General features: G+C 43.8%; 163 protein-coding genes, 9 pseudogenes and 1 riboswitch (1 of these 173 cut by a window edge). Of the genes and pseudogenes, 65 read left to right on the top strand and 107 right to left on the bottom strand.

Translation table 11 applies throughout. From position 1 onward, the window contains the following. The first annotated feature begins 226 nt into the window (after positions 1-226). Both traD and traI read left to right on the top strand, forming a co-directional pair. Positions 227-2,266, top strand: coding sequence for a type IV conjugative transfer system coupling protein TraD (gene traD, locus AB6E85_RS06200; RefSeq protein ID WP_372141882.1), 2,040 nt, complete (start codon positions 227-229; stop codon positions 2,264-2,266). 183 nt (positions 2,267-2,449) lie between these two features. After that, a pseudogene (gene traI, locus AB6E85_RS06195) lies at positions 2,450-8,234 on the top strand (conjugative transfer relaxase/helicase TraI). A gap of 20 nt (positions 8,235-8,254) precedes the next feature. Here traI and AB6E85_RS06190 read toward each other — a convergent pair. From AB6E85_RS06190 to AB6E85_RS06170, 5 genes are all read right to left on the bottom strand, one after another. Next, entirely contained in the window at positions 8,255-8,614 is a 360-nt protein-coding gene (locus AB6E85_RS06190) for a hypothetical protein (RefSeq protein WP_166672906.1), read from the bottom strand. 555 nt (positions 8,615-9,169) lie between these two features. Then, positions 9,170-9,613 carry a lytic transglycosylase domain-containing protein gene (locus AB6E85_RS06185; RefSeq protein ID WP_372141880.1) on the bottom strand — a complete coding sequence of 148 codons (444 nt, stop codon included), beginning with the start codon at positions 9,611-9,613 and terminating at the stop codon, positions 9,170-9,172. Between the two features lie 54 nt (positions 9,614-9,667). Beyond that, positions 9,668-10,003, bottom strand: a complete 336-nt coding sequence (locus tag AB6E85_RS06180; protein WP_372141879.1) for a type I restriction endonuclease subunit M — start codon at positions 10,001-10,003, stop codon at positions 9,668-9,670. A 77-nt stretch (positions 10,004-10,080) separates the two neighbouring features. Then, a complete protein-coding gene (locus tag AB6E85_RS06175) occupies positions 10,081-10,467 on the bottom strand; it encodes a hypothetical protein (protein WP_372141878.1) in 387 nt (128 codons plus the stop codon). Between the two features lie 38 nt (positions 10,468-10,505). Beyond that, entirely contained in the window at positions 10,506-10,862 is a 357-nt protein-coding gene (locus AB6E85_RS06170) for a hypothetical protein (protein WP_372047800.1), read from the bottom strand. Positions 10,863-11,335: 473 nt separating this feature from the next. On the opposite strand from AB6E85_RS06170, the pseudogene AB6E85_RS06165 reads away from it, so the two are divergent. Next, a pseudogene (locus tag AB6E85_RS06165) lies at positions 11,336-11,454 on the top strand (IS5 family transposase); the annotation flags it as partial. A gap of 427 nt (positions 11,455-11,881) precedes the next feature. Here AB6E85_RS06165 and AB6E85_RS06160 read toward each other — a convergent pair. The 9 genes from AB6E85_RS06160 to AB6E85_RS06120 all read right to left on the bottom strand — a co-directional run bounded on the left by AB6E85_RS06160 (position 11,882) and on the right by AB6E85_RS06120 (position 24,521). Continuing rightward, on the bottom strand, positions 11,882-13,126 hold the full coding sequence (locus AB6E85_RS06160; RefSeq protein WP_372141876.1) for a carbohydrate porin: 1,245 nt from the start codon (positions 13,124-13,126) through the stop codon (positions 11,882-11,884). 154 nt (positions 13,127-13,280) lie between these two features. After that, the gene (locus AB6E85_RS06155) at positions 13,281-15,854 is read right to left on the bottom strand and encodes a glycoside hydrolase family 3 N-terminal domain-containing protein (RefSeq protein WP_372141875.1); all 2,574 of its coding nucleotides are present in this window, start codon (positions 15,852-15,854) and stop codon (positions 13,281-13,283) included. 57 nt (positions 15,855-15,911) lie between these two features. Further along, positions 15,912-16,937: an ABC transporter ATP-binding protein gene (locus tag AB6E85_RS06150; RefSeq protein WP_372141874.1), complete on the bottom strand. Its 1,026-nt coding sequence runs from the start codon at positions 16,935-16,937 to the stop codon at positions 15,912-15,914. Continuing rightward, entirely contained in the window at positions 16,938-17,936 is a 999-nt protein-coding gene (locus AB6E85_RS06145; protein WP_372141873.1) for an ABC transporter ATP-binding protein, read from the bottom strand. It lies immediately after the preceding gene. Then, on the bottom strand, positions 17,933-18,874 hold the full coding sequence (locus AB6E85_RS06140; RefSeq protein ID WP_372141872.1) for an ABC transporter permease: 942 nt from the start codon (positions 18,872-18,874) through the stop codon (positions 17,933-17,935). Before AB6E85_RS06140 ends, AB6E85_RS06145 begins: the two co-directional genes overlap by 4 nt. A gap of 14 nt (positions 18,875-18,888) precedes the next feature. Then, positions 18,889-19,878 (bottom strand): ABC transporter permease, encoded by a 990-nt coding sequence (locus tag AB6E85_RS06135; RefSeq protein ID WP_372141870.1) that lies wholly within the window; start codon positions 19,876-19,878, stop codon positions 18,889-18,891. Between the two features lie 64 nt (positions 19,879-19,942). Then, on the bottom strand, positions 19,943-21,592 hold the full coding sequence (locus tag AB6E85_RS06130) for an ABC transporter substrate-binding protein (RefSeq protein ID WP_372141869.1): 1,650 nt from the start codon (positions 21,590-21,592) through the stop codon (positions 19,943-19,945). Positions 21,593-21,638: 46 nt separating this feature from the next. Beyond that, positions 21,639-23,378, bottom strand: a complete 1,740-nt coding sequence (locus AB6E85_RS06125; protein WP_372141868.1) for a DUF2264 domain-containing protein — start codon at positions 23,376-23,378, stop codon at positions 21,639-21,641. Between the two features lie 9 nt (positions 23,379-23,387). Further along, complete coding sequence (locus AB6E85_RS06120; RefSeq protein ID WP_372141866.1) at positions 23,388-24,521, bottom strand: hypothetical protein; 1,134 nt, start codon at positions 24,519-24,521, stop codon at positions 23,388-23,390. A 246-nt stretch (positions 24,522-24,767) separates the two neighbouring features. Here AB6E85_RS06120 and AB6E85_RS06115 point away from each other — a divergent pair, with 246 nt between their 5' ends. After that, complete coding sequence (locus tag AB6E85_RS06115) at positions 24,768-25,826, top strand: LacI family DNA-binding transcriptional regulator (protein WP_372141864.1); 1,059 nt, start codon at positions 24,768-24,770, stop codon at positions 25,824-25,826. 183 nt (positions 25,827-26,009) lie between these two features. Here the strand turns inward: AB6E85_RS06115 and AB6E85_RS06110 are convergent, their stop codons facing one another. The 3 genes from AB6E85_RS06110 to AB6E85_RS06100 form a co-directional block, all read right to left on the bottom strand. Then, positions 26,010-26,228, bottom strand: a complete 219-nt coding sequence (locus AB6E85_RS06110) for a hypothetical protein (RefSeq protein ID WP_372141863.1) — start codon at positions 26,226-26,228, stop codon at positions 26,010-26,012. 27 nt (positions 26,229-26,255) lie between these two features. Further along, positions 26,256-27,518 carry a hypothetical protein gene (locus AB6E85_RS06105; protein ID WP_372141861.1) on the bottom strand — a complete coding sequence of 421 codons (1,263 nt, stop codon included), beginning with the start codon at positions 27,516-27,518 and terminating at the stop codon, positions 26,256-26,258. 93 nt (positions 27,519-27,611) lie between these two features. Further along, positions 27,612-28,277: a hypothetical protein gene (locus AB6E85_RS06100; RefSeq protein WP_372141860.1), complete on the bottom strand. Its 666-nt coding sequence runs from the start codon at positions 28,275-28,277 to the stop codon at positions 27,612-27,614. Positions 28,278-28,912: 635 nt separating this feature from the next. Here AB6E85_RS06100 and AB6E85_RS06095 point away from each other — a divergent pair. Beyond that, a complete protein-coding gene (locus AB6E85_RS06095; RefSeq protein WP_372141859.1) occupies positions 28,913-30,079 on the top strand; it encodes an oligogalacturonate lyase family protein in 1,167 nt (388 codons plus the stop codon). 218 nt (positions 30,080-30,297) lie between these two features. Here the strand turns inward: AB6E85_RS06095 and radC are convergent, their stop codons facing one another. Next, positions 30,298-30,783, bottom strand: a complete 486-nt coding sequence (gene radC, locus AB6E85_RS06090; protein WP_372141857.1) for a DNA repair protein RadC — start codon at positions 30,781-30,783, stop codon at positions 30,298-30,300. A 196-nt stretch (positions 30,784-30,979) separates the two neighbouring features. Between radC and AB6E85_RS06085 the strand changes: the two genes are divergently transcribed. Further along, a complete protein-coding gene (locus AB6E85_RS06085) occupies positions 30,980-31,165 on the top strand; it encodes a hypothetical protein (RefSeq protein WP_155413397.1) in 186 nt (61 codons plus the stop codon). A 21-nt stretch (positions 31,166-31,186) separates the two neighbouring features. Here the strand turns inward: AB6E85_RS06085 and AB6E85_RS06080 are convergent, their stop codons facing one another. The 4 genes from AB6E85_RS06080 to AB6E85_RS06065 all read right to left on the bottom strand — a co-directional run bounded on the left by AB6E85_RS06080 (position 31,187) and on the right by AB6E85_RS06065 (position 33,553). Continuing rightward, positions 31,187-31,453, bottom strand: coding sequence for a hypothetical protein (locus AB6E85_RS06080; protein ID WP_372141856.1), 267 nt, complete (start codon positions 31,451-31,453; stop codon positions 31,187-31,189). 8 nt (positions 31,454-31,461) lie between these two features. After that, positions 31,462-31,971: a hypothetical protein gene (locus AB6E85_RS06075; RefSeq protein WP_371987490.1), complete on the bottom strand. Its 510-nt coding sequence runs from the start codon at positions 31,969-31,971 to the stop codon at positions 31,462-31,464. 492 nt (positions 31,972-32,463) lie between these two features. Continuing rightward, positions 32,464-32,763, bottom strand: coding sequence for a hypothetical protein (locus AB6E85_RS06070; protein ID WP_048657768.1), 300 nt, complete (start codon positions 32,761-32,763; stop codon positions 32,464-32,466). A gap of 16 nt (positions 32,764-32,779) precedes the next feature. Then, positions 32,780-33,553 carry a ParA family protein gene (locus tag AB6E85_RS06065; RefSeq protein ID WP_048657767.1) on the bottom strand — a complete coding sequence of 258 codons (774 nt, stop codon included), beginning with the start codon at positions 33,551-33,553 and terminating at the stop codon, positions 32,780-32,782. Between the two features lie 224 nt (positions 33,554-33,777). On the opposite strand from AB6E85_RS06065, the gene AB6E85_RS06060 reads away from it, so the two are divergent. Together AB6E85_RS06060 and AB6E85_RS06055 are read left to right on the top strand one after the other, a co-directional pair. Further along, the gene (locus AB6E85_RS06060; RefSeq protein WP_372141854.1) at positions 33,778-34,041 is read left to right on the top strand and encodes a hypothetical protein; all 264 of its coding nucleotides are present in this window, start codon (positions 33,778-33,780) and stop codon (positions 34,039-34,041) included. After that, a complete protein-coding gene (locus tag AB6E85_RS06055; protein ID WP_048657766.1) occupies positions 33,966-34,538 on the top strand; it encodes a DUF2913 family protein in 573 nt (190 codons plus the stop codon). The genes AB6E85_RS06060 and AB6E85_RS06055 overlap by 76 nt, the downstream gene beginning before the upstream one ends. A gap of 11 nt (positions 34,539-34,549) precedes the next feature. On the opposite strand, the gene AB6E85_RS06050 is transcribed toward AB6E85_RS06055, so the two are convergent. The 5 genes from AB6E85_RS06050 to AB6E85_RS06030 form a co-directional block, all read right to left on the bottom strand. Beyond that, complete coding sequence (locus AB6E85_RS06050; protein WP_372141853.1) at positions 34,550-34,786, bottom strand: hypothetical protein; 237 nt, start codon at positions 34,784-34,786, stop codon at positions 34,550-34,552. Between the two features lie 173 nt (positions 34,787-34,959). After that, positions 34,960-36,126: a replication initiation protein gene (locus tag AB6E85_RS06045; RefSeq protein ID WP_372141851.1), complete on the bottom strand. Its 1,167-nt coding sequence runs from the start codon at positions 36,124-36,126 to the stop codon at positions 34,960-34,962. Continuing rightward, positions 36,123-36,440: a hypothetical protein gene (locus AB6E85_RS06040; RefSeq protein ID WP_048657763.1), complete on the bottom strand. Its 318-nt coding sequence runs from the start codon at positions 36,438-36,440 to the stop codon at positions 36,123-36,125. The genes AB6E85_RS06045 and AB6E85_RS06040 overlap by 4 nt, the downstream gene beginning before the upstream one ends. Before the next feature lie 335 nt (positions 36,441-36,775). Further along, complete coding sequence (locus AB6E85_RS06035; RefSeq protein ID WP_048657762.1) at positions 36,776-37,324, bottom strand: phage regulatory CII family protein; 549 nt, start codon at positions 37,322-37,324, stop codon at positions 36,776-36,778. Between the two features lie 115 nt (positions 37,325-37,439). Continuing rightward, positions 37,440-37,652, bottom strand: coding sequence for a hypothetical protein (locus AB6E85_RS06030; RefSeq protein WP_048657761.1), 213 nt, complete (start codon positions 37,650-37,652; stop codon positions 37,440-37,442). Between the two features lie 90 nt (positions 37,653-37,742). Between AB6E85_RS06030 and AB6E85_RS06025 the strand changes: the two genes are divergently transcribed. Beyond that, positions 37,743-38,369: a phage repressor protein CI gene (locus AB6E85_RS06025; protein WP_048657760.1), complete on the top strand. Its 627-nt coding sequence runs from the start codon at positions 37,743-37,745 to the stop codon at positions 38,367-38,369. Positions 38,370-38,603: 234 nt separating this feature from the next. Here AB6E85_RS06025 and AB6E85_RS06020 read toward each other — a convergent pair whose 3' ends face one another. Then, positions 38,604-38,984, bottom strand: a complete 381-nt coding sequence (locus tag AB6E85_RS06020) for a hypothetical protein (RefSeq protein ID WP_048657759.1) — start codon at positions 38,982-38,984, stop codon at positions 38,604-38,606. Positions 38,985-39,117: 133 nt separating this feature from the next. On the opposite strand from AB6E85_RS06020, the gene AB6E85_RS06015 reads away from it, so the two are divergent. After that, entirely contained in the window at positions 39,118-40,155 is a 1,038-nt protein-coding gene (locus tag AB6E85_RS06015; protein WP_048657773.1) for a tyrosine-type recombinase/integrase, read from the top strand. Positions 40,156-40,265: 110 nt separating this feature from the next. Here AB6E85_RS06015 and AB6E85_RS06010 read toward each other — a convergent pair. From AB6E85_RS06010 to AB6E85_RS06000, 3 genes and pseudogenes are all read right to left on the bottom strand, one after another. After that, a pseudogene (locus AB6E85_RS06010) lies at positions 40,266-40,406 on the bottom strand (L-threonine 3-dehydrogenase); the annotation flags it as partial. A 117-nt stretch (positions 40,407-40,523) separates the two neighbouring features. Further along, the gene (gene tdh, locus AB6E85_RS06005) at positions 40,524-41,555 is read right to left on the bottom strand and encodes an L-threonine 3-dehydrogenase (RefSeq protein ID WP_017059546.1); all 1,032 of its coding nucleotides are present in this window, start codon (positions 41,553-41,555) and stop codon (positions 40,524-40,526) included. Between the two features lie 110 nt (positions 41,556-41,665). Beyond that, a complete protein-coding gene (locus AB6E85_RS06000; protein ID WP_017064793.1) occupies positions 41,666-42,859 on the bottom strand; it encodes a glycine C-acetyltransferase in 1,194 nt (397 codons plus the stop codon). Between the two features lie 455 nt (positions 42,860-43,314). Here AB6E85_RS06000 and AB6E85_RS05995 point away from each other — a divergent pair, with 455 nt between their 5' ends. Together AB6E85_RS05995 and AB6E85_RS05990 are read left to right on the top strand one after the other, a co-directional pair. Beyond that, positions 43,315-44,247 carry a LysR substrate-binding domain-containing protein gene (locus tag AB6E85_RS05995; protein ID WP_372141850.1) on the top strand — a complete coding sequence of 311 codons (933 nt, stop codon included), beginning with the start codon at positions 43,315-43,317 and terminating at the stop codon, positions 44,245-44,247. Next, complete coding sequence (locus tag AB6E85_RS05990) at positions 44,247-44,630, top strand: VOC family protein (protein ID WP_372141849.1); 384 nt, start codon at positions 44,247-44,249, stop codon at positions 44,628-44,630. Before AB6E85_RS05995 ends, AB6E85_RS05990 begins: the two co-directional genes overlap by 1 nt. 74 nt (positions 44,631-44,704) lie before the next feature. On the opposite strand, the gene AB6E85_RS05985 is transcribed toward AB6E85_RS05990, so the two are convergent. From AB6E85_RS05985 to AB6E85_RS05970, 4 genes are all read right to left on the bottom strand, one after another. Further along, positions 44,705-46,240, bottom strand: a complete 1,536-nt coding sequence (locus tag AB6E85_RS05985; RefSeq protein WP_372141848.1) for a PepSY-associated TM helix domain-containing protein — start codon at positions 46,238-46,240, stop codon at positions 44,705-44,707. A gap of 111 nt (positions 46,241-46,351) precedes the next feature. Continuing rightward, the gene (locus tag AB6E85_RS05980) at positions 46,352-46,702 is read right to left on the bottom strand and encodes a hypothetical protein (protein WP_372141847.1); all 351 of its coding nucleotides are present in this window, start codon (positions 46,700-46,702) and stop codon (positions 46,352-46,354) included. A gap of 301 nt (positions 46,703-47,003) precedes the next feature. Beyond that, positions 47,004-47,399 (bottom strand): cytochrome b562, encoded by a 396-nt coding sequence (locus AB6E85_RS05975; protein ID WP_017059534.1) that lies wholly within the window; start codon positions 47,397-47,399, stop codon positions 47,004-47,006. Positions 47,400-47,543: 144 nt separating this feature from the next. Continuing rightward, positions 47,544-48,290, bottom strand: a complete 747-nt coding sequence (locus AB6E85_RS05970) for a phosphatase (protein ID WP_372141846.1) — start codon at positions 48,288-48,290, stop codon at positions 47,544-47,546. Between the two features lie 321 nt (positions 48,291-48,611). Between AB6E85_RS05970 and AB6E85_RS05965 the strand changes: the two genes are divergently transcribed. Then, the gene (locus AB6E85_RS05965; protein WP_372141845.1) at positions 48,612-51,623 is read left to right on the top strand and encodes an HD domain-containing phosphohydrolase; all 3,012 of its coding nucleotides are present in this window, start codon (positions 48,612-48,614) and stop codon (positions 51,621-51,623) included. A 42-nt stretch (positions 51,624-51,665) separates the two neighbouring features. Here the strand turns inward: AB6E85_RS05965 and AB6E85_RS05960 are convergent, their stop codons facing one another. Then, the gene (locus tag AB6E85_RS05960) at positions 51,666-52,691 is read right to left on the bottom strand and encodes a DMT family transporter (protein WP_372141844.1); all 1,026 of its coding nucleotides are present in this window, start codon (positions 52,689-52,691) and stop codon (positions 51,666-51,668) included. A 91-nt stretch (positions 52,692-52,782) separates the two neighbouring features. Here AB6E85_RS05960 and AB6E85_RS05955 point away from each other — a divergent pair, with 91 nt between their 5' ends. Together AB6E85_RS05955 and AB6E85_RS05950 are read left to right on the top strand one after the other, a co-directional pair. Then, entirely contained in the window at positions 52,783-53,730 is a 948-nt protein-coding gene (locus AB6E85_RS05955) for a LysR substrate-binding domain-containing protein (protein ID WP_372141842.1), read from the top strand. Between the two features lie 36 nt (positions 53,731-53,766). Beyond that, positions 53,767-54,087, top strand: coding sequence for a heavy metal-binding domain-containing protein (locus tag AB6E85_RS05950; RefSeq protein WP_004730185.1), 321 nt, complete (start codon positions 53,767-53,769; stop codon positions 54,085-54,087). A 106-nt stretch (positions 54,088-54,193) separates the two neighbouring features. Here the strand turns inward: AB6E85_RS05950 and AB6E85_RS05945 are convergent, their stop codons facing one another. Both AB6E85_RS05945 and AB6E85_RS05940 read right to left on the bottom strand, forming a co-directional pair. Next, positions 54,194-55,450, bottom strand: coding sequence for a peptidoglycan DD-metalloendopeptidase family protein (locus AB6E85_RS05945; RefSeq protein ID WP_372141841.1), 1,257 nt, complete (start codon positions 55,448-55,450; stop codon positions 54,194-54,196). Positions 55,451-55,611: 161 nt separating this feature from the next. Continuing rightward, positions 55,612-56,451, bottom strand: coding sequence for a tetratricopeptide repeat protein (locus AB6E85_RS05940; protein ID WP_048612948.1), 840 nt, complete (start codon positions 56,449-56,451; stop codon positions 55,612-55,614). 276 nt (positions 56,452-56,727) lie between these two features. On the opposite strand from AB6E85_RS05940, the gene AB6E85_RS05935 reads away from it, so the two are divergent. Next, positions 56,728-57,243 (top strand): cytochrome b, encoded by a 516-nt coding sequence (locus AB6E85_RS05935; RefSeq protein ID WP_082151303.1) that lies wholly within the window; start codon positions 56,728-56,730, stop codon positions 57,241-57,243. A gap of 77 nt (positions 57,244-57,320) precedes the next feature. On the opposite strand, the gene AB6E85_RS05930 is transcribed toward AB6E85_RS05935, so the two are convergent. The 5 genes from AB6E85_RS05930 to AB6E85_RS05910 form a co-directional block, all read right to left on the bottom strand. Further along, on the bottom strand, positions 57,321-57,755 hold the full coding sequence (locus tag AB6E85_RS05930) for a hypothetical protein (RefSeq protein WP_372141840.1): 435 nt from the start codon (positions 57,753-57,755) through the stop codon (positions 57,321-57,323). Positions 57,756-57,889: 134 nt separating this feature from the next. Continuing rightward, positions 57,890-58,156, bottom strand: a complete 267-nt coding sequence (locus AB6E85_RS05925) for a hypothetical protein (RefSeq protein ID WP_102500108.1) — start codon at positions 58,154-58,156, stop codon at positions 57,890-57,892. A gap of 233 nt (positions 58,157-58,389) precedes the next feature. Further along, on the bottom strand, positions 58,390-60,174 hold the full coding sequence (locus AB6E85_RS05920; RefSeq protein WP_372141838.1) for an ABC transporter ATP-binding protein: 1,785 nt from the start codon (positions 60,172-60,174) through the stop codon (positions 58,390-58,392). Continuing rightward, positions 60,168-61,931, bottom strand: a complete 1,764-nt coding sequence (locus AB6E85_RS05915) for an ABC transporter ATP-binding protein (protein WP_372141836.1) — start codon at positions 61,929-61,931, stop codon at positions 60,168-60,170. Before AB6E85_RS05915 ends, AB6E85_RS05920 begins: the two co-directional genes overlap by 7 nt. Positions 61,932-62,334: 403 nt before the next feature. Continuing rightward, positions 62,335-62,853 carry an NUDIX hydrolase gene (locus AB6E85_RS05910; RefSeq protein ID WP_017059522.1) on the bottom strand — a complete coding sequence of 173 codons (519 nt, stop codon included), beginning with the start codon at positions 62,851-62,853 and terminating at the stop codon, positions 62,335-62,337. 302 nt (positions 62,854-63,155) lie between these two features. Here AB6E85_RS05910 and AB6E85_RS05905 point away from each other — a divergent pair, with 302 nt between their 5' ends. Both AB6E85_RS05905 and AB6E85_RS05900 read left to right on the top strand, forming a co-directional pair. Further along, positions 63,156-63,410, top strand: coding sequence for a DUF333 domain-containing protein (locus AB6E85_RS05905; protein ID WP_017079683.1), 255 nt, complete (start codon positions 63,156-63,158; stop codon positions 63,408-63,410). 210 nt (positions 63,411-63,620) lie between these two features. Next, positions 63,621-64,298, top strand: a complete 678-nt coding sequence (locus AB6E85_RS05900; RefSeq protein ID WP_333009953.1) for a hypothetical protein — start codon at positions 63,621-63,623, stop codon at positions 64,296-64,298. A 4-nt stretch (positions 64,299-64,302) separates the two neighbouring features. Here AB6E85_RS05900 and AB6E85_RS05895 read toward each other — a convergent pair whose 3' ends face one another. Further along, positions 64,303-65,181, bottom strand: coding sequence for a YdcF family protein (locus AB6E85_RS05895; RefSeq protein ID WP_372141834.1), 879 nt, complete (start codon positions 65,179-65,181; stop codon positions 64,303-64,305). Between the two features lie 356 nt (positions 65,182-65,537). Between AB6E85_RS05895 and AB6E85_RS05890 the strand changes: the two genes are divergently transcribed. Beyond that, positions 65,538-66,908 carry an L-serine ammonia-lyase gene (locus tag AB6E85_RS05890; RefSeq protein WP_372141833.1) on the top strand — a complete coding sequence of 457 codons (1,371 nt, stop codon included), beginning with the start codon at positions 65,538-65,540 and terminating at the stop codon, positions 66,906-66,908. 144 nt (positions 66,909-67,052) lie between these two features. Here the strand turns inward: AB6E85_RS05890 and AB6E85_RS05885 are convergent. Continuing rightward, positions 67,053-68,615: pseudogene (locus AB6E85_RS05885) on the bottom strand (methyl-accepting chemotaxis protein). 166 nt (positions 68,616-68,781) lie between these two features. Next, positions 68,782-69,249, bottom strand: a complete 468-nt coding sequence (locus tag AB6E85_RS05880; RefSeq protein WP_050632988.1) for an Lrp/AsnC family transcriptional regulator — start codon at positions 69,247-69,249, stop codon at positions 68,782-68,784. Between the two features lie 153 nt (positions 69,250-69,402). Here AB6E85_RS05880 and AB6E85_RS05875 point away from each other — a divergent pair, with 153 nt between their 5' ends. From AB6E85_RS05875 to AB6E85_RS05865, 3 genes are all read left to right on the top strand, one after another. After that, entirely contained in the window at positions 69,403-70,368 is a 966-nt protein-coding gene (locus AB6E85_RS05875; protein WP_372141832.1) for a hypothetical protein, read from the top strand. A gap of 501 nt (positions 70,369-70,869) precedes the next feature. Then, the gene (locus AB6E85_RS05870) at positions 70,870-71,196 is read left to right on the top strand and encodes a hypothetical protein (protein WP_172378837.1); all 327 of its coding nucleotides are present in this window, start codon (positions 70,870-70,872) and stop codon (positions 71,194-71,196) included. 47 nt (positions 71,197-71,243) lie between these two features. Continuing rightward, positions 71,244-74,000: an immune inhibitor A domain-containing protein gene (locus tag AB6E85_RS05865; protein WP_372141830.1), complete on the top strand. Its 2,757-nt coding sequence runs from the start codon at positions 71,244-71,246 to the stop codon at positions 73,998-74,000. A gap of 213 nt (positions 74,001-74,213) precedes the next feature. Here the strand turns inward: AB6E85_RS05865 and AB6E85_RS05860 are convergent, their stop codons facing one another. Beyond that, positions 74,214-75,389, bottom strand: coding sequence for an MFS transporter (locus AB6E85_RS05860; protein ID WP_017064421.1), 1,176 nt, complete (start codon positions 75,387-75,389; stop codon positions 74,214-74,216). Positions 75,390-75,638: 249 nt separating this feature from the next. On the opposite strand from AB6E85_RS05860, the gene AB6E85_RS05855 reads away from it, so the two are divergent. Beyond that, a complete protein-coding gene (locus AB6E85_RS05855) occupies positions 75,639-76,529 on the top strand; it encodes a LysR family transcriptional regulator (RefSeq protein WP_050619689.1) in 891 nt (296 codons plus the stop codon). 92 nt (positions 76,530-76,621) lie between these two features. Here AB6E85_RS05855 and AB6E85_RS05850 read toward each other — a convergent pair whose 3' ends face one another. The 8 genes from AB6E85_RS05850 to AB6E85_RS05815 all read right to left on the bottom strand — a co-directional run bounded on the left by AB6E85_RS05850 (position 76,622) and on the right by AB6E85_RS05815 (position 89,063). Further along, the gene (locus AB6E85_RS05850; protein WP_372141828.1) at positions 76,622-81,601 is read right to left on the bottom strand and encodes an ATP-binding protein; all 4,980 of its coding nucleotides are present in this window, start codon (positions 81,599-81,601) and stop codon (positions 76,622-76,624) included. Next, positions 81,594-82,619: an HD-GYP domain-containing protein gene (locus AB6E85_RS05845; protein ID WP_048610920.1), complete on the bottom strand. Its 1,026-nt coding sequence runs from the start codon at positions 82,617-82,619 to the stop codon at positions 81,594-81,596. Before AB6E85_RS05845 ends, AB6E85_RS05850 begins: the two co-directional genes overlap by 8 nt. A 310-nt stretch (positions 82,620-82,929) precedes the next feature. Continuing rightward, positions 82,930-83,694 carry an ABC transporter ATP-binding protein gene (locus AB6E85_RS05840; RefSeq protein WP_017061894.1) on the bottom strand — a complete coding sequence of 255 codons (765 nt, stop codon included), beginning with the start codon at positions 83,692-83,694 and terminating at the stop codon, positions 82,930-82,932. Between the two features lie 12 nt (positions 83,695-83,706). Continuing rightward, complete coding sequence (locus tag AB6E85_RS05835) at positions 83,707-84,657, bottom strand: iron chelate uptake ABC transporter family permease subunit (protein WP_372141826.1); 951 nt, start codon at positions 84,655-84,657, stop codon at positions 83,707-83,709. Next, positions 84,650-85,603, bottom strand: coding sequence for an ABC transporter permease (locus AB6E85_RS05830; protein WP_048606150.1), 954 nt, complete (start codon positions 85,601-85,603; stop codon positions 84,650-84,652). The genes AB6E85_RS05835 and AB6E85_RS05830 overlap by 8 nt, the downstream gene beginning before the upstream one ends. 100 nt (positions 85,604-85,703) lie before the next feature. Next, complete coding sequence (locus AB6E85_RS05825; protein WP_372141824.1) at positions 85,704-86,636, bottom strand: siderophore ABC transporter substrate-binding protein; 933 nt, start codon at positions 86,634-86,636, stop codon at positions 85,704-85,706. A gap of 418 nt (positions 86,637-87,054) precedes the next feature. Continuing rightward, positions 87,055-87,687 carry a response regulator gene (locus tag AB6E85_RS05820; RefSeq protein ID WP_372141823.1) on the bottom strand — a complete coding sequence of 211 codons (633 nt, stop codon included), beginning with the start codon at positions 87,685-87,687 and terminating at the stop codon, positions 87,055-87,057. Further along, positions 87,684-89,063, bottom strand: a complete 1,380-nt coding sequence (locus tag AB6E85_RS05815; protein ID WP_372141822.1) for a sensor histidine kinase — start codon at positions 89,061-89,063, stop codon at positions 87,684-87,686. Before AB6E85_RS05815 ends, AB6E85_RS05820 begins: the two co-directional genes overlap by 4 nt. A gap of 622 nt (positions 89,064-89,685) precedes the next feature. Here AB6E85_RS05815 and AB6E85_RS05810 point away from each other — a divergent pair. After that, entirely contained in the window at positions 89,686-89,895 is a 210-nt protein-coding gene (locus tag AB6E85_RS05810) for a hypothetical protein (RefSeq protein WP_004731601.1), read from the top strand. 230 nt (positions 89,896-90,125) lie between these two features. Here AB6E85_RS05810 and AB6E85_RS05805 read toward each other — a convergent pair whose 3' ends face one another. Then, complete coding sequence (locus tag AB6E85_RS05805; RefSeq protein ID WP_050648160.1) at positions 90,126-90,719, bottom strand: hypothetical protein; 594 nt, start codon at positions 90,717-90,719, stop codon at positions 90,126-90,128. 265 nt (positions 90,720-90,984) lie between these two features. Here AB6E85_RS05805 and AB6E85_RS05800 point away from each other — a divergent pair, with 265 nt between their 5' ends. Both AB6E85_RS05800 and AB6E85_RS05795 read left to right on the top strand, forming a co-directional pair. Beyond that, the gene (locus AB6E85_RS05800) at positions 90,985-91,146 is read left to right on the top strand and encodes a hypothetical protein (RefSeq protein WP_019820087.1); all 162 of its coding nucleotides are present in this window, start codon (positions 90,985-90,987) and stop codon (positions 91,144-91,146) included. A 259-nt stretch (positions 91,147-91,405) separates the two neighbouring features. Further along, positions 91,406-91,945: a DUF3332 domain-containing protein gene (locus AB6E85_RS05795; protein ID WP_017061899.1), complete on the top strand. Its 540-nt coding sequence runs from the start codon at positions 91,406-91,408 to the stop codon at positions 91,943-91,945. 101 nt (positions 91,946-92,046) lie between these two features. Here the strand turns inward: AB6E85_RS05795 and AB6E85_RS05790 are convergent. The 4 genes and pseudogenes from AB6E85_RS05790 to AB6E85_RS05775 all read right to left on the bottom strand — a co-directional run. After that, positions 92,047-92,147, bottom strand: a pseudogene (locus tag AB6E85_RS05790) (IS3 family transposase); the annotation flags it as partial. Positions 92,148-92,151: 4 nt separating this feature from the next. Beyond that, positions 92,152-92,344: pseudogene (locus AB6E85_RS05785) on the bottom strand (IS3 family transposase); the annotation flags it as partial. 146 nt (positions 92,345-92,490) lie between these two features. Beyond that, positions 92,491-93,543: a 3-deoxy-7-phosphoheptulonate synthase AroG gene (gene aroG / locus AB6E85_RS05780; protein WP_048608856.1), complete on the bottom strand. Its 1,053-nt coding sequence runs from the start codon at positions 93,541-93,543 to the stop codon at positions 92,491-92,493. A gap of 328 nt (positions 93,544-93,871) precedes the next feature. Then, entirely contained in the window at positions 93,872-95,749 is a 1,878-nt protein-coding gene (locus AB6E85_RS05775; RefSeq protein WP_372141820.1) for a hypothetical protein, read from the bottom strand. 113 nt (positions 95,750-95,862) lie between these two features. On the opposite strand from AB6E85_RS05775, the gene AB6E85_RS05770 reads away from it, so the two are divergent. After that, entirely contained in the window at positions 95,863-96,444 is a 582-nt protein-coding gene (locus AB6E85_RS05770; RefSeq protein WP_372141818.1) for a TetR/AcrR family transcriptional regulator, read from the top strand. Positions 96,445-96,481: 37 nt separating this feature from the next. Here the strand turns inward: AB6E85_RS05770 and AB6E85_RS05765 are convergent. Beyond that, positions 96,482-96,615 (bottom strand): annotated as a pseudogene (locus AB6E85_RS05765) (putative quorum-sensing-regulated virulence factor); the annotation flags it as partial. A 196-nt stretch (positions 96,616-96,811) separates the two neighbouring features. Here AB6E85_RS05765 and AB6E85_RS05760 point away from each other — a divergent pair. Beyond that, the gene (locus AB6E85_RS05760; RefSeq protein WP_372141816.1) at positions 96,812-97,639 is read left to right on the top strand and encodes a hypothetical protein; all 828 of its coding nucleotides are present in this window, start codon (positions 96,812-96,814) and stop codon (positions 97,637-97,639) included. A gap of 111 nt (positions 97,640-97,750) precedes the next feature. Here the strand turns inward: AB6E85_RS05760 and AB6E85_RS05755 are convergent, their stop codons facing one another. The 3 genes from AB6E85_RS05755 to AB6E85_RS05745 all read right to left on the bottom strand — a co-directional run bounded on the left by AB6E85_RS05755 (position 97,751) and on the right by AB6E85_RS05745 (position 99,105). Further along, positions 97,751-97,966, bottom strand: coding sequence for a DUF3820 family protein (locus AB6E85_RS05755; RefSeq protein ID WP_372141815.1), 216 nt, complete (start codon positions 97,964-97,966; stop codon positions 97,751-97,753). Between the two features lie 13 nt (positions 97,967-97,979). Then, complete coding sequence (locus AB6E85_RS05750) at positions 97,980-98,651, bottom strand: DUF3313 domain-containing protein (RefSeq protein WP_372141813.1); 672 nt, start codon at positions 98,649-98,651, stop codon at positions 97,980-97,982. Positions 98,652-98,751: 100 nt separating this feature from the next. Next, positions 98,752-99,105, bottom strand: coding sequence for a hypothetical protein (locus AB6E85_RS05745; protein WP_017061749.1), 354 nt, complete (start codon positions 99,103-99,105; stop codon positions 98,752-98,754). A gap of 323 nt (positions 99,106-99,428) precedes the next feature. Beyond that, positions 99,429-99,518: riboswitch (cyclic di-GMP riboswitch) on the top strand. 72 nt (positions 99,519-99,590) lie between these two features. Between AB6E85_RS05745 and gbpA the strand changes: the two genes are divergently transcribed. Next, positions 99,591-101,057, top strand: a complete 1,467-nt coding sequence (gbpA, locus tag AB6E85_RS05740; RefSeq protein WP_372141812.1) for an N-acetylglucosamine-binding protein GbpA — start codon at positions 99,591-99,593, stop codon at positions 101,055-101,057. 111 nt (positions 101,058-101,168) lie between these two features. On the opposite strand, the gene cyoE is transcribed toward gbpA, so the two are convergent. The 4 genes from cyoE to AB6E85_RS05720 all read right to left on the bottom strand — a co-directional run bounded on the left by cyoE (position 101,169) and on the right by AB6E85_RS05720 (position 104,854). Then, the gene (cyoE, locus tag AB6E85_RS05735) at positions 101,169-102,143 is read right to left on the bottom strand and encodes a heme o synthase (RefSeq protein WP_372141810.1); all 975 of its coding nucleotides are present in this window, start codon (positions 102,141-102,143) and stop codon (positions 101,169-101,171) included. Continuing rightward, complete coding sequence (locus AB6E85_RS05730) at positions 102,133-103,188, bottom strand: heme A synthase (protein WP_372141808.1); 1,056 nt, start codon at positions 103,186-103,188, stop codon at positions 102,133-102,135. Before AB6E85_RS05730 ends, cyoE begins: the two co-directional genes overlap by 11 nt. Positions 103,189-103,249: 61 nt before the next feature. Then, positions 103,250-103,858, bottom strand: a complete 609-nt coding sequence (locus AB6E85_RS05725) for a hypothetical protein (protein WP_372141806.1) — start codon at positions 103,856-103,858, stop codon at positions 103,250-103,252. Positions 103,859-103,912: 54 nt separating this feature from the next. Then, positions 103,913-104,854: an SURF1 family protein gene (locus AB6E85_RS05720; RefSeq protein WP_372141804.1), complete on the bottom strand. Its 942-nt coding sequence runs from the start codon at positions 104,852-104,854 to the stop codon at positions 103,913-103,915. Here AB6E85_RS05720 and AB6E85_RS05715 point away from each other — a divergent pair. Continuing rightward, positions 104,742-104,972, top strand: a complete 231-nt coding sequence (locus AB6E85_RS05715) for a DUF2909 family protein (protein WP_017064837.1) — start codon at positions 104,742-104,744, stop codon at positions 104,970-104,972. The two genes, AB6E85_RS05720 and AB6E85_RS05715, sit on opposite strands and share 113 nt — an antisense overlap. 19 nt (positions 104,973-104,991) lie before the next feature. On the opposite strand, the gene AB6E85_RS05710 is transcribed toward AB6E85_RS05715, so the two are convergent. From AB6E85_RS05710 to coxB, 4 genes are read right to left on the bottom strand one after another with little or no spacing between them, the layout of a single operon-like run. Further along, positions 104,992-105,876 carry a cytochrome c oxidase subunit 3 gene (locus AB6E85_RS05710; protein WP_372141803.1) on the bottom strand — a complete coding sequence of 295 codons (885 nt, stop codon included), beginning with the start codon at positions 105,874-105,876 and terminating at the stop codon, positions 104,992-104,994. Between the two features lie 38 nt (positions 105,877-105,914). After that, on the bottom strand, positions 105,915-106,589 hold the full coding sequence (locus AB6E85_RS05705; protein ID WP_372141801.1) for a cytochrome c oxidase assembly protein: 675 nt from the start codon (positions 106,587-106,589) through the stop codon (positions 105,915-105,917). An 11-nt stretch (positions 106,590-106,600) separates the two neighbouring features. Continuing rightward, positions 106,601-108,262 carry a cytochrome c oxidase subunit I gene (ctaD, locus tag AB6E85_RS05700; RefSeq protein ID WP_017088645.1) on the bottom strand — a complete coding sequence of 554 codons (1,662 nt, stop codon included), beginning with the start codon at positions 108,260-108,262 and terminating at the stop codon, positions 106,601-106,603. Further along, positions 108,259-109,461 (bottom strand): cytochrome c oxidase subunit II, encoded by a 1,203-nt coding sequence (gene coxB / locus AB6E85_RS05695; RefSeq protein ID WP_372141799.1) that lies wholly within the window; start codon positions 109,459-109,461, stop codon positions 108,259-108,261. The genes ctaD and coxB overlap by 4 nt, the downstream gene beginning before the upstream one ends. A gap of 453 nt (positions 109,462-109,914) precedes the next feature. Here coxB and AB6E85_RS05690 point away from each other — a divergent pair, with 453 nt between their 5' ends. After that, the gene (locus AB6E85_RS05690; protein WP_372141798.1) at positions 109,915-111,621 is read left to right on the top strand and encodes a phospho-sugar mutase; all 1,707 of its coding nucleotides are present in this window, start codon (positions 109,915-109,917) and stop codon (positions 111,619-111,621) included. Positions 111,622-111,728: 107 nt separating this feature from the next. Here the strand turns inward: AB6E85_RS05690 and AB6E85_RS05685 are convergent, their stop codons facing one another. The 4 genes from AB6E85_RS05685 to yegD all read right to left on the bottom strand — a co-directional run bounded on the left by AB6E85_RS05685 (position 111,729) and on the right by yegD (position 116,424). Then, positions 111,729-112,361, bottom strand: coding sequence for a LysE family translocator (locus tag AB6E85_RS05685; RefSeq protein WP_372141797.1), 633 nt, complete (start codon positions 112,359-112,361; stop codon positions 111,729-111,731). Positions 112,362-112,511: 150 nt separating this feature from the next. Further along, the gene (locus tag AB6E85_RS05680) at positions 112,512-113,144 is read right to left on the bottom strand and encodes a fumarylacetoacetate hydrolase family protein (protein WP_372141796.1); all 633 of its coding nucleotides are present in this window, start codon (positions 113,142-113,144) and stop codon (positions 112,512-112,514) included. A 360-nt stretch (positions 113,145-113,504) separates the two neighbouring features. After that, positions 113,505-114,581: a porin gene (locus AB6E85_RS05675; protein WP_372141794.1), complete on the bottom strand. Its 1,077-nt coding sequence runs from the start codon at positions 114,579-114,581 to the stop codon at positions 113,505-113,507. 490 nt (positions 114,582-115,071) lie between these two features. Continuing rightward, positions 115,072-116,424, bottom strand: a complete 1,353-nt coding sequence (gene yegD, locus AB6E85_RS05670) for a molecular chaperone (protein WP_372141792.1) — start codon at positions 116,422-116,424, stop codon at positions 115,072-115,074. Positions 116,425-116,583: 159 nt separating this feature from the next. Here yegD and AB6E85_RS05665 point away from each other — a divergent pair, with 159 nt between their 5' ends. After that, on the top strand, positions 116,584-116,892 hold the full coding sequence (locus AB6E85_RS05665; protein WP_082242633.1) for a DUF1289 domain-containing protein: 309 nt from the start codon (positions 116,584-116,586) through the stop codon (positions 116,890-116,892). A gap of 133 nt (positions 116,893-117,025) precedes the next feature. On the opposite strand, the gene AB6E85_RS05660 is transcribed toward AB6E85_RS05665, so the two are convergent. Further along, positions 117,026-117,376: a HopJ type III effector protein gene (locus AB6E85_RS05660; RefSeq protein WP_372141790.1), complete on the bottom strand. Its 351-nt coding sequence runs from the start codon at positions 117,374-117,376 to the stop codon at positions 117,026-117,028. 193 nt (positions 117,377-117,569) lie between these two features. On the opposite strand from AB6E85_RS05660, the gene AB6E85_RS05655 reads away from it, so the two are divergent. Next, complete coding sequence (locus AB6E85_RS05655) at positions 117,570-118,229, top strand: PilZ domain-containing protein (protein ID WP_372132494.1); 660 nt, start codon at positions 117,570-117,572, stop codon at positions 118,227-118,229. 59 nt (positions 118,230-118,288) lie between these two features. On the opposite strand, the gene luxQ is transcribed toward AB6E85_RS05655, so the two are convergent. The 5 genes from luxQ to AB6E85_RS05630 form a co-directional block, all read right to left on the bottom strand. Next, positions 118,289-120,862 (bottom strand): quorum-sensing autoinducer 2 sensor kinase/phosphatase LuxQ, encoded by a 2,574-nt coding sequence (gene luxQ / locus AB6E85_RS05650; protein WP_372141788.1) that lies wholly within the window; start codon positions 120,860-120,862, stop codon positions 118,289-118,291. Then, positions 120,862-121,956, bottom strand: a complete 1,095-nt coding sequence (locus AB6E85_RS05645) for an autoinducer 2-binding periplasmic protein LuxP (RefSeq protein WP_372141786.1) — start codon at positions 121,954-121,956, stop codon at positions 120,862-120,864. The genes luxQ and AB6E85_RS05645 overlap by 1 nt, the downstream gene beginning before the upstream one ends. Before the next feature lie 308 nt (positions 121,957-122,264). After that, positions 122,265-122,579, bottom strand: coding sequence for a GIY-YIG nuclease family protein (locus AB6E85_RS05640; RefSeq protein WP_372141784.1), 315 nt, complete (start codon positions 122,577-122,579; stop codon positions 122,265-122,267). After that, positions 122,580-123,236, bottom strand: coding sequence for a YceH family protein (locus AB6E85_RS05635; protein ID WP_048612897.1), 657 nt, complete (start codon positions 123,234-123,236; stop codon positions 122,580-122,582). A gap of 56 nt (positions 123,237-123,292) precedes the next feature. Further along, entirely contained in the window at positions 123,293-123,493 is a 201-nt protein-coding gene (locus AB6E85_RS05630) for a hypothetical protein (RefSeq protein ID WP_017068647.1), read from the bottom strand. Positions 123,494-123,688: 195 nt separating this feature from the next. Between AB6E85_RS05630 and AB6E85_RS05625 the strand changes: the two genes are divergently transcribed. From AB6E85_RS05625 to AB6E85_RS05615, 3 genes are all read left to right on the top strand, one after another. Then, positions 123,689-124,003 carry a DUF496 family protein gene (locus tag AB6E85_RS05625; RefSeq protein WP_004742367.1) on the top strand — a complete coding sequence of 105 codons (315 nt, stop codon included), beginning with the start codon at positions 123,689-123,691 and terminating at the stop codon, positions 124,001-124,003. Positions 124,004-124,209: 206 nt separating this feature from the next. Beyond that, positions 124,210-124,836, top strand: a complete 627-nt coding sequence (locus AB6E85_RS05620; protein WP_048617000.1) for a D-Ala-D-Ala carboxypeptidase family metallohydrolase — start codon at positions 124,210-124,212, stop codon at positions 124,834-124,836. 166 nt (positions 124,837-125,002) lie between these two features. Then, the gene (locus tag AB6E85_RS05615) at positions 125,003-125,239 is read left to right on the top strand and encodes a hypothetical protein (protein WP_048608901.1); all 237 of its coding nucleotides are present in this window, start codon (positions 125,003-125,005) and stop codon (positions 125,237-125,239) included. 32 nt (positions 125,240-125,271) lie between these two features. Here the strand turns inward: AB6E85_RS05615 and AB6E85_RS05610 are convergent, their stop codons facing one another. Next, on the bottom strand, positions 125,272-127,836 hold the full coding sequence (locus AB6E85_RS05610) for an ATP-binding protein (protein WP_372141887.1): 2,565 nt from the start codon (positions 127,834-127,836) through the stop codon (positions 125,272-125,274). Positions 127,837-128,802: 966 nt separating this feature from the next. On the opposite strand from AB6E85_RS05610, the gene AB6E85_RS05605 reads away from it, so the two are divergent. Then, positions 128,803-130,239 (top strand): glyceraldehyde-3-phosphate dehydrogenase, encoded by a 1,437-nt coding sequence (locus AB6E85_RS05605; protein ID WP_048612894.1) that lies wholly within the window; start codon positions 128,803-128,805, stop codon positions 130,237-130,239. A 240-nt stretch (positions 130,240-130,479) separates the two neighbouring features. Here AB6E85_RS05605 and AB6E85_RS05600 read toward each other — a convergent pair whose 3' ends face one another. Then, positions 130,480-131,535: a 2Fe-2S iron-sulfur cluster-binding protein gene (locus tag AB6E85_RS05600; protein ID WP_372141781.1), complete on the bottom strand. Its 1,056-nt coding sequence runs from the start codon at positions 131,533-131,535 to the stop codon at positions 130,480-130,482. Positions 131,536-131,636: 101 nt separating this feature from the next. Continuing rightward, positions 131,637-133,298, bottom strand: a complete 1,662-nt coding sequence (hcp, locus tag AB6E85_RS05595; RefSeq protein ID WP_048612892.1) for a hydroxylamine reductase — start codon at positions 133,296-133,298, stop codon at positions 131,637-131,639. A gap of 273 nt (positions 133,299-133,571) precedes the next feature. Between hcp and AB6E85_RS05590 the strand changes: the two genes are divergently transcribed. Continuing rightward, positions 133,572-133,802, top strand: coding sequence for a hypothetical protein (locus tag AB6E85_RS05590; RefSeq protein ID WP_017061777.1), 231 nt, complete (start codon positions 133,572-133,574; stop codon positions 133,800-133,802). Positions 133,803-133,855: 53 nt separating this feature from the next. Then, positions 133,856-135,019: an alpha/beta hydrolase gene (locus AB6E85_RS05585; protein WP_372141779.1), complete on the top strand. Its 1,164-nt coding sequence runs from the start codon at positions 133,856-133,858 to the stop codon at positions 135,017-135,019. 307 nt (positions 135,020-135,326) lie between these two features. Here AB6E85_RS05585 and AB6E85_RS05580 read toward each other — a convergent pair whose 3' ends face one another. The 3 genes from AB6E85_RS05580 to AB6E85_RS05570 form a co-directional block, all read right to left on the bottom strand. After that, the gene (locus tag AB6E85_RS05580; RefSeq protein ID WP_017061779.1) at positions 135,327-135,941 is read right to left on the bottom strand and encodes a LysE family translocator; all 615 of its coding nucleotides are present in this window, start codon (positions 135,939-135,941) and stop codon (positions 135,327-135,329) included. Between the two features lie 127 nt (positions 135,942-136,068). Continuing rightward, positions 136,069-136,989 carry a LysR family transcriptional regulator gene (locus AB6E85_RS05575; RefSeq protein WP_372141777.1) on the bottom strand — a complete coding sequence of 307 codons (921 nt, stop codon included), beginning with the start codon at positions 136,987-136,989 and terminating at the stop codon, positions 136,069-136,071. Beyond that, complete coding sequence (locus AB6E85_RS05570) at positions 136,983-137,444, bottom strand: Lrp/AsnC family transcriptional regulator (RefSeq protein WP_017061781.1); 462 nt, start codon at positions 137,442-137,444, stop codon at positions 136,983-136,985. The genes AB6E85_RS05575 and AB6E85_RS05570 overlap by 7 nt, the downstream gene beginning before the upstream one ends. Before the next feature lie 253 nt (positions 137,445-137,697). Here AB6E85_RS05570 and yjeH point away from each other — a divergent pair, with 253 nt between their 5' ends. Further along, positions 137,698-138,963 (top strand): L-methionine/branched-chain amino acid transporter, encoded by a 1,266-nt coding sequence (gene yjeH / locus AB6E85_RS05565; protein WP_372141775.1) that lies wholly within the window; start codon positions 137,698-137,700, stop codon positions 138,961-138,963. A gap of 16 nt (positions 138,964-138,979) precedes the next feature. On the opposite strand, the gene AB6E85_RS05560 is transcribed toward yjeH, so the two are convergent. Next, the gene (locus AB6E85_RS05560; RefSeq protein WP_372141774.1) at positions 138,980-140,437 is read right to left on the bottom strand and encodes a PLP-dependent aminotransferase family protein; all 1,458 of its coding nucleotides are present in this window, start codon (positions 140,435-140,437) and stop codon (positions 138,980-138,982) included. Between the two features lie 90 nt (positions 140,438-140,527). Between AB6E85_RS05560 and AB6E85_RS05555 the strand changes: the two genes are divergently transcribed. Together AB6E85_RS05555 and AB6E85_RS05550 are read left to right on the top strand one after the other, a co-directional pair. Further along, on the top strand, positions 140,528-141,187 hold the full coding sequence (locus tag AB6E85_RS05555) for a pyridoxamine 5'-phosphate oxidase family protein (protein WP_372141773.1): 660 nt from the start codon (positions 140,528-140,530) through the stop codon (positions 141,185-141,187). A gap of 82 nt (positions 141,188-141,269) precedes the next feature. Further along, positions 141,270-142,208, top strand: a complete 939-nt coding sequence (locus AB6E85_RS05550) for an urea transporter (RefSeq protein ID WP_372141772.1) — start codon at positions 141,270-141,272, stop codon at positions 142,206-142,208. A 10-nt stretch (positions 142,209-142,218) separates the two neighbouring features. On the opposite strand, the gene AB6E85_RS05545 is transcribed toward AB6E85_RS05550, so the two are convergent. Continuing rightward, positions 142,219-143,226, bottom strand: coding sequence for a helix-turn-helix domain-containing protein (locus AB6E85_RS05545; RefSeq protein ID WP_372141770.1), 1,008 nt, complete (start codon positions 143,224-143,226; stop codon positions 142,219-142,221). 133 nt (positions 143,227-143,359) lie between these two features. On the opposite strand from AB6E85_RS05545, the gene AB6E85_RS05540 reads away from it, so the two are divergent. The 6 genes from AB6E85_RS05540 (at position 143,360) to AB6E85_RS05515 (ending at position 150,179) form a co-directional block, all read left to right on the top strand. Beyond that, positions 143,360-143,710 carry an MFS transporter gene (locus AB6E85_RS05540; RefSeq protein WP_017066493.1) on the top strand — a complete coding sequence of 117 codons (351 nt, stop codon included), beginning with the start codon at positions 143,360-143,362 and terminating at the stop codon, positions 143,708-143,710. Beyond that, positions 143,704-144,927, top strand: a complete 1,224-nt coding sequence (locus AB6E85_RS05535) for an HlyD family secretion protein (RefSeq protein ID WP_048608932.1) — start codon at positions 143,704-143,706, stop codon at positions 144,925-144,927. Before AB6E85_RS05540 ends, AB6E85_RS05535 begins: the two co-directional genes overlap by 7 nt. A gap of 679 nt (positions 144,928-145,606) precedes the next feature. Next, positions 145,607-146,845: a cytosine permease gene (gene codB, locus AB6E85_RS05530; RefSeq protein ID WP_032546874.1), complete on the top strand. Its 1,239-nt coding sequence runs from the start codon at positions 145,607-145,609 to the stop codon at positions 146,843-146,845. Positions 146,846-146,854: 9 nt separating this feature from the next. Beyond that, entirely contained in the window at positions 146,855-148,132 is a 1,278-nt protein-coding gene (locus tag AB6E85_RS05525) for a cytosine deaminase (protein ID WP_372141769.1), read from the top strand. 358 nt (positions 148,133-148,490) lie between these two features. Further along, entirely contained in the window at positions 148,491-148,703 is a 213-nt protein-coding gene (locus AB6E85_RS05520; protein ID WP_004740083.1) for a cold-shock protein, read from the top strand. A gap of 459 nt (positions 148,704-149,162) precedes the next feature. Then, entirely contained in the window at positions 149,163-150,179 is a 1,017-nt protein-coding gene (locus AB6E85_RS05515) for a GGDEF domain-containing protein (RefSeq protein WP_048612880.1), read from the top strand. A gap of 127 nt (positions 150,180-150,306) precedes the next feature. On the opposite strand, the gene AB6E85_RS05510 is transcribed toward AB6E85_RS05515, so the two are convergent. Further along, complete coding sequence (locus tag AB6E85_RS05510) at positions 150,307-150,903, bottom strand: malate synthase (RefSeq protein WP_048608941.1); 597 nt, start codon at positions 150,901-150,903, stop codon at positions 150,307-150,309. Between the two features lie 268 nt (positions 150,904-151,171). On the opposite strand from AB6E85_RS05510, the gene AB6E85_RS05505 reads away from it, so the two are divergent. After that, the gene (locus AB6E85_RS05505; protein ID WP_333912751.1) at positions 151,172-152,602 is read left to right on the top strand and encodes a DUF3612 domain-containing protein; all 1,431 of its coding nucleotides are present in this window, start codon (positions 151,172-151,174) and stop codon (positions 152,600-152,602) included. 540 nt (positions 152,603-153,142) lie between these two features. On the opposite strand, the gene AB6E85_RS05500 is transcribed toward AB6E85_RS05505, so the two are convergent. Then, positions 153,143-154,783: a DEAD/DEAH box helicase gene (locus AB6E85_RS05500; protein ID WP_372141768.1), complete on the bottom strand. Its 1,641-nt coding sequence runs from the start codon at positions 154,781-154,783 to the stop codon at positions 153,143-153,145. A gap of 163 nt (positions 154,784-154,946) precedes the next feature. Further along, a complete protein-coding gene (locus AB6E85_RS05495; RefSeq protein ID WP_372141767.1) occupies positions 154,947-156,302 on the bottom strand; it encodes a diguanylate cyclase in 1,356 nt (451 codons plus the stop codon). A 283-nt stretch (positions 156,303-156,585) separates the two neighbouring features. Between AB6E85_RS05495 and AB6E85_RS05490 the strand changes: the two genes are divergently transcribed. Then, a complete protein-coding gene (locus AB6E85_RS05490) occupies positions 156,586-157,734 on the top strand; it encodes a DUF3541 domain-containing protein (RefSeq protein ID WP_372141766.1) in 1,149 nt (382 codons plus the stop codon). 113 nt (positions 157,735-157,847) lie between these two features. Here the strand turns inward: AB6E85_RS05490 and AB6E85_RS05485 are convergent, their stop codons facing one another. The 9 genes from AB6E85_RS05485 to AB6E85_RS05445 form a co-directional block, all read right to left on the bottom strand. Further along, positions 157,848-158,459, bottom strand: a complete 612-nt coding sequence (locus tag AB6E85_RS05485) for a class I SAM-dependent methyltransferase (protein WP_050653881.1) — start codon at positions 158,457-158,459, stop codon at positions 157,848-157,850. Next, positions 158,459-159,712 carry a sensor histidine kinase gene (locus AB6E85_RS05480; protein WP_372141764.1) on the bottom strand — a complete coding sequence of 418 codons (1,254 nt, stop codon included), beginning with the start codon at positions 159,710-159,712 and terminating at the stop codon, positions 158,459-158,461. The genes AB6E85_RS05485 and AB6E85_RS05480 overlap by 1 nt, the downstream gene beginning before the upstream one ends. After that, on the bottom strand, positions 159,709-160,419 hold the full coding sequence (locus AB6E85_RS05475) for a response regulator transcription factor (protein WP_050621743.1): 711 nt from the start codon (positions 160,417-160,419) through the stop codon (positions 159,709-159,711). Before AB6E85_RS05475 ends, AB6E85_RS05480 begins: the two co-directional genes overlap by 4 nt. A gap of 138 nt (positions 160,420-160,557) precedes the next feature. After that, entirely contained in the window at positions 160,558-163,746 is a 3,189-nt protein-coding gene (locus AB6E85_RS05470) for an efflux RND transporter permease subunit (protein ID WP_372141763.1), read from the bottom strand. A gap of 2 nt (positions 163,747-163,748) precedes the next feature. After that, the gene (locus AB6E85_RS05465) at positions 163,749-164,978 is read right to left on the bottom strand and encodes an efflux RND transporter periplasmic adaptor subunit (protein ID WP_372141762.1); all 1,230 of its coding nucleotides are present in this window, start codon (positions 164,976-164,978) and stop codon (positions 163,749-163,751) included. Next, positions 164,975-166,408, bottom strand: a complete 1,434-nt coding sequence (locus AB6E85_RS05460; protein WP_372141761.1) for a TolC family protein — start codon at positions 166,406-166,408, stop codon at positions 164,975-164,977. Before AB6E85_RS05460 ends, AB6E85_RS05465 begins: the two co-directional genes overlap by 4 nt. A gap of 113 nt (positions 166,409-166,521) precedes the next feature. Further along, on the bottom strand, positions 166,522-166,791 hold the full coding sequence (locus AB6E85_RS05455) for a hypothetical protein (RefSeq protein WP_017060599.1): 270 nt from the start codon (positions 166,789-166,791) through the stop codon (positions 166,522-166,524). A gap of 321 nt (positions 166,792-167,112) precedes the next feature. Beyond that, a complete protein-coding gene (locus AB6E85_RS05450) occupies positions 167,113-168,321 on the bottom strand; it encodes a NupC/NupG family nucleoside CNT transporter (RefSeq protein ID WP_102432666.1) in 1,209 nt (402 codons plus the stop codon). A 445-nt stretch (positions 168,322-168,766) separates the two neighbouring features. After that, positions 168,767-169,387 carry a hypothetical protein gene (locus AB6E85_RS05445; RefSeq protein WP_372141760.1) on the bottom strand — a complete coding sequence of 207 codons (621 nt, stop codon included), beginning with the start codon at positions 169,385-169,387 and terminating at the stop codon, positions 168,767-168,769. Positions 169,388-169,810: 423 nt separating this feature from the next. Between AB6E85_RS05445 and AB6E85_RS05440 the strand changes: the two genes are divergently transcribed. The 4 genes from AB6E85_RS05440 to AB6E85_RS05425 all read left to right on the top strand — a co-directional run bounded on the left by AB6E85_RS05440 (position 169,811) and on the right by AB6E85_RS05425 (position 172,554). Beyond that, positions 169,811-170,287: a hypothetical protein gene (locus AB6E85_RS05440; protein WP_048609093.1), complete on the top strand. Its 477-nt coding sequence runs from the start codon at positions 169,811-169,813 to the stop codon at positions 170,285-170,287. Positions 170,288-170,571: 284 nt separating this feature from the next. Further along, positions 170,572-170,841 carry a PTS sugar transporter subunit IIB gene (locus AB6E85_RS05435; protein ID WP_017064872.1) on the top strand — a complete coding sequence of 90 codons (270 nt, stop codon included), beginning with the start codon at positions 170,572-170,574 and terminating at the stop codon, positions 170,839-170,841. A gap of 10 nt (positions 170,842-170,851) precedes the next feature. Further along, positions 170,852-172,108 carry a PTS ascorbate transporter subunit IIC gene (locus AB6E85_RS05430; protein WP_048608964.1) on the top strand — a complete coding sequence of 419 codons (1,257 nt, stop codon included), beginning with the start codon at positions 170,852-170,854 and terminating at the stop codon, positions 172,106-172,108. After that, a complete protein-coding gene (locus AB6E85_RS05425) occupies positions 172,105-172,554 on the top strand; it encodes a PTS sugar transporter subunit IIA (RefSeq protein WP_017070990.1) in 450 nt (149 codons plus the stop codon). Before AB6E85_RS05430 ends, AB6E85_RS05425 begins: the two co-directional genes overlap by 4 nt. 134 nt (positions 172,555-172,688) lie before the next feature. Here AB6E85_RS05425 and AB6E85_RS05420 read toward each other — a convergent pair whose 3' ends face one another. Beyond that, entirely contained in the window at positions 172,689-173,954 is a 1,266-nt protein-coding gene (locus AB6E85_RS05420; protein WP_050644072.1) for an HD-GYP domain-containing protein, read from the bottom strand. Between the two features lie 227 nt (positions 173,955-174,181). Between AB6E85_RS05420 and AB6E85_RS05415 the strand changes: the two genes are divergently transcribed. Beyond that, positions 174,182-174,718 carry a GNAT family N-acetyltransferase gene (locus AB6E85_RS05415; RefSeq protein ID WP_372141759.1) on the top strand — a complete coding sequence of 179 codons (537 nt, stop codon included), beginning with the start codon at positions 174,182-174,184 and terminating at the stop codon, positions 174,716-174,718. Between the two features lie 131 nt (positions 174,719-174,849). Here the strand turns inward: AB6E85_RS05415 and AB6E85_RS05410 are convergent, their stop codons facing one another. Further along, the gene (locus AB6E85_RS05410) at positions 174,850-176,199 is read right to left on the bottom strand and encodes a sensor histidine kinase (protein WP_372141758.1); all 1,350 of its coding nucleotides are present in this window, start codon (positions 176,197-176,199) and stop codon (positions 174,850-174,852) included. Further along, positions 176,192-176,881, bottom strand: a complete 690-nt coding sequence (locus tag AB6E85_RS05405) for a response regulator transcription factor (RefSeq protein ID WP_048612865.1) — start codon at positions 176,879-176,881, stop codon at positions 176,192-176,194. Before AB6E85_RS05405 ends, AB6E85_RS05410 begins: the two co-directional genes overlap by 8 nt. A 532-nt stretch (positions 176,882-177,413) precedes the next feature. Between AB6E85_RS05405 and AB6E85_RS05400 the strand changes: the two genes are divergently transcribed. From AB6E85_RS05400 to AB6E85_RS05385, 4 genes and pseudogenes are all read left to right on the top strand, one after another. Then, positions 177,414-177,971: a hypothetical protein gene (locus tag AB6E85_RS05400; protein ID WP_372141757.1), complete on the top strand. Its 558-nt coding sequence runs from the start codon at positions 177,414-177,416 to the stop codon at positions 177,969-177,971. A gap of 114 nt (positions 177,972-178,085) precedes the next feature. Further along, a complete protein-coding gene (locus AB6E85_RS05395) occupies positions 178,086-180,092 on the top strand; it encodes a putative bifunctional diguanylate cyclase/phosphodiesterase (protein WP_372141756.1) in 2,007 nt (668 codons plus the stop codon). Positions 180,093-180,342: 250 nt separating this feature from the next. Continuing rightward, on the top strand, positions 180,343-180,822 hold the full coding sequence (locus AB6E85_RS05390; protein WP_372141755.1) for a type II secretion system protein: 480 nt from the start codon (positions 180,343-180,345) through the stop codon (positions 180,820-180,822). An 834-nt stretch (positions 180,823-181,656) separates the two neighbouring features. Beyond that, positions 181,657-183,402, top strand: a pseudogene (locus tag AB6E85_RS05385) (EAL domain-containing protein). Positions 183,403-183,427: 25 nt separating this feature from the next. On the opposite strand, the gene AB6E85_RS05380 reads toward AB6E85_RS05385, so the two are convergent. Further along, entirely contained in the window at positions 183,428-184,786 is a 1,359-nt protein-coding gene (locus AB6E85_RS05380) for a putative bifunctional diguanylate cyclase/phosphodiesterase (protein WP_372141885.1), read from the bottom strand. A 207-nt stretch (positions 184,787-184,993) separates the two neighbouring features. Continuing rightward, positions 184,994-185,914 (bottom strand): annotated as a pseudogene (locus AB6E85_RS05375) (cache domain-containing protein); the annotation flags it as partial. 252 nt (positions 185,915-186,166) lie between these two features. Between AB6E85_RS05375 and AB6E85_RS05370 the strand changes: the two are divergent. The 6 genes from AB6E85_RS05370 to AB6E85_RS05345 form a co-directional block, all read left to right on the top strand. Further along, the gene (locus tag AB6E85_RS05370) at positions 186,167-186,538 is read left to right on the top strand and encodes a GntR family transcriptional regulator (RefSeq protein ID WP_048608983.1); all 372 of its coding nucleotides are present in this window, start codon (positions 186,167-186,169) and stop codon (positions 186,536-186,538) included. After that, complete coding sequence (locus tag AB6E85_RS05365) at positions 186,535-187,389, top strand: ABC transporter ATP-binding protein (RefSeq protein WP_017060586.1); 855 nt, start codon at positions 186,535-186,537, stop codon at positions 187,387-187,389. Before AB6E85_RS05370 ends, AB6E85_RS05365 begins: the two co-directional genes overlap by 4 nt. Beyond that, entirely contained in the window at positions 187,389-188,246 is an 858-nt protein-coding gene (locus tag AB6E85_RS05360) for a hypothetical protein (RefSeq protein ID WP_372141754.1), read from the top strand. Before AB6E85_RS05365 ends, AB6E85_RS05360 begins: the two co-directional genes overlap by 1 nt. A gap of 959 nt (positions 188,247-189,205) precedes the next feature. After that, positions 189,206-189,493 carry a putative quinol monooxygenase gene (locus AB6E85_RS05355; protein WP_050633197.1) on the top strand — a complete coding sequence of 96 codons (288 nt, stop codon included), beginning with the start codon at positions 189,206-189,208 and terminating at the stop codon, positions 189,491-189,493. Continuing rightward, a complete protein-coding gene (locus AB6E85_RS05350; RefSeq protein WP_372141753.1) occupies positions 189,493-190,047 on the top strand; it encodes a nucleotidyltransferase family protein in 555 nt (184 codons plus the stop codon). Before AB6E85_RS05355 ends, AB6E85_RS05350 begins: the two co-directional genes overlap by 1 nt. Before the next feature lie 125 nt (positions 190,048-190,172). Then, positions 190,173-190,344, top strand: partial view of a bifunctional diaminohydroxyphosphoribosylaminopyrimidine deaminase/5-amino-6-(5-phosphoribosylamino)uracil reductase RibD gene (locus tag AB6E85_RS05345; RefSeq protein ID WP_372141752.1) — the start only. Its footprint extends 266 nt past the window's final position; the window shows 172 of its 438 coding nt (coding positions 1-172); the start codon lies at positions 190,173-190,175; its stop codon lies off the right edge, out of view.

Genomic DNA, 190,344 nt, shown 5'->3' with positions numbered 1-190,344 from the left:
AAGGCATGACAGAATCGGTTGGTACTTATCCCGTCATGTTCCCTCAGTAATGACAACTGGTCAATCTTAATTGTGATCACCAAACGATTCTGTCGTACCTTAGCCTTGGCACTCGTAATACACCTCCTTTGTAACCTGTCACCTTATTCCTGATTTCATTCTACCGAACAAAAGCGCCTCACTCAGTGTGGGCGCTTTTTTGTTTTCCTTCACAAGGAGTTTTTCTATGTCTACGACTCGTGGTGGTCAAATCACTTTTCACAACATTCGTATGTGGTGGCAAGTGAACGTGACCACAATAAAGTACATCAATATCTTCGCGGCCTTACTGGGAATCCTCACCACCTACTTCATCACCTCGACTAACACATTCACGGGTGCCTACTACTACAGTCTATTTTGGCTTTTCAACAAGTTAGGTTTTAGCTTAGAGCGCAACGTGGTGGTCGAGTGGGAAGAGCAACGCTACAGCAGCACCCTTGGACAACAACTGCAAAACCCCATCTTGGCACAGTGCTACCAAGAATTGCTGCAAGCCCTGTTTGTTGGCCTACTGGTCTATGTGGCCGCTTCCACCATGCTGTTTGTGATGATTAACCACTGGTTTAAGAGAAAAGGGCAGAAGCAGAGCGAAGATAATCACATTCGAGGCTTTCAATTGGCCGAGCCTAAAGCCGTCACCGCAGAGTTAAAAAAGAAGAAAAAACTCTCCCCTTTTGCGCTCGATGGTCACAAGCTTTTTATTGATAGGTTTGAGGTCAAACACCTGCTGATTGATGGCACCACAGGTGCAGGTAAATCCGTTGCGATTCGCAAACTCTTGCGCTGGATACGCGCGCGAGGCGATAAAACCATCATTTACGATAAAGGCTGCGATTTTGTCAGTAAATTCTATGACCCGCATAAAGACGTGATTTTGAATCCCTTCGATGAGCGTTGCGCTGCGTGGGATATTTGGAGTGATGCCAAAGAGGCTCCAGACTTTGAATCCCTCGCGGCCGCGCTTATCCCGCAACACGGCGAAGGCGACCCGTTTTGGGTAGACTCCGCACGAACCATTTTCTCGGCAACCTGTTATCAAATGATGCTCGATGAAAAACATGAATGTACGATTGAAAATTTGCTGCACATTATCTTAACGTCTGAGCTTTCTACTCTCGGTGAACACTTAAAAGACACCGAAGCCAGCTCCCTGGTCTCGAAAAGTATCGAGAAGACGGCGATCTCCATCAAATCGGTTCTGGCGACTTACATTAAGTCCTTACGTTACTTACATGGTTTGGATGAAAAAGACGCACAAGGCCACCGTAAACGGGCGCCATTTTCGATCGCAGATTGGGTGCAAGATGAATCCCAGCAAGGATTTTTATTCCTATCCAGTAATGCAAGACAACACACCGCCCTCAGACCATTGATCTCGATGTGGCTTGCGATTGCCTCCAACGCCATTCTAGGGATGGAGCCCAATGAAGACCGCCGAATTTGGGTGATCATCGATGAAATGCCTACGTTACATAAACTGCCTGAGCTCACTCACATTATTTCTGAAGTGCGTAAGTTTGGGGGGTGTTATGTACTGGGTTTGCAATCTTACGCTCAATTAGAAACCACTTACGGTCGCAACGCGGCCAGAGTCATTTTTGATTTGCTCAACACACGCTTTTTCTTCCGCGCCCCTTCAAAAGCGATGGCCACCATTTCCTCGGATGATCTTGGTGAGCAAGAAATCGATATCTCACGAGAAAATATTTCTTACGGTGCTAACGCATTACGTGATGGTGTCTCACTCGGCCATCAAAACAAAACGCGTCCTGTGGTTTCTCCTGCCCAAATCCAAGGATTGGATGATTTAGAGTGCTACTTACGTACACCTAACTCTATGCTCATCACTAAGCTTCAACTGAAATACGATCGCATGAGCAATCTCCAACCCTCTTTCATCAAACGCATCATCCCTGGAGGGAAAGCAATGGAGAGCATCGACCAAGCCTTAATTTTTCATGAGTTAATTGCTTTGCATGAACTCGATGAAACCCAAAGAAATCGATTACTTGCCATCCAGCAAAGTACGTACGAAAACGAAGAAGAGCAACAACAAACCAGAGCCCTTCAAAAACAAACCCTTGCCAAAGCCTCGAAAAAGAAAAAACCGACCACCAACGCAACCCAAAACCAACAGCTCGCAGAAGACACACAAAATGCACTTCAGCGAGAAACCGAAGAGGCGTCCATGACACAAATAGAACCGGGCGAGATGTACGATTAACCACACAAAATACAACATCCATGCTCACTGAGAGCAAAAACAATTTTGCCCTCCCCTGTAACAAGCCCTAACCCCTTTCATTCACATCAACGCCGTCCACTAACCCATTCGTACCAAATCCAAATCACCGGCATTTCGCTGACGTGGCGGCTTTGCTGCGCCTCAACAAAAGTAGAACACCTTATGATGTCCATTAGCCCTCTTAAATCCGCCTCTGGCGCCGCCAAGTATTACTTAAACGAAGAAAACACCCAAAATACCCTTGATACGTCACTCGAAAAAGACAGTAACGACAACTACTACCTCAAAAAAAGCAGTACCGATGACAACACTTTTTGGCACGGTCAGTTAGCCGAAGAAGCAGGCCTAATCGGTAAACCGGTTGACCAAAAAACGTTAGAGTTCGTTTTATCTGGACACCTAGGCAATGAAACCATCAAGGGTAAACGGGGCGACCATAAATGTGGTTTTGACCTGACTTTTTCAGCACCAAAAAGATTAAGCACGCTCGCACTCGTTGGCGGGGATACTCGCCTTATTGATGCACATAATGACGCGGTCAAATTTGCTCTATCTCAATTAGAGACAGACGCAGCACAAGCCGTCTCGATTAACAAAGAAGGGGGACGTGAGTTTAACAATACCGAAAACATGGCCTTTGCGGTCGTGCGCCATAAAACCAGTCGTGAAAACGATCCACAACTCCATTCCCATGCCTTGACGGCAAACATGACACGCGACAAAGAAGGGCAACTGCGTACACTCGCCTCTTCTCTCAAACAAAAAGGCGGTGTCATCAATGGGACAGGCGAGCGCATTTACAACTTCCAAAAATACTACGGTATTTTATACCAGAGCCAATTGGCTAAAGAAGTTATAGAGTTAGGCTATACAACGCGAGCCCTCGGCAATGGTCAATTTGATGTTGAAGGCGTTCCTCAAGTATTAATCGACACCTTCTCCACTCGCTCACAACAAATAGAACAACAAACCTTAGATTTAGGCTTTGAATCCCGCGCGGCAAAAGACGTAGCCAACCTTGATACGCGCAAGTCCAAAACCTACGAAAGTGAGGCAACGCTCAATGCTCATTGGCAACAAACGGTGCGCAACGCAGGACATAAGCCCGAAGAACTGGTTAAAAACGCCCTAGGGCTCACTCCACAAGAACATAACCCTGAAGAAATCGCTAAAGACGCGTTTGGTCGCGCCATTGAACACTTAGGGGAATACAACACGGCATTAAAACTGGAAAAGGTCATAGAGTTAGCCGCGGCCGAGTTTACCAAAGGCGGCGTACAAGCCAATGCGATTGACCTTAAAGTGGTCGCTGACCAATGGGTGAAAGACGGGGCACTTATCCCTCTTGCAGAAAAAGGTCAATACACCACTCAAGCCATGCTGAAAACCGAACAAACACTCATGGAGGCCACTCAAGGGCGTGCGCGCCATATGCGCACACCAGTCAATGACGCCACGTTAGATAAACTGAACCTCACTCAAGGCAATCGCCAAAAGGTAGCGGACATTTACCAGTCCACCAAACAGTTTCATGTAGTCAATGTGTTTGGCAGCAGTGAGCAAATCGCGCAGAACCTATTGAACGTCGGCAACCATGTCGGTAAACGAGTCCACTTAGTGTCACAAAACGCCAAAGACAAACACCGTCATAACCAAAACATCCAACGTGAAAGTCATACGGTCGCCACTTGGGTAAAACACCGATTTCAAGAAGAGCATCGTCACTCTGTCCATAGTTTGTTGCACTCAGACGTCCCTATGACCAACAAAGACATCCTTCTCGTCGACAGCGCCCACAAAATGAGCGCCAATGAGTTGATGGCTTTAAACGCAAAAGCTAAAGGATCGGGTAGCAAAGTCATCTTGCTGAACAATACGTCCAGTCGCCAAGGTTTTAAATCTTATAACGCCATCGAGCTTTATCGCAGAGGCAACGTCGTCTCGCACTCTTGGGTAGACAGCAAACAGAAAGACAGTAAGGTTACCTTGCACAACAGCGATACACGCACCCTCGCTAGAGCGTATACCCACTTACCAAACAAAGAAGACACACAAGTGCTGGCGACTTCTCACCTTGAACAACGACGATTGACGGACGCGATCCGTACCTCTCTGCAGAACGAGGGTCAACTTGCCCGCAGCGGTATCACCTTGTTCACTCAGCATCCTCATTATTTGTCTAAGCCCCAACAGGAGTTAGCGCAACATTACAAGCCAGGTATGCTCCTTCGCCATTGGGAAGACGGACAACCTCAAGAGTTAGTGGTTTCAACCTCGGATAAGGCAAACAATCGACTCCATGTCCTGAGCAAAACCGATGGACAAGAATACTCCCTCGATCCCGCTTCCGCCGGATTCAAAGCCCTCAACATGCAGATCTTTAAACCTGACTCGCTGCAAGTTAACCAAGGTGAACGCCTTATGACCACCGGTAAGCACTTTCCATCTGAGTTGAACGCCAATGAGCGTTACGTAGTCACGGATATTTCTAAAGAAACCCTAACGTTAACGGACACGCAGGGCGAATCGAACACCATCCCCGTTGAAGCCCTGAAAGACGCACCACTACAATACGACTATGTCCATACCGCCACTCATATCGAACCAAAGGCGCACACCCTCCTTTCAGGCAAAGCCTTTACGCTCTCGAAAGCGCTCTTTCACGAGCTGACCGAGAAAAGCGCGCGCATCGATGTGTTTACCGACAACCCCGATAAAGCCCAGGCCGCGCTTGAGAAAAGCGAAGTGAAGCTTTCTGCCATCGAGCGAGTCATGCAGACTCAAAACGTCAACGACCGCTACCTCTCTGAAACCACCGCCGCCACAGTCAAAAGCGACATCGAGCAAGCCCTCACTCTCTTAAACAAAGAGCACAATTCACCACTGCAAGAGAAAGCGTTGAACTTTGCCCTGGGTCATCTTTCTGAAAAAGAAGCGGCGTTTACACAAAAAGAGTTAGTCGTCGAAGCCATCCGTTACGCTTTTGAAGAGGCCAATCAACCGATAATCAAAGAGCAAATTGAAACAGAGCTCGCCAAACGCAGTGACGTCCTCTCTGCCGAATACAGCGATGGTACACGCTGGACCACCCAAGCGGCACTCGATACCGAAAAACACATTTTACGAAACATTGATCAAGGGAAAAATCAACACAAGCCGTTTGCCACCCACCAACAAGTCAGACATTATCTCGATGCACAGCCTCGCCTTACCCAAGGACAAAAGGACGGCATCACCCTTATCTCAACGACCAAAGACAGTTTTGTGGCCGTGCAAGGTTTGGCGGGCACCGGTAAATCCACCCTGCTCGAATCCAACCTTGAATTGATTCAACACGCTAGCCAAGCCAGTAAACACTCACCTTCACAAATCATAGGTATTGCGCCAACGCACGCCGCCGTAGGCGAACTGGAAAGTAAAGGAATACAAGCGCAAACGCTGGAAAGCTTACTGACCGACCTAAGACGTGGCATCACCTTACCAAAGGAGTACAAAAACACCCTGTTCTTCCTTGATGAAAGCTCGATGGTCAGCAACCAACAAGCCAAAGAGCTCACCGACCTTGTATTGCAAAGCGGCTCCAAAGCCACCTTGCTCGGGGATAAAGAGCAGCTGCTGTCTCTTAATGCTGGTAAACCGTTTGAATTAAGTATGAGCCAAGGACTCATCGATACGGCTTTTATGACCGACATCCTTCGTCAGAAGAATGAAATACTGCTTGGCGCCGTACACAACATTGTAGATAAGCAGCCAGACAGCGCCCTCGATAAACTCTCTCAGCAAGGCCCTGATACACTCGGTAGCACGCAACATATCGTCTCCACCCTCGATGAGAATGCGAAAGACCAAAGCAAAGCGCAACTCATCGCCACCGAAAAGCTGCCTTACGCTGTCGCGCAGGACTACCTTGCCCGTACGCCCGAGACACGAGAAAACACGCTGATCATTGCTTACACGAATAATGAGCGTGACCACATCTCTGAGCACATTCGTGCCGGACTGATGAAAACACAGGAGATAGGCCAAGAAAACATCATCACCACCCGATTACGCTCTACAGGTGATAGCAAAGAAGAGTTAACCACCATGATGCCTTATCAGAAAGGGCTCATTTTAAGCACCAAGCCAGGAGAGTACGACATCATTACCCACGTTGATTCGGAGCACGGTGTGGTGACCCTTCAAGACGTGAATACAGGTAAGACAAAGCCGTTTTTACCACGTAACAAAGACCACAAATACACGTCACTCTTCGCTCAATCAGAAAAGCCGCTTTCAACCGGTGACAAAATCATGACCCGCTTTACCGACAAAGCGCGAGGCATTAAAGCCAATGTGGAATACACCATCAGCCGTGCCACCAATGAGGAAATCACCGCGCTGTCGAAAGAGGGGCAAACGTTAAACCTCAATCCAAACCAACTCAAAGACGGGCATTGGGATTACGCTTACACCAGAACCGCAGATATGGCGCAAGGTGCGACGTATCAGAACGTCATTACCACCCTCAAGGGCAAAGGCGCACTGACGAACTTAAGACGTGCTTACATCGATTTAAGCCGGGCGAGTACTCATGTGAAACTCTTTACTGACAACCCAAAACAGATGATGAAGAGCTGGTTATCGAAAGAGGTCAATAAACACAGTGCCATTGAAACCATCGAAAACATTTCACCACACAGTACTCCTTACTTTAATGACAAAGCCCTGCCTCATGAAGACGTGCGTTATCAAAATAAAAACGGAGATTTTGACTACAACCAATTTAAAGACCACATCAACCAAGCGCTCCCTAAATACACCGAAAGCTTAGCCATCAATCTATTGGGCCAACCGAACCCATCTAAATCAGACCGTGACTACCTCACTTTTGGCCTTGGAAAATCGGCGATAAAAGTCTCGTTAACGGGGGAATATCGAGGGTATTTTAAAGACTATACCATCGGTGAAAAAGGCTCACTCATCAATTTGATGATGAGTTGTAGGAAAATAAACTATAAGGAGGCAATGAAAGAAGCCCACAACATGCTCAATAAGCCGGATAAATACCAACTCACCGCCAACCCTAAACATGATCAATTACTGAATACGACGCCAAAACACATGGCCAGGTTTGAAGAGAGAGCGAAAGAATATATACAAACCAGTCAGCCACTCACAGGCACATTAGCCGAAACTTACCTCAATAAATTCGGGATTGAACACCCTAAGAATAACCATGTTCATTTTCATCAAGCGGTGTATTCCTCAGAGGATAAGACATTCCACCCGGCGATGATAACTAACATTCACGATAAAAAAGGAGAAACAAAAGCCATTGAAGTGACTTATTTAGACGGGCAAGGAAATAAAGATCTGGCACTCGATATCAATCCACGGATATTAGGCACGAAATCCAAAAAAAATAACGCGATTCCATCAAGGCAGTGATTTGCACACCACCATAATCAGTACCTCAATCGAGAATGCTTTTATTATTAATCAAGCGCATCAAGGCCAATACGACATTATCAATGTCAATCATAAGAATGACATTCAGAATATCTCCACCGATGAAATCAGACAGAACGTTGTGATTGTACTGAGTCAAGGCAATACGGATTTAAATCCCAACAACGTTGAAAAAATCATGGCCAACTTTTCAGGGAGACATATTCAGTTTGTTTCGCCTGACAATATGCTTGAGGAAATCAAACAGGCTATTGAACAATACCATCAACAAACGCATCAACAAAAAGAGGAATTCGACACACCCACTCAAGACCATGATTCATTAACCAACAAGACAGATACTGATATTAATCAACACACAAAAGCAATCAAAGATAAAGAGCTTGAACACTTCGACAGCAAAGAAGCCTCCCCTCAAAAAACGTTTGATTTTAATCAGGAGCGTGACAACAACAATGACCAATATAATAAACTAGATAGAGAGTTAGAGCGGTAGAAAAAGGGGTGTCCAATGGACTACCCTTTTTTTTTGCCTGCCAGAAACTCATCGACTTTATTATCGATATCAGATTTCACCTGTTGCCTAAAGGGTTTGGATTCTTTTTGTTCTCGGAATAATTTTTCACCATCAAAGGTTTGTCCATGAACCACATCAGTGATCGCAGATGAACCACGAACGACACGATAAATCTCTTCCATCAACTCACGATTCGATGGACTATCATCCTCACTGTCATTGAGTTTAATGCGCAGTGCCAACATCAAAAGTTGCCGTGTGGCCTCGGCATCACTTAAGGCTTCCTTATCCCTAAACGTCTTAAAATCTTGCGCTAACTTTCCACGTAATGAGCTTTGTAATGGATAAGAACGTGTCATATTGCCCTCCTCAATCCCAATTAAAAGCATTGTTATTCCAATGAAATTTCAATCAATTAATTTTATAAAACACCCATTAAGCCTTGTCAATAAAGGGCTAAATCAACATTCAATGATTTCCAATTAAAATGACATTGAAAATGCTCTCATCGCTTTGTATATAAGGGGTCAATCAATATTCATTGAAAATATATATTTATCCATTGAAATTTAAGCGGCTAATTAGTGTAATTTTTGAAAATTTTTCCACGTTACTTTAAACGACTATTATATCTTTAAATTCTTGTTTTTATTGTCTTTATGTTTTTAACAGACAACCATTTGCATTGATTTCAATGCGCCGTGGTGTGTGGTTGATTCTAAAGCGGTAACAATGACCTCCAATGAGTCTCCATCAAGTTTGTGTTTTTTGGACTTGTTTTAGAAACGTCGAGAGCAAAAGCCGAACCGTTGGCGATTGAACCGAGGGTGATTGACACCATTAGGGAAGGAATGTAAAACGGAAAAAGAAGATAGTGAGACAACTCTCATTGCACTATTACGGTGCAAGAAGGGTTATTTTAATGGTGACTGATAATAGACTTTTTGAACTTTTTTGATGTATATTTTCCTGGCACTCTCGGTACGTTTAAGAAATCCTGCATTATAAGCACCCACGCTATTCCAGTTATAACCATGACTGGCAAAGTTAGAGCTTAATACCCACGCACCTAATGAAACATTAAAACAAGGTTCGTAAACATTGGTTTCATTGACATTAAATTCAGCCAGTCGAGAAAACCAACTAGAGTTAATTTGCATGAGTCCAAAGTCGCGACTGGTTACTTGACCTTGTTTATTTTTGTTTTCGTTATAAGCATTAGGATCAAGACTGCTTTCGACCTGCGCTATCGCTCGCAATAACCCCGGGTCAACATTGTAATACTGCCCTGCTTCATCAAAACAAAACGAATACCCAACACTTGGAAATATCGACAATAATAATATTGATTTTTTCATAAGCTAAAAAATGGAGTCTAAAGAGACTCCATTATATCGCGTAAATTGACGTCATCAATATTCATTAGGGAGTAAAAACGTAGTGCAACTACGATCACGCTCGGTAATTATCCAGACTTGTTCATTACAAATGGTGTAACTAGATAAAACCCGCTCGCCTGTCTTGGTGGCTTCATCATTGGTAAGTTTATCGTCAACACAGACATTTCCCCAATCACCATTTTGGTGACGATGTAAGTAAATCGATAAATTAACACCAATATTATTATTTAGCAGTTCAGCAATGCCTTGTGTACAAACGACTTTGCCAAGATCAAACGGCACAGCCGTACAAACATAATTTTTTTCTTTTGTTTCTTCGTTACCTGGTGTAACATTTTTAATGTTCATTTTATTTACCCTGTATTTAAATTGAATTTGCCTTGATATTTGATACCGCAAATATCAAGGCGCTTTACTTTTAGCATTTAATAAACATCTTCCGTTTTACGAATGTGATTAAACACCTCATACACTTCATCGTAAGAAATGCCATACCCTTCGAGCTTTTCGACACAATCACAAATGTCATTGGTATAGAAACACTCGTGATTGAATAGCTCACGGCGAATGATCGCTTTTTTACCATTCTCTTCGATGTCTTCGGCGATCCCTTCTTGAGCAATAGAATCTAAACGGTTCATTAATTGCTTCGCATTATCAACAGGGCAAATTAAGCCCATACCTAACAACGCATATTTCACGCCCTCTTTTTTTGCTTCATCGAACTGTTTAGTGGAAAAGGCAAAAAATGCCCCAGCTTCATTAAATGCTTGCGTTTGTTTGGATTGAATATAGTGAGATAAATATTTCATGACTTATTCCTGACGTTAATACAAAAATATCCCAGTAATTAAAACGGGCAACGGTGAAACGAAAAGAGGGCTCTCGAAGGGGTTGATACATCCTTCACAATAAAATTGTCAGTTAAGTCCCCTATTTGAAAGTGGTGCAAGATATTCCTCTCAACCTCAGCCAGAGTGGATGGGTAGAACTTAGAATTACGGGAAGTAAATCCCGCGATTTTGAGTTCAGCAGAGGTAATGTCGCTACACGGCGTAAGAGAAAAGCCGTGCTCTTCTTCCTCTGTACGCTGAGGAATACGCAATAAAGAGATATCATTTTTTGGTGAGCTTTCGTGCCCAGCGGCGAAACGCTGGTCGCTGAAATTCAATTTAGAGAGAGTTGGGGTTGAGTGTCGTTGTGCCATAAGGAGTTTCCTTTCTGTTTGAGTATCACTTTTATGGAGCCGCTTGGCTGTCCATTCCTCAAACAGGGTTCTTCTTTGCAAGGGCGCGTAGCGTTCATTTACCCTTGCAAAGAGGGTTCTGGGTGAGGATGGTCTACAGCCTGCGAGCACCATCAAATGATGCGAGTCGAAAGGGAAATCAGCACATAAGACAGCAAGCCCTTACTCGAACTTAATTGAAATCAGTGAAAGGTAACGAGGAGGCACGACGAGGCGCAGCTACGCAGTAGCGGAGGCGTTGGGTGATTGTTCGCAGTAACTAAATGTCACATCGAGCTTGCTCGATAACAGTGACATAAGTTATCGCGAGAGGAGTGAAACGACGGAATGAGCCGACCGAAGGGAGAACGCCCAATATTTAAATTTAATACGTACTTTATAGGTTGATTGGCGTTGGAAACAGAACCGTCATAGTCAATATTCAGGGATATGCGTCGAATGCGGTTCAAGTCAAATATCGCAATGAATCTAAAGGGTTATTCACCATCTAGCCATTAACTCAACTGGCCTCCACCTTTTTGGTCAGGGAGAGTGGAAAGTGAAAATAACCGGAACTTAGGATATCTACGTTAATTTCCCAATCTTCAGACTCTCAACTAATATAGATATGAATCAACCACCAAATAGGAGAACAAGGAATGATTCTGAAAAGCTTAACATTATTGTCGTTAATCGTATCAGGTTACTGCTATGCCGACGTCGAAATAAAGGTAACGCCCTTTTATGATCAACTATCAGTAACAGTCTTTAACGATGGGGCGAGTATGGAGGGTTCTGTTGTTGAAACAAACTCGTCTAATGGGGCGAGTTCAATCACGAACAGTTATGGAAGAACGACTATCCCAATACAAATTCGAGATAGCCGCTTCGTTACGGTTAATATTATCGATAACGATAAGATTATTGGAACAACTAATGTGTGGATTCCAGATTATGAAAAATCAATGTCCGGTTCATCGTATTAGTATTAATTAAAGTGGTTACCACCAAGCTTCAAACTGCGCACCAAATGTCCAAGTGTCTAGTTCACTGCTATCCGCAATGTGGTAACCAAAACCGTCTTCTTTCCAATTTGTTTCTGAATCTGCATACGTTGCATAAATGCGAATATGCGGAACGCCACCAAAATGGAATTTTTGTGCAAGCGTTGCTTTGAAAGCGGTGTTTTTACCATAGTTGCTTTCGCTTTCTGCCTGCTGATAACCGACTTCTACTTCTGTTTGAGTGAAGCTACTCCAGTTGTATTTTGGTCGAACACCCACACTCAATGTCTCTTTGCCTGACAAATTGTTGTCATCCATAGAAACGTTTTCGTACATGATTGAGTATTGGCAAGACCACTGATCATTGATGGTACAGAAACCATTGTTCAAAACTCGGTAACTGTTGCCTGGCGCATCAAGGTGCACTTTTGCATCTTGTGTCCAACCGGCGACACCAATCCCACCATTCGCTTGTATCGTAAATATGTTATACGCAGGGCCTATGTTCGCTTTATGGTTAACGGTAAACATGTATCCCGCTTTTTCTGCATCACTGCCTTTATTTTCAACAAGCTGGGTATCATCGACGACATAGGCAAAGTTCAAACCTAAAGTTAAGTTACCGCCTAAGAAGTCGATACTATGTATTCTTGCTTCTGGTGAGATAACAGCAGATTTCAGCCTATCAGGATCAACACCAAGCTCTTCGTAATCGCCATTGTGGTAGGTTACGGCAAGGTCCACTAATGAGTTACCAAAAGACTCATTCAGCTCAATGTCTCTAACACCTACACCACGACCGGTGTTATCCCAGTGCTTAAAATCCAACATGTCGTCGGCTAAGTTTCGTGTGTATCGATGACCGGCCCACATGCTAGTGATATCGCTACCCATGACCCCATAAAGCTGACCCCAAGCCTGCATAATGGTAAACGAGTTCGATCGAGAGATTGGGTTATGCCATGTACCCATCATGAAACCGATTTCTGCTCTCTGATTGCCCTCTTGGTGTAAGTCATGTCGCACGCCAAGCTCGGCCCAATCGTCTTCATTACCCAAACGATAACGACCAGATGCACCTTCTGCTTTAATATAGTCAGGGTGACCATTCCCATTTGAGCTATCTGGTGACACGTGAAGCCCAGCACGCGCATAACCGAAGAAGTCGGTTGAGGCTGCTGCACCACCTGAAAATCCGATAAGAGAAAATAACACTGCGGTAGAGAGAGTATTCATCTTCATATTGTTTACCTTGTTTTCCGTTAAGTTATTATTTTTCTAATTATTTGTTTTATTAATTCCCAGATTTTGGGCGTAAAGTTCCCCTCTCCTTAAAATAAGGAGAGAGTTCTTATACTGTTAAATTAATTTACTAATTTAGTATTATAATTAATTACTATTCATTCCAACTGACATTAGCGAGTACAAAGTCTCCTTTCCCTTCCGCATATATAACAATTGGCGTATTCACATATATAATGTCCATCCCTATTTTTATCAGGTCTTGTACATCTATTATCACTTCGACAAAACGGTCTGAAACAACAAAATATTCCGTAATATCAATTTTGTTGATATCACTATACCCTGCCCTAGTCGCGCTTTTTTCAAGTGACAAGTACACGTTGTTCTCTGGATTGACTAACCCTTTAATTTCAAACCTCAGCGTGCCATTTCTATACCGGGTCAGGTTTTCAACGCTGCCATCTCTTGTTTCCAAGTAAACGGCGCAGAGTGTATTACCAACAGTCACCTGCATAGCATCCTGTTGTTGCTGGTAGTTATAAGGTTTCGTTACGACATCATTAAGCACCATTTGGTTATTTCTTGAAATATCGTGGCCAATCCAGTGAACCTCGTCAGCGACTTTTAACTGGTAGTCACCAATGGTTGATTGAACCCCATAAACGTGCGTTGTCGCTTCAGTCAAGCTATCTATCTGCGACTCAAGAGGCTCTACGTTATCTAAGGCTAAGGCATCCAAGTCGCCCTCTTGCAGAGCGGTTGTGTAATTTAACCCATAGCCAAATTCAAACAGAGGTTTATGCTCGCCTTTCGGAGATTGTTCATTCTGTGGCAGTTGATATTCTGGAATATGATTCGGAATCACATTGACTGTGGAACTGCGCTTCTTGTTCGGCCAGCTGTAAGACAATTTACCCGTAAAATCATGGCTGATCGCCCCGTTGACATCACGAAGTAATAAGTCGGTGACACCAACGCCTTCACTGCCCGGTAAGAAAGCTGCGACAAACGCGTCTGAGTTCGCGATCTCTTCATTAAGGTATAAAGGTCGACCACTAAAAAAGACACTAATGACGTGCACGCCCGCTTGTTGCAACTGAGCAATTTTGTTTGAATCAGAGCGGTATGTTTTTTTCAACGCGCGGTATTCAAGAGATTGCCACTCTTTGATGTCTCCCATCATTTCCGCGTAAGGATCCTCACCAAAGACGACGATGGCAATATCACCTTCATTAAGCTCTGACGTTAGCTCTGGATCGTAATTGACATGACTTTCACCTAACTCAGACTCGAGAGCCATTTTTAAGGTTGTTGCACGAGGGAAGTCCTCTAACGTGTTTTCATCACCTTGCCAAGTTAAACTCCAACCGCCCGCTTGTTTTTCTAAACTATCAGCGGCACTTCCGGTAAGGATGACCTTCTGGTTTCGGCTAAGCGGTAAGATCTGGTCTTTATTTTTCAGTAGAACCAACGACTCTCTCACTGCTCGGCGCGCAAGATCTCGGTGCGAATTGGCACCAAGTTGATCTTGTTTACCCGCGTATTTTCTTAGTGTCGGTCTTGGCTTCTCCCACAAGCCCGCGCGCATTTTTACTCTCAAGATACGCAGCACAGCATCGTCAATTCGGCTCATCGGGATTTCGCCGCTTTTAACGCCAGCCAATGCGGACTCAATCACACCTTTCCAGTTTTCTCTCACCGGAACCATGAGAACGTCATTCCCGGCATTTATCGCGTAGTTTGCATTGGTGTCTGTGCATTTGTTTACCTCAGAATGCCCATGCCAATCCGTAACGACGACCCCATCAAAGCCCATGGTCTGCTTTAGAACATCATTGATTAAGTACTTACTGCCGTGGATTTTATGGTTATACGCTTCTCCATCTTCCGGTGTTAAATCATAGTTCGCCGAGTTTTCCCAACTATTGAATGAAGACATCACAACCTGTGCGCCTGCCTCTAAGCCGCTAAAGTAACCACACGCATGAATGTTACGTAGCAAATCTTCACTGTACGTATTGACCCCTCGGTCTATGCCTGACACCGTTCCACCGTCTCCCACCCAGTGTTTCACGTTAGACAAAACCTTCTCATCACTCTTTAGTTGGTCTACGTTGCCTTGTAAGCCCTCAACCATTTTTCCTGCGTAAGCGTAGGTGATACTTGGGTCTTCTGAATAGCCTTCGTAAACCCGGCCCCATCTTAAATCTCTTGGAGTCGCAACGGTTGGAGCAAACGTCCAATCTAAGCCTGTTGCAACGATCTCTCTCGCCGTAACCTGACCAATCTCTAAAATGAGTTCAGGATTACGAGCACAACCTAATCCAATGTTATGAGGGAATACCGTTGCACCAAATACATTATTGTGACCATGAACGGCGTCCGTTGCCCAAATAAAAGGGATTCTGAACGGTCTGTCACTGAACATTTCTTCACTCACTAACCAGAACTCATCCGCTTTATCTGCCCAATCTTGGGCTGACGCATGCTTATTACTATTTGGCCATGCTCCACCACCATTAAGCATCGAACCTAACTTATAAGCCTTAAACTCTTCTGGCGTCACTTCCCTAATTTCGGGTTGAATCATTTGACCAATTTTTTCTTCTAACGTCATTTGGGATAAAATAGAAGTAATCTCTTTCTCTATTTTATTATTTTTAGGAATTTTAGACACAACTTCAGGCCATTCCTTAAAATAAGGAACGTTATTAATTTCGCTCATATACTTCACCAACGATTTTTTATTTAGCACCCAATATTAATTGAGTTATATTTTTATTTATTTGAACAAGTGGCAACGAACAAAATGATTCGGGTTTATTTCCACAGGCTCTGGTAAATATTCGCCACACTCTTCTTTTGCCTTAGGACACCTTGCCGCGTAAGGACACCCTTTCTTATCCGGTGACCATATCGGCGTTTCCATCGATCGATGTGTCGGCAGTGATTCATGAATACTTCGACTTGGATCTGGCACCGCAGCCAATAGCAGTTGCGTATATGGGTGTTGCGGAGTTTGGGTGATATTCTCGGTATCTCCCCATTCGACCATATGACCACAATAAAGAACGACAGTATCGTCGGCGAAATAGCGCGCAGTGGCAATATCATGCGTAATGTACATGAACGCTTTGCCCATCTCTTTCTTCATCTTATTCATAAGATTCAGAACGCCGATGCGTATCGAAACATCGAGCATTGAGGTGGGTTCATCAGCCAAAATGACATTCGCCCCAATAGCTAAGGTCTTAGCTAGGAATACACGTTGTCTTTGCCCACCCGATAATTGATGCGGGAACTTATCCAATACCTCTCGAGCGGGTGTTAAACCAACCTGGGTCAAAATATCAATTAGGCGCTTATCCATCTCTTCGCCTTTTTTTAACCCATGATAGATCTTCAGCGGGCGCGAAAGGTGGTATCGAATCGTATGAAGTGGATTCAGGGAGCTGAATGGGTCTTGGAATACCATCTGAACATCACTTCGATACGCTGCTAACTCTTCACTAGAGGTGATATCGTCAATGTTTTTACCTTGATAAAAAATCGCGCCATCGGTAGCTTCGTGGATCTTCGTCGCGATTTTAGCACTGGTACTCTTGCCACATCCTGACTCACCAACAACGGCTAAGCAGCGACCTTTGCGCAGTTGGAAGTCTAGGCCATTAACCGCTCTTAGATACTCTTTCTTTCCAAAAAATGAACTTCTCTTTTTCGGAAAATCGATGGTTAACCCTTTTGCTTCCATAACAACGGGGTGATTTTTTTCAAATAATTCGTGGCTAGCTTTTGTCATCGTATCCATCTAGATCACCTCTACTTCGCGTTCATTCTCTGTACTTTCTATCGATATTGGGTAGTGACAAGAAACCCAACGGTTCCCTTCACATGTCAATGTCGGCGCAACGGCTTTACATGTTTCCGTTGCTTTGAAACAACGAGGAGAAAAACGGCAGCCTTCTGGTACATTTTTTAGATCCAACGGCGTTCCTGGTATTCCCTTCATCTCTTGAAGTTCACCGTGAAGCGTTGGGAACGAGTCGCCCAAGCCATGCGCATACGGGTGTTTTGGTTTACTCAGGATCTCTTTTGATGGTGCTAGTTCAACCAACTGCCCGGAGTACATGATCCCAATTCGGTCACATAACTCGACCATCAGACTCAAGTCATGGGTAATGAACAGAATGGAAAAACCAAACTCTTGCTTCAATTGGTGTACTTTCTGCAAGATCTCTCGCTGCACAACCACATCAAGCGCCGTGGTCGGTTCATCCATGATCAAAAGTTTTGGTTTTAACGCCAGTGCCATTGCGATAACAACGCGCTGTCTCATACCACCAGAGAACTGATGTGGGTAATCAAACAGGCGCGCCACAGGAATATCAACAATGCGCAGTAATTCCTTGGCCTTTTCTATTGATTCTTCACGAGAGTTAACCAATCCATGGGCATCGAAAATGTCGTAAAACTGATATTCAATGGTTTTGACTGGATTCAGACAGTTCATTGCACTTTGAAACACCATGGATGTGTCTTTCCAGCGGAAACTTCTAAGTTCATCCTCATCCATTTTAAGCACGTCTTGGCCTTCAAACAACACTTGGCCTTCAGAGATCAACGCCGGCGGTCTGTGAAGTCGCATCAAAGAATACGCAATGGTGGATTTTCCGCAGCCTGATTCTCCTGCTAATCCTAGTATCTCACCCTGTTCAATATGAAAGCTAACGTCATTGACCGCGCGAACTCGGCCATCAAAAGTGATGTAGTCTACACATAGGTTTTTTACTTCAACGAGTTTCTTCATTGTACTTGCTCCACGAGTTTCGCTTCGTTCTTCTTAGCCTTCGCAGCTTTCTCCGCTTTTTTCTCTTCACGGCGATAGCGAGCCATGATGCGCTGTGCCTTTAGCTTAGGATTTGAGATTTCATCAATTGAGAAATTAAGAAGCGCTAAACCAATGGCAACCGATGCGAGAGCCACACTAGGGGCAGCAATTTCCCACCACGCACCTAAACGAATGGCTGACGTTTGGTCTGCGTTATAGAGCATTCCACCCCACGTGACACTGAGCGGGTCTCCAAGACCAATGAACTCAAGAGTCGCTTGCGTCATGATGGCGAATATCACGGTGCCGATGAAGTTTGAAGCTAGGATAGACATCATGTTCGGCATCACTTCAGCAAATAACATGCGCTTCTTAGACTCACCCATCACTTCTGCAGCATGAACAAAATCGCGGTTTCTAATTGCCAGAGTTTGAGAGCGAAGTACTCGCGCGCCCCACGGCCAAGACGTCGCACCAATAATGACGGCAATAACCAGCGGCGATACCTGATCGAGGAACGAAGCCAATACAAGCATCAGTGGTAAACTTGGGATAACCATCACTAGGTTAGTGAAGAAAGACAATACGTTATCTACTTTACCGCCGAAGTAACCAGAGCTAATTCCGACGATCATTGCCATGCAGATAACAAAGGTTCCTGCCACAAAACCCACCATCAGAGAGATTCGACCGCCGTACAAGAGCTGAGCCCAAACATCGCGCCCCATTCGAGTCGTCCCGAGTAGGTTTTCCATATTCGGCGCCATGTGTGGTCTACCGATTCGGGCAGCTGGGTCGTATTGCGTTAGCAACGGTGCAAAAAGGCACATTAAGCAGACAGTCATAACAATGGTTAAACCAATGGCTGCTTTAGGATTATCGACAAAGAACTGTTTCATCAATTTAATAAATTTCATTTTCTTCACCCAAATTAATCTAGTTCAGTACGTAGACGCGGATCGAGAACAAACAACAAACAATCTGCAATAAAGTTGGCACCCAGAACCATCACGGTCATCACAAGTAAATAGCCTTGGATAAGCGGGTAGTCACGAGCTAACATCGCTTGGAATATAATCTGACCAAGCCCTGGATAGTTAAAGATAATCTCAATGATTAACGACCCACCAAATATGGCCCCAACAGACATGGCAAAGGTTGTGATCATTGGTAGCACAGCGTTTCGTGCACCGTATTGAATCATGACTTTTTTATCTTTTACGCCTTTTGCCCAACCCATCACGATGAAGTCTTCGCCGAGCTGATTGATCATGTTTGAACGCATGCCCATCACACCGCCCATACCCAATGCCAACATACAAATCAAAGGCAGTGTTAAGTGGTAGGTGACACTAGAAATAAACTCGATGTTCCAACCGGGATCCAGCGCTGGGTCATAGGCATACCCAGTTGGAAACCAACCGAGATTCGAGGCAAATAGGAAGTACATGCCAAGTGCCATGACAACCGCAGGTACTGAAGAAACCACAACAGAGCTGATGGTGACAATCGAGTCAGTCAAGGTGCCTCGTCTCCAAGCAACGTATATTCCAAGTAACGTTGTAATGGTGTACGAAAGAATTAAGTAAGAGCCAACCAGTAACAGCGTCCACAACATCCCTCGGCCAAGAATCTCAAAGACCGGCTGGAAAAAACGCGTTGAGGTTCCCCATTCACCCATCAAGATAGAGTGCACATAATTTACAAACTGTTGAAATAATGGAGTATTACTGGAATAACCATATAACACTTCAAGAGATGCGATTGTTTCCGCGCTAATTTGACCACCATTTTGTGCCAATCGCGCTAAAAAAGATTGAATAGGATCACCAGGCATTAAGCGCGGTAAAAAGAAATTTATCGTTACTGCTGCAAAGAAAGCGAGTACGTAAAACCCTAAACGATTAAGTATATATTTCATATCTTCCCTTTATCGTCAATTTGAGGAGTTCTATTCGAACTCCTAAATTAATAATTTAAATAGACTAAGTTCTAGGTTTAATATGCATAACATGTAGTAGCTTATTATTTTCGAACGGTGCAGGGTGAGCCACTGGATTATCTTCACTAAAGAATCCGGTAAAGCGTGTATCGTTATAGGAATACCAAATAGCATTATAATAAAGTGGGATTTGAATTAAGTTGTCAGAGAAATGTTTCTCTATTTTGCTGCTTAATTCTTTTTGTTTGTCACTGTCTAATGTGACGCTCAATTCCTGGATCACTTCATCAATTTGATCATTTTGATAGTTTGTCATGGTTGTTGACCACCACTGACCACCTTTAGCGTAACTCGAGTGCATTGTGTACTCGTAAAACTTCCAACCCGAAGAGGCTATGCTGCCGCCACCAAATGTTGCGTCGAAGTTTCCACCTCGCCAGTTTTGGCTATAAGCCTGCACTTCCGGTGTAATGAGATGCGCATTGATACCCGCCGCTCTTAAACCATCAATGGCGATCATGGCGTTGTTCACCATCGCTGACCAACCACTAGGGACTTGCATCACGAAGCGAAGCTCGCTACCGTCTGGGTTTTCAACGTAACCGTTGCGATTCGTGTCTTTATAGCCAGCATCGGCTAGGTATTGCTTCGCCAATTTCAGGTTGTAATCTGAATACTGATTCCATGCCTCGTCTGCCTCTGCGTCTCGCCAGCTTTGCAGGGATGCTGGAAGGTTCGTCGCTGAATTACCTAGCTGCACATACCCATACGCACCAAAGTCACGCATTGCTTCACGGTCCATCGCTAAGTTGAACGCCTTGCGAAAGTTAATGTCGTTAAACGCTTTCTTCGCTCCTTCATTTTTGGTTTCAAAGTTCAAGGTAATACGAACGCCATCGCCAGAAGGGAACCAGTATTTATTTCCCTCAGAAGCGTTAACAAACAAGCGCTCGATATCTGGAACGAAAATGCCATTCCAATCGGTTTCCCCTTTGCCCATCATTTCAAGCGCCGCATCGTCTGAGGCATATTGAGGAAACTCTAAGCAGTTCAATGCAAGCTCGTTGTTCCAGTAGTGTTCATTTTTACACTGGATATAAACTTGCGGTGTAAAGCGAGCGATTTCAGTAAAAGGGCCGGTACCGACAGGGGACTGCACCAACTCTTGAGCAGGGTCTTTAATGTCCTTCCATATATGCTGAGGAATGATCTTTGTCGACAGAATATCTAAGTGCGAAAAAGCATTCTTTTTAGCAAGATTGATCACTATTTCATGGGCATTAATCTTTTCAACACTGGTGATAGAACTGCCTAACCCTGTAATGTCTATCGCTGGATTTTCATGTGTGTAATTAAAGGTAAAAATCACATCGTCGGCAGTAAAAGGAACCCCATCAGACCACTTCACTTCTTCCCTTAATTTCACGTTAAGTTGTGTTAGATCTTCATTCATTTCGTAACTTGTCGCGAGCCAAGAGTATTCTTTGGTATCGTCAAGCAGGTTAAATATAAATAGAGGTTCGTACGCAAACTCTGCAGAACTTAATCCCCCTAGCCAAGGGTTGAAGTTATGTGTCCACGCCGTTGTTTGTTCACTTAATATTTTTAGGTTTGGAATATCATTTTCACTTGCATTAGAAAATCCGCTTAATGACATTAAACCAATTGTTAAACTTAATATGTTCTTATTCATAGGGTAGCCTTTATATAATTATTTTGCATCTCTTCGACTTTTATATTTATTTTTTAGGGACAGCCTTAAACTTGCTGGATAACAAATGTTGTCCTGCGGGTAATTTTGTTAACAAATATGGCACATGGGTTCTTGGCGAAATAAGGTTACTGTGTAATCGACAACAGCATTTTGCTTGTTTCTTATGCGGGTCATTGCTAATTATTTCTGAGGTCCCATTATCCCCTGTTAGCGCAGATTTCGCACCAATACCGTCTTTTTGAGCATCGATTTTGTGCTCGCTATACCAGTTGCCTATCGAGAAACCAGACTCAACAACCCAAACCTCTTGTTCCGTTGTGAAGTGATGAGTTCGAATGCTTTCTCCAGACTCCAGTACTTCTATTTCTGTTAATACTGAAACGTTACCAGAGGTCCATTCAGCTATTAATGTATTGTTATCAACCGTGACTTTTTCGTTCTTAATTCTGTATTGCCAGTTAACACCAGAGTCGAAACTCAGAGCCAAGATATTGTCACCAAAACTTAACATATTGCTGTATTGAAGCGCCCCAATATCCGCCCCAAACGCCGTTGAGTAAGCAAACTTGTTGTATTTATCAAGCTGAAATTGAGGTTCAATCGGGCCAGCAAAGTGAACAATACTGTGACCATTCACACGCTGAGCAATGGAGCTCGCACTTGGCATTGGGTAAATCGTTTTATCAAGCTCTAATGGCAGTTCATTACAAGACCAAAACGGATGAGAATCTTCCAACATTAGTGGCAAGAAAGCCTTGAACGCCCAGTACGGTGACGTCGGCGAATTATAGCCTTCGCATACATTCAAACTCGGATAATCATAGCCTCGGCTCAAGATGCCATTTGACGTGAAAATTGGCTTTCCACGCCATTGACGAATTTGTCTTGCCCATAGACCTTTGATCACACCAAGTGGCATGGTTTCAAGGTTTGCTGTCGCAGCTGCCCCCCAAAAGCCAGCCGTTGCAAATCGATAAGTCAGCGAACGCCCTTGCGCTAGACATTCCCCGCTATTGGCAAACCAATACGCGAACGGTTCGCAGTATTCAGCCGCTCGTGATAGAAACACGTCACTGAGCTCTTTATCGCTGTTTTCAATCAATGTGGCATAGATTAAGCCGTAGTAATGAAGAGCAAAGCCGCCATAGTGGTCAATGTTGCCAACCTCTCCGTCGCCGTACCACCCGTCACCGAGATAGAACCCTTTAAGCTTTGTTAAGTATTCCGCCTCTAACTCGATATCAACAAGGTCAGAGCGCCCTACTTTACGCAGACCTGCTTGAACAAGGATGGTAAAGAATAGCCAGTTGTTTTGTGGCATTGGGCATGACTGAATCTTTGCCAACCAGGTAGCTAAGTTGTCTTTAGCCTTTTCAGAAAGAGGGTCCCAGCCGTGTTCAGGAAGTACAGCGAGCAAGAAGCCAAACGCCGCCATTTCAACACTTCGCTGATTAATTCCCTTAGGTTGACCCCAGTAGTTTGAGTGCTCAGGGTCAGTGCCTTGAGAAATCAAATCGTGATAAAGCGGCCAATACTCAAACTGTCCCCCGCCTTTCACTAGTGGAATGATTCCCCATAATGGACGAGCAACGCCTTCCAACGCACTCGCTTTCATGTCAAAAATCGCTCCGCCTTCTTTTAGATCAATGGCCGCACCTTGTTGCTGAAAGTACGGAACCAAAGGCTCGAAAAGGTCATTCAAAAGAACTTGATAGTTTCTTTTCGAATTCATCGGGTTTTTATCAAAACGTTCGTAGTTAGCCATGAGTTTTACCTAATTCCAAAAAAACTGTTTGTGGCCTAGAGAGCGCATTACTGCTTCAAAATAGTAATAATCACCATAAGGAAGCATGCCATCAGCAAAATGCTGGGTACTCTCATCTTTAGCGAGTTTCACAAATGAAGCCGCACCAGAAAGCAGACCTTGAGCATGAGGAATCTCAGTCAGATCATGCTGAGCTCTTAGTGCGTTCAACATTTTGTCAGCAAACTCGCGGTAATAAGATGCAGACTCTGTCACACTAAATTTGTCAAAGGCAGACGCCAAGATGTACAGACCTGAAATGGTCACTGATGCCGCCGAAGTATCTTTGTACTGCATGTCTTCTGAAGGAATGGAGTAATCCCAAACAGGAATATAATCTTCACCGATTTGATCGATCACATAATCCGCAAGCTTCGCGCTTGTTTCTGCATACTTAGGGTCATTTAAGGTTTCAGCGAGTTGTGCGAAGCCATGAATGGCCCAAGCTTGACCGCGACTCCAACACGACTCATCGCTGTATCCCTGTACGGTTTTGCCTTGTTTTGGCTGGTTGGTGCATGGGTCAAAATCAAAAGAGTGATAGGTGCTGTAGTCTTCACGGACTAAATACTTAAACGAGGTCTCGGCTTGCTGTATGGCCACCTCTTTAAATGATTCGATGTTTGTTTCACTGTGCGCCCAAAGCAGCAAGCCCAAGTTCTGCATGCAATCAATGATGATTTTACCTTGGACAAACTCGGCGTGCCCCGGGTTGTCAGGCTGTGCATTCCAGGCAGGAAGATATCGACCATTCCAGTTAAAGCGGTTACGTAAGGCTTCTGCTGCGCGAAGTGCCTGCTCTCTTGCGGGTTTTGAACCGGTCAATTTGTAGTCTGCGACCGCTGTCAGGCTATAAAGAAAGCCCATGTCGTGGTCAATCCAAAGGGGGGTCCCTAACACTTTTTCAAAATGAGCCGTTCTCATTCGCGCACTATTCTTGAACTTACTCTCACCGGTTAGGCTGTACGCCAACCAAAGTTGCCCAGCCCAAAAAGAATCCGTCCAGTAATACTCATCTGGGTAAACCCAGTCGTAGTCCGGTGCACCCTTGCCAATCATTGGGTTTCTATTCCCAATTCGAGATAAGTTTCTATCAACTGACATTAATATGTCTTTTTGTATTTGTTCAAATGCTGTTGTTTTTCTCATCGCTGACGTTGCTCACTTAATTGTCCAACTTGAGAGCGATTATGAAGTAATTATTACGCCTCTTCCGTGAACAGAATCACAATTGAGAAATATCCCTCAATTGTGAAATATTTCACAATTGAGGATTATTTGATTTAATCCCTTGAACACATAGAGGAATACTTTATATTAGGTGGAAGAAACTTTGATTTGAGGTTCAAAATGAAGAAGGTAACAATTACAGACCTAGCTGATCGAACAGGGATTTCTCGAAGTACAATCTCTCGCGTGTTGAATAACAACGCGAGGGTGAACCCAGAAATTAAAAATAAGGTCGACAAAGCGATAGATGAGTTGGGATACGATCGAAAGACTTCAGGTGTGAAATATTCTATGCCTATCAAGTCCGTAACGATCGCTACAACGGTCAGTCTTCAGGCACCAGACCAGTTCTACTCAGCAATGATAGGGGAGTTTCAAAATCACTTTGCGCACATGGGATTGAAAGCGCAACTCATCATACTGAGCTCAGAAATGTCAGATCAAGAGATCGTAGACAAGTTGTCGTCTGCTGAATGCGTACTGATGTTAGGGCCAGAACTGCCACATATTGCCAAAGAAATTTCAGCCAGAAAAATTCCTGTGGTATTGGTCAATGGTTTTGATGCCGAGATGAAAATCTCAAGCGTCTCATTAGACTATGAGTTAGGTGGAGAATTGGCGGCCCGTCACCTGCTATCAATGGGACACAAGAAAATTGCGATGCTGACGGCGTCGACTCGTCCATCAATACGAAAACGCACCTACGGCTTTGAGCGCATGCTCAAGGAAGAGAATTGTGAGCAGGTCACGATTATCGACATTCTTGAGTATTGCTCTCAAAACAACCGTGATGAGTTACGCAATCAGATCTTCAATGGAACGGCCGGCGCGGACTTTGGCGCAAGTAAAGTCATTGGCGACATTCTAGACCGAGACCTTTTTAATGGCTCAACCGCAATATTTTGTGTGTGTGATCATACGGCCATATCTTTAATCAATGAGTTAGAGAAAAGAAACATCTCAGTACCACAGGATATCTCTATTCTTGGTTTTGATAACCTTTCTATTGCTGACATGATTGCACCGAAACTCAGTTCAATCGGTTCTAACCATACAGATACCGCTCACGTCGCCATACAGCTGCTTATTCAAGATCTGAACGAATCAAATTTATTAGCTAAGCGATTAAACCTTGGTGTCGAGTTGTTTTCGAGAGAGTCGGTATCAGATATTTCTTAGCGGGTTCAACTGCAAATAACATGAGTTCGTTATTAGTGATATATGCCAATTTCCCAATAAAGAATACAAATGAGTTATTGTTCTAGCTTGAAAATCAAGTAAGCCTGTCAGTTCTGATAGCATCGTGCGTTAAGCGCTGACAGGTCAATTCCATACAAATCCAATGGCGGTTACCAAGGTCGATTAAAGTATTCCGTCGCTGTCGTAAAAGCGCATCATACCTGCAATAGGAGTATCGTCACGGTCTTCCAAGATCCCACTTATCAAGTACAGTAATGAGGCTGGATAAATGGCTTTGCAATCATCTTCCTTTTCAAGCTCGTCGGTCATAGTGAACATTCTGAACTTTTTGAAAACTACTTGGTTGTTGATCAAAGACATCACCGCTCGTTCTACTGTCACAGCCAGGGCAATAAAGGTAATAACGTATTAATTCATTGATAAACCAAGCTTATCGAAAAAGGCTTTATTGCGCTCTTTTGCAGTGTTAACTAAGCGGTCAAATGAAATAACTTCGATGTAAGCTTTAAAACCTTTATTGTAACCAAAGTAACCTAAATGGTCATGAGTGACTTGTAGGTCGAGCATTTTACATCTCTTAAGGAGTGATGGAGTCAGGTCTGCAATAACATAGCAGTAACCCGGGATATCACTTGCATTTGGAATAGGACGACCTTGAGGAGTTTTCGTTTCACCTTCTCGAACTCGCTCGAGATAACCAAGAGCTTGCTCTATTGGATCTTTATCTTCCCCTGCTTTGGCATCATTACGCATAGGACGTTTGATTTCGACCACAGTGATTGAAGCAAGTGGCATCGACTTCTTATCTGATACCAACATCGGATTATTGTAAATATTCATCGCCAGTAAATCAGGCTCTTTACCGCTAGCCGTTTCAACAATAGGCATCTTAGATAATGGCTTATCAGAGGATAAATAATTGTGGAACGCAAGACGCTCATCAACTAACCACAAGTTACAAGAATCTAAGAACACTTCACTAGAATCTTTCCTCATCGGCATGATTAGTTCATGGATGATCTCTTCTTTCGCATACTTCCCATCGGAAGTACGTTCGATAGACTTCTCTAGTAAATCAATGATGACTTTACGGTGAGAGACATAATTAGCTAAGTCAGATTTCTTCAAGTCTTCTACTTTTTGTAGGTAACTCTGAATACGCTCTTCATACTCTTCGGCTTGCTCGTTGCGTTTAGGCTTCATAATCTGCTGACCTTCACATAGCAACTGGCGCTCTACAGAGTACCATTGCTCATGAAGATGCAACTCAACATCTCTATCTGACTTCTCAGGATCTATAATTAGGTCTTTGTCTTCCATATAACTTGTTATCGGACGATAACGAGGGGCATAAGTTGCAATATACTCATCGACCCTACGCTTACCCGCAGAAATATTCTTTTCTAGAACCTCTCCAAGGTAAACCTGTGCTCGTTTTAAGACCTCTTCTCGAATCGTCTTTAGAGAAAGTTCTTGGTCAGCAAAGAGGCCATCAAAGCTTTCTGCGATCTCAAAAGACGTTCTTTCCGCACGAACGTTATCATCCAAAAACTTTGACGATACGTAACACGTATATACAAATTCTCCTGAATCATCAGAGATCTTTTGATAAAGCCCTGGAAGTTTCCCTTGAATCCCTTCTTCTTTTACTAAACGGTTAGCAGCACACAAAGACAGCTGGTGCTTCTTGTTTACCGAGGCTCTAAACCTAATATGTGTAAGTTCAAATGCTTCACCAAGAATATCAATCTGCTCATGCGCGGCTTAGGAGTGCATGTGAGCCTCAAATAATTGGTACAGACTTACCGTTTCTAAACCATCTTCTACATAAACCTGAGGGACACCACACTCACGAACAAAATACCACAGGCAGTGCTCTAGTAAGGCATTAGCAATTGCTTCAATACCAGAAGGAACCGCTTTTCTATAAGCTTTATCAAAGTCATTCAGTGTAATGACAGAGCCGGTACTTCCCTGCTCTGATAATGTGACGTTATCACCATGCACACCATGGCTGCTATTAAACGTAAAGTCCCGATGACTAAATTTTCCTTCGTTAGAGAAGACACTAGAGACAAGAACTTGGTCAAAAGCCTTAAGCCATAAGAGCCTCCCAACGCCACGGCATCCTTTGTCTATCTTATGGTCAGAGTCCAACGTTTGGAAAGAATCGAAATTTACGTCATTAAACCCACAGCCATTATCTGTAACTTTGAATCCAAGAATAGGTGCACAAGAAGCCCCACCGATATCCATTTCCCCTTGAGGTTCTCGGAGAATAGTTAGAACAATTCTCCCTTGGTCAGTGTTGCCTTTCTCTTCAATAGAGTGAATAGAGTTTACAACTGCTTCAAACACTGGCATCAAGCCATGATTTCTCGGCAAAGAAGTATTTCTAAGTCGACCTCTAAGATTGGTGTGTAAGCTCATCGCAAGCCTCCTAGACCTATAACTGGTTTTATTTATACTAGATTAATGGCGTATGATATTGCACAAATGGGAAAAGATTAAGTTAGAATATTATGTTTTGAGCCATGCTCCGATCCTTTCTGGCGTATGTTGCCGCCTGCCCAATATTAATGCTTATAGGCACTTCCCTGATAACCTCTTCAACAATAATTTTTTCTTATCTCAAATAGCTTAGTCACGTGGCCTGTCATCTTGTATGTGTATGTGAACCTGATCTCAACCAGACGCTCTATCCTAAACGAACGGTACCAGAAATTTTGTGGCGACAAATTGGCGACAGAATTTCCCTAAATACAAATTCATATGTTTTTATATACAGTTGTTTTTTTGTATAACCTATTGATATTCTTCTAACACCTTGAAATACAAGACCGTCGTTTAGTTCGGTTAAGTTCTTATCCCTAATCCATTGTGGGGACGTCTATTATTCCTTGCCTGTGCGGGTGCAGTATTTGCCGTTGGTTATGGTTTGAAGAAAAGTGCTCAATTAACCAATGAAGAGCAACAAGCCGAAATTTCTATTCGTTAGTTATCATTGTTAAGTTTGGCTGCTAGGGTAACTAGCAGCCTTTTATAAAAGTTCGTAGGAGAAAAATATGTCCAAAGGTAATGTTATTCAGCTAGGTTTTGAAACTTTTGTTGATAGCGATACCCAAGTAAAGGTAACGCGATTGACACCCAAAGAGATCACTTGTCATCGTAATTACTTTTATCAGAAATGCTTTACCAAGGATGGTACAAAGCTCCTATTCGCTGGTGATTTCGATGGAAACCGAAACTACTACTTACTTGATTTAGACACTAAAAAAGCTACACAGTTAACAGAAGGTTCTGGGGACAACACGTTCGGAGGCTTTATTTCGGAGGATGATCGCGCCTTCTTCTACGTTAAAAATGAACTTCACCTGATGAAGGTTGACTTGGAAACGCTCACTGAAACAGTTATTTATACGGTTGAAGAAGAGTGGAAAGGGTACGGTACTTGGGTTGCAAACTCTGACTGCACGAAACTGGTTGGTATTGAAATTCTCAAGGCTGATTGGAAGCCGTTGACTGATTGGAAAAAATTCCAAGATTTCTATCATACAGAGCCAACGTGTCGACTAATCAAAGTAGACATCGAAACAGGTGCTCTAGAGGTTGTGCACCAAGAAGATGCTTGGTTAGGTCACCCTATCTACCGTCCATTGGATGACTCAACAATTGGCTTCTGTCATGAAGGACCGCATGATCTGGTTGATGCACGTATGTGGCTAGTGAATGAAGATGGTTCTAATGTTCGTAAAATAAAAGAACATGAGGAAGGCGAGTCTTGTACTCACGAATTCTGGATTCCTGATGGTAGTGCGATGGCTTACGTTTCTTATTTCAAAGGCCAAACAGACAGAGTTATCTATAAAGCGAATCCTGAAACGCTTGAGAATGAAGAAGTGATGGTTATGCCCCCTTGCTCTCACTTAATGAGTAACTTTGATGGCTCTTTAATGGTAGGGGACGGCTGTGATGCACCAATAGATGTAGCCGATAGTGAGGGTTACAATATTGAAAATGATCCATTCTTATATGTTCTGAACACCAAGAAAAAGTCATTTGCCAAGTTAGTTAAGCATAACTCATCTTGGGAAGTTTTGGATGGAGATCGTCAGATTACCCATCCACATCCGTCGTTTACTCCAAATGATGATGGCGTGTTATTTACGAGTGATTTCGAAGGCGTGCCGGCTATCTATATTGCTGATGTTCCTAAAGAGTATAAGGTATAGTTCAGAACACTTATTAAGTTTCAAAATAGCTAACTGCTAAACGTAGTTATTTTTACTATTGTGGATAAGTTAATTTGGCTACTACGATAGAGGTTTTGCTATACCCCTAGTAATCCGTTAAACGCTAATTTAGTAACCTATATAGCTCACTTTTGTCCAAAAATGTGTTAAAGGGTAGTCTCCTACCCTGTTTCAATCAGCGGCCATAAGCCGCTTTTTTAAATCCAGCCTCGCTCAGAAAAAGACACCACACACTCAAATGAAACCACAAAGTGGTCCAGTACTCGGATATCAACCAATGCCAACGCATCCGTCAGTTGACGAGTAATGCGTCGGTCAGCTTGACTTGGGGTGGCGTCGCCACTTGGGTGGTTTTGATAGAGAATAACCGCACTCGCGTTCGCGGCCAGCGACGCTTTCACGACTTCACGCGGATAGACCGAAGCGGCATTAACGGTACCGTAGAACATCTCTTTGGTGCGCAACACTCGATGTTGATTATCGAGGAAGATAATCCCAAACACTTCAGACTCACAAGCGGCCAAGGACGCTTGGCAGAACGATTTCACCAATTCAGGCGAGGTTAATGGCGTTTGTTCTGAAATAAACAGTTTGGATTTGAGAATGCTTGCGGCCTGGTCAAGGATGCCCTTTTCTTCTGATGTGAATAACGAAACATTTGAGTATTGAACATGTGCTGACATGGTATTTCCTTTCGGTCTTGGTGAGCGTCTGACTGTCCGTACCCAGTTGCAGGTTCTGCAGCGCAAGGGCGAGCAGCGGCGAAGCCTCCCTTGCGTGAGGGTTCTCAAATGGGACGGTTTAAAGGAAGTCGCGACAACAAGCCAAAAGGACAGCCTAAGCCAATATCTCAACCCAAAGTACGTCGCCCAGGTAGAAATGTCCCTTCCCCACCAAGAGAGCGCCCTGCTGGTTACTCGACTTGCGCCACTCGATAACCTTGGCTATTTAGGACAAGACCGAACAGGGCGTTGCTCGTCTAAAAACACGAACCGCTTGAATACCGCAAACAGTTGGAATATCGAAACAAAATTCAGACAGCTTGATGATCTGATGAGTATTTGAGCCGTCACGCATCTGCCGACTTTAGTCGTCATACAGACAAGAGAGTAAAGCCTTAGCCGACTCGCGATGCTCGGAGGTGGTTTCTCTCGTCCTTTCCGTTTTCTTCGCGTAGGCGTAGTCTTCTCGCATCTGCTTAATGGTGGTAGTGTTATCACACACACTGATACTCACCCCCTTCCCTCGGTTGCCTTCCTCTAGTGTTAAAGAGTCGGTGGAGTCAAAGTCGGTCGAATTCACCCAAATCACGTGCAGGGATATGTCAGCGGATACTGTAGAACGCACTTTCATTTGACCCCCTAAGCGCCAAAACGCACATCAAAACAAAATCCTGAGCACTTAAACGTTCCCTCCCCCGTTGTCACAAAGCGCAACGCTGGAAACACAGACCCGTAAGTGGTGTACATAATGATGTGATCCACTCGCTCGTGAAGAAACCATTCACCAAAGCCAGCGCCATTTAATTCGATGAAAAAGTCACGAATTTCATGGAAAGCAAAACGACGCGACACCAATTGCGGAAACTGCTGCTTGATAGCGTCAACGAACCCTTGTTTTTTTAACGCTGTGATATCAGCCTGTTGCTCTGGCGACTGACGACGACTGAACATTTTCAAACGTTGGATTTTGGAAACAAAATCAGACTTTCTTTTCGCCTCATCACGACACTTTTTGACTTGATAGCGCAACTTCAATACCGCCAAAGGACTAGAGATATCATTTTTTGGTGAGCTTTCGTGCCCCAGCGGCGAAACGCTGGTCGATGAATTTGAGTTAGAGAGAGTTGGGGTTGGGTTTTGTTGCGCCATGAGAGTTTCCTTTCTGTTTGAGTATCACTTTTCGGAGCCGCTTGGCGGTCCGCTCTCTCAACATCGTTCTGCTTTGCAAGGGCGCGCAGCGGCGAAGCCTCCCTTGAAAAACAGGTTGTGGGGAGAGACGGTTAACAGCCTGCGAGCCCGAAAATGAGGCGAGTGAAAGAAATCGGCGCATAAGAAAACAAGCCCTTATTCGAACTTATTCAAAGACAGAGAGAACAACGAGGAGGAAACGACAAGACGCTAAGACTCTTAGGGCAGTAAAGCCTAGCCCGCAGGGTGACGCCCAAGGCAACGATAATAATCGTGATAAAGACACGTTTAAAGCGCTTGTCTTTACAAGGAGAGAAGGCTCAGAACAGGTAAAAAACTCCCAAAGTGTCATGTTCATCAGTGTGAGAAGTTGAGTCCGAAGTCGGCTCTATGGCCTCTCTTAAAATATTCAGAGCCTTTAAAATAAACGTGTATTACATGTGTAATACATATTTAGTTCATTTTGTTGATCAACTCGATGAGATCTTCATCATCAATCTTGTCTCGATATAAAGCCAACGCTCGAAACAGTTTCGCTGCAGACACATTTCTCTCTGTCTGCTCTTGCAGACTTGCTACCCAATCAGTGATCCGTTCTTTATCCTTCAATGACATTCTAAGAGTCAGAGGAGGCACTTTATAAGATGTCGTTACTTTCTTTTTAACAGTCGTAATTCCAGTCGGCTTACTTGAACCTTCGTTCTTCTCAGTAGAGAGAGCGGTTATCGCTCCTCGTTTCTTTAACTTGCTCATGTGTATTACCTATGTATTACATTAAATTTAAAAGAAACACAGCGAGTTTACGGTAATCGTTATTCACAAGTGAGCCCGATTTATAAAAGCGCACCGGAGAGGAAACGGCATTAGCTTGTCCGACATGCTCAGAGCGGCGGACAGATACTGGTAACAATTTATCTTGTACTACCTCCAATTCCTCATCAATGAACTCATTAATGATAGTGTTTCTTGAGTCGACCTCATTCCTCAGTATCAGGTAATTACCTTCGTCTTCTTTAATTTCAGATACAGCTTCGAGTAAAGAACTAATGCCGTCTAATGAGAAGGCACCAGAATCAACAGGGATCAAAATAAGGTCTGAGGCCTGGATTGCGTTAAGAGTCGTTAGGGATAGGTTTGGTGGCGTATCAAGAAGAATGAAATCGTAAGTATCACCTAACCTCACCAATTGCTTCTCTAAAATTCGTTCACGATTAATCTTTGTCAGTGATGTTTCGATGACACGTGACAACTGAACATCAGCGGGAACAACATAGAGGTTTTCAATGGAATTCCCATTAAGCTTTGCAGGTTGAATTAAATCGACAATGGACACAACTTTAGGTTTATCAAATAAAGCAGCTACCGTCTCTTCAAACTTAAAATCCCGTTGTCCTGTTAACGTTTTAGAGCAGTTACCCTGAGGATCGAGGTCAATCACTAACACTTTTCGTTTTCGTGCAAGCTCAGCCCCTAAATTGACAAGAGTCGTGGTTTTTCCAACGCCACCTTTTTGGTTCGCAACGCTGATGATTTTAGTCTTCATAACAAACACCTCATGTATTACATGTGTAGTACACAATAAAAAACAAAAGGCGCCCTGTCAATGTATTACATATGTAATACACTTCTTCTATCAACGCCTAAAGTTATCCCTCCGTTACCAATCGATGATATCGAGACAGTAAAAATCCTAAAGAAAGTGACACCAGCAGCGAAAGCACTATCCGCGGAATTCAAATTATTAGGCTCCTCAGCAACCAAAACTTCTTGGTTAAGTTAATCCCAATACTAGAATCAAAGTCGAGTTCTGAAATTGAAAATATTGTGACTACGATGGGTACACGGTTTAAGCATAACAACGAACAACTAGCAAGTTACGTCATTTTGCTTTCAGCCTTAGAGCCTTGCTATTTTCATGATAAGATACCCTCATCAATAAATAATCCATGTGAACAATGTCAGAACATTCATACCATCAACTTCTTAAGTCGACCTTCGAAAACACTCTTCTTCACCTTTACTTCAAAGTAAACATTGCCAGTCACTTTGTTAAAGAAGAGCAACGAAACAAGATCATCACTGACTTCTTGAAGCCAAAAATCAAACAAGCTCGATATAGCCTTATCAAGAAAAAGCTTAAAACGGTTTGTTTGATGAAGAATAAGTTTGGCTCAATCGAAAAACACTTAGAAAGCGTTCTATCTCAATATTCAGCGATAGAAAGTCAAAACGACGTTGATAAATTTTATGCCTTGTTAGAACGCTTTGAGAAGAGCGGATTAGAAACAAAACTTATTGAAGAGACCCCTAAACAGGAAATGGACGTTGTTTATATCGACAGAGCACATATTGATAACTGCTTCGATAATGAAAACCGTCAGATTGCACCTATTTCGCTGTTTATACATACGAATGAATTAGACAGGTTCACTCAGTGTTTAGTGACCCAGCCTTATTTCACATTTGAGTTGTGCCAAAGAAGTGAAGAGTTGAAGAACTATCACTATCAAGTTCATCCAATTAGCTAACACAACCAAATCTAAAAAGCAGGGCACTTCCAACCCATATCAAGATGTGTTTGACGCGATTTACCAAGTGGTACTACCACCCTTTTCCTTTTATCATCACAATCAAGGGAAATCTTTTGATCTTCGAGCAGTAAGCTGATCAGGTATAAACCTAACGCTGAATGATCTTGACCATTTGTCTTCACCGCCACGGCTTCAACAATGAATTCAATTCCTGTTGACAGTATCTCTGTATCTTTAAAAGACATAACTCCCCCTCTCACATTGCTGTATAAATATACAGCAACATAAAGTATGTAAATCCATATTTGCACGAATTGAGACATTAATCGCATTAAATGGGGTTATGTCGACTCAAACTCATTATTAAATTTACCAAGAGAGCTTATTTTGACCCGATAGTTACTCATTATTATTCAACTCAAGGAAAAGCTGACTCAAGCACCGCCTTCTTCTTACCTAATTCAGACTCCGCCCAGTATAACGTTATAGGGGCAGATATCTGATGAACAGCATAATTACCACGATGCTCTGGCCCATTTTGCCGACTTTCGGATAAAGCAGACTTGACCCATTCAAACAAATAGACGTAACGACTGACGGTCTGGCGACACAGGTCCGCATTACGCGCCACCAACCCAATTGTGAGCTCCTGATTTTTGCGTAACAGAACCTGACATGTGCGGATAATTCGACGAGTGGTCTTCGTCCGACGAAGGTTATGGGTTCTTCTGGCCGCTCTACGCTGCTTTTCCTGCAGACTTAATCCACTATCCAACCTCATCACACCTCGTTGGCAGTCTGACCGAGCACAATATTTATCCCAGGTCCAACGAGAAACACTTTTCACCACCGCCAACACCTCACTGCACTTCAGAGGCGGCTTATCCGCGGTGCCGGTATTTTTGTAATGAGCGAAACTCTCGACACGGCGTTTAAAGTTCGGATAACTGCCCTTTTCTCTTTCTTCGTCGACGATGTCATATGCGTATCGACGAGTGTGTTCGAATAAAGTACAGTTTCGAGAATAAGAGAAATCCATATCTTGACGAAGCCATGGCCGCGTTGTCTCCAGCTCAAGAGAATCCGCTAACTCATTGAGTTCATAGACACTGCGGTGGAGTTCAGTTGTCTGCCACCAAGGATGAAAGGGCGTTTTGGCAACAGGTCCTGAATAACTCAAGTCCGCCTCAAGTCGTAATGCTAAGGCGCGATAAATGGCTTTGAGGTACTGAATGGGTTTGGATCGTGCTTGATCGCTGGTGCAAACCGGCACAATAGCGTAAAAAAGGTGGGCTTTATTACTGGTGCGGTTTCGAACGATTAGATTAGGGGGTGGCAAGCCTTCATCTTGCCAAATATAGGGGTTGGGGACAGATCGATGGTCATGATCGATGTCAAACACCATCCACGCCTGCATATCTTCACGATTAACCTGCATATACGGCCATCTGACCGCATAGTTTCGAGGTCTTATGAGCATCGCGGTTTTATTGTCACTGCACCTCGACAAATAAGGCGCTTCCTCAAGTAGCCGACTCAAACACGAAATGGATGAAGACGCAGCGTATTCAGAATGAGCCGTCATCTCTTCATCCTCAGTGCACCTTGCCCATACTCACCTTTAGAAAAAACAAAGCAAGAGAGATTGTCTTGAGCGTTGAGCGCCGTTACTGAGTCAGTACTATTGACTCTCTCTGACAAGATTCGAGAGCCGGTCAAAGCCATTCCTTTCGAGCTTTCGTAGCCGCCACGGGTGTCAATTTTTATCGAACACCTTTTCGAAGGACAACTGACTGCATCACGCCACTCTTCTTTACCTTTTAAGACTAAATTGGAGACTGCTTTGATACTGGTTTGAATAACTTTACCCTGTACGACCGCAAACACATGATGATTCATAAAGTTGACCTCGGCTAAATAACGCTCACCTTCTGAGAAACCAATAACGCAACTCTGGAAAATTAAAATGCATCAAAGCCAACGTTGTCTGATTCTTTGTATTCGCTTCTCAAGGCCGAATAAACGAATTCGCAGTCGTACTTGTTCAAACACATGGTTCGAACGCCTTAATTGGGTCATTAACCTCGCCTGCTCAACCCATAATGAAGAAAGTTGACGAGCGCATAACTCGCGTCGAATGATCCTGATATACTTAAGGCCTCTACGCTTATCTTCCTCCGTCAATCCATGACCAGACGTTTCAGGACATGACTTATCGCACTGAGTAACAGACATCATTGCTCCGAATTGATGTTTGAAGCAAATAAACCATTAGCGTCTGCCGCCTCCTCTATGGCTTTAAGCAGACAACCACCTTGATTCAGTTTTTCCAGGCTCCTGATGAGTTTTACCTGAATGCTGATACTGGTGTGTGCGGTATGAATAATCTTATGTTTTTGAGTGCGAGTTAGGCGATGATTTCCTGCATACTCCAACGCCATTCGAGACAATTCACCCGAATAGAGCGAGTTCTCTAATGCGCTTTGAACAAAGGTGTCTTCCGTGCTATCAGATGCTATATGAGCGGTGACCACTCCCAACCCAAGAAGCAAGCTGTTTACGATGGTATGATTGCCACTCACTTTGGCGAGAGTGATGGCTTCAACACAACTCAGGACATGAGGCTGCTCAGGATTAAGTTTATTCCGCAGCATGGTCGGACTCATCCCTATGGCCTCTGCTAGCCTAGCCATATTCTCTGACCTAGCGAACACGCAACACGCCTCATTAAAGGCCCCTTGTTTTGTGCTAGAAAATTCGCCTATTGAGTCAATTTCGTTCATAACCAATACTCACTTGAAGACAAACGAGACGACAACGAAACTCAAACCAAGAATGTTTACCCCCAAACGGACAAAACTCTTTGGTCGAAATAAGGGAAGATAAACGCATGAGCGACTACCCCATTCTCTCCATCGTTTCACGCGTTGCCATTTCTAGCAGCATGACCATATTAATTAACGGGGTTTCTTTTCCTTTTGCTTTGGTTTTAATGGGTAAGCGACCATCTTTAACCCAATCTATGATTGTGCGCTTTGGCATACCGGAGAATTGAGAGTATTGATCGTACGTCATGAAAGGCGTATTTAGGACTACTTGATATGAGAGCATAATGATATCCTGTCTAGTCATTTATGTTTAATTTCGAAATGACGAGTTGCACCTCACCGTTTCGATCTCAATTGCGATTATTGATCACATATGAATAACAAGCAACTTAAAATAGACCAAATATCGTATTTGGGAGGGAAAGATATTATCAAGAAATTGATAGATATCACGAATTCAGACCGTCAACAGGATGTTGCAGACGTGTTTGGCATCCCAAAATCAACAATCGCGACTTGGCGACAACGAAATCTAACTCCATTCGAGATTGCAGTAAGAACTCATTTGAGCACAGGCGTCTCACTTGAATGGTTACTTCTCGATAAAGGCGACCCGTATCCTAAAACACCAACTCAAAAGCACATTAATAAGAAGAACGAATCGAAGACTCTCTTCGATATAGACTGCTTCTCTATTGATGACGGTAAATTGGTTGGGAAAGGGATACTTGCATTCGATAAAGCTCTCCTAGACGAGCTTGGCGTTATTAATGTGATGGCAATTAAAGATGGCACTACTACGTTCCTTATAAATAAAGAATCCCATCAAGCAGTAAGCGGTACGTACCTAGTAGATATGGATGGGCTGTTGTCTCTAAATGAAATTCAACGTTTACCAGGCAAAAAACTAGCTATCAGCTTTAACGGTTCGACTCTAACAGTCGAAGAAGATGAAGTAAGGGTTGTAGGTAGAGTTGCGTTAGTAATGGAAAAGCGTTAACTGTTGCACTCATCTGTTTAAGAGCACTCGCAACTAATTTGATTAATAGCGTCACCGATACTTAACAGCCTATTATCACCCAGGCCTCGGGGTGTAGCACTAACACTTTCGCATACAAACAAAAAAGGCTGCCTTATAGTAGCCTTCTTCTTTGGCTCAGTGTTGCTCGTTGTGCAACCTCTAAGTGGTCCTGAAACATTTTTGGGCAAGAATGCGCTGGTTGAACGTCTAACATTAAAACAACCCGAACACATTGTTCTTCCCGTCTTGTTCAAGGCCTCTAATCTGATGGTGCTTTGGTTCTCCACCAAACAATAAAATATACAACTTCCGGTCTTGGTACGTCCCCACTACATAGTGGTCTTTTTGTATGACGTACTCGACAGTTTCGGCTTCCTCATCGGTGCACAGATATTTAATATCAACCAGCTTCACCCATTTCAAACCGATCACATTCTCTGCTTCTATAAACCCACCAAATGGCGCAGTAAAACGATTACCTAACTTCAAAAGCGCATCAATCATCCCTTGGTTCTTCTTACTTATCCCAATTGGACCATCGCTGTTAATTTTGAAATGGCTGTATCCAGAAGTCACATGAATTGATTGGTACATAGCAAAAACCTATTAACTTTCTTAGCACTTTGAGATAGGTGCCCAGCCTGTGCTTTTTGTCCTAAATAAAACATTGTTCTACGTTCCAGCCCAACTTACACTGTTTTTATATACAGTTATATTAGGCTTTATTATGTCTGTCCGCAATTTAAAAGATGGTTCTACCAAACCTTGGATCTGCGAATGTTACCCAAACGGGCGAACGGGGAAGCGTGTTCGTAAGAAATTTGCGACTAAAGGCGAAGCCAAGGCTTTTGAGCTTCACACAATGAGAGAAATTGACGATAAGCCATGGATGGGTATTAAACCGGATCACCGTAGAATGAGCGAGCTGTTAGACACTTGGTGGAGCATACACGGTCATACGTTGAAATCAGGTAAACAAGCTCGGGAGCTAATAGCCAAAACAATTGAAGGATTAGGTAACCCGATTGCCTATCACCTTAAAGAACGAGACTACTTAGACTATCGTGCAGCACGAATACCTTACCGTGGCAAAAATAAATCTATTGAGATTTCACCAACAACACATAACATGGAATTGATTTACCTAAAGGGGATGTTCAAGAAACTGATTAAGTACAATCAATGGAAATACCCCAATCCGCTTGAAGCTATCGAGACAATCAAAACCAGTGAGAAGAATCTGGCATATCTAACCAAGCCACAAATTGAAGAGTTCTTGGTTAACCTGAAGAATTGCAACCGAGTTATTACAGTCTCGATCCCACAACTTATTGTAATCTCTAAGATTTGCTTGGCCACCGGAGCTCGTATAAGTGAAGCTCTGACTCTTACCCGCTCACAGGTATCTGAATTCAAACTGACTTACACCGAGACAAAAGGTAAGAGAAATCGAAGTGTGCCCATCTCACCTGCTTTATATCAAGAGATCTTAGATATCGCAGTGAGCAACCATGAAATTTTCAACACTACTTACAAGGATGCCTGGCGCTACATTAAAAGAGCTCTACCTGGCCACGTTCCGAGTGGACAAGCGACGCATGTTTTACGGCATACTTTTGCTTCGCATTTTATGATGAACAAAGGGGATATTTTGGTGTTACAGCGTATTCTTGGACACACTAAAATTGAGCAGACAATGGCGTATTCCCATTTTGCACCAGAACATTTGATACAAGCTGTACACCTCAATCCATTAGAGAATTAATGGCGACAAAGTGGCGGCAGACACTGTAATCGACCGTTATTTATCGGTTTTATTCGTAAAAAAGGCGACAGTTTTCACTGTCGCCTTTGCTATTTAGAGCCTAATTTTTTCTATTCCCAATCAAGGATAACCTTGCCAGAAAGCCCACTACGCATAGCATCGAAGCCAGCTTGGAAATCATCAATTTTAAAGTGATGAGTAATGATTGGTAATAGGTCTAACCCTGATTGAATCAAACTTGCCACTATATACAAAAACAAATATAACCACTAAATATCAATAGTTTAAATTATTTATCAATTATGAATGGCGATAAAAAAGGCAACAGTTTTACCTGTTGCCTTCTGATATTCAAAACCGGTAGTAACCTACTCCCAGTCTAAAATTACCTTACCAGACATACCAGATCGCATCATGTCGAAGCCTTTCTGGAAGTCGTCCACTTTGTAATGGTGAGTAATGATTGGCGTTAGGTCTAAACCTGACTGAATCAAAGAAGCCATCTTGTACCAAGTTTCGAACATCTCACGACCGTAGATACCTTTGATAACCAAGCCTTTAAAGATTACTTGGTTCCAGTCTACTGCCATATCTGATGGTGGAATACCTAGTAGAGAGATCTTACCGCCGTGGTTCATGTTAGTCAGCATGCTGTTGAACGCAGATGGGTTACCAGACATTTCTAGGCCTACATCGAAGCCTTCAGTCATGCCAAGATCAGACATTACGTCTTCAAGCTTCTCTTCCATCACGTTTACTGCGCGAGTCACACCCATTTTCTTAGCAAGATCTAGGCGGTATTCGTTTACATCAGTGATTACAACGTGACGAGCACCAACGTGCTTAGCAACAGCTGCAGCCATGATACCGATTGGACCAGCGCCAGTAATTAGCACGTCTTCGCCTACTAGGTCGAAAGAAAGTGCTGTGTGTACTGCGTTACCAAACGGGTCAAAGATTGAAGCTAGATCGTCAGAGATTTCTGCAGGGATCTTAAATGCGTTGAACGCAGGGATCACAAGGAACTCAGAGAACGCACCAGTGCGGTTAACACCAACACCTGTTGTGTTACGACAAAGGTGAGTACGGCCGCCACGACAGTTACGACAGTGACCACATGTGATGTGACCTTCGCCAGATACACGGTCGCCGATTTCAAAACCACGAACTTCTTGGCCGATGCCAACCACTTCACCCACGTATTCGTGACCTACTACCATAGGTACTGGGATTGTGTTTTGTGACCACTCATCCCAGTTGTAGATATGTACGTCAGTACCACAAATTGCGGTTTTCTTAATACGGATAAGAAGATCATTATGACCCATTTCAGGTTTTTCAACCTCGGTCATCCAAATGCCTTCTTCAGGCTTAAGCTTAGAAAGTGCTTTAATTTTCATAATGTTACCTAGTTCATCTCGCCTAACTGTAAGGCGAGAATCAAAAATCTATATATTCTACTGGGTGTTGCTCTATCTAATTAAAGGATGCTCGTGGCATCCCTTTAAAATTAGATGATACCCATGTCTTTACCAACTTGAATGAACGCATCGATTGCGCGGTCTAGTTGCTCACGAGAGTGTGCAGCAGACATTTGCGTACGGATACGAGCTTGACCTTTTGGTACTACAGGGAAAGAGAAACCTACAACGTAGATGCCTTTCTCTAGTGCGCGTTCTGCGAATTCAGCCGCTACTTTTGCATCACCAAGCATGATTGGGATGATTGCGTGATCTGCACCGCCCATTGTGAAGCCAGCTTCTTCCATGCGAGTACGGAAGTGAGCAGAGTTTTCCCATAGTTGAGTACGTAGGTCGCCAGATTCCGCAAGAAGATCTAGAACGCGGATAGACGCAGATACGATTGCAGGTGCAACAGAGTTAGAGAATAGGTATGGACGAGAACGCTGACGTAGCCAGTCGATCACTTCTTTCTTACCAGAAGTGTAACCGCCTGAAGCGCCACCCATTGCTTTACCTAACGTACCAGTGATGATATCGATACGGTCTACAACGTTGTGGAACTCGTGAGTACCCGCGCCGTTTTCGCCCATGAAGCCGACAGCGTGAGAGTCATCAACCATAACTAATGCGTCGTACTTGTCTGCAAGGTCACAGATAGCAGGAAGGTTAGCCACTACGCCGTCCATAGAGAACACGCCATCAGTTACGATTAGTGTGTGACGAGCGCCAGCTTCTTTAGCAGCGATAAGTTGCTGCTCTAGCTCTTCCATGTTGTTGTTCGAGTAACGGAAGCGCATTGCTTTACAAAGACGAACGCCATCGATGATAGATGCGTGGTTTAGTGCGTCAGAGATGATTGCGTCTTCTTTACCTAGAATCGTTTCGAATAAACCAGCGTTAGCATCAAAACAAGATGTGTAAAGGATAGTGTCTTCTTTACCTAGGAACGTAGACAGCTTTTGCTCTAGTTCTTTGTGAGAATCTTGAGTACCACAGATGAAACGTACTGAAGCCATACCAAAACCGTGCTGATCCATGCCATCTTTAGCCGCTTCGATAAGAGCTGGGTGGTTAGCAAGACCTAAGTAGTTGTTTGCACAGAAGTTTAGTACTTCTTCACCAGTCGAGATAGAAACCGCTGCTTTTTGTGCAGAAGTAATAATGCGCTCAGACTTGTAAAGACCTTCTTCTTTAACTTCTTCGATTTGAGTTTGAATCTGTTGGTAAAATGCAGAAGACATTGTCTCATTCCTTCCTAGTTATTATTTAGCAGCATCGCGCGCCGCTTTATGTAGGGATGCAAACGATCTCAACACGATCATTTACACTGTAAAACTTATGCCTATATTCTAGTTGAACATCCCCGTTCCGATTATCCCTTTAGTTGGAAAAACATTAATGAATCTCAGGCACGAATAATAGTTCATCCCAGTGACACAGGGCACATTAACGCCCTTCACTTGCTCTTTTAAACGCCAAATCAGCTTTAATTTCCGTCTAATTTCGCTTTCATATCAAATATCAATTTTTCATCTCAGAATGCGCAGCAGCAACGCCGCTATACAGATGAGCTTCAAACACAACAACCTATCAGAGCAATCACGCTAATCAATTAATGAAATTAATTCACAAATCAAAGTAAATCGCTCACAATTGCCATTAAGTTCATCGTTGAAACTAGCCCAACTGGATAATTATGATTAACCCAAAACTCATTGCCCTACTTCCGGACCTCGCCTCGTTCATTTTGGTGGTTAACGAAGGCAGCTTTACAGCTGCAGCAAAACAGTTAGGTGTGACACCGTCAGCCTTGAGTAAGCTCATCACTCGTTTGGAAAAAGCGCTGTCGGTGAAACTGTTTGAGCGTACCACTCGTACCCTTATCATCACGCAAGCGGGTCAATTGGTTTACGATCAGAGCGTGGTGATGATTAACGCAGCGCAACAAGCCGTTGAACTGTCTACCTCAGACCATACCGAACCTGCAGGCTCGATAACGGTAGCGGCGCCTGAAGCCTTCTTGAATTCGGTTTTGCAGCCTTTTATTGTGCCTTTCTTAAATCAGTATCCAGAAATCCAACTTAAGTTAAGAGCGGCTGACGGCGACATCGATATTTTGCGTCAAGGCATCGACATCGCTTTCCGCCTGACCGATAAGCCCGACGAAAGCTTAGTATTGAAAGAGTTAGGCAAAACTAACCTAGTGTTGTGTGCAAGCCCTGAATATTTAGATGCCAAAGGGATTCCTCACCACCCTACCGAACTGTCTGAACACGACTGTTTGTATCTTGCAGAGACAGACAAAGACCACATTTGGGACTTTCTTAAAGATGATGAATTTCATACGGTCCCCGTCAGTGGGCGTTACGCAGTTAACCATTCACAAATGCGACTGAAAGGCGTGAAAGAAGGTCTCGGCGTCGGTATTTTCCATGACTTCGTGATTCAAGATGCGTTGGCTGAAGGCTCCGTGGTACAGGTGTTGGAAGATTGGACCATCAAGAGTAATTACCACGGCGCGATTGCGATGCAGTTTGCTCAAACCAAGTACATGCCCGCTCGATTGCGTGTATTCATTGATTACGCCATGGAGCACTTAGGTGACAAGTTGGCAGGAGAAATAAACTGATGCTGAAAGGAATACACCACGCGGCCATAATCTGTTCAGACTACGACGCGTCGAAACACTTTTACACTGAGATTTTGAAACTTGAGATCATTGCCGAAAACTATCGTGAGGCTCGCCAGTCGTACAAACTTGATTTAGCGCTACCTAATGGTGCTCAGATAGAGCTATTCAGCTTCCCTAACACACCAGAAAGACCTAGCTTTCCAGAAGCCCAAGGGCTGAGACATTTAGCCTTTTGTGTTGATGACGTTCAACAGTTCAAAAGCTATTTGGAAGGACAAGGAATCGACGTCGAACCGATTCGAGTGGATGAGTTTACGGGGAAATCATTTACGTTTTTCGCAGACCCAGACGGCCTGCCGCTAGAGCTTTATCAAATTTGAAGTCTTATTAATAAACAAACACCTTAATAACAAAACAGACCTTCTCAAGTCGAGAAGGTCTGTTTGTGATTCAATTAGCTCAACGCCGTTTTGAACTTCTCAACACGTGAGAACAGTAACCAGTCCAAGAGCATCGCAGCCACAATCGTTGCTCCCGCCAGTGGAAACAGTACCGAAATAACCACCACCGTCACCAAGCCTGCTTTCCAAAGACCAGCATCGCCAAACTTCGGTGGCGTGCCAAGCTTTCTTTGACCTGAAGGTCTGCGCATCCACCACATCACACCGCCAGTCACAGAAACAACAATAAACGCCAAGCAAAACAAGGCATTTAGAAGCTTATTGAGGATGCTGATGTCACCTTGATGCAATGAAATACCCACCGCTAACGTTTTGGCAATGAAGTTATAATCTTGCCATGTCACCTCACCCAGAATACGACCTGAGTATTGGTCGAGGTGCGTGGTACGATCCTGCGTTGGATCGATGATGTCACCGCCCATGGTATTGGCAGCCACGGTGTAAACGCCCGTTTCTGATCGCGGGAAATTGACTTTATATTGCGTAAAACCAAGAGATTGAGCTTTTGCTATCACATCATCAATCGAGAAATTACTCGCAGATAATACATGCTGAGAATGATCCTCGCCCATCTTAGAATGATCATGAGCTTCAGATGCTTCTTCTACTTGGTGGACGTGTTCTGCTGGCTTATCTTGAGACAAAGGCAGTGGCGTTTGCTCTAGGTTCCAAGGCATTTCCTCTTCAGACCCGTGATTTAAAGAAGCATGCGTTTCGTTAGACAGAGGAATGTCGTCCCACATTTGAGCAGGAAAAGTACTCCATGCTTGCACTAGCTTACCGCCCCAAAAACCTGTCCATGATAATCCTGATAGAATAAATAACAGAAGAATGAATGACAGTGTTCCACCGATGTTCGCATGCAGATCACGCATTAAAACACGCGTTCCTGAACCAAATCGAAGCTTAAGAAAACCAGCGCGGCTCGCGTTATCTCTCGGTAACCATAAGTAAATACCACTGATGAGCAACAGAATAGACAAGCTTATTGCGACTTCAATTAGATAATCACCCCAATCACCAATCAACAAAGTACCGTGAATATCATTCGCCAGTTGGTACAGGCTATCGCTACGCGGAATCTCTCCAACCACTTCGCCAGTGTATTGATTCACAGTGGCGAAAACGGAAGTGCCATCTTCAAGTGCTACCGAAAAGCGGTTAGCGAGATCAGGCGCTTTGCTCGGAACAAACTGTGTCACCGAACCTTGTGGGTATTGAAGTTGTACTGCAGCTAACTGTTGTGACACTTTAATCGGCTCGCCCGATGCAACAATCTCGATCGCATCGTGATGAAAAGCCAATTCGATTTCATCATCAAACAGCATCACCAAACCTGTAATGCTCAGCATTAACATAAACGGGATAACGAATAGCCCAGCATAGAAATGCCAGCGCCATGTGAGGAAGTAGAGGGTTTTATTGCGGTCTTTGCTTTTTATATTGGTTTTCGAACCGGTTGTTGCACTGCTTTTAGACTGCGAAGTTGCTTGTGCTTTCGCAGGGGTTTGAGATTCATTTCTCAACATTATAATTTCCTTTGACACACGCAAACATACCTTCTGAAAAATCAGAAAGTAATCTGAGCATGTTTAACTTTACTTAATACTTTATTTTTTAATTATTTTAATGGGTTAGGTTTAAGCAATAACAAAGGGAGGGCCGCGTGGGGCTTGCCTCGTGTAGCGTTCGCTTAGAGCCAAAAAAGCGTAGCTGTCTGAGACAATAAAACTCAGTCGAGTTGTCAGTAGTGTAGTGGGAAGTTCATCTTGGTGAAACGTGGAAAAATGGCTAAACGGACACGGCTTTCCTTTGTGAGTATTCGGTTCACCTTCTTCGATTTGAACCAATTCAAAGCCATTGACCGTACATAACGACGCCCATACTCCCGCACTGTTACCATGAGCATTGATAACAGGCATTAATGTCACTAAAGCCCAACTTAACGCTGTGGCAAGTAACATGGAGAGATTGAACGAAGTTCGGCGCATTATTCCAAATCTTTATAAATTTCCCTTATTATGAGGGACTTGGAATCTAGGTAAACGTAAAGATTAACAGCAAGTTAAAAAATTGAAGCTAACGCACACTCTTTTTCGTTAAATACTGGTTACAACACTAAAGTTAAAAACGTATTACTCAACACTCTGCAGCAGGCTTTCAATAAAAGAGACAATAAAAAACGCCGCCTTACACCTTCCTCTAAGGAGGGGAATGTAAGGCGGCGTTTTAGAAATCGAATCTAGAGGTTTTGCTCTTTGTTACCTATCTAGCAAACTCATGATTAACAAATTAACCGAAGATCTTGCTCCAGATGCTTGGGTTACGCTTCTCATGGTACTCTTCACGAAGGCCGTCAATAGTACGAAGTTCTTGCTGTGCCGATGCTAAGTCACCTTGGTCTAGCTTCTGTTCAATGCTATCCAGTGATGCACTGATCTTTTTGAAGCCTTCCATGAAGTTGTCTTCTTTCTCGACTGGGTAAACACCCGTTTTCAGCTCTGCCACTAGCGTATCTAAACGAACAATAGGCTTTTGCATCTCTTCAATACTTTGAGCTTCTGCCGCTTGTTTGAACGCAAGCTTCATTTCTTGCATGTTTTTCTTAAGGTCTACATTGGCAAATGCGTTACCAGACAATACTGACGCAGCAATTAAGCCAGATAAAAGGATTGAGCGAGTTTTCATTGTTTCTCCAAGTGAAGCGGTGTCTTTGAAGCTAGAGCCAACAGTAATGTGGCACTTCGACTTTATTATTTTCGGCTAGTGTATACAAAAATCTGTCAGGCATAAAAATTGATTGTGTCGAAATGCAAACCCGCCGACATTCTCTTAAACAAGATCTGAATATTCTGGGATTTCACTACGACCGCGCAAGGCTAAAAAGGCTAGGAACTGCTTTGGCGAATGGGTAATCACTTTACTCGAATCGACACCCACTTCATCTAACAATGCTGCGACTAAATCCAAGCCACCGACATCTAAACAGAAATGCGCATCGCTGCCTGTTGTAATAAATGCACCCTTCGCTTTCGCTATTCTTGCAATCTCATAACAACGGTCAACACTGCCAACTCGGCTATTGCCTTTGAGTGTGGTGTTGTTGATTTCAATCGCCACGTTGTTATCAATCGCACATTGAATAACGGCTTCAAAATCGAAATCAAAATTAGGATTGCCTAAGTGACCAAGCGCATCAATTCGACCGCCCTTAATCACATTCACGAGAGCCTCTGTATGGGTAGCGACATCCGAAGGGCGAAAAACGGGCTCGTGGAAGCTTGCAATCACCCAATCCAGATTCTTATCAACGCTCGGATGAATATCGATTTCACCTTGCGTGTTCATGATGTTCGATTCAACACCACGGATGATGGCAACCTCCTCGATAAAACGAGGAAGTACACGCTGGTTACTAAAGAACCAATAGTGTGGAGCGCCCGGCATTGATTCTGAATGGTCAGTGGTACAAAACATGGCTAAACCATTTTGCTTTGCCGACTTGGCGTTTTCGATCAATGTGCTGTAAGCATGACCACTTGCGTATGTGTGGGTGTGAGTATCTACTTTGAGTTCCATGAATCAATGCCCTCTTCGCTCGGTCAAAATACGTTTTTCAGAAAGTAACTCTGAATCTCTTTCAGGAAAGAAGTGCTTCAGAAAATGAGTGCCTAATGGCAACAATTCGACCAGTTTATCAGCTGAAAGTGACAATTAGCACCCAAACATAAAGGTTTATTACTGGTTCATTTACACGACACGGGAATACGTGGCTAACCAGAGCCAGCCAGCGCTTGGTCTTATCTAAGTCGAACCGCACACACTCGGTAATTGCGCCAATTTTTTGCAACCTACCCAAGTTCGTCAATACTTAAACCAGTCTACAAACTGGAGTGTTAGATGAGAAGAAGACGATATCCGCTGAGTATCCACATCACTAGCCTTTTCCTAATTTTGACAACACTTGTCGGTGCGGTATTGATTTCGATAAGTTATCGGCACTCTCAAGAGCTGTTGTTAGGCACAGTGCGCGAGATCAGTAATGAGCATCGCGACAAGCTGGAATCAGTATTTAAACAAGCCATTGCCCCGGTCATCACAACCTTAAATGTGATGGCGGTGAGCCCGTTTGTTGCTCATCAAACTTCCGCTGTCGAAAAAGACTCTTGGCTGGCTTCGGTCGATATCATCTTCAAGCAAAACTCCAATTTGGTCGCTCTATTTTATGGTTCTGAAGATGGTGACTTCAGAATCTTTCGTCCATTAAGCACCAATAAACAGCGAGCTGAAAACAACGCCCCCGCTAAAGCGACCATGATGGTCAGCAGCACCAATCTAGACGGTGAAAACTTTATTACCTACCTTGATGGCGCACATCAAGTGATCAGTACTCGACAAGCAGAGAGTAAGTTCAACCCCACCACTCGCCCTTGGTTTCGTAACGCAAAGCCTGACGGCTCAATACAACTCTCTGAGCCCTATCTGTTCTATTTCCTGCAAACCAATGGTATTACACTCTCTAGGCGTTCTGCCGATGGCAAGCATGTGGTTGGTGCCGATTTTACGTTGAGTTCGCTCTCTTCTCAGATCAGTGAATTAGCTTATTCTCCGCAAACCCGACTCGCCTTGTTCGATCAACATTTTAATCTTCTCGGTCAGCATCAACTTGAGCTATCAATACCCAAGTCTGATGACACAAGTAAAACTGAGCAAACGAATAACCAAACGACGGGAAAACTCTCTGGCAGTGAGCAAGATCAAAGCTTCTTTAATGTGCCCAAACGTGAACAGATGGAAGCATTGAAAGCGTCCGTCATCGCGCCGCTTATCTCTGATGAAGAGAAGTTTAACCTCAATCTAAAAAACGTTGAGTACAACTTAAACACTTGGGCATTAACGCTAACGCCAGTTCAACTGACTCAAAATGTCACCTTATACTTGGCAGAAGCGACGCCACACAATGAGCTGCTCGCTGATCTTATCTCGATGCGAGATAAACAAGTTGCGGTCGCGATTGGGATGCTGTTCATCTGTTTCGCTATCGTATGGTTTGTTGCTAATCGCTTGTCTCAGCCACTCAATACGCTGATGCAACTCACCGACAACATCGCTCGGTTCGACTTCAGGCGTACTCATTATCCCAAAAGCATGATTCAAGAAGTGGCTAACCTCGCCCACTCGATTGAGCTCATGGAACACACGCTTCATGATCTGATTACCCTACTTCGAGACACGGCCGGGAATCAGGAGTTTTCGATCTTAGCCAAGAACATTGCTCATCAAAGCTATTTAATCACCAAAGCAGAAACCATTGTCCTTTTCACTCAGTCCAAAGAGAAAGACGTGTTTGATACGGCAGCTAACCTTGCCATTCTCCCTTTTAAAGCCGACATCAATGACTTCATCAAACACACGCCTTGGTTGCTGTGTCAGCTTAAGTCTGGAGAGACGATCCATTTAAATAGAGAAGACAATGTTCTCAACTATTACCAAGATTCAATCTTCAATTCAGACCTGTACCTATTCCCATTATTAAACCGAGAGAAGCTGTTAGTAGGGATTGTGGCAATTGGCTATGAAAGACCAATTACCAAGATGCAGGCCGATAAGCACGCCTTTTTACGAGAGCTGCTCAGCTTTGCGGAAATAGCGAAAGACAACATCGACCAAATGCAGCAACAAAAAGACATGCTTAATGCCTTTATTGAGCTGATTGCATCGGCGATTGATACCAAGTCACCGTACACGGGCGGGCATTGCCAACGAGTGCCTGAGCTCACCAAATGGCTAACTCAAGCAACCATAGATGATGACCGCTATTACCCGCAATTCTCATTGGATAGCAAACAGTGGGAAGAGTTGATGCTCGCCGCTTGGCTTCATGACTGCGGCAAGGTGACCACGCCTGAATATGTGGTAGACAAGGCAACAAAACTGGAAACCATTTACGACCGAATCCACGAAGTGCGAATGCGTTTTGAGTTGTTGAAACAGCAAGCGGAAACCGATTACTGGAAAGCCATGGCGAACGGTGCGCTACAAGAAGAACAACTCAAAATACTCGAACAAAGCCTGTCTGAACTGGATGAGGAGTTTGCCTTTGTTGCTGAGTGTAACCTTGGCGGCGAATCTATGACGGAAGAGCAGCTAGAACGCTTAGATCAAATAGCCAAACGCCAATGGAAACGCACACTGGACGATCAATTGGGTTTGTCTTGGTCTGAAAAAGAGAGGTTCAACACCCAAAAAGAGTCGGTTGAGAAAGAGAGAATTGAACAAAAAAATCAGGAAGAGGGGTTGCCAGTCATGGAGCCTCTGCTCGCAGACAAACCGGAACATAAAATACCTTGGGACAATGGATTTAACCCTGCTGATGTATGGCAAGAAGCGTTTGTACTTAAGCCCGGAGAAGTTAAATACAACCAAGGTGAACTGCACAATCTGAAAGTACGCCGTGGTACGCTAAACGATGAAGAACGTTTCATGATCAACGATCATATTATCCAAACCTTCACCATGCTCAACAAGCTGCCTTACCCGCCTTACCTTCAAAACATTCCGGATATAGCTAGCGGACACCACGAGCGTATCGACGGTAAGGGCTACCCAAGAGGCTTAAACGAAGACCAGTTGCCACTGCCGTCCAGAGCGATGGCAATTGCTGATGTCTTTGAAGCGCTCACCTCAAGTGATCGCCCGTATAAGAAAGGCAAACTCCTCAGTGAATCACTCAACATCATGACCAACATGGCGACCAGCGGTCATATCGATCCCAAGTTGTATCTGCTGTTTTTAGAAAACAAAATCTACGACAAATACGCTGAGCGATTCCTAGAAATGAACCAACGCTGCGAGATTGACCCGCACGAACACATCGACCGAGTAAAGGAGTACATACGCTCATTGTTCTAAGTTTTAAGCTAACCATTCAGAGGATAAGCCATAACTCAATGGTTAGCTTTTAGCTGCCGAGTCCAATACCGCAACGTCCACTACAGTCGCTACAGCCACTGTGGTGTGCGGTTTTTGTTTGGCTTTCGCCTTGCTATGTCTCTTCGCTAATAGCGTGTTAGTGATGCTCGCCACGACAATTAAGTTAATGCCAATCATCTGGTGAGTAGAAAACACATCATCAAAGAACAAGCCCTGCCATAAGGCGCTAAACAGCATGTTAGTAAAAATCAGTGGTGCCAACTGGGAACCGCTGTCTGCCAGCTTATACGCCTTAGAACGGAAGATTTGGGTATTGATAGTAAACAACGCAAGACCAAGTGCTCCGAGAACAATCCAGCGTAAATCATCAAAAGACAACAACACCGACACGAAGCCTTTTTCAGCACTTTCAAGAACATCAGGAGCCGCAGAAACTGAAGTAAACACCACCATAGGTATCACAATAATTGCCGCAACTAAAAAGGTCCACGCGTTAAGCTCTGCCGGAGTCAGGCTGGTTTTAGACGCTCGGTACAAACTCACTTGCGAGCCTGAATTAAATACCCCCGCGAGAAGTCCAAGCAGAAGCGCAGGTCTAAAGAACTCCGAACCCAACTCAAACTGCGACCAATCCCCCGCCATCATCACTACGCCAACAAAGGTGACAGCTAAACACACTATCGTCGTTGTATGAATCTTGGTTCTAAATATTAACTTTTCTAACAATGGAATAAACAGAGGACCCGTACTGAACAACACGACCCCTTCAACAAGCGTTAAGGTTTGCAGTGAAGTAAGGAAACACCACTGACACGCCACCATAAAGATCGCCCGCATCACCAAAGGTTTCCACATCTCTCGTGTCGGCTTGCTGATTTTGTAAAAGGTCAAAAAAAGAAATAAGAACAGACTGGGTAACAAAAAACGCACAAAACTGAGCAACGAAGTGGGCATCACTTCGGATAGATACTTGGCCATCAAGCCGCTTAAAGACAAACTGAACGTCGACAACAACATGAAAGTCGTCGCCTTGGTAATATCAGACATAATTATCACCTCCTATGACATCTATTTTAGAGGCGTGACGTAATGAAAAATAGCGAGTAATATTAACCATAACTGTAAGGAAAACTTACCAATGAAAAAGCTCGTTCCGCTTAAATCCGTTTACGCTTTCATTGCTGTCGCTGAGACTGGCAGCATGACTGACGCCGCTCGGGTGTTGTACGTCAGTCACTCTGCGGTAAGCCAAGCGATAAAGTCGTTAGAACAACTGGTCAACAAGCCTTTGTTTCAACGAGTCGGTCGTCGTGTTGTTCTTAATGCCGCAGGTAAGCGATATTACCGCAAAGTCGCGCCCGCGCTTGAGCAAGTGATAGAGGCGACCGAAGAGCTTGCCAGAACGCCTAACGACCACCGCATTACCCTCAACATGGTCAATTCGCTCGCGATGCACTGGTGGATCCCACGAGTTCCCGACTTCCAAGCGTTCGCTCCCTCCCTTGATATTCGTATTTCGACGCTAACAGGCCCTTTCGATATTGAACAAGAAGGGGTCGATGTTGCGCTTGTACATGGCAAACCCAACGAGTGGGAGCAATATTACAGCGAGAAACTGGGCGACGATGATCTGGTCTTGGTGTGCAGCCCTACTCTATTAAAAAACCAGGCCGGATTGAGCGTCGAGCAACTCGTCAAACAAAACCCGACCATTGGCGCTTTTAACCCCAGGCGACAACACGACTGGCAAGTGTGGTGCGACAATTACCAAATCCCAATGCCCACATTCCATAGCAATCTGACGTTCGATGTCTCCATTCAAGCAGTACAAGCTGCAATTCGTTCGTTAGGCGTACTAGTAACGCATCGCTTGTTTGTGAAAGATGATATCAGCCATGGGATGCTTGTCGAATTGGGTAAACCGGTTGCTAACCCGCACCAAGATTTTTACTTTGTTTGCCCGAAAAACAAATTAAAACAAGAAAGTGTGCTAAAACTGAGAACATGGTTAAGACATGAATTCACACGCTCAGAGACAGCACTGAACGATGACATTCAGGAACAAGACCAAACTATCAATCAATAAGCGAGTGACAGCTCAGCAAGCTTACAAGAGGCCATTATGATTATTACCACCACACAATCAGTCGAAGGCAAGCGCATTGTCGATTACAAAGGAGTTATTGCCGGAGAAGCCATTCTAGGGGTGAACGTTTTCAAAGATATGTTTTCAGGAATTCGTGACTTTGTGGGTGGACGTTCTGGTACCTACGAGAAAGAACTGGAAAAAGCACGTAACTACGCGTTCAAAGAGTTAGAACAGAAAGCAATTGAAGCAGGTGCCAACGCAGTGGTAGGCGTAGATATTGATTACGAAGTACTTGGCACAGGCAATGGTATGCTGATGGTTTCAGCAAGCGGCACAGCGGTGGTGGTTGCTTAACTGAATCACTCGCTAAATCGTGCGATTACCTAGAAAAACGCCCCTTAGCTAAATCGCTAGCTAAGGGGCGTTATTGTATTCGTTGCCAACTTAGGCTTGAATATCTCTAACTCGCACGATCTTCTGGCTCAGAAATCATGGCATCAAAAGAGGCAATTCGAGCCAAAAACTCTTTTCTATCTTTAGGCATAATTGAGCTTGCCATTGGTAAATTCGCCTTCATTGCGTCGACGGCGCGACCACGAACCAATACCTCAAAGTGCAAGTGCGGGCCAGTAATACGGCCAGTAGCACCCGATAGCGCAATTTTCTGACCTCGCTTAATTTGCTGACCTTTCTTAACTAAGAAGCGGCTCAAGTGAAGATAACGCGTCGTATATACGCTGTTGTGTTCAATCACCAAATATTTACCAGCATACGGGTGGTCACGAAGTGCCACCACACGACCATCACCTGTTGAGTAGATAGGTGAACCAACAGGTGTCGCAAAGTCGGTACCATTGTGCGGTGAGATTCGACCAGTTACTGGGTGTCTTCGTGTCGGATTGAACGAAGAAGTGATTCTTCGGAATTTTCTGTCGACTGGGTATCTATCAAAGGCTTGCTCTAGACTATTTCCCTCTCTGTCATAAAAAAGACCATCTGGTGCTAGAAAAGCTGCGACTTCTCGGTTTCTTAATTGAATTGAGATACCTTGAATTTCTGTTTTGCCCGTTAAATGATCATCCGTGTACTGCTCTTTGACCAATACATTAAAGCTGTCACCTGCTCTCAGCTCACGAGCGAAGTTGACTTTTTCTTTTACTGTGCGGGTGATATTGGCTATCTGGTTAGTAGTTAACCCCGCTTTGTAGGCTGACGTTGAAAAGCTACCGTGGACACTACCCGCATAGAGTTTTTCTTTCCATTCGCCTGGGATCTCGTGGAATTTATAGGTGAAGCTACCATCATCGTTTCGAGTAAAGGCTGCTTGCTCAACCAGACTCTCGTGATAAATCAGCTCCACAAGCTGTTTTGAGTCACTATCCAAAAGTAACTCTAGATGGTCACCAGGCTTTATTGTGTCGAGTTTCAAAGACTCCAGATCCGCTTCCATCACCTTTTGAACGGTTCCATAAGGCAGTTGCCATGACGAAAAGATGTTGCTTAGCGTATCGCCAACTTTCACAAAATAATGGACCTTAACCAAAGAGTTGGGAGTCGCTTGCGAGTCGATGGCTCCCTCATCATTCGTTTGAGGGCCCTGATAAGGTGTTATTTTGATAGAGATTTCTGGTGCTGGTTCGGAGTGGAAAGAGAGCAAAGCAGCAAGGGAAAACGCGCTGATCGCAGTAACGATCAGACCAATACGGAGGAACTTCATAAAATACTTAGCGGTTATAACGAGGAACTTAGAAAGTGTTATAACATAACAATTCAATCAAAAAAATAAATGAAATGTAAGAAACCGTAGCGCTATAGGTGTGAAAGTATGGTGAGCGTGCGAAGCTCACCACCTTAGTTAGCACGGAGCTTTACCTCACATTACTCTTCACGAAGTGCTTCGAAGCGTTCTAAGCCGCGCAGCATCTCAAAGTCAGGTTCATCAGCCAATAGCTCTCGCATTGAACCACTGGCTTCGATAGAGCGCTCTAAGTCATCGATCGCTTGGCCTTCAGCACCTAACCTTGCGTAAGCACAAGCACGTTGGTACAAGGCGTGAGCGTTTTGATCGTCCACTTCCAACACGCGATTACATAAGCTCATCGCCCAGTGGTATTCTTGCATGTCCATCGCGGCATCAGCTTTGTAAGTTAGTGCTTCCAAATCACCCGGGCGGACTTTTAAGATCTCATCGTAGATTTCAATTTTTTGCTCGGCAGTTTGAACATTCTGAGCCCTCAACCACAAGTTGTGAATCTCATTGATGATTTCGATTTCTCGGTTGTTCTCTGAGATGATTCGAGTCTTGCGCTTAAGATCCCTTTCAAGAAGGTTAAACTTCTTCTCATAGTCTTGGGCAATATCGTTGAGTCGTCGATCTGCCATCTCTTTGGTGGTGTGTTTCAACTCTTTGAGCGATTGCCAACCCACCAGTGCAATTAGGGAGGCAACACCGGCAATAATGTAGAAGAAGTAGGTTACGGTTACATTGGCGTAATTCAGAGACTTGTCTGCCACAGTCAGTTCCCGGTCAGTCATCTGAATGGTCAAGCGTCTTTCAAGATCCTGCTGTTCCATTCGAAGCTGCTTCAACTCATCCAAGATATAGCGTTCCATCAGCGGTCTGTCCAAATACTCTTGTTCCGAGTACTTAACCTCTTCGCTTGCAAAACTCATCGTGCTGAACACCGAGATAACTGCAATCAATAAGATTCGAAGCATTATACATTCCTTATATATTTATCTTTAGACTAACTGTATCTCGTAATAGGCATACAAGCTAGGAAGTCGACAAGTTTGCTATGTCCATATTGGAATTAACACTCTAAAACATCATTGATAATTATAAAACACCTGAAGCAACATCATTAATTTCTAAATTATAAAAATACCGCGTAATACTGTTCTATATAATTAATTCGCGATGCGAATATACTGAGAATTGATTTATTGCATCGAGATGAATCTTATATTAATAACGATCAGAACGAGGTTAATTTGAATAATCCACGATACGATTTAGTAAGCCGTGTACTGCACTGGGTAATGGCTTCTGTAATCATCTATGCAACAATCGCAGGGTATGTGATGCACTATGTCACCAGTCATCCAGAACTGTTTTCTTTTCTATCAGTGCTCAACATGTCATTGGCGACCGTTGCGACACCATTGCTTGTGGTTCGTTATATCTGGAGCCACTTTCGCTCATCGCCAAGCATGCCAACCTCTGTACCTGAAGGGCAAAAATGCGTAGCCAAGCTTGCACACTCTTTGATGTACCTTGTGATGTTTATGGTTTTCAGCACCGGCTACTTAATGCTAAAAGAACCGTACTCATTATTTTGGTTAGTAAGCGTAAATAATCTAATTACCGACTCTGCAATCAACGGCTTCTTTTTCTATTTACATCGTGCCAGTTGTATTGCCCTAGCCTGTTTAATTGTGCTACATATCAGTGCCGCACTTAAACATCACTTTGTCTCTAGGAACTATGTATTGAAGATGATGCTCTAGATTCAAAGAATTCAAGACGGTTTACACAAACAAAAAAGCCATAGCATGTTCGCTATGGCTTTCTTATTTCAATTTGATTACTTGGTTTGAGTATCAAGCATCACTTGCCAGTATTCACACTTGGCCAAGAATTCTTTTAAATAAAGCTCTGGGTTAGCAAGCTTCTCACCGCCTTTAACATCAGCGCCAGTCACACGCCAAAAACCACGAGTGACCAAGTTTCGATGATAAATAAAATCATTGAGTTCATTGGCCTTCAAAGGAAGTTTCTCACCAAACGTATTTTCGTAGCGGCTCAGAGTCGAGGCTTGTTCACTTGGCTTCTCCCTTAAAAAGGTATCCAAATCCAAACCTAATGACTGTTGCTGCTCTTTTGATAGGGCTTTAGCTAATTTAGAGATCACACTGAACAGAGCCAACTCAACTTTTTGAGACGCTAATAACGATGCACCTAATAGCGCATGTTCGTTGGAAATGTGTTGTTCTGTTGGTGAAACGGTTGCTGTTGTCACTGTGTTAACCTCAAATAATCATAACGGGTGTTACTGAACTGGATAGAGTCTTTTCACTAAGCTGAATCTTATTCTTGTCATTAAGAAAAATCTTACAGTTAAGCTGAGTCTTGTAGCTAAGCAAAGTCTTACAGTTAAGCAGAATCTTTTAGCAGAACACGGTCAGCATCAATAATGGTGAAGCCTGATGCATCTTCATTCTTTTCGACTTGCACTAAACCTTTAAAACCAATCTTCGACAGCTTCTTCGCAAGTTGATCTGGTGCTGTTTCAAAAACAACATTCATAAAAGGTAAAGACTCAGCATCAACAAAACCATGCTCGTTAAACAGTTCCATTGCTTGAGATAAATGGTCTGAGTCGGTTAATTCGATAATTTCTACAACTTCTTCCAACAACATTTTCGATTCCATATTCGCCAGAAAGTGACTGACACAAGCCCTTACGTTTTGCTCGCATACATCCCGATGCCCGAAGACACCCCTTTAGTAGTAGCGAGATCATAACATATTAATAATCGAAAAATATGTTTAATTTCCCTAACCTATTGGGAATATTGGAAAACAATAGAAACTGATGAAGCATAGACCAGACCCATTCATCTTATCGAAAGCAACAGCCTGATTTGAGGTAATCAGGCTACCGTAGCTTGAGAATCGCCCGTTTCTACAATCGATTCTTGTAACAAGCCAGCATAAATACCATTGTGCGCCACCAGCTGTTGATGATTACCTTGCTCAACAATTTCACCCTTTTCCAACACCAAAATCGTATCTGAGTGACGAACGGTACTCAAACGGTGTGCAATCGCAATCACGGTTTTTTCTTTGAAAAGGCGCTGCATTGCTTTTTGAATCAGGTCTTCGGTGATTGAATCTACCGAACTGGTCGCCTCATCAAGCATCATCAATTGACCACCCTGTGCAACCGCTCTAGCGAACGAGATAAGCTGCGTTTGCCCTACAGACAAGTTGGATCCGTTCTTTTCCAAGTGGAAGTCATAACCTTGTGGCAATTGTTCAATAAACTTATCGGCATAAACATAGCGCGCAGCCTGTTCAACCTTAGTTCTAGATAGATGCGTTTTACCCAGCGCGATATTGAATTGGATGGTCTCTTCAAACAAGTGCACATCTTGCATCATCATTGAGAACAAATGAGCCGAGTCTTCGCTTGAGATCTGCGACAGCTCTATTCCATTCAACAAAATGCTGCCTTCATAGTCTTGGTAGGTTTTAGAGATCAGACGCAGAATCGTCGACTTGCCCGAACCCGTCGAACCCACAAGGGCGATTTGATGCCCTTTCTCCAATACAAACGAGACATTCTTTAGAACGTAGGGAGAGTCATCTTTGTAACGGAAGCTCACGTTCTTAAACTCTAGGCTCACAAACTGTTCGAGCTGTTTCTCAACCTTGTTAGATGGCAGCAGGTTACGCCCTTCCTCTTCAGTCGGCTCAACAAACAGCTCTTCAATATGATCAAACGCTGCAAATGAACTCTGAATCGAAGCGATCTGCGAAGTAAAGTCACGGATCGGAACAAACACTTTCTCTAAGGTGTTGATGAACGCAATCAGCACACCCAAGGTGAGAGCCCCTTCTATCACTTGCTCAGAGCCATACCAGATCATAATCGCGATGGTGATAGAGGTGATGCCAGAGATAAACGAGAACAAAATCGCATCGTATTTATTGATCTTCTTCTGCGCTCTTAAAAACTCATCGGTATAGCCTTGGTAGCGTTGCTCGACTTGCTCTTCTGCTCGGTACATCTGAACGGTTTTCATGCCAAATAAGACTTCTTGTAAAAAGCCAATACCGCGAGCCAAAGAAGAACGAGTCACCTTGTACAAAGCACGAAGTCGGTTTCTCACATACACCGTCAAATACATCACTGGCGGCATAATGATCAATACAATCATCGTTAACTGCCAATCAATGAAGAACATCATCACCAACAGAGCAATGGTATTGATGCTGTCTTTAACTAGCCCTACAACCGACTGAACAAACGTCTCGCCGATGGTTTCCAAGTCACTGGTTAATCGTGAAAGCGTTACGCCAATCGGTGTGTTATCAAAATAGCTGCGCGGTAGTTTGAGCACGCGAGCAAACAATACTGAGCGCATGTCAGTTATCGTGTATTGACCAGTTTTACGCAGATTGTACGAATAGGTGGTATCCACCACATAACTCGCCACCAGCACGGCAACGAGATAGAAGACGTACTCGAGTAGACCATCCATATCCCCGTGACTCAGGTGAACATCGATCACTTGAATGATCAGCCAAGGGAACAACAAGCTCGTGATGACAGAAAGAGGAAGCATAGCGATGCCCAGAATCGCAGAGCCTTTGTATTTCTTAGCAAACTTAAAAAAGTGCTTGAGGTACTTGAGATCAACACCTTTTAACATGCTGCTGCCTCCGTTTCATTCTGCTGTAGCTGCCATGTATCGTAATAGTAATCACAGGTTTTCAATAACGTGGCGTGGTCGCCCTTCGCGATCACTTTCCCTTCATTCAACACGATGACTTCATCCATATATTCAAGGGCATTAACGCGGTGTGAAACCACAAGAACCGATTGATTTTCTAAACGCTTAAACAGGCCTTCCAAGATCTTACGTTCTGTTTCATAGTCGACAGCCGATAGAACGTTATCCATGATGATCAGATCGGTGGGTTGTAATAAAGCACGCGCAATACTTAAGCGCTGCTTCTGACCACCTGACAGCATGATACCTTTCTCACCGACCAAGGTTTGATCGCCGTGTTCAAAACGCGTCACATCACTGGCCAACTGGCTGAGCTCTAACACTTCATCAACCTGACTCTTTGCCAAATCGGTATCTAGGCTACCAAAGCGGATATTGTCTTCGACGGTTGCTGAAAACAGGTAAGGGTCCTGAGTCACAGTTTTCACGTAACGGCGCAAGTCACCGCGTGAGAAGCTAGTGACATCTCTTTCACCAAGGAAAACAGAACCTTGTGGTACATCCAAGTGATGATTTAAGCAGTTCACTAACGTTGTTTTACCCGCTCCGATTCCACCTAGCACACCCACTTTCTTACCTGCTGGAATATCAAAGCTGATGTCATCGAGAATCACGCGTTCTTCACCTGAATAGCTGAAGCTGAGGTTGCGAACAGAAAACGTTTTTCCCTTCAGCGATTCAACATCTAACTCAGTCAGCTTATCTTCATCAAGCTCTGGGACTTTGGCATTAAGAATGGTTTGTGCACTTTGAATGCCCACCATGCCACGCTGATAAATGGTCGCAATTCTGCCAAGTTGCATCAATGGCATAGCGAGCAAAACTGAGTAAGTCAGAAAGGCGGTAATCTCACCAAGTGTGAGTTCCTGTCTCATTAACATGTAGCCACCAAGCCCAAGAATGATGATTTTCATCAGGTCATTGGCGTAGTCGAGTACCGGCATAAAGAAGACTTGAATGCGTGTAATTTTAAGGCGGCATTCAAGCAATAACTGGTTCAGCTTTTCAGTTTCGGCTTTCACCCAAGGTGACATCTGTTGGCTCTTAATCAAATCAATCCCAGACAGGTAACTCATTAGTTGAGCAGACAGGTTTTGCAGGCGCTTCATGTGCTCTAAATGCAGCGTTTTCATACGCTTGAAGCCCACACGGAAAATCACAAAAGCGATTGAGATAGGGATAATCGAATACAGTGTGAGTTCTGGCGATATGCGCCACATGTAAAGAGGCGTCAACGACAACGCAAGCAACGCATTAAAGAACTGCAAGAAGCCGACACCAAACAGCAATCGAATACCACTAAGGTCATTGTTGATAATCGAGATCAGTCGACCCGAAGCAAAACGCTCGTGAAAGCTGCTTGGTAAACGATTCAGCTTTTGTAAAAGGGTACTTTTGAGTGCAGCCTCTGTAATTCGCCCCGGGTTAAGCGCATAAATACGAGACAAAATTCTCACCACCACCATGGCAACTGACATACCGACCACAATCCAAACATAGGTTTGAAGCTGTTGATGGCCAGTTGAAGAGGCATCATCAATCAAATCTATCGCCAATTGGATATAACGAGGGATCTCTACTTGTAACCAGTTGACGAGAAAGATGAACACAATCGCCAATAAGTACGAGGTGCGATTCATGCGCAGATAATGGGCAATAAACTGTCTTTTATTCATAGTATTCTTTGTTTAGGGCAGGCTCACAGCGAGATTTAACGATATAACCGGGCAGTTAAGCTAGATAGGTTCATCGCTGAGGTAAAGATACATCAAAAACACTTAGTTGACAATATCAACCACATTCAATAATTAGTTTCGGGTATTAAATTTTAGCATTGCTAGAAACAACTTTGCCGCCAAAAGTGGCGGCAAATAAATAGCTTAGCAGGCCTGGGGCTGTTGACCTTTCGTGGTTAAGTTTTGTTCGATATAAAATCGTTTTAGGCGCGGCGAAGAGTATGTAGCCTAGTCATTCTAAACAAATATTCTTCAACAAAGCATAAAACGATTTTTGTGGGGGCGCCTAGCTCGAGCCCTTCGGGCAGCTCGAAAGGTCAACAGCCCCAAGTATTGATAACGGCTAAAGCATCTCTTTGGCAATCAAATGCAGCAAAAAGGTTTCACGTTCAATACTCATCCCCTTCTTAGGGCTCTCTGCCATGGTCTTTTCGTTATGAGCGATCGCTTCATGGATATTCATCCACACCGGTTTCATCCCGTTTTTCACTTCATAATCTTCGTAAGCCGTTTCACCAAGCTCACGATCAATCTTGCATGAGTAGCAGTAAGAAATCATGTGCATCATATCTGCATCGTCTTTGTACCAAGGACGAAACTCTTCAAAAATGCCGAACGGCTTGATGCTATGGATATTCTTCGCGCCAGTCTCTTCTTCGAGTTCACGAACCATACCTGCGATCACATCTTCCCCTTCATCCAAACCACCACCAGGAATGGTGTAGTCGTGATAACGCTCTGTATACAGCATCAGAATGTCTTCACCATCTAACACAATGGCACGGGCAGCGTTGCGCTTATAGACCGTTTTATTGTCTAGATGGTCGATATCAGGATGGATGGTTGTTTTTAGGTGTCTCATGATTCTGACTGCTCTACTGAATTTGGCGGCATCATATCATAATCATCAATAGATTCGAGGTTCACAACCGCTAACCAGAACGGATCGGACGGGGATATTCCTACGGTAACTTGAATCCACTTAGCTTGATCTAACACTCAAAAAGTCGTTAAACATGAAGAAATATCAACCTATTTCAATATCTTGACCAAATTAGGACAACCTTTTCTGAAATCTAAAATATACTAATTTCATAGAGCTTCTCATTTGGTTCTGTAGAACTTAACGCATTCGATTATAGAGTTATCACGTAGGAGATAGACATGAAGAAAATTGGTTTGATGGCTGTATGTGCCGTTGTATTAGGCGGTTGTGCAAACGACTATGCAGAATATAGCGAAGGCCAACGTGTTTCAGTCGCTAACCCAGCAGCGGTTTATTGTGTTCAACAGGACGGTGAATTAGACACGGTTACTGAAAACAATCAACGTACAACTTACTGTGTATTTGATGATGGCGAGCGCATTGAACAGTGGGAGTACTACCGCAATAACCATGAGCAAGAAACTGAAAAGTAATCACTTCTATTACAAGTTTCCAACCTCAAAGCTGTAAAACCCTCCCCCTAAAAATCCAATAATGTTACGTAAACTGCCTGCCATAAGGCAGCGGTTTACCGTACACACACACCAATTGAACGGTGTTTTATTGCTGACATTTCCATGACATTGAAGTACTCATGATCAATAGAATGTAATTCTGTTACAATTTTTACATGCTATATTAATATGAAAGCCAACACAGAAGCAGAAGAGCAACGTCAAATGTCCTTTGAATTGCCAGAATTCAACTTAACACAATCGACATCTCAAATAATCTACAAGCGCTGCCAAACCGCTCTTGTTGTGTTAGCAATTGGGGTAATAGTCAATTTATCAATACGTATTGATTTCGTTTATTTAAGTGGAAGAATCGGTGAAAATTCAGTCACTGAAATGTTGCAGCAATTTCTACTACTTCTCTCCTCAGGTACATTTGTTTATCTAGCAAAAAAACGTCCTGAGGTAAAACACGCAGCTATGCTGATTAGTGCTTTCTTTGCTGTGATGTTCATCCGAGAATTGGACTATTGGTTTGACATGATCTTTCACGGAGCTTGGGCTTACCCAGCTATCATCATTGCTGCAAGTGCTATTTTCTACGCCGCTAAAAATGGTAAACGCAGTATTGACCAACTCGCTTTTATTCTAGCTTCTCCCCATATGAATTTGTTAGTGACAGGGGTTATGCTTCTACTTGTTTTCTCACGCTTGTTTGGCATGGGTAGCTTTTGGCAAGGTGTAATGGGTGAGCATTACATTAGCAATGTAAAGACCATCGCCGAAGAAGGTACCGAGCTTCTGGCCTATTGTTTAATCGCTTTTGCTAGTTTAAAAACGGTTCATGGCATCACGAGAAAGAAATAAACATCTATCGCCACCAGCGGTGTGCGTGATCCGATTCCGGGTCTAAATAACGATTCAATAAAGTCAGGTTAGTATCAAGTAATGCTAGGTACTCCCTGACTTTTTTTATGTTGGAACCCACTGAAGTCTGCTGGATACAGCGCTTCAATACTGGGAGCAAACTTTCCACAATGTCAAAGTGAAATGAACGCCCGACGAGATCCTTTGCGGCCATCAGTGCTTCCAAAGACAGTCTTTCTGGCTCTTGTCTAACCAACGCCAAATCTCGCTTAAATGCGCCCGCACAAACACCTTCAAGATAAACTCGGTAGGTCGTCAGTACGTCCATCAACAGAAACAATTGCCCTTGAGCACTTTGATGTGGGTATGGCACCGCAACATGAGCATCCAACCTGCGATCTATTTGCAGCTCTACCCCAAGTGCGGAACACTTCTCGATGAGAACTTTAAGCAAACCTTGCTCGTCCATGAGCGATTGGATCTCGAATATACGTTGTAAGTGGTAGTCATTAGAAACGAATGTTACCTGCACACTCTGCCCGCGAGTAAACAGCCCGCTTTTGATCATCTCTGAGGCCAAGTTCTGTATGTTCTCGACAGTATTGGTCGAGTGCTGCTCGAGTAAAATAGCCCCTAAGGAAAGCGGATGTTCACGCTTATTTTCAAGCTTCCTAAAATATTGGTGCATCGCATCGGCTTCAGACAGTGTTTGCCCTTTTGTTACCCCTCCACAAAATGCTACCGCGGTTTGCTGATTCGACTCTTCTACCAAAGGCTCCGCCAGATACTCAACCAAAGCATCAACTCGACTGATTCCTTCATCAGTCAATTTATTCTCATTCAGTCGCTTACCCAGCACAATAAGGAGGTGATTAATGCTCATTTTATGTTCAAGTCTCGTTTTGGGGATTAGATGGAGTGAATTATGTATACAATACTTGTTAACAAAAGTATTTTGAAATTCTTATATGTTGCTCGCAATAATGCTCACTATTGATAGCCACATCTTAGGTAATACAAGAATAGACGTGTCGCTTTACAGCAAACATAGCAAGCTCTTGTATTTCATCGCTCTATGCTTGTTAGCACTGGTCGATAAAAGAGCCCTTTCAATCAATGAATACGCTCAATCGAATAACTGTTTCACCCAAAGAACAGGTTCACTCAAAGAAGTGAAACTAACTAAATACAAATTTTACACAGAGTTCGTCAATCGAACCGTCTTCACAGGAAGTTACTATGCTGTCTATTTTTGATATCTACAAAATTGGGGTTGGGCCGTCCAGCTCCCACACAAATGGACCAATGATCGCTGGGTTTAGCTTTACCCAAAAAATTGATGCTCAGCTTAAGCAAGTGAAGCGTATTCAAATCGACTTATACGGCTCGTTATCATTGACGGGTATTGGACACCACACAGACAGAGCGACCTTGTTAGGTTTGCTAGGTAACCGCCCCGACACGATCAAAATTACCAGTGCTAACCAAGCAATGCGTAAGGCGATTGAAGATAAATCTCTATTGGTTAGCGGTAACCATGAAATTTATTTCGATGTAGAAAGTGACCTTCTCTTCCACAAAACCAACCTTCCTTTGCATGAAAATGGCATGACTATCTCTGCCTTTGACGCAAGCGGTAATCTTCTGGATATGGAAACCTACTACTCGATTGGTGGTGGCTTTATCGCAACCGCTGATGAGCTACAAAACGGCAAACAGGAAGCAGAAACACCAGTTGAGTTCCCCTTCTCTTCTGCCGACCAGTTACTTGAACTATCAGAACAACAAGGACTTAGCCTTGGTGGCTTAATTCTGCGTAACGAAGTGTCTTTCCAAGGTATGGATGTAATTGACCAGAAAGCCGACCAAATTTGGAAGGTGATGTCTCTGTGTATGCAGCGTGGCTTTGATACTGAAGGCATTCTTGATGGCGGCCTAGAAGTAACACGCCGAGCACCTGCTTTGCTTAAAAAGCTTGAAGCGAATGCCTCAATTGAAAACGATCCAATGGAGATCATGGATTGGATTAACCTATTTGCCTTTGCTGTGAGTGAAGAGAATGCAGCAGGTGGCCAGGTTGTCACATCACCTACTAATGGTGCGGCTGGCGTTATTCCTGCGGTTTTGATGTACTACCATCGTTTCATCAAAGAGCTAGACACTAAGCAACTTAAAGACTTCTTGGCAGTCTCTGGTGCAATCGGCATCTTATACAAAACCAACGCTTCGATTTCTGGCGCAGAGGTAGGTTGTCAGGGCGAAGTTGGCGTATCTTCATCAATGGCTGCTGCTGGCCTAACTGCCCTACGTGGTGGTAGCAACGAGCAAATCTGTATTGCGGCTGAGATCGCGATGGAACACTCACTGGGCATGACATGTGACCCTATCGGTGGCCTTGTACAAGTACCATGTATTGAACGTAATGCTATGGGCGCAATGAAAGCGATCAATGCATCGCGCATGGCGTTGAAGCGTACCAGCAAGTGTCTTATCTCGTTAGACAAGGTTATCGAGACCATGTATCAAACAGGTAAAGACATGAACAAGAAGTACCGTGAAACTTCTCTAGGCGGCCTAGCCGTGATCCACATGGCACCACCGTGTGAATAACAGACAAGAACACGAGTGGAGAAAGCCTCTATAGAGACAGCATTCTTGTAAACTTAGTTTTCAATATATCAACAAAGCCAGCCACCAAGCTGGCTTTTTTCGCAAGGCTTCCTCTTATATCTTATTCGGGTTTAAATCTAACGGCTATTTTTCTTCGAAACGCTTTGCCAGTTGGTAGAACTCATTGACTTGTTCTTTTAGCTCTGTGGAGTGGTCTTTCACAGAATGCGTTGCCACTAAGTTTTGTTCTGCGGTCGAGGCGATAGACTGCATATGCAGGTTGACTTCACTCGACAGCTCACGTTGTTTATGAGCAGAACTTTCAACAGACTGCATGAGTTCATTCATGGATTGCATTAGGTTTTCAACTTCCGACAAGCGCTCTGCACTCACCTTTGCAACATCACCACACGCGTCCGTTTGCTCACGGTTCGCCAGAATATCTTTTTGCCAGCCTTCTATCGTCGTTAGCATGGTGTCGATACTCTCTTTGATCTGAACCGTAGCCTTTGAGGTTCGACCCGACAACGCGCGCACTTCGTCTGCAACGACCGCAAAGCCTCGTCCTTGCTCACCCGCTCTCGCCGCTTAAATCGCAGCGTTCAGGGCCAACAAGTTGGTTTGTTCGGCGATTCCACCAATCTCTTCCATTATCTTACTTACGCTCTGCGCTTGGTCGCTCAGTTGGTAAGTCGTTTGAGTCGCCTTTTCGGCCTGAGAAGCTAGGCTCTCTAAGTTCTGATGAGTTTGATTAATACTCTCTTTAGCGCCAGCACAGGTTTGCAAAGTCACATCAACAATCTGGTGCGCTTCTTCTGTGCGAGAAGAGACCTCATTGGCGGTGACTTCAACCTCTTCAGTCGCCTCTCGTACTTGAAGGATGTCTTTTGTTTGTTGATCTAAGGCTTCTGATACTTCAAATGACGTGGCATTCAGGTTGTCAGCCAAATCTTGTAATGGCTTGGCAGAGTCTGTCATACGACCTAACACGGTGCGGATTCGTGCAGACAATAACTTTAAGTGAAAATCGGCCACAGAGAACTGACTATTACCTGAATAGACCAGGCGACTGACACTATCGAATTTCGATTGCAGCTTTTTCAACTGCAGTGGAGTATCAATCAGCTCTTGTCGGAAAAGTAACGCTAATGCAGAAACAGGAAGTAGGCTCAACAACCATTGTGATACTTGCCCTACTTCAACGAGATTTGAAATCAGAGGCGCAGCCAAAGAGCCTAGCAACACGGCGTAACGACCACTGTCACTGATCTTTAAGGACCATTGGCGACCCGACTTTTCAGCCTTCAAGAGACCTTGGTAAGCCTTGTCTGCAACTTGTATCCATTCATTCTTTGGCTTAACACGAACAGATTGGTAGCCACTCACCTTACCATTGTCGTAAATCGGAGTTACGTAAGCATCTACCCAATAAAACCCACCGGATTTGGTTTTGTTTTTTACGATGCCACGCCACGCTTTACCTTGCTTTAGGTTAACCCACATATCAGCAAAAGCGGCTTTCGGCATATCGTTATGCCTTACGATATTGTGGTGTTGCCCTAGCAATTCTTGTTGGCTGTATTCCGCTATACGACAAAAAGCATCATTACTGTACGTAATCACGCCTTTTAAGTCAGTGGTAGAGACAAGTTGTTCGTTTTCGCTGAGAAGCGTTTCACGAGATTGAGTAGATGAGCTGACAGTCATTATATTAACTTAGGTTAATTATTATTTTAGGCGAGGAATATATACAATTATTAAAGTTATGACAAAATGTGAACGTCACATTTTGTGTAAATGCCTGCTATTTATACAAATATTAGCTAAGTACCTCACAAAGCTAATAACTTCACATATTTTTTCGAGCTAACAGTCACGACTCATCTAAGTTTACGGCAGTGGTAAATTTCACGGTTCTCATTGAGACAGAGGTATGGAATTTACGAATATTCAGATCTTTGCGTAGTACTCGCTCCACAAAGTCTTCGTAGGCTTGAATGTCTTTGACCGTCACAATCAGCATGAAATCAAAACTGCCTGATATCTGATAGCACTGCGTGACCTCTTCTGCCTTTGAAATAGAATGGCGAAAGATTTGATAAATATCCCCTCGGTCACGCTCCATTTCCACGGACACGACCAAAGTCATCTTACTGCCGGTCAGTTCTGGATTAATGATGGACACATCACCGACTATCACGCCCTCTTCTCTCAGCCGTTTCACTCGCTTTAAGCAAGCAGGCGGTGACAACCCGACCAGCTCAGCCAATGTCTGATTAGGGATTCTGTTGTTCTTTTGCAGTTCAACCAGAATGCTTCTATCTATACGGTCAATCATCATAATTTCTTAAACCAATACATTTATGACTTATAATTTTTAATACTACGATAATTAAAAAATCTATAGCAACTTTTAAGGTCAATTTAGAAATCTGAATCACAACAATCACGGTAAGATCTTCTCATACCAAACAATCGAACCATGGTCACAACTATGAAATCAACCTATCAATTTTTTAAAGAACTCCTTAGAGAGATTTTCGATGTCACCTCGACTCTTTTCCGAATCATGATTCCAATTATCATCGTGATAAAGGTCGTTGAAGAGCTCGGCGGCATCGTGATTCTTAGCGAATGGCTGAGCCCAATAATGGAAAGCGTCGGCTTACCGAAAGAGATGGGCTTGGTATGGGCAACCACCATACTCACTAACATCTATGCGGGGCTGATTATTCTCATCAATTCCGACGCTCCCTTAACGGTTGCTCAAGCCTCGGTTTTAGGCAGCATGATGCTACTAGCACATTCATTACCGATTGAGGGGGCGATAGCCAAAAAAGCAGGCGTGAGCTGGTTGGCTACCCTGTCGGTGCGAATCGGTGGTAGCTTGGTGCTGGCTTGGCTACTTAACCTCAGTTATCAATATGGGGATTTGCTCAATTACCCAGCAACCGTACTTTGGCAGCCTGAAGTATCAGGAGACACAAGCTATTTAGGTTGGGCTATTGAACAGCTCAAGAGCTTTGCGGTTATCTTCATGGTGATTTCAGCTCTATTACTGCTACTCAAAGTTTTAAAGATTCTCGGCATTGAAAAGCTCATGGCAATATTGTTAAGACCGTTCTTGAGACTGCTAGGAATCAGCAAAGACGCAACCAACCTAACGATTATCGGAATCACGCTTGGTCTTTCGTTTGGCGGTGGCTTATTGATCAACGAAGCCAAGAAAGGCCATATCTCAGCAAGAGATGTATTCACCGCAATCATGCTGCTCAACTTGCTCCACAGTTTGATAGAAGATACGTTGTTGATCATGCTCATAGGGGCAGACTTCTACACCATATTTTGGGGAAGGTTAGTATTCTCAGTGCTGGTTATCGCTTTAATATCCAACGTCATTAAACGTATGAATCCAAGCACTTGCGAACGTTACTTTTATCGCGATGTCTCTCAGTCATAAGTAAAAACACCAGCGAGACTAAAAGGAAAAGAGCTCAAACACGGGCTCTTTTTGCTACTCGTCGATCCTATCACCGCCGATATTGTTAAATTTCACGCCATTGAAACACTGAAAATTACTCTCAACACCCTAATTATTGATATTTCGAGTGAAAATAATTTGAGCATGGGTATTTACTAATGACTCAGTTATTACATGCGTATTTTAAAACACCGATAATAAAAAATTATCTTATTAGTTAGAACCCAACGCCTTGTATAAAGCGCCCTCCAGAATAATAACCACGACCTAATCAATGTTATTAAACATCTAAACTATCAACTATTCATTCAACAAAACCCAATAAATAACTGACAATAGAATAAGTAACACTCCTTATTTTATATTAACTCTAAATGTTGAAACCGGAACTAATAATTAATTGTAATAATTATCCATTTGATTGGTGAATTTTATAAATATATTTTGTTACATAATCAAAACTGATGGCTTGTTATAAGAATGTCACACAAAACAATGGCTTTAATGGTTCTAATTTTTTCCTCACTGTCACAGGCTTCCACTATTGAGAACGACGAACTATTGCTGAAGTCATTGATTAAACGAGGTGTTATCTGTTCAGGCTTAACCTATGAGGAAAATCAAGAAGCTTTACGTATCTATCTCAACGCTAAAAAAGTGAAGAGTACTCCGTTTGATTCAAAAAATAGAAAAGAGACAACCAATACAAAAGAGATAGAAGGTAAAAAACATACAACAAACACACGTCAGTTAAATAAGACACCACAAGAGTGTATTAGGCCAAACTCGGACAACAGATCCGAATAAGGCAAGTTGATACTGATATCGACATGGAAATATAAAAAGGAAATATAATGAAAATGATGAGAAAAACATTGTTGGCTTCAGCAATGCTTACTCTATTTAGCGTCAGTGGTTATGCAAAAACACCTATTGATTTAGGCGTAGTTAATGAAGACAAACTCATTGAAATGCTAGTTAGACAAGGCTTAGTCGACCAAGATGCAACCGATGTGGCAAAGCACGATGCGCTTGACCGTTACTTGAAAAATAAAATCAATTCCGGTTTCAAAGGCGATGCTCAATTCGGAAAAAAAGCACTTGAGCAACGCGCAAAAATACTCAAAGCCATAGAAAAAGGGTCTGGCGTTAAAAAAGCGAGTGTCTTTGCTTTGGAAGTCGGCACCAAGCGTACCGACAAAGTACTCGCTCTGTTGGTCGATTTCCCTGATTTGAACTGGGATGACAACAAGCTGACCGAAGAGCACACGCAGATGCTCTACGAGAGCTACAACCCAGAGCATTATCAAGAGCTGTTGTTCTCAAATTCTGGCTACACAGGGCCCAATGGCGAGAACCTAATCTCGATGCGCCAATATTACCAAAGCGAATCTGGTGACAGTTACAGCGTTGCAGGTCAAGCGGCAGGTTGGTATCGCGCCTCCAAGCCTGCGTCATTCTATGGTGGCAACTCCCCTACCACCGACAACGACCTCAACGCCCAAGAACTGGTTCGTGAAGCGCTTAATCAACTGGCTCAAGATCCGAGTATCAACCTTACCGATTACGACATCGAAGATCGTTACGATTACGACGGTGACGGAAATTTCCGCGAACCCGATGGTGTGATTGATCACCTGATGGTGTTTCACGCATCGGTAGGTGAAGAAGCCGGTGGTGGCGTATTAGGTCCTGATGCGATTTGGTCTCACCGATTCAACCTTGGTCGCACTCATGTACTGGAAGGAACCTCTAGCTCGCTTCCAGACCGCTTTGGTGGCCAATACGCGGCGTTTGATTACACCATTCAACCGATTGATGCGGCTGCGGGTGTTTGTGCCCACGAATATGGTCATGATTTAGGCTTACCAGACGAATATGACACGCAATACACAGGCAAAGGCGAACCCGTTTCTTACTGGTCAATCATGTCTTCGGGCAGTTGGGCTGGTCAAATTGGTGGTACACAACCAACTGCATTTAGCTCTTGGGCAAAACACTTCCTACAGAAATCGATTGGCGGACGTTGGATTAACGATGATCAGATCTCGATTGATGACCTAGAAGACAATCCACAAGTGTATACGCTGTTCCAAACGACGGATAACAGCCGTCCGAACATGATTAAAGTGGATCTTCCCGAGAAGCAGATTGAAAGCCTGAAACCCTTTGAGGGCGAGTATTCATTCCACTCTCAAAAAGGCGATGACCTGAAAAACAGTATGACTCGCAAGTTGGTGATCCCAGCAGGTGATTCTGCACTGCTGTCTTTCAAAACTTGGTATGAGATTGAAAAAGACTACGACTTTGCGCGCGTGCTAATCAACGGACAAGCCATTGTAGGCAACATTACCTCAATGGACGACCCATACAACACGGGCCTCGTTCCTGCTATTGGCGGCGAATCTGGTGGATGGGTTGACGCTGAGTTCGACGTTTCACAGTGGGCAGGACAAGAAGTTGAACTGTCTTTTGAATACATCACCGATGGCGGCTTAGCAATGGAAGGCTTCTATTTAGATAACCTTGCTGTGGTTGTCGATGGTGAAGTGACCGATATAGATGATGGTGAGAGCAACTCCACCTTCACCCTTAATGGCTACAAGTTGAGTAATGGATTCCATCAAGCGCAGCACTACTATCTATTGCAATGGCGCAGCCACATGGATGTTGATGAAGGTCTAGCCAATATCAAACGCATGGGCCAACTCATCTCATTCGATCCGGGTTTGATCATTTGGTACGTAGACGAATCACTAACCGACAACTGGGTAGGTAAACACCCTGGTGAAGGTTGGTTAGGCGTGGTCGATGCAGATCAAAATGCCATGGTGTGGGCAAACTCTGGTGAAGTGGCTCAAACACGCTACCAAGTTCGAGACGCTGCGTTTTCACTCAAAGATCATACTCCAATGCGTCTTGTAAACAGCGACAATGATGTACTCGAAGATACCAGTTTGGTTGGCAATGCTAGCTTCTCGGATGACCAAGATTACACATCGCCTCAAGCACCAGATTCAGGACGCATCCTGACGGAGTTTGGTTTAGCGGTCGATATTGTGAATCAGAGTGACAACAACGAATACGGCGTGGTTCGCTTATCTAAAGTAAGCCAACACAACGTCGCTCCTACTGCGAACTTCGAGCTTAATGTGACTGGCCTAAACGTTTCAGCACGTAACTTCAGTTCTGATCAAGACGGTGAGATCGTCAGTTATCTATGGGACTTTGGCAACGGCACAACAAGTAACGAAATTGCACCAACTTGGTCTTACGAGCAAGCGGGGGAATACACGGTGAACTTGTCTGTTGTCGACGACAAAGGCGCTTCCGAGTCATTTAGCTCCGTAGTGAGTGTTGAATCTCCAAACGCCCTTCCAGAAGCGAGCGCGAAGTACATTCACTTGGGCCGTTGGGTAACCATGTGGTCTACAAGTTCAGACAGCGATGGTCGTATTGTTGATACCGAGTGGACACTTCCAAACGGAAAGGTGAAACGAGGTCGCACATTCACTTCAATCTTCCCTTCATACGGAGAGCACGAGGTGATACTGAAGATAATCGATGACCAAGGTGGAATTACCACTAAAACGATTATGGTCGACCTGTAAATCATCGCAAGCTCTGTCATGCGTATTTACAACACAAGCTTAAGTACTGTTGTTACAGGATATAAGCCAAGACAGCAGTTTTAAGGAAACGTTATTATTTAAGCCGTAAGCAAAAGCCCTACCGATTTGGTAGGGCTTTTTATTGGTCGTAGTTCGAGATACTAGGGTTTTAATCACAGTGACAAATTTACTGAACCACCATTCGATGAGCCATTACACAGGCTGCTTTTGAATACGCGATTTACGAGCACTGAATGCGAACAGTAAGATAACAGCTAACACGAATGGTAATACGTAGATATTGAGGTTCTGCCACCCTGCTGTCGATTCTAGCCAGCCAGAGAGCATCGCTGTAATAGTCACACAGCCAAAGACAATAAATTCATTAAACGCTTGTGCCTTAGCTTTATTCTGCGATTGGTAGGACTGACTAAACAAACCTGTTGCCGCGATAAACATAAAGTTCCAACCGACACCAAGCACAACTAGAGCCGCTCTGAAGTGCCAGATAGATTCTCCATGAATGTTAATCGCGATACAGACGACGAAAAGCACCCCGCCTGCCAAGATCATCATTCTTGAGCCAAACTTCTCGATAAGTGAACCAGTAAAGAATGCAGGTACAAACATCCCCAGCACGTGCCACTCAATCACACCCGCCGCTTTAGTAAAGTCAAAGCCACAGCCAATCATTGCTAATGGTGTTGCTGTCATCAGGATATTCATCACCGCATAAGCGACCATGGCAGCAAACACTGCGCCAATAAAGTTAGGTGCTTTCACTATCACACTGAGAGGATCGGATTTAGGCGCCTGACTATTAAAAGAGACTTTAGGAAACTGAATGGTTTGTAAGATGAGTAACGCAAGAATGTTCAATCCAATCAAAGAAGCAAAAGCACCAATGTACAAGCCATCTTGCGACCATTGTTGCGACATAATCGCCAAGTTGGGCCCCAATACCGCTGCTAGAACGCCACCAGCCATAGAGATAGATATCGCTCGATGACGGGCATTTTCATCACACACCTCGATTGCAGCAAAACGATAAAGCGTGCCAAAACCTATACCTATCCCAAGTAAGAACGTGGCGAAACAAAACAGATAGAAATTTTGCTGAGACAGTGCGTAGGTGGCAAGACTAGCCCCTGTAATGCCAACCACATTACCAATGCTAAATCCTCGCTTTCTCCCTAACTTGCCTGAAATTAAAGATGCTGGAATAGTGGCTGCCATTAAACCCAAAAACTGCAGTGCAACCGGCAAGGTGATCATGCTGACACTGGGCGCAATCTGCTTACCGATCAAACCAATCACAGAGATCAGTAATATGTTACCCGTCATCAACAAGGCCTGACACAGTGAAAGCAGCCAAACATTTCTATTCATCTTCGTTCCTAAATATGAGCACAGTTAGTCAATAGACCAAACAATCAACAAAGTCGCAACACTTTGTTACTTATAGCAGCTCTACAAAGCGGCCAATAGACCAATAGACCAATAGACCAATAGACCAATATAAATAGTTACTACCACATTAACTTTGATTAGCGTTACTTAAGACGCTAGAGTTGAAATTATCATTACTTAAGATAATAATTTTCTGTTATTTATAGGCTTTAGCATTTGAAGGTGAGTATGATCAATCCACTTTGGCTCAATACATTTAAGACTCTGGTTGAAGTTGGACATTTCACCCAAACGGCTGAAAAGTTGTACATGACACAACCAGGGGTCAGCCAGCACATCAAGAAGCTTGAACAAGCTTGCAATTGTGACCTGTTATCGAGAGAAAATAAAAGCTTCGAGCTGACCGAACAGGGTCGGATTATGTATCGCTATGCGCTCAAACTAGAGAAAGACCAAGAAGATCTTTTTGAGTCTCTGAGTTTTGATAATCCTTATGCTGGGCAATGTCACTTGTCTTGCTCTGGTTCACTCTCTTTGCGTCTGTATCCCAAGCTTCTTGAACTTCAACAGCAACACCAAGAGCTCAGCATTAACTTAGAAGCCGCTCCAAACAAAAAGATATTGAATGACCTAATCGAAGGCACTACCGATATCGGCATTGTTAGGCATTCCCCGAACGACAGCTACTACCAAAGCCAAGTCATCGGCAAAGAAGCACTGTGTCTTATTGTCCATCACAGCCTTGCTGACTTAGAGATAACGCCGCAAGTACTTCATGACATTGGCCTGATTGCGCACCCAGATTCTGCACACTATCTGTCTTTGTATTTCGACCTTTGCGGAGATAAAGACTTAGCGAACATCAACGTTAATGAAATACCAAGATCTGGCTACATCAATCAGCTTCACCAGATCTTGCTACCCGTATCAAAAGGATTAGGTTTTACCGTGTTACCGGCTGGCGCGGTTGAACACTTCCCAGATAGAGACAAGCTACACGTTGTGCCACCAAAGGTAGAAGTAGAGGAAACGCTGTATTTGGTTCAAAAACGAAACCGAAAACTGCCTCACCGATACGATACGGTTGTTGAGCTAATCAAACAGAACGTGAGTGGTTAGTTCGGTATAGATAGATTTAAAGCCTTTAGCTAGCTCGTTATCGCTGTAAAAGCTAAAGGCTTTAATGTTGAAGTGATATTTATAAAAGACAACTACTCAGAAGCGCCAAGTCCCTCTTTGGCTCGTTCAAAGTCGTAATTATCTAACGCACTTTGAACATCTTTGAGAACAGCAGAATGTGGATACTGTGCCAGTAACTCAGTCACATATTGAGTTGCATCGTTATCATAAGCATCCAGCAGTGATAGCAACTGAGCATGCTGTTCTGACGTGATGCTCGTTGAATCAGAGGTATCAGCAATACTCGCAGCGGCTTCTTCAGGACTTGTTGTATTAGCTCCTTCAGCACCAGGCACATCAAAGCTGATCTCAACTGCTTTAATCAGTTCGATTAACCCAAGCTCACCTTGTTTAAGATCCTCTTCATCACACGCCTTGTTATGAGCTTTGCTTTCTAAATCACTGAGTAACTCTGCCAATCGCAACCCACCAATCGAAGCTGCCATGCTTTTTAAAGTATGTAGATTACGCTCTAACGTCTCCCATTCGCCTTGTACTAAGTTATCAAAAGCATCCGACATAATGTCTGGCGATCCTTGGCAGAACCTATCAAGCATTTTGGCTTGCAGCTTCACATCATGATAAGTCAGTTGCTCAAACCTCGACTGAGAGAAAACAGGCGGCTCAATTTGGAGATCGGAGTGCAATTCCGCACTCTCACCAGAATCACCTGTCTGGATCGCATCTGAAGAGGTGTCTGATGGCGCTCTACCTTCAACTAACACCTCAGGAACAATGTATCGAGTAATCAAAGACATCGCTTTATCAATAACAATTGGCTTATCCAAGAAGTCCGTGACACCCGACGCCCTCGCTCGTTGTTTCGCATCAGCAAAAACATTGGCCGACATTGCAATAATCGGTACATCTGTATCGAATTCACGAATCAAACGGGTAGCTTCAAAGCCGTCCATAATTGGCATTTGAAGATCCATAAAGATCATTTCGTAGTCGTTGTTTTTGGCTAGTTCAAGCGCTTCCTTTCCGTTTTCAGCAAGATCGGCATTTAAATTAGAACGACTGAAAAATGCTAAGGCGAGATCTTGGTTCAGCTCATTGTCTTCAACCAATAGCACTCTTTGGCCTTTGAACTCTATCTGATAATCCAACTGCAACTCTTGGGCTTTGAAATCGGCTAACGCATCCGAGCTTGATCGTGGCAATGTCAGTACAAAGGAGAACTCACTGCCTTGCCCGTAAACACTCTCTACCGTAATTTGACTGCCCATCGCATGCACTAATTTCTGGCTAATGTTGAGCCCAAGCCCTGTACCGCCAAACCGACGTGTTGTAGTGGTATCCGCTTGGCTAAAGGCTTCAAACAGCTTGTGACGGTTCTCATCCGAGATGCCTATCCCGGTATCCATCACACTCACTTTCATGGTTAGGCTGCTATCGTTCGAGTCAAGATGCTCCACCGTTAACGCTACGCTGCCTTTTTCCGTAAACTTAATCGCGTTGCCCACAAGGTTGAGTATGACTTGGAACAACCTCAAGGGATCGCCTTGTAATGGCGTGTCTAATTCTGGGTCTATGACCATCGACAAATTGAGTTGTTTCTCAGCCGCTTTCGACTCCATCAACTCAATCACATCTTTAAAGGTCGTTGCGGGATCAAATGGGATGCTATCAATGGCAAGCTGTCCCGCCTCTATCTTAGAGAAGTCGAGGATGTCATTAATGATGCTTAACAGTGAATGCCCCGAACGGTGCACTTTCTCAATATAGTTTCGAGCAACAGGATTAGATATTTCGCCAATGGCCAGATAAGACAAACCAATTATTGCGTTCATTGGCGTTCTAATTTCGTGACTCATATTGGCTAAGAATTCCGATTTAGCTTGGCTAGCCAGATCGGCTCTCTGTTTCTCTTCTTCAAGTTGTTCGTTTAGGCGCTTCATTTCTGAAATATCGAATGCCCAAAATAGTGTGGCGACTTCCCCATCAATCTCAAAAAGATAGTAACTGACCAAAGCAACAAATCGGGTTCCATCAGATTTTCTGAGTACCAACTCCCTATTTTCAACTTTACCGTTAAGGTCGAGCTCTTTATGCACGCCATCACGAACGCTCAGCGAGTCATGGATAGCTGCGACGTCGATAGAAGACAACGCCTGATTTTCCACGCCAAACAAACGTTTTGCCGTATCGTTCGCGTAACGAACCTCTTCTTCAAATACCACGCTGGCTGCAATTGGAGAGCTATTTAGCATGTTGTAGAGCTGGTTCTGCGCCTTTTCCAGAGCTTCGGTCGCTTCCTTAGCAATACTGATCTGCTTCGCTAATTTACGATTCCAGAAAATAATAAGAAGAAGGATCACCAGAGAAAAAACCGAAATGGTGTAAACCAATTGATAATCAACTCTTTCTATCGCTTTGGGCGCCGCCCACTTTGCTGAGATCTTCTGGTGTTCTTCAGCCGAGATACTGCCTATCGCTTTGTTCACAATAGACAACAGCAAAGGTTCAGATTTGATGACATGCAGAGTTGGCGACAGGAAGAAGTCTAACCGGCCGATGATACCAACCCCTCGATAGCCAAATGAGTCGATTAAGTAATTTAAGACATCAACGGTATCAATCATCGCATCAAACTCACCCGATTCGACGAGCTCTAAGCCATCATTAGTCGATGACACCATCGACCAGTTGATCTCAGGGTAACTATCCACGATAGCTTCTGTGTTGGCTCCCCCTTCTAAAATACCTATTTTCCAACCGGCAGCTTCTTCTAAGACAAGACTGTTCACATCTCGTCTTGAGGCAATGGCCAAACGACTAGAAAATAACGGCTTACCCGCCTTCACGCCCTCGCCAAGCGAACGATTCTCCACAGCAGCCGACACAAGGTGCACTTTTCTATGGTCAACGAGTCGTCGAGTCTCCTGCCAACTGCCGACATCAACATGTTCCAAGCGTAAACCTGTTTTCTGCTCGATCAGCTTTAGGTAATCATCGATCATGCCGATGTATTCCCCTTTGCTCGATACGGCCTCATAGGGCAAAGAGTTAGGATCAATACCGATTTTCAATACTGGATGAGATTTTATCCACTGACGTTCGTTTTGACTAAGATTAAGGAGTTCACCAGCTAAACTGTTTGATTGATAAATATCTGAAATATAGCGTTTTGCACCATCTCCGAATGAATTGAACTGCTCAATGGCTGGGAAATAAACATAGCTCCCTTCCACGGAATCCACATCGAAATAGAACGTCATAAACCCAGCATTGGTGCTGCCCGTCTTCGTTTTATAACCAGCGCCTTTCGTCACGGATGACAATTTAGAGGTGTTTTTCTTGTCCAATGATGACGTTGATACATCTCCTAGGAACCAAGATTCAAGCGGTCGCTTATTATTATCAGCCAGTGCCGAAATCACCATGAAGGTATTATCTGCATCAAATATGTCAAAAATCTTAGGCAATTCGTCAAAGCGATCATTAACAATAAAGTACGCTGAGATTTGAGCAATAATATCGGCCTTCTTCAGAACCGGAGTCAGGTCGTTCTTAATTTGTCTTCTGAGAATTGTCTCAAACTCACCGTCTTCCCTTTTCAGGTTTGCTAATGCGGCATTGAAGCGGTCTCTTAGCTCAGCTCCCCTGAAATCCACGTAGATGGGATAACTGACTTTATAATCTTCATGGAGCTGAATCTCGTGCATTTCAATAAATCGGGTATTGGTGACGAACCAGGTTAATACCCGTCTTTCTACCATCAGGAGATCAACATTCTGAGCTCTCAGCTGAGAGAACGCCGACTCTAAGCTGTCGAGATCTTCTATCCGATCAATGCTCAATTGGCTTTCCAAGACTTCTACGGAATTTTTAATCGGCGATGTTTCATCGAACAGCAAAGCACCCAATGACAAATCTTTTGCCGACTTCAAATCCAGCTTACGCCTCTTTAATGACACTGGTACAAAATCAACATCCATCACCTTGTCACTGACAAAGTGCAATGAAGAGTCATCAAGTTGAACGCCAGAGACAAATGATATTGAGTTGTTGTTATCGATAGCTTGACGAGCTGCAGTACGAGGCAAGGTGACAACGTCACTTAACCGATACCCCATATCGTTCAAAGCTCTTTGCATAATGTCATGCTCTAAGCCGACAGAAGTACTGTCTGGATACATGTAAGGCGGGTTGCCGAATCCAAATACACCTTTAATGGGAGAGCGATAAGGCGAGTCATCTAACCATTTAGATAAAATGCGGTTCTTTTTACTGATATCAAATGTTGCAATCTGTTGATTCAATAAGTTAAGCAGCTCATTGTCGTTTGAACGAATAACCATGGCTGCTTTGATGTTCTTCCAGCGATCAAGTACATGGTTGACCGCTAAATTCTCTACTCCGCTTTTATGAGCAAGATCCATGGTGGTTACAGGTTCAGCCAGCAAACCATCAACCGAGCCGTCTTCTAATGCGCGAATAGCATCAATGGCCGTATCGAACTCAACCGCCTCAATAGAGCTAAGCTGCACACCAGATCCCTTTAGGTCGATGCTTTCTCGCACCATGGCAATTCGCCTTTTGGCCTCTTGCTCTATTTTCTTATTGAGATGATCTTCGGTAGGAAGAATGACGGCAATTTGGTACGAGATATAAGGATCAGTTTGAAGGAAACGTCCTCCTTCGCTGGGATCAAACTGTTGAAACGGAAACACATCGCCTTTCCCGTCTAACAAAGCTTGCTTTGCTTCAGCATGAGAATCTACGCTGATGAAGTTGGTTTTTACGTTGAAACGCTCTTCAAGATCGTAAGCCCAATCTCGAATAATCCCGTCGACTTTTCCGTCATCACCAATAAATGAGTAAGGGTAATGACTGGATAGTGCAACAAACGTGATTTCACGATCAGGATCTTGCCATAGGATTGGTTGTTGATCCGGAGCAGCCTCAGCGTTAACGCTAGCAGCACGAACAACGAATACAACAAACAAAATTATGGCGATGACATAACGCTTACCCCACTTACCCCACATCTGCCAGAGGTCACTCATCTTTGAACTTCTCTTTAATCTCTAGAATCTCTGGTAATTTAATGAAAAACAGATCAACGATAGTCGGGTCAAAATGCTTACCTTTCTGCTCAGTGATTAAAGCCAAAGCATCTTCGACACTCCAAGCTTTTTTATAAGGGCGTTCTGCCGTTAGAGCATCAAACACATCAGCCACAGCAGCAATTCTGCCAACCAGTGGGATATCTTCCCCTGCCACTTGACTCGGGTAACCAGAGCCGTCCCATTTCTCATGGTGATACTGCGCCACTTGAATCGCCATGCGCATCAGTTTTGAATCGCTTTGCTGCCCTAAAATCTCCACACCATACTCGACGTGCTTCTGCATGATCGCCCACTCTTCCGCATCGAGTTTTCCGGGCTTAAGCAACACGTTATCAGGGATACCTATCTTACCAATATCGTGCATTGGCGCCGCGTCACGGAGCGTTTCGGCATCTTCGTCAGTCATGCCCAACGCCTTGCCCAACACCTCACAGTAATGGCTCATGCGCTTAACGTGCATACCCGTTTCGTTGTCTTTAAATTCCGCTGCTCGACCTAAGATATTGAGTGTCTCAAGTTTACCTAGATTGATCTCGACGGTTTTGTCTTTCACTTGATGGAACAGCGCTCGTTGTTGGTCATACAACGCGATGTGGGTTTTGACACGCTGGAGCGCGATTTCAGGCGTGATCGGTTTCGTTAGGTAATCGACAGCGCCTAAAGACAATCCTTTCACTTCGGCTTCTGGACCAATTTTGGCGGTCACGAAAATGATAGGAATGTGAGCCGTATTCGGCTGAGCTTTAAGTTGGCGGCATACCTCGTAACCATCAATGTCAGGCATCATGATATCAAGGAGGATAAGGTCTGGCTGCGGCACCATCTTCGCAATCTTGATACCAATTGTGCCGTTAATCGCTACTTTCACTTGATAAGTATCTTTGAGTATTGCCGTTAACACATCCAAGTTACTTGGGGTGTCATCCACGACTAACACTATGGGTTTCCGACTCATTGATACCTCGTATACAAATCAAACAGTTATAACCATAGTGTAGAACGGTTTTTAGAGGTTAAGCAGAAAAAAAAGCAATTGATTTTCAAAAATGAAGAGTAGATCTGTGAGTGACTTCAAACTGGCGTTATTAGAAGTACGACCAGTCAATATTACGTCAGTTAAGTTATTATAATACAAGGGAAACCACCTTTGAATTGCAACATTTCACTAACAACAAAAATACTATCCGAAAACAAAAAGAGCTCCTCATATGGGAGCTCTTTTCATTCAACGGCTAGAAAGCAAAACAACCGAGTTATTCAGTAATCTAACGACCAGAATAATACATACAGATTCGAACACCATCGAACTCACGAATCTCAAATGGGATCTCGTAGATAGACTCCATCACTGATTTTTCAACCACTTCCGAAACCTTACCCGACTTAACCACTTTGCCTTTCTTCATCGCAACAATGTTATCTGAGTAACAAGAAGCGAAGTTGATGTCATGAATCACGATAACGACCGCTTTATTGAACTCATGCGCTAAACGACGCAACGTCTGCATAATTTCGACCGAGTGTTTAATATCAAGATTGTTCAGTGGCTCATCTAAGAACACATAATCCGTATCTTGCGCCACAACCATCGCGATAAACGCCATTTGACGCTGACCGCCACTCAACTCATCAAGGTATTTATTTTGGATGTCAGTAATGCCAAGGTGTTCTAGTGCTGTATCGACGATCTTATGATCTTCGTCTTTCAAGCGACCTTGAGAGTGTGGAAAGCGACCAAAACAGACCAACTCACGAATCGTAAATCGCATATTGATGTTGTTTGATTGTCTTAACACGGCAAGGTGCTTGGCTAGCTCTTTGGTATCCCATTCAGCCAGTAACTTATCACCAATGACCACTTCACCCGCGTCACTGTCTGTTAAGCGGCTCGCCATTGAAAGCAGTGTACTTTTACCCGCACCATTTGGGCCAATGATAGAAGTCACTTCGCCTTTCGGGAACATAGCACTGGCATCATCAACCACGAGTGACTTGCCATACTTCTTACTTAAACCTGTTAATTTAATCACTACTTACTACCTTTACTGAATTCTGGTGCGTAACAACAAGAACATAAAATACAAACCGCCGACCAAGTTAATGATCACACTCACTGTGGTTTCAAACGCCATCACTTTTTCGATAAACCATTGGCCAGAAACCAATAGCACGATCGCTAACAAGCTACTTGCGATGATAAGCACACGATGCTGATAAGATCGGAATATCTGGCGAGCTAAGCTCACGGTGATCAAGCCAAAGAACAACACAGGGCCAACCAGAGCCGTAGACACCGCAACCATCACTGACACAATCACCAAAGTAATCTGAGTCAGTCGCTTGGTGTTCACGCCCAAGCTTGTCGCATTATCAACACCAAGCCAAAGTACATCGAGCTTAGGCGACAACAGCCACAGGCCAAGTAAGCTCAAACCCAATGGAATAAGGCTGAGGTAAACCAGTTCGCCTTTCACGTTATTGAAGCTTGCGAACATCACATTCTGCAGCACCGCGAATTCATTGGGATCAATCAACATCGCAAGGAAATTCGCTAAACTCGAGAATACGCTGCCACACACGATGCCTATCAGAAGCAGTGTGAATACGTTGTTTCGCTTGCTCTTAAAGTAGAAATGGAACAGAGCAAACGAAAACAAGATCATCACAGTCACAGACATCGAAAAGTTTGCGATTGAGTCAATCACCCAGAAGCTCGCACTGCCAAACACAAACAGAAGTACCGTTTGTACCAGCATATACAAGCTGTCAAAGCCCAAGATGGATGGGGTTAGAATTCGATTATTAGTGATGGTTTGGAAAACCAGTGACGACGCAGAGATCGCTACCGCCGCCAACACAATCGACAGCAATTTTGGTAGGCGCAGAGACAAGAAGAACTCGTAGTTATCCCACGTAAGCCCCTGCCCGATGAATAACGCTGCCATACCCAAAGACGCGATAGCCAGAATCGCAATTTTTACTGAATCACGCATTCGACTTGTCTCTCATGATTAGGTAGATAAAAATCAAGCCACCAAAGATGCTGATTACCATCGAGATTGGAATCTCATAAGGGAAGATGACGATTCGAGCTAGCAGATCACAAGCCAACACCAAGATCACGCCCCAGTAGGCCGTCCAAGGCAGAATCTTCTTCATGTTATCGCCCATCATCAGCGACACGATATTCGGCACGATAAGGCCAAGGAATGGGATTACACCAACGATCATCACCACAGAAGAGGCGCAGATAGCAACCAGCGCAACACCAATGAAGACAATCTTCTGATAATTCAAGCCGATGTTTTTCGCGAAGCTCTCACCGATGCTCGCCGCACTGAACTGGCTTGCAAAGTAGTAAGCCAACACACAAGCAGGCACCGCAAGATAAAGGATTTCATAACTGCCCTGCAACACGCTCGCAAAGTTCGCCATCGTCCATGCAGACATGGTTTGTACTAAGTCGTGTTTGTAGGCGATAAATGTGGTCAACGCTGAAACCACGTTGCCGTACATGATGCCGATCAAAGGCACCAATACCGCGTTCTTAAACTTGAGGTGTTGTAGGAAGCGAACCAATAGCATGGTGCCAAACACTGCAAACGCGAAGATAAAGCCTAAGTAGCTCCATTGCGCAGCATTGCCTAGCACCAGAATACCAACTATGTAGCCCAACATCGCACAGTCAATGGTGCCCATCGTCGAAGGCGCGGCAAACTTGTTCTGTACAATTTGCTGCATGATCAAACCAGAAACACTCAATCCTGCTCCGGCAAGCACGATCGCGAGTAGTCGAGGGATCCGACTAACAATATAAATAGAGTTGGCGTGTTGGTTGCCATTGAAGAAGTCACTAAAACTGATTTCAGCAACTCCAATCATCAATGACGCAACGCATAACACAACAAGAAATACAGCAGCTGCAATGGGTTTCAACATAGAAATAATACTAAAGGTAGGTCTCGGGTAGCCCGTATAAAAAAGTGAAAAAGGGCTTATAAGAACACTCTTATAAGCCCGAAAATCTGATGGTTAGTAACTATTGAATTGTACGTTCAATGTCACCAAGCATTCTGTGAATCGCCGTCACACCGCCACCAGCCAGATACCAAGCACTTGAATCAAGGTAAACGATGTTGCCGTGCTGCGCTGCAGGTGTTGCCGCAACCAGTGGGTTATCAAACAGTTGTTGTGCGCGTCCTTCTGATTTACCAATCGCTTTTTCGCGGTCAAGCACGTAAAGCACTTCAGGTTTTGCATCCGCAATGTATTCAAAAGAGATTAGGTTGCCGTGTGTTCCTTTGATCGGAGCCACGGTTGCACTCTTTGATTCCACGAAACCAAAGTCATCAAAGATGATAGAGAAACAGCTGCCTTTGTTGAACATCGCAATGTTGTTGCCGTTGTTCATTAGCATCATTGCTGAAGTTTCGTCAGACGCTACTTTGTCGTTTACCGCTGTGATAGAAGCTTGAGTCTCTTTAATGATCGCTTCAACTTCAGCTTGCTTACCAAAGATGTCGCCTAGCGCACGCCAGTTTTGCTGAGCATCAGCCCAGTACTTGTCGCCTTCAATAGAGAACATGATAGTAGGAGCAATTTGTGCCAGTTTGTCGTAAACCTTAAGCATGCGGTTTTCCGCGATGATGATGTCAGGCTTCAACATGTAGATAGCTTCAAAATCAGGTTCGCTTAATGAGCCTGTATTTGCCGTCGTATCTTTGTAAGAAGCTAGGTAATCAGGCAGCAAGCTATGAGGCGCGCCAACTGGCTGCACACCAATTTTATCAAGCACGTCTAAGCTACCGTGGCCTAGAACCACCACTCGCTGTGGTACTTCAGTAAACTGCGCAGTGCCTTTTACATGCTCAATGGTGACGGTTTCCGCATGCGCGGTCATCATGAATGATGATGCTAGAACGATGGCAAGCCCGCTCAATAACTGGCGAACTGAATTGATTGTTTTCTTCATGTTTCTTCCTTTGCCATTGAGACAAACCACCACTCATGACAATGAAAGTCACATTACTCATAGACGAGCATGGGGCGTACACAACTGCTAAATAACGATAATTTAAAGTCTGTCATTGGATTGACAACAAACTTGTAACGCAAGTGAGAACTATTATCAATTATATTTGCACTAAATTGACGACACAACAACTTTATTATTCAGAAACGTAAAAGTGAGTATTCATATTTTGTTAGGCAGCTAACAATGGCAGGTATGAATGTACAAAAACTGCGATATAACGAGGATATGGAATGGAGAAGCCAAGAAGAGAACACACCAATGGTCCACGATATTCTTTGCGTGAACCATAACAACGGTTGGTGAAAATTTTGGATATTAATTAGCTAAATCAATTAGATATAAAAAGTAGCAACACTTACTTAAGCATGCTCGAATGCACTTCTTTTCCGCGACGAGTGAGGGAGTAAATACGGCTTTCTCCTTTTTTCACCAATCCACTATTCACCAATTGCCTTAAATGGAAATTGAACTTGGTGTGGTCTTCAATTCCCACCACGCGGCATAAATCCATGAATTTTAACTTCTGATGAATACTCAAGTGGTTCAACACCGCCCGTCGAATTGGGTTAGCCAATGCACTAAACACCTGATCGTTGCTGCGCTCTTCAACGGGAGTCTGTGGAGACCGTTCTGCATGAACCCTTCTAAGCGTTACCGACAGTGCCGCCAAATTAAAGGGTTTGGTTAAGAACTCGTCCGCCCCTTTTTTCATGGCATCAACGGCAACATCCACAGTCGCGAACGCCGTGGTGATCACAATCCCGATTTTGGGTTGCAATCGGCGCAAGTTAGATAAAGCTTCAACACCTGTCATACCGCCCATCACCACATCAAACAAGGCAAGATCAAACGTCTCCTCCCCTGCGGCATCCAGCGCGTCTTCTGCGTTATCAAACGCAAGAACCTCGAACTCTTCGAGTGCCAACGCTTCAACCAACACTTCTCTTAATTGCTCATCATCTTCTGCAAGCAATAGCTTTAATTTCATTGGGTTGCCTTAGGTAGTTGTAGTCGCACCATGAGTCCGTTCTCAATATTATGCAAGGTAAGTTCACCATGATGTTGTGTCATGATTTGTCGGCAGATAGCCAACCCCATCCCAGTCCCTTTTCCTACCGGCTTAGTGGTAAAGAAAGGTTGCATCACTTTATCAATCACATCTTCTGGAATAGCAGGACCACGATTGGTGAGCTCTATAATCACGTTAGAACCCAATGGATACGCTGAGATAGAAATACTCTTGGTATGCTCGCTCGCATCAACGGCATTAACCAGTATATTGACGAGCACTTCTTCTAGATGAATCGCGTCGCCATGCACTTGCAGCTTCTTACTAACATCCAATTCGATATCAAAGTCTGACAGTCGGTATTCCACTAACGAAAGCGACGACTGACATAAACCTCGCACACCAACGGCTTTGAATGACACCTTTCGATGGTGGGCATAATTCAGCACTTCTTGACTGATGTGGGCGGCGCGCTCGATACCACTGCGGATCCTCACCAATTGCCTAGCCACATTCTCATCATCAGGCAGTCTTTTCTCGAGTAAGTCGCAACTCATCATTGCGCTGCTCAGCGGTGTTTTCACTTCATGAGCGACAGCTGAAGTCAGCTCGCCTAATTCCTTAAGCTTTTCATCTTGAAACGAGCGGTGCACCATGGCTTCAATTTGCAGTTCTCTTTCTCTATCGAATACTCGCAGCGCTTTCCACAAGAAATGAAGCGTTGCCAAAGCACACATTGTTCTTAAGAAGATAACCCAGATGCCGTATTCAGAGCTCAAAATGCCCGAAGTCATACCATAAAAGATCAACGCAGCGCCGGTATAAACAAAAGGAGACGCAGCTTGGTGTTCAACATCATAAAACTGTTTGCCGTAAATGATCATGGTTACGCCAGCCAACAGGCCGGAACCTAAGCCGAACAACACTCGGATGTGACTATTACTGATGTTGATATAGTCGGTAAATGCTTGTTCATCAAAGCGATCAACTAAGCTCAAAGTAAACGCGACCAGCAACAGCCCAATGAAGATCTTGCCCCACTTCACCCAACGCCAGTCAAACAGATCCAGCATTTTCCAACCAAAGGCGCCTAAGGCGAGGTAAGAAAAGAGTAATTTGAATACCTTGAAGAGTTCGATCGACTGAGAACGTTGAAATTGGTCTTGATAGAGAATCAAATAAAGCTCAGACCATTCATGAACACCATGAACAAAGCCAAAGATGGCAAGGATCGGGAGAAGTTTGGAGATACTGATCTGGCTGTTTTTATAGTTTCTAAAGACAACAGAAAAACCGATGGCGAAGAAAGCCAAACCGTAGATCAGATAAAGGGTAAATACGACTAATATATCCATAAGCGTTAAGTGTAAACAAAGCCCTCAAGCCCTGCAATCACAACACTTGACCCAAAAGTTACGATTTGTAATTTACAATGTAAAGATGATATATAACAGCCACTTAAGCTTGATTGATTTTGCCATTTAATTTAAATCACTAATTACACTTAAGACGGATAGATGAAAAACCAAACCTCAGTCTGATATCATGGTAAATCCGCCGACCTTCGCTCATTTAACCTTCAGTAAGCGATGGTAAATCACCCAAAAATATTTTTGAATTTAATTGAAATTAGGGTTGTAATTTTAAAAACTAGGCGTATAGTTCGCCACCTGGCTCTAATCTATAGAGCTGTTAATGCTAAAGTAAGTCCAAGTTCCACATAGACAGTTCTCGATTCCCTCGTTACACCATCTCTGCGTCAGCTTTCACCCAGATAGTCATTCAATAGCTTTTAAATTCGATCCTACTACCGATCTCTCGTCATTCGCTCTTTTATCAGCGAAGTCAGAATAGATCGATCACTTAAATACAAATGTAATAAACACAAGGCACAGTTATGTCACGCAGAACAACACGACAAACCCATTGGTACCAACTATCACGCGAAAAAACAGTCAATAAACTAAAAGGTAATAAATGCTCAAGATTAAAATAGACTTACACAAAGAAGAGATTTCATGGGTCACCGAGATTCGACAGCTCAATAGCGATATACTCCACCGCCACATATTGCCCAAGCTACAACATCACAGTTATCTCATCGACTTTGAATTTAATGAACGAGAAAGCATCGGAACTATCGTTTCAGGCAACGGAAACACCCTAGGACATTTCACACTCCTATAGCATTTCCCAAAGGCTACAAAAGAAACACCATCTAGTCCCAAAGATCTAAAAGATGTCACCCTCAATTCGCTCTAGCAGAACAAAATAGAGTAGAAGTAAAACAGATCAGAAACCTAGCCCTTTTTGCATTTCACACGCGGCTAACGCTAGCTAGGTTATCGTGCTTCTATTGAAACCAACTTATATCAAACTCTGAATCACCAATGAGTCATTATCAGTGCATTCATGGACTAATAAGTTAACGGCATCGACCTTAACTTCTGATCAAGAGTATATAAGTGTTCTGCAGCTTGCATGTGTTGAGGGTAATCACTGAATTTCTCACGATTCTCCTCATTCATCTTACATGTCTCATCCACCAGCATTAGCTTCCAATACAGCTTCGTTGTATGCAGCATCGCCAGTAACGGTTTGAACACCTCTTTCTCATAAGCTTGAATCAACTCTTCAATCAACTCGTCACGTTCGTCTTCACTTGCGATTGAACCCTCGGTTGCCGACAACACTTTTTGATACTTCAGATTTTGTTGCAGCTTATCCATAACCGTTTGGTTTTCTTCCGCTAACTCAACAAGCTTCGACTTAATGATGTTTACCCAATTCGCTTGGCTCAGTACTGTGTCATCAACGCTGGTAAAGTCTTCTCGTATTTGTCGTTCAACGTCTTTTTGAGCTTTCTTTAAAACCGCACGCACCTTTTGGAAAGGCAGCTGATACTCCTTACTTAGCTCGATAATCAGTTTATGAAAACCACCATTTGGAAGGTGTAAGTTTTCTTTAAACGTCGCCATTGCAGCTTCTTGCTGTTCGGTAAGGTGAGTCATTCTGTTTCCTATTCTTTATCACTTATGGTGCTGAGCCCGCGATCATACCACTATTACCCTCGTTTTTTTGGTAACTTGATCAGTTACACCTCGCTATGCCGTTAAATTCTCCCAGCCTTTTCTCTTATGGCTAGTTATTAATCCATATGGCATGAAATGGTAAATCTCTATCGGCGAAAGTTCGTACATTACGCGCTCAGGGTATATCGCCAGACAGGAGTCGTTACTTACATATGAAAGACAACCGCGAGAAATGAGAAAACAGATGACCTATTCAGAATACAAAGAATCCGATTTGCATAAGTGTGTAAGCATTGGTGCAGAAGCAATGGTATCCATTGCCAAGTTTGCCTTTAAAGCCACTACTCTTTTATTTCGATTTTTCCGCTGGCTTGTCGTATCGGCTTATACCTACGTGATGAAGTAATTCTATATTGGAGTCGTTGTTTTCATTACGACTTATCTAAATACCCCAAAGCGCGCCCTATTAGGTCGCGCTTTTTTTATGCTCCGATTTTTGTAGCCAGCTTTTCTATGTCTGGTTTTCTAGATCTAGCTTGTGATGCTTAAAGTACATAACCAATTTTCTATCGTCAGTGGCGCCAAATGGTAAAACTGACCATCGAATAAAAACCATACTACACCTGTTCCAACGAAACAGACTTCTAACTTATACAGGTACTAAAATGAAAAAGATTGCACTTAAAATTGTAGGACTAACGGTTTTGGCTTCTGCGCTAACTGGTTGTATCGGCAGTAACGCCGTAACAGGGAAAGTGATGAAATTTAACGTTGAAGTTGTCGATAACCGCTATGCTCGTGCAGGTGTAAACTTCTTATTAGCGCCTGTATACGGTATTACTACCGCAGCAGACTATGTGGTATTCAACTCACTTGAATTCTGGACAGGCAAAAACCCTATCAGCGGTTCACCACACGTATTTGATACAAAAACAGACACTCACTTCAAAGTGAACGATGAGCTGGACCCAAGCTTGAAAGAAGCCCCTGTCGGCCCAATTTCGAACAATCGCACCATTGAAACGGGTGAGATGATTAAGATCGACGAAAACACAATTCAAATGGACATCGTCTATACGTCAGGTGAAACGGCAACTCTAACGGGTATAAAAGACGGTCAAAACGTTACCTATTACATGGACGGTCAGCTTGTATCGCAAACGACTATCGCTGAATTAGAGAAGATTCAAGGCACTGAAGCTTAAGGTTCATCGCCCACACAACGTTCAAACTTAAACAGACTTTGAAGCTCATAAAATAGAAGAAGCCCGGCAATGAAGTTACCCCATAACGCTGGACATTTCTGTTAGGCAACTTTCAAGGTCTGAGTTCGATAGTCTATCGGAGTCAGGCCTTTTAGTTTCACTTTATACGTTTGGTATTGTAGGACTCGATGTATTCTTTAATTTGCTCTATCAAGCACGTTGGGAGCAGCTTTTCCAGACTCTCCTCGGTATGAACAATACTTTTTAATCCTGACCGTCGATTTAAGGTTGAGCTGAGCCACAAGCCTTTGAACCATTTTGTGATTAAGCACGCCCCCCCTGATTTCTTAATTCCAAGTGAATACAGCGGCAGCTGTATCTGCCCTTCAGTTTACGAAACGCCACACTATTCACCATTCAAGAAGTAAATTAACTTACGGTGTATCGACCCTTAAGATAACGAGTAAACAAAAAAGCCCTTACTAGCGATTGCTAATAAGGGCTTTGAATTTTCAGTCGATTAGTGACTGGCTGTAATAATTAGATTACTTGTTACGGCGAGCTTCAACAGCGTCTGCCAGCTGGCGAAGTACTGTTTCAGTGTCTTCCCAACCAATACATGCATCAGTCACAGATTGACCGTAAGTTGCAGCTTTGCCGTCAACCAAGTCTTGGCGACCTTCAACAAGGTGAGATTCAATCATCACACCAAAGATAGCTTTGTCGCCACCAGAGATTTGTGCGCTTACGTCATCAGATACGTTGATTTGACGCTTAAACTGCTTAGAGCTGTTTGCGTGGCTGAAATCGATCATCACTTTTTGTGGAAGACCAGAAGCTGCTAGCTCTTCTTTAATCTTACCAACGTGTTCTGCGCTGTAGTTTGGCTCTTTACCACCACGTAGGATGATATGACAATCAGGGTTACCTGCTGTTTCAACAATAGCTGAGTGACCGTACTTAGTTACCGATAAGAAGTGGTGAGAAGCGCTAGCAGAGCGAATAGCATCTGTTGCGATCTTGATGTTGCCATCAGTACCATTCTTAAACCCAACTGGGCAAGATAAGCCAGAAGCCAGTTCACGGTGAACTTGAGATTCTGTAGTACGTGCGCCGATTGCACCCCAGCTGATTAGGTCAGCAACGTATTGAGGCGTGATCATATCTAGGAATTCGCTTGCCGTCGGCATGCCCATGTCAGTTAGGTCAAGCAGTAGCTTACGACCTAGACGAAGTCCATCATTTAGCTTGAACGTATCGTTCATGTACGGGTCATTAATTAGACCTTTCCAACCAACAGTTGTACGTGGTTTTTCAAAGTAAACACGCATTACGATTTCAAGGTTATCACCAAGTTCATCGCGCAACACTTTCAAACGTTTACCGTACTCAAGAGCAGCTTCTGTGTCATGAATAGAACATGGGCCTACAATAACAAGCAAGCGGTCATCGCTCTCTTCTAAAATATTGTGGATCGCTTTGCGGCTTTCAAAGGTTGTAGAAGAAGCAACTTCTGTTGCTGGAAACTTTTCTAAAACAGCAACAGGGGGTAATAACTCTTTTACTTTGTTAATTCTTACATCATCAGTCTGGAACATTGCTTACTTCTTCCTTTTTTCTATCCTTGAGCTGAATGTACGTTGTCTCACGTCACTTTCTATCAGCACTAATCTTCTTGTTCCCTGTAACTTAACTAGTAAAAACTCTAGTTTCAATCACTAATTAAAAATAAACGCAATTTTTTTTGTGTTTTATATTTAAAACACCTTGTATACCATTATTTACACGCTATCGATGCGTATTTTATAGCAAGGTAAGAAGAACCGTTCTTCAAAATACATCATGGATGTGAAATTGTGTCGAACTTAAAAACAAAAAAAACGGGCTCTCATAGAGAATGCCCGTTTTATTATTTAGCTAGTCATCTTACTCTGCGATAGGCAGTTCGATTGTAATATCAAACGAATTGATAGCTACTACCTCACCCAGTAAATTGCCATCCTCGCCTTTACCATTATCGTTATCACCAAAGCGAAGTATAAAGTTAGTGTTTAACTTTGTTCCTTCAGCAAGCCCTTTCACTTTTGTATCAAAGTAAGCAGCTTGAAAAGAGTCATAACTTAAATATACTTCCTGCTCTTCGCCTTCACGGTGAGTTCGCTGAACGACTTCTCCTTTACGCGGCCCCGAAACATATAACGCAAATGTTTCTGTCGCCTTCCAACCATCAAGGTAGATATTGATATAAGCATCTGAAGCCGCCTTGTCCGAAAATGTATCAGAAACTTTTACATCTACACCAACGGATACCTGATCTAAAGTAGGTGCGTCGCCTTCCTTAGCTGGAAACTTGGTATCTGTATAAACCCAAAGTGGATTGTCAATGCTTGATTGACGGTTACCAGTAAGTTCAATGTCTACACTATGATTAGTATCATCGATTGAATCAAGGATAGTTCCTCCAACCAACTGTTCTGATACGACAACTGGCAATAGCTCTTTGACCGTAAAATCTTTAACTGTAAATTGTAAGCCTGCATCTGCATTGTCATCAGCAACACGAACAATAAAGTTAGTCTTGAATCTCACACCATCCATTCGGGCTGCTAATTTATAGCTACCATAATTTTCAATAAACGTGGCTTTATCCATAATCGGCGTACCATCATCAACTGTTACGTCGCCATTTGGATAATAAATAGCACGAACTAGAGCACCAGCTTCGTCCAATAGGTAAATATTCATAAAAGTGTCAAAACTTTCATGCCCCTCGAGTTCATAGCTGAACTCAAACTGCTTCAAAGACTTAAGACCATCCTCAAACTGCACCTCGGGGTACAACCAAGGTTCTGCCAATCCTTTTTTATTCGCTACAGTACTGAATACACCAAAACCGTTTCCATCGAAAAACACTAGCTCAGCGTTATCAACCTGGGAAGGTTTTATGACTGGAGTGACTGGTGTCGGGATGATTTCAATAGGGTCTCCAAAGTCTGGAGGAGTAATAATTATTACTCCTGATTTTGGGTCGATCTTTAACTCCCCAAAGTCGTAGTGTTTAATGGGTTCGAAGTCAATCGATGCAATAGTCGATGCGCCATTGTTAGCCGTAAGTAAAACATCAGCATCTTTCGTTATGTAACGATAAGCATGAGTTTCGTAAACCACTTCCTTATAATCATCTTCGTAAGCTGAACCGGTTGCCCCAAAGTTCTTTGATTCCTCACGAGATTCAGTGATCGTTGAATGATAGAAGTCGATGTCTTCGCGGTCAGTTACTGTGAAAGTAACGTAGGAAAAGTTTTTGTTATCTACTTTTATTTCCACATGCATTTCATTTCCAGGAACATCTTCTTCGCCTTCAACTAAATAGTAGGAATAAAACTGATTGTATTCGCCATCGACATGTTTTGGCGTAATTTTGAACGTAGCATCACCAAAAACTTCGACGTCTTGCATTCCATCGAGAACAATATCGTTGATGTCATAATCCTTTGTTCCGTACATATCAGTAACTGACAGTTTATAGCTGCTGGTTCGAACATAATGAACGTTGCCGTCAATGTCTTGTATCGCACATACATTGCTTTCGAATTCAGGTGTTTTGACCGTTTTACTATTTGGTAGCTGCACGTCTTTTAGGCACGTATTGGATAATGCGTTCATTTCTGAAATATTAGCTAGTGTAGTATTAACACTAACAGTGCGACCTTGCAGAGCTGGCGATTCTGAAGTCGAACTATCATCACATCCAACCAACACCAAACTAGCTAATACTAGTGAAGATAAAACTGTTTTTTTCATGTTACTCTCGCTTTCGACCTAACTGGTACTAGTACCAATTAATAATAAAAAATTTTAACCATGAATTGATCTTTGAACCAGAAATCACTCTCGGTCAAGTGCGATGCAGTCTAATGCGTACCAGTACTCATTGCAAGCTTTATTTAGTACCAGTACTTAAAATTGATTGTGAGGCAAGAATTCTGTATGCTCTCAACTCCCTAGATACGAGTCGGTTGAAGATGATGGCGCGAATTACCGCTGAAGAAAGAAAACAAAAAAAAGAAAAAATGGACGAGCGCATTGTTAAAATCTTTCTTAACGAAGGCTGGTCATCAGTTACCTATGACCGTCTTGCCAAAGAATTTAATGTCCGAAAGAGCAGCATCCAAGCTTATTACCCCAATAGCATTATGTTTGCCACAGCACTCCAAGGGGTGGGCTTCCCTATCCTCTTAGACATCCTAGACTTTGAAACAAAGGACAGATTTATTGATTCATGGATAACGGCTTATGAAGATCCCAATAATCATGTCTTTAGAGAAGTTATTGAGATGCTTCTACAAAACATTTTAAAGGATGGAACGAGTCCATATTCTCGTGGCGGTGTACTCAGGTTAAAGCAACATTTAGCTCAAACAATTGGCGAAACTGAGGCCACCAACGCTATAAAGTCGATGTTCGGCGAGTTAGTCTATCGAAAAATGTTCGATTAAATTCCTCCTTTGTTCAAAAATCGCTACACGACTTTAGTTATATACCTTTGGGGTGATTATGCTTAAGTGGCTTGACGACACTATCAAGCCCTTCAATTTCAGAGCAAGGCACAGTTTTAATAAATCGCCTAGTTCACCAGACGGGAATCCCTTTTTATCAAGCCATAAAATAACAAGTTTCTTTAGGAAAAGTTGAAATAGGTCGCATCCAGTTAGTTTAGGTTCAAAATCTACGCTACTCGACAGAAAACCAATACAGCCAGGGAATGCCTTGCACTAACACATTCTGCAACAAACTCAAACTAGCTTCGTTTACTTGCGTATATGATAATTAATTGATTTTTATATAATAAACAATGGAAGTGTTATGAGAAAAGTAGTGTTAGGCGGAGTTATATTGGGAATATTGTCAGGCTGTGGGAGTGATGGTGGAGAAGAAGGAAAAACACTATCAGATAGCGAAGTTTCAGCACTCATTCAGTGTAGTAATTTAGCAGAGGCAACTCCATGTACTCAAAATGTCCATGGTTCTTGGGGTGTACTTGTTTCACCAGATTATTCCGATGATTACTGTGCTGGAATGTATTGCTTTGCAGATGGTAGTTCGGCACCTGAATACCCTCACCTAACTCGGTTTAGAGATTCTGGTGAGCTAATACCTACCTACTACTTAGAAGCTGTAGATCCTCGTTTTGAATATGCCTTGAACAAAGCTGAAGAGATCATTGGATATCAGTTATTTGATAGAAAAGGGGTTATCTCACTTGAATTCGATGATAACCCATTCTTTGATATCGACTACTCAGATCTGCCTACGGATTGGGGATTTATTTGGAGTAAAGGAACAATATCAGGGTCTTGTAGGTCAGGAACAGTTTCAAGTAAACCGTACAGTACAAGTCTTGTTTCTTATGCTATAGGCAACGATTATGGTATAGATAAAACCAAATGGGGTAGTGGGTATGCATGGATACAGTTAGACAGCATAGATGAGCCTGATCCCAGCTGTACAACAATCGCGAGCAATGACGTAAGCTTGCATGAGTTGGCACATGCTCTTGGTATGAACAATCACTTCGATGGATTCGGTAACGGACCAGCATTCAATAAAAATGCAGAGCGTGTTTTACGCAATATGTACAGTAAGCAAAACCCTGCAGGACAGCCATTTGATTCGTTAAATATTGAACCATAGGCGTAAACTAACGATTATGTTTAAACACTAGTTGATACACTGGGGAGATTGTTGGAAAAGCAAAGTGACAACAATCTCCCTTTCAACGTTAGAGCTTAGGAGCTTCGTTAATTACATTCTTTTCAATGGCTTGACGACAATATCAAGCCCTTCAATCTTCAGAGCAAGGCACAGTTTTAATAAATCGCCTAGCTCGCCAGACGGGAATCCCTTTTTATCGAACCACAGCAAATATTCTTCAGGTAAGTCAATCAGTGTACGACCCGCGTACTTTCCAAATGGCATCTGCATTCGAGCCAACTTAATCAGGTTCTCTTTCTCTAGCATTATTCGGTCTTTACTATGCGTCATCTATGTTGTGTAGAGTATCACCTAAACGCTCGACCCAATAGTTGATCGCGTCTTTGGCATCATCCAGCGAATCAATCATGGTTGAAAAGTCTTTATTACCCGCTTCACGATCGATGGCTGCGAACAATGGTGTGCCCTCTTGAGCATCACTGACCAATAACTCTACACTCGCACTCCCAACATTGGTGTGCTCACCAGTCATGACCTTAGATATGGTTGACATCGCAAGGCCAAACGGCAGAACGCTGCTCGTCACAGCTAAGATCGGATTGGGCGTTTCAACGTTACTCAGAGCGATACTCAAGCGCAGCGTCTTTCCTGTAGGTTCATCGACAATCGTTTTATGAGGCGATATTTTCTCTTGCAAGCGCGAAACCATGTGCTCAGTGAGTTCCTGAATCTCTTCCTGATCCAACGAACCTTCTTCTGCTAAAACAAAAATTTGGTCGATCACTACAGAATCGTAGTCATCTAACTTGGATTTCAAACGCTGTGCGTCACGTAGCCCAACCCTTGCCCAAACCAAGTCGACGCCTCCGTCAGGCCCAGCCTGAAAATCTTCGTAGCTGGTAAATTTAGTAGCGGTTCTAATTGGGCCGCCTGCACAACCAAGCAAGGAAATGCTGGTTGCAACAAGCAGAAGGACTTTTAAAGGGTTCATAACGCACTTAGTTAAAATTAAGGAATCTAAGTAAGTATGCCATACCCTATGTGAAAAGATTGTAGAAAAAGGGGGTTAAAAATTAGAGCTAACTCTAAAATTAATCATGCTGAACAGTGTGTGCGTACTCTACAATTACCTGATTTCCTTCGATATAAGCATTTTGGATCTCACCATCAACACTCATTCTACTTTTCAGATAGACCACTTTAGGCCCCGATTCATTACCCTCTTTTAGCGAAGGGAATACATTCCTTGGTTCCAAATGAAGTAAACGACAAAAGTGACTAATGAAAGACATGGTTAATGGCGTCTCCCCTCTTAGCACTCTAGAGAAATCAAGCTGGTTCATGCCTAGCTTTTTTGAAAACTCCATCTGCGTAATTCGCATTCTCGATTTTTGTGACATCCACGTTTGATACAACGCGTCTCTGTCTAGTTCTGTGAATTCCATACCGACTCCTTTATATAATTCATACCAATCAATTGTCCGGTTTTTCATACATGGCGTGTCAGCGTTCGGTTAGTGGAAACCAAAGGTTTGGTTTTGATATGCGTACAATTGTTGTACAGAGCAAAGCTAAACAAGCCAAATTCATTCACATAAACGATTAGAGCAAATACTTTCCTTACTTATATCAATAATTTATACGTTAACGAACTAAACATATAGCAAGTTAATTTGTATTAAGAATTAAAAGTTCGAGATTGGCATTCCACATTTCAATCGATTGATTCGCATTTATAAAACTGGTTGGCTACATTTCGATTGCTCAAACGCACTTCTGGCAAACTATTTGAAAGAATAGGACGCAAAGCCACCGGTCTGTCGACAAATATTCTGTCTATGATAGCGGGGTCGCCACTTAATAGGATTTAAGTGTAAATGCATGCCGGAGTGTTCTCTTTTTTGTCGGCCAAATACAGTAAGGACAAATAATGAAACAACTCCCAAAAAAATCACTCATCGCGCTATCGCTTCTTAGCGTAAGCGGTGCAAGCTTCGGTCACGGTTATGTCTCGGCATACAACAATGGCGTAGCTGAGAGCCGTGTTGCCCTATGTAAGTTCCCTGCGAGTGATACGCAAGAGAAAAACACCAACTGTGGTGGTATCCAATACGAACCACAAAGTGTAGAAGGCCCTGAAGGCTTCCCAGAAGTTGGCCCTGCTGATGGAAAAATTGCCAGTGCGCAATCTTCTTTAGCAGCAGCACTAGACGAACAAAAGGCAGACCGCTGGGTTAAACGCCCTATCAAGTCTGGTTCTCAATACTTCGAGTGGACATTCACAGCTAATCACAAGACTCGCGATTGGAAATATTACATTACTCAACCAGACTGGAATCCAAACCAGCCTTTGGCACGCAGCTCTTTTGACTTAACGCCATTCTGTGTTGTTGAAGGCAATATGGAACAGCCACCGATGCAAGTAAGCCACTTGTGTAATGTGCCAGAACGCGAAGGCTATCAAGTGATCCTTGCGGTATGGGATGTAGGTGACACTGCTGCGGCTTTCTACAACGTTATCGACGTGAAATTTGATGGCGACGGCCCTATCATTCCTGATTGGGATCAAGGTGGTCAAATCAACCCGACACAAGACCTGAATGTTGGTGACGCTGTTTATACGCGTGTATTTGACCAATCTGGTGAGAACACTTCATACAGCACAGAGCTTGTGATTGAAAGTTCTGAGCAAGGCAAAGCCAATAACTGGTCTTACGCTCTTGCCTCTAAGATCAACCAAGAGCAGACGCAAATCAAAGCAGGCCAATTGAACGACCAAGGCGATTTCGCACCCGTTTACGGCACTAACCCTGTTTATCTAAAAGCAGGATCTGGCTTCAACAGTGTCGAGATCGGCTACAAGATTGATACTCCAGAACCCGAGCATGAACTAGAAGTAACGGGCTTAGAATCAGAGTACATTATCGATGAGAGTCAACCTACTCAGCTTGATCTTACGTTAGCGGCAACAGGCGATATCCAAGCTGAGCTTACCGTGTACAACCATCACCGTGAAGCGCTTGCATCTCAGAAATCAGATCTAACAGACGGACAAGTTGAAGGTGTTCAACTGACTCTTTCTAAGTCTGAAGCTGGCCACCACATGCTTGTGGTTGTGACGAAAGATGACCAAGGTAACTTAGTGGATCAGAACACGCTTGATTTCCATCTAATGGACGAGCAAACACCGCCACCAGCGGGCGATTACGACTTTGTGTTCCCAGAAAGCATTGAATCTTACACTGCAGGAACAAAGGTTCTGAGCAGCGATGGTGGCGTTTATCAGTGTAAAGAGTTCCCATACTCTGGTTACTGTGTTCAATGGGCTCCAACAGCAACTCAGTACGAACCAGGTGTAGGTTCACACTGGCAAAGTGCTTGGAACAAAGTGGACTAAGTACTCGCTAGAAACTTACTTTGTATTAAGTGCGTTTTAGTGATCAACCAAACAAAAACGGATGCCCAGAGCATCCGTTTTCTTGTTCAGTAAAAGTAGAAACGCCAGTTGTCAAAGTAGATAGTGGTCCGCCAACAGAGCAACAAACAAGATCATGAGATGATAGATGGAGAACTTAAAAGTCTTCATCGCCATATTAGGCTCATCACGATACTTAAGTACCCAAGCGTGGTAAACAAACCCACCGTTGAGCACCAATGACGCGCTCAGATATATCCAGCTGCTCATGCCGACCAACACAGGCAATATACATACGATGCTAAGCAACAAGGTATACAGCAAAATTGAAGTCTTGGTGTATTCGATTCCGTGGGTCACGGGCAACATGGGAATATTCACCTTGGCATATTCGTCCCGACGATGAATTGCCAACGCCCAGAAATGAGGAGGTGTCCAAATAAAGATGATCATCACCAACAACCAAGCATTTGAGTGCAGTTCATTGGTAACCGCCGTCCAGCCCAATAGCGGAGGCATTGCACCAGCGATCCCTGCTATCACAATGTTTTGCGGCGTTGCTCGCTTCAAGTACATGGTATAAATCACCGCATAGCCCAATAAGCTTGCAAAAGTTAACCACGCAGTCAGTTGATTGACCCACACCACTAACGTGACAAAGCCAAGTAACCCAATACCCGCAGCAAAGCTGAATACACGCACACTACTCAGTTCACCGGATGGTAAAGGACGTCGATTTGTTCGAGTCATCTGGCCGTCGATCTTTTTATCGATCAAATGGTTAAACGCAGCGGCTGAACCTGCCATTAACCCTATCCCAATCATTCCGAACAGAGTTTGTTGCAAAGGCAATCCATTCGGCACGGCCAAACACATCCCAACCAATGCCGTCAACAACATCAAAGCCACCACTTTAGGCTTGGTCAGCGTTAAATAAACTTTCCAAGTGGCTTTGTTTTTTTCAGCCTTTTCGTTACCTAAAGCTATGTCATTGTTGGCTGTTATCTTATGAGTTAAGGCTGCGTCTTGAGCCACCGCTTCATACTGTGTTGACGTTCTACTGACCATGATTACCTCCTTGTAATACACTGTTCTTCACCAAGCTCTCACTCGGTTTGCGTTGCCACACCACAAAATTGGTTACAACCATGCTGATGAGCAACATTGCTGCGACTAGGTTATGCAAAACCGCAACTGAGATTGGCAAGTGAAACCATACATTACTGATCCCAAGGCTGATTTGAGTAAACAACACTATTGCCACAATCACGCTCAACTTTTGGTGAGGTGCTTGGCCAAACTTCCATAACTGGTACACGAGCATCAGCACCGTTAATGTCGCCACAATAGCCCCGAACCTGTGCATGACATGGATGGTGAGCCTTGCTGGATACTCCAACACGCCAAACTCATAGTTATCGTGTCCGTGTTGAGCAAAATCGAACGCATTTTTGAAATCGAGGTAGCTCATCCAGTTACCTTCACAAATAGGCAGTTGGGTACACACCAAAGCGGCATAGTTTGACGATGTCCAACCACCAAGCAGTATCTGCCCAACCACAATGAGTAACCCAAACAGCGACCAAACTTTAAGTGTCGGAGAATAAGAAGCCTCGCCAAAACGGCTTTGGAATTGAGACAAACGACAGTAGAGCAGACACAACAGTGACAGCAACGTGAAGCCCCCCATCAAATGCGCCATAACCACAACGGGCATCAACTTGAGAGTCACCGTCCACATTCCAAGCAAAGCCTGAAAAATCACAGTGGCTGAGATAAGTAATGGAAGACCAACTGGTGTGATGTTCTTTTTAATACACCAAGCTACAACGACAAAGATGAGCAGCCCTAATGTTCCTGCAAAGTAGCGATGTATCATCTCTATCCAGGCTTTATCTGCTTCAAGAGCTCGCTCAGGGAATTGCAGATTGGCTTGATTCACCGCTTGGGCATCAGAAGGAACGGTGATCTTCCCATAACAACCCGGCCAATCAGGACAGCCAAGGCCAGCATCAGACAAACGTGTATAAGCGCCGAGAACAATCACGGTAAGGGTTAACAAGATAGTTAATCTCATCACGAGCATCAGTAAATCAGGGGCTTTATTCTGCATCACTTATCTCCCTATACTTATTCCCTTTTCGCTGCTTAAGCTCAAGCACTCACGCCATCAACTACCCAACTCGTGATAGCTTAAGTAGCTTTCTTAAATCATGAATCATGCCTTTGGATTGCCCGACTAGCTGCGACGGTTCCGAAACGCTTTTGTACTCCATAACCAGCTGACCTAGCGGGTCAATAATGACAATGGAAGCCGGCGCAAACTCGGTGCTTAACTGATCGCCACCAGCTAACAAAGACAAATCCGGCTTATCAAGCGAACCCGTTAACGAGTTACCTTCCGTTACAAAAACAACGGCGGTCACGCGCTCTTTGTTTTTACCTAACGCCAAGTAGCTTTGATTCAAATAATGAAGCTGTTGTTCACACAAGCTTTCGCACTCCATCGGCGCAATATAACCCACTAACCACCCCTCTCCAGCCATGGGTACCGTTACGCCGAAATCCGCTAGTGTGGTTCTTGGTTCTACCAATTCGCCCGAGTTAGTGACGCCTGACGTGTACCAATTCTGATCCAACACGGTTTTGGCAATAATCGCAGGCAAAGCGAAAATCAAAACTAATCCGATTAATACCAGACGCCCCTTAGTACGACGACTTTTAAGCTCGGCCATGTTTGCATCGGTACTTTCCCTGTTCATTTGTACTTGAGATTTATCCATCTTTCTTCCTTGTTGTAGGCGCTGCTTTTAAGTCGCTATTTAAACTTCAAGTGCCTACTTCTTATTCATGTAGCTATTTTTCTTAAAATATCGGAACCCAATCAATAACATCAAAAACAGAAGTACAGCAGCCATTACAAACCATTGAAACGAGTAACCAAAGTGCTTCTCAGACTTCATTGCCGTCGGTCGCCATAACAACTCATAAGGCCACGAATCTAAGCTCTGAGGTTGGAAGACAAAGGGCAGCACTTCTTGTCCTGTATACTGTGATAACGCTGCTATGTTTAGGTTTTGGATTCTATTCGGTGTCGTATTTTCTAAACCCAACTCATGACTTAAAGGATTAACGGAGCGTGTATACAAGCGCCCTGACATTTTGATTGGTACAGTGATGCTTCCTAATTGTGGTAGTTCTCTTCTGTCATTACTTGCCGGAACAAACCCAAGATCTATCAACAACTGTTTTTCAGCCACTAAGACATTGTTTTCATCTTCAAGACGAACCTTCCCCAACATGTAAATCACATACCCTACCGTTCCTTGGTTTATCTGGTTGTCTAACAAGAGCATCAAGCCGCTCGTATTGACTAATTCAACATCAGCCTTCACCCCGTTTAGGGTTTGAGGACTTAATGACTCTTGACCAGATAAACCCAGCTCTCGCAACTCAGAAATAACGACACCTAAAGGTTGTGACGATAGCTGTGCTCTCTCTGTTAATTGCTGTTCATAACGCAATTTCTCGTTACCACGATCGAGTTGCCATAAACCCAACTTGATTAAAGCGCCGACTGAAACCACAGTTAAAACAACCGCTATCCAAAAACCTTTACTGCGGAACTTGTGTTCATCATCAATCAATCGGTTTGGAGTTATCACTATGGCGTCATCTACCTTTGTACTGTTATTTAAAGTCGTATTGGTCGCTTTGCTGTTTTTTATCGCTTTCAATTTGATGAAAGGCCTAATCCAAATCGCCTCTGGTAAACACAATGGAAAAAGGCTCAGTCACTTCTTGGGGCGTCGTGTCATGTGGTCAGCCGTTGTCGTGCTACTTTTATTACTTGCTTTGGGATCAGGAGTGATAACTCCCAACCCTCGCCCCTATTAATCCCCTATAGGCTCAGCAGTTAAAGCACATAGACAAATACAAACAGGCCCAACCAAACCACATCAACAAAGTGCCAATACCAGCTGCCCGCTTGGAACGCAAAGTGGTCTTTCGGAGTGAAGTGGTCTTTCGCAACCCTTGCCAGCAACACAATCAAAAAGATCGTCCCTAAACAGACATGTAAGCCATGAAACCCAGTCAGTAAAAAGAAGGTATTACCGTAGATGCCTGACTGAAGTGTCAGCCCCATCTCTTGATAAGCGTGAAGATACTCTTCAACTTGGAAGAACAGGAAGAAGCCAGCCAGAACAATGGTTATCTCCAACCAGACGATCAAAGCCATACGCTTATTTTGTTCAAGACTGATATGTGCCATGTGCAGCGTCACAGAGGAAAGCAGCAGAATAATGGTGTTCTTAAGCGGGATACCTTGCCAAGGCATGGCTTGTGTCGTTACGCCATCAGGGGTAGTCGTTAATGGCCATATCGATTGGAACATCGGCCACAATACTTCATGGGTCATTTCATTGTTGCCTGCACCACCAATCCAAGGCACAGAAATCATGCGAGCATAGAAAAGCGCGCCAAAGAAAGCGCCGAAGAACATGATTTCGGAGAAAATAAACCAACTCATTCCTTGTCTAAAAGAACGAGAAATCTGCTCAGAATAGAGACCACTCAATGATTCTGTTATCACATTGCTAAACCAGCCTGCGAGCATGTAAAGCAGCACTGCAAACCCAACTAACAACACCGCTTTGCCAAATACTCCACCTGCGGCGTCGGTGCCCATGTTTTGCACCGTCAAGCCAGCGCCAACTGCGACCAAAAACAGTGCTACAGCACCTACCAATGGCCAGTGACTTTGATGTGGAACGAAATAAACTTCCTTTCTAGAACTCATCGCTCAACTCCTTATGTTGATACTGGTTCTGTAAATCCCTAGTTACTTGCGAGTGTGCTCGCTTTTGGTGAGCCAGATTGTAGTGTGCTCAATGTTGATGTAGTCACTTCAGGCTCACTTGCCTCTCCACTCACCTGACTCGTGATATTAAACAGCGTATAAGAGAGCGTCAGCGTGTGTATCGATTCTGGAATATCTGGCTCAATGTAAAATATCAAACCCATTTCGGCACTCTTGTGCCCGTCCAATGGTTGCTGATTAAAGCAAAAGCACTCCATCTTATTGAAGTAAGTAGCCCCCATACCTGGAGAAACCGATGGTACAGCTTGGCCAACCAGTGAAGCTCCAGAAAGATTTTTGGCAATGTAGTTAGTTTGAACCACCTCACCAGGATGAACCTCTAACACTCGAACCTCAGGCGAAAACTGCCATGGCATATCTGGCTTGATGTGGGACATGAATTCAACGCGGACCGTACGAGAGTAGTCTGGCAGCATTCCCTGAGGTTGCACCGCTGAAACGGTATTGGTTTTACCATTGATCCCTAAAGCCTCACACATCACATCGTAGAGCGGCACCAAAGCGAAACCGAAGCCAAACATCGCAACCACGCTCAACACCAAGTAGCCCGTCAGCTTTTTGGTCGATCGCTTATTAGACTGGCGCTTTGGTTGTTTTTTATCTTGATTGGGATCGCTTTGCTTATCACTCATGGTTCTGCCCTCTAATCCACTTTCGGTGGATGAGTAAAGGTATGGTGAGGCGCAGGGCTTGGTACTGTCCATTCAAGACCTTCAGCTCTATCCCAAGGCTTGCTTGGCGCAGGCTCTCCGCCTCTTACGCACTTAATCGCTAGCCATAAGAAAATCAGCTGAGACAACCCAAAGGCAAAACCACCAATCGACACGACTTGGTTAACATCAGCAAACTGAATCGCATAATCTGGAATACGACGCGGCATACCCGCTAACCCTAAAAAGTGCATAGGAAAGAACAGTACATTGACTGAAATCACCGACGTCCAGAAATGCCACAGGCTGAGCTTGTGGTCGTACATATGCCCAGTCCACTTAGGCAGCCAATAATAGGCGGCAGCCATAATCGAGAACACGGCACCTGTTACCAGAACATAATGGAAGTGAGCCACAACAAAATAAGTATCGTGATATTGGAAATCAGCTGGCACGATAGCGAGCATCAATCCAGATAACCCGCCAATCGTAAACAAAACAATAAAGGCAATCGCAAACAGCATTGGTGTTTCAAAGGTCAAAGCACCCCGCCACATGGTCGCCACCCAGTTGAAGACTTTCACACCGGTCGGCACCGCTATCAACATGGTGCAATACATGAAGAACAGTTCGGCAAATACTGGCATACCCGTGGTGAACATGTGGTGCGCCCAAACCAAGAATGACAACAGTGCGATACTACAGGTCGCATAAACCATCGAGTGATAACCAAACAGGCGCTTACCACTGAATGCTGGAATGATGGCTGACACAATACCAAAAGACGGTAAGATCATGATGTACACTTCGGGGTGCCCAAAGAACCAGAATATGTGCTGGAACATCACCGGGTCCCCACCACCAGCGGCATCAAAGAAGCTTGTTCCAAAGTATTTGTCAGTCAGTACCATGGTCACTGCACCGGCGAGCACGGGCATCACGGCTATCAGTAAGAAAGCGGTAATTAACCAAGTCCATACGAACATTGGTAGCTTGAACCAAGTCATGCCCGGTGCGCGCATGTTCACAATGGTTACGATCACGTTAATCGCCCCCATGATCGAACTGATCCCCATAATATGAACTGAGAATACGAATAGCGCGGTACTGTCTGGGCCATAAGTTGTCGAGAGTGGCGCATAAAAAGTCCAACCAAAGCTCGGGCCGCCCCCTTCTGTAAACAAAGATCCGATTAAGATTAGAAACGCAAAAGGCAAGATCCAGAAACTGAGGTTGTTCATTCTAGGCAACGCCATATCGGGCGCACCGATCATCATCGGAATCATCCAGTTAGCCAAACCCGTAAATGCTGGCATCACGGCACCGAATACCATGATTAAACCATGGACGGTAGTCATCTGATTGAAGAAATCTGGCTCAACAAGTTGTAACCCGGGTTGGAATAGCTCAGCACGGATCACCATTGCCATGGCACCACCCGTTAAGAACATCGCAAAACTGAACCACAGATAAAGTGTACCGATGTCTTTATGATTGGTTGAGTAAAGCCAACGCGCCCAGCCTTTAGGTGCCGCATGTGAGTCGTGATCATCAACAGGCAAATCATCATTGCCCAGCGTACCTTCCGCAGAATGGCTCAGTACTTGATCTTCTGCTGGAGCCGATTTCACCGGCTTATTGATTGGTGAACTCATAACTGATCCTTAGCATCATTTTGTGCATCATCCGTTGAGCTTTCAGAGCCGCCTTCTTGCTTCGCCTTATAAGCGTTAATATCTGAGGCCTGAACAATATCGCCGGTATCATTACCCCAAGCGTTTCGTTGATAAGTCACTACCGCTGCGATCTCTTTCTCAGTTAACTGATTATCGAACGCTTGCATCGCCGTACCGCCACGACCATAAACAATGGTGTCGATGTGAACACCCACATCACCAAGGGCAATTGGACTTCCTTTGATGGCAGGGAATGCTCCGGGAATGCCCTCACCGTTTGCTTGGTGACAAACCGCACATCGAGTTTTGTAAACCTCTTCACCGATGGTATTCAACTCCGCCAAAGAAAGTGACGCATCTAATGCATCTTTCGCGGCTTGTTGTTCGGCTATCGCTAACTCTTTCTGCTCCGCTAGCCATGCATCAAACTCATCTTCTTCCATGGCATGTACCACGATCGGCATGAAACCATGGGCACGACCACACAACTCTGCACACTGCCCTCGGTAAACACCAGGCTCATCTATCTTAGTCCAAGCCTCATTAATAAAGCCCGGAATGGTATCTTTCTTAACGGCGAATGCTGGCACCCACCACGAATGAATCACATCATCGGAAGTCATCAAGAAACGGACTTTGCGGTCAACAGGCAGTACAAGCGGCTTATCAACTTCTAGCAAGTAATGCGCGCCTTTCACTTCGAGACCTTCAATCTCTTTGTCACTGGTCGCTAGAAGGCTGAAAAATTCGACGTCTTCACCAAAATAGCTGTAATGCCATTTCCATTGTGACCCGGTGATTTTAACGGTCAGATCTGATTGGGAGGTATCTTCCATCGCAATCAAGGTTTTGGTAGCGGGTATCGCCATAGCAATGAGGATGATGATAGGGATGATGGTCCAAAGAATTTCGACTTTCGTGCTTTCGTGAAAATGGGCAGCAACTGCGCCCTTCGATTTCCTGTGCCTCAAAATCGAGTAAAACATCACACCAAAAACAACAAAGGCAATCGCACAACAGATGTAGAAGATCAGCATATGAAGTTCATACACCTTACCACTGATCTCAGTGACGCCTTGAGTCATGTTGTAATCACTGCTTGCGTGCACTAAAGGCGATACTAAAAGCACAACAAAACTGTTCAAAAGCCACGCTAGCCTAACCAGTAATCTTTTCAAAAGATCTCTCCTTATCCTTCCTAATTGGATACTTGCGACCTAAATGTCGTTGCGAGCTGGGCAACATTCATTGTTATTCCGGCTACACATGAAAAGGCTGAATCTCAATCTACAACTCACATGGAACTAGCCTGTGAGCGGGCTACTGACCTCATATAACCTAAGAACTAATACGGTTCAAAAGCGTTGGAAGTTTCCATGAAAGATTCAAAAACGGCGAATTTGTTAAATTTTGTTATATTTATGTAAAAGGCTAGTTAGTGATATCCAATTGTTCAAGGTAAGTTTACTTACTAAACAGTCAATTATTTGAAGTGGCTTAATCTACGTGCCCTCTTGCCGTTGGAATTTATTTTATATCGAGTTTTACGATTGCTTTCATGGAAATGATAATCAATATCACTTAAATTAAATCAACAGTAAGTCATACAGACATTAATAGGTTTAGTGATTATGCAAGATGCAATGAATTGGTTAGCGAGAGACCCAGACCCAAGAACTCGTGAAGAACTTCAACACCTCATCGATGAGGGAATGCACGACGAACTTGAAGATCGTTTTACCCAACGATTAGAGTTCGGAACAGCAGGACTTAGAGGCAAAGTTGGATGCGGCCCAAATCGAATGAACCGTTTAGTCATACAGGAAACAGCAACCGGGCTCGGCCACTACTTAATCGAACATGTCGCTAATGCGACCATCCGCGGTGTGGTCGTCGGTTATGACGGCCGTTTAGATTCAAAGCAGTTCGCGATTGATACCGCTTCCGTACTCACGGCTTTAGGCATTAAGGTTTATCTAACCTCGAACGTCGCGGCGACCCCTATCGTTGCTTTTGGTATTGAGCACTTCAACGCCGCCGCTGCCGTTGTGGTGACTGCCAGTCACAACCCACCGGAATACAATGGTTTCAAAGTGTACTGGGAGAATGGCGCTCAAATCATTCCTCCTCACGATGCAGGCATTGCCGCTGAAATCGATCTCGCATCAACCAAGCCGCTCCCTTTAATGAGCCTAAGTGACGCTGAAACGCAAGGTAAGTTGGTGTGGTTAACTGAAGGCTACTATCAAACGTACCGCGCTGCGCTCAATCAGAGCCCATACGTGAGTAAAGAGATCGAATCGGCGAACACCACCATCACCTATACCGCAATGCATGGTGTCGGCGCACAAATGGCTGAGGATCTACTTCATGATTCTGGTTTCCATAAGGTGTTCAGCGTTGCAGAACAAAGAGAGCCCGATGGTAAGTTCCCGACCGTCAACTTCCCGAACCCAGAAGAAAAAGGCGCGATGGATCTGGTGGTTAACTTAGCAAAAAGTGTCGATGCCGACATCGCTTGTGCCAACGATCCAGATGCAGACCGATTTGCGGTTGCAGTGAGAACAGATGATGGCTCATACAAAATGCTAACAGGTGACCAAGTTGGTGTGCTATTCGCGCATTACTTGTTATCAAAACCTCACACCAAAAACCAATTAGTTGGCAACAGCATCGTATCTTCAACCTTGCTTGAAAAAGTGGCTCTATCCCACGGGGCGACTTATTTCCAAACGCTGACAGGTTTTAAATGGTTAGCGAATATTGGCATGCAATTAGAAGATGAGCAGAACGAGTTCTTGTTCGCCTATGAAGAAGCGTTAGGCTACACAATTGGTACTCAGGTACGAGACAAAGATGGACTGTCTGCTATCGTCGTGTTTGCTCAATTGGTTGAGGAGTTAAAATCTCAAGGCCGAACCGTTTGGGATCTTCTCGCTCAGATTTCATTTGAACATGGGGTTCACACCAACGCTCAACGAAGTATTGCCCTTGACCCAGACTCACCATCGATTGGTTCTAAGCTCCGCTCAGCACAGCCTAAAGCAATCAACGGTGTCGCTATCTCTGTGATTGAAGACCTGCAGTCGTCTTTACGCTTCGTCATTGGGGGCAATACTGAAGCGATTAACCTGCCCGCGAGTGACGTACTCATCTATCACCTCGTGGATGGTTCACGCATTATCGTAAGACCTTCAGGCACAGAACCAAAAGTGAAAGTCTATTATGAAACGGTGACAAAGTTTGAAGGGACAGAAACCTATGAAGACACTCGCCTGCGCGGTGAGCAGTACATGGAGAAACTGATTGAACAGCACCAACAAGAGTTGAATTCATAGCGATTTAGCGCGTTCAACATGTAACGGTTAAATATAAAAAATGGACGCTCGAAGCGTCCATTTTTTTCTCAGCGGCTAACCACGAGAAGATGTCTGATTTGATTCATCTACGAAGTAAAGAAAGAAGACAACATCCATATAGCTAACAGGATGAAAACTCCGCCCATGACTTTCTGTTGATAGGTACGAAATTTCGCGTTTTCTACCAGAGACTTACCAATCGTACCCACTAACGCGACCAGTAAAAAGTTAAACGTTAAGCCGAGAACATTCAGTAATAAACCCAGAACGAGCATCTGCTCACCAGAAGTCGCTTCAATATTCGTCGACACGAACTGAGGCAGAAACATCACAAAGAAAACCAAGGCTTTTGGATTAAGCAGGTTACTGATTAGCGCTCTTTGGTAATAGGCTTTTGCTGCAAAGTTATCGCCTAACTCAGGTGCGTTACCCTGTTCTGTGCGCAGGCAATCCCATCCCATCTTCAACAAGTACGCTCCGCCTAACAAATGCAGAGCTTTAAGCGCTATTGGGCTCATTGCGATCAACGCTGATACACCCATTGCTGCTAACACTGTCAGAATGATTCCAGAAGTCGCGTTGCCTAGGCTTGCAAACACACCGACTTTGCGGCCATAACTCATACTTGAGCTCGCGATGAGTAACATATCAGGGCCAGGTAAAAGAAGAAGTGCAACAACGGCTGTCAGGTAAACAGGTAAGATGGCTAAGTCGATCATGGGTTTCAGTATTGATAAAAACGGAGGCGGATTTTATATCAATTACCAACACCCTTCCAGATGCAATTGGTTGTAATGTAGCAAATTGCACGAACTAAAAACCAACTTTAACCGTTAATACCAATTTATTAACTAAACATAGAGTATTAATTAACTCGCTACCCACTCAATCTCAATCAATGTCGTTTCACCACACTTCAGACGACCAAGGAAGACATCACCTCGATGCACCTCACCAACACCTTTAGGTGTGCCTGTCATTACAACATCACCATCAAGCAAAGTCGTATAAGAACATAACTCTTCGAGGATAGTTTGTGGAGAGTAAAGCATCTGCTCTACGTGTCCTTTTTGAACGCGAACACAGTTAATAAATAGCTCTAGATTTAAGTCAGAGAGATCTAAGTTATCAATGGGTACAAAACGGCTCAAGACAGCGGAACCATCAAACGCCTTGGCGCGCTCCCAAGGTAAGCCTTTCACTTTTAAGCTACTTTGTAATTCACGTTTGGTGAGATCTAGCCCTAAACCCACTGCGGAGTACTGGCCATTTTCAACAATAAAACAGATTTCTGCTTCGTAGTGCAGCGCTTCTTGATGAAAAGAAGACAGAGATGACGTAACACTGGTACTCGGTTTATTGAAAACCACCATAGAGTCTGGAATTGCGTTATTGAGTTCTTCGATGTGATCGACATAGTTACGCCCAACACACAGCACCTTAGTTGGGGTTGCTGTTCGTTTCGAATTCATCAGCTGTTCCTGATCGACAACACTGCTCATAGTTTATCCCTGAACTATTTTTTAGAGTGAAGAGTTTAACGCATCATAAAATGAGAGTCTTCGACAAGATGGTTACCAATATCTAAATTCTGATCTTTAGCTCAATTAAATGATTTAAATACTTTTATCCGAAGATCGCGACATATAAGAACTGATGACAAGAGCCATAGCTTCGTAGATCATAGCTACGTAGACAAAATCAATAGCAGGGGAACATGAAGGAAAAGCTAAAACAGGTGCGTATAGAACGAAAGAAGCCCTCTCAAATCAAAAGGCTTGAGAGGGCTTAGCATGGTGTCTAGGACAGTATCCGAAAAGGTAAATTTAAGGAGTAAACACTATGCTAAATAAGTCTGCGACTTATAGGTAGTAACGAGCACCAAGAGTCCACTTGTCGTCAGACTTGTAACCAGTTTCGTCGTTTAGATCGAATTGGTAGCCAGTGTAGCCAACAAAGTTGCTAGTGAAGTTGTATTCAGCTTGTAGAGCTAGCTCTTCACGAGCTGTAGTAGTTGTTCCACCTTTAAGAACTTCGCCTTCAACAACTTCGTAGTTCACACTTAGGTTCAAGCTGTTCGCAAGTGCGTAAGCTGCTAGTAGTTCGTAAGCATTGCTCTCTTCAAGAGTTGTACCACTTACAAGACCAGCGTTCATATTCTCATTGAAGCCGTAGATACCCGCTAGGTATAAACCTGAACCGTATGAACCGTATGCTGCAGATACTAGGTGAGATTCAGCAGTTTTAGAAACACCACCTTCTTTAAAGTCACCAGTATTGAATGCGTAGCCTAATTTAACGCCAGCGATTGAGTAACCAAGAGTTGCTTGAATACGGTCGTCATAAGAAGCTGTAGTGCGGTTAATTGTCACGTCACCGTTACTGTCTACAGTCTCAGTTTCAGTAGTTACGTCGTTGCTGCCCTGCCAACCTAGGCCAAAGCTAAGTTCACCAGCTTCACCAAATTCGAATGCATTACGGTAACTTACCATTTTGTCTGCACGACCAGTACCAAGTGCACCGTGGTTGTCGTATAGGAAGTCATTCGCAAAAGCGATTGGCATATCTGTTGCTGCAGCTACATCGTAGTACGGAGACCACTGTGTACCGGCTACTGCACGACCTAACTCTTCATGAGTAAGACCTACGTAGCCAAGACGAGTTGTAAATGTATCGTCACCACCATCAAGGTAGTTAAGAGCCCATTCACCTTTAGCGTCAGCTGTGAAGCCATTACCTAGGTCTTGAGTAGCATTGAAGTTGATACGTGGAGAGTTTGTACCAACGTCAGTGTCGCCTTTCTCTGAACCATTCACATTTACTGAAACGTGGCCGCCAACTGAGAATGTTGTGCCATCTTCGTTGTAAAGTTCTACTGCAACTGCCTGTGTACCAAATACTGCACCAGAAATTGCTAGCGCTAAAAGTTTCTTATTCATTGTCATATCCATTATGTAACTGGGTGAGTTATTCACTAACAACCTCGTGCTTACGGAGAAGTTGTTACCTGTATTTAACAAGTAACCAAACCGTAATATACGAATGACAAGAAAGTTGCATTAAAATATATAAAATAAAAAAAATCGCACTATAAAAAACAAAAATATCTTTTAAAACAACTTAATAAGCGAATAATCGTTAGCGGATTTTTTTATCTTTTGAGATCAAAAATTTGATTTTTTTGATTATATAATCACTAAAAAAGCATTAAAAATCGAACACATAATTCACTCATCAGACCATCGAGAGATACACTTTTATCTTTGAAATATTTTGTAACATTTCGAACTCAACTGAAATATTTAGCTATGTGAAAAAAAACCAGTTTGAGCTAGGAAAAATCGCTTAATTGAAAGTTAACTAGAGAAAAGACAAAAAAAGGGCAACCAATCAGCGACTGGTTGCCCTTAATAACTCATCATTGAACTCTTATTTGAAGTAAACCTCAGCCCAACGAGCTAAACCTGCAGTTACTGAACCGAAGTAATTACCACTCACAATCGGTACGTTCGGCACAGCTTGTTGTACGGCTTCACGAAGTATCGGTGAACGAGCTGAACCACCCGTCATGTAGATTACGTCTGGCTTTTTCTGGCCTTGTTGGATCGCTTCTTTAACCAACTCAATCATCTTAGACTTTGGTGTTTCAATCGCTTCAACCATCTGTTCGACTGAGATATCTACCTCGACCAGTTCAGAGGCAACATTAATCGCCGCACGATATTGAGAGGATTCTGCCAGCGCAATCTTGGCCTCTTCCGCTCTACGAACAATACCGTAGCCCAAGGTGTCGTGATAAACCTTCATCAAACGTTCTAGCTTTTGAGGCTCTGACGCTTCTTTACGAAGTAATTTCAATGCTGCTAAGTTTTCTCTTGAATAGAAATTCTTTTGAGCTTCAACATTATTAATCGCAATTGGATTCCAGAATTGCGTCAATGGCATATCGATACCCGAAATGCCTTTGCTGCCCATACCAAAAGGTGACATCAGTTGTTTGAACGCAAGATAGATATCGAGGTCATTACCCCCTACCCTTTGTCCACTGTGTGCCAACAAGCTCTGGGTACGGTCTGCTTTACCAGACCAACTAGGTCCCATTTCTAATAATGAGCAGTCAGTGGTACCACCGCCAATATCAACAACCAATACTGTTTGGTTTTCAGTTAATGTGCTTTCGTAATCAAGACCTGCGGCTACTGGCTCAAATTGAAAAGCGATATCAAGGAAACCGGCACGCTTAGCTGCTCGAGTGAGGATATCTTCAGCTTGTCTGTTCGCCTCTTCACCACCTCGACCGTGGAAGTTAATTGGTCGACCGATAACAGCTTGCTTGATCTGCTCTTGAGTCGTGAGTTCGGCTTGATGCTTAATATTTGCCATCATGGCACACACTAAATCTTCGAAGAAACTCACCTGAACATCATGCAGTCCACTCGCACCAAGGAAAGACTTAGGGGACTTAACATAATAAACATCGCGAGGGTCTTCTAAATATAAGTCCAACGCAGCCTGACCAAATGCCATGTCTTCTGGCACTAGGTCGATACTCTCTTCTCTATTCAGAGCGATCGCACGTCGTAAAACTTGCTCACCGATCGCATCACTCGGCTTGATATTCAAGTGGCGGAATAGATGTTCAGAAACACTCTCACGAGTAGGCGCAAACACGGTTGAGGGAATATAGTGGTTGTTACCTTCGAGCGGTAACAGGCTTGGCTCTCCATTAACCATCGCCGCGACAGAACAGTTCGCTGTTCCATAATCAAATCCAATAAACATAATATCCCCCCCTCAACAAAAGGGGCGAGATGCTACATGAAAAGCGTAAAAATTACGAGGTCATTTCTAAATTTAACTGAGTAATTTCTTAGCTTAACGGCTCTTCAAGAAGAAACAAATATGCTACATTTCAGCCCAAATGAATTACAGGTTAGATAAATGAAAACACCTTGCCGAGCGGCTTGTAAAAATAATGGCGGAATGTGTAGTGGCTGCTTTCGAACAATGGATGAAATTATAGGTTGGAAAGGCTTATCTGAAGAAGAGCAAACGTCGGTTATGGATAATCTTAGTGGCGAGAGTTCGACTCACCAGTGTCCACAGTGTAATGAGCCAGCTCAATGCGATATCAGTGCCGGTAAAGAGACATGTTGGTGTTTTGAGCTAGAAAAACGAGATACTAGCGATATTCCAAAAGCTGGAGTTTGTATGTGTCGTAAGTGCTTGTCTGCTTTGCCTGTTCAGTAGTTTAGAACCTATTCAGCTCGTTACTAGTTATCAAGTTACGAGCTGGTTCAACATAGACAAAAAAGCGAGAGGTTATTTTCTCGCTTCAAAATACTGAGACTAAGTTTCGACCTGATCGCTACCTGGTTAGTGTCTACTTCGCTTTTACAACCAGCGCAGGCTGAGAAAACTGGATACCATTCCAGCCATGAACCATAAAGTTACGAATATTTTGATGGTCGCTGTTCTCAGGAAAACCTAACACGTCGTTACGATAAAATTGACCAAAACAAGCAAGTGTTTGCTCCGCTGATAAACCTTGCTCTAAACCAAAAGCAAAAATCTTACACGAACCATTATTCTGCCCTGCAGCGTTCACTACCTCACCATTGCGAAATTCGCTCTCAGAAAAATCATAGTGAGCTTCGATCACTTGCATTGTATCTTCAAATTTCACGGCTTCTGGGGTTTCAGCCAGAGTATTCAATAAGGTTTCCAGTTCCATTTACTATTTCTCCATCAAGTATATATCTGTCAGCAGTGTATCTTGTTTTACGACAAGAGTAAGCCGTTGTTTACTTGAGACAGCGATTCATTTTTTGTTGTACGTTGCTAATTACTTCAATGAAACTAATGACATAGTTTTATCAGGACGTTATATTATTTCATCAAACGATTAACATTGTTCAGTAACGAATATGCATAAAGATAAAAACTTAGAACTGTTCAGATACCTAAAGCCAGGTACAAAAACAGCAGGTGTATTGGAATTTGGCCCAGACGACTCAATCCAGATCAGTACACTTTATATCGGACACAAAGAAGATCAGTACCTTATCCTAGAGCTTACGCAAAAAGCGACAGAAGCACTGACGCTGAGAAAGCTCACAAACGTTGATATTATTGTTCGTGCGATTACCGACACCGAACTTGGGCACATTGTCGCGTTCAAAACCAATGTACTGGCTCATATCACCTCTCCAGCACATCTAATCTTCCTTCGCCCACCCTCAAACTTTGCAACCAAGCCTATTCGTGAACACGAAAGGTATAAAGTACGTCTCAGCTGTGAAGTCACTTTTGATACCTTGTCGCTGGATGCCACACTGGTCGACTTTTCAGCGTCAGGGTGCGGTATCTATCTTACCCAGCAATCAGATATTGATGTCGGTTGGAAGATAAAAGTTAATTCTGACTTAAATGAGTACTTAGGTGACGATCTTGTCTACAAAGTGGTGAGTAAGAAAAGGCAAAGACAAGGCTGGCTGTTAGGTATCCAATTCCCTGAACACCTAGACATGAGTGATGAGTTGAAAACGCTGCTATTGGAACAAGCCTTTGTCGCTGGCTCGATATAAAGGCAGAAAATTAGTGACTTCTCTACAACAGACTCCATTAAAGAGCACTAAGTTAAAGCCTAGTGCTCTGTGTAATTCCAGTATGAGTTTTTGAAATGAACAAACGCTTGGTGGAGCGACTCTTCTTTAATCGGTTTTACAATCACGTAATTCGCCCCTGCGGCCATAAAGCTGTCTCTTGTCGACTCTTGAGCATCAGCGGTACACGCATAAATAGGGGCTAACACACCAATCTCACCTCTTAGCTGCTGAGTGGTTTCTACACCACCGAGATTAGGGAGCTGGTTATCCATCAAGATCAAGTCATAGGTAATCGTCTTAGCCATCTCAATCGCTTCTAAGCCATCTTTTGCCCAAGTGACGACCATGCCATATTTTTTACAGAAAGCCTGAGCAATAAAGGCGTTGGTGTGATTGTCTTCCACCAGCAACACATTCAAAGATCGACTAAACAATGCCTCTGGCTCAACTTCAGCTTGTTGCTTAGCATCGACCAATAGCGGTTTGGCGTGCACGACCACTGGAATTTCTATCGTGAACTCTGAGCCTTGATCTATCACGCTGCGGACTTGAATGTCCCCTTCCAGCATATCGACCAGATTTTTTACAATAGTAAGCCCTAGACCAGTACCGCCATATTCACGAGTCGTGGTCTCTTCGGCTTGAACAAAGGGTTCAAAAACAGCATCAATTTTACTTTCATCAATACCAATTCCGGAATCTTTCACTCGAACGATTAAGCTGGCGTGATCGGAGTTAAAGATACTCTCGAGCTCAAAGCTGACGGAGATACCGCCTTGATGAGTGAATTTAAGGGCGTTGCTCAACAGATTAAACATGATCTGGTTGAGACGCACTTGGTCGGTGTTGATTTCGATGTCATCAACCAAGTGGTTCACAATGGTAAATTCGACGGATTTATCTTCACACAGTGGGCGATAGATGCTGTCTAAGGTATTAACTAACTCCCCCAAGCGGAAGTCTTTCTTTTGAATATTAAACTGCCCTTGCTCAATCTTTGAGAAGTCCAAGATATCGTTAAGTACCGCCAGTAAATGTTCCGCACTATTACATAGTACATCCACTTGCTCGCGATTATCTTCATTGTGCATAGAGCGCTTGAGCAGCTGAGACACACCGAGAATACCGTTGAGCGGCGTGCGAATCTCGTGACTCATCTTAGCTAGGAAGTCTGCACGTACATTTGCAAGATGCTCGGCTTCTTCTCTTGCTCGATCAGCCTGCCTTTCCGCCTCTATAAGCTTAGTAATATCTTGCCCTTGTACCACCACACCTGTGATGCCGTGTTCCACACGAATAGCAGACATGTTCCAGCGAAACACCTTTTCACCAATGGGAACGTTGATACCCGTCAGTTTAGAGCCTTGAACCACCATTTGAATATTAGGCAGCATACGATGCTCAAACTCTTGAGCAATTGGACCATAATTGTCATCAGCATCGAACAACGCCATACGAGCGGCGGGGTTCATCTGAATTAAGTCGCCTTTCTCAGACCAAACCAATATAGGCGAATGGGCAAAGTTAAAGAGATCTTGAAACTTTTGATTCTGTTCCGATAAGCGCTCAAAGGTGTCTTCAAGGGTACAACCAATATGATGAAATTCGAAAATATTAGAACCATCGAACTTGTTGTACTCTTCACCATCACTTGCTGAACGAGTGAAATCCATCAGCTTATCTAACTCAGCGGCAACCCTTCTTTGAATCCAAGTTCGCGCAAAGAATGACATCAATATAATCACCACAATCACCACGATGATCGCACGCTGATAATTCTCTTCTAACGCAATGAAATTATTATTTTTTTGAACAGCTCGAATGATTAAAGGAGTTTCAACAGCATTGATCTTAATGGTTGCGATGGTGACAAAATGACGAGGCAACTGTTCGTATATGTGATAATTGAGTATGTCTGTAATGGTATAGCTTTCATCACCACTGAATGTCGATGTAACAGGTGTTCCGTGCGCTTCAATCACGATATTTTCGCTATTACTGCCCTGTTGGATTGACTCAGCCAAAGAGAAGTTGTTATCAAGCACAATGGCGATATAGAGCTGACCAAGGACTTCCCCGGTAGCGTTATCAACAATAGGGGTACGGCGAGCCAACAAGTGACGCTTACCTATATCTGTCCTCAGTTTAATAAAATGCCAATTACTGCTGAACGAAACCTCATCAGAAATATGCTTTAAGCTAGACTCATCTAAACCATAAAATTGACTGTTACCATCTTCCCAAGCCAAACCATCATGGGTAGCCACAAAGCGTAAATCTGGCGCATGATCAGGTTCACGTTGGTCAACACCAAAGAAAAAGTAGCTCAGCACCTCTTCATCGCTCGTATCAAAATACTCTCTGAGAGTGTCACTGTGTGAACTACTGTCTTGGTGGATTTGCAGCACCGACAAACGATAATCAAACATGTTTTGGATCAGGCTTGAGGTTTGCTGAACCGTTCGATTCGTCTCTTGCTTTACGATGTTACTGCTGGTTTCATAATTATGAATAAGCACGCCAAGTGCCATCACGCCTATCACTAAAATAACGATACGCGTAATGAGTCTAGCTAAAGTGTTCCTAGGTGTACTGGCGTAGCTTTTCTTCATTATTGACCTGAGTACCTAAATGCTCGCTGTTTAAGTTCTGAAATACGTTCTGGGGAATCTTCCTTGGTCACAATTTCAAATTCACCAGAGTAAACGGTAGGTACTTCCAAACCGGCTAGATCCCACTTGATCGCCTCTGCCATCGCAATGCCCGTATCGTCGTTCATACGCATGACAGTGACATCTAAGTCTCCCCTTGCAATGGCTTCAAGTTCAGCAGAGCCGCCTCCCCAACCATTCACTAAGATGTCTTGACCCGATTCGCGAATCGCTTCCATTGCACCGAGAGCGACATCCGTTGAGCATGCATAGATAAAGTCTAGATCCTTATCGTTCTCTATGCTGATTTTAGCCGCTTGGTAGCCACTTTCTTTGTTTGATTTTGTGTAAAACGAAGACTTAAGGTTAAAGTTGGTATCCGAATTCACTTCATGGATAAAAGTATCTCCACGCGCATCACTGATATAACCTTGTGAGTAATACAAAACAGAATACTTACTGTCTGGTGGGCTTACTTGTTTAAAATAGTCCGCCAGCTTTAAGCTGCCTGTCGCATGGTCAAAACCCACATACATAAATGGCTGTCTATCTGCCCAAGCTCGCACTGGCGTCGTGATATTTTGAAGGATCAACTTAGTATCTGTAGAGGTCAACACGTGCTCAATAAACTTGCGGTGGCGCGTGGTATCTAGCGTGAAAATCAAGTAATCCGTTTTGTTTTCAATCGCTTCTTGCAATGAAATGCTCTGCTGCGCGAGATCGGCATTAATACGGGTAAACACTTGATTTATTTGATAGCGGATCTTAAGCCTATCGAGACGCTTCTCAAAAGCTTGAATATTACGAACCCAGTAATCCGAGATCTGTTGACCCGGATACACCACGGAAATCGTAATCGGCTCGTCTTGGATTCTTCTCAGTGGCACAGGGTGATTTTTTACAGCCTCGACCATTTTATCGGTCAATGCTCTTTGTTCTGGAAAAGTGGAAAGATAATCTTGGTATTCCCAGTACCCATTGAGGACATGAGTACCATAGGAGAGAGCGGACGCAGAAAATACGGCAAGTCCAAACAACATCAGTAAACGTTTCATATTTTTCTCGTTTTATATGAGCTACTTTGGCTCATTTTTTAACCTAGCATGACACCATCTCTTTGTATGGCTAATGGATATTATGTAGGACAACGATGATAAATGATAGCGTCTAACACTAATTAGAACGACATTCTAAATGAGCAATATGTTAATTTGGAATGGAGATTAAGAACGACCAGTTCAATCATGATTTCAGCCCATTCACAGTAAGATTAATTACCATTTAAATTCATAAGCTTAGCTTAATTTATTATAGACCCTTACATTATTAAGATTTAATCAATAACAAACATTTTGGCTATGAATTATGAGACTTCGATATATTGAATTTTGTCTTTTCGCCACTCAATAATCAGTTTGAGTGATACCAGTTTTTCTTTGCGGGATTTGGGCAATTGCTTGATCGCGTATTCGGTTTTCAACGCCTCACTTTTTGAGCCAACATCAAAACTCCAAACCAGCTTAAGCGGGCCTTTACCTTTTAAAGCTTTGGCGCCTTTACCAGTTTGATGTTGTTCAAATCGACGTTCTAGATTGTTCGTCACGCCACAATAAAGGGCATTGTGGCGATTGCGGATCAAGTACACGACCCAATCCGCATTTTTATCAGCGTCTGACATTTAAAGCAGTGATTCAACCAGAGCCTTAAGCTCTGCCACTTCTGCTCGTAGGCTTGCTACTTCAGACTCAAGTTCTTCAAACTTTTCACTCGTTGCAGAAGGCGCAGCCGAGCTTACCGATGCCGTCGCAAACGCTTCAACATCCACTTCACCACTCAACAAGTGCTGGTAGCGTGATTCACGTTTACCCGCTTCACGTGGTAGTTTTACCACCAAGGCACCTGCTTCTCTTGCAGCTAGCTTATCTAATGTTGCTTCTACTTCTTTCACATCACTAAAGTTTGCAAGGCGACCCGTGCGAGTACGAAGTTCACCAGGTGTTTGCGCGCCGCGCAGTAACATACAACAGATGATTGCGCGCTCTTGCTCTGTAAATTGCAGATCACCGAACTCAGTGTTGCAAAAACGATGCTGATACTTATTAACACGGCTATTGAAGCTGCTCTCATCGCTCACCATGCGACGTCCGATTAAGCCATCAACCGCATCCAAAACATCTGACTCAGAAAGAGAGAGAACAGGTTCACGGTTACTCTTTTGATTACATGCCGTGGTTAAACTGTTCAGTGTCAGTGGGTAATGATCGGGAGTAGTGACTTCTTTCTCGATCAAACAACCGATAATTCTCGCTTCAATTGGGGAAAGTACTGTGTTCATCGTTTTTCCTTTTTATTATTTTGATAATTCCATCTCAACACCTAACAATGCAGTAACTAGTGTTCAGACAAAATTGGTACTCGTTTCTTTCTGCCCTGTTCATCAATCATTATGATCTTGGAACGGTTTAGCTCTATTTCCACGACTTCCAAATAAGTACGCTCTTGTACATACGCATCACGAAGCTTGTTTTGTTCTGCTGAAGATTCCGTGACATTGTCGTCCAATTCTTCGTTTTCCAATTGTTGTTGATTCATTTCACATTTCGTATCAATGCAGTATCTACATGGGATACTAACTTGAACGGTAAGATAAAAACAATCACACATCAGCGAGAGTGACGAATAATTAAACAACCTTACTTTTGCTTTGATCTAAAGACTGTTACATCATCAATTGATGTGCTTTAATCAGAACCAGACAACGTATTTGACGAATAGGAAAAGGAATCTATGAGCAGCGTATTTGAAATTGTTAACCAAGCACGACGTAAGAACAAACTTAAGCGTGAACTTTTAGACAACGAAAAGAAAGTTCGTGACAACCGTAAGCGTGTCGACCTTCTTGATAACCTACTTGATTACATCAAGCCAGAGATGACTCACGACGAGATCCTAGGCATTATCAAGAACATGAAAGCTGACTACGAAGATCGTGTTGATGACCACATCATCAAGAGCGCTGAGATTTCTAAAGCTCGCCGTGACATCAGCCGTCGCATTCGTGAACTGACAGAAGAAGACAAGCAAATCCAAGGTAAGAAGTAATCTCACCTCGTTGATTAACTTGTAATAATGTTAGTAACCCACTCTTTGTAGTGGGTTTTTTTGTACCTAAATTCTAGCGTCTATACTTAAGCGTACCTAAGTAACCGCATGAAACTGAACAACTATAGAACACTGAACCATTAGAGAAAACTGAGCAACCGTAGGAAGAAAAATAACTAGGTGAACATCAGCGATGGAGAGACCTTATGTACGCAAGTATTCTGATTACCTTAGCCCTATCAACCGCACAACCCTACCCTGAAGAATTTGAACGACTGTATACCGAAGAGACGGAAATTACTTATGACGATCTCGTTGTCGATGTTCATGGCTATAAAGTCCCGACTCGTTCTGCGTTTAGAGGTTGGATGCTTCTAAATCACGCAGAAGACCAAGTGAGAGAGATCGGTCAGCAGCTCAAAGACGCCGGCATTACGCAGAGTATGCCTTTGCATCTCGTTCTGCTGCAAGGGACAGACTGGGCAATGAGCAACACCACCTTGTTTACCCTGCCTGATAAGAAAAACGTACCCAACATGATCAAGACGTTGAAGTACATACAACAATACATTGAACCTGAAATCGGCGTCGTGATTCCCGTATCTGGTGAACGTTCTAAGCTCTACAACCAACAAGCTGGCGGTGCACTGCGAAGCAAGCACTTAGAGTTCTGTGCCTTAGACCTGGTTCCTGCGAATGACATTACTCGTGAAGATCTACACGTGAAGCTTAAAAAGATTCATTCGGAGTTCGGGCAAAAAAATAACGTTGGGTTGGGTTTATATTCTGGTGTTCGATTCCACATCGATACGTGTGGGTTTAGACAATGGTAAAGAAACACGATCGAGTCATAAAGACTTACAATTCACCCGTGTCATTTAGACTCTAAAAACAAATTAAACCACATAAGATAATGATTTTAAATGTAAATTAAAACTGGAACGCTAATTGCTATTAATAACAAGTATCATAATTATTAATAGCAATTAGGAATTCAATATGAAGACGATGACTCAACGCTTTCAAACTCTGCTTTCTGTTTCAAACTTCAGTCTAGCTATCACAACCTTGCTTATGCTTCTCAGTATTATCGTTGCTTATCCAATGGCCGATCACTTCTCACTGCCAATTCAAATCGTCGCCCATATCAGCACCATCTTAGTCGCAGCCTTGCTGAAAATCAGCTATGTCGGTCGTTGCCTTGCACAATACAACCTTGGATTAGAAGTTCGTTAAGTAGCGCCACGCTAGCCTTGATACGAGTGCCCTTAGACAATATCAAGGCTACTGAAAAGATCGTACAGTTGATGAGATTTATAGGGTTTCGGTAAGTAGGCGTTCATACCAGCTTCAAAACAGTCTTTGATGTCTTCTTCCAGAACACTGGCGGTTAAAGCAATGATGGGTAATGGTGTGACTTGTTGATCGGCTTCCCACTGACGAATCGTACGAGTCGCCGTTATACCGTCCATAACAGGCATCATGCAGTCCATTAAGACAGCATCAAACTGAGCACCCTGGGTGATGACATCCACCGCTTCTTGGCCATTACTGGCAATCAAATATTCATAACCCGCTTGCTCAAGGAAGAAGCTCGCTATTTTTTGATTCATCAGATTATCTTCAACAATCAAAATGCGTCGATTCAAAGAGCGAACCTCTTCATCTTTTGCTTCCACTTGAGGAGTTTGCTCTTCGCCTACATCGAGAGATTGTAAGCTAGTTAAGAAACGTCGGCCCAAGAATGGCAAGGTATGAGTAGAGTGGACCGTCTCTGTGATTAGGTTGGTTTTAAATAGGTGATGCTGACACACGATGACGCGAGCAAGAGGATATAGCGCCTTCAACGTCGCAAGATCTTTCTCCATCGAGTGATGCAAGGTATGACAATAAAGTATGAAGTCGCTTTCTTTGACACTTTCACTCAGAGCAGCAATGGATGACACCACATTGGCTCGAACATTCAAACGCTCACACTCTTTAACAAGCTGATCGAGGTAATTGAAAGAGTTCGATATGATGGTCGCTTGGCTCAGGTTATCGAAAGTTTGAACAGGCGCTTCTACAACATCGACATACAAACAAAACGTGAATGTAGAGCCCTCTCCTTTCACTGAACGCGCGGTAATGTAACCACCCATCAAATCAACAAGCTGTCGACAAATCGCAAGACCTAGCCCCGTACCACCAAATTGACGGGTAATGCTGCCATCTTCTTGAGTGAAAGGTTCAAATATGGACTCTAACTTCTCTGGTTCAATCCCAATCCCGGTATCAGACACACTGCATTCAAGCTTGCCCCTGCCCATAGACATAGGTGTATAAGCTATGTCCGTTGTAATTGTGCCCTTGGACGTAAACTTGATGGCATTAGAAAGCAGATTGGTCAGCACCTGTCGCACGCGGTACTCATCGAAAAACAGTTGTGGCGGCGTTTGATAGTCGATATTGATGTCGAGCTCGATATCCTTACTGATCGCTTTCGATTGAATCACACTCACGGAGTCATAGACCGCTTCTCGCAAATCAGCATTGTGTGGTGACAACATCAAGTTACCCGACTCGATTTTAGACAGGTCGAGGATGTCGTTAAGCAGCACCAGTAAAGAGTGAGAAGACGATTCGATATCTCCCAGTACTTCTTGTTGATTTGGGCTCAATTGGCTTTGAGATAAAATCTCAGCCATGCCAATGATCCCGTTAAGTGGTGTGCGTATTTCATGTGACATATTGGCTAAGAATGCGCTTTTGGCTTTGTTAGCCGAAATCGCATCTTCTTTTGCTGTTATCAACTCTTTGTTGTGTAGATAGTTGCGCTCCATCACTCGATTTAGGGTTTCAGTGAACTCGGCAAGCTCATCGTTCCCTTGGATATGGATCACCTTTGGCTGGCCGTAGCTATCAGCGCATTCCGACACGCCTTTCAAGATAATCGACAGGTTTCTGTTTAAGCGCAGAGACGTCGCAACCCCAAGCCACATCAGAACCCCAGAAGCGATGAGTATAAGCAACGTCATGACCAAGGTTTGCCTTTTCTGCAACGCGATATTCTTGGTCAGTTCAAACTGTATTTGATTGGTGTAAGCGCCAATCGCTTTTGAAATCGCCCGTTTTTTAAGCTCTAAGCTTTTTAAGTGTTGATATATTTCGGGTGATGAAAAGTCCCCTTTGAGGATTCGAGATGTGAACTTGTCTTGGAATTCATCTTTGGCGACAGCGTTTAACAACTGTCTAATGTTTGGAGAACGCGTATCCGAACGGAAAAAGGTATCTAATAGCTGTTGCTGCCTCTCTAGAGCACCGACATAACTAAGCAAGTATTGGTTTTTAAACTCTGGGGAGCGATACAAGCTGAAGCTTAACCACGCCTCTCTCTGAGTCCAAAACACGTAATGCGTAAGATTGATAAACATCGCATCCGCTTGACCGATATTTTCATCGACTAAGGCCATACGATATTCAGACAGCTCTATTAGCACGTCTTTTAATAAGTCGAAAGCGCGCTCTGTTAATTGTCTGTTGTCTGTCGTTTCAGGCGCACTAGCTAGGCTCATCAACAGCTTTTTCAATTCAGCTAACTGAGGGTCAATACTCCAATTGCTGTCGAACTGTTGAAGTCGCATTCCATACTGAGTGAGTCTATCCAGTTCTGATTGAAGTATTAAAAGCAACTGACCTTTCTCAGGGGAGTCATTAGACAGCACCAACCATCGATAAGCATCACTTGAAACCGTATTAAAAGATTGAAGCGCTTCGACCTTAATACGCGTTGTTTCAAGGTGATTCATCTTCTCATCGTTCTTAAGCACTTCATTCACTGTAAACCCAAACATAATGAGTACAGAAACCGTGGAAAGAAAAATAAGACGCCATCTAATTGACATGTTTATCATTTTTATAACTACTCCCTTCCCGAAAGTAATTTACTTAGCCCAAATTAAGAATAGGACATTAACAGGGGGTTATTGATCAAATTGGATATGAACAAACGATACTCTGAGCCCAGAACCAAAAATTAGAATCAACAAGCATCCAAAACAGGGCTTTAAAGCGGAGGTGTCTGCTTTACTAAGTGAGGTTGAGACAAGCCGATTCTAGACAAGTGAACGTTATGTGAGAGAGGTCTACTCGAGGAGGTTTCTACCAATGAAATGTAAACAAACGAGATTTCAGTGAGCAAAATGTAAACAAAAGACGTTTTCTCCAGTTATTATCACCCGCATAACAAGTGAACGGCCACATTTAGCGGCTCAACTAGACTATGAATAACGACTCTGCGCGCTAACAAAGCGGATAGTTAGGTTAAAATTGTGACATCCAATCGTTTGCGTGATGCACTTTTCACGCTCAAGCTAGGCTTATTCAAAGGTCGAACAACAATACTCGCTGATTCCCTTATTTGTCGTTTACTGTTTACGTGTAACTTGAGTTAGCGATCACACCTTTATTGTTCATTATGACCTGCATTACATATTATCTTTTGAATTGAGTATTTTTTGACGAAAAATAAGTGCTACAGATTGTTAAAGTCAATAGTCTTTATCGACGTTCAAATCTTGATTTATTGCTAATATCAAGGCAATTTAAAGATATTTTGTCTGCATTTATTTTTCCTAGCAGAATAACCCGTCGTACCTTACAATCCTGCCACATAAAAATCACAAGTTACACACAAGGTATATCAGCACATTTAAGTGGCAATAAAGACCACAGACTGATGCCTCAAACCCCCTATGCTGATTGGCTTCCCTACAACCGCCATGAATGCAGAAACTTAACGTGAAAGGTCCCGAGTAAAGATGAGTCCCGAAAAGCACCTCCTAGATTGGCAAACTAGTCAAACCATTGCTGAATCCATCGCTCCAACTTTAGGTCAGTTATACCGTCAAAAAGGCGTAGAAGTTATCCTCTTTGGTAAGACCTTAGTTAACGCGACAACTATCGACATCATCAAAGCTCACCGCATCGCAAAACGTTACACTGGTTCTCCTCTTACAGCAGAACAGACTCAACCTATCATTCAACACCTTCTCTCTATGGACTTATCTCCATGTCGTATCGACGTTGGTCGCCTTGCGCATTCATTCTGGCAAGATCGCGAAGACACACACGGGTTGGATGATTTCCTACAAACTGCGCTTATCGAATCGCTTGAAGGCGATGCGATGACAGAGCCTCGTGACGTTGTATTGTACGGTTTTGGTCGTATTGGCCGACTGCTAACTCGCCTATTGATTGAGAAAAGTGGCCCGGGTTACCCACTACGTTTACGTGCAATCGTTGTACGTGGCGGCAAAGATGGCGACCTAGAAAAACGTGCTAGCTTACTCCGTCGTGACTCTGTACACGGCCAATTCAACGGCAGCATTGTTGTAGACCAAGAACGCAAAGCGATCATCGTTAACGGTAACTTCATCCAAGTTATCTATGCAAACAAACCAGAAGAAGTGGATTACACGGCTTACGGTATTGAAAACGCACTTGTGGTTGATAACACAGGCGTATGGCGTGACGCGGAAGGCCTGAGCCAACACGTTGCGTGTAACGGTGCGAAGAAAGTGCTACTGACTGCGCCAGGTAAAGGCGACATCAAGAACGTGGTATTTGGTGTAAATGAAAATGTTATTCAGCCAGAAGACACCATCATCTCTGCAGCAAGCTGTACTACTAACGCAATCACGCCAGTATTGAAAGCGGTTCACGACAAGTTTGGCGTGCTGTCTGGTCACATCGAAACGGTGCACTCATTTACCAATGATCAAAACCTAATCGATAACTTCCACTCGGGTGATCGTCGTGGTCGTGCTGCGTCACTGAACATGGTTTTGACATCGACTGGCGCTGCTAAAGCAGTATCAAAAGCGATGCCGGAAATGGAAGGTAAGCTAACAGGTAATGCGATTCGCGTACCTACGCCAAACGTTTCAATGGCAGTTGCGAACCTAAACCTTGAGAAAGGCACAAACAAAGAAGAGTTGAACGAGTACCTGCGTGAAATGGCGCTGTCTTCTGCTTTATCTGCACAAATCGATTACACAGACTCGACTGAGATTGTATCTACAGACTTGGTTGGCTCTCGTCACCCAGGTGTGGTTGACGGTGTGGCGACTATCGCACAAGACAACCGTGCCGTGCTGTACATTTGGTACGATAACGAGTTTGGCTACAGCTGCCAAGTTGTTCACTGTATGGAACAGATGATGGGTGTACGCTACAAGACATACCCAGAAGTTTAATTAACTTCGCTCGTGTAGATACGTCCATCGCAACAAGCTCCACAACATAATAACTATATCTGCGAAGTCTTTTATGGGCTTCGCAACCCCTTTTGTTTTACTCCCCCGTATAAACAAAAGGGTTGCCACTTAGATCTGCTCTCTCTAACTGATCTAGGTGGCCTTTTTACATCTAGCACCCTAACTTTTATCTCGATGACAAGATCTTGTCTTCATTACTCTTGCACAGCTTCACGTCTGTTATAACTCAACCTCAACATCTGACTGAATCGAGCTTGAACATGCAAGCACGTAGCCCTGTTCAATCTGTTCTGGCGTCAATGTCTCTTGGCTGCTTGACTCCACAGAGCCCTTGGTCACTTTGCATTTACACGAACCACAAATCCCACTACGACAAGCGATGATAATTGGAACGCCTGCTTTTTCTAATGAATCCGCCAATGGTGTGCCAGTTTCCGCTTCAACTTCAGCGCCAAACGCAGGCACAAATACGTTAACAGCACTATTCGTATCGTCAGCAACTTCGGCTTGTGACGCTTCTGATTGAGCATTCTGAGTAGCAGGAGTAAAGCTTTCTTGATAGAAGTTATCCATGTTGAACTCAAGTTCTTTCAGATAACTCTCAATATCTTGCATGAAGCCGACAGGCCCACACAGGTAAACCGTTCTGTCTAAGATATCTGGGCTCAGTTTCACCAACCAGTTTTTATCTAAACGACCTTGAGGGGCGGTTGTTCCTTCGTTGTCTTTCAGCAGCAGTTTTAAGTTGAAATTCGCATGTGATTCATCGAGCTGATGAAGTTCTTGAAAGTAGATAGTCTCAAGCTTGTTGCGTGCCATGTGGACGAAATCAATCTCAATGTCACTGTCTTGAGACAGCCAATATTTTACCATCGCCATTACGGGTGTAATGCCACAGCCCGCACTCACTAGCGTTACTTTCTTTGTTGCCGTTGGCATGCAATCAATACAGTTAAACGCGCCTGCCGGCTTCAACACAGAAACCTCGTCACCTTCATCAAGCTCATCAACAATAAAGTTCGAAACCAAGCCACCTTCCACACGCTTGACCGTCAACTTCAGGCGGTTATCTTCGGGGCAAGAAGCCACGGAATAAGCACGGTAATCCGTTTTCGTCGGCATATCTAACCCCAAGGTGATGAACTGACCGGGCTTAAAATTGAAATGTAAGTCTTGTGGAATACTGCCAAGCTCAAAGCTGACCGTATCTGGCGTCTCGTGCCATTTCTTTAAACACACTAAATTGATTGAATCGCTATCCGACCATGCATACATAGTTCACGCACCTTACTGATACTAAAGAATTAAATCTAGAAAGCCCCGCCGCTGCACGTTCCTAGAGAACAGCAACAACGGGGCTTGGGAGTGGGCTTAGATTAAGCCGCTAAGATTGTTTTAAGATCTTGCTCTGGCGTTGAGATAGAACGCATGTCGAACTCGTCTTGAATAATCTTTAGTAGGTTCTCTGTTAGGAAAGCGGGTGCTGTTGGGCCGGTGTAGATACCTTTCACACCAAGAGCAAACAGAGTAAGCAGGATAACGATCGCTTTTTGCTCGAACCAAGATAAAACCAGCGTTAGTGGTAGTTCGTTGATACCACAATCAAACTCTTGAGACAGTGCGATAGCAAGCTGAATCGCAGAGTAAGCATCGTTACATTGGCCAACATCTAACAGACGTGGGATGCCGTTAATGTCACCGAATTGGTTCTTGTTGAAACGGAATTTACCACACGCCAATGTTAGGATTACGGAATCTTCTGGTGCTTGCGCTGTGAAATCTGTGTAGTAGCTACGCTCAGATTTGTCGCCGTCACAGCCACCCACAAGGAAGAAGTGCTTGATGTTGCCTTCTTTCACTTGTTCAACAACCGCAGGCGCAGCTTCCATCAAAGCATTACGACCAAAGCCGACAGTGATCATTTGCTCGATCTCGTCATGCTTGAAGCCTTCTTGCGCAAGAGCACAATCAATTACTGCACTGAAATCGTCGCCTTCAAGGTGAGCAACACCCGGCCAGCCTACGATGCTACGCGTAAATAGGCGGTCAGCGTATGAGCCCACATCAGGATTAAGCAGACAGTTCGATGTCATTACGATCGCACCTGGGAAGTTCGCAAATTCTTTTTGCTGGTTCTGCCAAGCACTACCGTAGTTACCCGCAAGGTGTGGGTACTTGTTTAGTTCAGGGTAGCCGTGTGCAGGTAGCATCTCACCATTGGTGTAAACGTTAATGCCCTTGCCTTCCGTTTGTTGAAGGATCTTTTCTAGATCATGCAGGTCGTGACCAGAAACAAGGATACAGTGACCTTGCTTCGTCTTCACATTCACGGTTGTTGGTTGAGGGTGACCAAATGTATCTGTCTCGCCTTTATCCAGCATTTCCATGACTTTGTAATTCATTAAGCCAATCTGCATAGACGTATCTAGTAGTTGTTTTAGGTCTGATGGATCCGTACCTAGGAAAGCCATGATTTCATGGTATTCAGCAAAGATAGCATTGTCAGTTTGACCAAGAACACGTGCGTGCTCCATGTATGCTGCCGCACCTTTTAGCCCGTAAAGACAAAGTAGGCGAAGACCAATCACATCTTCGTGTTGAGAATCGTGACCACGGTTTACCGCCGCTTGAGGGGCAAGCGCCAATAGCTCTGAAGAGTCCGTTGGAAGGTCGAATTGAGCGGCAGCAGAAAGCGCTGGGATCTCAAAACCAATCAATGTCGCTGCCGCGCGAACCTGTTGTTCTAAGCGCTGCTTAAATTCATGAGATTGCTGTGCAAATTCAATGATACGAGCAGGGTCGAAGTTAACGTTGGTTAATGTTGCGAAAAACGCTTTTGGCGCCCACTCGTCGATTTCAGTATCAATAACATCACACGCACGGCCCAAATTGGCCCAAAAAGAAACACCTTGAAGAGAATGCACCAACACGTCTTGAAGGTCGGATACTTCAGACGTTTTTCCACACATGCCTTGTGCGAAAGAACAGCCTTTTACGGTTGGGGTTTGAATTGTTTGTTCACATTGAATACAAAACATATAAGGGCTCCAGTAATTTTTATTAACTGTAAGTACTTTGCTTACAGTGACTTATTCCAAACCCTATAGAGCATCAAGCGTGCCAACTTTTAAGCTGTTGATTTTATTGAATTTAGTTTTATTCCATATTTTTAATGCGTGATTATGACTACATATAAACTCCCTAACAGCACACATCCGTGTCATAGTGACTCTCAGAGATTTATTAACGACGTTCATGTTTCGTTCAGAATAGAAGCGATAAAGTAACAACATAGAAAAAGAGGAATGAATATGAAAAATATATTAGTTACGATTGTTGCATTGTTTACTGGCCTTTTGGCGTTATTCACAAGCTTGATCCTTGCTATTCCTTTAGCTATTGCAGCTTTAATTACTGGCAAGCGCATTCAGAATCAAATGAAGAAACAAGGTTTTGCAGCTCATATGAACACTCGTCAGTCATCAACCAATGATGCCGGTGTTATTGAAGGTGAATACGAAGACCTTTCAAGCAAAAAGTAACCTAAACTTTAGTTTCAGACATAGTGAAAGCACAACAGAGACAAGATTACATAATGCAAAGAAAGCCCCTCCTAGCACTGCTGGCCTTAACGACTTTAAGTCTCGTTGGTTGTTCCAACGAGACAACTATACCCGCTTACGAAACATCTCCAGACTTGCCTAGCTATCAGCAAGACAGCTTTGATGCCTACGTCAATGACACCCAAGATTGGTTATTGAAAAACCGCGTGTTCATGACAGAAGACAAGCAACTCGAGATCCAACTCAATTCACCAACCGAGTATCAACCAACCTCGCCAAACGGCAAGGCGGTGTTATTGGTGCATGGATTAGGCGACTCACCTTACTCATTTAAAGACATCGCTACCCATTTGGCTGAGCAAGGTTACTTAGTGAGAACTGTATTGCTTCCGGGTCACGGCAGTCGTGTGGGTGACCTAATGCAACCGAGCCTAGAAGATTGGCAAGGTGTGGTGGCTCATCATACGAAGCTACTTGAGCAAGAGTATGATTCTGTTTGGCTAGGCGGCTATTCAACCGGCGCGAACCTCGTGACTTCACAGGCGATCAACGATCCTAAGATCTCTGGATTAATGCTGTTCTCACCTGCGTTTCAACCAAGCTCGTCTGCTGTTCAATACGCAGGACTAGCAAGCTACTTTGTCACTTGGGCTGATCAAGATCCTGAAGACAATGTTTTGCGTTACAACTCATTGCCAATGAATGGTGCCTCGGTTTACTACGAGACATCAGAAGTCGTACGAGATGACTTACAAGATAAGCACTTCGACAAACCAGTGTTTATTATGATGAGTGAAGGCGACAGCGTGATTGACACCAACTACGTTCAGCAAGCGTTTACTGAATCCATGCCGAATCCAAACAATGTGTTGGTTTGGCAAGGAGAGACGACTCTCGAGGATCCTCGTGCTGTTCAGTACAGCATGAAAATTCCAGAGCAGCGTATCTCGAACGGCTCTCACATGGGCTTACTGTTCTCGCCAAGCAATCCGTATTACGGAATCAATGGTAGCGAGAAGATCTGCTCCAATGGTCAAGAGGAAGGTTTTGAAGAACAGTGCAACGCGACAAGTGAGGTTTGGTACTCAGCTTGGGGCTATCGTGAGGAAGGGAAGAACCATGCGCGTTTGACTTACAACCCCTACTTCTCAGACTCGATGGAGAAGTTAGATGCCGTGCTGAACTCTAAAGGTTAATAAGCTCAAACCTGTCCAAGCCAATCCATAGACATCAAAAAGGCTCACTAGATAACCTCTAGTGAGCCTTTTTTAATGAGTGTCGTTTCTGGTGAACGTCTAGGGTCTGTTGACCTTTAGAGCTGATTTTTGCAGCACTTTGTGGGAAATTTCTACAAGGCAGAGGCTTTGAAGTGTAGCTAGCCTACATGAGAAGCCGATAACGCAGTAGAAATGAACCACAAAGGCTGCCCGAAGGGTTCGGCTAGAATAAAATTTAACCACTAAAGGTCAACAGACCCTAGTTACTTATTCTTATCGCGCACTGCTATATCGTCCACACCACACGAACAGCAAGCAAGATCAGCACCACGCCAGATAGTCGATCAATCAACTGAGCTTTCGAGCGAATACGTTCAACAATCAACGGGCTAGACAGTACCAAGGTGATAAAGGTGTACCAAAGGCCGTCGACAATCAGTGGCGTTGAGACAATGATAACCTGATTGGTCAGTTCATTTCCTAACGCTACAAATTGACTAAACAGAGCGATGAAGAACAACGCGATCTTTGGGCTCAAGATAGAGATCAAGAAAGCCTCACGAGCAGACTGCATGTAACTCATCTTTTCACCCGCTTCTAATTTCGCAGCAACACCACCTTTCGAACGCAACGCATTAACGCCAAGATAAAGCAGATAAGCAGCACCCGCTAAGCTAATACCTTTGAACAACATTGGGGATTGCTCAAGCACAACGGCTAAACCGACAATGGTTGCGAACGCATAAATTCCGATACCAGCAGCGTGTGACCAAGCTGCGATAAGCCCGTTCATACGGCCACCAGCCAAACTGTGTTTAGCGATCATCGCCAAGCTTGGGCCCGGAGACATTGCACCCAACAAGCAAATCGCTAATAAAGAAAACCAAATTGTTACTGTCATCATTCCATTCCTAATAAAATAAAGCGTTCCAGCTGAACGCTCTACGCTTAATACTCAATACTTGTCACTTACCATAATTCGCAGGAGGTATTATTTGAAATCAAAGATAATCATCACACCTATGATTTCAAGTCATACTGATATTGTAACTCGACTTTTGCATGGCTTGGAATGCTTTTTCTCGCGCCCATTTGTGGGCAGAGTCGTTGTCATATTTAGGGTGCCACATTAACCAATAGGTATGCATTTCCGTATCAAATGGCAACGAAAAGTAGGTAGTATCGAGGTGTCGACCTAGATTGTAGGCGATATGTTCTGGCACGATCATCAGATAGTCGTCTTGCATTAACACAGTACCTGCGGATGAAAAGAACGGGACCTGCAAAGCCACTCTTCGCTTCAGCCCTTGCTTCTTCAATGCTATGTCCGCGTAGCTGTCTTTATCTCCGCCACCCGTCACTTTGATGTGAGAGTAGTGAGCAATATCTTCTGCACTCAAAACCGCTTGTTGAGCCAATGGGTGCGACTTGCGCATCAAACACACCGACTTATCTTCGCCAAGTTTGATGCTTGAGACATGTTCAGGCTTTGTGGGAAACATACTGGAAGCCAAATGAATCCCAGACTCGTTCAGTGCTTCAAGGTAGTTTGGCTGCCACAGGCGATAAGCCAAATTGATGTTCGGTGCTTCAGCGGATACCTCTGCCACAATCACAGGAAGAATATACTGAGCCACATAATCACTCGAAGACAACACCAATTCACCCTGCCAGTCTTGCGGCTCGAAGGGTTTATCATCTAACAGGTGGTCAAACTCGCCAAGCAGGTCGTCGAGTTTACCTTTGAGCAGCAATGCACGGTTGGTAGGCACCAGTTTGTTGCCATCACGGACCAGTAAAGGGTCACCACACAAATCTCGTAACTGGCTGAGCTGGCGGCTCACCGCGGATTGTGTGATATGCAAACGTTGGGCGGCACGGCTCACATGACACTCTTCAAGAAGTACATGCAGTGAACGCAGCAGGTTTAAGTTGATATTGCCTAACATGAATGCACCGTCGCATTCTGTTTGTTGAAAAACTCGGTCAAAACCGTATGAGTCATTAAGTGGCGCAGATCTGGGTAGCTTTGCAGCTGATCGCGAACTCGGTTCAAGCTCTCCATGCTTTCCACTTCCACGTACAACATCATATCTGTCTCACCGCTAATAGAGTGGCACCATTGCACCTCATCAATACTCTGGATTTGTTTCGCGTAAGACTCACAACTATGGTCACTACTCGACATGTCGAACTTCAACAAGATATAAGCGCACACATTCTTCGTTTGGTTGGGTTCTGCCACTTGAGCGCAGTAGCCCGTAATCACTTTGTCGCTTTCCAGTTTCTTGATTCTGGCGTTCACTGCCGAGCGCGAGAGGCTGACATCTCGGGCGATATCGCTCACTGAGCATCGTGCATTGGTTTTGAGAATATCCAAAATCTGGCGATCAAATTTATCCATGCTTCTGATTCTTTTCATTTATTTTTCTATTTATAACGCCTAATTTGACACAACTTTCCGACTTATAACAGCCATTCTGACAGCGACACTTTCACGCTTAATCGGATTAATACCGTTAAAATGACGGTGTCTTACGACGTTTCGCTAGCTGTATTATTGATGTCTACAATGTATGCTCTCAATCATAACTTCATACACACCAGAAGAAAGTTACTGGAAGACCGTGACCAGAATCAAATAGCTAGGAGAGCGAATGACACAACTCAAACAAGAAATCACGCTTATTTCAGGAATCGGACAACTCTCAACGACCTTGCTAGGCACGGGATTATTTATGATCCCTGCGATCGCAGCAGGCATTGCAGGTCAGCTGTCTCTACTCGCTTGGTTAATCCTTTTTATCGCTATTTGCCCGATTGCACTGACCTTCGCAGCATTAGGAAAACGCTACCCGAATGCAGGTGGTACTGCCTACTTTGTGCGTCAGGCGTTCAGTGAGCGATTAGAAACAAGCGTGGCGTGGTTGTTTGTGAGTGTTATTCCTGTCGGTATTCCAGCGGCCATTGCACTGGCAGGTGGTTTTGCTCAACAATTGTTACCTGCGCCTCTCGATACACCACTGGGGGCTCAATCCTTTACTGTAGCCCTGCTTATTGCCGTCAATTTGATGGGCAGTAAGTCTTCTGGTCGCTTACAAACGGTGATTGCCTTGTCGATTTTCGCCTTGGTCAGCGCTTTTGTTTGGAAAGCCGACATCACGGTAGCCGATGTTGCTCTTCCTGCCATCTCGTCCGATTCTATGTGGCCTATCAGCGCTGCGTTGGCTGTCATGTTTTGGTGCTTTGTCGGAATAGAAGCTTTTGCTCACATGGGAGAGGAGTTCAAAAATCCACAACGTGACTTCCCAATCGCGATCATTGCAGGCTGTTTTGTTGCGGGGCTAGTGTATTGGGCTTGTTCAGTGGTGCTCCTTAAACTGGGTGCTTTCGGTTCACCTGAATTCGATGCCGCATCCATCCCTTGGGTAACAGAACAACTGTTTGGTAATGGCTTCAAAACTGTCATCAGCGTGCTGGGGTTCTTTGCTTGCTTTGCTAGCCTAAACCTTTACACACAAAGCCTGTCTCGGATGATCTGGGCTCAGGCTCGTCAACACTCTCCTACAAGTCGAATGGCTCAACTGAACAGCCGCGGCGTACCGTTTTACCCAACCATAGCAATTGGCTTTGTCGTGCTTATCTCGTGTGTGATTGGTGAACTGTCTAACTTGGACCTTGAATTCTTTCTCAAGCTCGCCAACGGTATTTTTGTTCTGGTTTATCTGCTCGCGATGTTAGCCGCTTGCCGATTACTGACAGGTGCATCTAGATACACAGCCATGCTTTCATTGGTCATCTGTACCTTGGTGTTTATCTGTTTAAGTTGGTCGATGCTCTATGCCGTGATTATTTTTGTGACATTGTCACTCCCTTGGAAAAAGTGGTTGGGTAAACCCACCGTTTCTGTCGACAAGCTGTAAACGATACCTACCAATATCACTGATAGAAAAGCCGAGCGATCTGTTTGATCTTCGGCTTTATCTCAGCCAAACGGATATTTCCAAACCCCAGCACCGCCCCACTCCAATCACGAGCATCACTCGAACCGTATTCATAAAAATCAAACGGACGAATGATGATATTTTGAAGCTCAGCTCGTCGGCTCCATTCAGTTTCAGATATTCCATTGGACCACTTCACGGTCACATGTAGCCCCGCCGCTTGGCTGATCACTTCAAGATCGCCATGAAACTCGCTTTCAATAGCTTCTATCATGGCTTCATACTTGAGTTTGTATGACCGACGCATCTTTCTAATATGACGCAGCAAGTCGCCTTCTCGCACAAAATCCGCCAAAGCTTCCTGTGTGTGGGATGCCGTGTCTCCAGTGAGCGCGTCTTTGATCTCAAGACACTTCGCCACCAGGCTTTCTGGCACCACTAAGTACCCTAATCGAAGGCCATTGAACATCACCTTACTCAGAGAGCCGACATAGATGATGCGATCATCGAATCCCAACTTACCCGCCAAACCTTGCATGCTGGTATAAGGTCGATGAGCAAACTGGAACTCACTGTCGTAGTCATCTTCAATGATCCATGACTGATGTTGATTGGCCCAATCGATCAGTTTAAGGCGTTGCTCAGTATTTAAAGTCGTGCCCATTGGGTATTGGTTACTCGGCGTGACATACAGAGCCTTAGCATTGCTGGCCAACACTTTTTCAATATCTAGCCCCACCTTTTCACGCACACTCACACCATCCAGCTCTAGTCTCAACAGATCGATAATCTTATGCACTTGTCGATAACCGGGTTCCTCCACAAGGATTTTGTCGCCCATCGCTAACGTCGCCATTAATCCGATTGAGATGGCTTGCTGCGCACCTGCGGTGATGATGATTCTGTCGGCACTGCAATGAACTGAACGACTGCTTGCAAGGTACCCGCTCAATGCTTCTCTCAAGGCTAAACTTCCCTGAACCTCTTGATTGCCTGCAATGTTCTGACGTGTAGAGTGGCGTTGCAGCAGCCTCTGCCATTTCGCAAAAGGGAACGCATCTAAGTCAGGGACTCCGGGGGCAAAGCTGCGGTTAATGTCGTTCAGTGTCGCTATGTTTGCACTCGGTTGACAGACTGTTTGTTTGACCGTCGGATCCTGAATACTGTTTGGCTTAGACAAACTTAGAAAGTGTTCTGGTTGTTCAACCGAGACATAAAACCCTGAGCCTTGCTTACTCTCGATATAGCCTTCAGTGACCAGTTGTTCATACGCATAAATCACAGTATTTCGACTCACCGATAACTCGACGGCCAACTTACGTGTTGAAGGCAACTTACTGCCCTTGCTCCATAAATCTTGAACGATCTTCTCTCTTATCGCGTGGAACAATGCGGTTTGACGCGTGTCGTGTTGTTCGTCTAACTGTAGATCACCGACATCGATAGGCTGCATAACTGGATCCAAATAGTGTTTAAAAGTGGCTCTATTTAATAGACCAGTTAATCGCTACATTAATCAAAAGGCAATGATTAAGGAGCGATTATGTTATCTAACACGAAAAGAACCACGATTAAAAAAGGGGCTCACAAAGCCGTATTTGAGCAAGAGAAACTGCACCAAATTATTGATGAGAGCTTAATCGCACACATTGCATTGCAGGGCGAACAAGGCCCAATGGTTATCCCGATGCTCGCGTGGCGAGTGGATGATATGGTCTACATTCATGGGGCTAAAAACAGTCGCCTACTAAAAGGGCTAAAAAAGGGAGAACCAACCTGTTTAACGTTCACCTTATTCGATGGTTGGGTGTTGGCTCGTTCGGCATTTCATCATAGTGCGCATTATCGTTCTGCCGTGGTATTGGGGTCATTTTCAGTCATCGATGACAATCAAGAAAAGGATCGCTTGTTGAATATCTTTGTTGAGCAAATCGCGCCGGGCAGAACCGATGAAGTCAGGCTCAGTAATGAAAAAGAACTCACCGCGACCGAGTTGTTAGCGATACCTTTAACAGAAGCTTCCGTGAAGATTGGTAAACATGGAGTGAATGATGATAAAGCCGATATGGACATTCCAGTATGGGCTGGCGTATTGCCTTATCGAACGGTCGTTGGGCCATTAGAAACCGTTCCAGAACAAGAAGGCATCATTGAAACACCAGATTATCAACAAGCTTATGGTGAACGCTGGTATCAGAATTAACACTCGAAGATGGTGAACTTGATAAAATTGTATACAATCTGACTTACAAAAATTTAACATGACTCAATAATGTAATCAGACGATGAAAACGAACAAGGATATTCTGCCATTTCAAGGCTTGCTCAATGGCATTGGGCAAGTCTATTTCACACCGTCTGTCATGACGTCGACTTTGCTGTTGCTTGCCATTTCTATTGAGTCACTTGCACTGGCTTTTCTTACTTTGCTTGGCGCCAGTTGCAGCTTTGCATTGGCCTTCTATGGCTATATGTACACCAACACCAACACCAACACCAACACCAACAAGTCAGCTGAAGATATTGATAGTGGAATGTACGCGCTAAATGGCGCTTTAATTGGCTTATTTATCGGTAACTTTTTTGGTGTGACACCATTATTGGCTTTAGTGACTGTGTTAGGTGCATTAGTCACGGTGCCGATTGCCCACATCGTATTCAGTTTTAAGAAATATCGCGGTTACACTAGCGCTTTTATCCTCAGCACTTGGTTGATTTATATTATCCAAGCAGCCTTTGAGCTATCAGCGTTTTCTGCACCTGATTCCGCACTGATGCCACTCATCAGTATTGAGGATAACTCGTGGTTCAACTTGCCGCCAGTGGTGATCCCGTTCTTAAAAGGGATAAGCCAAGTCAGCTTCATCGAAAATGCGTTGTCGGGGCTCGTTATCTTAGTCGCCATCGCACTCAACAATATCAAGCATGCCTGTTGGGTTATGCTCGCAGTAATAATTAGCACCGTATTTAGCGGGTTGATTGGCGCTTCTAGCGAACTGTTAGCCCAAGGTCTTTACGGGTACAACGCCATTCTTGCCACTTTAGCACTTGTGCTCTATCCGCGGATCTCTTGGCCGTTAATCCTATTAGGCATGCTGTTAAGCTGTCTCATCACACTTGGTTTTCATGAACTGTCACTGTTACCACTCACCGCCCCTTTCATTTTGAGTACTTGGGCCGTGGTTTACTTGTCCAGCCTGCTCCATAAACGAACCATAAGTTAGCTCTGTATAGTTACAGGCCGGTTTTTAAGCGCTCAACATATTGCTTGGGTGTCAAACCTCGATGTTTCTTAAACATCCGATTAAAGCTCGCGACATTGGTATAGCCGAGCCTCGTCGCGACTTCTTTTATTGGCACTGAATACATCAACAACTCCACCGCCACGTTACTTAATGCATAGCCCATAATGGTAGAAAAGTTGATGCCTAAGTTATGCAATCGACGTTGAAATTGCTGTTCAGATAACCCAAGCAAACTCGATACTTTATGCAGCGTTGGCAGGCCGAAATGACGACTGTAATTGATCATCTCATAGGTCACCTTATGCTCATCCGCGGCATCCGGCATGTTGAGGTAATTATCTAAGTCATGAAAATTCATGGCCAAGCTCATCTTGCCGATCGAAGGGGCTTGATTGCTCGATAACCTCAACTGGCTTGGTATCCAGATTTCAGTTCGTGGCTGGCCCCACTGAATATTGCACCCAAAATACTCTTGATAGAGTTGAGTGTTTTCGCGATAACCTGCGATAGAGACGGCTGCGGGAGTAAAGTCGTCTCCCAAGTAACGCCTTAATATCTTCATCATAAAGATGGCAACTCGGATCGAGTCATGAACCTTGCCCGCTTCGGTGTAAGCAGGATTGTCGTAACACCACTTGATGAAATTACCGACTTGAGCGCCATACAGGAAAGCCCCGGACTGCAAACAGTGCAACCCGATGTTAACTCGGCGTATAGACGACGCCAGATCGTGCCCCGAGAAAAACCAGTTAGAGAGAGGACCTAGCCTTTCAATATCCACTCTATCAGCCAGCTTCAAGATAATATCGGAATCATCGGTTTGTTGTTCAAGCAAGCCATACCATTTGTCCACTTCACTTACGGGGATAAGGTTCATCGGGTTATTAAACACTGATTTAGGAATACCTAATTGCTCAGTATTCACGGCCTTATTGGTCGTTGCGTATTGGTAAATACCCAAAATACCCAATGCTCTTAAGAAGTTACAATTGTTCATTAGCCACCATACTTAGAAGTCACTATTACAGATCAAATCATAATGACATCATTATTAAAGTAATTGGTAAATTTTCAACCTCTAAATCTGATATCAATCACACTCGGTGCTCAATTTAACCTAGGGTATATCAATGAGTTTAGTTAGTGTCCCATTCGTCGGAACCGGCGCAGATACCGCACTACACGTAGTTGCCGGCGTAGTGTTGGTCGCAACCATCGCTGCTGCATGTTACGGCTTCTGGCGTGTACATGAATTACCAATCAACAAGGCTCATAGTAAAGAGCATCAACAACTCGGTTTGATCACCGCATTAACATGGATTGGTTTTGTATGGCACTGGGTATGGGTACTAGCAGTAATTTTGGCCTTCGTTGATATGGAAAAAGCCATCATCAATCTAAGAGACACATGGAAGTCACCGACCACAACCAAGGAGCAAACAACTTCCGACAAGCAAGATGAGGAGAGCCAAACATGTTAGAAGGCTTGGCAATTTGGGCACTATTCATTTACTTACTCAGACTTGTTGGTATGCCTTGGAACAAAGGCACCAAGGCGTTTGCATACCTAGGTGGTACATCTTGGTTGCTGTTTGTATGGGTTGGTCTACTCAACTTTACTCCGATGGATCTATCGGGAGGCTCAGTGGTTCAGTCTCCACATATTCAATTGCGTCCAGACTCAACTAATGTGTCGGGAAAAACTTCCAAAGTCCACATCCACCCGAACCAAGATGTGACTGAAGGACAGCTAATTTACGAGATTGATGACACCAAATACGTCATCGCAAGAGACAAAGCCAGCGTTCAACTTGAGTCTGCAGAGGTCGCTTTAGACACAGCTCGTCAAGAAGTGAGCATTGCAAAAGTCAGCTATCAATCGGCGCTTGAAGACATCAAAGCTTCAGTCGCACAAATAGATTCGGCTAAAACAGACTTAGTACTGCAGTCAAAGACGCTTGATCGTTACCAGAAGCAAAACAAAGTGGTAGAACATACGATCACTGAAACTGACATCGACCAACAAACAGCAAAGGTAGACTTAGCGACGTATAACGTTACGACGTTGGAATCTCAGCTTAGCAAGAAAGAAGTCGATGCCGAGAATGCGAAATTAAACATCCACAAAGCTGAAACCAATGTGAGCAAGAAGCAAACTGAGGTTGATTCAGCAAAGGCAACACTGGCACAAGCACAATGGGACTTGAACAGCACTAAAGTCACGGCACCGACTGACGGCTTTGTAACGAACTTTATTCTTCGTGAAGGTCAGCGCGTTTCAATGATGCCTCGTATTCAAATGTACACCGAAGAGAAGTACGTGCTGATGCGAGTTAACCACCAAGCGATTCGTAATATTAAGGTCGGTCAACCTGCGGAATTTGCGACAGCGGTATACCCAGGAAAAGTATTCTCTGCAACCGTAGAAGGTATTGTAGAAGCGACTGGTGAAGCGCAAGCAAGTTTGCTAGGTATCGATGAGCAGGTTCGTGTTACCACAGGCAAAAACCTTCAGAACAAGCACCACTTTGTTCGTTTAAAAATTGATGAGGCAGAGGGTTACGATATTCCTGTTGGCTCTGTCGGATTAGCGTGGGTAAGCGGTGAGAAGCCTATCAGCTTTATGGCGTTCTTAGACGTAATACGCGGGATCATCATAAGAATGAAGTCTCAACTGTACTTCTTCTACTCCATCTAATACTTCCTATTGGTGAAGCAATACCAAGCCCGTGCGCTCTTAAATCGCACGGGCTTTTTGTTTATTTCACTATTCGTCGCCAGAAAGAACACAAACTCGAAAAACGAATAAACACTCTAAAGTTGCATTTTGCAATTGTATTTTGCAATTGGACATTGCAAAAACGCAAATCGATCGCTCAAATACGCACCAGATTGCTATAAAACTACCGTTTTACGTGGTTTTAAAAGTTGGCACACTAACTGCAATGTATATATTGACCCTTCTTAAGCCGAGGGTCACCTAGCCAACTGACGTTGTTAGTGAACCCATTCTTGTTCACAAAATATATAAGCCAATTGCCATTATTGCGATTGGCTATTTTTTTGCCTGCAGTTTGGCCGACCACGCTCTTTTTCGATACAGACACCCATTCAAACGTATAATAATCAACATTCATAGCCAACCAAGAACAGCAGATAACCAACGTGTTATAGAAAACGTTTTCTATTTATTTTTTTGAAATAAACTCAGAAAATAACCTTATGTTTTACAAGATAATTACTACAATAACTGATTTTAAATCGCCCTTATTGACAAAATTAGCATTGACTATGTGATTTATATCACCATAATGCGCACGTTTGCCTGCAATACGGCGACCGTTAATTTTAATTTTGATCATTTGCGGAGGTAAAAAATGGCTGCTGATAATAACTACAGTCTAGGGCCGGTTCCTACATCGGCTAGGAAAGGAGTCGCTTCACTCACCATGGTAATGCTTGGACTCACTTTCTTCTCTGCAAGTATGTGGACAGGTGGTTCACTCGGGACAGGTCTTTCATTCAACGATTTCTTCCTCGCCGTTCTCATCGGTAACCTAATCCTCGGTATTTACACTTCTTTTCTTGGCTACATCGGCTCATCTACTGGCCTCTCTACTCACCTTCTTGCTCGTTTCTCTTTCGGTACTAAAGGCTCATGGCTTCCTTCTGCGCTGCTTGGTGGTACACAAGTCGGTTGGTTTGGTGTGGGTGTTGCGATGTTTGCTATTCCAGTACAAAAAGCAACGGGCATTGATACCAACACCTTGATTATCGTATCTGGCTTGTTGATGACGGGTACAGTGTACTTCGGCATTAAAGCGCTAATGGTGCTTTCAGCGATTGCGGTGCCTGCGATTGCGATTCTGGGTGGTTACTCAGTACTGACTGCGGTAGACAGTGTTGGTGGACTAGAGCAACTGCAGCTGATTAAACCAGAGACGCCAATGGACTTCTCAATGGCGCTTGCAATGGTTGTTGGTTCGTTTGTAAGTGCGGGTACGTTGACTGCCGATTTCGTTCGCTTTGGTAAAAAGCCAGCAAGCGCAGTATTGATTACTATGGTCGCGTTCTTCATCGGTAACTCGCTGATGTTTATCTTCGGCGCGGCAGGCGCAGCAGCAACCGGTCAGGCTGATATTTCAGATGTGATGATCGCGCAAGGTCTACTGCTTCCAGCCATCATCGTGCTTGGCTTGAATATCTGGACAACCAATGAAAATGCACTTTATGCATCCGGTTTGGGTTTATCTAACATCACAGGTCGCTCAAGTACTACAATGTCTATCATTAACGGCATTATCGGTACGATTTTCGCGCTTTGGTTATACAACAACTTCGTTGGTTGGTTAACCTTCCTTTCGCTGGCAATTCCACCAATTGGTGGCGTAATCATCGCCGACTTCTTCGCGAACCGTAAACGTTACAAAGATTTTGCAAATGCAGAGTTCCAAACCGTTAACTGGGCTGGCATTATCGCGGTAGCAACAGGCGTAGCCGCTGGTCACTTCCTACCTGGCGTTGTTCCTTTGAACGCAGTGTTAGGTGGTGCAATCAGTTACCTCGTGCTTAATCCTCTATTGAACAAAAAAGCTCTGAAATCTCAGGCCGCTTAAGGACACACTATGACAACCTTATTAATCAAGAACGCGAAACTTCAAGACCAAGAGGGCTTGAAACAGATTCTGATTGAAAATGGTCAATTTTCTCGCATTCTCGATAATGACGCACAAATCAATTATCAAGGTGACATCCTTGATGCTGAAGGTGGCATTGCAGTTACTCCTTTCTGTGAACCGCACATCCACCTAGATACTACTCAAACAGCTGGTGAGCCTAACTGGAACATCTCTGGCACTTTGTTTGAAGGTATTGAGCGTTGGGCTGAGCGTAAAGAACTGCTATCAATCGAAGACGTAAAGTCTCGTGCCAAGCAAACATTGAAATGGCAGATAGCTAACGGTGTTCAACACGTTCGTACACACGTTGATGTGTCTGACCCAACACTCGTTGCGTTAAGAGCGATGGTTGAAGTTCGTGAAGAGATGAAAGAGTGGGTCGACATCCAGATCGTTGCATTCCCTCAAGAAGGCATTCTTTCATACCCTAACGGCAAAGAGTTGCTTGAAGAAGCAGTGAAGATCGGCGCTGACGTTATCGGTGCTATCCCTCACTTCGAATTCACTCGTGAATACGGCGTTGAATCTCTGCATTATGTGTTCGAGCTTGCACGCAAGTACGACTGTCTGATCGACGTTCATTGTGATGAAATCGACGACGAACAGTCTCGCTTTGTGGAAACATTAGCAGCCCTTGCTCATAAGTTTGAAATGGGCGAGAAAGTAACCGCTAGCCACACTACTGCAATGGGCTCTTACAACGGTGCTTACGCATCTCGCTTGTTCCGTCTATTGAAGATGTCTGGTATCAACTTCGTGGCAAACCCGTTAGTGAACATTCACTTACAGGGCCGTTTCGACGATTACCCGAAACGCCGCGGTGTAACGCGCGTTAAAGAGATGCTAGCAGCAAACATCAACGTTTGTTTTGGCCACGATGATGTGTTTGACCCATGGTACCCACTGGGCACAGCGAACATGCTTCAAGTTCTGCACATGGGACTGCATGTGACACAGGTTATGGGCTACGACCAAATCAACAACTCACTTGATTTGATCAGCAAGAACTCTGCTCGCACATTGAACATACAAGACAATTTCGGCATCGAAGAAGGTAAGCCAGGTAGCTTGCTGATTCTTCCTGCTGACAATGGCTTTGATGCAGTGCGCCGCCAAGTATCAGTGCAGTACTCAATACGCCACGGTAAGGTGATTGCAGAGACTCAACCAGCGAAAACAAAAATAAATTTAGATCAAACTGAAGATATCAACTTCAAGCGTTAATATCGTCTATACTAATGATCAAAAGGAAGCTGAGATGCTTCCTTTTGTTGTGTTGGACGAAGCGACAAAACTATCACTAAATCAGTGTAAATCTTGTACATTCGCACGGTATGACAAAAAAAGCACAAATTTCTTAAGCAATGCGTGTACATCTCAAAAGACTGTGTTAACATGCTCTCGCTCTGTTAGCCGGAGTTATTTAAGTTAGATGAATAGTAAAAAATTGACATGTAAAATCGTTACCCGTTTTTGTAAGTAGTTTTTCCTTATTTCTTAGCAATATTAAATAATTCAATTATCAGCGCATTGCATTAAATGCAATCAACAACTTAGAAAATTTATGAATAAGGGACAAATTATGTCTAACACAAATACTGGCACTGTAAAATGGTTTAACGAAGAGAAAGGTTTCGGCTTCATTTCTCAAGACAACGGCGGCGCTGACGTATTCGTACACTTCCGTGCAATCGTTTCTGAAGGCTTCAAAACTCTGAAAGAAGGCCAAAAGGTTTCTTTCGAAGTTGAAAACGGTCAAAAAGGCCTACAAGCAGCAAACGTTGTTGCTCAATAATTAGCTCTTATAGCTAAAAAGAATTTTAAAGCGCTGATTTTTATCGGCGCTTTTTTATGCCTGCTCATAAACATTTCCCCTCTCGATACAAGCTTCACCCGTTAACTCTGAACAACTCAAAACCACCAGCCAAGTCTCCTCAATCTAACCATTCTCAGTTAAAGCTCGACACCCAAATAACTTCACTTTTTGTATGCACTTCCAGAGACAACAACACTCATTTCTCAGCAATGTTTTGATACGAACTCACTCTATGTCGAAAGTTTGATAAGCCCAAAAATGGTTAAAGAACAATCCATTAGATTGCACTTATGAATACGCAATCGATATTCATAATAAAAATGAGTTATTTATCCAATCCTCATCCACTAATCATATAATTTTTAAAGCAAAGACGTTCGAAATCCGCTAACCTTGTTCGCAAGTGGCTTAGTTGTTTTGGTATCTGCAGTAAAAATAATGAACAAAGACGAATTTCAGAAATCCACCGCAAATCTAAAAAAAGCGGTGCCTCTTATGATGAAGAACAGGGTGTCAACGACACCTGCAAATTACGCACTTTGGTACACCTATGTCGATAACGCTATTCCCCAGCTGACTCAAGACATGGATGGTGTTTTAGAACACTACGGTATTTGTCCTCCTGCCGTGGGTGAGCAGCTATACAACAATTATGTTGCCAGCAAATCCGAAACCAATATCAATGACCTTCGCGCTAATTTGGAACTGTTAGTTTCTGAAGTTTCCAATTCAATGAATGACACCCTGACCGACACCTCCGCTTTTTCTGACATGATCGATAAAAGCTTCGAGGACTTGGCTCGTGTTGATAATGAAAGCCTATCTATTGATGAAGTCATGTCTTTGGTTCGACAGCTGGTGTCTGAATCTCGTCATATTCGTCACTCTACTCAGTTTTTAAACTCTCAGCTAAACTCTGCAACCTCAGAGATCACCAAGCTGAAAACTCAATTGGTAGAAGTGCAGAAAGATGCGCTCTTCGATAGTACAACCACACTCTATAACCGTCGCTCTTTCGACCGTGACATAGAAACCCTGTGTGAAGCACAACAATCTTTGTGTCTGATTCTTCTCGATATCGACCACTTTAAAAATTTCAACGACACCTATGGCCACTTGTTTGGTGATATGGTTCTTAAAGGGATCGCTCGTAAGCTGAAGTTAAGTTGCCGTGAAGGTATTTCTGCTTATCGATTTGGTGGTGAAGAATTTGCACTGATTGTGCCTAACAAGTCTTTGCGTATTGCTCGTCAACTCGCTGATACCAATCGTCGCTCTTTAGAAAAGCTGTCGATTAAAGATCGCCGCAGTGGTGAACAAGTCGGCAGTATCACGGCATCGTTTGGTGTCGCTGAACTTGAACCCGGCGAATCAGCTCAATCGCTGATCGAGCGTGCTGATAAGCTACTTTACGAAGCGAAATCACTTGGCCGTAACCGAGTCATGCCTTTGTAAGACACACCAACAATGCTCTTATCGACATATTAGTCGGCTCGTATTTAAACTAGAAAGCCCCAAAGACATTATCTTCGGGGCTTTTTCTTTAGCTGTGTAAATTGATTTAGCTATCTAGGTTTCACCGTTAGATCTGGAAGCAATAATTCAGGCAGTAGTCTTCACCACTCTTTGCTCTGAACTCTTTATCTTCACTGCATGCCTTTGGTTTACCCTTTGCGTCACCTTGAATCAAACTGATCCAGTGTCGCATCGCTGCAATGGTCTCTTCACGCATTGTGGTTGTTGCTTCCATTGGTGATTGACCAAACGTGGTACATGATTCCAACTGAATATCATCAATTTCTACTAGCTCAATACAACCTGTCCCTTTATGGCAGCCAAACATTACTTCTAGGTGGCTTCCACTGCCATCTCGGAACAAGATAGAGTCTGGGTCGTTCTTCTCACCCATGTACGCTACAAACTGTTTAGGGTGCTTCAAACCGCTGTGCTGACCATCTTTGAAGTAAGCCATAATATGACGGTAATCGACTACGTAGCTGGTTACGTCTTGATGTGAGCCATTCTCTAGTGGGAATAGTCGATCAAGCAGCTGCTTTGCTTTCACTTGCTTTTCAGTTTGCTGATTGGCACTGATTGTCTCCACGGCAAAGACAGCTTCAGCGATAAATGGCTTTGATTGTTTTTGGATTTCTGTTTTATCGAATGTAAGCATATTCATAGTCTTTCCCTCTTGACCAGTCCGGTGATAACCACCGATTTCTACAGCAAAAATGTGTCCTAGAGCAATTATTCCAAACTAACGTTTAATTTATTTGTCATTTTGTGAATTGCTTAGTTTGTAGATTAGCGCTTTTTTACATACAATTTCACAACAAAAATTTTACAATGTGAATTTTACAAATATGGCCTTGTCAAAAAGTTTAGTTCGTCAGTCACATTTCCTAGGTACGAAAATACGTAACCTAAGAAAACGTAACCATTTAACGATGGAAGATCTGTCTGCGCGTTGTATTAGAATCGACCCAGAATATGCCCCTTCCGTTTCTTACCTTTCAATGATTGAACGGGGAAAGCGAGTTCCAAGCATCGATATGCTGGAAGTGATTGCACAGGTCTTTCAGAAGAATCCGACGTGGTTCCTCGACGACGAGTCTGAACAGCAAGCCATTGCTCCTGATAAAGGAAATCGTGGTGGGATAAGTGGCATGGCGCTCGAGCCGAGCTTCCTTTTCTCCAATGACATCCTGCAAATTGCGATTCCTGAGATGCTGTCACAAACAGGCATTTCAGGCCGCCAGTTTGCGCACCTCTTGATTCGAGCACACCAAGAGAGCAATCAGAACCACTTCCCTGACCTTGAGCGCGCTGCGGAAGAGGTAGGCTTAAAACGTCTTAACCTGAGCGTCGAAGACCTGATAGACATCGCTAGAAGCCTAGGAATCAACATCCGTTGGGTAACGCGCACGCCGCAAGACGTAGTCGATGAGCTCGGAATTAACGCCAAGCAGCTAGTGACCTCCTTCTTTGAGCCTCCGGGTACTATCTTCTTAAACGAGATTCTCAAAGAGTATCCGACTCGCCTGAAATACGACCTTTCGGTTTATATCGGCCATTGCATTCTGCACAGCAAAGAAGGCCTAAAGAGTGTGTTGTCGGTCGGTAACAACAACACATGGGACGACAACCAGGTATCAGGCTCTTCACAGCTCAACTCCCAAGATATTCTTCAAGCATGGCGAGACTTTGAATCCAGCTTCTTTGCCGGCGCACTTCTGTGTCCGAAAGTTCCGTTTAGACAGCTACTCGATCGCACTGGTTACGAAATCGACGTTCACAAAAGAGCAGGGGTTTCCCCCTCTGTTGCGATGCGTCGAATGACTGTAGTATCGCCCTACCCTCACTGGCACTACTTTGATGCTTATGGACCGGGGAAACTCAAGGCGGTATATCGCGGGAACGGGATTCCGCTGCCTTGGGGAAATATGAGAACGGTCGCTGACCCATGTCAACATTGGGCTGTGTTCCGTCGATTATCAGAACCTCGAGCGGGAAGCTCGGCTCAAATCTCCATTTTGAATGTGGGTGATGAGCCAAGGATCTACTGCTGTGAATCCATCAATATGACGGATCCTGCGGGTAACAATCGTGTGTTGTGTGCTGGTATAGATCTCAACCCTGCGATTGATGCTCAAGGCGGTAATTCAAGAGACATAGCAGAGCAGCTTAAAGCGTCATGCGTTAACAATGGTGGCTCTGTGGCAATTCCGCGTAACATCAAGAAAGATCTCACGACAATAGCCAAGATTCTAAATATAAATTGGATTGAACGTGGGATTGAGACAGAAGCGAGGCTTATCTGCTCCAGAGGTGGAGAATGCCCACGCCAACCAAGCTGTTACTCTAAGTGTGGTGAGTAAAAAAGTAATAACAAAAAATAGAACCTAAAATTCAGGCAAAAAAAAACCAATCACAATAAGGGTGATTGGTCATATATTTTGTGTGAACAAAAAAGGTTCACTAACAACGTCAGTTGGCTAGGTGACCCTCGGCTTAAGAAGGGTCACCATTATTAATGCAGCATGCGTGCCAACTTTTAAAACACGTATTTACTACGCATCTGGACACGTATTGGCCGGATATTCTTGTTTGTTTTGCAAACTGGAATTGCAAATTGCAAAATTCAACAAAAACGCTAGTGATTATGTTGTTATTAATGAATCATTAAAGATTCATTACCCTTCCCAAAAATGCCATATTTCCCTTAGATTCAATCACTTTAAACAGCAATAAACCTCCCCCTAGGGTTACTCAACATAAACAACGCCCATAAAAAAACGCGAACATTGAAATTCAATATTCGCGCTTATTTGAGTTAGATAGTAGAAATTCACTAATCAACGAGAACTCTCCTGTGAGACATTCTCGTTATTGGACCTCTATGGTCTATCCAGTAGACTCTACTTCTGAGGAGCTGGCTTAGAGCGGCTTCTCGACGGTGAAGGCTTGTTGCCTGTCGGCTTATTTGACGACTTGCTTGGGCCGTAGCTACCGCCGTAACCAGACTTCTTAGGCTTGCCTGCAGGTTTACCCGCGTTGTTTGGCTTACCAGTACCGTTAGATTTACCCGCACCGCTTGGTTTGCTCAGAGTGTTCTGAGCACCCGCATTATTTGCAGCAGGTTTATTGCCCGCACTACCGCGTTTAAAGTTGCTGCCGTTGTTTCTTACTGATTTATCTTCAGCTGTCGCAGCTGAATTGTTTTCAGCCGGCTTCTTTCCAGACGTTGGTTTACGCTTTGGCGCCGAACCATTGCCAGCTACATGACGCTTGTTCTTACCTGCTGGCTTGTGCCCGCGAGCGTTATCACCAGAGCGTTGACCATCAGCATGTTCACGTGGCTGTTTTGCTTTCTTCGGTTTCTTAGGCTTGATTGGACGTGAATCCAAGCGAGACTCAGGTAACTTATTTACTGGAGAGAAACCTTCCAGTTCACGACGCTCTAACACTTGTTGAATAAGGCGTTCAATACCGAACAGCTCACCCACTTCATCAGCACAAACCAATGAAATCGCTTTACCTACTTCACCAGCACGGCCAGTACGACCGATACGGTGTACATAGTCTTCTGATACATGAGGAAGATCGAAGTTAACTACTTGAGGCAGTTGCGGGATATCGATACCACGAGCGGCGATATCAGTTGCAACAAGTACTCGTACCTTACCTGTTTTGAAGTTCTCTAAGGCTTTAGTACGTGCACCTTGGCTCTTGTTACCATGGATAGGTGCAGCAGTGATGTCTTGCTCTTCAAGGAAGCGAGCAAGCTTGTTCGCACCGTGTTTCGTCTTGCTGAACACCAACACTTGTCGCCAATCGTTATCTTTGATTAGCTTCGCTAGCATTGCGCTCTTTTTCTTTTTGTCTACAGAGTAGATGCTTTGCTCAACCGTTTTTGCCGTTGAGTTTGCAGGGCTTACTGAAATCTCAACAGGATTGTTCACCAAGCCTTTCGCTAAGCTGCGGATATCATCAGAGAACGTCGCTGAGAACAGTAGGTTCTGACGCTTCTTAGGCAAGAAAGCTAAGATCTTACGGATATCGCGGATGAACCCCATGTCTAGCATGCGGTCCGCTTCATCTAACACTAGGATTTCTAGTTGGTCAAAACGCACTGCATTTTGGTTGTATAGGTCAAGTAGACGACCCGGTGTTGCCACCAACACGTCACTGCCTTTACGCAGTTTTTGCATCTGAGGGTTAATCTTCACACCACCAAACACTACCGTCGAAGTCAGCGGTAAGTTAATACCGTACTTCACTACGCTGCCATTCACTTGCGCAGCAAGCTCACGAGTTGGCGTTAGCACGAGCGCACGAACTTGGTTCTGACGTACGCGAGTACCTTTCGATAACATTTCAAGAATAGGTAGCGTGAAGCCTGCAGTTTTACCTGTACCTGTTTGAGCAGCGGCCATAACATCTTTGCCCGTTAGGACAGCTGGCACGGCTTTCTCTTGTATTGGTGATGGCTTATCGTAACCTTGTGCTTCAATAGCTTTAAGGATCGGTTCAGAAAGGCCAAGGGAGGTAAAACTCATAGATTATTTTCTCAGTTGAATAACATTTAGTATGAGCAACACGTTAAAAAGTGCGTTGCTTCAGCTTTCGCTCATCAAATACATTGATACGGAGCAAAGCGCGGTATTCTGAGGCTTTTCCCCACATTCAGCAACTAAATTCTAATCGCAGCTCAAATTCAACCTAGATAACTTGTCGCTTCTGTTCGTACATTTTTTCATCAGCGGCTTTTAAGAGCGCATCGACATCATTGTAGTTGTTATTGTGAATAACCCAACCCACACTGATTCTGAGATAAATAGAGTGCGCCTCGTACACAACTGGCGCCGAGCATATCGCCTTTCGTAGTTTAGTTACGATCGACGATACGTGTTGATCATCGATGATGCGTGGCAATAAGACCAAGAACTCATCACCGCCTATCCTTGCGACGATATCTGAAACACGCAGCTCACTTCTTATACGGTTAGCACACTCGATCAATACCTGATCGCCTGCCGCGTGACCATAAGTGTCGTTGATTGCTTTAAACCCATCGAGGTCGATATTTACAACAGCAAAGGTTCTCGCTCTCTGTTTTTGAGTGGTTTTGAAGGCCTGCTTGAGGCTATACATGAAGTATCGACGATTCGGTAACATCGTTAGCTCATCATGCATAGAGCGGCTATCTGCAATGCGGTACAGGCGATAAATAGTAAAGAAGGCAAACGCCAGCAATAATATAATGGAGTAGCCCACCAGCCTTACCGCTTGGATGCGATACCAAGGCTCATCCATCAATACATGTTCGTTACCGGAGAGAGCAAGGTACCACCCCCCGTATGGGAAACTCACCTGTTCAGTGGCGAACGCATTATCGAACACATCCTGAGTGCCATAAAAGACAGCGCCATCTTTACCTGAACTGTTTGCACCGCGAATAGCGAGTTCATATTTATTCTCGATCTTGCCGATTCCTACATCTTCAAACAGCTCATCTAAACCGATAACAGCACTGGAGACACCCCAGTAATCTTGATTGAAAGGCGGGTCTCGGAAGATCGGAGTACGCGTAATAAGAGCTTGCCCACCTTGAAAAAGCTCAAAAGGACCAGCAATAAAGGTGTTGCCAAGATTACGAGCTATCTCAACCGACTCCCATTGATTTGGGTGATCACGATAATTAATACCGAGAATCTGCTCATTACCTTCCAGCGGGTAAACAAAATTTAGAATGTCGTCTTTGGCGAGTCCGATAAGTCGAATATGGAAGCCATCTTGAATGATATTCTCAGCAATCTTATCCCAATTTTTCACCTCACCATCGGGGTTGATGGTCACTAAGGTAGAGAAATTATTGAGGATATACATATCTGACACGATCGCGGCTTCAATCCGAGAACGAATAATGGATAGTTGCTTTTTTGCCTCTGAATACGATTCGTTTTTAAGAAAAGTTAATTGCTTGGCATGAAAGAACTCAATTGCGCTTACCATCGCAAGAAAAAACAGAAAAGATACTACTCTGGCAGACCACTGCTTGCTAGAACCACTTGGCATTTACGAACCTCTAACACTATTGTTCTATATACTGCCTTATAACGGCTCATTTCTGGCTTATTGACCCAGTATGCCGCTAAGTCATTAAAAATCCATACTAACGTCGACTATCTATCAAATATTGAGTGATCCATCACTTCAAACTTCTTTACTAAACGAATGGTTTAATCAAAAAGGGTTAGTGAACCTTATAAAGCTTACATTGTATTGACTCAACGCTTACATTAAAGGATTCATCAATGTTATTTTACATAGACTAATAATCAGCTTGGTACCTCACGACATGAAGTTAAAAACTATCACACTGTGTACATTGCTATCAGCCTCGGTTGCCGTTGCCGTTCACGCACAAGAAAACGTTCAAGCGCCAGCCGCAGCGAGCGTTCAATCCCAAGCAGATTCGCTCAATTCTCAAGAACAATCTTTCAAGCAATCTGCTGACCTCATTCGCACCACCTACGAAAGCCAGCTTTACACCCTGCCTGCATTCAAAGAAGGTCACTACGGGCTGCGCATGTATCGCCAAACATTAGACGATAAGTATTCAGCTGCGGTTTGGAGTGACATGGCTCGAGTAGCAAGTAAGCTCAGCACCCTGTCGAATGACGTTCAAACCATGGAACAAATCGTACTCTACTCAGAGAAACGTGTTGCATCTTATATTGGTGATAACGATGAGCGCAGTGTTCGACGCTACAACATCACCAAGCACATGCCTGAGTACCTTTATCTTGGTGTTGACCTTCTAGGCTCTATGGCTCGTGCTAATGAATACGGTTTAGAACACAAAAACGATGCCAAGCTGCGCGAAATCATTCGTCGCTATGACTTCTCTCGATACGTGACCAATGAAGACATGGTGAAAGCGTGGGCTGCTCAGTTAGCGAATCAGGTTTACTGGTTGCGTCAACTGGGTGAGCAAGATGTCGTTGATGAGTTCGTCGATACCTTCAAAAAAGCATACCCAGACGATAAAGACAGAAAGCTTTCAAGCCAGCAATACGGCAATAAGATCTATGGTATGACACACGTCATCTTTGGCGACTCAGAATATTACCAACATCAAGTAAGCGAACAAGATCATCAATGGATCTACGATTACTTTAGAGAAAACATCGATACGATTCTGCTGCGTGCGAAAGAAGATGTGATTGCGGAGGTTGGATTAACCTTCTTATTAGCAGGTTTAGAAGATGACCCAGTTGTAGAGAAAACTCGACTCGCGATTCAAGCTTCAATCGATAAGAAACAAGGCATGATCCCTTCAATTACTGGCGATTTTGACCTTGAGTACGGTGAACACCGCAACGTATTAGCAATCATGCTACTCGATTGGCAGCAAGTGAATGAAGCGCCGACTTATGAAGGCAATCCTAAGGTGTTTACTAATATCCCTTACGGACTCATTAAAAACCAACCACCGAAGAACTAGCAACATACCTAGCCGAGGTTGGTCTAAGAACCCAAAAAGCCGCACACCTTTCAAGGCCTGCGGCTTTTTTAGTTCTAACGACACCATCACTTCGTTCTGGCTTAGGTTTGAGTTCAGAGGCAGACTTTGTTCATCACTATCGTAAAATCCCCTTCTGCGTAACCTTCTATTAAAGAAACATCCTCACAAAGCGTTTTACAGAAGCGATACACGCCCTGAGGGTGATAACTCATCAAGGTATTTCGTGAAGGATATTGACTTGAGTTGAGAAGATTAAAAATCACCGTCTGATTCGCCAGTTCATACATGCGAGTAATCATGTTTGTCAGATAATCAGAATCACGAGAGATGTAGTTCAGTGAACCACTCGCGATGACAATGTCGTGCGCCTCAAGGTTCATTTTGCTCATATCACCCGACAAAAACCGACAACGCTCTTCTGTGTAGTTTTGCTTCGCCTTCTTTAGAAAGCCTGCGTGTTGGTCAACGCCAGTGTAAGATTGAATACGGTAGATACTGTCGAGCAGCTCAAACAGCTCGCCATAGCCACAACCCAAATCTAATACACTCTTCTTTTCGAAGTCCGCCGCACGAGCGATCACTTCAAAGCGACACAACTGGCTCTCTTCGCTAGTCCAACCTAAAGCTTTAGCCTTGTCGCCATTCGAGCGGTTAGCCTGTTTTCGATGATAGCGATACACCTTCCAACGATCGAGCCAGTGCATTACGAGAAATCCACCCACACTTCACGACCACCAGCCAACTCTTGGTTATGATATTGCCATTGATATTGCGCGAGCAGCTTTTCGGTGAGCTCTAACCCTAGACCAAAGCCCAAATGATTGTCTTCTATCGTGCCGTCAGTGTTGTGATTAACAATGGTGACTTTCGAGCCTACCTGAACGATGCCCACGGTACCGCTTCCTGTGTGTTGGAAAGCATTGCGAATCAAATTGGTCAGCACAATTCGAGTGAGTCCGACTGGCAACTGGCATTGTGTATCGTCGCTTTCAAGATTCACAGCCACGGCTTTGCCATTCAATAGATAGCTTAAATCGTGGTTTATTTGTTGCAGCAGTTCGCCGAGATGTACGTTTTCCAGAGGCAGATCTTTGTCTTGTTGTCGGGTAAGCCACAACAAGGTTTCTGTCAGGTCTGTCATGGTGAAACCCGCGCGCTTGATTCGGTCTATCACTTCAAGCTGCTTTTCTGGGCTCTTTCCCTTTTGAATCAACTTCTCTAGCAATTCACTATTTGTTCTTGTGACCGCAATAGGAGTACGTAATTCGTGGCTCGCGTAACCCAAAAATTTCTGCTCTCGTTCTAAGCTGTTTTGAACCGAACTCAAACTATCACGAATGATGTTAGCCAAGGTGTTCAGTTCACTGAAATGAAAATCTGGTGTCGGTTCATTGAGGTTATCTTTATCTAGCGATTTGGCCCAGTTCTTTAGCTGCTCAACAGGCGATGCCACCTTACGTAACACCAAAACCAAAATAACGAAAAACAATATAATCGCACCCAGTGCGGTCAAAAGAATCGTAATAAAGTGCGGAAGCCCTTCATCATTAATGAAAGGGTCATGTTTTTGAGCAAACACCGCAGAAACATAACGAACCTCATTACCTTTCATCACCTTCATGGCGAAATAGCCTTTCTCGGGAGGTGAGAATATGGATTTACCAATGATTATTTTGGTCATGCGGTTGAATTGCAGTTCGTTCTGGTTAAGGTTGTTCTGAATACTTTGTGGCAAGTCGCTCCATTGGGTCGCCACCGTAAATTCTTGATTGGTCATAGGCTTGCCCGCCTTCACCGCATCTTGTTGCGCTTGGGCAATCATAGAGCCACGCATCGCGATATCCATACCCGAGACAAAGTAATTTACGCTCAAGGCAGAAAGAACCAGAATCGTGGTCACGCCTGTGACTAAAATAGCCAATAAAACGTAGATCCTTAGGCTTGGTCTGATCTTCATGCTTGTCGTAACTCCTTAATCGCAAAGCCTTTGCCCGCAATGGTGTGCAGCAGCTTATTGTCTTGTTCCGCATCCACTTGTTTACGCAGATTGAAGATATGAACTTTCAAGCTGTTACTGTCTGGTTGATCGTCGCCCCACACGCCCTGCATGATTGTCTCGCGAGAAACAGGGTTAGGGCTAGAGCGCATCAAGATTTCCAGTATTTTGAGTGCGGTAGGCGAAAGCTTTAAAGGAGAATTATCGCGATAGGCTTGATGCTGTTTGAGGTCGATTTCCAAATCGCTTACCGACAAGCGACGAACCTGACCACTGCGTCGCTTCGCCAACACTTGCACTCGAACAATCAGCTCTTCCATTGCAAAAGGTTTCACCAGGTAATCATCGGCCCCTTTTGAAAAGCCTGTCAGCTTATCATCAAGCGTATCACGTGCAGTGAGCATCAAAACGGGTGTATCAATTCCCTGCGCTCTGAGATTCTCACACACCTGCAAGCCGTTCATTTTAGGTAAATTGAGATCGAGAATTACCGCGTCATAACGATTAGTTTCAATTAGATTGAGTCCAGCTAAACCATTCGCTGCATGATCGCACTGGATATCTTCTAAATCGAGGTAATCAATAACAGCAGTGGCTAAATCGAGGTCGTCTTCAACCAAAAGCAATTGAAGCTTATCTGTGAGTTTATTAGTGACGGATTCTGCCATCGTGACGACCTCTATTGTTAGTTGTAGTGTAGCTTTGTAGTGATCTTTAATATCTTGTTCGGTAATGAACCTAGACCTAAGTTGCTGAGCCTCGCTCGGCAATCATCAGCCTAGATATCATCATTAGCTTAGCTATTGTTAAGCCGTTTGTTCAACGCCTTTGACTCGATTTGTGACTTTAAGAATCAAAGACTTAATCTCACACTGAATCATTAACAACGCAGGCGTCAGAATCAGTGTAATAAACGTCGCAAACAAAATTCCGTAGCCTAGCGCCGCTGCCGCAGGGATCAGGAACTGAGCCTGCAGAGACGTTTCACTTAATAGAGGCGTCAAGCCCGCGAACGTTGTAACCGATGTAAGTAATACCGCTCTTAGTCGACCAGAACACGCTTCAACAATCGCATCGTGAACCGACTTGCCCTGCTCTTTGATTAGTTCGTTAAAACGAGATACCAACAACAAGCTGTCGTTCACCACCACACCGCTCAACGCAAGGATACCGTTTAACGATAGGATACTGATTGTTAAGTCATTCCACCAGTGCCCTAGGATTGCCCCAACAATACCAAATGGAATCGCTGTCATGATGATCACTGGTTGAATGTAAGACTTCAGCGGGATAGCAAGAAGGGTGTAGATAGCTATCATGGCAAGTATAAACATACTCATCATTGAACTAGCCGTCTCTTCTTGTTCTTCCGTTTCGCCAGCAAAGTCGACCGTTAACCCCGGATATTGCGCTTCTAGATCAGGTACTAATGTATCTTGCAGCTGATGGACTAACTCAGCAGGTGCAACCACGTCTTTATCTAATACTGCACTGATGTACACCGCTCGTTGGCTATCAATGCGTGTGATCTCTGATACTTGGTAATCAGAATATACTTCAGCAACCGTGCTCAAAGGCACCACGGTACCGTCGTTAGTTCTCACGCTCGATTGCTTGATATCCGCAATGGTTTGGCGATCCGATTCTGGGTAACGAACTCGAACTTTCACCTCATCTTTACCACGCTGGAACTGCTGAACAATATCACCACCAAACGCTTGCAATACTTGCTGTGAAAGACTTGCAGTATCAAAGCCTAACGCACGGCCTTGTTGTGTTAATTCGAAACGATACTGAGGTTCGCCAAGATCCAAGTTATGGTCAATGCCACTCACACCTTCAATAGATTGCAGCTTGGTTAAGAAATCATTACCCGCCGCAGTCACTGATTCTTCATTCCATGCTTTCAGCTCTACTTTGAAGTTGTCGACCATCTCCATTTTAGACAAGATCTTGAGCTTCTTAACCCCTTCCATCTGGCCCACAGTCTCTTGCCAAGCATCAGCAAACTCGTTCGATGTGTAGACACTGTCGCTGTCCAATTCAATTTTCACTTGGCCAGAATCATCGGCATCGGCGATAACTTGAAGGCTCAACAGCTTAGACGCTTCATCTTGAGCACCGTATTGTGCTCTCAGTGTTTCATCCGTTTGGGTTGCCGCCGCTTCAAGCACCAACAAGTTTTGTTGTGTTTGACCAAAGCTCGCGTCGTTTTGCATCGACATATCGGCAGTTACTGTGTCGCCCGGCATGTCAGGGAAGAACGCCACACGAACCGCACCCGTCATTGGTAACCCAGCAACTAAAATAAGCAATGACAAGAAAACCATCACTACCGCATAACGCAGTTTCAGCGCCCATTCAATTGCGGGGCAGTAGATACGATTATTAAACCAACCTAGCCCAGTATCGGCAGCATGTTGAACACTTGCCCACAGCCCCTTCTTCTCACTGCGCTTGGTATTAATGTGTGCAAGGTGCGATGGCAGAATGAATTTAGACTCAACCAAAGACAACAACAAACAGATAGTCACGACCGTGCCGAATTGTGCGTAAATTTGCCCCATTTTACCGTCAACATTCGCTAACGCTAAGAAGGCAACAACCGTCGTTAACACACCAAATATAGTTGGTGATGCCACCTTCATGGTGCCTCGAATAGTACTGCCTATCGAATCGCCTTCTTCTTTGCGCGTGGAATAGATACTTTCCCCAACCACCACCGCATCATCGACCACTATCCCGAGCGCCATAATAAAACCAAAGGTGGTCATTTCATTGATGGTTAACCCCATGAAGGTATCTGTCATGAAGAACATGGTGCCAAAAAAGACAAACGGTAAGCCAGCTGCTACCCAGAAAGCAACACGTACGTTTAGGAATACCGCTAACACCATGAACACCAAAGCGATACCGGTGAGCGCGTTCTTCATCAATAGGCTTAAGCGGTCTTTGATCATGGTACTTTTGTCGTACCAAGTTTCGATTTCGACATCGCTCGGCAGCATGTTGCTGTTCTCCCAGCGCTCTACCACTTTCTCTGCTTGCTCAACAATGCTGACGACGTCTCCGTATTCATCCATCACGATCTGAATTGCCATCGCATTCTGTTGGTTATAACGAGAAAGCATGAAAGTATCATCAGCAAACATGTCTTCAACGTTGGCAATGTCACCCAAGGTAATTTGCGTACCATCAGTCGTCGTCATCACCGGAATCGCGTTGAAATCTTGGATCTCATACGCCTGTTCAGAAACCTTCAAACGAACCGTTTTTTCGCCATTGCGAAGGCTCGTCGAGATAGCCGCAGAAGATTCCGCATTGATCGCTTCAGAAACGTCAGTCAGAGTTAAGCCGTATGCCTGTAGCTTGTTCTCATCAACCTCAACTGAGATCATAGGATCAGCCTTAGCCTTGATTTCCAAATCACGAATGGATGACTGGCTCAGTAGATCTGATTTCAATTGCTCGGCTAAGCTCTGCAGCGTTGCTCGGTCTGCGTCACCATAGATCTGTACCCATAAGGCATGATCTTGCATGCGAGCTTTATCAATCACAGGATTATCAGCGCCAGAAGGCAGGTTATTGATCGCATCAACCTTAGTTTTAACGTCAGTTAACAGGGTATCAAGATCATAGGTGCTCGTTTTTTCAATCGAAACATGGCTACCATTCGCATCAGAAGTTGACGTAATACGCTTAATGCCCGGTACGGTTTCTAACGCATCTTCAATCTTAATCGCTAAGCCTTCTTCCGCCTGAATAGGGTCACCACTGTCATAGGTCACAGATACTGTCACCACATCGGGTTCTAGGCTTGGAAATGCTTCTTTACGTAACGTGTTAAGCGATAAAAGACCTATGATGATCACGCCCACTAACAGTAAGTTCGCAGCCACCGAGTTATTCGCGAACCATGCGATTGCGCCAGTGTGTGGTTTAGTTGGCTTCTGGTTACTGTCCGCTTGGTTATTCGGTTTCAACTCATGAGACATGACTAACCCTCCGCCTTAGCCAGAACGATCATGCCCGCTTTAAAACTGCTTAACGGACGCTTAACCACTTGCATACTGTCACCAATTTCCAGGCTCAATTTGGTAGGATCGATGTAAATCAAACCACCCTTTTCAAATTCAACATTCGCGTTTGATTTCGAAAGTTGACCGCTATCATCCACAAACCACAGGTCACCTTGCTGCGAAAGTGAAGAAGCTGGAAGTTCCCACAATTGGGTTAACTGCTTACCCGAGATCGTCGCTTGTACGAACGTTCCTGGATAAAGATCTTTGTCTTGCTCCAAAGGGTTATCGACTTTCACGATCAATGAGCGCTGACGCGTGTCTTGTTGTAAGTGCTGCTCAACTCGCTCGACATAACCTTGCCATTGGAATTGACCATCAGAACTCGATAGCGTCACTGGCCACGGCTGCTCTTTCAATTGTGTGTTATCGCTGCTTGGCAAACTCAACCATTGGCTTTCAGAAAGGGGAACAGAGACCTCAACCTCATCAACGCTGTATAACGTGGCTATCTGAGCGCCCGTTTGTGCGTAGCTTCCCGGTTGAACATCACGGCTCACGACCAACGAATCAAAAGGGGCAACCAAGGTTGTTTTTTCGAGGTCTTGCTCAGCCTTCACCAATTCAAGCTTGGCGTTCTCCAAGGCTGCTGTTACTTGTGCCAGTTGTGGTTCGCGTAATACTAAAGGTGAATCCGGCTCGCCAGACAAACCAGAGCGTTGCCATTCAGACTTAGCTTGTTCGCCTTGTCTCTGCTCTTCCAACAAATCCAGTTGAGCTTGAGCAACATTCGCCTTCGCTTGGGTTACCGCTTGTTGGTAACTGGTCGAATCGATATTAGCGATCACTTCACCTTGGCCAATCACTTGCCCTGTTTCAAACTGCGAGCTGATTGTCTCTACTCGACCACCAACTTCCGTCGAAAACATCAGCTCGTAACGCGACTTCGCTTCTCCGTAACCCACCACTTCTGCTTGGTAGTCACCGAGAGTGGCAAGTACCACAGAGACTTGCTGTTGTTGTGAAGCAGGCAAAGTCGTCGTATCAATAGACTTGGTTTGAATAGGCGTAGCTTTAGGCTCTGAAACCGTTAGTTCATTCGTCTTTTGAGGAGTAGGAGCCACTTGTGAACCGTTGTAAGCAAGGGCAGCAAAAATGCTTGAACCAGCAACTAAGGTGATTGCAATTGTGATGGTGTTCAGTTTCATGAAGATACTCCCAAGCCCAGAGCTAGGCCTAAATCAATTCGGTTTACGAGACGGTTATAAATGGTTTGTGTTAACTGCGCTTCAAGGTCATAGGTTTGCTGCTGAACAGTAAGTAGATCAAAAATGTCGACCAAACCCTGACGGTATTTCTCTTCATAGCTGGTGAAGCTGCGTTGTGCGCTTACCAAGGCGTTCGTTAGGTGTTGCTGTTGAAGCGTTAATGAGGACTCTTGCCCCATCGCATTTTCCACTTCATTCACCGCATTGAGCAGTGTATCTTGGTAAGCCCAGTAGCTGGTTTCTGTGGTTAGGTCAGCAATTTCTGCCTGTGCTTTTAGCTTGCCACCTTGAAACAGTGGTGCTGACACTTGGCCAAGCGCACTCCACAAAGGCCCGGTAAGCAGCGCTTCACTCGGAGAATCCGCCATATCGGTTAGGCTTGCAGATAAGCTGATAGACGGCAGCATCGCTTTGTACGCCGCGTCAGCACGCAATGTTTCTGCTTCGATATTAAAGAAAGCCGCTTGAAGATCGGGACGACCTGCTAGATCTTGTGTCGGCATGTTGTCTAGCGGATTAATGATGGTTGGAAATGAACCGAGGTCCGCAAGTGATAACTCCTCAGAATCCCCACTCCATTGCCCTGTTAACAAAACCAACTCACGTCGGCTTTGTGCTAGTTGCTCACGGTAATCAGCTAAGGTTGCTTGAGTCGATGCGCTGCTCGTTTTTGCATTATCTAGATCTTCAAGGCTACCTAGCCCTGCGCGATAACGTTCTAAAACCAGCTCTTCATTATTTTCTAGAATCACCAAACGCTGCGATTCGATATCGACAAGCTGTTGCTTCAAACTGATATCAAGCCAACCTCTCATCACACTCGCGACTAAAAGATCTTGAGCGCCCTGAAGGTTAGCCTGAGACGTCGCAATATCTTTCAAAGCGGCGTTGTTTGTGTCTGCCAGCTTCTGCCATAGATCGAGTTCCCAACCAACCGTGACATCTGTGGTGTAGGTTTCAGTCGTGCTTGAGCCGTTAGTGCCTTCGTCAGCTTGACCAGAAAAGCTCGCATCGACGGTTGGTAAGCGATCACCTGAAGTTACACCTTGCTGCGCATAAGCTATTTTGAGTGCTGTGATGTTTTGTTGGAGGCTTGGGCTATTCTGCAGAGCGCGCTCGATATAGAGATCGAGCTCCGGTGCATTCACTAAATCGGTAAGTTGTAGGTTCTCAGCGTCTAGATCTTGTTGAGTCGACGCTTGATCACTAGAAGCCTGTTGAATCAGCTCTGCGAGTAAGCTTTGTTGTGTCTGATTAGTGCTTTGCTCAGCGAGTGAAACATAGTCGGCCTGACTGGTTGTCGTACAACCCATCAATCCGATTAGAGCAAGTGAAATAAGGGAATGTTTTAAAGGAAGATTCAATTTCATCTTCTTGTCTCCTGTAAGAATGGAGACAAGATAACGAGCTGGGGGTTAAGAGAGGGTTAAGGCGAACGTTAACCCCAAAGAAAATGCAAAAAGCGTACGTTTAAACTTCAGCTTTACGCTTCTGACTTGCTTGAAAAGAGCCCACCGATTTTATAACCGATCGCATAGCAAACCACGGCGACAGTGACAAATACCAATGCCGAGAAGAAATACGCTACAGACGCTGCGACACCTGCCCCCCACACGACACTGAACACCAAACCGAGATAAGCCTCTTTTGGCCACTGGTAGATAGGAAACTGAGCGCCGCCAGCAATTAGGTAAACCATCGCAAACAAGCCAATGAAGGTAACAATAAGACCGATGAGAACGCGAATGTTCATGGAGAGACCCTTGATTAATTTAGCTTGGTTGCCATTGTTCCTAGTCGAAAGCGGATATGCTTAGTCGGAACCGAATATTCTCAATCGAAATCGAATGTTCTTAATCGAAGCCGAATACTATTAATCGCAACCTGATGATATTCAAGTATATCGGATAAAAGGAACTGGCTCTATTACTCTTCCGAGTGAGCTTTTAGTCACGACAGGCAAATGGCACTCGACAACGAAAACCTAAGTTCGCTTGATTAGCAGGCACAAAAAAGCGGACACCCTTCTTACGTTAACTCCGTAAGCAAAGTGTCCGCTTTAACTGAATCTAGCTTAAAGCAGGATGAAAATACCCGCTAAGCATGCACTCATTAGGTTTGCTAGCGTACCAGCAGCTACAGCCTTCAAACCTAAGTTTGCAACTTCAGCACGGCGCTCTGGCGCCATAACACCGATTGAACCTAACTGAATTGCGATAGAACCAATGTTAGCAAAGCCACACAGAGCAAAAGTCACGATTACTTGGCTGTGTTCAGATAGTAGCGCTTTGTTCTCAACGAAGTCGATGAAAGCAACAAACTCGTTCATAACGATCTTCTGACCGATGTAAGAACCTGCCATCAATACTTCATCACTTGGGATACCGATTAGCCATGCAAGAGGCGAGAACAGGTAACCGAAGATAGCTTGCAGTGTAATACCCGCAAAACCGAACGTTTCACCTAGGCTTTCTAGGCCAGTGTTGACCATCGCAATCACACTCACGAAGGCAATCAACATAGTACCAACCGCTACCGCAACCTTCATACCGTTCATCGCGCCACTTGCCAATGCATCAATCACGTTGCTTTGGTCAGCTTTATCGAGCTCGATGTGGTCGTAGTCACTCGGTGTGCTGCGCTCAGGAACAATGATCTTCGCCATTAACAGGCTACCCGGAGCCGCCATAAAGCTTGCTGCGATAAGGTATTTAAGCTCAACGCCAAGGCCCGCATAACCACCAAGTACACTACCCGCTACCGACGCCATACCGCCTGCCATTACAGCAAACAGTTCCGAACGAGTCATAGACTTTAAAAAAGGACGAATAAGAAGAGGAGACTCACCCTGAGAAAGGAAGATATTACCTGTAGCAACTAGAGATTCAGCTTTACTTGTACCCAGCAGTTTTTGCACCGCTCCGCCCAAGATTTGAATCACTTTTTGCATGACGCCTAAGTAATAAAGCGCAGAAATCAAAGCACTGAAGAAGATAATGATTGGAAGTACGCGAACCGCGAAAATGAAGCCTTCAGTAGCAAGGTCACCGAAAAGGAAGGCAATACCAGCGTCTGCGAAACCAAGCAGGCTAGAAACACCATTACTTAGGCTTGTTAGTGCCAATTGTCCCCATGGGAAATACAAAACCAAGGCCGCAAAGCCGATTTGAAGTAATAGAGCACGAGAGACCGTTTTCCAGTTAATCGAAGAACGACTTTCAGATAGCAGGTACGCGCAAGCAATCAGTGCAAGAACACCGACAAAACCAAATAGAATATTCATAATGTGTCCTAGTAATCCTTAAAGAGTGAACATGAGCCAAGCAAATGACATCAAAGGAACAGGACAAAGAACCGCAAGCAAAACGCTACGCGATGAAGGAGCTAACAGGGTTAGCGAATGTAACAACGAGTTGTTCATGTAAAAAATCACCTTATACAAGCAGTGGAACGTAGCTGGTCCGGTCCGTGGGGTCATTCACATATCCATGTGACGGCTTGTATTGGCTAAGCACCGGCTTAAAACCGGAAAAGAAGTATAAACAGTTAAGTGAGACTTTCATCACATTTTTTGACGCAAACGATCGCGCGGTCATAAAGCGTACAAATCGAACTACTTCTCGCAATAATTAATTTTTCCAGCAAGAAATAATGCAAAAAAAACCATCATTAAAACAAAAAGCCACAGAGTGTGGCTTTTTCAAAATATGAGATCAAAGTGGGAATAACTAGTTTAGCAGGGCACTTTTCACTTCAGCATCTCGGAATATCTCTTCAAAACGCTGTTTGTAGATCAGTTGCATCTCATTGATGATTGCACCACCATCAGGTACATCATTCTCGCCTTGGAAATTTTTGCTGAGTAGCTTATTACCAGCTTCATCATAGATAATCACATTAACGTTGTACCAAGAGTTATCCGTAAATGCGTGGAAGTCATACTTCCACTCATTCAAGACAAACATCATCGATTTGTTGTCGAATGCTTTCATCTGCTCAGCAACCTTGGTGATATCCTCTTCAGGCGTCGTCTCAACCGACTCAACAGCTACTTGCTGTTTTTTCAAGCCTGCGACCAATCTGTCAGTCAAAAATTGAGACATTGGCTGCTGTGTCGCCGTGTTGTAGGTATAAGGAATACCTAACGAACTGCGAATAATTCCCTCAAATTTTGGCTCTTTATCATGAGCGAGAACGTATGGTCTCTTATCGATTACAGCGACGGTCAACGCTTTTTCCTGTGGAACTTCATTGAGTTGAGGCGCACTTTGTTCTGCTGTTAATACCGTTGCACAACCAGAAAGCCCTAACGATACTGCAGCGAGCAGTAAACTGACGAGTTTTTTCATAGATTTACCTATCTTATTGTTTTGAATAGGCTGTTCTAACAAAAATCGACTTAATGAGTAAATATTCATCAAATCAATATTTTACATAATTGTTATTTATATAAATTCGCTCACACATCGCGTTAAATTTATTGAGTCATCAGCCAATAAAATTTTTAAGTAACAGAGTCTTGTAAATGAAAATTATGAAATGAACAGAACATGTTCAACCTATGTAGGGCACTGAGTAACCTCTCGGTTAATTCTGTGTGATTCTTACTACTTTTCTGTGCTCTGCCTCATTTCCCGAGACTTCAAGATTCATCTTAAGTTTAGATGCGTATATACTTTGTGTGATCTCACCAAATAATTTTCTATAAAATACCAATAGAGCTGATTAGATATAACAGCCATCGAGACTAAGAGAGGAAACACGTGAAGAAAATGGAAGCTCCGCACGACATGAACAATGGAGCTAGATTCAAAACAAATAGACACGGCTATGTGACAGTAGTTGAATATTATAATACCTATACTGTTATTGTCGCGTTTGAAAATACCGGAAATATCCGCGCTATCAGCGCGGCGAAATTACGTACAGGTCAACTTACCGATCGCTCTGTTGCGCCTGAGTCAATTATGATTGGTGAAAAGGTTGAATCGGTTAAACACGGGATATTAACCATTACTCAAGTTGAATCTGAAAATATTGTGGTACTGACCAATGCCAATAACGAAGAAATTAGAATGTTATTGCCTGCCGTACAGAAAATGAAAGATAAAACTGAAGAAGTCGACAGTGAAAATGTTGCCTCACCAAAACCAACCTCTCTTAGCCAACTGACTAAAAGAAATAAAAAGACCAAAGACGTTAATAGCATGCTTAAGAAAATGCTTACTGACTACGGTCGATACGATTAATTCTCTATTTTCTACAATAAAGCCTCTTTAGATTTATATTCTGATATAAAAATTAATTAAGCCCGCCTTTCTCAATAAAATACGTTGCATATTCGAGTGAAAAGTTAAATTTGATCAAAGTCTCACTCTGGATCTTTACTACAAATTAACGAGATCTCCATCACAATCTCATTTTAGCTTTGTGATGGAGATCTTATTGAAATCTGAATATTTCCATTACTATGCTCTCACACAATAAGAGAACGAAGTTTCTCAACCCCTAAAATCCAATTGAGACAAATATTATGAAAAAGATTCTTGTAGTTTGCGGTAACGGCCTTGGTACTTCTCTAATGATGGAAATGGCAGTAAAAGAAGTCGCTAAAAAAATCGGTTTCGAAGCAGAAGTTGATCACGAAGATCTATCATCTGCAGCATCAAGCAATGCAGATATTTGGGTTGCAGCAACAGACGTTGCAAACCAACTAAAAGACGCTGGTAAAGAGAACATCATCAGCCTTAAAAATATTTTTGACAAAGCATCTATTGAAGAACAACTAAAAACTTTCATGTAAGGTCAAATTTATGCAAAACTTTTTCGAGTTCATGCTCGGCTTATTAAAAGAGCCGGCGATCATGGTAGGTTTAATTGCTTTTATTGGCCTGGTTGCACAAAAAGCAGATGTTTCTACCATTCTAAAAGGCACAATTAAAACCGTAATGGGTTTCCTAATTTTAGGTTTTGGTGCTGGCGCTCTTGTTGGCGCACTAAATAACTTCTCAGTTGTATTTACTGAAGCATTCGGCGTAAGTGGTGTTATTCCAAATAACGAAGCAATTGTTGCATTAGCACAAGAAGCATTCGGTTATGAAATGGCTCTAATTATGTTCTTCGCATTCGTTGTGAATATTTTATTGGCTCGTATTACTCCTCTAAAATATATTTTCTTAACGGGTCACCACACAATGTTCATGTCTATGCTGGTAGCGGTAATCCTGTCGACAGCTAACATCGAAGGCACTGCTCTAGTTGCAATCGGCTCGATCATTGTTGGTTCACTGATGGTTATCATGCCTGCACTTGCTCAAAAATACACAGAGAAAGTGATGGGTACTGATCAGTTGGCGATGGGTCACTTCTCAACGTTCTCATACTTAGTATCGGGTTACATTGGTAGCAAGTTTGGTGACACTTCAAAATCAACAGAAGACATCAACGTACCTAAGAGCCTAATGTTCTTGCGTGATACGCCCGTTGCTGTAGCAACAACAATGGCCATCTTCTTTATGTTTGCTTCAATTGTTGCTGGCGGTGACTTTGTTGAAACAGTATCAAACGGTCAGAACTGGGTAGTATTCACCTTCATGCAGTCTCTTGTGTTTGCCGGTGGTGTTTACATCGTACTGCAAGGTGTGAAGATGCTGATAGCTGAAATCGTTCCTGCATTCAAAGGTATCTCTGACAAACTCGTACCGGGCGCAAAACCTGCTCTAGACTGCCCTATGGTATTCCCTGTAGCACCAAACGCGGTACTTATCGGTTTCCTTTGTTCTTTCGCTGCTGGTCTACTAGCAATGGCAGTTCAAGGTGCACTTGGCTGGACAATCATTGTAGCTGGCGTCGTTCCACACTTCTTCGTAGGTGGTGCAGCAGGCGTTTACGGTAATGCGACAGGCGGTCTACGTGGTGCAATTCTCGGTTCATTCACGCAAGGTCTGTGTATCTCTTTCCTACCAATGCTACTGCTTCCTGTACTGGGTGGCCTTGGTCTTGAAGCGACAACGTTTGCTGACTTCGACTTCGGTGTTGTTGGTCTTATCCTAGGGTGGATTGTTTCATGAGCTTATTCGATTTAATTGGTAACCAAGGCGTTATCATCAACTCTGAAGAGAACCTAACGGTTGATGCTGCGATAGATGTGACCTGTTCAACACTGCTAGCGAGCAACAAAATCGAAGCAAGCTATGTTGAAGCTATCAAGCAAAAACACAAGGACATTGGCGCGTACTATGTTCTGGCACCAAAGATTGCGATGCCTCATGCTCGTCCTGAAGATGGTGTGAACGAAGCATCACTGCAAGTAACGGTATTCAAGAAGGGTGTTGATTTAGAGTCAGAAGACAACGGTGACGTTTACCTTTCGATTACTCTGGCGGCGATGGACTCAGATAGCCACATCCATACGATTATGGCGCTATCAGAGTTGTTCCAAAATGATGATGACATTGATGCCATCATCGCAGCGGAAACTGAGCAAGCGATCATCGAGATCTTAAAACGATACTAATCTCGATCTAAAGATCCTGATAAGCCCCCATGAAAAAAGCGATAGCCTCGGCTATCGCTTTTCTGTTTTTGGTGCTTGGTCATTTCTCATCGAGTATGAGTTAAGGCATCACACCTCGAAAGCATTCAATGGCGTTAAAACGCGTACATTCGTTTGTCTGTTGATAATTCAAAGCAATATTGCGCGTGTTTATTAAGGCACTCAAACACTTCTCGATCCAACTTAAAGTTATCAACGTAGTCCGTCAAAATAGCGAGTGTTTCTTCTAGTGTCATACCTGCACGATAAGGGCGAGACTGAGTTAGCGCTTGAAACACATCCACCACAGCAACAATTCGACTGGGTTGATCCAACTCTTCCGCCGTTTTGCCCATTGGGTAACCCGAACCATCCAATCTCTCATGATGATTAGACGCCCACTGACAAACCTGAGGTGAACTGAACAACTCCTGCAATGCGAATCGAGTGTCCGTTGCATGGCGTTTAATACAGCAATACTCTTCTTCAGTTAGTAAATCCGGCTTATGTAAAATGTCATTAGGGGTTTGCAGTTTACCGATATCATGGACTAGCCCTGCTAAATAGAGTTTACGCTGAGTGGTGTATGAATAACCCAGCTGTTTGGCGAGGTACTCTGAAAGCTGCCCAACCTTTAAAGAGTGCTTAAAGGTAAACGAACTTTTGGTATCAACAACGTTAGCGATAAATTCAGCAAAGGCCACCGTCTCATCCAACGACATCTGTTGTGAGAAGAATGGCACAGGCTCAAAATTATCCCTCATGTTCTCGATGTATGGGATCTCCATAGAAAACCAGAAATCATCTAAATCAACCAACTCACACATGTGTTGCACAAGGTTGGTTTCGAACATCTCATCCGCTTGTTCAGTCAAACGTTCAATGATGCTCGCTTTGCCATCGGGTGTTAGGTTTCCATAACGATCAGAAGAAGTTATGCCGTATAAATAATCGACCCTATCGGCAAGCATCACGATGGCAGCCAACTCTTTTTCTAACTCGCTGATATGAATAGCCTTTAGTTCAGACCACGGAGTATGATGATAAAGCACCGGCTTAGCGAATATAGAAAGAACCGGGCACTCTTTTAAGATTTGATAGCCCTTTTGGCAATGGTGGTAGCTTGAGTCAGGTACAAACCCAGACGTTAAGCTGAGCTGTTCATCAATTTGCGAGACACCACAGTCGTGAATCAAGCCTAACGAAAACGCGAGCTGCGCTTGCTCTTCTTCCCACCCCACACTCAGAGCACATCGATACGCGATGTAGCCCACTCTCTGTCCATGATTTTTACTTTCGAAACCGACGTTATCAAGCGCCTTAGCAATACCGAATAGAGCCTTCCTTAGGTCCACGGTCACGTCCTGGCAATGTTGATTCATTATTTAAGCCTAGCATTTTTATAGTTTTTATATATTTAGGCCGCTAATACTAATGCATAGCTAATGATTATATACACAACTATTGTAAGGTTTAATGAGTTTCGTGATAGATCTAACGTATCACGGAAAATTCGTGCTACAAGTGGTTGCATATTAAAAATCATGCGACATTATAGCCTGCCGACTAAGATTCGCTTAAATTAAGCAGCCATAAGAAAAGGAAAGACATGTTTAAAACGGTTATCGACAACGAACTCTCCATCGCATTGGTTGAAGAGAGCTTCGCTTCTCACTACGCGGAAATCTCACAAAGCCAGAATGAGTACCTAAGCCAGTGGCTCGCGTGGCCGCCACATTGTAAAACCGAGCAAGACTTTAGGATCTTTATCCAGCGCTCGCTACACGATTATGCGGAAGGGAAAAGTATGACCTGTGCGATCGTGTATCAAGACAAGGTGGTCGGTAACTGTAGTTTCAATACCATTGATCATGATAAGCAAAAGGTGACCATAGGTTATTGGTTATCTGAGACATACCAAGGAAAGGGGATTGTGACTCGCGTTGTCCAGAAGCTGATTGATATTGCTTTCAATGAGTTAGATATGGAAAAGGTCGAGATATCAGCCGCAACCGGTAACCATAGCAGCCGTAAGGTTTGTGAGCGCTTACATTTCACGTTAGAAGGTATCATTACGCGTAACGAGAATTTGAATGGTCGCATCGTTGACCACGCTATTTATGGCCTTCATCGCTCTAAGCTCTAAGCTCTAAGCTCTAAGCTCTAAGCAGTAGTAACTAAGAAGTCACTAGCTTGTAAATCGGAATATGAAAAAGCCACGGTATTAGTCCGTGGCTTTGTTATTTTACGAGCCTGAACAGCTCTTATAGCTACAGCTTATGCGATTTTTGGAATCACGATACTGAACTTGGCACCACCATGGTTGCTGTCGTCGATTTTGATATCCCAAGAAAGCTTTTTAGCCGCCGATAGAGCAATCGCGAGGCCTAACCCCAATCCACCTGTGGTCGACGTTCTGCTTGAATCTAATCGAGAGAACGGAAGAAATACCTCATCACGCTTATTCTCCGGTATTCCGGAACCATTGTCTTCAATCACCACCAGCCAGTTTTCTGAGTTTTCATCTAACGTCATCCACACTTGGTCTTGTGTGTAATTACCCGCATTCTTGAGAACGTTATCGAACACTAAACGCGCCATTGAGCAATCACACTTAATCTTGCACTCTAGCTGTACCTTAGATTCAAAGGTGACATTCTCTAGTTTCGAGTAACGAATTCGGTCTAGGCAATACTCACGAAGATCGGAGGTCACTTTAACGAGTTCAAAGAAAGAGTTATCCATGACATTCAACTTTGACAGCATGATGATTTCTGACGTGAGCTCGTTGATATCCTCAATGTAGGTATCAATGTCATCGAAAAGAACCTGATGATTATCGGGTGATCCCCTTCTTAGGATATCGGTTGCCAGTTGAATACGACTTAGCGGAGTTCGTACTTCGTGTGGGATAGCTTGAGCGAAGATATGACTTTGTTTTACTTTGCTTTCAATCTCTTCAGCCATGAAGTTAAAACTGCTGGCCAGATCAGAAACAGGATGGATGTCGTCCATGTCAGATCGAGTACTAAGCTTGCCCTTACCAAACTGCTTCTGCTTCTCGACGAGCAACTCTATTCTTTCTTGAAAACGCCTCACAGGTAAGTAAACACTTGCTCCAATCGCCACGATTACAGCCAATAACAGCCCTAACAAAAAGTGTCGTTCTGAGTCTTCATACCATTCAATGTCAGGAGAGAAAAAGTCCCCTACCTCACTGAACCCAAAACTAAATTTAGAGTTTGGTAACTGAAACACGGCCGAATAGAGGTTGTCATCACTTAGATATATCGGCACACCGTTTAAGGTTGTGTATAACTCACATTGTTGGCAAGGCGCCTCGCCCGACCAATTATCCAACAGGCGTAAATTGAAGATATAAAATTGTTGGTAGCCTGTTCTATCGAGCTCTTTATAGAGTGAGTTTTCTTGATTATGTTGACGAACATACTGCTCCGCAAAGTAGATGCCATCATTGAGAAAGGTTTCGATCTCGGTGCGTCGCATGTGCCCTTCACCAAGGTTCAAAAACAAAAATATCGTTGCCGACATCCCAGTCACAATCCCAAGGTATAAGCGAGCAAACATCGAAACCGAGCGAAGCTTCGTAGCAATGAACTTACGCAACCAGCATGTATCCCTTGTTGCGAACCGTACGAATCAACTGTTTGTCTTTTGCGTGAATGCGCAGCTTTCGGCGTAACCCAGACACGCGCATATCAATCGAGCGATCATTAAACGCGTAATCAATCCCTCTAAATAGCTGACAGCATTGGTCTCGAGTCACGACCTGACAGATGTTATTAACGAGAAGGTTTAAGATTTCAAATTCAGCAGAAGTAAGCTTGAGGTTTTGGCCATAGAGCGTGGCACTTTGAGCAGAGCTGTTGATTACAATATCGCACTGTTTTTCAGCCGTAGTTTCTTGCGCAGTTGTTATGGGAGTGGCTCGACGCAATAACGCTTCAATTCGCGCTAACAAGGCATGGCCACGAATCGGCTTGGCAACGTAATCGTCCGCGCCAAACTTAAATAAGCTGACCTCACTCATTTCATCGGCAGAGGCCGTTAGCACTAAGATCATTCCATTGTAAAATTCGCGGGCTTGACGGCAAATCTGCGCGCCGCTCATCCCTGGGAGCATCAAGTCCAACAGCACTAAATCAGGTTCAATACTTCGGATCGCTTCAAGTGCCAAGTTCCCTTCATGAACAACGCTAACATTGTAACCTTCGGCTTCGAGGTAAAGCGTCGTTAAACGAGCTATCTCTTGGTCATCTTCAACAATGAGCACTTTGGTTTTCGACATTCCTATCACCAGTATTTATTAAAAGCGAGGGCAGTATATATACTGGTCATAGATCATCAATATTGGAATCAGAGCCCTACATTTACCGTACGCAAAACATAGTAATCACTTTTGTACATACACGTTTACAAAATAGAGAAGCAACAACCAGTGCGCCTTGGTTTATCAAGGTTACCTCTTTTAGTACACATTATTTGCTGTGTTTTAATCGCCTACCACCCGCTTACATTTGCTTTATTTTCTTACGCGCACTTACATTTGAGATGTTTACAAAACCCAATCAAACCAACCACCCATACACCAATGACATAACAGTTAATAGCACTGTAAATCCAAACTTTGCTAGATTAAAAATTCAAAAAAATAGACTTACAAGTAAAGGTAATCGATTACCTAGACCCACACCCAGAGCTTTCCATTATTCATAGTGAGGTAGACCCTGTTAAGCAATACCTTCTTAAAGTAACATTCACTCCATTAATGAATAGATTCAATATTACGTAATAATCACTTCCACAGGGCCCATTTTAAGATGAATAAAACGCTTTCACTGTTACTGACCACCACCGCTTTAGTTTCAACACCACTCATGGCAGACACTAATAAACAAGAAATGGTGAACCAGATTCAAGCGCAAGTCAGCTCTTGGATAGACATTCAGGTAACACCACAAAGCAGCATTATTCAAAAAATGGTCTTCAACTGTGAGTTCTACAGTGCAACGCCTTACATTAAATCACCAGACGGAAGCGAGAGCAGTTCTGGCTCATACCGCTTTTACGCACATAACGGTGTGTTGGGCTCGATGACAGAACCCTTCACCACTCAACCTCTACCTGAATTGACGATGTGCCTGAAAGAAGACTTCGTGGTGACCAATCAAGATGAAGCACAGCTATTATTTGAAGCTATCGAAACTGTCTATCCAAACCACTCTATGTTTGATGAGAACTTTCCTAAAGAGATCATCGAAAAAACAAATGGTTGGCACTTCATCGACGGAGAGATTTTTGATGATAAGAAAGGCTATGTCGTCGAAAGCACCCCTGAAGGTAAAGTGACCAAAATCATCCGCTCACTGAACCTTTAACACGCTGTTTCTTTTGTAGCGCTTTGCTGTTCTTAAGCTCTTTTCTGTTCTTTAAAACAGCTTCTTAACAGCGATTAAAGCCAGAATTCAATTTGATACGCGACAACCGAACACATGATTTCGGTCGTTGCTGTTCGACCAAAATATCAGTTCACCGAGTTCAATATGATGACAAGTTATCAACCCTTCGAGCATCTCCAGTGTCCAATTTGGATATATGACATTGATAATAAGAGAATAACTTGGGCAAACAGCAGCGCCCTTCCTCTGTGGGAGTCTGAATCTCTATTTGAGCTGACATCTCGCGACTTTAGTATAGAGATGTCAAAAGCAATCGAAGCGACATTGGAAGAGTACCAAAGGCAATTTCTACGCAACGAAAGCATCAAGACATGGTGGAACTTCACTCCTAACTACATTTCGAAGCGTGCATTGTGTCTGTTTTCTGGAATCCCACTGCCAGACGGTCGAACTGGCATGCTGGTACAAGTCGTCGCTGAAGAAGGAAGTTTAAAGCACGATCTCGCTTGCTCTGATGGTGCAAACCTCTCCCTTCTATTTGATAAGTCGGGAAGCGTAGTGAGTGCTAACTCCGCATTTTTTCACAACTACGGCTCACCGTTTAGCACCCTATCCGACTTCGTTTCAAGTGAAGAGACAGCCGCACAATGGTTGTTTACCGTGCGAAAAGGTCGAGAGATATTAGAAGAAGTCAGCTGCGAAATAGATGGCAAGACACACCACTTTGATGTGCAAGGAAAGTGGCTCTTTGATAAAAGCGAACTGCTGTTAAACCTAGCCTGTACAACTAAGCAAAAAGAGAAGCTGATAAAAGCTAGATACAACGCAGAACACGACTGTTTAACGGAGCTTTATAATCGCCGTGGCATCACCAACCTTCTAGAAACCAGCATTGCCTATCGCTCACCGTTTGAATTGATGTTTGTCGATCTTGATGGCTTCAAATTAGTTAATGACACTTATGGGCACACTGTCGGAGACCAACTACTAAAACAGGTTGGTGAGCGTCTAAAACAGCTGGTAGATGAGAAGTGTATGATTGGGCGATTTGGTGGCGACGAATTCATTGTCATTGCCCACACCTGCCGAAATCAAAATATCCCACTACTCTGCTCTCGTATCATTGATGCCTTAAACCGAAGTTTCCATATCAGAGGGATCGGCAGTTTGTCTGTCGGTTGCAGCATAGGTACCGCACATTTCCCTGATAATGCGGTTGACCAAGAAACATTGCTAAAACAAGCGGGTATGGCGATGCATCTTGCAAAAGCGAATGGTCGAAACCGCTTCCAAACGTTTACCCCAGACTTAGCACAAACCCTGCATCGCAAAGTAGAGATCCGCCACCGACTGGCGCGCGCCATAGAAAACGACGATCTCAACCTTCACTACCAACCGATCATGAACACCAACAGCGACAAGGTAAAAGGGTTTGAAGCCTTGCTTCGATGGTCGGACAAAGAGCTAGGTAACATCGGCCCTGATGAGTTTATTAGCTTAGCGGAGGAGACAGGACAGATTGTGCCGCTCGGGAAATGGGTTCTTAACTCTGTACTCAAACAGCTATCGATATGGCAACGTGAGTTTGATAGTGAGTTGATGATGAGTATCAATATTTCAAGTATTCAGATGCACGCGACCTTTGCCGAGCAGCTATTAGCAATGTTGAACTTCTACAATATCCAACCTCAAAGTATCGCCCTTGAAATCACCGAATCTTCCATGATCTTCAAACATGGTGAAGTCAGGCAAGCATTAAGCGATATTTCTAAATTGGGCGTAGAGCTTCACCTTGATGACTTTGGCACAGGCTACTCGTCACTGTCGATGTTGCATGACTTACCGATTAGTACCGTGAAACTCGATAAAAGCTTCGTCCACGGTTCACACAAAGGGAGCAAAGCAATTGTCCAAGCCACCCATGCTATCTGTGAAAAATTGGGGTTAAAAGTGGTTGCTGAAGGTGTCGAAACCGAAACGCAAAAAGCGTTCTTAATCGATTGTGGATACGAGTATCTTCAGGGGTTTTTATTTAGTAAGCCAATTCCCTCAAATGAAGTCGAAAGTCAGTTTTTGAACGGTCGACAAATCTACAATTAAAGACTTATTTATCAATAAATTAAGTAGTTTGAATGCTTCCTAAACAATCGACCGCTGTCGGTGTGAACGCTTACGTATGCTTACATAGCGTTTAACAGTAAGAGAATAACATTAAGCTGTTGTTTATAATGGAAATTACTTGGCAATTCACCTAATAAAACACCAACCCATTATACCCACTAACTGTAATGACTTTAGTATTTAGATTACCCTCATTCCGTCCCTTTAGCAGATCAAATAATCGGTAACCATGAACAAACAAAACGGCTTCACCCTCTTAGAACTCATCATCTCTGTATTAATTTTAGCGGTCGTTTCGGCGACAGCTATGGTCAAGTTCTTAGACATTCAAGGAAGTGCTCGTGCGAGTAAAATACACGATGTCGCAGGCAACCTTCGCACTGGTATCGATATGATCTACGCGAAGTCAACGATTGCTGGCGTTGAGGATGAATGCAACTATGTTGAAAAGACGGAGATTGAGACCTACTACGTCTGCCACGGCTATCCAATCGCCTATGTTGACTCACTAAGAAGACTGCTCAATATCGACGCAACAGAGCTTCATGTCATCAACAAAGAAGTAGACTCTGGCAGCAATGCAGAAAGAGTAGCCGCCATCTCTTTCGACACCGAAAACTACACCTATTCGCCAGAAGGAGACTTTTGTCAGGTGCTTTATCAGCCAGAAAAAGAACCACAAATCGTGGTGCTTGATGGTGCATGTTAAATACTCAACGATTGCATGCTTTCATAGTTAGCATACAGATATCGCAACAGATCTGTGAATATCATGTGGTTACGCTAACATTTGCTCAAAAATAACACTAATTGATCTAACTTGTTGCTGCTTACACTTTTAGGCAGTGCTCATGGTATAACACCAACCTCATTCATATCTTATTTTCATCACTAGCCGATGAATATTTACATGGATACGTATTTGACATATATATCAATAATAATCCCATTAAAATCCTTTAATCAACACCTCATGATAAACATCATCCTTTCCTATTTTAAATATCCCACCTTAAAGTTTCATCATTTAAAATACGTAACAGAATAAATTAAAATCAATTATTCAACAAATATAATCAATTCTATCATTGACCAATTTAATTTAATCACCAAACCAATAAGAAAATTAAATTATATTAATATAACATAAATTGACATAATTTAATTTTATCCTGAAAAATTCTGATAAATCTAACACATCGATAAGCTGAATGAATACCACCAGAAGCTACATTAGAAACCTCTAAATTCAGTCGCTAAACCTACCGCGTAGAAGCTGTGAAATGGATAAATACCAAAACAAATGGATAAATCCCCTTTACCCCTTGTAAATCATTGGCTTTCATTTATAAATTCAACTTTTGGGTGAACATCTCCATAACCTTTCATTAAAGCCCAAATTCTGCGATTAGTATCAACATCTTGAGAGAAAATGGTGACATTTTGGTTATATTATTTAGATCGAACTCTTGTGTTGAATGAAAATCCCAGCCATCACATATCCATCACACAAATATAATAACTATCGCTTAGGAGTTGAGCTATGCACTGTTCTTTCAATATAAATAACAATAATGAGAGCTTGCAACTAATCTACAATGAAGAAAAAATATACATAAAAAGAGACAGCAATAAGATATCAGAGGAAACTCTTAATAGTAAAGAGAGTTTTGTTTTCAAATATCTTATTGAACACTCGTCAATATCAAACCCTCAATCTGCAAGAGATGTTGAAGAATCTTTTAAATTACACTTTAACGAAGAGTTTAGCTTATACGCATTAAAAAACATTATTGCTTCTATAAGAAAGAAATATCGAAGCTTATGTAAAAAAGCGAAGGTTGATAATAATAGCGAACTTATATCTAACCTTTATAAGGTAGGTTACTTTATCGATCTCGATAAAAGCTCAACCAACCGTATCGCACCAAAGTACGACATCAACCAGTTCAAGCCCAGCCAGTTCGAGATGTTGAAACTGATGTTCAACACCTATCATCGAGAGCTAATCAAGGCTCTGATAACCGTGTTCACCATCTCTTCTTTTTTCCTATTCGTTGTCTACTTTTTCCAAATCCTTTATACGACGAAGATTGCGAATGAATACAGTGAGAACACCAAACATATTGCAGCGGAAGTCATGGACTACGGTTGCGATAGCCACGGGGCTGTGCACTCGCTAAGGCACTCGCTCAACCTTGATTCTGTCGTCATGACCACACCTTATGGCTCCTGTTATATCTCTAAAACACGCTCTAAGATGATAGAGCTCGATCAGGTAGACGACTTCTACGATAGCGCTGACTTTGCCTATTCACGCTTCATGGATACCGAGCACGACATTGAGATGGTTGCTCGAATATCTAAGCGCTCTATCGAAGCTCGATACAAGAACTCATTATTGCCTCTGTTAGTCGATTCTATTTCCATCAAAAAAAATGGTTACTACATCTTAAACCTTGGCGAATAGACTAAATCTATCTATCAAACTTCCCTGCCAACCGGTGCAACCATCACCTTCTACAGTGACGATATAGTTGCGTTGTGGATTGCACTTTCTCTGATACTCGCCACGCTGCTTTATCGATCCTATATTCTGGGCTTTGTGATCTACCTGTTTCGTTGGAAACACATCTCCTTTGAAGAAGAGCCGATCATCAACACTGAAGACAACAGCGTTCTCTATTACGAGTTGTTATCTCGTGTGCGTAACGTTGGAGTTTTAAGCTTCATCAACACCATGAGACGCACCAATTTACTCACCTTTCACACTATCTTGCTCATCGAGACAGTTAGAAAAGCGAAGTTAAACAACAGCCATGAAATCTATGGTGTCAACGTGTGCCCAAGTGCTTTGGTAGGGTCGAACTTCGCAAGGCTCAGAGAGCATTTAGTCGCGATGGAAGCGAATGAGTTTGTCGTCGAGATTACTGAATATTCGAACATTGGCTATGGATGTGAGGTTATCGATAACATTAAGGATATCAAAAAGCTTGGTATCACCATCGCTCTAGATGACTTCGGTACGGGCAATAACAACATCGAAATCATCAATGTCATCTCTCCTACCTATCTAAAACTGGATCGCTGCTTTGTTAAAGATATCGAGTCAGGGGAGCACCATCAGGGTGTATTGCTTAATATCTCGGAGATTGGACGCTTATCAAATATCACGATGATTTATGAAGGTGTCGAGACGCGCAGGCAGCAATATATCTTGTGTCAGTTAGGCTACAACTTACATCAAGGTTACCTGTATAGCAGGCCTCAAAGTACAACCGACGGATAACCTAGCCAATATCATTTCCTGAGGTTCAAGCAACAGCGGGTTCTGCTGAGTCTAGTGTGTGTGGTTTAGGGCTAATGGTCGCTCTCACACAAGCTTCAGGCTCCACTGGAAAGTAGGCGTCAATCAACCCTTGGGCAGAAAGCGGCTTATCAAAGTAATAACCTTGTAGTAAATCACAATGGTATTGCTGTAGCTTCGCCATCTGTTCTGGGGTTTCAACCCCTTCAGCCACGACCTTCATCTGGCACGATGCACCAATATCAATAATGGCTTTCACCAAGGTTTCACTGTGTTGGCTGGAATTAAGCTTGCCAATGAAAGAGCGGTCTATCTTGATCTCGGTGATCGGCAAAGTATTTAGGTAATTCAGTGATGAAAAGCCTGTACCGAAGTCATCAAGGGAGATGCCAAATCCATATTCTCTTAGCCTTTTCAATATTGGCTCGACAATATGCAGGTCTTTGATGAGGATGTTTTCGGTCAGTTCTAGCGTCACTCGGCAAGGGTCGATGCCGACTTCTTCAATGAGGCGGATGACTTTGTCGTCGAACCCTAACTCAAACACTTGTTTAGGTGACACGTTCACGGAAACACAGACCGCCTCAGGACCGTTTGACATCAAACGTAAGGTATCTTCACACGCTTTCCTTAATACAAACTCACCAATCTCATGAATCTTGCCGATTCGCTCTGCTGCGGGAATAAAATCCAACGGAGACACAAAGCCAAGCAAGCTATTATGCCAACGACACAGAGCCTCAACGCCTTTTAGCTGCTCGGTATGGGAATCCACTTGAGGTTGGTAAAGTACACTGAACTCGCCCTTCTCTAATGCCGTTTTGAGCTGTTCTTCGACTGAAAATCCGTACTTCACTTTCTGATTGATCACATCGTCATAGAAAATCGCATCGCCTTTATTCAGCTCCTTGGCCTTGTACAACACAATATCGGCTTTGGTTAGCAGTTCCTCTACCTCTGTTCCATCATAGGGGTACATCGACACGCCAGCCGAGCATTGTGTCGAGACCGAAGCACCATGAATATTAAATAAGGGTTTGAAGACATCTTGGATTTGTTGGACTTTCTGTTCCGCCTCCACAAGGTCGTGAATACCCGATAGGCAGAAAACAAACTCATCGCCTCCAAAGCGTGAAACGATATCGTTAGCCCCTAAAATTCGCTCAAATCGCAAACCTATTTGTTTAAGGAGTTCATCTCCACTCGCATGGCCATATTGGTCATTGATGCGTTTAAAGTTATCTAAGTCAACGAACACCAACGCCACCAATTTGCCTTCCAATTTCGAATGAGCGATAGCTCGACTCACTTGCAGTTCAAGCTCAGAGCGATTAGGGAGTGCGGTCAGTGAGTCGTGTCTTGCCATATGTTGTAGACGGCGACGGCTATTTTGGATTCGATTGAAGTCGTCAGAAATCCTCTGCTCCATTTGATCAAAGCGCTGCGATATCCTTCGACTAACCAGAGCACTAATAAAAATACAGAGTAAGGTCGCCAGCACACTTAATATCAGAATCAGTCCAAACTCATTACGTGAGTCCAAGAGTAGCTGGTTTTTTCTGTGTTCAATGGAAGCATTAATATTGTTCAAGTACACGCCTGTACCCACTATCCACCCCCAATCTCCGACCTTTTTTACGTAGCTACTCTTAGGACCAATGAAACCCTGTTTATCGACGGTGATGTAGTCAACAAACCCACCCGACTCGGCTTGTGCCAAAACGTCTTGCTTGAAGTTGTTTCCAAGGTCGTCATAAACATTAATATCTTGCCCTGTATGGATTTGGTGGGCGTGAAGTAAGCTGTCACCATTCTGTTCAAAAACGAACAAGTATCCATTATCACCGACCGTTACCTTCGACAATATCTCAAGAATTCTTTGGTAACTGACTCGTTTAACATCATCGAGAGAAATGCCAGTACCGAATTACCAATCAAAGGGTTCGAACCGACGAATGTAGCTGAGTTTTTCGAAGTGCGTATTGTCGATGTGTCGCTTTTCAAAATCTTGCCCATCAAAGCCAGGACGAGGCACAAAATAGCGGGAATAAGCCCCATTATTTTGTTTAAGAAGCGCTATTTGTTGTTTGATGACCGCCACACCACGGCTATCAGTCGTTTCAAGTTGATTGGTATTTTCTAACTCAGGAGCGCGAGGATGAACCAGTACTGTGCCTTGCATATCGTAGGCGTAAATGTAGTCTTTTTCGTCCGCGTAGCTCAACTTTCTGATCTCGTTAAGAATGAGTGGCTTAAGCTCTTCTTCCGGCAGGTGTTGATTCGAGGAGTAGATATTCTGTGCGGCGGTATAGGCTCTATCTAACCGACGGGTAATACGCTTTTTGACCTCGATTTCGACAAGACGTTGAGTGTGCTTTATCTGTTGCGACACTTGAAGAACTTGCGTCTCAATAGAGTCCTTTTGGGCGGAGATGTAGTCTGTTCTGATGAGATCTACCAATGCCTTGACCTTCTGGTCTACGCTCGTAAACATCGCCACATTCAAGACGATTGCAGAAAAGATGATGATGGTGATCGGCAAATACTTAGTAAACCAGACCAACTTTTTATCATTAATGTGCAACATACAAACTCAACAACACAGAACAGGGTTCCATATAATCTCATTATTTTACTGAACATCCAACCATAAAAGTTAACATTCAGCTAATTTATAGAAAAAGCTTGTCTATCTCAGAAAAAAGGTTAGTGTTATACACATGTATATCACCATGCAGTTTTAATTATGACCGAATGGAAAGACGACCAGCCGATCTTTAGGCAGCTTGCCGCCAAGATCAGTGACCAAATTCTTCAAGGTGTTTGGCTAGAGCGACAAGCATTGCCCTCTGTGCGTGCGGTTGCCGCCGATCTCAAGATCAACCACCTTACTGTCATGAAAAGCTACCAGTTACTGGTGGATGAAGGCTTGGTAGAGAAAAAACGCGGCCAAGGTATGTATGTGGCCGAAGGGGCACTTCAAAAATTGAAAGAGTCTGCACACCAATCATTCATCAACACACAAATCCCAGCCATCGCTGAGACGCTAAGCATCATTGATATGAGTGTCGAAGAACTCGTGAAACAGCTAGCACAACATATAAAGGACAAGTCATGAGTACTTTACTTTCCGTGAAAAACGTAACCAAAACCTATTCAAATCAAGTGGGTGTCGAGAACATCAGCTTTGAGTTAAAACCGGGGCAAGTGCTTGGACTGCTAGGCCACAATGGCGCAGGTAAATCGACTCTGATCAAATCACTGCTTGGCGGACACAGCTATCAAGGTGAGATAGAGGTTAATGGCTACCACCCTATCCACCAGCATGCAGAACTCATGCTGCACTTGTCGTACATCTCAGACGTTAACGTGTTACCCGAGTGGATGACCGTTAAGCAACTGCTTCGATACACCCAAGGTGTACACCCTAGCTTCAATAAACAAAAAGCAGAGCAGACGCTAAGCAGCACCAACATCAAGCTCTCTTCGACTATCAAGCAACTTTCTAAGGGAATGAAGGTACAACTTCACCTTGCGATCATCATCGCGACTGACACCCAAGTGTTGATCTTAGATGAGCCCACGCTTGGCCTAGATTTGCTGTACCGCGATACTTTTTATCGCCATCTACTTGAGTGGTTCCACGACGGCGAACGCGCCATGATCATTGCAAGCCATGAGGTTTCAGAGATTGAACACCTATTAACGGATGTGCTGATTTTAAAACAAGGCCATTGTGTGCTGCAAAAGAGCATGGAAGACATCGAAAACGACTATTTCATTATCGAAGTCGCAAATAACCATTCAAGTGAGATACAGAAACTCAACCCACTAACCTCGCAATCAGGCCTCGGCACCACTAAGTGGTTGTTGGAAGGTCAATACAAAGCGCAGGTTGAATCACTGGGCAACATCTATAACGTTGGTCTCGCAGATCTATTCCTTGCAACACAGACGGAGAAGGCATAATGCATCCAAGTTTTTACATGCTAGAAAAAGAACTCATCGAGCACAAAATTAACACTCGATTGCCTCTGTTTGTCGCGTTATGTGGTTTCTTACTGTTCGTTAGTCTGTTCTTCAATGGCGCAGCGCAGCATGAGTTTTTCTTCGAAATGCAAGTGAACGGCGACGTGAGCGACATCCACAGAGAGTTCGCACAAGACCTCAACTCAGTGATCTACTTTGGCGCGGGCCTTATTTCACTGATCCTGTCGACGCTTTACATCCCTAAAACGCTGCGTAAAGAGCGCCAAGAAGGCAGTTCGATGTTTTGGAGAAGTATGCCAGTATCTAACGCTATGACTCACGGCGTGAAACTCGGCTTCGGTTTAGTGGTGATTCCAGCAATCTGTGCGTTGCTCGTGCTGTTCGCCGATTTCCTATTCTGGATATTGAACGTGTCTAGCGAGCAACAACTGGCGCTACTGGTTGAACAGCAATCCCTACTGTATGTGCTGAGTAACTGGCTGGTGTTCTTCGGACGAATGATGTTAGTTGCACTGGTTTTATTGCCACTGGCAACCGTGACCCTAGCGATTTCGCAGTTGGTAAACTCTCCATTGCTTGTCATTTTTATCTCAAGCTATGCGATTAAGTTTCTCTCTGTTGCTGTATTTGGGTTCTATGGCATCAACGATTTCCTATCTCTCATCGCATCACTGCCAATGAAGGTACTGACAGCAAACAACCCATTCAGTGCGATTGCTGAAGCACCGGTTTTATCGTTAAGTCTTTACGTGCTGATTGGCGTTGGCGGTTATCTGCTGAGCCTAAAACTAAATAGAACGGATGACGTGAGCTCAAAGACGCTGTTCCAACGCTAGAGTCTATCCTAAGCACGAGCCTTTATCGGGCAGTCACATCGGATTTCAAAATCTAAATCAAAGCTTCTGAGAAATCGGGAGCTTTTTTATTATCAGGACTTTAACGAATACAGGGGTGCGAAACCAAGGAATAAGGAATAAGGAACAAGGAACAAGGAACAAACAGTTTTAGTTTAGGAGAACAGGTTTAACAAACCAAGATAAACTTAGAGGGGGTATTAATGAGCTGACATTGAATTGCATTGTTGTTAATGCCTGCCAGCTCTTTGGGGATGATTTCGTTAGTCGCCGACCAGATGAAGGTCCTTGAGAGTGCTAATGAAATCAGTTTGTTGCGTTTTACATTTGATTAAGCTTTTCAGCTTTTAAAGCTTTACGATTTAAAGCTTATTTCTTTGATGCTTCTTTAGACGTGTCTTTCCAGTATTGGATACGAACGCGATGAAGCTGTGCTCTTCTCATTTTTTTCATAAGGGATATTTCCTTTTCTTTAACTGCTCTTCATGAGCTATTTTTATTGCCAACCATTCGAATCTAACGGTGTTTGATGCCCAGATCAATGATACAAATCACAAAATATATAGAGTTTTGAGTACCATTTACATCAAAGTATGACCTAGATATCAACTATGGCTCAATTCAATCCTATGAGCCGCTGTTCAAAATTAAGGTTAGTTCTCTCAGATGACAAATTCATTTCAGTATCAATACAGTTCAATGATACTAATTTAATAGACCGGACCAACGCTGATTTAGTTCCTGTGTCTTATCATTTATTGATTACATCGCCCTTAAAGTTACGGTGTAACTGGAAATGTATTCGATGTGAACAAATAATCGCCACATTAGCCTATACGTCACAACATCAAAATGGGATTATGTTTGTAACGGATAGAGCTTTTGATAGAAAAAAGCCGTAATGGACAAAATTAAATAGACGTAATTAAATGGACGTAATTATGAGTAAAGTAATTCTGCAAGGGCATATTCTAGTGCCAGACAACGATCTAGAAGCCGTGACACAAGCCTTAGTTGTGCACAAAGAGCTGACACAGGAAGAACCTGGTTGTATTGTGTTTCGAGTCAGTCAAAGCACACTTCAACCTAATCGCTTTGAAGTGTATGAAGAATTCACTAGCCGAGAAGCATTCGAAGCCCACCAACAGCGAGTAAAAGCGTCTGAATGGGGTGAAATCTCCAAGAACGTGACACGTCATTATCAAGTCACCGATGTTCCGACATCATAATGATACATCCGCTAGCCAACCGTATCGTCACGTTGATCAAACAAGATCCCTTACGAATGAAGGTTTTAGACTGTGTCGCTCAGTTGGATTTACCGCAATGTTACGTCGCTGCGGGCTTTGTGAGAAACCTCGTTTGGGATCACCAACATGGTTATGCCTCCCCGACCCCACTCAATGATATTGATGTGATCTACTTTGATCCCATTGATACCTCTTACGAGTCGGATGTTAGATACGAGGCTCAGCTTAAACAACGGTTACCCGAACTGAATTGGCAAGTTCGCAATCAAGCCTACATGCACATTAGAAATGGGGATGAACCTTACCAAGGCTCATTGGATGCTATGAGTTATTGGCCAGAGAAAGAAACCGCCGTCGCCGTAAAGCAAAGCCTTAATGGAGACATCGAGTGTATTGCATCTTTTGGTTTAGAGAGTTTGTTTGATTTGCAAATCACACCCAACCCAAAGCGTAGCCAAGATATCTTTGATCAAAGAGTGCAATCCAAAGATTGGCTAACCCAGTGGCCCAAGTTAACGATGAGTCACAGCTAACTAGCAGTCGAATTCAAACGCTAAAACCATTGACTAAAAGTCCAATCAGATCGAACATGCCCCACTTCTCAAATCAAACGCGCACTTCACCAACTGCTGCGCCCTCGTCATACTGAGTAACGACCATGAACCAACAATACATGCTGCAAGCACTTGAAGCTTCGCGCCAAGCCCTACCCGATTGCCAGCCAAACCCGCCAGTAGGCTGCGTTTTGGTGAAAAACGATAAGGTGGTGTCTGTTGGGTACACGCAAAAAGTCGGCGGAAACCACGCTGAGGTTGAAGCACTGAATAGCT

It is taken from the genome of Vibrio sp. 10N.247.311.51, from assembly GCF_041467855.1.
GTDB classification, from domain to species: Bacteria; Pseudomonadota; Gammaproteobacteria; order Enterobacterales; family Vibrionaceae; genus Vibrio; species Vibrio coralliirubri.
Note: the sequence above shows the minus strand (reverse complement) of the source record. Positions and strands in the feature narration are given on the sequence as shown.

What these genes read in the sequence shown, in the direction of transcription:
- traD (WP_372141882.1), top strand. Translation starts at nt 227, where the DNA reads ATGTCTACGACTCGTGGTGGTCAAATCACTTTTCACAACATTCGTATG.
- AB6E85_RS06190 (WP_166672906.1), bottom strand. Translation starts at nt 8,614, where the DNA reads ATGACACGTTCTTATCCATTACAAAGCTCATTACGTGGAAAGTTAGCG.
- AB6E85_RS06185 (WP_372141880.1), bottom strand. Translation starts at nt 9,613, where the DNA reads ATGAAAAAATCAATATTATTATTGTCGATATTTCCAAGTGTTGGGTAT.
- AB6E85_RS06180 (WP_372141879.1), bottom strand. Translation starts at nt 10,003, where the DNA reads ATGAACATTAAAAATGTTACACCAGGTAACGAAGAAACAAAAGAAAAA.
- AB6E85_RS06175 (WP_372141878.1), bottom strand. Translation starts at nt 10,467, where the DNA reads ATGAAATATTTATCTCACTATATTCAATCCAAACAAACGCAAGCATTT.
- AB6E85_RS06170 (WP_372047800.1), bottom strand. Translation starts at nt 10,862, where the DNA reads ATGGCACAACGACACTCAACCCCAACTCTCTCTAAATTGAATTTCAGC.
- AB6E85_RS06160 (WP_372141876.1), bottom strand. Translation starts at nt 13,126, where the DNA reads ATGAAGATGAATACTCTCTCTACCGCAGTGTTATTTTCTCTTATCGGA.
- AB6E85_RS06155 (WP_372141875.1), bottom strand. Translation starts at nt 15,854, where the DNA reads ATGAGCGAAATTAATAACGTTCCTTATTTTAAGGAATGGCCTGAAGTT.
- AB6E85_RS06150 (WP_372141874.1), bottom strand. Translation starts at nt 16,937, where the DNA reads ATGGATACGATGACAAAAGCTAGCCACGAATTATTTGAAAAAAATCAC.
- AB6E85_RS06145 (WP_372141873.1), bottom strand. Translation starts at nt 17,936, where the DNA reads ATGAAGAAACTCGTTGAAGTAAAAAACCTATGTGTAGACTACATCACT.
- AB6E85_RS06140 (WP_372141872.1), bottom strand. Translation starts at nt 18,874, where the DNA reads ATGAAATTTATTAAATTGATGAAACAGTTCTTTGTCGATAATCCTAAA.
- AB6E85_RS06135 (WP_372141870.1), bottom strand. Translation starts at nt 19,878, where the DNA reads ATGAAATATATACTTAATCGTTTAGGGTTTTACGTACTCGCTTTCTTT.
- AB6E85_RS06130 (WP_372141869.1), bottom strand. Translation starts at nt 21,592, where the DNA reads ATGAATAAGAACATATTAAGTTTAACAATTGGTTTAATGTCATTAAGC.
- AB6E85_RS06125 (WP_372141868.1), bottom strand. Translation starts at nt 23,378, where the DNA reads ATGGCTAACTACGAACGTTTTGATAAAAACCCGATGAATTCGAAAAGA.
- AB6E85_RS06120 (WP_372141866.1), bottom strand. Translation starts at nt 24,521, where the DNA reads ATGTCAGTTGATAGAAACTTATCTCGAATTGGGAATAGAAACCCAATG.
- AB6E85_RS06115 (WP_372141864.1), top strand. Translation starts at nt 24,768, where the DNA reads ATGAAGAAGGTAACAATTACAGACCTAGCTGATCGAACAGGGATTTCT.
- AB6E85_RS06100 (WP_372141860.1), bottom strand. Translation starts at nt 28,277, where the DNA reads ATGAGCTTACACACCAATCTTAGAGGTCGACTTAGAAATACTTCTTTG.
- AB6E85_RS06095 (WP_372141859.1), top strand. Translation starts at nt 28,913, where the DNA reads ATGTCCAAAGGTAATGTTATTCAGCTAGGTTTTGAAACTTTTGTTGAT.
- radC (WP_372141857.1), bottom strand. Translation starts at nt 30,783, where the DNA reads ATGTCAGCACATGTTCAATACTCAAATGTTTCGTTATTCACATCAGAA.
- AB6E85_RS06085 (WP_155413397.1), top strand. Translation starts at nt 30,980, where the DNA reads ATGTCCCTTCCCCACCAAGAGAGCGCCCTGCTGGTTACTCGACTTGCG.
- AB6E85_RS06080 (WP_372141856.1), bottom strand. Translation starts at nt 31,453, where the DNA reads ATGAAAGTGCGTTCTACAGTATCCGCTGACATATCCCTGCACGTGATT.
- AB6E85_RS06075 (WP_371987490.1), bottom strand. Translation starts at nt 31,971, where the DNA reads ATGGCGCAACAAAACCCAACCCCAACTCTCTCTAACTCAAATTCATCG.
- AB6E85_RS06070 (WP_048657768.1), bottom strand. Translation starts at nt 32,763, where the DNA reads ATGAGCAAGTTAAAGAAACGAGGAGCGATAACCGCTCTCTCTACTGAG.
- AB6E85_RS06065 (WP_048657767.1), bottom strand. Translation starts at nt 33,553, where the DNA reads ATGAAGACTAAAATCATCAGCGTTGCGAACCAAAAAGGTGGCGTTGGA.
- AB6E85_RS06055 (WP_048657766.1), top strand. Translation starts at nt 33,966, where the DNA reads ATGTCAGAACATTCATACCATCAACTTCTTAAGTCGACCTTCGAAAAC.
- AB6E85_RS06050 (WP_372141853.1), bottom strand. Translation starts at nt 34,786, where the DNA reads ATGTCTTTTAAAGATACAGAGATACTGTCAACAGGAATTGAATTCATT.
- AB6E85_RS06045 (WP_372141851.1), bottom strand. Translation starts at nt 36,126, where the DNA reads ATGACGGCTCATTCTGAATACGCTGCGTCTTCATCCATTTCGTGTTTG.
- AB6E85_RS06040 (WP_048657763.1), bottom strand. Translation starts at nt 36,440, where the DNA reads ATGAATCATCATGTGTTTGCGGTCGTACAGGGTAAAGTTATTCAAACC.
- AB6E85_RS06035 (WP_048657762.1), bottom strand. Translation starts at nt 37,324, where the DNA reads ATGAACGAAATTGACTCAATAGGCGAATTTTCTAGCACAAAACAAGGG.
- AB6E85_RS06030 (WP_048657761.1), bottom strand. Translation starts at nt 37,652, where the DNA reads ATGCTCTCATATCAAGTAGTCCTAAATACGCCTTTCATGACGTACGAT.
- AB6E85_RS06025 (WP_048657760.1), top strand. Translation starts at nt 37,743, where the DNA reads ATGAATAACAAGCAACTTAAAATAGACCAAATATCGTATTTGGGAGGG.
- AB6E85_RS06020 (WP_048657759.1), bottom strand. Translation starts at nt 38,984, where the DNA reads ATGTACCAATCAATTCATGTGACTTCTGGATACAGCCATTTCAAAATT.
- AB6E85_RS06015 (WP_048657773.1), top strand. Translation starts at nt 39,118, where the DNA reads ATGTCTGTCCGCAATTTAAAAGATGGTTCTACCAAACCTTGGATCTGC.
- tdh (WP_017059546.1), bottom strand. Translation starts at nt 41,555, where the DNA reads ATGAAAATTAAAGCACTTTCTAAGCTTAAGCCTGAAGAAGGCATTTGG.
- AB6E85_RS06000 (WP_017064793.1), bottom strand. Translation starts at nt 42,859, where the DNA reads ATGTCTTCTGCATTTTACCAACAGATTCAAACTCAAATCGAAGAAGTT.
- AB6E85_RS05995 (WP_372141850.1), top strand. Translation starts at nt 43,315, where the DNA reads ATGATTAACCCAAAACTCATTGCCCTACTTCCGGACCTCGCCTCGTTC.
- AB6E85_RS05990 (WP_372141849.1), top strand. Translation starts at nt 44,247, where the DNA reads ATGCTGAAAGGAATACACCACGCGGCCATAATCTGTTCAGACTACGAC.
- AB6E85_RS05985 (WP_372141848.1), bottom strand. Translation starts at nt 46,240, where the DNA reads ATGTTGAGAAATGAATCTCAAACCCCTGCGAAAGCACAAGCAACTTCG.
- AB6E85_RS05980 (WP_372141847.1), bottom strand. Translation starts at nt 46,702, where the DNA reads ATGCGCCGAACTTCGTTCAATCTCTCCATGTTACTTGCCACAGCGTTA.
- AB6E85_RS05975 (WP_017059534.1), bottom strand. Translation starts at nt 47,399, where the DNA reads ATGAAAACTCGCTCAATCCTTTTATCTGGCTTAATTGCTGCGTCAGTA.
- AB6E85_RS05970 (WP_372141846.1), bottom strand. Translation starts at nt 48,290, where the DNA reads ATGGAACTCAAAGTAGATACTCACACCCACACATACGCAAGTGGTCAT.
- AB6E85_RS05965 (WP_372141845.1), top strand. Translation starts at nt 48,612, where the DNA reads ATGAGAAGAAGACGATATCCGCTGAGTATCCACATCACTAGCCTTTTC.
- AB6E85_RS05960 (WP_372141844.1), bottom strand. Translation starts at nt 52,691, where the DNA reads ATGTCTGATATTACCAAGGCGACGACTTTCATGTTGTTGTCGACGTTC.
- AB6E85_RS05955 (WP_372141842.1), top strand. Translation starts at nt 52,783, where the DNA reads ATGAAAAAGCTCGTTCCGCTTAAATCCGTTTACGCTTTCATTGCTGTC.
- AB6E85_RS05950 (WP_004730185.1), top strand. Translation starts at nt 53,767, where the DNA reads ATGATTATTACCACCACACAATCAGTCGAAGGCAAGCGCATTGTCGAT.
- AB6E85_RS05945 (WP_372141841.1), bottom strand. Translation starts at nt 55,450, where the DNA reads ATGAAGTTCCTCCGTATTGGTCTGATCGTTACTGCGATCAGCGCGTTT.
- AB6E85_RS05940 (WP_048612948.1), bottom strand. Translation starts at nt 56,451, where the DNA reads ATGCTTCGAATCTTATTGATTGCAGTTATCTCGGTGTTCAGCACGATG.
- AB6E85_RS05925 (WP_102500108.1), bottom strand. Translation starts at nt 58,156, where the DNA reads ATGTTGTTGGAAGAAGTTGTAGAAATTATCGAATTAACCGACTCAGAC.
- AB6E85_RS05920 (WP_372141838.1), bottom strand. Translation starts at nt 60,174, where the DNA reads ATGTTAAAAGGTGTTGATCTCAAGTACCTCAAGCACTTTTTTAAGTTT.
- AB6E85_RS05915 (WP_372141836.1), bottom strand. Translation starts at nt 61,931, where the DNA reads ATGAATAAAAGACAGTTTATTGCCCATTATCTGCGCATGAATCGCACC.
- AB6E85_RS05910 (WP_017059522.1), bottom strand. Translation starts at nt 62,853, where the DNA reads ATGAGACACCTAAAAACAACCATCCATCCTGATATCGACCATCTAGAC.
- AB6E85_RS05905 (WP_017079683.1), top strand. Translation starts at nt 63,156, where the DNA reads ATGAAGAAAATTGGTTTGATGGCTGTATGTGCCGTTGTATTAGGCGGT.
- AB6E85_RS05900 (WP_333009953.1), top strand. Translation starts at nt 63,621, where the DNA reads ATGAAAGCCAACACAGAAGCAGAAGAGCAACGTCAAATGTCCTTTGAA.
- AB6E85_RS05895 (WP_372141834.1), bottom strand. Translation starts at nt 65,181, where the DNA reads ATGAGCATTAATCACCTCCTTATTGTGCTGGGTAAGCGACTGAATGAG.
- AB6E85_RS05890 (WP_372141833.1), top strand. Translation starts at nt 65,538, where the DNA reads ATGCTGTCTATTTTTGATATCTACAAAATTGGGGTTGGGCCGTCCAGC.
- AB6E85_RS05880 (WP_050632988.1), bottom strand. Translation starts at nt 69,249, where the DNA reads ATGATGATTGACCGTATAGATAGAAGCATTCTGGTTGAACTGCAAAAG.
- AB6E85_RS05875 (WP_372141832.1), top strand. Translation starts at nt 69,403, where the DNA reads ATGAAATCAACCTATCAATTTTTTAAAGAACTCCTTAGAGAGATTTTC.
- AB6E85_RS05870 (WP_172378837.1), top strand. Translation starts at nt 70,870, where the DNA reads ATGTCACACAAAACAATGGCTTTAATGGTTCTAATTTTTTCCTCACTG.
- AB6E85_RS05865 (WP_372141830.1), top strand. Translation starts at nt 71,244, where the DNA reads ATGAAAATGATGAGAAAAACATTGTTGGCTTCAGCAATGCTTACTCTA.
- AB6E85_RS05860 (WP_017064421.1), bottom strand. Translation starts at nt 75,389, where the DNA reads ATGAATAGAAATGTTTGGCTGCTTTCACTGTGTCAGGCCTTGTTGATG.
- AB6E85_RS05855 (WP_050619689.1), top strand. Translation starts at nt 75,639, where the DNA reads ATGATCAATCCACTTTGGCTCAATACATTTAAGACTCTGGTTGAAGTT.
- AB6E85_RS05850 (WP_372141828.1), bottom strand. Translation starts at nt 81,601, where the DNA reads ATGAGTGACCTCTGGCAGATGTGGGGTAAGTGGGGTAAGCGTTATGTC.
- AB6E85_RS05845 (WP_048610920.1), bottom strand. Translation starts at nt 82,619, where the DNA reads ATGAGTCGGAAACCCATAGTGTTAGTCGTGGATGACACCCCAAGTAAC.
- AB6E85_RS05835 (WP_372141826.1), bottom strand. Translation starts at nt 84,657, where the DNA reads ATGCGTGATTCAGTAAAAATTGCGATTCTGGCTATCGCGTCTTTGGGT.
- AB6E85_RS05830 (WP_048606150.1), bottom strand. Translation starts at nt 85,603, where the DNA reads ATGTTGAAACCCATTGCAGCTGCTGTATTTCTTGTTGTGTTATGCGTT.
- AB6E85_RS05825 (WP_372141824.1), bottom strand. Translation starts at nt 86,636, where the DNA reads ATGAAGAAAACAATCAATTCAGTTCGCCAGTTATTGAGCGGGCTTGCC.
- AB6E85_RS05820 (WP_372141823.1), bottom strand. Translation starts at nt 87,687, where the DNA reads ATGAAATTAAAGCTATTGCTTGCAGAAGATGATGAGCAATTAAGAGAA.
- AB6E85_RS05815 (WP_372141822.1), bottom strand. Translation starts at nt 89,063, where the DNA reads ATGGATATATTAGTCGTATTTACCCTTTATCTGATCTACGGTTTGGCT.
- AB6E85_RS05810 (WP_004731601.1), top strand. Translation starts at nt 89,686, where the DNA reads ATGCTCAAGATTAAAATAGACTTACACAAAGAAGAGATTTCATGGGTC.
- AB6E85_RS05805 (WP_050648160.1), bottom strand. Translation starts at nt 90,719, where the DNA reads ATGACTCACCTTACCGAACAGCAAGAAGCTGCAATGGCGACGTTTAAA.
- AB6E85_RS05800 (WP_019820087.1), top strand. Translation starts at nt 90,985, where the DNA reads ATGACCTATTCAGAATACAAAGAATCCGATTTGCATAAGTGTGTAAGC.
- AB6E85_RS05795 (WP_017061899.1), top strand. Translation starts at nt 91,406, where the DNA reads ATGAAAAAGATTGCACTTAAAATTGTAGGACTAACGGTTTTGGCTTCT.
- aroG (WP_048608856.1), bottom strand. Translation starts at nt 93,543, where the DNA reads ATGTTCCAGACTGATGATGTAAGAATTAACAAAGTAAAAGAGTTATTA.
- AB6E85_RS05775 (WP_372141820.1), bottom strand. Translation starts at nt 95,749, where the DNA reads ATGAAAAAAACAGTTTTATCTTCACTAGTATTAGCTAGTTTGGTGTTG.
- AB6E85_RS05770 (WP_372141818.1), top strand. Translation starts at nt 95,863, where the DNA reads ATGCGTACCAGTACTCATTGCAAGCTTTATTTAGTACCAGTACTTAAA.
- AB6E85_RS05760 (WP_372141816.1), top strand. Translation starts at nt 96,812, where the DNA reads ATGAGAAAAGTAGTGTTAGGCGGAGTTATATTGGGAATATTGTCAGGC.
- AB6E85_RS05755 (WP_372141815.1), bottom strand. Translation starts at nt 97,966, where the DNA reads ATGCTAGAGAAAGAGAACCTGATTAAGTTGGCTCGAATGCAGATGCCA.
- AB6E85_RS05750 (WP_372141813.1), bottom strand. Translation starts at nt 98,651, where the DNA reads ATGAACCCTTTAAAAGTCCTTCTGCTTGTTGCAACCAGCATTTCCTTG.
- AB6E85_RS05745 (WP_017061749.1), bottom strand. Translation starts at nt 99,105, where the DNA reads ATGGAATTCACAGAACTAGACAGAGACGCGTTGTATCAAACGTGGATG.
- gbpA (WP_372141812.1), top strand. Translation starts at nt 99,591, where the DNA reads ATGAAACAACTCCCAAAAAAATCACTCATCGCGCTATCGCTTCTTAGC.
- cyoE (WP_372141810.1), bottom strand. Translation starts at nt 102,143, where the DNA reads ATGGTCAGTAGAACGTCAACACAGTATGAAGCGGTGGCTCAAGACGCA.
- AB6E85_RS05730 (WP_372141808.1), bottom strand. Translation starts at nt 103,188, where the DNA reads ATGCAGAATAAAGCCCCTGATTTACTGATGCTCGTGATGAGATTAACT.
- AB6E85_RS05725 (WP_372141806.1), bottom strand. Translation starts at nt 103,858, where the DNA reads ATGGATAAATCTCAAGTACAAATGAACAGGGAAAGTACCGATGCAAAC.
- AB6E85_RS05715 (WP_017064837.1), top strand. Translation starts at nt 104,742, where the DNA reads ATGGCGTCATCTACCTTTGTACTGTTATTTAAAGTCGTATTGGTCGCT.
- AB6E85_RS05710 (WP_372141803.1), bottom strand. Translation starts at nt 105,876, where the DNA reads ATGAGTTCTAGAAAGGAAGTTTATTTCGTTCCACATCAAAGTCACTGG.
- AB6E85_RS05705 (WP_372141801.1), bottom strand. Translation starts at nt 106,589, where the DNA reads ATGAGTGATAAGCAAAGCGATCCCAATCAAGATAAAAAACAACCAAAG.
- ctaD (WP_017088645.1), bottom strand. Translation starts at nt 108,262, where the DNA reads ATGAGTTCACCAATCAATAAGCCGGTGAAATCGGCTCCAGCAGAAGAT.
- AB6E85_RS05690 (WP_372141798.1), top strand. Translation starts at nt 109,915, where the DNA reads ATGCAAGATGCAATGAATTGGTTAGCGAGAGACCCAGACCCAAGAACT.
- AB6E85_RS05685 (WP_372141797.1), bottom strand. Translation starts at nt 112,361, where the DNA reads ATGATCGACTTAGCCATCTTACCTGTTTACCTGACAGCCGTTGTTGCA.
- AB6E85_RS05680 (WP_372141796.1), bottom strand. Translation starts at nt 113,144, where the DNA reads ATGAGCAGTGTTGTCGATCAGGAACAGCTGATGAATTCGAAACGAACA.
- AB6E85_RS05675 (WP_372141794.1), bottom strand. Translation starts at nt 114,581, where the DNA reads ATGAATAAGAAACTTTTAGCGCTAGCAATTTCTGGTGCAGTATTTGGT.
- yegD (WP_372141792.1), bottom strand. Translation starts at nt 116,424, where the DNA reads ATGTTTATTGGATTTGATTATGGAACAGCGAACTGTTCTGTCGCGGCG.
- AB6E85_RS05665 (WP_082242633.1), top strand. Translation starts at nt 116,584, where the DNA reads ATGAAAACACCTTGCCGAGCGGCTTGTAAAAATAATGGCGGAATGTGT.
- AB6E85_RS05660 (WP_372141790.1), bottom strand. Translation starts at nt 117,376, where the DNA reads ATGGAACTGGAAACCTTATTGAATACTCTGGCTGAAACCCCAGAAGCC.
- AB6E85_RS05655 (WP_372132494.1), top strand. Translation starts at nt 117,570, where the DNA reads ATGCATAAAGATAAAAACTTAGAACTGTTCAGATACCTAAAGCCAGGT.
- luxQ (WP_372141788.1), bottom strand. Translation starts at nt 120,862, where the DNA reads ATGAAGAAAAGCTACGCCAGTACACCTAGGAACACTTTAGCTAGACTC.
- AB6E85_RS05645 (WP_372141786.1), bottom strand. Translation starts at nt 121,956, where the DNA reads ATGAAACGTTTACTGATGTTGTTTGGACTTGCCGTATTTTCTGCGTCC.
- AB6E85_RS05640 (WP_372141784.1), bottom strand. Translation starts at nt 122,579, where the DNA reads ATGTCAGACGCTGATAAAAATGCGGATTGGGTCGTGTACTTGATCCGC.
- AB6E85_RS05635 (WP_048612897.1), bottom strand. Translation starts at nt 123,236, where the DNA reads ATGAACACAGTACTTTCCCCAATTGAAGCGAGAATTATCGGTTGTTTG.
- AB6E85_RS05630 (WP_017068647.1), bottom strand. Translation starts at nt 123,493, where the DNA reads ATGAATCAACAACAATTGGAAAACGAAGAATTGGACGACAATGTCACG.
- AB6E85_RS05625 (WP_004742367.1), top strand. Translation starts at nt 123,689, where the DNA reads ATGAGCAGCGTATTTGAAATTGTTAACCAAGCACGACGTAAGAACAAA.
- AB6E85_RS05620 (WP_048617000.1), top strand. Translation starts at nt 124,210, where the DNA reads ATGTACGCAAGTATTCTGATTACCTTAGCCCTATCAACCGCACAACCC.
- AB6E85_RS05615 (WP_048608901.1), top strand. Translation starts at nt 125,003, where the DNA reads ATGAAGACGATGACTCAACGCTTTCAAACTCTGCTTTCTGTTTCAAAC.
- AB6E85_RS05610 (WP_372141887.1), bottom strand. Translation starts at nt 127,836, where the DNA reads ATGTTTGGGTTTACAGTGAATGAAGTGCTTAAGAACGATGAGAAGATG.
- AB6E85_RS05605 (WP_048612894.1), top strand. Translation starts at nt 128,803, where the DNA reads ATGAGTCCCGAAAAGCACCTCCTAGATTGGCAAACTAGTCAAACCATT.
- AB6E85_RS05600 (WP_372141781.1), bottom strand. Translation starts at nt 131,535, where the DNA reads ATGTATGCATGGTCGGATAGCGATTCAATCAATTTAGTGTGTTTAAAG.
- hcp (WP_048612892.1), bottom strand. Translation starts at nt 133,298, where the DNA reads ATGTTTTGTATTCAATGTGAACAAACAATTCAAACCCCAACCGTAAAA.
- AB6E85_RS05590 (WP_017061777.1), top strand. Translation starts at nt 133,572, where the DNA reads ATGAAAAATATATTAGTTACGATTGTTGCATTGTTTACTGGCCTTTTG.
- AB6E85_RS05585 (WP_372141779.1), top strand. Translation starts at nt 133,856, where the DNA reads ATGCAAAGAAAGCCCCTCCTAGCACTGCTGGCCTTAACGACTTTAAGT.
- AB6E85_RS05580 (WP_017061779.1), bottom strand. Translation starts at nt 135,941, where the DNA reads ATGACAGTAACAATTTGGTTTTCTTTATTAGCGATTTGCTTGTTGGGT.
- AB6E85_RS05575 (WP_372141777.1), bottom strand. Translation starts at nt 136,989, where the DNA reads ATGTTAGGCAATATCAACTTAAACCTGCTGCGTTCACTGCATGTACTT.
- AB6E85_RS05570 (WP_017061781.1), bottom strand. Translation starts at nt 137,444, where the DNA reads ATGGATAAATTTGATCGCCAGATTTTGGATATTCTCAAAACCAATGCA.
- yjeH (WP_372141775.1), top strand. Translation starts at nt 137,698, where the DNA reads ATGACACAACTCAAACAAGAAATCACGCTTATTTCAGGAATCGGACAA.
- AB6E85_RS05560 (WP_372141774.1), bottom strand. Translation starts at nt 140,437, where the DNA reads ATGCAGCCTATCGATGTCGGTGATCTACAGTTAGACGAACAACACGAC.
- AB6E85_RS05555 (WP_372141773.1), top strand. Translation starts at nt 140,528, where the DNA reads ATGTTATCTAACACGAAAAGAACCACGATTAAAAAAGGGGCTCACAAA.
- AB6E85_RS05550 (WP_372141772.1), top strand. Translation starts at nt 141,270, where the DNA reads ATGAAAACGAACAAGGATATTCTGCCATTTCAAGGCTTGCTCAATGGC.
- AB6E85_RS05545 (WP_372141770.1), bottom strand. Translation starts at nt 143,226, where the DNA reads ATGAACAATTGTAACTTCTTAAGAGCATTGGGTATTTTGGGTATTTAC.
- AB6E85_RS05540 (WP_017066493.1), top strand. Translation starts at nt 143,360, where the DNA reads ATGAGTTTAGTTAGTGTCCCATTCGTCGGAACCGGCGCAGATACCGCA.
- AB6E85_RS05535 (WP_048608932.1), top strand. Translation starts at nt 143,704, where the DNA reads ATGTTAGAAGGCTTGGCAATTTGGGCACTATTCATTTACTTACTCAGA.
- codB (WP_032546874.1), top strand. Translation starts at nt 145,607, where the DNA reads ATGGCTGCTGATAATAACTACAGTCTAGGGCCGGTTCCTACATCGGCT.
- AB6E85_RS05525 (WP_372141769.1), top strand. Translation starts at nt 146,855, where the DNA reads ATGACAACCTTATTAATCAAGAACGCGAAACTTCAAGACCAAGAGGGC.
- AB6E85_RS05520 (WP_004740083.1), top strand. Translation starts at nt 148,491, where the DNA reads ATGTCTAACACAAATACTGGCACTGTAAAATGGTTTAACGAAGAGAAA.
- AB6E85_RS05515 (WP_048612880.1), top strand. Translation starts at nt 149,163, where the DNA reads ATGAACAAAGACGAATTTCAGAAATCCACCGCAAATCTAAAAAAAGCG.
- AB6E85_RS05510 (WP_048608941.1), bottom strand. Translation starts at nt 150,903, where the DNA reads ATGAATATGCTTACATTCGATAAAACAGAAATCCAAAAACAATCAAAG.
- AB6E85_RS05505 (WP_333912751.1), top strand. Translation starts at nt 151,172, where the DNA reads ATGGAAGATCTGTCTGCGCGTTGTATTAGAATCGACCCAGAATATGCC.
- AB6E85_RS05500 (WP_372141768.1), bottom strand. Translation starts at nt 154,783, where the DNA reads ATGAGTTTTACCTCCCTTGGCCTTTCTGAACCGATCCTTAAAGCTATT.
- AB6E85_RS05495 (WP_372141767.1), bottom strand. Translation starts at nt 156,302, where the DNA reads ATGCCAAGTGGTTCTAGCAAGCAGTGGTCTGCCAGAGTAGTATCTTTT.
- AB6E85_RS05490 (WP_372141766.1), top strand. Translation starts at nt 156,586, where the DNA reads ATGAAGTTAAAAACTATCACACTGTGTACATTGCTATCAGCCTCGGTT.
- AB6E85_RS05485 (WP_050653881.1), bottom strand. Translation starts at nt 158,459, where the DNA reads ATGCACTGGCTCGATCGTTGGAAGGTGTATCGCTATCATCGAAAACAG.
- AB6E85_RS05480 (WP_372141764.1), bottom strand. Translation starts at nt 159,712, where the DNA reads ATGAAGATCAGACCAAGCCTAAGGATCTACGTTTTATTGGCTATTTTA.
- AB6E85_RS05475 (WP_050621743.1), bottom strand. Translation starts at nt 160,419, where the DNA reads ATGGCAGAATCCGTCACTAATAAACTCACAGATAAGCTTCAATTGCTT.
- AB6E85_RS05470 (WP_372141763.1), bottom strand. Translation starts at nt 163,746, where the DNA reads ATGTCTCATGAGTTGAAACCGAATAACCAAGCGGACAGTAACCAGAAG.
- AB6E85_RS05465 (WP_372141762.1), bottom strand. Translation starts at nt 164,978, where the DNA reads ATGAAACTGAACACCATCACAATTGCAATCACCTTAGTTGCTGGTTCA.
- AB6E85_RS05460 (WP_372141761.1), bottom strand. Translation starts at nt 166,408, where the DNA reads ATGAAATTGAATCTTCCTTTAAAACATTCCCTTATTTCACTTGCTCTA.
- AB6E85_RS05455 (WP_017060599.1), bottom strand. Translation starts at nt 166,791, where the DNA reads ATGAACATTCGCGTTCTCATCGGTCTTATTGTTACCTTCATTGGCTTG.
- AB6E85_RS05450 (WP_102432666.1), bottom strand. Translation starts at nt 168,321, where the DNA reads ATGAATATTCTATTTGGTTTTGTCGGTGTTCTTGCACTGATTGCTTGC.
- AB6E85_RS05445 (WP_372141760.1), bottom strand. Translation starts at nt 169,387, where the DNA reads ATGAAAAAACTCGTCAGTTTACTGCTCGCTGCAGTATCGTTAGGGCTT.
- AB6E85_RS05440 (WP_048609093.1), top strand. Translation starts at nt 169,811, where the DNA reads ATGGAAGCTCCGCACGACATGAACAATGGAGCTAGATTCAAAACAAAT.
- AB6E85_RS05435 (WP_017064872.1), top strand. Translation starts at nt 170,572, where the DNA reads ATGAAAAAGATTCTTGTAGTTTGCGGTAACGGCCTTGGTACTTCTCTA.
- AB6E85_RS05430 (WP_048608964.1), top strand. Translation starts at nt 170,852, where the DNA reads ATGCAAAACTTTTTCGAGTTCATGCTCGGCTTATTAAAAGAGCCGGCG.
- AB6E85_RS05425 (WP_017070990.1), top strand. Translation starts at nt 172,105, where the DNA reads ATGAGCTTATTCGATTTAATTGGTAACCAAGGCGTTATCATCAACTCT.
- AB6E85_RS05420 (WP_050644072.1), bottom strand. Translation starts at nt 173,954, where the DNA reads ATGAATCAACATTGCCAGGACGTGACCGTGGACCTAAGGAAGGCTCTA.
- AB6E85_RS05415 (WP_372141759.1), top strand. Translation starts at nt 174,182, where the DNA reads ATGTTTAAAACGGTTATCGACAACGAACTCTCCATCGCATTGGTTGAA.
- AB6E85_RS05405 (WP_048612865.1), bottom strand. Translation starts at nt 176,881, where the DNA reads ATGTCGAAAACCAAAGTGCTCATTGTTGAAGATGACCAAGAGATAGCT.
- AB6E85_RS05400 (WP_372141757.1), top strand. Translation starts at nt 177,414, where the DNA reads ATGAATAAAACGCTTTCACTGTTACTGACCACCACCGCTTTAGTTTCA.
- AB6E85_RS05395 (WP_372141756.1), top strand. Translation starts at nt 178,086, where the DNA reads ATGATTTCGGTCGTTGCTGTTCGACCAAAATATCAGTTCACCGAGTTC.
- AB6E85_RS05390 (WP_372141755.1), top strand. Translation starts at nt 180,343, where the DNA reads ATGAACAAACAAAACGGCTTCACCCTCTTAGAACTCATCATCTCTGTA.
- AB6E85_RS05380 (WP_372141885.1), bottom strand. Translation starts at nt 184,786, where the DNA reads ATGGCAAGACACGACTCACTGACCGCACTCCCTAATCGCTCTGAGCTT.
- AB6E85_RS05370 (WP_048608983.1), top strand. Translation starts at nt 186,167, where the DNA reads ATGACCGAATGGAAAGACGACCAGCCGATCTTTAGGCAGCTTGCCGCC.
- AB6E85_RS05365 (WP_017060586.1), top strand. Translation starts at nt 186,535, where the DNA reads ATGAGTACTTTACTTTCCGTGAAAAACGTAACCAAAACCTATTCAAAT.
- AB6E85_RS05360 (WP_372141754.1), top strand. Translation starts at nt 187,389, where the DNA reads ATGCATCCAAGTTTTTACATGCTAGAAAAAGAACTCATCGAGCACAAA.
- AB6E85_RS05355 (WP_050633197.1), top strand. Translation starts at nt 189,206, where the DNA reads ATGAGTAAAGTAATTCTGCAAGGGCATATTCTAGTGCCAGACAACGAT.
- AB6E85_RS05350 (WP_372141753.1), top strand. Translation starts at nt 189,493, where the DNA reads ATGATACATCCGCTAGCCAACCGTATCGTCACGTTGATCAAACAAGAT.